The organism is Actinophytocola sp. NPDC049390 (genome assembly GCF_044466355.1).
Lineage (GTDB): Bacteria > Actinomycetota > Actinomycetes > Mycobacteriales > Pseudonocardiaceae > Actinophytocola.
This window is the reverse complement of the sequence record NZ_JBITMQ010000002.1, coordinates 33,524-203,209: the sequence shown is the minus strand read 5'-3', so window position 1 is coordinate 203,209 and position 169,686 is coordinate 33,524. Positions and strand designations below refer to the sequence as shown.

Annotated in this window: 124 protein-coding genes and 1 pseudogene; 76 read left to right on the top strand and 49 right to left on the bottom strand. The window is 72.3% G+C overall.

The genetic code is table 11. The annotated features are described in order from the left end of the window. Positions 1-170 precede the first annotated feature (170 nt). Positions 171-1,445 (top strand): glucarate dehydratase family protein, encoded by a 1,275-nt coding sequence (locus ACIBVP_RS07120; RefSeq protein ID WP_396105101.1) that lies wholly within the window; start codon positions 171-173, stop codon positions 1,443-1,445. Here ACIBVP_RS07120 and ACIBVP_RS07115 read toward each other — a convergent pair. Continuing rightward, positions 1,397-1,636 carry a hypothetical protein gene (locus tag ACIBVP_RS07115; protein ID WP_396105100.1) on the bottom strand — a complete coding sequence of 80 codons (240 nt, stop codon included), beginning with the start codon at positions 1,634-1,636 and terminating at the stop codon, positions 1,397-1,399. The genes ACIBVP_RS07120 and ACIBVP_RS07115 overlap by 49 nt on opposite strands. 77 nt (positions 1,637-1,713) lie before the next feature. On the opposite strand from ACIBVP_RS07115, the pseudogene ACIBVP_RS07110 reads away from it, so the two are divergent. The 4 genes and pseudogenes from ACIBVP_RS07110 to ACIBVP_RS07095 all read left to right on the top strand — a co-directional run. Next, positions 1,714-2,013: pseudogene (locus tag ACIBVP_RS07110) on the top strand (NAD(P)-dependent oxidoreductase); the annotation flags it as partial. A 46-nt stretch (positions 2,014-2,059) separates the two neighbouring features. After that, a complete protein-coding gene (locus ACIBVP_RS07105) occupies positions 2,060-2,362 on the top strand; it encodes a DUF6403 family protein (RefSeq protein WP_396105099.1) in 303 nt (100 codons plus the stop codon). Continuing rightward, entirely contained in the window at positions 2,355-3,683 is a 1,329-nt protein-coding gene (locus ACIBVP_RS07100) for a hypothetical protein (protein ID WP_396105098.1), read from the top strand. Before ACIBVP_RS07105 ends, ACIBVP_RS07100 begins: the two co-directional genes overlap by 8 nt. Before the next feature lie 5 nt (positions 3,684-3,688). Then, complete coding sequence (locus ACIBVP_RS07095; protein WP_396105097.1) at positions 3,689-4,576, top strand: hypothetical protein; 888 nt, start codon at positions 3,689-3,691, stop codon at positions 4,574-4,576. A gap of 27 nt (positions 4,577-4,603) precedes the next feature. Here the strand turns inward: ACIBVP_RS07095 and ACIBVP_RS07090 are convergent, their stop codons facing one another. The 11 genes from ACIBVP_RS07090 to ACIBVP_RS07040 all read right to left on the bottom strand — a co-directional run bounded on the left by ACIBVP_RS07090 (position 4,604) and on the right by ACIBVP_RS07040 (position 28,539). Then, positions 4,604-5,215 (bottom strand): hypothetical protein, encoded by a 612-nt coding sequence (locus tag ACIBVP_RS07090; protein WP_396105096.1) that lies wholly within the window; start codon positions 5,213-5,215, stop codon positions 4,604-4,606. Continuing rightward, on the bottom strand, positions 5,212-6,159 hold the full coding sequence (locus tag ACIBVP_RS07085) for a ParA family protein (protein WP_396105095.1): 948 nt from the start codon (positions 6,157-6,159) through the stop codon (positions 5,212-5,214). The genes ACIBVP_RS07090 and ACIBVP_RS07085 overlap by 4 nt, the downstream gene beginning before the upstream one ends. Positions 6,160-6,203: 44 nt before the next feature. Next, on the bottom strand, positions 6,204-6,350 hold the full coding sequence (locus ACIBVP_RS07080) for a hypothetical protein (RefSeq protein WP_396105094.1): 147 nt from the start codon (positions 6,348-6,350) through the stop codon (positions 6,204-6,206). Continuing rightward, positions 6,347-8,797: a tetratricopeptide repeat protein gene (locus ACIBVP_RS07075; RefSeq protein WP_396105093.1), complete on the bottom strand. Its 2,451-nt coding sequence runs from the start codon at positions 8,795-8,797 to the stop codon at positions 6,347-6,349. Before ACIBVP_RS07075 ends, ACIBVP_RS07080 begins: the two co-directional genes overlap by 4 nt. A gap of 203 nt (positions 8,798-9,000) precedes the next feature. Next, positions 9,001-10,077: an ornithine cyclodeaminase gene (locus ACIBVP_RS07070; RefSeq protein WP_396105092.1), complete on the bottom strand. Its 1,077-nt coding sequence runs from the start codon at positions 10,075-10,077 to the stop codon at positions 9,001-9,003. Further along, complete coding sequence (locus tag ACIBVP_RS07065; protein WP_396105091.1) at positions 10,074-10,997, bottom strand: ornithine carbamoyltransferase; 924 nt, start codon at positions 10,995-10,997, stop codon at positions 10,074-10,076. The genes ACIBVP_RS07070 and ACIBVP_RS07065 overlap by 4 nt, the downstream gene beginning before the upstream one ends. Continuing rightward, positions 10,985-11,965, bottom strand: coding sequence for a 2,3-diaminopropionate biosynthesis protein SbnA (gene sbnA, locus ACIBVP_RS07060; protein ID WP_396105090.1), 981 nt, complete (start codon positions 11,963-11,965; stop codon positions 10,985-10,987). Before sbnA ends, ACIBVP_RS07065 begins: the two co-directional genes overlap by 13 nt. Further along, the gene (locus tag ACIBVP_RS07055; protein ID WP_396105089.1) at positions 11,952-12,884 is read right to left on the bottom strand and encodes a threonine/serine dehydratase; all 933 of its coding nucleotides are present in this window, start codon (positions 12,882-12,884) and stop codon (positions 11,952-11,954) included. Before ACIBVP_RS07055 ends, sbnA begins: the two co-directional genes overlap by 14 nt. Next, positions 12,881-19,804: an amino acid adenylation domain-containing protein gene (locus ACIBVP_RS07050; protein ID WP_396105088.1), complete on the bottom strand. Its 6,924-nt coding sequence runs from the start codon at positions 19,802-19,804 to the stop codon at positions 12,881-12,883. The genes ACIBVP_RS07055 and ACIBVP_RS07050 overlap by 4 nt, the downstream gene beginning before the upstream one ends. Further along, the gene (locus tag ACIBVP_RS07045; protein WP_396105087.1) at positions 19,801-27,792 is read right to left on the bottom strand and encodes an amino acid adenylation domain-containing protein; all 7,992 of its coding nucleotides are present in this window, start codon (positions 27,790-27,792) and stop codon (positions 19,801-19,803) included. The genes ACIBVP_RS07050 and ACIBVP_RS07045 overlap by 4 nt, the downstream gene beginning before the upstream one ends. A gap of 87 nt (positions 27,793-27,879) precedes the next feature. Next, positions 27,880-28,539, bottom strand: a complete 660-nt coding sequence (locus tag ACIBVP_RS07040; RefSeq protein ID WP_396105086.1) for a CBS domain-containing protein — start codon at positions 28,537-28,539, stop codon at positions 27,880-27,882. A gap of 101 nt (positions 28,540-28,640) precedes the next feature. On the opposite strand from ACIBVP_RS07040, the gene ACIBVP_RS07035 reads away from it, so the two are divergent. From ACIBVP_RS07035 to ACIBVP_RS07005, 7 genes are all read left to right on the top strand, one after another. Further along, on the top strand, positions 28,641-29,009 hold the full coding sequence (locus ACIBVP_RS07035) for an ArsR/SmtB family transcription factor (RefSeq protein WP_396105085.1): 369 nt from the start codon (positions 28,641-28,643) through the stop codon (positions 29,007-29,009). A gap of 96 nt (positions 29,010-29,105) precedes the next feature. Beyond that, positions 29,106-29,582, top strand: a complete 477-nt coding sequence (locus ACIBVP_RS07030; RefSeq protein ID WP_396105084.1) for an NADH-quinone oxidoreductase subunit B family protein — start codon at positions 29,106-29,108, stop codon at positions 29,580-29,582. Then, the gene (locus ACIBVP_RS07025; protein WP_396105083.1) at positions 29,579-31,585 is read left to right on the top strand and encodes a proton-conducting transporter membrane subunit; all 2,007 of its coding nucleotides are present in this window, start codon (positions 29,579-29,581) and stop codon (positions 31,583-31,585) included. The genes ACIBVP_RS07030 and ACIBVP_RS07025 overlap by 4 nt, the downstream gene beginning before the upstream one ends. Beyond that, entirely contained in the window at positions 31,582-32,529 is a 948-nt protein-coding gene (locus tag ACIBVP_RS07020) for a respiratory chain complex I subunit 1 family protein (RefSeq protein WP_396105082.1), read from the top strand. The genes ACIBVP_RS07025 and ACIBVP_RS07020 overlap by 4 nt, the downstream gene beginning before the upstream one ends. Before the next feature lie 7 nt (positions 32,530-32,536). Continuing rightward, positions 32,537-33,199 carry a hypothetical protein gene (locus ACIBVP_RS07015; protein ID WP_396105081.1) on the top strand — a complete coding sequence of 221 codons (663 nt, stop codon included), beginning with the start codon at positions 32,537-32,539 and terminating at the stop codon, positions 33,197-33,199. Then, entirely contained in the window at positions 33,199-34,677 is a 1,479-nt protein-coding gene (locus ACIBVP_RS07010) for a proton-conducting transporter membrane subunit (protein ID WP_396105080.1), read from the top strand. The genes ACIBVP_RS07015 and ACIBVP_RS07010 overlap by 1 nt, the downstream gene beginning before the upstream one ends. Then, complete coding sequence (locus ACIBVP_RS07005; protein ID WP_396105079.1) at positions 34,674-36,164, top strand: NADH-quinone oxidoreductase subunit C; 1,491 nt, start codon at positions 34,674-34,676, stop codon at positions 36,162-36,164. Before ACIBVP_RS07010 ends, ACIBVP_RS07005 begins: the two co-directional genes overlap by 4 nt. A 392-nt stretch (positions 36,165-36,556) precedes the next feature. On the opposite strand, the gene ACIBVP_RS07000 is transcribed toward ACIBVP_RS07005, so the two are convergent. After that, the gene (locus ACIBVP_RS07000) at positions 36,557-37,519 is read right to left on the bottom strand and encodes a TSUP family transporter (protein WP_396105078.1); all 963 of its coding nucleotides are present in this window, start codon (positions 37,517-37,519) and stop codon (positions 36,557-36,559) included. A 37-nt stretch (positions 37,520-37,556) separates the two neighbouring features. Next, entirely contained in the window at positions 37,557-38,447 is an 891-nt protein-coding gene (locus ACIBVP_RS06995; protein ID WP_396105077.1) for a LysR substrate-binding domain-containing protein, read from the bottom strand. A gap of 70 nt (positions 38,448-38,517) precedes the next feature. Here ACIBVP_RS06995 and kdgD point away from each other — a divergent pair, with 70 nt between their 5' ends. The 4 genes from kdgD to ACIBVP_RS06975 are packed head-to-tail and all read left to right on the top strand — an operon-like array spanning position 38,518 to position 43,224. Further along, positions 38,518-39,432 carry a 5-dehydro-4-deoxyglucarate dehydratase gene (gene kdgD / locus ACIBVP_RS06990; RefSeq protein WP_396105076.1) on the top strand — a complete coding sequence of 305 codons (915 nt, stop codon included), beginning with the start codon at positions 38,518-38,520 and terminating at the stop codon, positions 39,430-39,432. After that, positions 39,429-41,012, top strand: a complete 1,584-nt coding sequence (locus ACIBVP_RS06985) for an aldehyde dehydrogenase (NADP(+)) (protein WP_396105075.1) — start codon at positions 39,429-39,431, stop codon at positions 41,010-41,012. Before kdgD ends, ACIBVP_RS06985 begins: the two co-directional genes overlap by 4 nt. Next, positions 41,009-42,331 (top strand): enolase C-terminal domain-like protein, encoded by a 1,323-nt coding sequence (locus ACIBVP_RS06980; protein ID WP_396105074.1) that lies wholly within the window; start codon positions 41,009-41,011, stop codon positions 42,329-42,331. The genes ACIBVP_RS06985 and ACIBVP_RS06980 overlap by 4 nt, the downstream gene beginning before the upstream one ends. Continuing rightward, positions 42,328-43,224, top strand: coding sequence for a 2-hydroxyacid dehydrogenase (locus tag ACIBVP_RS06975; protein ID WP_396105073.1), 897 nt, complete (start codon positions 42,328-42,330; stop codon positions 43,222-43,224). The genes ACIBVP_RS06980 and ACIBVP_RS06975 overlap by 4 nt, the downstream gene beginning before the upstream one ends. Here ACIBVP_RS06975 and ACIBVP_RS06970 read toward each other — a convergent pair. Further along, positions 43,208-43,549: a DoxX family protein gene (locus tag ACIBVP_RS06970; RefSeq protein WP_396105072.1), complete on the bottom strand. Its 342-nt coding sequence runs from the start codon at positions 43,547-43,549 to the stop codon at positions 43,208-43,210. The two genes, ACIBVP_RS06975 and ACIBVP_RS06970, sit on opposite strands and share 17 nt — an antisense overlap. Next, positions 43,546-44,349: an NmrA family NAD(P)-binding protein gene (locus ACIBVP_RS06965; protein ID WP_396105071.1), complete on the bottom strand. Its 804-nt coding sequence runs from the start codon at positions 44,347-44,349 to the stop codon at positions 43,546-43,548. The genes ACIBVP_RS06970 and ACIBVP_RS06965 overlap by 4 nt, the downstream gene beginning before the upstream one ends. A gap of 113 nt (positions 44,350-44,462) precedes the next feature. On the opposite strand from ACIBVP_RS06965, the gene ACIBVP_RS06960 reads away from it, so the two are divergent. The 13 genes from ACIBVP_RS06960 to ACIBVP_RS06900 all read left to right on the top strand — a co-directional run bounded on the left by ACIBVP_RS06960 (position 44,463) and on the right by ACIBVP_RS06900 (position 73,950). Beyond that, the gene (locus ACIBVP_RS06960; protein ID WP_396105070.1) at positions 44,463-44,801 is read left to right on the top strand and encodes a YciI family protein; all 339 of its coding nucleotides are present in this window, start codon (positions 44,463-44,465) and stop codon (positions 44,799-44,801) included. Further along, positions 44,798-45,130, top strand: coding sequence for a YnfA family protein (locus ACIBVP_RS06955; protein ID WP_396105069.1), 333 nt, complete (start codon positions 44,798-44,800; stop codon positions 45,128-45,130). Before ACIBVP_RS06960 ends, ACIBVP_RS06955 begins: the two co-directional genes overlap by 4 nt. Before the next feature lie 8 nt (positions 45,131-45,138). Continuing rightward, on the top strand, positions 45,139-46,323 hold the full coding sequence (locus ACIBVP_RS06950) for an RNA polymerase sigma factor (RefSeq protein WP_396105068.1): 1,185 nt from the start codon (positions 45,139-45,141) through the stop codon (positions 46,321-46,323). Positions 46,324-46,645: 322 nt separating this feature from the next. Next, entirely contained in the window at positions 46,646-50,092 is a 3,447-nt protein-coding gene (locus tag ACIBVP_RS06945; protein ID WP_396105067.1) for an AMP-binding protein, read from the top strand. Then, the gene (locus ACIBVP_RS06940) at positions 50,089-50,856 is read left to right on the top strand and encodes a thioesterase II family protein (RefSeq protein WP_396105066.1); all 768 of its coding nucleotides are present in this window, start codon (positions 50,089-50,091) and stop codon (positions 50,854-50,856) included. The genes ACIBVP_RS06945 and ACIBVP_RS06940 overlap by 4 nt, the downstream gene beginning before the upstream one ends. Beyond that, the gene (locus ACIBVP_RS06935; RefSeq protein ID WP_396105065.1) at positions 50,853-53,180 is read left to right on the top strand and encodes a lantibiotic dehydratase; all 2,328 of its coding nucleotides are present in this window, start codon (positions 50,853-50,855) and stop codon (positions 53,178-53,180) included. Before ACIBVP_RS06940 ends, ACIBVP_RS06935 begins: the two co-directional genes overlap by 4 nt. Further along, positions 53,177-55,438: a lantibiotic dehydratase gene (locus tag ACIBVP_RS06930; protein ID WP_396105063.1), complete on the top strand. Its 2,262-nt coding sequence runs from the start codon at positions 53,177-53,179 to the stop codon at positions 55,436-55,438. The genes ACIBVP_RS06935 and ACIBVP_RS06930 overlap by 4 nt, the downstream gene beginning before the upstream one ends. Beyond that, positions 55,435-58,899, top strand: a complete 3,465-nt coding sequence (locus ACIBVP_RS06925; protein ID WP_396105061.1) for an amino acid adenylation domain-containing protein — start codon at positions 55,435-55,437, stop codon at positions 58,897-58,899. The genes ACIBVP_RS06930 and ACIBVP_RS06925 overlap by 4 nt, the downstream gene beginning before the upstream one ends. A 20-nt stretch (positions 58,900-58,919) precedes the next feature. Then, positions 58,920-64,307, top strand: coding sequence for an SDR family NAD(P)-dependent oxidoreductase (locus ACIBVP_RS06920; protein WP_396105060.1), 5,388 nt, complete (start codon positions 58,920-58,922; stop codon positions 64,305-64,307). A gap of 26 nt (positions 64,308-64,333) precedes the next feature. Next, entirely contained in the window at positions 64,334-65,287 is a 954-nt protein-coding gene (locus tag ACIBVP_RS06915) for a TauD/TfdA family dioxygenase (RefSeq protein ID WP_396105059.1), read from the top strand. Further along, positions 65,287-65,469 carry an MbtH family protein gene (locus ACIBVP_RS06910; RefSeq protein WP_396105058.1) on the top strand — a complete coding sequence of 61 codons (183 nt, stop codon included), beginning with the start codon at positions 65,287-65,289 and terminating at the stop codon, positions 65,467-65,469. The genes ACIBVP_RS06915 and ACIBVP_RS06910 overlap by 1 nt, the downstream gene beginning before the upstream one ends. Further along, on the top strand, positions 65,466-68,504 hold the full coding sequence (locus ACIBVP_RS06905; protein WP_396105057.1) for an amino acid adenylation domain-containing protein: 3,039 nt from the start codon (positions 65,466-65,468) through the stop codon (positions 68,502-68,504). Before ACIBVP_RS06910 ends, ACIBVP_RS06905 begins: the two co-directional genes overlap by 4 nt. A 4-nt stretch (positions 68,505-68,508) precedes the next feature. Then, positions 68,509-73,950, top strand: coding sequence for an amino acid adenylation domain-containing protein (locus tag ACIBVP_RS06900; protein WP_396105056.1), 5,442 nt, complete (start codon positions 68,509-68,511; stop codon positions 73,948-73,950). Between the two features lie 122 nt (positions 73,951-74,072). On the opposite strand, the gene ACIBVP_RS06895 is transcribed toward ACIBVP_RS06900, so the two are convergent. Then, a complete protein-coding gene (locus ACIBVP_RS06895) occupies positions 74,073-74,666 on the bottom strand; it encodes a class I SAM-dependent methyltransferase (protein WP_396105055.1) in 594 nt (197 codons plus the stop codon). A 120-nt stretch (positions 74,667-74,786) separates the two neighbouring features. On the opposite strand from ACIBVP_RS06895, the gene ACIBVP_RS06890 reads away from it, so the two are divergent. From ACIBVP_RS06890 to ACIBVP_RS06865, 6 genes are all read left to right on the top strand, one after another. After that, a complete protein-coding gene (locus ACIBVP_RS06890) occupies positions 74,787-75,224 on the top strand; it encodes a DoxX family protein (RefSeq protein ID WP_396105054.1) in 438 nt (145 codons plus the stop codon). 191 nt (positions 75,225-75,415) lie between these two features. Continuing rightward, positions 75,416-76,153 carry a BTAD domain-containing putative transcriptional regulator gene (locus ACIBVP_RS06885; RefSeq protein ID WP_396105053.1) on the top strand — a complete coding sequence of 246 codons (738 nt, stop codon included), beginning with the start codon at positions 75,416-75,418 and terminating at the stop codon, positions 76,151-76,153. A gap of 80 nt (positions 76,154-76,233) precedes the next feature. Continuing rightward, a complete protein-coding gene (locus tag ACIBVP_RS06880; protein ID WP_396105052.1) occupies positions 76,234-76,431 on the top strand; it encodes a DUF6229 family protein in 198 nt (65 codons plus the stop codon). Positions 76,432-76,442: 11 nt separating this feature from the next. Then, positions 76,443-79,238, top strand: coding sequence for a type 2 lanthipeptide synthetase LanM family protein (locus tag ACIBVP_RS06875; protein ID WP_396105051.1), 2,796 nt, complete (start codon positions 76,443-76,445; stop codon positions 79,236-79,238). Between the two features lie 202 nt (positions 79,239-79,440). Then, positions 79,441-81,330 (top strand): ABC transporter ATP-binding protein, encoded by a 1,890-nt coding sequence (locus tag ACIBVP_RS06870; protein WP_396105050.1) that lies wholly within the window; start codon positions 79,441-79,443, stop codon positions 81,328-81,330. Beyond that, positions 81,323-82,669, top strand: a complete 1,347-nt coding sequence (locus ACIBVP_RS06865) for an FAD-binding oxidoreductase (RefSeq protein ID WP_396105049.1) — start codon at positions 81,323-81,325, stop codon at positions 82,667-82,669. Before ACIBVP_RS06870 ends, ACIBVP_RS06865 begins: the two co-directional genes overlap by 8 nt. A 41-nt stretch (positions 82,670-82,710) precedes the next feature. On the opposite strand, the gene ACIBVP_RS06860 is transcribed toward ACIBVP_RS06865, so the two are convergent. From ACIBVP_RS06860 to ligA, 3 genes are all read right to left on the bottom strand, one after another. Then, entirely contained in the window at positions 82,711-84,936 is a 2,226-nt protein-coding gene (locus ACIBVP_RS06860; RefSeq protein ID WP_396105048.1) for a hypothetical protein, read from the bottom strand. 459 nt (positions 84,937-85,395) lie between these two features. After that, complete coding sequence (locus tag ACIBVP_RS06855; RefSeq protein ID WP_396105047.1) at positions 85,396-87,330, bottom strand: glycosyl hydrolase family 18 protein; 1,935 nt, start codon at positions 87,328-87,330, stop codon at positions 85,396-85,398. Between the two features lie 113 nt (positions 87,331-87,443). Further along, entirely contained in the window at positions 87,444-89,459 is a 2,016-nt protein-coding gene (ligA, locus tag ACIBVP_RS06850) for an NAD-dependent DNA ligase LigA (RefSeq protein ID WP_396105046.1), read from the bottom strand. Between the two features lie 97 nt (positions 89,460-89,556). Here ligA and ACIBVP_RS06845 point away from each other — a divergent pair, with 97 nt between their 5' ends. Both ACIBVP_RS06845 and ACIBVP_RS06840 read left to right on the top strand, forming a co-directional pair. Beyond that, complete coding sequence (locus tag ACIBVP_RS06845; protein ID WP_396105045.1) at positions 89,557-90,432, top strand: bile acid:sodium symporter family protein; 876 nt, start codon at positions 89,557-89,559, stop codon at positions 90,430-90,432. 81 nt (positions 90,433-90,513) lie between these two features. Then, entirely contained in the window at positions 90,514-91,011 is a 498-nt protein-coding gene (locus tag ACIBVP_RS06840; protein WP_396105044.1) for an SRPBCC family protein, read from the top strand. Here ACIBVP_RS06840 and ACIBVP_RS06835 read toward each other — a convergent pair whose 3' ends face one another. From ACIBVP_RS06835 to ACIBVP_RS06825, 3 genes are all read right to left on the bottom strand, one after another. Then, on the bottom strand, positions 91,012-91,560 hold the full coding sequence (locus ACIBVP_RS06835; protein WP_396105043.1) for a DUF742 domain-containing protein: 549 nt from the start codon (positions 91,558-91,560) through the stop codon (positions 91,012-91,014). It lies immediately after the preceding gene. Between the two features lie 20 nt (positions 91,561-91,580). After that, entirely contained in the window at positions 91,581-93,095 is a 1,515-nt protein-coding gene (locus ACIBVP_RS06830) for an NCS2 family permease (RefSeq protein ID WP_396105042.1), read from the bottom strand. Between the two features lie 161 nt (positions 93,096-93,256). Then, on the bottom strand, positions 93,257-94,309 hold the full coding sequence (locus tag ACIBVP_RS06825; RefSeq protein WP_396105041.1) for a DUF2330 domain-containing protein: 1,053 nt from the start codon (positions 94,307-94,309) through the stop codon (positions 93,257-93,259). A 100-nt stretch (positions 94,310-94,409) separates the two neighbouring features. On the opposite strand from ACIBVP_RS06825, the gene ACIBVP_RS06820 reads away from it, so the two are divergent. Together ACIBVP_RS06820 and ACIBVP_RS06815 are read left to right on the top strand one after the other, a co-directional pair. Continuing rightward, the gene (locus ACIBVP_RS06820; protein ID WP_396105040.1) at positions 94,410-95,360 is read left to right on the top strand and encodes a TIGR03885 family FMN-dependent LLM class oxidoreductase; all 951 of its coding nucleotides are present in this window, start codon (positions 94,410-94,412) and stop codon (positions 95,358-95,360) included. After that, the gene (locus ACIBVP_RS06815; protein ID WP_396105039.1) at positions 95,357-97,000 is read left to right on the top strand and encodes an alpha-amylase family protein; all 1,644 of its coding nucleotides are present in this window, start codon (positions 95,357-95,359) and stop codon (positions 96,998-97,000) included. The genes ACIBVP_RS06820 and ACIBVP_RS06815 overlap by 4 nt, the downstream gene beginning before the upstream one ends. On the opposite strand, the gene ACIBVP_RS06810 is transcribed toward ACIBVP_RS06815, so the two are convergent. Then, positions 96,990-98,612: an ankyrin repeat domain-containing protein gene (locus tag ACIBVP_RS06810; RefSeq protein ID WP_396105038.1), complete on the bottom strand. Its 1,623-nt coding sequence runs from the start codon at positions 98,610-98,612 to the stop codon at positions 96,990-96,992. The two genes, ACIBVP_RS06815 and ACIBVP_RS06810, sit on opposite strands and share 11 nt — an antisense overlap. Positions 98,613-98,835: 223 nt before the next feature. On the opposite strand from ACIBVP_RS06810, the gene ACIBVP_RS06805 reads away from it, so the two are divergent. Beyond that, the gene (locus tag ACIBVP_RS06805) at positions 98,836-99,945 is read left to right on the top strand and encodes a M23 family metallopeptidase (protein WP_396105037.1); all 1,110 of its coding nucleotides are present in this window, start codon (positions 98,836-98,838) and stop codon (positions 99,943-99,945) included. A gap of 12 nt (positions 99,946-99,957) precedes the next feature. Here the strand turns inward: ACIBVP_RS06805 and ACIBVP_RS06800 are convergent, their stop codons facing one another. Beyond that, the gene (locus ACIBVP_RS06800; protein ID WP_396105036.1) at positions 99,958-100,341 is read right to left on the bottom strand and encodes a serpin family protein; all 384 of its coding nucleotides are present in this window, start codon (positions 100,339-100,341) and stop codon (positions 99,958-99,960) included. A gap of 410 nt (positions 100,342-100,751) precedes the next feature. On the opposite strand from ACIBVP_RS06800, the gene ACIBVP_RS06795 reads away from it, so the two are divergent. From ACIBVP_RS06795 to ACIBVP_RS06775, 5 genes are all read left to right on the top strand, one after another. Further along, the gene (locus ACIBVP_RS06795; protein WP_396105035.1) at positions 100,752-101,252 is read left to right on the top strand and encodes a hypothetical protein; all 501 of its coding nucleotides are present in this window, start codon (positions 100,752-100,754) and stop codon (positions 101,250-101,252) included. Continuing rightward, the gene (locus ACIBVP_RS06790) at positions 101,252-102,631 is read left to right on the top strand and encodes a hypothetical protein (protein ID WP_396105034.1); all 1,380 of its coding nucleotides are present in this window, start codon (positions 101,252-101,254) and stop codon (positions 102,629-102,631) included. Before ACIBVP_RS06795 ends, ACIBVP_RS06790 begins: the two co-directional genes overlap by 1 nt. Further along, on the top strand, positions 102,628-103,977 hold the full coding sequence (locus tag ACIBVP_RS06785; protein ID WP_396105033.1) for a VWA domain-containing protein: 1,350 nt from the start codon (positions 102,628-102,630) through the stop codon (positions 103,975-103,977). Before ACIBVP_RS06790 ends, ACIBVP_RS06785 begins: the two co-directional genes overlap by 4 nt. 12 nt (positions 103,978-103,989) lie before the next feature. Next, a complete protein-coding gene (locus ACIBVP_RS06780; protein ID WP_396105032.1) occupies positions 103,990-105,114 on the top strand; it encodes an AAA family ATPase in 1,125 nt (374 codons plus the stop codon). A gap of 72 nt (positions 105,115-105,186) precedes the next feature. Next, the gene (locus ACIBVP_RS06775; RefSeq protein WP_396105031.1) at positions 105,187-107,937 is read left to right on the top strand and encodes a hypothetical protein; all 2,751 of its coding nucleotides are present in this window, start codon (positions 105,187-105,189) and stop codon (positions 107,935-107,937) included. 102 nt (positions 107,938-108,039) lie between these two features. On the opposite strand, the gene ACIBVP_RS06770 is transcribed toward ACIBVP_RS06775, so the two are convergent. The 4 genes from ACIBVP_RS06770 to ACIBVP_RS06755 all read right to left on the bottom strand — a co-directional run bounded on the left by ACIBVP_RS06770 (position 108,040) and on the right by ACIBVP_RS06755 (position 113,238). Then, positions 108,040-109,014, bottom strand: coding sequence for a glycoside hydrolase family 11 protein (locus ACIBVP_RS06770; protein ID WP_396105030.1), 975 nt, complete (start codon positions 109,012-109,014; stop codon positions 108,040-108,042). A gap of 155 nt (positions 109,015-109,169) precedes the next feature. Next, positions 109,170-110,768 carry an ATP-binding cassette domain-containing protein gene (locus tag ACIBVP_RS06765; RefSeq protein WP_396105029.1) on the bottom strand — a complete coding sequence of 533 codons (1,599 nt, stop codon included), beginning with the start codon at positions 110,766-110,768 and terminating at the stop codon, positions 109,170-109,172. Between the two features lie 167 nt (positions 110,769-110,935). Continuing rightward, on the bottom strand, positions 110,936-112,108 hold the full coding sequence (locus ACIBVP_RS06760) for a hypothetical protein (protein ID WP_396105028.1): 1,173 nt from the start codon (positions 112,106-112,108) through the stop codon (positions 110,936-110,938). Between the two features lie 17 nt (positions 112,109-112,125). Then, positions 112,126-113,238 (bottom strand): hypothetical protein, encoded by a 1,113-nt coding sequence (locus ACIBVP_RS06755; protein WP_396105027.1) that lies wholly within the window; start codon positions 113,236-113,238, stop codon positions 112,126-112,128. A gap of 73 nt (positions 113,239-113,311) precedes the next feature. On the opposite strand from ACIBVP_RS06755, the gene ACIBVP_RS06750 reads away from it, so the two are divergent. After that, on the top strand, positions 113,312-114,745 hold the full coding sequence (locus tag ACIBVP_RS06750; RefSeq protein WP_396105026.1) for a PQQ-binding-like beta-propeller repeat protein: 1,434 nt from the start codon (positions 113,312-113,314) through the stop codon (positions 114,743-114,745). Here the strand turns inward: ACIBVP_RS06750 and ACIBVP_RS06745 are convergent. Then, positions 114,730-115,644 carry an MBL fold metallo-hydrolase gene (locus ACIBVP_RS06745; RefSeq protein WP_396105025.1) on the bottom strand — a complete coding sequence of 305 codons (915 nt, stop codon included), beginning with the start codon at positions 115,642-115,644 and terminating at the stop codon, positions 114,730-114,732. The genes ACIBVP_RS06750 and ACIBVP_RS06745 overlap by 16 nt on opposite strands. Before the next feature lie 85 nt (positions 115,645-115,729). Between ACIBVP_RS06745 and ACIBVP_RS06740 the strand changes: the two genes are divergently transcribed. The 4 genes from ACIBVP_RS06740 to ACIBVP_RS06725 all read left to right on the top strand — a co-directional run bounded on the left by ACIBVP_RS06740 (position 115,730) and on the right by ACIBVP_RS06725 (position 120,865). Continuing rightward, a complete protein-coding gene (locus tag ACIBVP_RS06740) occupies positions 115,730-115,957 on the top strand; it encodes a hypothetical protein (RefSeq protein WP_396105024.1) in 228 nt (75 codons plus the stop codon). Between the two features lie 91 nt (positions 115,958-116,048). Next, complete coding sequence (locus ACIBVP_RS06735) at positions 116,049-117,659, top strand: S8 family peptidase (protein ID WP_396105023.1); 1,611 nt, start codon at positions 116,049-116,051, stop codon at positions 117,657-117,659. A 93-nt stretch (positions 117,660-117,752) separates the two neighbouring features. Continuing rightward, positions 117,753-118,247 (top strand): hypothetical protein, encoded by a 495-nt coding sequence (locus ACIBVP_RS06730; protein ID WP_396105022.1) that lies wholly within the window; start codon positions 117,753-117,755, stop codon positions 118,245-118,247. Positions 118,248-118,321: 74 nt separating this feature from the next. Next, entirely contained in the window at positions 118,322-120,865 is a 2,544-nt protein-coding gene (locus ACIBVP_RS06725) for a CHAT domain-containing protein (RefSeq protein WP_396105021.1), read from the top strand. On the opposite strand, the gene ACIBVP_RS06720 is transcribed toward ACIBVP_RS06725, so the two are convergent. Continuing rightward, positions 120,822-123,797, bottom strand: coding sequence for a hypothetical protein (locus tag ACIBVP_RS06720; protein ID WP_396105020.1), 2,976 nt, complete (start codon positions 123,795-123,797; stop codon positions 120,822-120,824). The genes ACIBVP_RS06725 and ACIBVP_RS06720 overlap by 44 nt on opposite strands. A gap of 153 nt (positions 123,798-123,950) precedes the next feature. On the opposite strand from ACIBVP_RS06720, the gene ACIBVP_RS06715 reads away from it, so the two are divergent. Next, positions 123,951-124,988: an MASE1 domain-containing protein gene (locus ACIBVP_RS06715; protein WP_396105019.1), complete on the top strand. Its 1,038-nt coding sequence runs from the start codon at positions 123,951-123,953 to the stop codon at positions 124,986-124,988. Between the two features lie 50 nt (positions 124,989-125,038). Here ACIBVP_RS06715 and ACIBVP_RS06710 read toward each other — a convergent pair whose 3' ends face one another. After that, entirely contained in the window at positions 125,039-126,184 is a 1,146-nt protein-coding gene (locus ACIBVP_RS06710) for a tyrosine-type recombinase/integrase (protein ID WP_396105018.1), read from the bottom strand. Between the two features lie 108 nt (positions 126,185-126,292). Here ACIBVP_RS06710 and ACIBVP_RS06705 point away from each other — a divergent pair, with 108 nt between their 5' ends. The 5 genes from ACIBVP_RS06705 (at position 126,293) to ACIBVP_RS06685 (ending at position 131,661) form a co-directional block, all read left to right on the top strand. Beyond that, positions 126,293-127,363, top strand: a complete 1,071-nt coding sequence (locus ACIBVP_RS06705) for a response regulator receiver protein (RefSeq protein ID WP_396105017.1) — start codon at positions 126,293-126,295, stop codon at positions 127,361-127,363. Positions 127,364-127,416: 53 nt separating this feature from the next. Further along, a complete protein-coding gene (locus ACIBVP_RS06700; RefSeq protein WP_396105016.1) occupies positions 127,417-128,526 on the top strand; it encodes a monodechloroaminopyrrolnitrin synthase PrnB family protein in 1,110 nt (369 codons plus the stop codon). A 78-nt stretch (positions 128,527-128,604) separates the two neighbouring features. Further along, positions 128,605-129,528, top strand: a complete 924-nt coding sequence (locus ACIBVP_RS06695) for a hypothetical protein (protein ID WP_396105015.1) — start codon at positions 128,605-128,607, stop codon at positions 129,526-129,528. Beyond that, positions 129,525-130,139, top strand: coding sequence for an AAA family ATPase (locus ACIBVP_RS06690; RefSeq protein ID WP_396105014.1), 615 nt, complete (start codon positions 129,525-129,527; stop codon positions 130,137-130,139). Before ACIBVP_RS06695 ends, ACIBVP_RS06690 begins: the two co-directional genes overlap by 4 nt. Positions 130,140-130,146: 7 nt before the next feature. Further along, positions 130,147-131,661, top strand: coding sequence for an ASCH domain-containing protein (locus ACIBVP_RS06685; protein ID WP_396105013.1), 1,515 nt, complete (start codon positions 130,147-130,149; stop codon positions 131,659-131,661). On the opposite strand, the gene ACIBVP_RS06680 is transcribed toward ACIBVP_RS06685, so the two are convergent. The 8 genes from ACIBVP_RS06680 to ACIBVP_RS06645 form a co-directional block, all read right to left on the bottom strand. Beyond that, positions 131,633-132,628, bottom strand: coding sequence for an anion permease (locus tag ACIBVP_RS06680; protein WP_396105012.1), 996 nt, complete (start codon positions 132,626-132,628; stop codon positions 131,633-131,635). The genes ACIBVP_RS06685 and ACIBVP_RS06680 overlap by 29 nt on opposite strands. Positions 132,629-132,632: 4 nt before the next feature. After that, on the bottom strand, positions 132,633-133,253 hold the full coding sequence (locus ACIBVP_RS06675) for a DUF47 domain-containing protein (protein WP_396105011.1): 621 nt from the start codon (positions 133,251-133,253) through the stop codon (positions 132,633-132,635). A 103-nt stretch (positions 133,254-133,356) separates the two neighbouring features. After that, complete coding sequence (locus tag ACIBVP_RS06670) at positions 133,357-134,457, bottom strand: helix-turn-helix domain-containing protein (protein ID WP_396105010.1); 1,101 nt, start codon at positions 134,455-134,457, stop codon at positions 133,357-133,359. A 78-nt stretch (positions 134,458-134,535) separates the two neighbouring features. Beyond that, positions 134,536-135,183, bottom strand: a complete 648-nt coding sequence (locus ACIBVP_RS06665) for a hypothetical protein (protein WP_396105009.1) — start codon at positions 135,181-135,183, stop codon at positions 134,536-134,538. 97 nt (positions 135,184-135,280) lie between these two features. Continuing rightward, positions 135,281-138,208, bottom strand: coding sequence for an ATP-binding protein (locus ACIBVP_RS06660; RefSeq protein ID WP_396105008.1), 2,928 nt, complete (start codon positions 138,206-138,208; stop codon positions 135,281-135,283). Positions 138,209-138,289: 81 nt separating this feature from the next. Next, complete coding sequence (locus tag ACIBVP_RS06655) at positions 138,290-138,526, bottom strand: hypothetical protein (protein WP_396105007.1); 237 nt, start codon at positions 138,524-138,526, stop codon at positions 138,290-138,292. Positions 138,527-138,545: 19 nt separating this feature from the next. After that, on the bottom strand, positions 138,546-141,551 hold the full coding sequence (locus ACIBVP_RS06650) for a type 2 lanthipeptide synthetase LanM family protein (RefSeq protein ID WP_396105006.1): 3,006 nt from the start codon (positions 141,549-141,551) through the stop codon (positions 138,546-138,548). A 141-nt stretch (positions 141,552-141,692) separates the two neighbouring features. Next, positions 141,693-142,925, bottom strand: a complete 1,233-nt coding sequence (locus ACIBVP_RS06645; RefSeq protein WP_396105005.1) for a helix-turn-helix domain-containing protein — start codon at positions 142,923-142,925, stop codon at positions 141,693-141,695. Between the two features lie 320 nt (positions 142,926-143,245). Here ACIBVP_RS06645 and ACIBVP_RS06640 point away from each other — a divergent pair, with 320 nt between their 5' ends. Together ACIBVP_RS06640 and ACIBVP_RS06635 are read left to right on the top strand one after the other, a co-directional pair. Further along, complete coding sequence (locus ACIBVP_RS06640) at positions 143,246-143,863, top strand: hypothetical protein (RefSeq protein ID WP_396105004.1); 618 nt, start codon at positions 143,246-143,248, stop codon at positions 143,861-143,863. 11 nt (positions 143,864-143,874) lie between these two features. Beyond that, entirely contained in the window at positions 143,875-144,162 is a 288-nt protein-coding gene (locus ACIBVP_RS06635; RefSeq protein ID WP_396105003.1) for a hypothetical protein, read from the top strand. Here the strand turns inward: ACIBVP_RS06635 and ACIBVP_RS06630 are convergent. After that, positions 144,159-144,797, bottom strand: coding sequence for a response regulator (locus tag ACIBVP_RS06630; RefSeq protein WP_396105002.1), 639 nt, complete (start codon positions 144,795-144,797; stop codon positions 144,159-144,161). The genes ACIBVP_RS06635 and ACIBVP_RS06630 overlap by 4 nt on opposite strands. After that, complete coding sequence (locus ACIBVP_RS06625) at positions 144,798-145,868, bottom strand: sensor histidine kinase (RefSeq protein WP_396105001.1); 1,071 nt, start codon at positions 145,866-145,868, stop codon at positions 144,798-144,800. Between the two features lie 88 nt (positions 145,869-145,956). Between ACIBVP_RS06625 and ACIBVP_RS06620 the strand changes: the two genes are divergently transcribed. The 9 genes from ACIBVP_RS06620 to ACIBVP_RS06580 all read left to right on the top strand — a co-directional run bounded on the left by ACIBVP_RS06620 (position 145,957) and on the right by ACIBVP_RS06580 (position 155,227). Next, positions 145,957-146,862 carry an ATP-binding cassette domain-containing protein gene (locus ACIBVP_RS06620; protein ID WP_396105000.1) on the top strand — a complete coding sequence of 302 codons (906 nt, stop codon included), beginning with the start codon at positions 145,957-145,959 and terminating at the stop codon, positions 146,860-146,862. Next, the gene (locus ACIBVP_RS06615) at positions 146,859-147,614 is read left to right on the top strand and encodes an ABC transporter permease subunit (protein WP_396104999.1); all 756 of its coding nucleotides are present in this window, start codon (positions 146,859-146,861) and stop codon (positions 147,612-147,614) included. The genes ACIBVP_RS06620 and ACIBVP_RS06615 overlap by 4 nt, the downstream gene beginning before the upstream one ends. A gap of 205 nt (positions 147,615-147,819) precedes the next feature. Then, entirely contained in the window at positions 147,820-149,067 is a 1,248-nt protein-coding gene (locus tag ACIBVP_RS06610; protein WP_396104998.1) for a TetR family transcriptional regulator, read from the top strand. Between the two features lie 8 nt (positions 149,068-149,075). Beyond that, positions 149,076-149,924, top strand: a complete 849-nt coding sequence (locus ACIBVP_RS06605; protein ID WP_396104997.1) for a siderophore-interacting protein — start codon at positions 149,076-149,078, stop codon at positions 149,922-149,924. Positions 149,925-150,007: 83 nt separating this feature from the next. Beyond that, on the top strand, positions 150,008-150,952 hold the full coding sequence (locus tag ACIBVP_RS06600) for an NmrA/HSCARG family protein (RefSeq protein ID WP_396104996.1): 945 nt from the start codon (positions 150,008-150,010) through the stop codon (positions 150,950-150,952). A 67-nt stretch (positions 150,953-151,019) separates the two neighbouring features. After that, a complete protein-coding gene (locus ACIBVP_RS06595; protein ID WP_396104995.1) occupies positions 151,020-152,801 on the top strand; it encodes a BTAD domain-containing putative transcriptional regulator in 1,782 nt (593 codons plus the stop codon). A gap of 9 nt (positions 152,802-152,810) precedes the next feature. After that, positions 152,811-154,073 (top strand): hypothetical protein, encoded by a 1,263-nt coding sequence (locus tag ACIBVP_RS06590; RefSeq protein WP_396104994.1) that lies wholly within the window; start codon positions 152,811-152,813, stop codon positions 154,071-154,073. Between the two features lie 24 nt (positions 154,074-154,097). Then, complete coding sequence (locus ACIBVP_RS06585; protein ID WP_396104993.1) at positions 154,098-154,613, top strand: PadR family transcriptional regulator; 516 nt, start codon at positions 154,098-154,100, stop codon at positions 154,611-154,613. Beyond that, on the top strand, positions 154,610-155,227 hold the full coding sequence (locus ACIBVP_RS06580; protein WP_396104992.1) for a GyrI-like domain-containing protein: 618 nt from the start codon (positions 154,610-154,612) through the stop codon (positions 155,225-155,227). The genes ACIBVP_RS06585 and ACIBVP_RS06580 overlap by 4 nt, the downstream gene beginning before the upstream one ends. Here the strand turns inward: ACIBVP_RS06580 and ACIBVP_RS06575 are convergent. Continuing rightward, complete coding sequence (locus tag ACIBVP_RS06575; RefSeq protein ID WP_396104991.1) at positions 155,224-156,654, bottom strand: MFS transporter; 1,431 nt, start codon at positions 156,652-156,654, stop codon at positions 155,224-155,226. The genes ACIBVP_RS06580 and ACIBVP_RS06575 overlap by 4 nt on opposite strands. A gap of 150 nt (positions 156,655-156,804) precedes the next feature. On the opposite strand from ACIBVP_RS06575, the gene ACIBVP_RS06570 reads away from it, so the two are divergent. After that, positions 156,805-157,449, top strand: a complete 645-nt coding sequence (locus tag ACIBVP_RS06570; protein ID WP_396104990.1) for a transglycosylase family protein — start codon at positions 156,805-156,807, stop codon at positions 157,447-157,449. On the opposite strand, the gene ACIBVP_RS06565 is transcribed toward ACIBVP_RS06570, so the two are convergent. Further along, positions 157,439-158,134: a hypothetical protein gene (locus tag ACIBVP_RS06565; protein ID WP_396104989.1), complete on the bottom strand. Its 696-nt coding sequence runs from the start codon at positions 158,132-158,134 to the stop codon at positions 157,439-157,441. The genes ACIBVP_RS06570 and ACIBVP_RS06565 overlap by 11 nt on opposite strands. On the opposite strand from ACIBVP_RS06565, the gene ACIBVP_RS06560 reads away from it, so the two are divergent. After that, positions 158,109-158,771, top strand: coding sequence for an RNA polymerase sigma factor (locus tag ACIBVP_RS06560; RefSeq protein WP_396105845.1), 663 nt, complete (start codon positions 158,109-158,111; stop codon positions 158,769-158,771). The two genes, ACIBVP_RS06565 and ACIBVP_RS06560, sit on opposite strands and share 26 nt — an antisense overlap. After that, positions 158,761-159,468 (top strand): hypothetical protein, encoded by a 708-nt coding sequence (locus ACIBVP_RS06555; protein WP_396104988.1) that lies wholly within the window; start codon positions 158,761-158,763, stop codon positions 159,466-159,468. The genes ACIBVP_RS06560 and ACIBVP_RS06555 overlap by 11 nt, the downstream gene beginning before the upstream one ends. Before the next feature lie 4 nt (positions 159,469-159,472). On the opposite strand, the gene ACIBVP_RS06550 is transcribed toward ACIBVP_RS06555, so the two are convergent. Further along, complete coding sequence (locus ACIBVP_RS06550; protein ID WP_396104987.1) at positions 159,473-160,255, bottom strand: glycerophosphodiester phosphodiesterase; 783 nt, start codon at positions 160,253-160,255, stop codon at positions 159,473-159,475. Positions 160,256-160,336: 81 nt separating this feature from the next. Between ACIBVP_RS06550 and ACIBVP_RS06545 the strand changes: the two genes are divergently transcribed. The 5 genes from ACIBVP_RS06545 to ACIBVP_RS06525 all read left to right on the top strand — a co-directional run bounded on the left by ACIBVP_RS06545 (position 160,337) and on the right by ACIBVP_RS06525 (position 164,608). Next, positions 160,337-160,687, top strand: a complete 351-nt coding sequence (locus ACIBVP_RS06545; protein ID WP_396104986.1) for a hypothetical protein — start codon at positions 160,337-160,339, stop codon at positions 160,685-160,687. 61 nt (positions 160,688-160,748) lie between these two features. After that, positions 160,749-162,473 carry a putative bifunctional diguanylate cyclase/phosphodiesterase gene (locus tag ACIBVP_RS06540; RefSeq protein WP_396104984.1) on the top strand — a complete coding sequence of 575 codons (1,725 nt, stop codon included), beginning with the start codon at positions 160,749-160,751 and terminating at the stop codon, positions 162,471-162,473. A gap of 91 nt (positions 162,474-162,564) precedes the next feature. Then, a complete protein-coding gene (locus ACIBVP_RS06535; RefSeq protein WP_396104983.1) occupies positions 162,565-162,756 on the top strand; it encodes a hypothetical protein in 192 nt (63 codons plus the stop codon). A gap of 392 nt (positions 162,757-163,148) precedes the next feature. Beyond that, a complete protein-coding gene (locus tag ACIBVP_RS06530; protein ID WP_396104982.1) occupies positions 163,149-163,742 on the top strand; it encodes a carboxymuconolactone decarboxylase family protein in 594 nt (197 codons plus the stop codon). Further along, a complete protein-coding gene (locus ACIBVP_RS06525; RefSeq protein WP_396104981.1) occupies positions 163,739-164,608 on the top strand; it encodes an RNA polymerase sigma-70 factor in 870 nt (289 codons plus the stop codon). The genes ACIBVP_RS06530 and ACIBVP_RS06525 overlap by 4 nt, the downstream gene beginning before the upstream one ends. On the opposite strand, the gene ACIBVP_RS06520 is transcribed toward ACIBVP_RS06525, so the two are convergent. Beyond that, the gene (locus ACIBVP_RS06520) at positions 164,605-165,018 is read right to left on the bottom strand and encodes a VOC family protein (protein ID WP_396104980.1); all 414 of its coding nucleotides are present in this window, start codon (positions 165,016-165,018) and stop codon (positions 164,605-164,607) included. The two genes, ACIBVP_RS06525 and ACIBVP_RS06520, sit on opposite strands and share 4 nt — an antisense overlap. A 97-nt stretch (positions 165,019-165,115) precedes the next feature. Here ACIBVP_RS06520 and ACIBVP_RS06515 point away from each other — a divergent pair, with 97 nt between their 5' ends. Continuing rightward, positions 165,116-166,081, top strand: a complete 966-nt coding sequence (locus ACIBVP_RS06515) for a helix-turn-helix transcriptional regulator (protein ID WP_396104979.1) — start codon at positions 165,116-165,118, stop codon at positions 166,079-166,081. On the opposite strand, the gene ACIBVP_RS06510 is transcribed toward ACIBVP_RS06515, so the two are convergent. The 3 genes from ACIBVP_RS06510 to ACIBVP_RS06500 all read right to left on the bottom strand — a co-directional run bounded on the left by ACIBVP_RS06510 (position 166,048) and on the right by ACIBVP_RS06500 (position 169,563). Next, complete coding sequence (locus ACIBVP_RS06510) at positions 166,048-166,185, bottom strand: hypothetical protein (RefSeq protein ID WP_396104978.1); 138 nt, start codon at positions 166,183-166,185, stop codon at positions 166,048-166,050. The genes ACIBVP_RS06515 and ACIBVP_RS06510 overlap by 34 nt on opposite strands. Positions 166,186-166,364: 179 nt before the next feature. Beyond that, on the bottom strand, positions 166,365-167,579 hold the full coding sequence (locus ACIBVP_RS06505; protein WP_396104977.1) for an MFS transporter: 1,215 nt from the start codon (positions 167,577-167,579) through the stop codon (positions 166,365-166,367). A gap of 241 nt (positions 167,580-167,820) precedes the next feature. Continuing rightward, the gene (locus ACIBVP_RS06500) at positions 167,821-169,563 is read right to left on the bottom strand and encodes an ABC transporter ATP-binding protein (protein ID WP_396104976.1); all 1,743 of its coding nucleotides are present in this window, start codon (positions 169,561-169,563) and stop codon (positions 167,821-167,823) included. Positions 169,564-169,686 lie beyond the last annotated feature (123 nt).

The following is a 169,686-nucleotide window of genomic DNA, read 5'->3' as shown; positions in this document are numbered from 1 at the left end:
CCCGGCCCGCCCCCCCCCCAAACATATCGCTTGGTTTTTTCCGCCCCCCCCCCCCCCCCCCCCAACCCCACAACTCGGTATGTCCGAGCGCGCGACTCGCGGTGTTCTGGCGCGTGACTCGCGGGGTTGGCTACTCTTGTGTCTGGTGTCTACGTATGTAGACTGCGGGCGTGGTGCTTCGCATTCGGGACGTTCACGTCACGCCCGTCGCGTTCCGGGATCCGCCGCTGCTCAACACGGTCGGCGTGCACGAGCCTTACGCGTTGCGGGCCATCGTCGAGGTGGTCACCGACTCCGGGTTGTCCGGGCTCGGCGAGACCTACGGCGACGCCAAGCACCTCGCCCGCCTGCGTGCCGCCGCGGCGGAGCTGACCGGTGTCGACGTGTGGCACACCCAGGAGATCGCCCGCCGGGTCCGCGGGAGCCTCGCCCGTGGGCATGACAGCGGCGACGGCGGGCACGGCATGAGCGGCATGGTCACCGGCAGCAGCACCGCCGACCGCGTCCTGTCGCCGTTCGAGGTCGCCTGCCTCGACCTCCAGGGCAAGGCCGTCGGCAGGCCCGTGAGCGACCTGCTCGGCGGCGCCGTCCGCGACCGCGTCGACTACAGCGCCTACCTCTTCTACAAGTGGGCGGGCCATCCCGGCGCCGAACCCGACGCGTACGGGGAGGCCCTCGACCCCGACGGGCTCGTCGCGCAGGCCCGGCGTGTCGTGGACGAGTACGGCTTCACCGCGATCAAGCTCAAGGGCGGCGTGTTCCCGCCCGAGGAGGAGATCGCCGCGATCACCGCGCTGCGCAAGGAGTTCCCGGACCACCCACTGCGGCTCGACCCGAACGGCGCGTGGGGTGTGGCCACGTCGATCGCGGTCGCCGAGGAACTGGACGGGGTGCTCGAGTACCTGGAGGACCCGACCACCGGCATCGCCGGCATGGCGCGTGTCGCCCGCGAGTCGCCGATGCCGCTCGCCACCAACATGTGCGTGGTCGCGTTCGAGCACCTGCGGCCTGCCGTCGAGGAGGACGCCGTCCAGGTCATCCTCTCCGACCACCACTTCTGGGGCGGGCTGCGCCGCTCCCAGTCGCTCGCGAACACGTGCGACACGTTCGGGCTGTCGCTGTCGATGCACTCCAACTCGCACCTCGGCATCAGCCTCGCCGCCATGACCCACCTCGCGGCCGCGACCCCCAACCTCACCTACGCCTGCGACACGCACTGGCCGTGGAAGGCCGCCGAGGACGACGTGATCCTGCCCGGGGCGCTGTGGTTCGAGAACGGCGCCGTGCCCGTGCCCACCGGCCCCGGGCTGGGTGTCGAACTGGACCGCGACGCCCTCGCGCGCCTGCACGAGCAGTACCTCGCGTGCGGCATCACCGAACGCGACGACACCGGCTACTACCGCCGCACCCACCCCGACTTCGACCCGACGGCGCCGCGATGGTGAACCTCCTCGTCACCGACCCGCTCGTCGCCGACCACCTCGACGAACCTGCGCCTGCCGCACGTGCCGGGCGCGGGGGGCGACCGGGTGGCGCTCGACGCGCTCGCGCCCGGCGTGACCGTGTGCAACACCTTCCACCACGGCCGGTCCATCGCCGAGCACGTGGTCATGGTGTCGCTGATGACCGGCCGCATGCTTCGCCAGGGCGAGTGGATCTCCGTCGCGGTCGACCCGGACGTGCGGATGAACACCACACTCGCGGGGCCGCACCGTCGGCGTCGTCGGGCTGGGCGAGATCGGCTGCGAGGTCGGGCGCGGCCTGACCGGCCTCGGCATGCGCGCACGAGCCGTTCGCCGCACCCCGGTCGCACCGGCCGGGCTCGCGCTCGACCACGTGGCCGACATGTCCGGACTGGACGAGCTGCTGTCCACATCGGACGTCGTGGTGCTCACCGTGCCCCTGACCGCCGAGACCCGCGGCCCACTCGTCGAACGTGGTGATGACCCCGCACGACTCCGGCCACACCGACGAGACGTTCCGCGGCCGCGCGGCGGGGGCGCCGCTCGTTGACGTGGTCCGTGCGGGCCGCTGATCACCATCAGGCACAATCAGGCCCGTGATCTGGGTGTGGGTGGTCGGCGTCGCGGTGCTTCTGGTGGCCGGGTTCGCCGTCGCGTACCTACCCAGGGTGCGGGCGCGGTCACTGGACAACCGCACCGCGTGGTCGGCCGCCAGAGCCGCCATCGACAGCGCGGCCATCAGCCGCGACGCGGCACCGGACGACGTGCCCGAAGCCGACGACCTGTTCGCCCGCGCGGAGCTGCTCGCCGCGGGCGAGGGAGGGACGGCCGCCGCCAAGGAGGCGACCGCCTGCGCGGAACGCGCCGACCGACTGTGGCGGGAGGCCACCGATGAGTGACCGCCTGCAGCGGCTGCGCTGGGTCTTCCTCGCCGCGGCCGTCGTGATGATCGTCGTGTTCCTGCTGGCACAGCGGCAGACCGTCGACGTCAGCTATGCCCAGTCACCGTCCGGAAAGGACACCGTCGACGAGGGCGACGCGGGGGAGCTGACCGACACCGACCTGCCGTCGACCGGCGAGCTGACCACCATGCTCGACGAGGAACGCATCGTGCGGCTACCGGGCGCCATCGCGTACTGGGACGAGAAGCTCGTGTCCGACGCGCTCGGCGACGCCGACATCCGCATCCTCGTCACCCCGCCCGGCCTGACGGAAAAGCAGCACGACCAGCTCAACGAGGTCGAGAACGCGACCATCCAGGTCGTCGGCACCCAGGTCACCGGCACCCTGTACGGGGCGACCTCCGACGACAACGCGGGCTGGCGCGCGCAGTTCACCACCGGCGACGTCACGAGCCTCCTCATGACCATCATCGCGAGCGAACGCGACCAGGAGCTCCCGGCCGACGTCGACCTGTTCCGCTGGCGCGCACCGACCGCCGCCGAGCTGGCGCCGGTGGTCGCGGACCTGCGTGCCGACCGCCTCCACCGCGCCGACGGCGCGACCCTGACGGCCGTGCCGGACCGTGCGGACACCGCCTTCCCCGACGAGGAACCGCTTTTCGCCGCGTTCCCGCAGCAGCCGCACGGGCAGCCGGTGCCGGAGTACGGCGCCGCGCTCGAGAAGGAGTTCCCCGGCAGGCCGATCGTCGTGATGTACGGCAACTGGGCCGAGTACTACGGCCCGCACGCGGAGTCGTTCTCCGACGTCGTCGCCGCCGGGATGTACAACCGGTTCGCCGACCGGCTCGCCTCCTACGCGTACCCGCAGGACAACGTGCTCGGTGTGTACCTCAACCAGGTCACCGACGTGCGCTACGCCGGACTGTTCGACCGGCCGTTGCCGTACCAGCCGTTCGACCCGCTGCGGGTCGCGTTGCCGGTGCTGCCGTGGCTGTTCGCGTTGTGCGTGCTCGCGTTCCTCGGGTTGTCCGTCCGCAGGGTGCTCGGTCCGGGCGTCGGCCCGCCGCGCACACCGCCCGCCCGGCTCGCCGGGCTGACCACGCTCGCCATCGAGATGTCGGGCCTGTCCCGCGACGCCGCGCTCGCCAGGGCGATCACCAAGCTGGGGGAGGCACGCGCGTCGGTGGCGGACGACCTGCCGTACCGGCACGTCCGGCGGCTGCTCGACAGCGCGGAGTCCGAACTGGACACCGCGGCTCGTGCGCTCGGCCGTGCCGACTACCGGCCGGTGAACTATCTCGCGGGCGGTATCTCGTGAACCGCGTGCGGAAGTTCCTCGCGACCCCGTTCGGGCTCGCCACGGTCGCGTTGCTCGTGCTGGCGGGCTGGGCGTCCTGGACAGCCGGGATCTTCGACGGCGCGGTCGCCCGCGAGGTGCGCACGTCGTCGGTGTACGTGGCGCCGGGCGTGGACGTGGACGAGGCGGCCGCCGAGAAGATCATCGGCAACCGCAGGCTCGTCGTGGTGTTCATGGAGCGGGACGCGGACCTGTCCGAGGGCTGCGACGACGTCTCCGGCGCCGCGGACGGCACACTCGTGCTGCTGCTGAGCCCCGGCGATGACGAGTTCGACACCTACGGGTGCGCGCAGTTCCCCGGTGACGACGACGAGAACTTCGGCAGGGCGTTCGTCGCGGAGACCAGGATCAGCGGGGGAGCGGACCAGTTCACCGACCGGCCGATCGAGGCGCTGCGGGTGATCGCGGTGAACTACGACAGCCTCGTGAAGTCGGGTGCCGTGCCGGACGGGGCACGCACGATCAGCCCGTCGCTGCCCAGGTACCTGATCGCGCTCGCCGCGCTCGCGGCCGTGCTCGGTGGTGCGCTCACGCTGTTCGTGCTCGGTCGCCGGGCGGGCAGGCTCGCCGCGACCCACCGCGCGGAACGCGAGGCCGCGACGGACGAACACAGTGTGCTGAACGCGAAGGCGGCCGTGCTCGCGAAGCACGTCATCGACCTCGACGGGCGCGCCGACAGCCTGGGGAAGGACTTCCGGCGCAAGTACCGGGAGCTGGCCGCCGACTACGCCGAGCTGGCCGCGGACCTCACCGACGGCGAGGTCCAGCCGGAGCTGCGGGAGAAGGTCGACGCGCTCACGAAGCGGGCGGAGCAGCTGGCCGGGACGCGACCGAAGCGCCGCCGCGGGAACTGACGAACGCGGCCGACCTTCCCTTGGCGCTCACCACTTCCGCAGCCCGTCGAACTTGCGCCGGGCACCGATCGCTTGTTTGAGCACGCGCTTCTCCAGGTCTGCCCGGCGAAGCCGGTCCAGCCGCGTGAGCCCCAACGCGGCGGCGACGGCGAGCAGGCCGTCCGCGTCCAGGTTCTGTGCGCGGAGGTACGCGGCGCCCTCCTCCTCGGTCTCGGTCTCGCGCAGGCGCGATGCGATGGCCGCCGCCTCAGCGTCCGGCTTGTCTTCCGGCTTGTCGATCTGAGGTGGAGGTGCGGTGGTCTGCCGCGCCTGACCGTGACCGACCAGGAGGTCGACGAGACGGTCGCGGGTGAGGTGGCTGTAGCGCCGGATGCGCAGCGCCTTCGCCACCGCGTGGAGCTCCCTCCTGGTGAAACCGGTCTCGGCCAGGTAGGTCCGTCGTTCGTCCTCCGATGCCAGTGTCGGCAGGAGACGCGCCACCCGCGACGGATCGCGGGAGGGGACCTGTTCCTCGTCGGCGTGGACGACGGCCAGTCGCACCGTGCCACCGGCGATCGCCCGCAAGGTGGCTTCGTCCTGTCGCGTCAGGAACTCGTACACGCGAGCCTGCAGGGCGGCGAAGCTCGTCAGGTCGTTCACCGGCGACCACCCCCGGACAACGCGAGCGCACCCAGTACTTCGTCGGTCAGCTGGTCGAACTCCCGCACGACCTCGTCCTTCCCGGTGGCGCGCAGCATCGCCGGCACGCCGCTCTCACCCGCGTCGCCGAAGTGGCGAGGACTGTTGCGGACCGTGCTCGCCAGCACGGGAACCCGCGAGTTCACGCGCACCTCCTCGATGTAGGCGTGCTGGGCGAGGGTCACCTGTCGCGCGTAGATCTGGACCATCGTGAAGACGACCCCCAGGAAGCCGGGATCGATCGGCCGGTGACTCCCGGGGCTGCGCTTGTGGTTGACGAAGTCGTTGTACTGCTCCACCAGGCCCGCGCAGTTGCCGACCAGGTAGTCCAGTCCCAGTGTGGAGAGGTAGTCGGCCTTCGCCGGCACGAGGATCTGCTCACTCGCCACGATGGCCGTCTTGGTGACCAGGCCGAAGTTGGGCGCGCAGTCGATGAGCACCAGGTCGTACGCGGTGAACGCGCTGTCCTCGAGCGCACGCCGCAGGCACCCGTGCAAATCGAGGAACTTCCGCATCGACCCCTCGAGAGTCGTGGCGCCGCCCAGCCGGGCGGCCAGCTCGAGATCGATGTCGATGAGCCCCAGGTGAGAGGAGATCAGGTCGAGCCGGCCCGTGGAGCCGGCGAGGGCCCTGTTCACCCGCTCCGGCGTGACGACGAGATCCGCCAGCGAGACATCCCGCCCGGGCACGTCGGCTTCGTACCACTGCTTCACCGTGCGGTTGTCGTTCTTGAGCCGATCGTGCCAGTCGTCGATCGAGAAGAACGAGAACGTCAGGTTCGTCTGCGGATCGAGGTCGAGGAGGAGCACGCGCAGACCACGGCTGGCGGCGACCGCGCCGAGATTCGCCGTGAGGGTCGTCTTCCCCACGCCGCCCTTGTAGTTCATGACCGCCACGACCCGCATACGCCTCTCCCGGTGTCCCGTGCCCGCGTGCTCGTCGATTCCGGTCAGCCGGCTGCCGGCGGGTTGATGCCGCTGACGTGGACGTCCCTGGTGCGGCCGAAGATGTTGTTCATGTTCTCGGACATGTGGCGGTCACCTTTCGGGAGCAACGGATGCGGGCACATCCTGGTCACCGCCCATGGACCGGTCATGCATCAGAGATGGACGCGGGTCCACTCACCAGGCGCTCGCCGACCTCGGCGGCTTCCGGCACACCCATCTCGGTGTACGCGGCGTGCGCGGACTGCCAGTGTGTCCGCGCGGCGACCGGATCGCCCGCGGCGAACAGCGCGTCGGCGAGTCCGTTCTGAGCTCTGGCGAGTTCGTAGCGGCTGTCCACCGCGGTCACCGAGTCGATCAACTGCCGCAGGCAACGCACGGCGTCGGACGCCTTCCCGGCGGCGAGCAGGGTGACCGCCATGTCGTTGGTCGCGGCCAGCAGTCCTTCCCTGCTGCCGATCCGGTCGGCCAGGTCGATGGCCTGCCGGTGATGCGCCAACGCCTCGTCGAACCGTCCTTCCGCGACGAGCAGGACACCGAGATGGCTGAGCACCTTGCACTCGTCAGCCCGGTTGTGCGTCTGCCTCGCCAGGGCGAGTGACTGTTCGTACCGGGCTCGTGCTTCGGTGTCCTTGCCCATCCGCCAGAACGCGGTGCCGAGACCGTCGAGCGCCCGGCATTCACAGAGGTGGTCGCCGATCGACCTGGTCACGGCGAGCGCACGGGTCAAGTTGTCGACGGCGGCGGGGTAGTTCCCCAGCCGCAGTTCGGCGAGGCCGATGTTGCACAACTGGCGTCCGCGGAACGATTCGTTGTTCTTCGCGGCGGCGAACTCCATGGCTCGCCGAAAACAGGGCAACGCGGCACGGTAGTCACCGAGACTGGTCAGCAACAGGCCCACGTTCCCCGACAGGTAGTTGGCGTAGCCGGACTCTCCGGCGGCCGAGAACGCCCTGATCGCCTCCTCCAGGATGACGAGTGACTCGGTGGCCTGCCCCATCTGCCAGTGGGTCATGGCCAGCCCGTTCAGCACGTGCCCTCGTGCGACGCCGGACGCGACCCGCATGGCGTTCCAGTACAGGGCGAGTGCGTCACTCACGTGTACGCGGGCCTCGAAATAGCTCGTCAGCACGCACGCGAGCCACGTCACGTGCTCGTCACGCCCCTCGGCCAGCGCCCACCCGGACGCGACGACGAGGTTGACCCGCTCGGTGTCCAGCCAGGTCATCGCCTCGTCCGCCCCGTCGAACACGAGTCCCGGCACCTCGGAGCCGGGCAGGTCGGCCCACCGGTCCGCCTCGTGGGCGTAACAGGTGACGAGCGCGGCACGGGCGGTGGCCAGCTGGAAGTGGAGCAGCCGGACCGCGGCGGCCCGGCGCACGCGAGGCTGGACGTCCTCCCGGACGCGCTTCTCGGCGAACACCCGGACCAGGTCGTGCAGTTCGTACCGCGACCCGCGGGCGGTGACCACGTTGGCAGCGACCAGGTCGTCGAGTTGTCGGCGGACGACGTCGACGTCGACGCCGGCCAGGACCGCCGCCGCGTGGTCGTCGACATCGCGTCCCGGGTACATGGCGAGCAACCCGAGCAGGACCCGGTCCGGTTCGTCCAGCTCGTCGTACGACGTGCGCAACGCGACTTCGACACCGTCGTCCAGCCGCAACATGGTCCGCAGGTCTGCGAGGCGGTCACGGTGGTCGGCCATCGTCCAGCCACGTGAGGCGGCCAACCGGCGGGCCACCAGCGCGAGGGCCAACGGCAGCCTGCCGACCATCTCGACGATGTCGGCCGCCTCGCCCTGCTCCGCGTCGACGCGCTCGGCGCCGATGCCGTCGCGGAGCAACTCCACCGACTCCTCCGGTGTGAACACGTCCAGCGCCACGTTCCCGGCCGCCGCCAACCCGACGAGGCGGCGCCTGCTGGTGACCAGCACCATGCTGGTCGGAGTGGCGGGCAACAACGGCAGCACCTGGTCGACCGACGCGGCGTTGTCCAGCAGGATCAGCGCGCGCCGTCCGTCAAGCAACCGGCGGAACAGCGCGCTGCGGCCGGCGAGGGTGAGGCAGCCGATCTCGCTACCGGACGCCCCGAGCCTGCGCAGGAAGCCGTCGAGCACCGCGGCCGGGTCCGCGGCGGGCCGATCCGCGTCGAAGCCGCGCAGGTCGACCACCAGCCGCACGTCGGCGAACTGGTTCCGCTCGGCGAGCAGCCGCGCGACCTCGCTGGCGAACCGGGTCTTGCCGACCCCGGCCATGCCGGAGATCACCCAGACCCCGCCCTCGTCCGGCCCGGTCGCCAGCACCTCGCGAAGGTGCGCCTGCCTGCCGACGAACCGGCCGACCCCGGCGGGCAGCTGGTCGGCGACGCCGATCACGGCCGCCTCGGTGGCCTTGCCGGTGATCACCCGGTGCGCCTGCCGCCATTCCGCCGCGACGTCCATGCCGAGCAGGGCCGCCGCGATGTCGACGACCAGTTCGACGTCCATTCGGCTGCGTCCCGGCCGCAGGCAGCGGTACACCGTGTTGTAGGCGGGCAGGTCGGCCGTCCCTCGGGCCGTGCGTAACCGCCGCACCCGCCGGTGCAGTTCCCGAGTGGTCAACCCCGCCCACGCCAGAGCCTGTCTCAGCCGCTGCGCCAAGTCGTCGTACGACCGTGCTCCGACCGGACTCGGCGGTTGTTCCTCCGTCACGGGGTGCTCCCTGAACGACAAGCGGGCAGGGGTTGACCATACTGACCGCGTCACGTCGAGCTGGATCTGACCGTTGACGGGGTGGGCGTGTCGGCGTGCTGTCGGGTCGGTCCTCAGCCGAGGTCGACCGTCGAGCCGAGGCCTTCGTGACGGGCGTGTGCGGCGACCGCGCCGTAGAGCGCCACGTCCAGCACCCCCATGCCGAACGGGTTGAGCACGACGTGCGGCCGGGCCACGCCGCGGCTGGAGTACCGGCCGGTGAGCAGCCCGCCCAGGGTGGCGTCGATCGGTTTCGCCGTGTCGTCGCCAGGGCGGGTGACCAGTCCGTCGCCCATCAGGCGGCCGAGGGGGCGGCGCGGGTTGTCCGCGACCAGGTCGAGGTCGTCCACGTACAGTGCGGCGGCGTCGAGGAACGTCTCGTCCGCGAGGTCGCCAAGCGACACGTTGACCAGCAGCGCGCCGGGCCGCGCCCAGGCCGGGGTCACGTAGCCCTTGTCGGCGGTGGTGGTGAAGACCGCGATCTCACCGGCGGTGACCGCGTCGCGGGCGGTGTCGTGCACCGTCACCACGAGGTCGTCGCGGGCGAGCAGGTCCGCCAGCCGGCGGGCGACGGCCGGGTCGTGGTCGTACAGCGACACCGTGCGCAGGCCGGGCAGTTCGCGGGTCAGCAGTGCCGCGTGCATCCGGCCCTGGGCGCCGCAGCCCACGACGGCGAGCGAGCCGGCACCGGAGTAGCCCGTGGCGGCCACCCCCACCGCGCTCACCGCCGCCGTGCGCACCGCGCTCAGCAGTCCCGCCTCCAGGATCGTCGTGACCCGGGCGGTCTCGGCGTCGAAACACAGGCCCAGCCCGCCGGCGCGTTCCAGGCCCGCCGCCGGGTTGGACACGCTCGCGTTGATGATCTTCATGCCGTGGTGCGGCCCCACCGCGCCCGGCATGCCGATCGACCGGGTGTACGCGCCCTGCGAGTTCTCCCACCGCAGGTAGGCCTCCGCGGGCAGCAGGCTCTCGCCGCGGTCGTGGTCGGCCAGCGTCTGCCGGACGACCGCGACCGGGTCGACGGCCGCCAGGCACCGCCGGACGTCCGCGCGTGACAGCACGGTCACCCGGCCCGCGCCCGCCAGTCCCGTGTCCGCCTGGTCGTACCACGGCTCACGCTGTGTCAATGGTTCGCTCGCAAGCTCGCTCACGCCACGTCCCTGCCCCGGCACCACTCCAGTACCGCCATCGCGCTGTACATCTTGTTCTCCGCCTGCGCGAACGCGATGCTGTCCTGCCCGTCGAGCACCTCGGCGGTGACCTCCTCGCCGCGGTGCGCGGGCAGGTCGTGCATGAACACCGCGTCCGGGCTGGTCCGCCAGATCTCCCGCGTCACCTGGAACGGCGCGAACACCGTGCGCCAGTCCGGGTCCGGCTTGGTCGTGCCCGTCGTCTCCCACCGCGTCGTGTACACGACGTCCGCTGTCGGCAGGTCGGTCATGTCGTGACGTTCCACAAGGGACGCGCCGTGGCGGGCGGCGTGCGCCTGGCCTCGTGCCAGCACCTCGGGGTCGAGGCCGTAGCCGGGCGGGGTGCGCAGGTGCAGCTCGGTGCCGGGGAACCGGGTGAGCGCCAGCGCGAGCGCGGCCGCGGAGTTGTTGCCCTCGCCCAGGTACAGCACCCGCAGCCCGTCGACGCGCCCGAACCGGCGGACCATCGTGGTGAGGTCCGCGAGTGCCTGGGTGGGGTGCTCGTCGGCGGTCATGGCGTTGACCACCGACATGCGCTTCTGGTCGGCCATGGCCCGCAGCTCGGCCGGGTCGCCCGCGGTGCGCACCACGAGCGCGTCGAGCATGGTGGACAGCACCCGGCCGGTGTCCTCGATGGTCTCGCCGGTGTTGATCTGCAGGTCACCCGGCCCGTAGGAGATGATGCGCGCGCCGAGCCGCAGCGCGCCCGAGGAAAACGCCGTGCGGGTGCGCGTGGAGGTCTTGCTGAAGTAGATGCCGACGACCTCACCGGCCAGTGACGTGGCCGCCTGCCGCGGGTCGTCAGCGAGCCGTGCCGCCCTGGCGACGATGGCGCGCAGGTCCTCGTCGGTGAGGTCGTCGAGCGAGATCAGATGACGCATGGTTGCTCCTCACGCACGTCCCCGAAGTGCTCGAACACCCAGGAGTCCGAGTAGATGGTGTCGAGGTACCGGTTGCCGTCGTCGGGGAAGACGAGCACGCACCGGGAACCGGCGGGGATGCGGTCGCGCAGCTTGCGCAGCGCGGACACGGTCGCGCCGGACGACCCACCCGCGAGGATCGCCTCGCGCGCCACCAGCAGGCGGCAGGCACGCACGCATTCCAGGTCGGTGACGTGGACGATCTCGCTGACCGCGCCCACGTCCACCAGCGGCGGCCGCCGGCCGGCGCCGTGCCCCGGGATTCGTCGGTGCTCGGTCGGGGTGTGGAAGATCGCGCTGCCCGCCGCGTCGACCGCGACCAGTTTCGTGGCCAGGCCGTGGTCGCGGATGTAGTCGGCGCAGCCGCGCAGCGTGCCGCCGGTGCTCACCGAGCAGAACAGGTAGTCGAGCCGTCCGTCCAGCGCGGTCACGATCTCGGCCATCGTCTGCTCGTGCGCGGCCGCGTTGAGCGGGTTCTCGTACTGGTTGGGCCAGAACGCGTCCGGCAGCCGCGTCACCAGCTCGCGCACCCTGGCGATCCGCGCGGCGAGCAGGTCGCCGCCCGTCGGGGACACGACCTCCACCGTCGCGCCGTAGGCCCGCAACAGCGCGACCGACTGCGCGGTCGTGCGGGTGTCGACCACGCAGATCAGCTCGAGTCCGAAGTAGGCGCACAGCTGCGCGAGACCGACCCCGAGGTTGCCGGACGTCGACTCCACGACCACCGACCGGCCCGGCACCAGCTCACCGGACCGGATCTTGCCGCGCAGCATGTGCAGCGCGGTGCGGTCCTTGACGCTGCCGCCCGGGTTGAACTTCTCCATCTTCGCGAAGACCCGCACGTCCGCGATCGGCACGACGCGCTCCAGCGCGACCAGCGGGGTGCGGCCGATCGTCGCGAGCACACCGCCCGGCTCACCCGTGTTCAACGGACACCCGCTCTCCCGCCGGGACAGTGGCCGCGACGTTGCCGCCGGACACGACCGCCACGGTCGCGCCGAGCGACTGGCCGGTCAGGTACGCCGCGGTCGCCACCGCGCCGCTGGGCTCGGCGAGCACGCCGAACCGGGCGGACAGGAACTCCTGCGCGGCGACGATGCTGTCCTCGTCGACGGTGACGATGTCGTCCACGAGCACCCTGATGTGCCGCCACGCCGGCTCGCCGAGCACCGGCGCGCGCAGCCCGTCCGCGATGGTGCGGTAGGTCTGCTCGACCGGCCACCGCACCAGCGTGCCCAGCCGCAGTGACTCGGCCGCGTCCCCGGCCAGCGCGGGCTCGACGCCGACGACGCGGGTGGCGGGGGAGACCGCCTTGACCGCGGCGGCGACCCCGGCGAGCAGGCCGCCGTTGCACACCGGCACCAGAACCGTGCGCACGTCCGGCAGGTCAGCCACGATCTCGGCGCCGACCGTGCCGTGCCCGGCGATCACGTCGAGATCGGCGGAGCCGATCACAGTGGCACCGGTGCGGGCCGCCAGCTCCGCGGTGGTGGACTCGCGCAACGCGGGCGGCACCACGACCACGCGGGCGCCGAGTGCGTGCACGGCGTCCACCTTCAACACCGGTGCGGTGTCGGGCAGGACGACCGTGGCGCGCAGGCCGTGCCGTGCCGCCGCGTAGGCCACCGCCCGTCCGTGGTTGCCGGACGACTGGGCGAGGACGTGGTCCGCGGTGAGGCGGGCGACCGCGTTGAACGCGCCGCGTGCCTTGAACGAGCCGGTCCGCTGCCGGTGCTCCGGCTTGAGCCAGAAGCCGTCGCCACCCAGCAGCGGGGTGCGGTGCACGGCGGGCCGGATCCGTTCGGCGGCGGCGCGGATGTCGGCCGCGCCGACGAGGGGCGGCGTCATCGGGCCAGCTCCCGGTCGGCGAGTGCCTGCACGCGGTCGAGGTCGGCGTCGACCTCGGCCGGTGGCGCCGCGTCCGGCAGCAGGTCCTCGATGTCGTGCAGCGGCCGGTACCGCAGGCCGAGCACCCCCCACACCACCAGCACGGCACCGGAGACCACCATCAGCGTGGCGAAGCCGCCGAGCCAGTCGGCGAGCGGGCCCGCGGTCAGGAAACCGAGAGGCTGCATGGCCGTCGCGAGCATGACGTTGATCGCCAGCACCCGTCCCTGCAGCTGCTGACCGACCTTCGTCTGGATGATCGAGAGCCAGTGCGCGTTGCCGATGCTCATGCACGCCAGCCGCACGAACAGGCCGGCCGCGACCACGAGCACCGACGGCCACGCACCCATCAGCGCCACCCCGAGCCCGGAGCCGATGACGAACGCGATCATGCCGGTGGCGCGGCGGACGGTGCCGCCCCAGATCACCACGACGACCGCGCCGACCGCGGCGCCGATCCCGCCGACGGCGCTGACCACCCCCAGCTCACCGGTCGAGCCGATCGACAGGACCAGCGGGGTGAGCCCCACCCACATCACGGCGGTGAAGTAGTTGACCACCGCGAAGTAGCCGATCATCACCAGCAGCGGCTTGCGGCGCACCACGAACTTCCACCCGCCGGTGACCGCCTTCGCGAACGGTTCGGTCTGGGTGAAGAACAACCGGTTCGGGAACCGCACCAGCACCAGGGAGACGACACCGATCGCGAACGTGGCCACGTCGACCACGACGACCGCGGTCAGCCCCGACAGTCCCATGAGGACACCGCCGAGGACGGGCCCGAGGATGGTGCCGAGCCCGGCGCCGATGTCGGCGAGCGCGTTGGCCTGCGGCAGGTACGGCTTCGGCACCAGCTGGGCGATCGCCGCCAGGTAGGCGGGCCGGTGGAACGCCGACGCCACCGACATGACCCCGACGATCGCGCACACCGCCACGAGGTCGAGCCGTCCCAGTGCGACCAGCACGGCGAGCACGGCCATCGCCGCGCCGCTCGTCAGGTCGCAGGCCAGCATGATCCGTCTGCGGTCCACCCGGTCGGCGAGCGCACCGCCGACCGGCGTCAGCAGCATGCTCGGCACGCGGGCGAGCAACACGACCAGCGCGAGGTCGATGACCCGGCCGCTGCGCTGGTAGGCCCACACGCCGAGCGCGAACGCGCTCAGCTCGTTGCCGATCATCGACACGGCCTGGCCGCCCGCGACGGTGTAGAACGCGCGCAGCCCTCGGCGTGCCTCGGGGGCGGCGACCGGGACGTCGTCGACCCGGGGCGGCAGGTCACCGGCGGCCCAGCGGGAGAGCCGGTCCCGCAGCAGGGCGGCGACCTCGGCGGCCTGGTGGCGCAGGAAGTAGTGCCCGGCCCTGGGCAGCACGGCCGGCTCGACCCGGTCGGCGAACGCGCCCCATTCCCGGTACCGCTCCTGGTACAGCTCGGTCGCGGGGTCGCTCGACCCGACGACGCACAGGATCGGCGCCGCGAGCCGGGGACGGTCCGCGGCGTCCGGGTCGAGCGCGCGGCCGAACCAGGCCTGCGCCTGTCCGGCGTCGTGCCGCAGCGCACGCAGCATGGCCGCGCTCGCGGCCTCGTCCATGTCGTCCATGAGGCCGCCGGTCGCCCGCAGCGTGTCCCGGTAGAGCCGGTCGGCCACCCAGCGCTCGCGGGGGAACCGGCGCTGCAGCCACGCCGACACCTTGCCCGGCAGCCTGGCCGCGGGGAAGCTGCCCGCCACGACGACCCCGACGACGTCGCGGCCGTCGGCTTCGAGCCGGGCGGCGAGCGCGGTCGCGACGGCGGAGCCGACACAGTGCCCGTACACCGCGACCGGGCCGGTGACGGTCCGGCCGATCTCGTCGGCGAGCAGGTCCACGACCTCGTCGACGGTGCGGAACGCCTCGTCGGGCCGGGCCACGTCGTGGCCGGGCAGCTCGACGGCGAGTACGTCGACGCCCGGTGCGGCGGCGGCGAGTTCGGTGGCGAGCGGGCCGAAGACGGCAGCGGAGCCACCGCCGTAGGGCACGCAGACCAGCGTCACGTCCGCGGTGCCCGCGCGGGCGGGGGAGAGGCGGTGCAGTAGGCGCCCGTCGTCGGTCCTCTGCCCGGCGTCGAGGTGCGCGGCCAGTTCGCGGACGGTCGGGTGCAGGAACAGGTCGATGACCCGCAGCCGCTCGTCGATCAGCCGGACCGCGCGGACGGCGGTGAAGGAATGCCCGCCGAGCGCGAAGAAGTCGTCGTCCGCGTGGACCTCCGGCACCTCGAGCACCTGCGCCCACACCCGCGCGACGAGTTGCTCGGTCGGGGTTTCCGGTGCGTGGGAACCCGCGACCGGCGCGGCGGCGGGCGCGGCGACCGGGCCTGCGTCGTTGCGGGCCGGGCCGACCGACGCGACCGGTTGGTCCACATCGGACAGCAGGTCGGCCAGCAGTGCCTGGAAGTCGGCGACGATCTCCTCGGCGGTGCCCGCGTCGAACAGGTCGGCCCGGTAGGCGAGGCCGCCGAGGTAGGTGTCGCCGTCGTTGACCAGCACCATGCTGAGGTCGAACTTCACCTTCTCGCCCGCGTCGCGGACGGCGGTCACCTCGACACCGGGGATGGCGGGCGGCGTCGCGGGCTGGTCCAGGACGTTCAGCAGCACCTGGAAGATCGGCGTCGCGGCGACGGACCGCTCCGGCCGCAACCGTTCGATGATCCCTTCGAGCGGTGTCTCGGCGTGCGCGAACGCGCCGAGCACGGTCTCGCGGGACCGTGCGAGCAGCTCCCGCACGGTCGGGTCGCCGCCGAGGTCCGTGCGCAGCACGAGCGTGTTCACGAAACAGCCCACCGTCGCCTCGACACCCGGGTGGTGCCGGCCGGACTCGGGCACGCCGACCGCGACGTCATCGGTCCCGGCGCGGCGGCCGAGCAGTTCCTGCCAGCAGGCGAGGAGCACCATGAACGGCGTCACGCCCACGTCGGCGGCCACGTCCCGGACACGGGCGGTGAGTGCGGCGGGGAGCGCGAACCGGACGTGCCCGCCGGACCAGTCGGCCACCGCCGGCCGGGGCCGGTCGGTCGGCAGCGTGAGCAGCGGCGGCAGCCCGGACAGGCGGTCGCACCACCAGTTCAGGTCCTCGTCGCGGGCCCGGGCGGCCAGCCACGCGGCGTAGTCCGCGTACTGCACGGGCAGGGTCGCGTCCGGTGCCGACCCCGCGAGCCGGGCGGCGTACGCGTCGGCGAGGTCCGTGCCGATGACGCCCCGCGACCAGTTGTCGGTCGCGATGTGGTGCACGGTGAGCGCGAGCACGTGCTCACCGTCGGCGACCCGGAACAGCGTGGCCCGCAGCGGCGGTTCCCGGTCGAGCGCGAACGGCCGCGCAAGCTCCGCCCGGCACGCCGCGTCCACTGCGTCCGCCGCGATGTCCACAATGGATACGGGGACGCGGTCGGCGGGCACCGGCACGGCCACCGGGGTGCCGTCGCGTTCCTCGATGACGCTGCGCAGCACGGTGTGCCGTGCGGCGACGTCCCGTACCGCGAGCGCCATCGCCGCCGCGTCCACCGGTCCACGCAGCCGCAGCACGAGGTCGGCGTGGTAGGCCGAACCCGGTTCGAGCAGTTCGAGGAACCACAGCCGCGCCTGCGCGGACGACAGCGGCGCGGGCGCCTCGGGGTCCGGCCGCACGGGGATGGGCGCGCCACCGAACACTCCGCCGGGGTCCGCGGTCAGCGCGGCGGCGAGGTCGGCCAGCACCGGGTGCTCGAACACCGTGCGCACGGCCACGTCGCGGCGCAGCGCCTCACCGAGCCGTCCGGCAACCCGGACCGCCGCGAAGGAATGGCCGCCCACGGCGAAGAAGTCGTCGTCGGCCGCCACGTCGCCGAGCCCGAGCACCTCACCCCAGACCCGCGCCACGAGCCGCTCGGCCGGGGTCGCCACCGGCCGCCGCACAACGGGCGCGCGTTCGGTCGCGTCGGGCAGCGCGGCCCGGTCGATCTTGCCGTTCGCGTTGAGCGGCAGGCGCTCCAGGACGGTGAGGGAGGTGGGCACCATGTAGTCCGGCAGCCGGTCACGCAGCGTCCGCCGCACGGCCGGGACGGCGAGGCCGACACCCCGCGCCGGCACGAGCCACGCCGCGAGCCTGCGGTCCAGCCCGGCGCCGACCGGGAGCACCACGGCCTCGGCCACCCCGTCGACGTCACGGAGGGCGGCGGTGACCTCACCCAGCTCCACCCGGTGGCCACGCACCTTCACCTGGTCGTCGGCGCGGCCGAGGAACTGCACCGTCCCGTCGGCACGCACCCGCAGCAGGTCGCCGCTGCGGAAGCACCGCACACCGGTGCCCAGTGGGTCCGGCACGAACCGGGCCGCGGTCTGCGTGTCGTCGCCGAGGTAGCCGCGGGTGATCTGCGGTCCGCCGATCACCAGTTCGCCGGTCATCCCCGCGGGCACGACCGCGCCACGCGCGTCGACGAGGTGGCCGACGACGCCGGGCAGCGGCGTGCCGAGCGGCACGTACCCGGTGCGCTCGTGCGACGGGACGGTCGCCACGTCGCACGTCATCGAGATCATCGTGCTCTCGGTGTGCCCGTAGTGGCTCTGCACCCGCAGGCCCGGCCGGGCCGTCTCGACGCGCTCGACGAGCGACCACGGGCACGCCTCACCGGCGAGGATCAGGAGCCGCTCGGGCAGCACGGCGACGAGATCTCCGTGCCGGGCAAGGAGTTCCAGGTGGCTGGGTACGCACTTGAGCACGTCGACCGGGTGCTCGGCCAGGTACCCGGCGAACGACTCCGGGTCCATCGCGGTGTCCCGGTCGACCAGGTGGACGGTGCCGCCGGTGGTCAGCGCGCCGTACACGCAGGTGAGGCCGAAGTCGGCCGCCGGGGTGGAGACGACCGCGAACGACGCACCGGCCACGTCACCGAGCCGGGGCAGCATGCCCGCCAGGTAGTGCGCGACGTTGCGGTGCTCGACCGCGACCCCCTTCGGCGCCCCGGTCGAACCGGATGTGAAGATCACGTGGATCAGGTCGTGCTCCGCGACCGGCACGTCCGGCCGGGTGCCCGGCTGGGCGGTGACCGCGTCGTCGACGGTCGTGACGGTGACATCGGGGGCGGTCACGTCGAGACCGGGTTCGGCCAGCAGGATCCGCGCGCCTCCGGTGGCGAGGATGGCGGCCACCCGTGCCGTCGGGTAGGTGGTGTCCATCGGCAGGTACGCGCCACCGGCCTTCATGATGCCGAGCACCGCGCACGCCACGTCCGTGCCCTGTTCGAGCAGCAGCCCGACCGGCTCGTCGGCCCGCACCCCGAGTGAGAGCAGCCGGTGCGCGATCCGGTTGGCGCGTTCGTCGAGCTGCCGGTAGGTGAGCGCGCCGGTCGCCCCGACCACGGCGACCCGGTCGGGGCAGCGGTCGGCGGTGTCCTCGATCAGCGTGTGCACCGGCCGGAACCCGGACCGTGCCGGTTCCGGTCCTGCCAGCACCGGCGCGGTGACGACCTCGATCGGCACCTCGGCGACCGGGCGGTCGAGGTCGGCGGTGACCCCGTCGACGAGCGTGACGAACCAGCGGGCGATCCGCTCCGCCGTGCCGGCGTCGAACAGGTCGGTGCGGTAGGCCAGCCCACCCGAGTAGCCGTCGCCGTTCCGGGACAGCGCGAGGTTCAGGTCGAACTTGACGCTGCGCACCGGCGGTTCGGTGACCCGGGCGGTGAGACCGGGCAGCTCGGGGGGCCGCGCCTGCTCGTCGAGCACGTTGAGCATGACCTGGAAGACCGGTGAGGCGTCGAGCCCGCGCCGCGGCGCGACCCGCGCCACGATCCGCTCGAACGCCACGTCCGTGTGCGTGAACGCGTCGAGCACCGTGTCCCGGGCGGCGGCGAGCAGCTCGCGGCCCGTGGTCGCCCCGGCCAGGTCGGTGCGCAGCACCAGCGTGTTGACGAAGCAGCCGACGACCTGTTCCGCGTCCGGGTGGTGGCGGCCCGACTCCGGCACACCCACCGGCACGTCGGTGGTCCCGGCCAGCCTGCCGAGCAGTGCCTGCCAGCACGCCAGGAACACCATGAACGGGGTGGCGCCGGTGGTGCGGCCGATCTCCCGCAGCCGCGCGGTCAGCGCCGCGGGCACCACGACGCCGACCTCGGCGCCCTCGTCCCCGGCCACGGCCGGGCGGGGACGGTCGGTAGGCAGCTCCAGCACCGGCGGGAGCCCGGCGAGCCGCGCGCACCACCAGTCCAGGTCGGCGTCGGCGGTGTCCGGCCGGGAACCGTGCCACGCCACCAGGTCCGCGTACTGGAGCGCCGGTGGCGGCGGCACGTCGCGGACGTGCAGGCGGGCGGCGTAGCAGGCGGCGAGGTCGTCGAGCACGACCGCGGCGGACGGGGCGTCCATCGCGATGTGGTGGAACGTCAACGCCAGCACCCGCTTCTCGGCGGTGACCCGGAACAGCACGGCCCGCATCGGTGGCGCGTCGTCGAGCGCGAACGGCCGGGCGGCCTCGGCGGCCACCTCGGCGTCCAGCTCCGCCGCCGTGACGTCCACAGTGGACACCGGGACGACGGGTCCCGCGCACCGCATGGGCTCGCCGTCGACCTCCCGGTACACGCCGCGGAGCACGTCGTGCCGGTCGGCGACGTCACGGACCGCGGCCAGCAACGCGGTGTCGTCGGCGTGCCCGGTCAGTTCGAGCACGAGCGGCAGGTTGTAGGCGTGGCCGCCAGGTTCGAAGCGGGCCAGGAACCACAGCCTGGCCTGCGCGGACGACAGCGGCACCGGTCTCCCGTCGCGGGGGAGGCGGGGGATGGCGGGCTCCGCGACGGGAACGTCGCCACGCAGTGCGGCGGCGGCACGGCCGGCGAGCAACTCGCGCATGCGTTGCTGTGCGGGGGTGACCAGCGAGTCCGTCATGCCGTGCTCCCCGTCGATACGGCGTCGTCCGCCAGGGCGGTCATCGCGATCCGTTCGAGTTCCGCCGCGAACTCCCGCAGCACCGGCCGGTCGAACAGGCACCGCACCGGGACGGAGAAACCGAGCGCCTCGCCGAGGCGGCCGACGACCTTGGTCGCGGCGAGCGAATGCCCGCCGAGCCCGAAGAAGTCGTCCAGGGCGCCGACCTGCTCGCGGCCGAGCACCCCGGCCCAGGTGACCGCGACGAGTTCCTCGAGCGGCGACGCGGGCGGGTCGTCCGGCCGCGCCGGTGCCGCCGGTGCGGGGAGTGCGGCGCGGTCCACCTTGCCGGTCGCGGTGGCGGGGAACGCGTCGAGCGCCACCCACCGGTGGGGCACCGCGTAGTCGGGCAACCGTTCACGCAGCGACGTCCCGACCGCCGCGATGTCCACAGTGGACGGCGTGAGGTAGCCGACGAGGTGTGGTTCGCCGTCGGTGCGCACGACGACCACCGCGTCGGTCACCCCGGCCGTGGTGCGCAGCACATGTTCCACCTCGCCGAGTTCCACCCGGTTGCCGCGGATCTTGACCTGGTGGTCGGCGCGGCCGTGGAACTCCAGCTCGCCGTCGGCGCGCCAGCGGACCAGGTCGCCGGAGCGGTAGCAGCGGCCGCCGTGCGACGGGTCGGTGCCGAACGCCGCCGCGGTCAGCTCCGGCCGGTCCCGGTAGCCGGGCGTCACGCCCGCGCCGCCGATGCACAGTTCGCCGACCGCGCCGGGCAGCGCGGTCTGACCGAACGGGTCGACCACGGTGAGGAGCGTGCCGCCGAGGGGTCGCCCGATCGGCACCGGCCGGTCGGCCGCCAGGTCGGCGGTGGTCACCAGGTGTGTGGTCGCGGTGATGGTGGTCTCCGTGGGGCCGTAGCAGTTGCGCAGGCTCGCGACGCGGGCGGTGATCTGCCGCGCCAGGGCGACGTCGAGTGCTTCGCCGCCGGAGAGCACGTGCAGTCCGGGCAGGTCGGGCAGTCCGGCGGCGACGAGCATCCGCAACGTGGTCGGTGTCGGGTTGAACCGGGTCGCACCGGTCGCGACGAGCCGTTGAACGAGCGCGTGCCCGTCGACGGCACAGTCCCGGTCGGCGATCGCGCAGTGCGCGCCCGAGGTGAGCGTCGTCCAGAGTTCGCCGGTGGCCGTGTCGAACACGAGCGGCGCGACCGCCAGCCACGTGTCGGTGGGCCGTACGCCGGTCACCTCGCGGAACGCGTGGACCAGCGCGGCGAGGTTCCTGTGCGTGACCGCGACGCCCTTCGGGCTGCCGGTCGACCCGGAGGTGTAGAGCACGTAGGCGAGGTCGTCCAGGCTCGGCTCCCGCGGCGGACGTGTGTCCGTGGCGGGAGCGTCGAGGTCCACGACGGTCAGGTGCGGCAGCGCGGCGCGGGCCACGGCCAGCGCCTGGCCGCGGGCCGCGACGACCCGGATCCCGGCGTCGGCCGCGAGTGCCGCGATCCGGCCCGCGGGATGCCCGGGGTCCAGCGGCAGGTACGCGCCACCTGCCCGCCACACGGCGAGCAGCCCGGCGGGCAGGTACTCGTCGCGCGGCAGGCACACGCCGACCACGTCACCGGTGGCGACACCCGCGGCGAGCAGGCCGCGAGCGCCCTGAGCCGACCACGCCGCCAGGTCGGCATAGGACAGTCGCCCGGCGGGCGAGGACGTCGCCACCGCGCCGGGTGGTTGCGCGAGCACGTCGGCGACCACGGTTCGCATGGCGGGCAAGGGTTTCCCGGTACCCCAGGCGAACAGCACGGCACGTTCGCCGTCGTCCAGGATGTCCAGTGTGGACAGTGCGGCGTCCGGGTCGGCGGTGAGCCGGTCCAGGAGGGTGCCGTACCAGCGGACCCAGCGGTCGATCGTGGTCCGGTCGAACAGGTCGGTGCGGAACACGAGCCTGCCCGCGTACCCAGTGCCGGTGTCACTGAGGTCCAGGTTCAGGTCGTACAGCGCGGTGGCGACGGGCTGCGGCAGCACCGTCACGGCCAGGTCGCCGAGCGACGCGGTCGCCTGCTCGTCCAGGACGTTCATCATCACCTGGCACACCGGGGTGCTCGCCGGGTCCCGCTCCGGTGCGAGCCTGCGCACCACCTCGTCGAACGGCACGTCGGCGTGGGCGAACGCGTCGAGGACGGTGCCACGGGCCCTGCCCACCAGGTCGCGGCCGGACCCGAGGCCGGTCAGGTCGGCGCGGACGGCCACGGTGTTGACGAAGAAGCCGACCATCCCGGCCAGTTCGGCGGCGCGGCGACCGCCGTGTGGCACGGCGACCGCGAGGTCGGTCACCCCGGCCAGTCGCGCGAGCAGCAGCTGCCAGGCCGCGAGCAGCACCGTGAACGGGGTGGTCCCGGCGGCGGCCGCCAGTGCGCGGACCCGGTCCGAGACGGCCGAGGACAGGCGCACCGGGACCTCGTCCGCCGACCAGTCGGCGACGGCCGGGCGGGTCCGGTCGGTCGGCAGCCGCAGCGCGGGCAGGTCCGCGAGCCGCCGCTCCCACCAGTCGAGGCCCGCGGTCAGGTCCTGCTCGCGTTCCCACTCGGCGTGGTCGGCGTACTGGAGCGCCGGTGGCGACGGCCAGTCGTCGGGCTCCGCGCGGTAGTACCGGTCCACTTCGGACAACAGGAGTCGTTGGGACACCGCGTCGGTGGCGATGTGGTGACAGGTGAGTGCCAGCACGTGGTGGTCCGGTGCGAGCCGGAACAGGACCGCACGCAGCGGTGGCGCCGCGTGAAGCGTGAAGGGCCGCCGGACCTCGGCCGCCACCGCCGAGGCCAGGTCCGGTTCCGCGATGTCCACCGTGTGCACGGGGACGGCGTCGGCCGGCCCGAGGAGCGCGACCGGTTCCCCGTCGATCTCGGTGAACCGGCTGCGCAGCACGTGGTGGCGCGCCGTGAGCGCGTGGACCGCGCGGTAGAGCCGCGACTCGTCCAGCACGCCCCGGATCCGCAGCACGGTGGGGGAGTTGTAGGCGGCGCTGTCCGGGTCGAGCTTCGCCGCGAACCACAGCATGCGCTGCGCCGACGACAGCGGCGCGGGTGCGGTGGGGTCTGGGCGGGCGACGAGCGGGCGGTCGGTGTGGGCGGCGCTCTCGGCGATCCGTGTCGTGAAGTCGGCGAGCACCGGGTGGTCGAACAGCGTGCGCACCGTGGTCCGGCGGCCGAGCCGTGCGTGCAGGAGGCCAACGACGCGGGTCGCCGCCAGCGACCGGCCGCCGAGCGCGAAGAAGTCGCTGTCCGGACCGAGTTCCTCGTCGAGCTCCAGGCACTCCCGCCACACCCGCGCGACCGCTGCTTCCGCGTCCGACAGCGGTGCGGCCACGGCCGGGCGGGCGACGGGCACGGCCGGGAGGGCGCGCCGGTCGAGCTTTCCGTTGGGCAGCAGGGGAAGTCCGTCCAGCGTGTGCCACGCGCTCGGCACCATGTAGGCGGGCAGGAGCCGCCGGACCTGCCGCTCGACGGCCGCCGCGTCGACGGTCGCGGGCGCGAGGTACCCGACCACGTGGGCGTCCACGCCGTCCTCGGCCACCGTCACGGCCGCGTCGTCCACCCCCGGCAGTCCGCGCAGCACCGACTCGACCTCGCCCAGCTCGAACCGGTTGCCCCGCACCTTCACCTGGCCGTCGGCACGGCCGACGAACTCCAGCGTCGCATCCGGCCGCCACCGGACCAGGTCACCGGTGCGGTAGCAGCGCTCGCCCGGCCGCACCGGGTCGGCGACGAACGCGGCCGCGGTCAGCTCGGGACGCGCCCGGTAGCCGGCCGCGACACCGGCGCCACCGATCCACAGCTCACCGATCGCCCCGCGCGGCGCGAGCCGGCCCGCCTCGTCCACCACGTACAGCCAGGCACCCGGTGTCGGCGCACCGATCGGGACGCGTTCCCCGTCGGTACCGGTCACCCGGTGCGCGGTCGCCGCGACCGTGGCCTCCGTCGGGCCGTAGCCGTTCCACAGCTCACCGACCAGCGGCCGGGCCCGCGCGGCGAGGTCGGGGTCGAGCACCTCGCCACCGAGCAGCAGCCGCAGCGCGGGATCACCAGCCCAGCCCGCGGCGAGCAGCATCCGCAGGCTCGTGGGTGTCAGATCGACGACCGTGACACCGCTCCGCGCGATCCGCCTCGCGAGCTGGTGGCCGTCGACGGCGCTGTCGCGGTCGGCGACGACGCACCGCGCACCGGTCGCGAGCGGCCACCACAGTTCCTCGGCGGACACGTCGAACGCGAGCGGCGCGAGCGCGAGCATCGCGTCGGCGCGCGTCATGCCGGGGAGGTGCGCCCGCGAGCGGACGAACGCGTGCAGGTTCGCGTGGCTGATCTCGACACCCTTGGGCCGCCCGGTCGACCCGGATGTGAACAGCACGTAGGCGAGCGCGTCGCCCTCGGGCAGCACCGGCTCGAACGGCACCCCGTCGCTGCGGTCGACGCCGATCACCCGCAGCCCCTGCACCGCGTCGGCGACGGCCGTCGCCACCGGCTGGGCGTCGCCGCGGGTGAGCACGACCCGCAGACCCGCCTCACCCGCGAGCTGGGTGAGCCGCGCGACTGGCTGCTCGGTGTCGAGCGGCAGGTACACCGCACCCGCCCGCCACACGGCGAGCAGCGCGGCGGGCAGGAACTCGTCGCGCGGCAGGCACACCCCGACCGTGTCCCCGGCCGCCACCCCGGACGCGACGAGCACTCGCGCGATCCGGTCGGCGTGGTGTACCAGTTGCGCGTACGTCAGCTGACCGTCCGCGCAGGACACCGCGACCGCGTCCGGTGTCCGCGACGCGTTGCGCCACACCGCGTCCGGCACGCCGCGCGCGTCGTCGGCGCGCAGTGCGGGACCGGTGCCCCACCTCGTCAACTCGGCGCGTTCCCCGTCCGCCAACAGGTCCAGTGTGGACAGTGTGGTGTCCGGTGCCGTCGCGGCGGTGTGCAGCAGGTGGAGCAGGGTGTCGGTGAACCAGCGGGCGCGGGCGGGGGAGAGGCGCGCCGGGTCGTGCTCGACGATCAGCTCGACGCCATCGACGCCGGTGTTCACGAACACCGTCAGCGGGTTGTGGCTACCGCCGGTCGGCAGCTCGCCGAGCAGGTCCAACCGGCTGTCCGGTCCGTGCGCCGACAGCGGAAGACCGTCGGGTTGCACCGCGATCGACACGGGCGTGAGCGACACCCCGGCGGGGCGGTCGCCGCCCCACAGCCCGGCGAGGTCATCGGCGGGCAGGCCCCGGTGGTCGATGGCGCGCACCGCCGTGGTCATGGCCGCGCGCAGCAGGTGCCGGAACGACGTGTCCGCGTCGATCCGTAATCGGACCGGTAACACGTCGACCAGCGGTCCGACGGTGTGCTCGAGTTCCGGCAGGTCCCGCTGCGCGGCCGCCATTCCCAGCAGCACGTCCTGGCCACGAACCAGCTCGCCGACGAGCAACCCCAGCGCCGACAGGTACACCGCGAACGGCGTCACCCCGGTGGCTTCGGCGAGCGCACGCACCGCGGACCCCAGCGAGGCGGGCAGTGGCCTGCTGATCCGCTGTCCCTCGAACCGCTGCGCGGCGCGGTCGAACAGCGCGTCCGGCGGGGTCGCCCCGGCCAGCTCGGCCGACCAGTACGCCGCGAGCCGGTCCCGCTCACCGGGTAGCTCCGCGAGCGCCCGCTCTCGCAGCGCCACCGCACCGACCTGCGCGAAGGACGCCGCCGGTGCACCGACCAGCTCCGCCATGAGCACGCCGATGGACGCGCCGTCGGTGGCGATGTGGTCGGACACGACGACCAGGTCGGCCACGTCGTCGGCGAGCCGGAGCAGCGTGATCCGCAGCAGCGGCGTGTCGGCCGTGAGGTCGAACGAGTACCGCGCGGCGGCGTCGGCCAGTTCCCCGGCTCGGCGGTCCGCGTCGGCGAGCCCGCGCAGGTCGTGCACGTCCACCGGTACCCGTGTCGGCGGGCCCACCACCATGACCGGTTCGCCGCCGCGTTCGCCGATCGTGCTGCGCAGTACCTCGTGCCGTGCGACGACCGCGTCCGCGGCCTCCCGCAGCGTGGACTCCGTCGCGTGGCCGCGCAGCCGCAGCCGCCACGCGACGGTCGTCGCGGTGCCGGTCGAGCCGAGCTGGGCGAGTGTCCACAGGTCCCGCTGCGTGCCGGTGAGCGGGTAGGTCCCACGGTCCGGGTGTGCCTCCAGCGTCACCGACGGCGCCGCGGCCGGGGCGTGCGCGAGCCGTCCGGCGACCGCCGCCACCGTGCCGTCCGCGAGGAACTCCGCCAGCGTCACCGCCCGGCCGGTGGTCTCCCGCAGCCGCATGACCGCACGCGCCGCGGCCAGCGAGTGCCCGCCAGACTCGGAGAACCGGTCGTGCGCACCGATCCGCGGCAGGCCGAACGCGGCCGCGACCACCTCGGCGACCAGCCGCTCGGTCTCGGTGCGCGGGGCTGCGTACTCGGTGCCCTCGCGGTCGAACACCCACGCCGCCAGCGCCGCGCGATCCGCCTTTCCGGTGGTGCCGAGCGGGATCGCGTCGAGCACGGCGATCCGGGACGGCACCAGGTGCGCGGGCAGCCGTGACCGCAGCCAGGCCAACAGGTCCGGTTCGGACACCGGGGCCCCGGCCGGTTCGACGAACCCGACGAGCCTGCGTTCCCCGTGCTCGTCGGCGGGCGCGAGCACCACGGCGTTGCCGACGGCCGGGTGGGTCAGCAGGGCCGCCTGGACCTGTCCCGGTTCGATCCGGAACCCACGCACCTTCACCTGGTCGTCGGCGCGACCGACGAAGTGGTAGTCGCCGTCGTGGCGCCGGACGAGGTCACCGGTGCGGTAGTGCCGGACACCGAGGGCGTCGACCACGAACCTCTCGGCGGTCAGCTCCGGCCGCCCCAGGTACCCCCGGGTCACGAGCGCACCGCTGACCCACAGCTCACCGACCTCGTCGTCGCCGAGCGCACGGCCATCGGCGTCCCGTACCGAGAACGCGGCACCGGGCAGCGGGGTGCCGATCGGCGGGTCGTCCGACCCGTCCCGGGCGACCTCGTGGCACGAGCAGTTCACCGTCGCCTCGGTCGGGCCGTAACAGTTCACGATCCGCCGCACGCCCTCGTTGGCGTAGAGCCGGTCGACGAGCGACCGGTGCAGCGCCTCACCGGCGATGGCGACGGTCCGCACCGAACGCGGCAGCGGGGTCCGCGCGAGCACCGCCAGCACGGACGGCACGCCCTGCACGAACGTCACCTCGTCCCGCGCGGCCAGCCCGGGCAGCGCGAGCAGGTTCTCGGCGAGCACCAGGCTCCCGCCGGTCACCAGCGGCGGGAACAACTCGGCCACGGACGCGTCGAAGCAGACCGACGCGGCGGCGAGCACCCCTCGTAGCTCGTCGTCGCCGTAGGTCGCGGTCGCCCATGCCAGCAACGCGAGCACGTTGCGGTGCTCGACCTGGACACCTTTCGGTCTGCCGGTGGAGCCGGACGTGTAGATCACGTACGCGAGATCCGTGCCTGCGCCCGGCACCTCCGGAGCGGTCGTGCGGTCGTGGTCGACGTCGCCGACGGCCAGCACGGGCACGCCGGCGTCCGCGAGCGCGGCGGGATCCGGTTCGTCCGCGACCACCAGCGACAGCCCGGAGTCCGCGACGATCGCCGCGCCGTGCGCCGGGGGAGCGGCCGGGTCCAGCGGCACGTACGCGCATCCCGCCTTCAGCACCCCGAGCAGCGCGGGTACCAGCCGCGGGCCGCGGCGCAGGCACACACCGACCAGGTCACCACGTGTCACCCCGTCGCGGAGCAGGGCGTGCGCGACCGCGTTGGCGGCCTCGTCCAGACGGGCGTAGCTCATGCGCTCGTCACCCGCGACGAGCGCACAGCGGTGGGGTGTCCTTTTCGCCTGTTCCTCGAACGCCTCGTGTACCCGGTCGAACCTATCCAGATCTGCCCGCAACCCGCTGAACCTCTCACCCCACGCCTGGACGGACCTCGACTGACGGTCCAATTTGGGCATGCTAAAGCCGTGTGATGCCGGAGATACCGTGGTTCGGCGACGACTTTGATCGAAGTTGTTCGAAAACGCCGACCCGGAACCGGCGGCTCACAGGCCGGTGATGAGGGAGTCGTCGATGTCGTGCCGGAGGTTGTTGTGGACGGTGACGACGCCGGGGGTGCGCTGGGCGGTCCAGCACACGCTGTCGGCGGTGCTGCGCAGGCGGAGCTTTCCGGTCAGGGTGACGACACCGCCGGTGACCTGGATGGTGACCTTGCCGACCTCGTAGGCGGGGACGCGGATGTCGCGTTCGAGGTCGGCCTGGACGTCGAGGTCGCTGCGGAGGAGCAGCGGTAGCACATGGCACCGGGTGACGGTGCCGATGAGGATTCCGTGTGTGTCCACGACGTACACGTCACCGACGTCGGCGAGCGCGTGCAGGGCGGCGGCGACCGGGGTGTCCTCGGCGACGGTCGGGGCGGGTGTGGACATGAGGTGGGTCGCGTTGATCCCGGGTGCCTTGCGCCAGCGGGCTCGGCAGCCCGCGCCTGCCAGCAGCGGCAGGTAGTCGGTGCCGCCGTGGTACTCGAGTTTGGTCAGGGTGTCGACGTCGGTCACCACCCCGATCGGATGGCCGGTGAGGTCGATGACGGGGAGCGCGTGGAGGTCGTGGGCGAGCATGGTGCCGACGAGCTCCCGGAACGGGGTGTCGGGCACGACGGTGACCACCTGCCGGGTCATCAGATCCGCCACCGTCGGCTCGCGCATCAGACACTCCCTACGGACACCCGACGCATGCCCTTTCGCACTTGCTAAGATTAGCAAGTGCTGAACAGTGGGTCCATGGTCTGCGCGGGAGAGGGGTGCCGATGAGCCTGCCTCTTTACCAACTGAAGGCGGAGTTCTTCAAGACGTTGGGGCATCCCGCCCGGATCCGGGTGCTGGAGCTGCTGAGCCAGCGCGAGCACGCGGTCTCCGAGATGTTGCCGGAGGTGGGGATCGAGGCGGCCAATCTCTCGCAGCACCTGGCGGTGTTGCGTCGCGCGGGGCTGGTGACCACGCGCAAGGAGGGCTCGACCGTCTTCTACTCGCTGACCAGCCCGGTCGTGGCGGAGCTGCTGGCGGTGGCGCGGCGGATCCTGACCGAGGTGCTGTCCGGGCAGGTCGAGCTGCTGGCGGACCTGCGCACGCCGGACTCCGGCGCGGCGCGCACCAGGCGGGCGGCCTCGGGCGGGTAGCCGGCCGCGGTCGTCCCGCCGATTCCTGGCTTGTCGCCCGGCGGGAGGGCCGCTCCTCGTTCTCCAGGCCGGACGAACAGAGTTGTGGAGCAGGGTGTGCTGAGTTTGTGGCGCAGGATCCGTGGCGTTGGGCGGGTGGCCGAGCCCGCGCCGCCGCGGCCGGACGGCGGTCCGGTCACCGAACTGGGTGGTTCGGTTCAGGTGCGGCACGTGGACGCGGGGTCGTGCAACGGCTGCGAGGTGGAGATCGGTTCCGCGTTCGGGCCGGTGTACGACGCCGAACGCTACGGCGTGCGGCAGGTCGCCTCGCCACGCCACGCGGACGCGCTGGTGGTGACCGGCCCGGTGACCCGGAACATGGCGGAGCCGTTGCGCCGGACCTACGACGCGGTGCCGGGCCCGAAGCTGGTGGTGGCGGTGGGGGACTGCGCGCGGAACTGCGGTGTCTTCGCGGGCGCGTACGGGGTGGTCGGCGCGGTGCGGGACATCGTGCCGGTCGACGTCGAGATCGCCGGATGCCCGCCGCGACCGGAGGCGGTCGTCGAGGGCCTGCGGAAGCTGACCGGCCGATGAACGTCGCGGCGACGGGCCTCGGTGTCGCCGTGGCCGTGGGGGTGGCGACCGCGCTGGCCGGCCTGGTGGCCCCTGCCAGGGCACGGTCGGCGGTGGTGGGCGCGGGGACCGCGGTGAGCGGCGCGGCGGGGGCGGTGGCCGGGGTCGTGGCCGTGTCGGGCGGGTCGTTCTCGGTGGCGTTGCCGTGGTTGCTGCCGCTGTCCGGGACGACCTTCACGCTCGACGCCCTCGGCGGGCTGTTCGTCGCGGTCACCGGTGCCGTCGCGGTCGCCGCCGGTGTCTACGGCATCTCCTACGCCAGGTCCCACGGCCTCGCCGCACGTCCCGTGCAGTCGGTGTTCCCGCTGTTCGTGGTGACCATGCTGCTGGTGCCCGCGGCCGGGAGCGTCGCCACGTTCCTCGTGTGCTGGGAGCTGATGGCGCTCACCTCACTGCTGCTCGTGGTGGCCCAGCACCGGCGCGGGGCCGAGGTGGCGCGGGCGGGACGCTGGTACGCGGTGATGACCCACCTCGGCTTCGTGACGATCCTCATCGGACTGATGGTGTTCGTCGCGCACGCCGGTGGTGACTCGTTCGAGGCGCTGCGTGCTGCGGATCCGCCGCGTGACCTGGTGTTCGTGTTGACGCTGGCCGGGTTCGCGTCGAAGGCGGGGATCCTGCCGCTGCACGCGTGGTTGCCGAGGGCCCACCCGGAGGCGCCGAGTCACGTGTCCGCGCTGATGTCGGCGGCGATGGTCAACCTCGGCGTGTACGGGCTGGTGCGTGTCGGGTTCGACCTGCTCGGCGGCGGACCGCGCTGGTGGTGGCTGCTCGTGCTGGCCCTTGGCGCGGTCTCGGCGGTGCACGGGATCCTGCAGGCGGTCACCAGTTCCGACCTCAAACGGCTGCTGGGCCAGTCCACTACGGAGAACATGGGGCTGGTGCTGGTGGGCGTTGGTGCCGCCGGGCTGTTCGCCACCTCCGGTGACCGGGTGCTGTCCGGGTTGGCGCTGGCGGCGGCGCTGCTGCACGTGGTCAACCACGCCGCCTTCAAGACGTTGTTGTTCCTGGCCGCCGGATCGGTGCTGCACGCGACCGGTACTCGTGACCTCGACGCGTTGGGCGGGCTGCGGCCGGGGATGCCGGTGACCACGGCCGCGTTCGGCTTGGGCGCGCTGGCCGCGTCGGCGTTGCCGCCGGGCACGGCGTTCGTGTCGGAGTGGTTGCTGCTGCAGGCGCTGGTCCACGGACCGTCCGGCGGGGGCACGGTGGCGACGGTCGCGATGCCGGTCGCGGTGGCGGCCGTCGCGCTCACCGCGGGCCTCGCGGTCGCGACGTTCGTGAAGGCGTTCGGGGTCGGTTTCCTCGCCAGGCCACGGAGTCCGGCCGCGGCGCGGGCGCACGAGAGCCCCGCCAGCATGCTCGCCGGGATGGGCCTGGCCGGGCTCGCGTGCGTGGTGCTGGCGGTGTTGCCGACGGTCGTGCTGCCCGGCGTCGGCGCGGCGCTCGGTCCCGCTCTCGGCACCGGGGACGTCGCGGTGTCCGGGCTGGTGACCATGCGGCTGACCGGCATCGTGGGTTCGTTGTCGCCGTTGCTGCTCACGGTCGCGCTCGTCGCCGGTGGTGTCGTGGTCGTCGGCGGTGTGCGGGCGGCCGCGACACGGCGCGCGAGGCGTGCGGCCCGGTTGTGGGACTGCGGCGGTGGCCCGCTGTCGGCACGCATGGAGTACACCGCGACGTCGTTCGCCGAGCCCCTGCAGCGAGTGTTCGACGACGTGCTGCGACCGGAGACCGATGTGGACGTCAGCCACCACGAGGAGTCCCGGTACCTGGTGCGGGCAGTGCGGTACCGGCAGAAGGTGCCCGACCGGATCGAACGCAGGCTGTACGAGCCGGTGCTCACGGCGGTGACGGCGTGGGGAAGGGCGGGCAGGAGGCTCGCGACCGGGAGCGTGCACCGCTACCTCGGGTACGGCTTCTACACGGTGTGTGGTGTGTTGCTCCTGCTGGCGGTGACGTGGTGAGCGGACTGGGGATCGCTGGTGGGATCGTGCAGCCGGTGCTGATCGTGGCCGGGTCGCCGTTGCTGGTCGGGGTGATGCGGCAGGTCCGGGCGAGGCTCGAGGGCCGGGCAGGTGCGGGTGTGTGGCAGCCGTGGCGGGACCTGCGCAAGTTGTTCCGCAAGGAGCGGGTGTCGCCGCGCGGGACCAGTGAGGTGTACCGCGTCGCGCCGCTGGTGTTGGTCGCCACGACCGTCGTGGTCGCGGTGGTCGGGCCGTTCGTGACCGTGGAACCGGCGATCGGGCCGGTGGCGGACCTGTTCGCGGTGGTGGCGTTGCTGGCGTTGGGCGCGGTGGCGCTGGCGCTGGCCGGGATCGACACCGGGACCGCGTTCGGCGGGATGGGCGCCAGCCGTGAGATGACCATCCTGGCCCTCGTGGAACCGACGCTGTTGGTGGCGATCTTCGCGCTGTCCGCGCGGGTCGGCTCCACCAACCTCGGGGCTGTCGTCTCGGCGACGCTCCACGACCCGGCCCGGGTGATCTCCCCGGCGAGCCTGCTCGCCGCCGTCGCGCTGGTCATCGTGATCATCGCGGAGACCGGTCGGCTGCCGGTGGACAACCCCTCGACGCACCTCGAGCTGACGATGGTGCACGAGGCCATGGTGCTCGAGTACGCCGGACCGGACCTCGCGCTGGTCGAGCTGGCCTCGGCGATGCGGCTGTCCGTGTTCCTGTGCCTGCTCGCGAACCTGTTCCTGCCGTGGGGCGTCGCCACCACGGCGGCGCCGCTCGCACTGCTGGTGGGTGTGCTGGCGCTGGTGGTCAAGGTCGGGGTGCTGGGGACGGCGCTGGCCGCGGGCGAGGTGTTCGTGGCGAAGCTGCGTTTGTTCCGGGTGCCGGAGCTGCTGGCCGGGTCGTTCCTGCTGTCGCTGCTGGCCGTCACGGCCGCGTTCTTCCTGACGTGAGGTGACCGTGAGCCAGTCGTTGTACGTGCAGCTGCTGTACCTGGCGTGCGGCGGGTTGCTGCTGACGTCGGTGCTGGTGCTGTGGCGGCGTGAGCTTTCCGTGCTCATCCGGGTGTTCGCCGTGCAGGGCCTCGCGTTGGCGGCGCTGGTCGCGGTGCTCGCCGCACACGAGGGCTCCGGGGAGTTGTGGGCGGTCGCCGCCGGCGTCCTCGTGCTGCGGGCCTGCGTGCTGCCGTACCTGGTGCGGCGGGCGCTGGCCAGTGCGGGACCGGCACGGCGGGAGGTCCGCCCGGTGGTGAACGTCGCCACGTCGCTGCTGGTCGCGGCGGCGTTGACGTTGCTGGCGTACGCGGTGTGCGAGCCGTTGCTGGCGCTGGCGCCGTCACCGTCCGGCCACGCGATCCCCGTGGGGGTGACGGTGGCGCTGATCGGGTTCTTCGTGCTGGTCACCCGGCGCCACGCGCTGTCCCAGCTGGTCGGTTTCCTGTTGCTGGACAACGGGATCACCGCGGTCGGGTTCCTCACCACGGCCGGGGTCGGGCTGGTCGTCGAGCTGGGGGTGTCGCTGGACGTGCTGCTGGCGGTGCTGGTCCTGCAGGTGCTCACCACCCGGATGCGGGAGACCTTCGGCGACACCGATCTCGACGAGCTCCGGGAGTTGCACGACTGATGACCGTGTTCATGCTCGCCCCGATGGTCGTGCCGGTGCTCGGCGCGCTCGGCTTCGCGGTGCTCGGCCGGCGCGCCGCGACGGCCTGGCTGGGCGCGGTGAGCGCGGGGCTGGTGCTGGCGGCCGCGGTCGGCGCGGCGGTCGTGGTGGTCGACGACGGCGCGCACACCGGTATGGCCGGGCTCGTGCGAATGGACGCGCTGTCGGCGTTCATGCTCGTCGTGATCGGTGCCGTGGCGTTGCTCGCGACGCTGGCGACGCCCGCGTACCTGCGGGCCGAGATCGAGGCGGGCCGGGCGACCGAACGGACCGCGCAACGGCACGGTGTGCTCGTCCAGCTGTTCCTCGCCGCGATGGCACTCGCCGTGCTGGCCGCCAACCTCGGTGTGCTGTGGGTGGCGATCGAGGCCACCACGATCGTCACCGCGTTCCTCGTCGGTCAGCGCCGAACCCGGGAGTCCGTCGAGGCGGCGTGGAAGTACGTGGTGATCTGCTCGGCGGGCATCGCGCTCGCGTTGCTGGGGACCATCCTGCTCAACTTCGCCGCCTCCCACGCCCCCGGTGGTGCTGGGCTGGACCTGTCCGCGCTCACCACCCACGCGGCCGGTCTCGACCCGGGCGTCACCCGGATCGCGGTGGCGCTGCTGATCATCGGGTTCGGCACCAAGGCGGGGCTCGCGCCACTGCACGCGTGGCTCCCCGACGCGCACTCCCAGGCCCCCGCACCGGTGTCCGCACTGATGTCCGGTGTGCTGCTCTCGGTGGCGTTCTACGCGATCCTGCGGGTCAAGGTCATCGCCGACGTCGCGCTCGGCACCGGGTTCACCCGCACGTTGCTCGCCGTGATGGCGCTCGCGTCGCTGCTGCTCGCCGCGTCGCTGCTGCTCGCCCAGCGGGACTACAAGCGGATGCTGGCCTACTCCAGCATCGAACACCTCGGTCTGGTCGCCCTCGGCGCGGCCATCGGCACCCCGCTCGCCATCGCCGCGGTGCTGCTGCACATCGTCGGCCACGGACTGGCCAAGGCGGTGTTGTTCCTCGGCGCGGGACGGGTCCTGCAGGTCACCCGCACGAGCCGGATCGGCGGCGTGCGTGGCCTGGCAGCCCGCCACCCCGTGCTCGCGGGCTGCGTGGGCACGGGGGTGCTCGCGCTGATCGGCCTGCCCCCGTTCAGCCTGTTCGCCAGCGAACTGGGCATCGCACGCGCCGGGTTCACCGCAGGACTCGGCTGGCTGACGGCCGCCGCGCTCGCCCTCGTGCTGGTGATCGCGGCGGCGCTGGTCGTGCACACGAGCCGCATGCTGCTCGGCACCCCGTCGGACGGTCCGGGCGCGGCGACGGCGCCCGCTCGGCTGCCCAGGTCGGTCGCCGTCGCGCTCGTGGGTGGCCTGCTGGCGTGCGCCGCGCTGGGCGTCACCGCGGAACCGCTGTCCACCCTGCTGCACGCCGCCACCGACATCCTGACGGGGACGCCATGACCACCCGCACCGTGACCCCGGCGGAACTGCCGGAACAGGCCGAATCCCTGCTGGACAACGGATACCGGGTCGCGCTGGTGGCCGGGCACCACGATGTGGACGACCGGCTGCGTGCCGTGTACCTGTTCACGGCGGCCGACCCCGATCGGCGTGTCGAGCTCCACGTGCCGCTCGACCGGTCGGCGCCTCGGGTGCCCAGCCTGGCCGGGCTGTCGTTCCCGGCGGGCCGGTTCGAGCGGGAGATGCACGACCTGTTCGGCGTCGTGCCCACCGGCCACCCCCAGCCGGCCAGGCTGGTCCGCCACTTCCACTGGCCGAAGGGCTGGCACCCGATGCTCGCCGACGCGGGTGAACCGCCGGAGTTCGGCGACGTCGACGGTCCCTATCCGTTCAGGACGGTCGAGGGCGACGGCGTGTACGAGATCCCGGTCGGCCCGGTGCACGCCGGCATGATCGGTCCCGGCCACTTCCGGTTCTCCGTGGTGGGGGAGACCATCCTCAACCTCAAGGCCCGCCTGTGGTTCGTCCATAGGGGAGTGGAGAAGTTGTTCCAGGGCCGGCGCCCGGACGACGCGGTCGAAGTGGCCGAGCGCGTCAGCGGCGACACCTCGGTCGGGCACACACTCGCCTTCTGCCAGGCGGTCGAGGACGCCCTGCGGCTCACGATCCCAGCGAACGTCCAGCGCCTGCGCGGGGTGCTACTGGAACTGGAACGGCTCTACAACCACGTCACCGACATCGGTGCCCTGTGCAACGACGTGGGTTACGGCATCCTCAACAACCACGCGCAGCACGTCCGCGAGCAGTTGTTGCGTGTCAACGACTCCGTCACCGGACACCGCCTCATGCGCGGGGCCCTCCGCCCCGGCCGCACGGCCGTACACGCACTGCCCGACCCCGGTCGGCTCGCGGCCATCGGCGACGACATCGCCGAGATCGTCGCCATCGCACTCGGTAACACCATCGTCGCCGACCGGTTCGCCGGCACCGCCGTCCTCACCCGCCGACAGGCCACCGACCTGGGCACACTCGGCTACGTGGCGCGCGCCAGCGGACTGACCACCGATGCCCGCCACGACCACCCGTCACTGCCCGACGTCGTCGCCCGCGCCGAACACGCGACGACCGACGGCGACGTGCTGTCCCGCTTCCTCGTCCGCGCCGGGGAAGCCACCCACTCCATCAACCTGATCACCAGCCTGGTCGAGTCCCTGGACGGCGACACCGGCCGGTTCACCGGCACGGCGACGCCCTCATCCGATACGGGTGATTTCCGGTCGGGTGTCGGCATCGTCGAGGGCTGGCGCGGCACCATCGTCCACCGCGTCGAACTGGGTCCCGGCGGCACCCTCAGCCGCGTCAAGATCGTCGACCCCAGCTTCTTCAACTGGCCTGCTCTGCCCGTCGCGCTGGCCGACACGATCGTCCCCGACTTCCCGCTGACCAACAAGAGCTTCAACCTCTCCTACGCGGGCAACGACCTCTGACCGCAAGGGTGGGCTTCCGCACTCGCACTAGCTATCAAGTATCTGTTATATAGATGTCCGATTATTGCCTGAGATGGGAGGCGAGGACGGCGGCGGTTCGCGCGCCGTAGGGGAAAGCGCGCAGGGGAGGGGAGAGCCTGGGTCGCGCGACGGTGAGTGGTGGTCGATGTTCGCCGATGGCGTGGGCGACCGGAGGCGGTCGGCGTACGAGAAGTGACGGCGCCGGGCGGGGCGATCGCTCGCGGTTCCCGGCCGGTGAGATCGCCGTGCTGCGCCTGTCCCCTTGTCTACAATCATCTACTATTAGCTATAAAGATGTCCAATTATTGTGCGGCCTCCGCACCGGACACACCACACTCACTCCTACTCAAAACAGCAGGGAAGGGGAGGGGTCAGACGAACTGTTGCACCAGCAGGATCGTGGCGCCCGCCAGGGCGAGGGTCATCGCGGCGACGCGGGTGTGGTGGACGTCGAGGTGTTTGCCGATCGGGCGGGCGAGTAGGACGCCGAGTGCGGCGGCGGGGGCGAGGAACAATGCGTACCGCAGGTTGTGCAGGTCGACGGACCCGGAGATGGTGAGTGCGGTGAGGCTCATGGCGGAGCCGACGAGGAAGAAGGCGCCCATCGTGCTGCGCAGCCGGGGGCCTGCGAACTGCTGCCACATCATGGCCATCGGGGGGCCGCCGATGGAGGTGGCGGTGCCCATGAGTCCGGACATGGCGCCCGCGACGACGACGGCTTTGCGGGTGGGGCGTGGTCGGAAGCCCCAGACGGTGGCGAGTACGCCGAACACGACCATGGCGACGACGAGGAACGCGAGTGGTCGGGCGGGCAGTAGTGCGACGAGTGCGGCGCCGGCGAGTGTGCCGGGGACGCGGCCGGTGAGTGCCCATCCGGCGCCGCGGAGGTCGAGGTGTGTGCCGTCCTGGACGAGTACGGCGGAGGTGATGCCCACTGCCAGCAGCAGGTTCACGACGGGGACGAGTGTGGGTTCCACGACGGCGAGGACGGGTGCGGCGATGAGGCCGAGCCCGAACCCGATGGAGACCTGCAGGAGGGAGCCGAGTAGTACGACGGCGTTGAGTAGCAGGAATCCCCAGATGCTCACAGTGGATGGTGGCACAGTCCACTGTGCCCGTTGTCGCTTGCCGCCGGTGGGGGTGAGGGTGGAGACGGGTTTGTCGCAGACGATGAGGTCGGGGTTGAGTGCGCGGGCGCTGCTGATGCGTTGGCGTTGGCCGTCGGAGAACTCGCCGGGGTAGCGGTCGGTGTCGCTTGCGTGGAGGCCGAGGAGTGCGGAAGACGGTCGGGCGACGCGATAGGTCGTGTCTATGCATGCGTGCTCGGTCTTCATCTGTAGACGGTGGCCGTAAGGGTGCTGTCGGGAGGCGTCAAGGGGTGTGGTCGGTGAGCCGCAGGAGTGAGTCGAGTGCGGGGTTGGTGTGCGCGGAGCGCCAGACGCAGTGGGTTTCGACGATGTCGGGGCGGAGTCCGGCGATCTCGGTGAAGGCGAGGTTGGGCAGGCGCAGGCGGGCGGCGGAGCGGGGGACGAGGCCGACGCCGATGCCGGCGTCGACGAGTGCGAGGAGGCTGTGGACCTGCCCGACCTGTTGCACGTAGCGGGGTTCGACGCCGGCGCCGTGGAAGCAGCTGATCACGAGTTCGTGCAGGTAGCGGGCGGTGATGGGGGCGTAGTTGACGACGTTGTGGCGGCCGATGTCGACCAGTGCGGGTGGGCGGCCGAGTTCGGCGAGGGCGTGGTCGCGTGGGCAGGCGAGGACGAGGCTCTCGGTGTGTACGCGGCGGGTCGACAGGATTTCGGAGGCGGGTACGCCGCGGGCGAGGCCGACGTGGATGTCGCCGGCGAGGAGTGCGTCGACCTGGTCGCGGGACACCATCTCGGTGAGGGTCAGTTCGACGGCGGGAAGGTGTTGGGCGATGGTGCGGATCCAGGTGCCGAGCACGGTGAGCGCGGAGATCGCGGTGAACCCGATCCGCAGTGTGCCGGCGGTGCCGCGGGCGGCGTTGCGTGCGGTGATCGGTGCGGCGGCGGCGAGGGAGAGCATGCGTCTGGCTTCGGGGAGGAACGCCTGGCCTGCGGGGGTGAGCAGTACCGCGCGGGGGGTTCTGACGAGTAGTTCCACTTCGAGTGCGCGTTCGAGCTTCTGCACCTGGCGCGACAGCGGTGGCTGGGTGATGCGCAGGCGGGCGGCGGCGCGGCCGAAGTTGCCTTCCTCGGCGACGGCGACGAACCCGCGGAGTTGCTCGAGCGTGAACGACATGCCGGAAAGGTATCGGAAGATGCGCTCTTGGACTTAGACAGGTATCGCTTGGGGTCATACGCTCGGAAGCATGACCCTCAGTCCGGAATCCCTGCGCGACACACTCGGCACCGGGTTGCTGTCGTTCCCCGTCACGCACGCCACGGCGGACCTGACCTTCGACGAGGGCGCCTACCGTGAGCACGTCGCGTGGCAGTCCTCGTACGCCGCGGCGGGCCTGTTCGCGGCGGGCGGGACCGGCGAGTTCTTCTCGCTGACGCCGGACGAGGTCGCGCGGGTGGTCCGGGCCGCGGTCGCGTCCGCGGGTGACACGCCGGTGCTCGCGCCTGCCGGGTACGGCACCGCGCAGGCGGTGGAGATGGCGCGGGACGCCGAGGCGGCGGGCGCCGCGGGCGTCCTGCTGCTGCCGCCCTACCTGACCGAGGCGCCGCAGGAGGGCCTGTTCGAGCATGTCAGGGCGGTGTGCGCGGCGACGTCGCTCGGTGTGATCGTCTACCACCGCGCCAACGGCAAGCTCACCTACGACACCACCGCGCGGCTGGTGGAGGGGTGCCCGAACCTCGTCGGGTTCAAGGACGGCGTCGGTAACGTCGACCTGATGACCAAGGTGTACGCGCGGCTGGGGGACCGGCTGTTGTCGATCGGGGGCCTGCCGACCGCGGAGACCTACGCGCTGCCGTACCTGGAGATGGGTGTCACCACCTACTCGTCGGCCATCTACAACTTCGCGCCGGCCTGGGCGCTGGAGTTCTACGCCGCCGTCCGGGCCCGCGACGCGGCGGCCGTGTACCGCGAGCTGGACGAGTTCGTGCTGCCCTACATCGAGATCCGGGACCGGCGCGCCGGGTACGCCGTGTCGATCGTGAAGGCCGGGCTGCGTGCCGTCGGCCGTGACCCCGGCCCGGTGCGCCCGCCGTTGACCGACCTGACCGGCGACGAGTTCGACGAGCTGAAGACTCTGGTGGAGAAGGTGAGCCTGGCATGACCGCCACACTGGCGCTGACCGGATCGATGCTGATCGGTGCCGCCGACGTGCGGGGGAGCGCCGGTGAGGTCCGGGGTGTGAACCCGGCGACCGGCGAGACGCTCGAACCCTCCTACGGGCTCGGGGACGGCGCCGACGTGGACCGTGCGGTCGCGCTGGCGTGGGAGGCGTTCGGTCCCTACCGCGCGACGTCTCTGGCGGCCCGGTCGGCGTTCCTGACCACGGTCGCGGACAACATCGACGCGCTCGGCGACACCCTCGTCGCCCGTGTGCATGCCGAGACCGGTATCCCCGAGGTGCGCGTGCGCGGTGAGCTGGCTCGCACCACCGGCCAGTTGCGGCTGTTCGCGTCCGTGGTCGCGGACGGCCGGTTCCTCGGCGCCCGCCTCGACACCCCGGATCCCGACCGTGCCCCGCTGCCCAAGCCTGACCTGCGGCAGCGGAAGATCCCGCTCGGCCCGGTCGCGGTGTTCTCCGCCTCCAACTTCCCGCTCGCGTTCTCCGTCGCCGGTGGCGACACGGCGTCCGCGTTCGCTGCGGGCGCGCCTGTGGTCGTGAAGGCCCACAGCGCCCACCCCGGCACGTCCGAGCTGGTCGGTCGTGCGATCCGGGCCGCGGTCGCCGAGCACGGGTTGCCCGAGGGCACTTTCTCGTTGCTGTTCGGCGGCGGCCGCGGCCTGGGCACCGCGCTCGTCGCGCACCCCAGGATCGCCGCGGTCGGGTTCACCGGTTCCCGCTCCGGCGGTCTCGCGCTCGTCGCGGCCGCCGCGTCCCGGCCCGTGCCGATCCCCGTGTACGCGGAGATGTCGTCGGTGAACCCGGTGATCCTGCTGCCCGGTGCGCTCGCCGAGCGGGGCGCGTCGCTGGGTACCGCGTTCGTCACGTCCCTCACCACGTCCGCGGGCCAGCTGTGCACCAACCCCGGTCTCGTGTTCGCGCTGGGTGACGCGACCGAGTTCGTCGCGGCCGCGGGTGCGGCGGTCGGCGCCGCTCCGGGCGCGGCGATGCTGAACGCGAACATCCAGCGGTCCTATGTGGAGGGTGTGGATCGGTTGGCGTCGGCCGAGAACGTCACCGAGGTCGCCGCGGGCGGCGTCGACGGGTCGATCGGTGTGTGCGGGCAGGCCCGCCTGTTCGCCACCGACGGCGACACCTTCCTCGCCGGGCACGCGTTGCAGGACGAGGTGTTCGGCGCCGCGTCACTCGTCGTCCGCGTCCGTGACGTCGCCCAGCTGGCACGGATCCTCGACACCCTCGAGGGCCAGCTGACCGCGACCGTGCACGCCGCCGCGTCCGACCAGGACACCGCCGCCGCGCTCCTGCCCCGCCTGGAGCTGCTCGCCGGTCGGGTCCTGTTCGGCGGCTGGCCCACCGGTGTCGAGGTCGGGCACGCGGTGGTCCACGGCGGACCGTTCCCCGCCACCGCCAACCCCGCCACCACCTCTGTCGGGACGCTCGCCGTCGAACGGTGGCTGCGGCCCGTGTCCTACCAGAACATCCCGGACGCGCTGCTCCCTGACGAGCTGCGCGAGGACAACCCGCTCGGTGTGCCGAGGCTGCGGGACGGGGCCGCCGAGTGACGCCCCCGGTCGTCTCCGGCTACCGGGTCGTCCCGGTCGCGGGCCAGGACAGCATGCTGCTCAACCTGTCCGGTGCGCACGGCCCCTACTTCACCCGCAACCTGTTGATCCTCACCGACACCGACGGCAACACCGGTGTCGGTGAGGTGCCCGGCGGTCCCGCGATCACCGACACCCTCACCGAGGCCCGTGACCTCGTCGTCGGCGCGAAGATCGGCGACCACAACGCGGTGCTCGCCGCCGTGCGGGACCGGTTCGGGACGTTGGACGCGGCCGGACGCGGGTCGCAGACGTTCGACCTGCGTGTGACCGTCCACGTCCGCACCGCCATCGAAGCCGCCATGCTCGACCTGCTCGGCCGTCACCTCGACGTGCCCGTGGCGGCGCTGCTCGGCGAGGGAGGGCAACGTGACCGCGTCCGCGTCCTGGGCTATCTGTTCTTCGTCGGCGACCGCCGGAAGACCGACCTGGGCTATCGGGCGGGGGAGGGCGACGACTGGTTCGGTGTCCGCGACCGCGAGGCGCTCGACGCCGCCGGGATCGTCGCCCAGGCCGAGGCCGCGCAGGCCCGCTACGGGTTCACCGATTTCAAACTCAAGGGTGGTGTGCTGTCCGGCGCGCGGGAGGTGGAGGTGATGCGGGTCCTCGCCGCCCGTTTCCCCGACGCCGGCCTCACGCTCGACCCCAACGGCGGCTGGCCGCTCGTCGACGCCATCGGCCATGGCCACGCGTTGCGGGACGTGCTCGCCTACGTCGAGGACCCGTGCGGCGCCGAGGACGGATATTCCGGGCGCGAGACCCTCGCCGAGTTCCGCCGGGCCACGGGGCTGCGCACCGCCACCAACATGGTCGCCACCGACTGGCGCCAGCTCGGGCACGCCGTGCGGCAGTCCGCCGTGGACATCCCGCTCGCCGACCCGCACTTCTGGACCATGCGGGGCTCGGTGCGGGTCGCGCAGCTGTGCCAGGCGTGGGGCCTCACCTGGGGTTCGCACTCCAACAACCACTTCGATGTCTCGCTCGCGATGTTCACCCACGTCGCCGCCGCCGCACCCGGCGACATCACCGCCGTCGACACCCACTGGATCTGGCAGGACGGGCAACGGCTCACCACCGACCCGATCCGGATCGTCGACGGGCACCTCGCGGTGCCGGACGCGCCCGGACTCGGCGTGACGATCGACCTCGACCAGGTCGACGCCGCCCACGACCTGTACCGGAGGGAGGCGCTCGGCGTCCGCGACGACGCCGTCGCCATGCGGTACCTCGTGCCAGGATGGCGGTTCGACCCGAAACGACCCGCGTTGGAGACCGCGTGACCGTGCTGCAGGCCTGCCCGCTGCTGCCCTCGCTCGAGGAGAACCTGCGGGCCACCTACAAGATCGTGGACCAGCCCGGCGACGACGTGGTCGCCGCCATCACCTCCTCCCGGTACGGCGTCACCAACGAGCAGATCGACGCCATGCCGTCCCTGCGGGCGATCGTCCACTTCGGAGTCGGCTACGAGACCACCGACGTCGCCTACGCCCGCTCCCGCGGCATCGTCGTGTCCAACACCCCCGACGTGCTCACCGACTGCGTCGCCGACCTCGCCGTCGGCGGCATGATCGACGTGCTGCGCGGGCTCACCGCCGCCGACCGGTTCGTCCGCCGCGGCGACTGGCGACGCGGACAGTTCCCGCTCGCCACCAAGGTCACCGGCCGCCGCGTCGGCATCCTGGGTCTCGGCCGCATCGGCCGGGCGATCGCCCACCGGCTCACCGCGTTCGACGCCGACCTGAGCTACCACTCACGACACCGGGTATCCGACGTGCCCTACCGGTACGCCGACTCCCCGGTCGCGCTCGCGGCCCAAGCCGAGGTGCTGGTGGTGGCCACCTCGGGCGGCCCGGCCACCGCGGGCCTCGTGTCCGCGGACGTGTTGACCGCCCTCGGGCCCGCCGGGTACCTCGTGAACGTCGCGCGGGGCAGCGTCGTCGACGAACCCGCGCTGGTGGCCGCGGTGACCACCGGCGGCATCGCGGGCGCCGCGCTCGACGTGTTCGCCGACGAACCGACTGTGCCGGAACCGTTGCTCGGTCTGGACAACGTCGTGCTGCTCCCGCACATCGCCAGCGCCACCACGGAAACCCGCGAAGCCATGGGCGACCTGGCGTTCGGCAACCTGCGGCGGTTCCTGACCGACGGCACCCTGCTCACACCGGTGCCGTAACCACCACCGCGGCCGCCAGCAGGAGGAACCCGAGCGGCAACCCGATCATCCGGTCCCCGACCCGCAGGTGGGTGAGGATCGCGAGGAGGAAGAACACCACCAGTCCGGCCGCGGCCGCCACCGCGAACCACGGCCGCGCCAACCCCGCGAGCAGCCCGGCGACCGCGACCGCCTTCGGCACCCCCAACCACGGCAGGAGCCGCGTCGGCACCCCCACCCGCGCCATCCCGACCCGGATCCGCTCCAACCGAAGGAAATCGGCGACCGCGGAAAACGTGTTGGCCGCGGCCGCCGCCACCAGCAACGCGATGTGCAGGCCGGTCATCGGAACAGCTCCGCGTGGTCGGCCACCCACTCGGCGAACGTGCGTGCCGGGCGGCCCAGCACCGCCGCCACGTCCCCGCTCACGGCCGCCGGCCTGCCGTTCTCCCGCTCGTAGCGCGCCATCAGCGCCGCCGCGAACTCCGGGCGCTGCCCGTGCGCCACCATCCCGGCCGCCGCGGCCGACGCCGGCACCGGCACGAACCGCAGCTCCCGGCCCAGCACCCGCCCGATCGTCGCCACCAACTGCTCGTGGGTCAGCGACTCCGGGCCCGTCAGCACCAGCGTCCGGCCCACCAGGTCGTCGTCGACCAGCGCGCGCGCCGCCACCGCCGCCAGGTCACGCGGATCCACCGGCGCCTCCGCCGCGGCCGGGAACGGCGCCCGGACCACGTCACCGGCACGCACCTGCGGGGCCCACGACCACGCCGTGTTGATCGCGAAGTACCCCGCGCGCAGGCTCACCCACTCCAGACCGCTGTCCACCGCGGCCGCCTCCACCTCCTTGTTGCGGTCGCCGTTGGCGCGGGACGGCTGCTCGTCGAGCGGATCGTCGACGTTCGTGGCCGACAGCACCACCACCCGCCGCACCCCGGCCTCCTTCGCCCTGGCCAGCAGCGCCGCGGCCGAAAGACCCACCGCGCGCGGGTGGAGGAACACCGCGGTGACGCCGCCGACGTCGGGCTCGGTGACCGACCCGGGCAGCCGGGACGGGTCACGTGTCACGGCACGGACCGGGTGGCCACGCAGCTCCGCCAGCAGCGGGCGGCAGACGGTGCCGGTCGCTCCGGTGATCAAGAACATCAGCACTCCTTACGGAATCGAGATTGTATGGAAATCATACTACGTTGGGTGTCGATCGACCGGGGGCGTGTTCGTGTAGGGGATGGCCGAACCGCTGCGGGAGGATCACCGCCATGAAGCAGTACCTGCTGAGCATCTACCAGCCAGAAGGCGCACCCGAGCCCGAAGTCCTGGCGCCGGTCATGCGGGACCTGGACGCGCTCAACCAGGAAATGCGCGACGCGGGCGCGTGGGTGTTCGCGGGCGGGCTGCACCCACCGGCCACCGCGTCCGTCCTGCGCGCCACCGGCGACGACGTCCTCGTGACCGACGGGCCGTTCATCGAAGCCAGGGAGTTCCTCGGCGGGTTCACCGTCATCCAGGCCGAGGACCTCGACGCCGCCCTCGCGTGGGGACGCAAGCTCGCCGCCGTCCTCGCGCCGCTCGCCATCGAGGTGCGTCCGTTCCAGTGAGCGTGGTCAGGTCCCTCGTGTTGTTCGCGCTCGCCGCGCTCGCCGAGATCGGCGGTGCCTGGCTGGTCTGGCAGGGCTGGCGCGAGGACCGCGGCCTGTGGTGGATCGCCGCAGGCGTGCTCACGCTCGGCGCCTACGGGTTCGTCGCCACCTTCCAGCCCGACCCGCACTTCGGGCGGATCCTCGCCGCCTACGGCGGCGTGTTCGTCGCCGGATCGCTCGCCTGGGGCATCGTCGTCGACAAGTTCCGCCCCGACCGGTGGGACTACCTCGGCGCCGCCCTCTGCCTGATCGGAGTCGCCGTGATCATGTACGCGCCACGCCGGTGACCACCCACATGACCACCGACGTGACCATCGACGAGATCTACCGCGGCGAGTACGGGCGCGCCGTGTCCGTGCTCGTCCGCGCCCTGGGCGACATCGGCCTCGCCGAGGAAGCCGTGCAGGACGCGTTCGTCGAGGCCGTCCGCCGCTGGCCGGCCGACGGCATCCCACCCAGCCCCGCCGGCTGGCTCATCACCACCGCCCGCAACCGCGCCATCGACCGCCTGCGCCGCGAAGCCACCCGCGACGAACGCCACCGCCAGGCACTCGACCTGCTGGCCACCGAACCCGACGAGGAGGGCGTGGTGCACGACGACCGGCTACGCCTGATCTTCACCTGCTGCCACCCCGCGCTCGCCACCGGCGTGCGGGTCGCCCTCACCCTCCGGCTGCTCGGCGGCCTCACCACCGCCGAGGTCGCCCGTGCGTTCCTCGTCCCCGAACCGACCATGGCGCAACGCCTCGTCCGCGCCAAGAACAAGATCCGCGACGCGCACATCCCCTACCGCGTGCCCCACGAAGCCGACCTCCCCGCCCGGCTCGCCGGCGTCCTCGCCGTCATCTACCTGATCTTCAACGAAGGCCACTCGACCGTCGACCGCCCCGAACTCGCCGCCGAGGCGATCCGGCTCGGCCGCGTCCTCACCGCGCTGATGCCCGACGAACCCGAGGTCACCGGCCTGCTCGCACTTATGCTGCTCAGCGAGTCCCGCCGCCTCGCACGCGTCGCCACCACCGGCGACCTCGTGCTGCTCGGCGACCAGGACCGCGCCCGCTGGGACCGCGACATGATCGCCGAAGGGCAGGCGCTCGTCCGCCAGTGCCTGCGCCGCAACCAGCCCGGCCCCTACCAGATCCAGGCCGCCATCGCCGCCGTGCACAGCGACGCACCGACCACCGCCGACACCGACTGGACTCAGATCGTCGCCCTCTACGACCAACTCATGGCCATCGCACCCACCCCCGTCGTCGCACTCAACCGCGCCGTCGCGCTCGCCGAACTCCGCGGCCCGGCCGAAGCGCTCGCCATCGTCGACGCACTGTCGCTGGACCGCTACCACCTGTACCACTCCGTGCGCGGCAACCTGCTGCGCCGCCTCGGCAGACACGACGAAGCCGCCACCGCCTACCAGACCGCGCTCGCACACGCCCCCGCCGCCGACCGCACCGTCCTGAACGGACTCCTCGGCAGCTGAACCGCCCACCCGCACCCCCCGTTTCCTTGACGCCGCAACCACTTCGGGTCCACACGGGACAGTCCACACGACATGGGCGAAATGTGCGTGTTGACGCACCGTGGTTGACCGACTCGCTATAGTAGACGGAGCTTTTGTCTCTCATGGCGCTGTTCGGTCGAAAATGTTGCGACGAACGGAATATCGTCGAAGATCGTTCGGTCTAACTGGCCGCGCAGCCGACGCATACCGGTGCCCTCCGATTTAGCCTGTCGGGACCCCCAGCCCGAGCGCGTCAGAGGAGTGCGTTGTCCCACCGGTTTTCTCGTGTGTTTCGTGTGCGATGACGCTCGTACCGACCATCCGCCGCTTCGCCGACACCGCGAAGCGCCTACCCGATCACCACGCCGTCGTCCACGGCGACCGCACCGTCACCTACGCGGAACTCGCCACCATCGCCGGCGGCCACGCCCGCGCGCTCACCACCGCCGGCGTCCGACCCGGCAGCCGCGTCGGCCTCGTCACCGGCCACGGACTCCCCACCATCGCCGGGATCCTCGGCACCCTCGCCGCGGGCTGCGCCTACGTGCCGCTCGACCCCACCTTCCCGCGCCCCCGGCTGTCCACGATGGTCACCGACGCCGACGTGACCACCGTGCTCACCGACCCCGAACACACCGACCTCGCCAACCACCTCGGTGACCACGCCGTCATCGTCCGTGACGACACCGCGCCGCTCGACCCCGTCGCGGCCGCACTCGACGACACCGCACTCGACGACATCGCCTACGTGCTCTTCACCTCCGGCTCCACCGGCAGACCCAAAGCGATCGCACAAACCCACCGCAACCTGCTCCACGTCGTCGACAACCAGATCACGAGCCTCGCCATCACCGCCGCCGACCGGCTGAGCCTCCTCGCCTCCTTCAGCTTCGACGCCGCCATCCCCGACCTGTACCCGGCACTGCTGACCGGCGCCACCGTCGTCCCACTCGACGTCCGCACCCACGGCCTCACCCACGTCACGGCCGGACTTTCCCACCACGGCGTAACGATCTTCCACTCCACACCGACTCTGTACCGGTATCTCCTCGACACCCTGGGGCCGGCTCGGTTGAACACAGTGCGCACAGTGCTGCTCGGCGGCGAACAGTCCACCTACGCCGACATCCGGCGCGGCCGCGACGCCTTCGCACCCGACGTCGAGTTCGTCAACGGCTACGGCGCCACCGAGGTCACCTTCGCCGCACACCACCACCTCCGTCCATCCGAAGTGGACGACACCGCCGCCGGCCCGCTGCCCATCGGCACCGCACTGCCCGGCTACCGCATCGAACTGTCCGACGAACCCGGGCACCGCGGCGAGATCACCGTCCACGGCGACCACCTCGTCACCGGATACGCCAATGTGGACAGTCCGGCGTTCGGTCCAGGGCACTACCGCACCGGCGACCTCGGCGAACGCCTGCCCGACGGCACCCTCGTCTGCCACGGCCGACTCGACCGCCAGGTCAACGTCCGCGGCTTCCGCGTCGAACCCGCCGAAGTCGAGACCGCGCTGCGCACCCAACCCGGCGTCACCGCCGCCCGCGCCATCGCCCGCGACGAGACACTCCTCGGCTACGTCACCGGAACCGACCTGGACCCCCACACGCTGCGCGCCGCACTGGCCGACGTGCTGCCCGCCCACGCCGTGCCCCGCGCCGTCGTCGTGATCGACGAGTTCCCGTTGACCGTCACCGGAAAGATCGACGAACGCGCCCTGCCCGACCCGCCCGTCACCACCCCGGCCACACACGACCTGACCGTCACCGAGGCCCGCGTCCACGCCATCTGGTGCACCGTCCTGCGCACCGACTCCATCGCCCCCGACGCCGCCTTCTTCGACGTCGGCGGCCACTCACTCCTGCTCGGCCAGGTCCAGCAACGCCTCAACGCCGAGTTCGGCACCGACGTGCCACTGCTCGCGCTGTTCACCCACACCACCATCACCGCCCAGGCCCGCCACCTCGACAGTGCCACCGGGACAGCGCCACAGGCCACTCCGTCCACCGCGTCCGCCCCGTCCACCGCGAGCGCCCCCGGCTACACCGGCGACGAGATCGCCGTCATCGGCATGGCCGGACGATTCCCCGGCGCCGCCGACCTCGACACCTTCTGGTGGAACCTCTGCGCAGGCACCGACGCCATCCACGACTACACCGACGACGAACTGGCCGCACTCGGCATCGGCCCCGCACTGCGCGCCGACCCCGCACACGTCCGCGCGGGCGGACTGCTCCACGGCATCCCCGACTTCGACGCCGGCTTCTTCTCCTTCACCGCCGACGAGGCCGCACGCACCGACCCCCAGCACCGCATCCTCCTCGAAACCGCCTGGGAGGCCATGGAAAACGCCGGGCACATCCCCGGCGGCGACCCCGAACTGTCCGTCGGCGTGTTCGCCTCCGCGTCGGCCAACCGGTACTTCCTGTTCCACCTCCTCGGCAACCCGCAGGTCACCGACGCCGACCCCGACGACTGGGAAGCGCAGCTGCTCGCCCGCCAGTTCCCCGACCACCTCCCCGGCCAGATCGCCTACCGGCTCGGGCTCACCGGCCCCGCCCTCGCCGTCCAGACCGCCTGCTCCAGCTCACTCGCCGCCGTCTGCCTCGCCGCGCAAAGCCTCGCCGACTACCGCTGCGACGTCGCGCTCGCCGGCGGCGTCAGCGTCACCTGGCCACGCCACCGCCACACCCCGGGCGGCATGACCTCCCCGGACGGCCGCTGCCGCGCGTTCGACCACGCCGCCGCGGGCTCCGGGTTCGGCTCCGGCGCCGGAGCCGTCGTCCTGCGCAGACTCGCCGACGCCCTCGCCGACGGCGACCACGTCTACGCCGTCCTACCCGGCTGGGGCATCACCAACGACGGCGCGGACCGCGCCGGCTACGCCGTGCCCAGCCCCGCCGGACAAGCCGCCGCCATCGCCGACGCCCTCGCCGCCGCCGACATCGCACCCGAGGCCCTCCAGTTCGTCGAAGCCCACGGCAGCGGCACCCCGCTCGGCGACGCCATCGAGGTCGCCGCCCTCAACGACGTCCTCGACAGCGCCGCACCCGAGACCGTCGCGCTCGGCTCCGTCAAAACCAACATCGGCCACCTCGACGCCGCCGCGGGCATCGCCGGGCTCATCAAGACCGTGCTCGCCGTGCACACCGGCGTCATCCCCCCGAACCTGCACTTCACCCGCCCACACCCCGAAATCGACCTCGCCGCGGGCCCCCTGTACGTGCCGACCAAGGTGCGTGACTGGCCCGACACCGACCGCCGCGTCGCCGGCGTCAGCTCCTTCGGCATGGGCGGCACCAACGTCCACCTGCTCGTCGCCCAAGCACCCGGCAGCCCCGTCGAACCCGCGCCCGCACCCGTCGTGCTGCCGCTGTCGGCACGGGACGAGACCGCGCTGCGCGCCGCCGCCGCACGGCTGCGCGACCACCTCGCCACCCACCGGCCCGCGCTCACCGACGTGGCACACACCCTCACCACCGGACGACGCGCCTTCGGATGCCGCGCCGCCGTCCTCGCCGCCACCGTCGACGACGCCGTCGACGCACTCGACGCACTCACCGGCGGCCACCCCGCCACCCGCGCCGTGACCGGTGACGGACCGGCACGCGCCGACGCGGAACTCTGGGTCACCGGCACCGGCGCGCCGCCAACCACCCGTGGGCGGCGCATCCCGCTGCCCACCTATCCCTTCCAGCGCGAACAGCACTGGATCGAGCCCATGAGGCGAGGAGGTCAGGCATGAACCGGTTCGTGATCCCGCAACCGAGGCCCGACGCCGCGGTGCGGCTGTTCTGCCTGCCCTACGCGGGCGCCGGGGCCAGCGCCTACCGCCGCTGGCCCGCCGCGATCGGACCCGACATCGAGATCGTCGCCGTGCAGCTGCCCGGCCGCGAGAGCCGCATCGTCGAGGACCACGGCTTCGACGACGCCGAGATCACCGCACTCGCCGACGCCATCCACACCCACCTCGACACCCACGACGGCGGCCCCTACGCCATCTACGGCCACTCCCTCGGCGGCTGGCACGCCTTCGAGCTCATCCGCCACCTGCGCCGCACCGGCGGCCGGCTCCCCGTCAAGCTCTACGTCGGCGGCTGCCGCGCCCCGCACCTCCCCGCCACCGGCACCTTCGCCGGACTGTCCACACTGGACGACGACGCGTTGCTGGCGCGCGTCGCCGAGGGCGGCGGGCTGTCCGACGACGTGCTCGCCGAACCCGAACTCCTCGAACTGCTGCTCCCCGTGCTGCGCGCCGACTTCACCTACCTCGACGAGTACACCCACACCGACGGCGAACCGCTGCCCGTGCCCGTCGTCGCCTACGCGGGTCGCGCCGACACCGCCGTCTCCCGTGCCGACATCCAGGCATGGGACCGGCACACCTCGGCCGGATTCACCCTGCACGACATCGACGGCGACCACTTCTTCCTCCACGACGACACCGGTCACATCACCGACCTGCTCGCCAAGGACCTCCTCTCCGCGCTGCCGGGCAGATCGTCATGACAGGGGAGCACCGCATCCCGCTCGGGGACACCGCATGGTCGGTGTGGCGCGACGCGCTGCTGCGCTCCGCCGGGTTCCCCGCCGACGGCCTCACCGCCCTGTCCGCCCCCGCCGCCGCCGCGAGCGCCGACGCACTCCTGCACAACGAAACCAACACCACTTTCGACGCCGACTTCGACACCGCCCTCGCCGCGGGCGCCGCACAGCTCCGCGCGATCGCCGCCGACCCGCACCTGCGCGAAGCCGTCACCTGGCAGAACCCCAACGCCCTCCACGCGCTCGACGGGCTCGCCGCCGCCGGACCGGACGCCGCCCGCAACGTCCGCTACCGCGACCGGGAGCGCGCCGTCCTCAAGTACTGGCAGCGCTACTGCGGCAAGAACGAGACCGTCGGGTTCTTCGGCCCCAGCTGCTGGGTCACCGTCGACGACCGCCTCACCACCGCCGCACACACCACCGCAGGCCCCGGCCTCACCCGCCGCCGCTGGGTCGTGCTCGAAGCCTGGGTCGTGCAGGCCTACGCCGACGCCATCAGCACCGACCCCGCCGTCCGCCGCTGGTGGCCACCGCTGCTCGCGCCACACCTCACCCTCGACGGCAGGCACGTCCACCGGCCCGGCCGCCCACCCCTCACCCTCACCGCCGCCGAAGCCGCGCTCCTCGCCGCCTGCGACGGCAAACAACCCGCCACCGCCGTGGTCGCCGACCCCGCCATCGGGCTGCGCCGCGAAGACGACGGCTACACCATCCTCACCAACCTCGTCGAACGCGAACTCCTCACCTGGGACGCGTGCCTGCCCAACACCTCCGCCGCCGAAACCGTGCTGCGCAGACGCATCGCCGACATCGGCGACGACCACGTCCGCGCCGCCGCGACCGCGGGCCTGGACCGGCTCACCACCGCCCGCGACGCCGTCGCCGCCGCCGCGGGCGACCCGCACACCCTGCGCACCGCACTGTCCACCTTGGACACCGTGTTCACCGAACTCACCGGACAACCACCACGCAGACGCGGCGGACAGACCTACGCCGGCCGCACCCTCTGCTACGAGGACACCGCCCGCGACCTCGACATCACCGTCGGCCGGCCGCTGCTCGACACCATCGCCGCCCCGCTCGACCTGCTCCTGCGCGCCGCCCGCTGGCTCTCCGCCGAACTCGCCACCGCCTACGACACCGCACTGCGCGACCTCCACACCGAACTGCGCGCCGACACCACCGACGGCACGGTCCGCCTGTCCGACCTGTGGTACCTCGCACAAGGCCTGTTCTGGGGCACCACCGGCAACCGGCCCGTCGACACCGTCGCCGACGAGTTCGCCCGCCGCTGGGCCACCCTGTTCAACCTCGACAACGACAGCGATAGCGGCGGCCGACCCGTCGAGACCACCGCCGCCGCACTCGCCGCCCACGTCGACGCCGCCTTCCCCGCCAACCCCACCACCTGGACCGCGGCCCGCCTCCACAGCCCCGACCTCCAGATCTGCGCCGCGGGCCCCGACGCACTCGCACGCGGCGAGTTCCTCGTCGTGCTCGGCGAGATGCACACCGCCTGGGCCTCCTTCGACTGCGACGTGTTCACCCCCGCACACCCCGACCCCGAACGCCTCCGCGCCGCGCTCGCCGAGGACCTCGGCACCCGCCGCGTCCGCCCCCTGTTCCCGACCGACTGGCCACGCCGCACCAGCCGCGTCGCCGACAGCCTCGCCGGCCCCACCGACGTGCGGCTCGCGTTCGCCCAGGCACCCGGCGCCGGACTCGACCACGTCCTCGCCACCACCGCACTCGACGTGTCCGAAGTGGACGGACAGCTGGTCGCGACCGACGCCGACGGCGCGCGCTGGCCGCTGCTCGAGGTGTTCTCCCAGCTCATCGCCATCCACGCCGTCGACGCGTTCAAACTCACCTCACCCGCCCCGCACACCCCGCGGATCACCGTCGACCGGCTCGTCGTCAGCCGCGAGACCTGGCGCACCACCGCGGGCGCCACCGGCCTCGCGACCGCGAAGGGGGAGCGGGACCGCTACCTCGCCGTGCGCCGCTGGCGGCTCGCCACCGGCCTGCCCGACGCCGTGTTCGTCAAACTCGGCACCGAGACCAAACCCTGCTACGTCGACCTCACCAGCCCCCACTACGCGTCGCTGTTCTGCACCATGATCCGCGCCGCCATCGTCGACGGCGGACCCGACGTGCCCGTCGTCGTCAGCGAACTGCTCCCCGGCCCCGACCAGGCGTGGGTGCCCGACGCGGCGGGCAACCGCTACGTCAGCGAACTCCGCCTGCACATCGTGGACACCGCCAACCTCCCGGAGGCCACCCGATGACCCACCTCGTGCCGCTCGGCGACACCGGGTGGACGGTGTGGCGGGACGTCCTGCTGCGCTCCACCGGGTTCCCCGTCGCCGGCCTCGACCGGTTCACCGCCCCCGAGGCGGCCGCCGCCGCGGACGCCTGCAACGCAGGCGACCAGCCGGCGGAACTGTTCGACAAGGTGTTCACCGAAGCACTGCGCGCCGGTGCCGTCGCGATCGGCGACGTCGCCGCCGACCCGCTCCTGCGCGAGGCCGTGGCGTGGCAGAACCCCGCCGTGCTGTCCACACTGGACAAACTGGTCGCCGGTGGGCCGGACACCCGCAGAACGGTCCGCCGCCGCGACCGCGAGAAGGCGCTGCTGCGCTACTGGCAACGCTACTGCGCCAAGAGCGAGACCATCGGGTTCTTCGGGCCCGTCTCGTGGGGCACCGTCGACCCGGCGGCCCCCACCACCGTCCGGGTAGGGCCAGAGCTCGTGCGGGACCGGGCCGTGTTCTTCGAAGCCTGGGCCCTCATCGAGTACGGCGACGCCCTCGCCGCCGACCTCGCCGTGCGCCGCTGGTGGCCACCCGTGCCACGGCCACACGTCACCGTCGAGGGCCGGTGGCTGCGCACACCGCTCGCCGACCCGGTCGAACTGTCCGCCGCCGACGCCCAACTGCTGTCCCGGTGCGACGGGCACACCCCCGCACACCAGGTCGTCGCCGGTGTCGGACGCGGCGAACAGGACGGCTACCTGCTGCTCGACCGGCTCGTCGACCGCGGGCTGCTGCACTGGGACGCGCACCTGCCGCTGTCCCACGACGCCGAGACCGTGCTGCGCGAACGGATCGCCGCCATCGGCGACGACGAGGTCCGCGCGCGCGTGGCCGCCGGGTTCGACCGCCTGTGCGCCGCACGGGACGCCGCCACCACCGACCCGACCACACTGTCCACAGTAGACGCCGAGTTCACGGCCGTCACCGGCCGCGCCGCCACCCGGCGCGACGGACAGATGTACGCGGGCCGCACCCTCACCTACCTCGACACCACCCGCGACGCCGACCTCGTCGTCGGCGGCGGGCTGCTCACCACCATGGCCGCGCCGCTCACCATCGTGCTGCGAGCCGCCCGCTGGCTGTCCGCCCGGTTCGGCGCCGCCTGCGAACAGATCGCCGCGGACCTGCACGCCGCCCAGCCGGGACCCGTGCACCTGTCCGACCTGTGGTACCCGGTGCAGGACGAACTGTTCGACACCGCCAACGGGCCCAGCGCCGGCATCGGCGCCGAGTTCACCGCCCGCTGGTCCCGGCTGTTCCGCCTGGCCGAGCACCCCGGCGCGGCCGAGATCCGGCTCACCGCCGCCGACCTCGCCGCCGAGTCCGAGCAACTGTTCGCCGCACCCGGCCCCGGCTGGCCCTCCGCCCGCGTGCACAGCGTCGACCTGCAGGTGTGTGCCGCCGAGGTGGCCGACCTCGACGACCCCGCCACCCTGCTCGTGCTCGGCGAACTCCACCCCGCCTACAACCCGTTCGACAGCGCGCTGTTCTCCCCATGGCACCCCGACCAGCAGGCGCTGCGGGCCGCGCACCACGCCGAGTTCGGGCCACGGACCCGCATGCTCTACCCCGACGACGCGCCCCGCAACACCGGCCGCGCCCGCCACGGCCTCAACACGCCCGGCGACTGCGAACTCGGTGTCGTCGACGCCCGCGGCGCCGGCCCGCACCTCGTGCCCGCGACCTCGATCCTGGTCGAGGACCGCGACGGCGAGCTGACCGCCGTCCTGCCCGACGGCCGCACCTGGCCGCTGGTCGAAGCGTTCGGGCACGTGCTCACCGTCGTGCTGCTCGACAGCTTCAAACTCGTCGGCCCCGCCGCCACCAGCCCGCGGATCGTGCTCGACCAGCTCGTCGTCGCCCGCCGCACCTGGCGCACCACCGTCGCCGCCACCGGGCTCGCCGACGTCACCGGCGAACGCGACCGGTTCCTCGCCACCCGCGCGTTCCGGCAACGACTCGGGCTGCCCGAACGCGTCTTCGTCAAACTCGGCACGGAAACCAAGCCGACCTACGTCGACCTCGCCGGCCCCGGCTTCGTGCAGGTCCTCTGCACCATGCTGCGCACCGCGCGGCAGTCGGGCCCGGACGTGCCCGTGACCATCACCGAACAACTGCCGTCCACAGCCGACTCGTGGCTGCCCGACGCGCACGGCGGCCGGTATGTGAGCGAACTGCGGTTCCAGCTCACCGACCCCGCCCAGTACTCACCCAGTGGAGCACGTCGATGACCGTCCCCGACCAGATCCTCGCCCAGGCGAGAAGAACACCCGACGCCGTCGCCGTGCGGCAGTGGGACACCCGGCTCACCTACACCGAACTCACCGAACGCGCCGCCGCGGTCGCCGACGCCCTCCGCGACATGGGCGCCGGACCCGGAACCAGGGTCGGTCTCTGCGCCACCCGCGACGTCGGCTACGTCGTCACCGTGCTCGGCGTGCTGCTCTCCGGCGCCTGCTACGTCCCCCTGGAACCAGGCGGCCCGCGCCGACGGCTGCTGGAGATCGCCGACGACGCCGACGTGACCATCGTCGTCGGGGACGCCGCGGCCGCCGAGTTCGGCGACGCGCCCGGCATCCGCACCCTCGCCCCCGAAGGCACCGCCACACCCCGCCCCTGCCCGGCCACCGAGCACGACGTCTTCCACGTGCTCTACACCTCCGGCTCCACCGGCAGACCCAAAGGCGTGCTCACCACCCACCGCAACGTCGCCGCCTACGTCGCCGGCTGGCAGGAGCTGTACCCGCTCGCGCCGGGCACCCGCACCCTCGCCGCGTCCTCCCTCGGGTTCGACGCCGTCACCATCGACTTCTTCGTGACCCTCACCGCCGGCACGGAGATCCAGCTCGTGCCCGCCGAGGACCGCGCCGACCCCGAACGGCTGCGCCGGTTCCTCGTCACCCACGACATCGAATGGGGCCTGCTCACCCCCACCATGCTGTCCACAGTGGACCCCGCGGACGTGCCGTCCTGGCGGCGCGTGTTCGCGGGCGGGGAACCGCTGCCCGCCGACCTCGTCGCACGCTGGGCACCCGGCAGGCAGTTCGTCAACGTCTACGGCCCCACCGAAACCACCGTCTCCGTCGTCACCGGCCCCGTCACCGCCGACCACGACCCCGTGCCCATCGGCCGCGTCACACCCGGCCACCGCCTGCACGTCGTCGACGACCAACTGCGGCCCGTGCCCGACGGCCAACCCGGCGAACTGCTCGTCGGCGGCCCCGGCGTCGCCGACGGCTACCTCGGCCGCCCGGCACTCACCGCCGAACGGTTCCTCCCCGACCCGTTCGGCACCCACCCCGGCGACCGCCTCTACCGCACCGGCGACCGCGTCCGCCGCGACCCCGACGGCACGATCGTCCACCTCGGCCGCATCGACCGGCAGGTCAAGGTCCGCGGCCAGCGCATCGAACTCGGCGAGATCGAAGCCGTCCTCGTCGAACACCCCGCCGTCCGCCACGCCGCCGTCGAAGCCGTCACCGGCACGACCGGCACCCGCCTCGTCGCGTTCCTCGCACCCGCCACCGCACCCGGCGACACCGCGCTCGCCGAGTTCACCGCACCCCGGCTCACCACCGCCATGCGCCCCGAACTCGTCCTGCGCCGCGACGAACTCCCCACCGACCCGCGCACCGGCAAACTCGACCGCGCCACCCTCCGCGCACTCGCCGCACAAGCCGTCGCCGACCTCGCCGCCGACACCCCCGACTACGACGGCACCCCCACAGAACAGGCCATCGCCCGCGTCTGGGCGACCGTGCTCGGCCAGACCCCCACCCGCGACACCGACTTCTTCACCGGCGGCGGCAACTCCATCACCGCCATGCGCCTGGTCGCCGCGCTCCGCGACCGGCTCGGCCGACAGCTCTCCGTCAAGGACCTGTTCACCACGCCCACCGTGCCCGCGCTCGCCGCCCTCCTCGACACCGCCGCCCCACTTCCCGGCCGCGAACTCACCACCGGCAACCCGCCGACCCTGTCCCCACCCCAGACCCGGCTGTGGTTCACCGACCAACTCGCCCCCGACGACGCGCCCTACAACATCGCGCTCGCCCAGAAACTCACCGGCCCACTCGACGTCCCCGCACTCCGCGCCGCACTGCGGGCCGTCGCCGACCGCCACGACGTGCTGCGCTGGCGCATCAAACAAACCGCCGGCGCCCCCTACGCCGAACGCACCCCACCCGCCGACGTGCCGATGCCGGTCGTCGACGTCACCGACCACGCCGACCTGCACCGCAGGCTCGCCGCAGGCGCCCGGCACGTGTTCGACCTCGCCACCGCACCCGCCTGGCACGTCGCCCTCTACCGCCTCGCACGCGACGAACACGTCCTCGCGATCACCGTCCACCACGCCGTGTTCGACGGCTGGTCAGAGGCACGGCTCTACACCGACCTCGCCGACGCCTACCAGCAGGCCACCACCGGCGCCACCCCGGCACTGCCCCCGCTGCGCGCCACCTACGCCGACTACGCCGTCTGGCGTGACCGCCGCGACCGCGCCACAGGCACCGCCGACCTCGCCTGGTGGACCCAGCACCTCGCGGACGCGCCCACCGTGCTCGACCTGCCCCGCGACCGGCCCCGCCCCGCCGCACAGACCTACACCGGCGCCGAAACCAGCGTCACCTTCCCACCCCACGTCGACACCGCCGTCCGCGCCGCCGCCACCCGGCTCGGCGCCACCCCCGCCGGCGTCCTCCTCGCCGGGCTCGCCGAACTGCTCCGCCGACTCACCGGCAACCCCGACCACGTGCTCGGCGCGATCGTCGCCGACCGCACCCACGCCGAGTTCGACGACGCCATCGGGTTCTTCATCGACACCGTGCCCGTGCGGCTGCGCGCCGGCGGGCGCACCTTCGCCGACACCGTCCACACCAACGCCGCCGGACTCCGCGACGCCACCGCACACCCCGCCGCGCCGCTCGACCGGATCGTCGACGCGCTCGGCGTGCCCCGCGACACCGCACGCGCCCCACTCGTCCAGGTCCTGTTCAACGTCCTGAACTTCACCGAACCCCGGCTGCGGCTGTCCGGACTGGACACCACACCGATCGCCGTGCCCAAACCCGGATCGCCGTTCGACCTCACCGTCTACGTCGTCGAACGCGACGGCAGGCTCGCGTTCGACACCGTCCACAACCCCGACCTGTTCGACACCAGCCGCGTCGACGCGCTGCTCACCGACCTCACCGAACTCGTCGGCGCCCTCGCCGACACCCCCGACGCCGACCCCGCCGACGTCGCACCACACCTGCCCAGAACCGAGGTCCGCACCCCGGCACCCGGCGCCATGACCGTCGCCGCACCCGAGGTCGTCACCGTCACCGTGCCCATCGGAAACAGCGGCGGCGCCGACACCAGCGCCGACACCGCCGCCATGGAACAACTCCTCACCGGCATCTGGCGCGACGTCCTCGACCGCGACACCGTCGGCCTCGCCGACAACTTCTTCGACATCGGCGGCCACTCCATGGCCATGGCCGCCGTCCACGGACGGCTCACCGCCGCCACCGGCCGCCAGATCAGGATGCTCGACCTCTTCCGGTACCCGAACATCCGCGCACTCGCCGCACACCTGGCAGGACCGCAAGACAAACCGCTGCTGGCCGCGGCGGCCAACCGCGCAGCGGCCCGGCGCAACCGCGCCAGACGCAACCCACCGCGCCGCACCACAGGCAGCGCGCAGTGACCAGAGGGAATCGAGGAACGATGGACCAGCCGTACGAGATCGGCACCGGCGTCGACACGGAGGACGGCGTCGAGCCGATCGCGATCGTCGGCATCGCCGCCCGGGTACCCGGCGCGAGTGACGTGCACCAGTTCTGGCGCAACCTCGTCGACGGCGTCGAATCCGTCACCACCTTCACCCGCGAGGAACAACTCAGTCGCGGCGCACTCGAAGCCGAGGTCGACGACCCCGGCTGGGTCAACGGCGCCCCCGTCGTCGACGGCTTCGACCAACTCGACGCGGGCCTGTTCGGCATGTCCGACCGCGAAGCCGCGCTCACCAACCCCCAGCACCGGCTGTTCCTCGAAAGCTGCTACACCGTCCTGCAGGACGCGGGCTACGACCCCGCCCGCTACCCGGGCGCCATCGGCGTCTACGCCGGCAGCGGCGGCAACGCCTACTTCTGGGAGAACATCAAGAGAAACGCCGCCGCCAGCGGCTCGCCGTACAACGCCGTCTCCCTCGCCACCGGCAACCAGCCCAACTACGTGGCCACCAGCCCCTCCTACAAACTCGACCTGCGCGGCCCCAGCATGACCGTCGCCACCGCCTGCTCCACCTCCCTCGTCGCACTGCACCTCGCCTGCGAAGCACTCCGCAACGGCGAATGCGACATGGCCATCGCCGGCGGGGTCAACATCGAGCACCCGCACGGCGTCGGCTACCTCGGCATGGACGGGTTCACCTCACCCGACGCGCACGTCCGGCCCTTCGACGCGGGCGCCAACGGCACCGTGTGGGGGAGCGGCGTCGGCACCGTGCTCGTCAAACGGCTCGCCGACGCCATCGCCGACGGCGACACCATCCGCGCCGTCGTCCTCGGCAACGCCGTCAACAACGACGGCGGCAACAAGGTCGGGTTCACCGCACCCAGCGTCGACGGGCAGGCGGAAGCCGTCGCCGCCGCCGTCGCCATGGCAGGCATCGACCCCCGCGAGATCACCTACGTCGAAGCCCACGGCACCGGCACCGCCATCGGCGACCCCATCGAGGTCACCGCCCTGTCCATGGTCTACGGCGAGAACACCGGCCAACGCGAATGGTGCGGCATCGGCTCGGTCAAGGCCAACATCGGCCACCTCTCCCAGTCCGCGGGCATCATCTCCGTCATCAAAGCAGTCCTCGCCATCGAACACGGCATGATCCCGCCGTCGATCAACTACGAGCAGCCCAACCCCGCGATCGACTTCCCCGCCACCCCGTTCTACGTCACCTCCACCCTCACCAAATGGGACCCCGACGGGCTGCCCCGCACCGCCGGCGTCAGCTCCTTCGGCATCGGCGGCACCAACGCACACGTCATCCTGCGCGAAGCCCCCGCGACCACCCGCGCCCGCCGCGAAGCCGCCGGACCACAACTGCTCACCCTGTCCGCACGCACCGAAACCGCGCTCGGCAACGCGATCACCCAGCTCGCCGACCACCTCGAGAACACCACCGCCGCGGGCCCCGAACACCTCGCCGACATCGCCCACACCCTGCGCGTCGGCCGCCCCGAATACCCCCACCGGGCCGCCGTCGTCGCCACCGACCTGACCGACGCCATCACCGCGCTGCGCACCAAACGCCGCCGCGTCACCGGTACCGCCGACACCCCACCCGTCGCGTTCCTGTTCTCCGGCCAGGGCGCCCAGTACGCCGGAATGGGCGCGGAACTGTACGCGACCCGGCCCGTGTACGCCGCCGCCGTCGACGAGTGCGCCGAACACCTCACCCCCTTGCTGGGCACCGACATCCGCGACCTCATCCTCGGCCGCGACCCCGACGCCGACGAGAAACTGCGCGAAACCCGCTACACCCAGCCCGCGCTGTTCGTCGTCGAGTACGCCATCGCGCTGCTGTGGCACAGCATGGGCGTGCGGCCCGCCGCCATGGTCGGCCACTCCATCGGCGAATACGTCGCCGCCACCATCGCAGGCGTGTTCACTCTCCCCGACGCGCTGCGGGTCGTCGCCACCCGCGGCAGGCTCATGCAGTCCGTCGCACCCGGCGCCATGCTCGCCGTCCAACTCGACGAGACCGCCGTGACTCTGCCCGACGGCATCGAGATCGCCACCGTCAACGGCCCCGGCACCTGCGTCGTCGCCGGACCGGCCGACAAGGTCGCCGCGTACGCGGAACAACTCAAGGCCGACGCCGTCAAAGCCAAGGAACTGCGCACCTCCCACGCGTTCCACTCCGCCATGATGGAACCGATCCTCGCCGAGTTCACCGAACTCATGCACACCGTGCCGCTGTCCGCGCCCACGACCCGGTTCCTGTCCAACGTGTCCGGCGACTGGATCACCGACGCACAGGCCACCGACCCCACCTACTGGGCCGCGCACCTGCGCAACCCCGTCCGCTTCGGCGCCGACATCGCCACCCTCCTCGCCGCGGGCCGCTGGGCGCTCGTCGAATGCGGCCCCGGCCGCCAGCTCACCGGACTGGCCCGCATGCAGGTCGCCAAGGCGGGACCCGAACAGCGCGCGCTCGCGCCGCTCGCCACCCTCCCCGCCCCCGGTGAGCCCGGCGGCGACCTCGCCATGCTGACCGCCACCGCCGGCACCCTGTGGGTCGCCGGTGTGCCGGTCCGCGCCGAGTCCGACGTGGACGCCCAGCGGATCCCGCTGCCGGTGTACCCGTTCGAACGCAAACGGCACTGGATCGCCCCCGACCCGGAGTCGTCGACCGCCGCCAAGCCGGCCCGGCGCGGCCCCCAACCGCTCACCGACTGGTTCGCCGTGCCGGCCTGGCGGCAGGTCGCCACCGGCCCGCGGACCGTCCCGTTCGGACCGACCGTCGTGGTCGCCGACGGCCCCCGCGGCACCGCGCTCGCCGACGCGCTCACCGCCGCCGGAGCCGAGGTCCGGCTGCTGGGCGCGGACACCGACCCCGCCGCACTCGGCACCCCGACACGGATCGTGCACGCACTCGCCCTCGACGGCGACCCCGCCGGCACCGACATCGACGCCGCCTGGGCCGCGCAGGACCGCGGGTTCTTCCACGTCCTGTCCCTCATCCAGGCGCTCGCCGGCGCCGGCGCCACCGACGGCGTGCACCTCGACCTCGTGTCCTCGGGCACCGCCGACGTCACCGGCACCGACCTCACCCGCCCGGAACACGCCACCCTCGCCGGACTCGCCCGCGTCCTGCCGACCGAGCTCCCCGGCCTCACCGTCCGCCGCGTCGACGCCGACGCGGCCACCACCGACGTCCGCGCCATCGTCGCCGAACTGGCCCGGCCGGTCGACGCCGAACGCACCGAAGTCGTGCTCCGCGGCGCCCGCACCTGGGTCGGCGGCTACGAACAGGTGTCGCTCCCGGCAGGGGAGAGCCCCGTGCGCGACGGCGGCCGCTACCTCATCACCGGCGGCCTCGGCGGCGTCGGCATCACCCTCGCCGAGGACTTCGCCGTCCGCGCCAAGGCCAGACTCGTGCTCACCGCCCGCACCGGCCTGCCGCCCCGCGACGATTGGGACACCTACCTCGCCGTGCACGGCAGCGCACCCACCGACCGCGTCGGCCGCGGCATCGCCGCCATCCGCCGCATGGAAGCCGCCGGCGCGCGGGTGCTCGTGGTCGCCGCCGACGTCACCGACCCCGCCGACGTCCGCCGCGTCCGCGCCGCCGCACACGACGAGTTCGGCGGCCTCGACGGCATCGTCCACGCCGCCGGTCTCCCCGGCGGCGGCATGGCCGAGGTCAAACAACGCGCCGAAGCCGAAAAGGTCCTCGCCCCCAAACTCGCGGGCACCCTCGCGCTCGCCGACGTGTTCGGCGACGACGACCTCGACTTCGTCGTCCTCTGCTCGTCCATCACCGCCGTCGCCGGTGGTTTCGGACAGGTCGACTACTGCGCCGCCAACAACTTCCTCGACGCGTTCGCCCACACCAGCACCGGGTTCCGCGCGCCCGTGCTGAGCCAGAACTGGGGCGGCTGGGCCGAGGTCGGCATGGCCGTCGAAACGGCGGCACCCGCCGCGTTCCGCGCGCTCACCCACGACGGCACCAGCCGCTCGCTCGACCACCCCGTGCTCACCACCGTCGTCGAGGGCACCGAACACACCGTCGCGCGCGGCCTCGTGTCCGCGGGCACACACTGGGTCCTCGACGAACACCGCATCGGCGGCGTCCCCGTCGTCCCCGGCACCGGACACCTCGAATGCGCGCGAGCCGCGACCGCCGCGATCCTGCCCGGACCCGCCGGTGCCGCGCTCGAACTGCGGGACGTCGCGTTCCTCGAACCCTTCGCCGTCCCCGACGGCACGCTCGCCCAGTACCAGGTCGTCACCACCCCGGGCGACGACGGACTCGACGTGGAGGTCCAGAGCGTCGCCGCCGGCGTCACCCGCAGCCACGTCCGCGGGTCCGCGGGCTGGACCGCCGACGCACCCGGCCCCGACCTCGACATCAACGGCACCATCGCCCGCTGCCGCCGCATCGACGACGACAACTCGTTCGGCCGCGGCCGAACCAGCATGCTCACCTTCGGGCCACGCTGGCACGCGCTGCGCGAACACCACCTCGGCGACGGCGAAGAACTCGCCCACATCGTCGCCCCCGGCGACGAACAAGGCTGGGGCCTCCAACCCGCCCTGCTGGACGTGGCCACCGCGTTCGGCCGCGGCCGCGGCGAAGGCACCTACCTGCCGCTGTCCTACGGCCGGATCGTCGTCCGCGCACCACTGCCGAACGAGTTCTACAGCCACCTCACCTACCGCGAAGCCGACACCGACGACGTCGTCACAGCCGACCTCCGGCTCGTCGACACACACGGCCGCGAACTCGTCGCCATCAGCGAGTTCACGCTCCGCAAGGTCGACCAGGACGCCGTCACCGGCGGCCTCACCGCCGACACCGCCGCCGACGCCCCCGTCGTGGCGACCGACGACATCACCCCCGCCGACGGCGCCGAAGCGTTCCACCGCAGCCTCGGCGGCGTCGTCACCGCAGGGCTCGGCAACCAGGTCGTCATCACCACCCACACGGTCGCCGACATCATGGCCCGCGCCCGCGAGGTCACCACCGACACCATCGCCACCGACCTCGACCAGGCCACCGACACCCCGGCCACCGACGGCGACGCGTCCACCCCGCCCCGCACCGAACTCGAGAAGGCCGTCGCCCAGGTGTGGCGGGACGCGCTCGGCGTCGACGTCGTCGGCGTCGACGACGACTTCTTCGGCCTCGGCGGCAACTCCCTCGTCGCCGTCCAGCTCATCGCCGCCCTGCGCAAGGCCATCGGCGTGCGACTGCCCATGCGCAGCCTGTTCGAACTACCCACCGTCGCAGGGCTCGCCGCCCGCATCGAGGAGATCAAGGCCGACGAAGCCGCTCCCGAACCCGCCGCACCCGCGACCACCATCCCCCGGCTGCCCCGGGCCTGACCCATTTCGCAAGGAGAACGAGAACAATGAGTACCCCGACCGCCACCACCCTGGCGCACGTCGTGGAGAGTGACGGCGACACCGGCGTCCTGGAGCTGATCGCCCAGCGCCGCGAGGAACTGCGGGCAGCCCTCGTCGAACACGGCGGCCTGCTGCTGCGCGGGTTCGACATCGGCGGCGTCGACGGCTTCAACGAGGTCGTCCGCGCGCTCGCGGGCGAACCGCTCACCTACACCGAACGGTCCTCACCCCGGCACTCGATCAAGGGCAAGGTCTACACCTCCACCGACTACCCGCCGGAAGAGGAGATCTTCCTCCACAACGAGAACTCCTACCAGGCCGCCTGGCCCCTGACGCTGTTCTTCTACTGCGTCACCCCGCCCGAGACCCTCGGCGCCACCCCGCTCGCCGACATCCGCAAGGTCTACCGCGAACTCGACCCGGCCGTCCGCGGCGAGTTCGAGAACCGCGGCTGGCGGCTCGTCCGCAACTTCCACCCCGACTTCGGCACCACCTGGCAACACGTGTTCAACACCGAAAGCCGCGACGAGGTCGCCGAGTACTGCGCCGACAACGGCATCGACATCGAATGGCGCGGCAAGAACGGCCTGCGCACCACCGCCGTCCGCGACGCCGTCCACTACCGGCCCGGCAGCGACATCCCCCGCTGGTTCAACCACGCCACGTTCTTCCACGTCACCACCCTGCCCAAGGACCTCCAAGAAGGCCTGCTCGCCATGTTCGGCGCCGACGACCTGCCCACCAACACCTACTACGGTGACGGCGAACCCATCCCGAACGACGTCATGGACCACCTGCGCGCCACCTACCGCGCCGCGGCCACCCGCTTCGACTACCACCGCGACGACGTCCTCGTCGTCGACAACATGACCGCCGCGCACGCCCGCGAACCGTTCACCGGCGCACGCAAGATCGCCGTCGCCATGGCGGAAGCCCACAAGCCGGGGGAGGCGCAGTGATGACCGAGTTCTCCGTGGTGCGCAACGACGAGGAGCAGTACTCGATCTGGCCGCACGACCGCGACCTGCCCGCCGGCTGGCACCACGCCGACTTCACCGGCACCCGCGACGAATGCCTCGCCCACATCGACACCGTCTGGACCGACATGCGCCCCAAGTCACTGCGCGAGGTGTCGTCGTGACGCAGGAATGGACCTTCCCGGCCTCCTACGCGCAGGAACGGGTCTGGCTCGCCAACCAGCTCGACCCCGACTCGCCGGTCTACAACGTGTCCCTGCCCGAAGGCCTGCCCGCCGGCACCACCGTCGAACAGGCCACCGACGCGCTGGCGCAGGTCGTCGCGCGGCACGAAGCGCTGCGCACCCACCTGCGCGCCAACGGCGAACAACTCGTCCAGGTCGTCCACGCACCCGAGCCGTTCACCCTCGAGACCGTCGACCTCACCGGCGCCGACGAGCCGAGCGCACACGTGCTCGCCGTCGCCCAGGAACAGGCACGCACCCCGATCCCGCTCGACCAGCCACCGCTGTGGCGGGCCAAGATCGCCCGCATGCCCGGTGACCGCGTCGCCCTCCTGTTCGTCGCCCACCACGCCGTGTTCGACAGCCACTCGATCCTCGTGCTGCATAAGGAAATCACCGAGCTGTGCCAGGCCGCCGTCGACGCCCGCGAACCCCGCCTGCCCGAACTGGCCATCCAGTACGCCGACTACTCGGCCTGGCAACGCGGCCACCTCAGCGACCTCGACCAGCAGCTCGCGTTCTGGCGCGAGCGGCTGGTCGGCGCACCCCCCGTGATCGCGCTCCCCACCGACCGGCCCCGCCCGTCCCAGCCCACCTTCGCCGGTGACGAGATCTGGTTCGACATGCCCACCGGGCTGCCCGCCCGCGTCGCCGAACTGGGCCGCCACGCCTCGGCCACCCCGCAGATGGTGCTGCTGTCCGCCTACGCCGCGCTCCTCGCCCGCCTCTCCGGCTCGGACGACATCGTGCTCGGCCTGTCCACCAGCGGCCGCGACCTCCCCGAACTCGCCCCACTCATCGGCATGTTCGTCAACCCCGTCGCCCTGCGCGTCGACGTCAGCGGCGACCCCACCTTCACCGAACTCCTCACGCGCGTGCGCGACGCCCTGCTCGACGCCATGGAGCACTGGCACACCCCGTTCCAGAAGATCGTCGAACAGGTCGCCCCGCAGCGCGACCCCGCCGTGCAGCCGGTGTTCCAGGTCGCGTTCAACTACATCCCCGACTCCGGGATCGACGAGGTCACCCTCGGCACCACCAAGGACGACCTCGCGTTCGACGTCACCGACGGCCGCAGCAGGCTGCTCTACCGCACCGCCCTGTTCGACCGCGCCACCGCACAGTCCACCGTGGACCGCTACCTGCGGCTCCTCGACGCCGCCCTCGGCGCACCGGACACCCACGTCGCCGACCTGCCACTGCTCGCCGAGAACGAGCCGGAACTGGTCACCGGCACCTGGGCCACCGGCCCCCAGCTGGACGTGCCGGCCGCGAGCGTGCCGGAACTGATCGAACAGCAGACCGCCGCCCACCCCGACCGCACCGCGCTGGTCGCCGCCGACCGCAGCCTCACCTACGCCGAACTCAACGCCGCCGCCAACCGGCTCGCCCGCACCCTCGTCGCTCAAGGCGCCGGACCCGGCGCGCTCGTGGCACTGAAGCTGCCGCGCGGCGCCGACCTCGTCGTCGCGATCCTCGCGGTACTCAAGTCCGGCGCCGGCTACCTGCCCGTCGACACCGCCTACCCGGCCGAGCGGATCGCGTTCATGCTCGACGACGCCGCACCGGCACTCGAACTGGCCCTCCCGCTACCCGAAACGTCCACAGTGGACACGGATTTGACCGACGCCGACCGGCTCGCGCCCCTGCGCGCCGAGCACCCGGCCTACGTCATCTACACCTCCGGCTCCACCGGCCGCCCCAAGGGCGTCGTCGTCGAACACCGCAACCTCACCGCGTACCTGGCCTACGCGCGGGCCGCGTACCCGAGCCTGTCCGGGACCGTGCTCATGCACTCGCCGGTGTCGTTCGACCTCACCGTCACCGCGCTGCTCGGCCCCCTCACCGCGGGCGGCACCGTCCGCGTCGCCGGCCTCGACGAACCCGCGGCCCGCGCGGGCGACGCCCCGGCATTCCTCAAAGCCACCCCGGGCCAGCTGCCGCTGCTCGACACCGCGCTGTCACCCACCGGCGACCTCGTGCTCGGCGGCGAAGGGTTCACCGCCGAACAACTCGCCGACTGGCGGGCCGCCAACCCCGGCGCGACCGTCGTCAACGAGTACGGGCCCACCGAGGCCACCGTCGGCTGCGTCGCCGCCCGCATCGCACCGGGAGAGGAGCTGCCCACGGGACCGGTCAGCATCGGCACCCCCATCCCCGGCATGCGCGCCTACGTCCTCGACGCCCGCCTGCGGCCCGTGCCGCCCGGCGTGGTCGGCGAACTGTACGTCGCGGGCCCGCAGGTCGCCCGCGGCTACCTCAACCGGCCCGCGCTCACCGCCGACCGGTTCCTGCCCGACCCGTACACGGCGGGGGAGCGGATGTACCGCACCGGCGACCTCGCCCGCTGGCGCGACGGCACCCTCGACTACCTCGGCCGCACCGACCACCAGGTCAAGGTCCGCGGCATGCGCGTCGAGCTGGAGGAGATCTCCTCGGCCATGCTCGCCAACCCCGACGTCCGCGAAGCCGTCGTCCTCCTGCGGGACGAGACACTCGTCGGGTACCTCGTCGGCAGCCCCGACCTCGACGTGCTCGCCACCGAACTGGCGGCCACCCTGCCCGAGCACATGGTCCCGGCCGCGTTCGTGACACTCGACGCGCTCCCGCTGACCCCCAACGGGAAACTCGACCGCGACGCGCTCCCCGAACCCACCGCGCAGGAAGGCCCCGCCTACCTCGCGCCCCGCACCGACGCCGAACTGCTCGTCGCGGAGGTGTTCACGGAGATCCTCGGCGTCGAGAAGGTCGGCGCCCACGACAACTTCCTCGAACTCGGCGGCAACTCGCTGCGCGGCATGCGCGCCATGGCACAGATCCGCGGCCGCATCGACGTCGACGTGCCCATGCGGGCGCTGTTCAGCTTCCCGGTGGTCGCCGACCTGGCCGCCGAGATCGAACGCATCCTCGACGCCGAACTCGCCGAGATGTCCGACGACGAGGTCGCCGCTCTGCTGGCCAAGGAGAACGAGTAACACCATGACAGCCCTGCCCGAGGCCGCCGACCGCAGCGCGGCCAGAGCAGCCCTGCTCGCCAAGCGGCTCCGCAAACACGACGCGGACACCACCCGGCGCATCCAGCCCCGCCCCGACGGCGCGGACGTGCCGCTGTCCTACGCCCAGGAACGCGTCTGGTTCATGGACCAGATCGCGCCCGGCGAGGCCGCGTACCACATCGCGGTGCCGCTGCGGATCCGCGGCCCGCTGGACGTCACCGCGTTGCGGGCGGCCCTGGCGGGACTGGTCGCGCGGCACGAGTCGCTGCGCACCCGGTTCCCCGCCGACGCCGACGGCAGGCCCACGGTCGTGCTCGACGACCACGTCGACGTGCCGCTGCGCATCGAGACCGCCGCCAGCGAGGCGGACGCGCAGCGGCTCGTCGACGCCGCCGCCGTCGAACCGTTCGACCTCGCCAACGGACCGCTGCTGCGCGCGCTGCTCGTCGAACTCGGCGAGCACGACCACGTGCTGCTGCTGTCCAAGCACCACATCGTCGGCGACGGCTGGTCCGTCGACGTCATGCTCCGCGACGTCATCACCCTCTACCGCGGCGGCACCCCGCCCACCATGCCCATCCAGTACGGCGACTTCGCCGTCTGGGAGGCGCAACGCCTCACCGGACCCGAAACCGCCGGGCACGTCGCCTACTGGAAGGACCGGCTCGCCGGCATCGAACCACTCGAACTGCCCGCCGACCGGCCCCGCCCCGCCACCCAGACCTACCACGGCGACTACGTCGAACTCACCGTCGACCGCGACACCACCGACGCGCTCGCCGACCTGTCCCGCCGGGGCGGCGGCACCCTGTTCATGACGCTGCTCGCCGCCTACCAGGTCTTCCTTTCCCGGCACGCACGCCAGCACGACTTCGCCGTCGGCGCCTCGAACGCGGGCCGGTCCGCGCCGGAGCTGGAAGACGTCGTCGGCATGTTCATCAACATGCTGCCGCTGCGCGCCGACCTGTCCGCCGATCCCGCCTTCACCGACTTCCTCACCGCCACCCAGCGCAGCGTCCTCGACGCGTTCGAACACGCCGACGTGCCGTTCGCCAAGGTCGTGCAGGAACTCGGCCTGCCCCGCGACGTGTCCCGCTCCCCGGTGTTCCAGGCCATGTTCGTGCTCCAGAACTACGAGATGGGCCGCTTCTCCACCGCCGCGTCCGAATCGGACACCGAGTTCCGGTGGACCCCGATGGAACTGCGCGCCACCCGCTTCGACTTCGAACTGCACCTCGTCGAGATCCCCGACGGCCTGTGGGGCAAGCTCGTCTACAACACCGACCTCTTCGACCGGTCCACAGTGGAACGCATGGCCGACCGGTTCGGCGCCCTCGTCCGCTCGATCGTCGCCGCCCCCGAGACCAGGGTGTCCGAACTGGACATCATGGACGCCGCCGAGACCGCGCTCGTCACCACCACCTGGAACGACACCGCCGCCGCCTTCCCCAGCGCCGCCACGCTGCACGGCATCATCGAGGAACAGGTCGCCGCCACCCCCGAAGCCACCGCCGTCACCTTCGACGGCCAGAGCCTCAACTACGCGCAGCTCAACGCGATGGCCAACCGCATCGCACACCGCCTGCGCGCCGTCGGCGTCGGCCCCGACACTCTCGTCGGCGTCTGCGCCGAACGGTCACTCGAACTCGTCGCCGGACTCCTCGGCGTCCTCAAAGCCGGCGCCGCCTACCTGCCGCTCGACCCCGAATACCCCGCCGACCGGCTCGCGTTCATGGTCGCCGACGCCGCCGCACCCGTCGTGCTCGTCCAGAGCCACCTGCGCGACGACCTGCCCACCACCGACGCCACCGTCCTCATCCTCGACCACGAACAGGAATGGGCGGGCCGGCCCATCCACAACCCGCCGCCCACCACCGCCGACCACCTCGCCTACGTCATCTACACCTCCGGGTCCACCGGACGGCCCAAGGGCGTGCCCAACACCCACCGCGGCATCGTCAACCGCCTCGACTGGATGCAGAAACGCTACGGCCTCACCGCCGCCGACGCCGTGCTGCAGAAGACCCCCGCGAGCTTCGACGTGTCCGTGTGGGAGTTCTTCTGGCCACTGCAGACCGGCGCCCGGCTCGTGCTCGCCAAACCCGGCGGCCACAAGGACGCCGCCTACCTGCGTGACCTGCTCGTCGACGAAGCCGTCACCACCGCCCACTTCGTGCCGTCCATGCTCACCGTGTTCCTCGGCGAGGACGGCATCGAAGCCGCCACCGCACTGCGCCGCGTCATCTGCTCGGGCGAGGAACTCCCGCACACCGCGGCCGTCGAGTTCACCACTCGGTTCCCGCACTGCGAACTGCACAACCTGTACGGGCCCACCGAAGCCGCGATCGACGTCAGCGCCTGGCACTGCGACCCGGCCGCGCTCCGCGACGTCACCAGCGTCCCCATCGGCGCACCCATCGCCAACCTGCGGCTCTACGTGCTCGACGAACGCGGCAACCCCACACCCGTCGGCGTCGCGGGAGAGCTGCACATCGGCGGCGTCGGCCTCGCCCGCGGCTACCACCGCCGCCCCGCCCTCACCGCCGAACGGTTCGTGCCCGACCCGTACGCCGACGGGCAACGCCTGTACCGCACCGGTGACCTCGCCCGCTGGCTTCCGGATGGCACGATCGACTTCCTCGGCCGCATCGACCACCAGGTCAAGCTCCGCGGGCTGCGCATCGAACTCGGCGAGATCGAAGCCGCCCTGCGCGACCAGGACGGCGTCACCGAAGCCGCCGTGATCGTCCGCGAGGACAACCCCGGCGACAAACGCCTCGTCGCCTACACCGTCGGCACCGGCAGTGACCTCAAGGCCGCGCTCAAGGAGACGCTGCCCGAGTACATGGTGCCCGCCGCGTTCGTCGAACTCGACGCACTACCGTTGACCCCCAACGGAAAGCTCGACCGCAAGGCCCTGCCCGCACCCGTCGTCACCCGCGACGCCAGCGCCGAACTCGTCGAACCCCGCAACGACACCGAACGCCTCCTCGCCGTGATCTGGAAGGACATCCTCGGCGTCGACACCCTCGGCATCGACGACGACTTCTTCGACCTCGGCGGCCACTCCATGCTCGCCACCCAGGTCGTCGCCCGCGTCCGCAAGGAAAGCACCGGCACCCGCGCCGTCGGCGTCATGGACCTGTTCACCCACCGCACGATCCGCGACCTCGCCGCGTTCATGGCCGGCGAGGTCACCGACGACGGACCGCGCAAACTGCTCTACGAGCTGACCAAACCGGGGCGCGGCAAGAAGAAACTCAGCTACGTCTGCGTGCCCTACGGCGGCGGCAGCGCCATCGTCTACCAGCCGCTCGCCGACGCGCTGCCCGACGACTACGCGCTCTGGTCCGTCGCCATCCCCGGCCACGACGTCGGCCTCGACGAGAACGCACTCCCGTTCGACGACCTGACGACCAGGCTCGCCGACGAGATCCTCGAACGCGTCGACGGCCCGCTCGCCCTCTACGGCCACTGCGGCGTCGGCTCCGCGATCACCGCCGAGGTCGCCCGCAAACTCGAAGCCGCGGGCAGGGCCATCGAGGTCGTCTACATCGGCGCCATGTTCCCGTTCGCCCGCCCCAAAGGCGTATTCGCCGCCGTGCGCAACCGCCTCGAACGACTCAAGAGCAACCGGCACTACGGCGCCTGGCTCAAGAGCATGGGCGTCGACACCGACGAACTCGACCCCGAGCAGGCCGACCGCATCATCTCCAACATGCGCGCCGACTCCCGCGCGTCCGAGGACTATTTCACCGGCCTGCTCGACCGCAACGCCGCCAAGCTCACCGCACCCATCGTGTCCGTCGTCGGGTCCGAGGACCCGGTCACCGACTACCACACCGAGCGGTACGCCGAATGGCGGTTCCTGTCCGACACCCTCGGCCTCGTCGTCCTCGACCGGGCGGGCCACTTCTTCCTGAAGTACCGCGCCGACGAGCTCGCCGAGATCATCACCACCGTCCACCCCGCCATCGAACGCGGCGAGACCGAACCACTCGAACGCGCCGCCCGCGGCGAGGACGCGCCCTGGGACCTGCGGGCCACGCAGACCACCCACGCAGGCACCCCCGAACCGGCCGTCAAGGCCACCATGAGCCGGTTCGTCGCCGTCACCGTCGGCCAGCTGGTGTCCACCACCGGATCCATGCTGACCGCGTTCGCGCTGCCGATCTGGCTCTACACTCGCACCGGCTCGGTCACCGACCTCGGTGTGCTGTGGGCGCTCGCGCTGCTGTTCGGCGTGTTCACCCTCCCAGTCGCCGGCGCCATCACCGACCGCGTCGACCGGCGACGCGTCATGATGCTCGCGAGCTGCGTGTCCGGCAGCATCCAGCTCGGCCTCGCAGCGCTGCTGTTCACCGACTCGCTGGCACTGTGGCACATCTACGTGCTCGTCTCACTGTCCCAAGTGGCCGGTTCGTTCCAGCGGATCGCGTTCCAGTCCGCCGTGCCGCAACTGGTGCCCAAACGGTACCTCGGGCACGCGATGGGCATCGTGCAACTGTCCACCGGCACCGCACAGCTGCTCATGCCGGTGCTCGCCGCCGGCCTCTACGCGACCATCGACCTCGAGGGCATCCTGCTCATCGACGTCGCGAGCTACGTGTTCGCCATCGTCGCGCTCGCACTCATCCGGTTCCCGGACCTGCTGGGCTGGCGGCCACGCGAACCGCTGATGGTCGCGATCCTCAACGGCCTCCGGTACTCGTGGAACCACCGCGGGTTCCGCACCATGCTCGCCTACTTCGCGCTCGGCAACGTGTTCCTCGCACCCGCCCTCGTGCTGGTCACCCCGCTGGTCCTCGCGTTCGCGACCACCACCGAGGTGGCGCAGGTCGCGTTCGCCGAAGCCGCGGGCGCCATCACCGGCGGCATCGCGATGTCGGTGTGGGGCGGCCCGAAGAAACGCCGCATGCTCGGCGTGCTGGTCTTCAACCTCGGCACGGCCATCGGCTGCCTCGTGATCGGGCTGAACGCGTCCATGGTCGTCGTGTTCTGCGGCATGTTCTTCATGGCCGCCTCCATGGCCACCGCCCAGGGCATCTATGCCACCCTCGTCCAGGTCAAGGTCCCGCAGCGCTACCACGGCCGCGTGTTCGCACTGAACCAGACGATCACCTGGTCCACCCTGCCGATCGGGTTCGCCCTCCTCGCGCCCGGCGCCACCGCGCTGTTTGAACCGCTCATGGCCGCCGACGGCGCGCTCGCGGGCACGGTCGGCGCGCTCATCGGCACAGGGGAGGGGCGCGGTATCGGGCTGGCCTACATCGTGTTCGGCCTCGCCCTCGTCGTGGTCACCGCGGGCGGGTTCGCCCTCCGGCTGCTGCGCCGCTTCGACACCGAGATCGAGGACTCCCTGCCCGACGACCTGATCGGCGCCCAGGAACGCGAAACCCGCACGAAAGCCGCGGTGGCGGCCTGATACCAGCAAAGACGCTTTCGGACGTGCTGCGCGGGCCCGGGCGGGCCCGCGCAGAATCCTCTGTGCCTGACCGAGCTTGATCACCGGTCGGATCGGGACGTTCCGTGTCCCGAAAGCGTCTTTCAGGGCGTTGGGCGGAGGATGGCCACCAGGAAGTCCGCGTCCGTCGTGAACGGGCGCAGGTCCCACGTCGACAGCAGCAGGTCCGGCTCCAGACCGGCGGTCCTCGCGTCGGCCAGGAACTCGTCGAACTCGTAGCCCCGGCCCGCGCCGAACCCGACCGCCGCCCGGCCGTCGTCGCGGACGTGCGCCCGGAACCGGCGGAGCACCTCGCCCCGCGTGCTCGGGGCCAGGAACGTCATCACGTTCCCCGCGCACACGATCGCGTCGAACCGCTCCCGCAGGTCGAGCTCGGCCAGGTCACCAACCAGCCACCGCGGGCCGGGGTGGTCCTCCTCCGCGGCCTTGATCAGCGTCGGGTCGACGTCCACACCGACCACGTCGTGACCGGCCGCCGCCAGCGCACCGCCCACCCGGCCAGGGCCGCAGCCCGCGTCCAGGATGCGGGCGCCGCGCCCGACCATGGCGTCCACCAACCGGGCCTCCCCGGCCAGGTCGTCACCGTTGCGGGCCATCGTCCGGAACCGCTCGACGTACCAGGTGGAATGGCCAGGATCGGCCTCGACCTTCCGCATCCACATGCTCTGCTCGACCATGCCGCCATTATCCGCCGACGGCCTCCGCCCGAAAATCGTGGACCGAGCGTGTCGATTCCGTCGCGGCCCGTTCGACGACCTGGTGAAGGCACCCGACACCGCTGGGAAGGAACCGTCACCATGACCGCCACGCTCGACACCACCGCCACCACCGCCACCACCCCGGTCGTCACCAGGCTTCAGGCCCCTGTCCTCGCCGCCACCCGCGTCGTCGTCTCGTTCCTCTTCGTCCTCCACGGGTTCGTCGGCCTGTTCGGTGCGTTCGGCGGCACCGACGGCATGGGTGGCACCGTCCCGTTCCTCAGCTGGCCCGGCTGGTGGGGATCGGTCATCCACCTCGTCGCGGGCGCGTTCGTCCTGGTCGGCCTCTACACCCGGCCCGCGGCCCTGCTGTGCTCCGGCTCGATGGCCTACGCCTACTTCGTCGTCCACCAACCCATCGCGCTGCTGCCGATCCCCAACGGCGGCGAGCCCGCCGCACTGTTCGCATGGATCTTCCTGCTGATCGGCGTCCTCGGACCGGGCGCGTTCGCGCTCGACCGGCTGCGCCGCCGCTGACCACGCGCGGGACGGGCCGGGTGACGAAGCTGTCACCCGGCCCGTCCCGTTTGGGCCAGTCGGCGGAACACGCACCGACACCGTGACGCCGAAAACCGGAAACTCTCCCACGAATCTCCCAGGTGCACCGGTTCTCCCTCACCATCAGACGGTCGTATCCGACGGTTCGGGGTCTGTTCCGGAGGTGTTGGATGGGGGTACTGGTACTGGGCTGCCCCGTGGTCGCCCGGAATCACCTGGTCCTGCGGCCGTCCCGGCGCAGCGCGAGCGTCCTGCTCGGGGTGTTCGCGCTGCGACCCAACCGGCGACTGGCCGTCGACTGGCTCGTCGGCGCGCTGTGGCCGCACCGCCCACCACCGTCCGCCGCCGCCAACCTCCGCACCCACATCGCCGAACTGCGCAGGCTGCTCCGCGCCGGCGACGGACCCCGCATCGAGACCACCGACGACGGCTACCGCCTCGCCGCCGATCCGTCCCACGTGGACGCCTCGTGGTTCCTGCAACTGTTGCGGGAAGGCAGGAACAGCCGCGCCGACGGCGACGACGCGCGCGCCGCGGCCCTGCTGACCGAGGCACTCAGCCTCTGGCGCGGCCCCCTGCTCGAAGGCATTCCCGTGCCCGCCGCGGTGCAGCCGCAGGCCACGCTCCTCGACGAGGAACGCCTGTCCGCCGTCGAGGAACTCGTCGACGTCCGGCTCGACCTCGGCCAGCACCGCGCACTCGTGCCCGAGCTCAAGGCACTCGTACGCGAACACCCGCTGCGTGAACGGCTCTGGCACCAGCTCCTGCTCGCCCTCGCCGCCGCCGGCCGTCGCAGCGAGGTCGTGGACAGCTACCGGCGGCTCGTCCACCTGCTCCACACCGAGCTGGGGGTGCGGCCCAGCCAGGCCGTCACCGACCTGCACGACCTGGTCCGCAGGGGTGGATGAGGCGTGTGTGCGCGGACGTGTGCGGGTTCGTGTGCGACCGGTTCCTACTGTCGCCTGACCCGACCAGAAAGGAGAAACACATGGCACACGGGGCAGTCCTCGACGCGGAGGAGATCGTGACGCGGTGGCTGGAGGGCATCGACCTGCCCGGCATGGAGAACCCGGCCGGACCGGTGTTCGCCAGCGGTGAGTTCGCGGAGGGCGACATCGTCGCCTGCGACCCGCCCGGCAGCCGCTGTTCGTCGTGCACGGCGTCCGCCAACGTCTACTGCTGCTGACGGGGCCGACGGTGACTGACGAGGCCGGTGACCTGGACCGCACGCTGGACTGGCTTGTCGACCCCGCGCTGGACCGGCTCGCCCGCCGGCTCGCCCGGGTCGCCGGGCTCGTCGCCACCGAGACCGCCGCCGTGCTCGACGCGACCAAGGTCGCGCTGCGGGACTCGTTGCGGCGCAAGGTGAACCGCGTGCTCGTGCTCGAACTCAACGCCGCCAGGATGACGGGCAGGCTCACCGCACCCGACCCGCGCGGCCGCTGGACCGAGTTCGTCGACACGGCCGCCTACGAGGGGTTCTGGCACCGGCTCCACGGCCGCTACCCGGGCCTCGTCGACCGCCTGCACGTCGTCGTCGACAACCGGTGCGCCGCCGCGGGCGACTTCGCCGCACGGTTCGCCGCCGACCGCGCCGACCTGCGTGCCCTCCTCGACGCCGACCCCGGCGAGCTGCGCAAGGCCGACATCGGCGCGGGCGACAGCCACCGCGGCGGGCACGCCGTCACCGCCGTGCACTGCGCGGGCGGCACCGTCATGTACAAGCCGCGACCCACCGCCGTCGACGCCCGGCTCGCCGAACTCGTGGCGGCCCTGACCGACGGCCCCGACGCCATCCGCGTGCCGCGCGTGCTGGTCCGCGACACCTACGGCTGGGCCGAACACGTCACCCACCGCCACTGCGCCGACGACACCGAACTACGCGCCTTCTACCGCGGCCTCGGGCACTGGCTCGCCGTGATGCGCCTGGTCGCCGGCACCGACCTGCACGCCGAGAACATCATCGCCGCGGGCCCCGTGCCCGTCGTCGTCGACTGCGAGAGCGTCTTCACGCCCCGGCCCCCGTTCCCGCCCACCGGCGCGGGTGAGGCCACCGACATCGCCGCCGAACTGCTCAACGGCACCGTCCTGCGCACGGGCCTGCTGCCCGGCCGCGGCGCCGGTCTCGCGTGGCGCGGCGTCGACGGGTCCGGCATGGGCATGCTCCCCGGCGAACAACCCGAGATCGGGCTGCCCGACCTCGACGGCGCGGGCACCGACACCGCCCGCATCGTGATCCGGCCACAGCCGCTCCCGCCCGCCGAGAACCTGCCCAGCCCCCGGCCGCAACTGCACCGCTACTGGGGCGAGGTGCTCACCGGGTTCGAGGAGATGGCCGACCGGATCACCGCGCTCGACCACGCAGGCGGACTCGAACCCCTGCTGTCCGCGTTCGCCGACTGCGTCGTCCGTGTCGTCGTCCGGGACTCCGAGGCTTACGCCGAACTCGCCAGGATGCTGTGGCACCCCGTCGGCCTGCACGACCCCAGCGCGGCCGAGGACAAGGCCGTCGCGCTGCTCGCCCAGCACTCCGCCAACACCCGCGGCCCCGCCGGGACCGACGTCCACCGCGCGGAGGTCGCCGACCTGTGGGCGGGCGACATCCCCGTGTTCACCTCCACCCCCGCCGAAGGGTGGCTGCACACCCCCGCGGGCACCGTCTGCGGACCACGCACCGACCAGATCACGCTCGCGCTCGACCGCTGGCGCACCGGCGACCTCGACCTCGAACGCCGCGTCACCCGCGCCGCACTCGTCAGCGCCTACCTCAACCAGGGCACCGAACCCGACCTGCACCGGATGCCCCCGGCCGAACCCGACACCCGTGACCTCGACCGCCGACGCCGCGCCCTCGCCGCCGGACTCGTCCGCGAACTCGCCGCCCACGCCGTACGCGGCGACGATGGCACCGCCACCTGGTTCGCGCCGGTGCTCGTCAGGTCCGGGTGGCAGACCACACCGCTCCCGCCCGACCTGTACGGCGGCACCCTCGGCGTCGCACTCCTCCTCGCCGGCTACCGCACCGAGGTCACCGCGGGCCGAGCCGACGAGGTCCCGGAACTGGCCGGGCTCCTCGACGGCACGCTCGCGACCGCCCGCCGCACCCAGCGGTACTGGCTCGACCAGGCCACGACCACCAAACGCAGACCCGACCCGGTGGGCGGCTACATCGGCCTCGGCTCCCAGATCTGGTGCTGGCTGGCCCTCGACCACCTCACCGAAGCGCTCGAACTCGCCGACCAGGTGCCCGCGGCGCTCGACGCCAGCGAGGCACCGGACATCGTCACCGGCACCGCGGGTGTGATCGTGCCGCTGCTCGCGCTCGCCCGCCGCACCGGCGACGACCGGTGGACCGACCTCGCGGTGCGGGCGGGCGACCGCCTCGCCGCCGAAGCGCTCCGCCCCGCCGACGGCCACGCCTGCTGGCCCGTCCTCAACTGGCGCGACGGCATCGGCGGCTTCGGCCACGGCGCCACCGGCATCGCCTGGGCCCTCGCCCGTCTCGCCGAAGCCACCGGCGACACCCGGCACGACAAACTCGTCGCCGCCGCCCTTGCCTACGAGAACACCTGGTACGACGCAGAACAGGGTGGCTGGCGCGACCCCCGCGACCCGGACAACCTCGTCGCCGCCTGGTGCCACGGCGCCGTCGGCGTCGGCCTCGCGGCCGCCGACCTGCACGCGGACGACCTCCTGGCACGCGCCGTCGCGGCAACCGAACACGGCGGGCTCGGCTGGACCCACACCCTCTGCCACGGCGACACCGGCGCCTGGGAACTCCTCGCCGCGGCCCGCCCCGCCGACCGCACCGAACTCACCGCGACGGTGGTGACCAGCCTGGAGAACAACGGCCTCACCACCGGACTCGCCCGCGACGTGTACTCGCCCAGCATGCTGTCCGGCTCCGGCGGCATCGCCTACCAACTGCTGCGCATGCACCCCGACTGCACACTGCCGTCCGTGCTGCTGCCCGGCGACCCGGAGACACGATGACCGAGAACGGCACGCGCGAAAGACCCCGCCCCGGAGGCGCCGTGACTGGACCTGCCCCGCGCGAAGGCGTCTCGGAGGCACCCCGGCGGCAGACCACTGATCTCACCGGCGACTCGCACGCGGCCCGACTGAACACCGCCGCCCGAACCGCTGTCCGGCAAACCGACGCCACGCTGATGCGGCCCACCCACCCGGAGGCACGGTGACCGAAACCGACCCCCGCGAAGGCGCGCTGCAGACCCCGCACTGGCAGCTCGACCAGGAAGCGGGCCGCGACGTGCCCCGCCGGGTCGTGCGCGGGCTGCCCGCCGTCACCTGGCCCGTCCTGAAGATGATCTGGCAGGCCGCGCCCCGGTCCGCGGCCGCCGTCGCGGTCATGCAGGTCGTCTCCGGGCTCGCGGCCGCGTTCGGCCTGTTCGCCACCAGCGAGGTGCTCACCGAACTGCTCGCGAGCGGGCCGACCGCCGACCGGCTCGTCGCCGCCCTGCCCGGGCTGCTGCTCGTCGGCGGTGCGTTCGCGGCACGCGGCGCCATGGACGTCGGCGTCGCGCTCGCCCACGCCCGCATCACCCCGTCGGTCCGCCGCCTGGCCGAGGAACGGCTCTACGCCGCCAGCCTCGACGCCGACCTCGCCGCATTCGACGACGCCCGCTTCCACGACCGCATGCACCGCGCCCGCGACCGCGGCCTGTTCTACCTCGAACGCGCCACCAACAACCTCATCGAGCTGATCGGGTCGATCCTCGGGATCGCCGCCGCGGCCAGCAGCCTGAGCGTCCTGCACCCCCTGCTGCTGCCCGTGCTGGTCCTCGCCGTGCTGCCCGACGCGTGGGCCGTGCAGCGGTCCGCCATGCTCGCCTACGCCAGCGTCGCCCGCGCCGTCACCCTCGACCGGCGCGTCCAGATGGTCTCCGAACTCGCCACCGAACGCGAACCCGCCGCCGAGATCCGCGCCTGCCAGGCCGAACCGTTCGTGCTGCACGAATACCGGCTCGTCGCCGACCCCCTGCGCGACGAGGACGTCCGCCGCGGCGTCGCACAGGCCCGGGTCCGCGGCGTCGGCCGGGCACTCACCGGCGTCGGGCTCGCCGTCACCTACGTCGTCCTCGGCCTCCTCGTGCACGCCGGGTGGGTGCCGCTCGCGGTCGCGGGCACCGCCGTCATCGCGATCCGCGTCGCGACGACCGCGCTCAACCGGCTCGTGCTCGCCGCCAACCAGCTCATCGAGCAGGGCATGTACGTCAACGACTACCTCGCCTTCCTCGACGAGGCCACCGCGCCCGCCACCCCACCCGCCGGGGACGACGTGACCGACCCCGAACGCATCCACGTCGACCACGTCAGCTTCGCCTACCCCGAAAGCCCCGGCCGCGCGCTGGCCCTGCGCGACGTCACGTTCACCGTCGAACGCGGCCAGACCATCGCGCTCGTGGGGGAGAACGGCTCCGGCAAGACCACGCTCGCGAAGCTCATCGCCGGCCTCTACGCACCCACGTCCGGACACGTCCGCTGGGACGGCCGCGACCTCCGCGAACTCGACCGCGCCGCCGTAGCCCGCCGCGTCATGATGGTGCTGCAGGACCCCGTCCGGTGGCCGCACACCGCATGGGCCAACATCCGCGTCGGCAGGCACGACCGCACCGACCCCGGCGGCCTCGCACTGCGCGACGCCGCCGGGCAGTCCGGCGCCGACCACGTCGTCGGCAGGCTCCCCGACGGCTGGAACACGTTGCTGTCCAAGCAGTTCCGCGGCGGCGTCGAACTGTCCGGCGGCCAGTGGCAGCGCCTCGCCGTGGCCCGCGGCCTCTACCGCGACGCGCCACTGCTGATCTGGGACGAACCCACCGCACCCCTCGACGCCAAGGCCGAGTTCGCCGTCTACGAGTCGCTGCGGATGCTCGCCCGCGAGCGGACCGTCGTGCTGATCACCCACCGGCTCGCCAGCGTCCGCCACGCCGACCGGATCTTCCTGATGCACGACGGAGAACTGGCCGAGCAGGGCACCCACGAGGACCTCATGCGGCTGCGCGGCCGGTACGCCGAACTGTACGAACTGCAGGCCCGCATGCACTCGGTGACCGCCGATGCTTGACCTCGTCCACCCCGGCGACGACCGGTACGACCTGTCCCGCAACCAGTTCATCGGCCGCCCCGACGAGACACTGCCCCGCGCCGTCGCCCGCTGTGCGGGCCCGGCACACGTGGTCGAGGCACTCGCCGTGGCACGGCAACGGGACTGGCCGTTCGCCATCCGCGGCGGCGGCCACAGCAACGCATGCCACTCCGCGTCCGACGGCCTCGTGCTCGACCTGACCCCCGCCGACTCGATCACCGTCGACGGCACCCGCGTGACCGTCGGCGCCGGTGTGCGGGTCGGACAGCTCGCCGCCGCGCTGGCACCGGGGGAGCGGCTCGTCCCCGCCGGGTCCTGCCCGTCGGTCGGGCTCGTCGGCACCGCACTGGGCGGCGGATTCGGCGCCCACGGCAGACTCCACGGACTCACCTGCGACCGGCTGCTGTCCGCCGAGGTCGTGCTCGCCGACGGCCAGGTCGTGCACGTCGACGCCGACCACGAACCCGACCTGTTCTGGGCGCTGCGCGGCGCGGGCGGCGGCAACTTCGGTGTCGTCACCGCCGCCACCTTCGCCACCGCGCCGTCGACACCACGCACCCACGTCCGCCACATCTGGGACCTCACCGCCGCGCCCGCGCTCCTGCGGCACTGGCTCGAGTGGACGCCTCCCGACGACGTGTCCGTCGAACTCGTGCTCGTCTGCGGTGACCAGCTCGACGAGGACCCCGAGGTCATGCTCGTCGGCACCCTCGCGGATCCGGCAGACCTCGCGGACCTGCTCGACCGGGCGGGTGAACCGCGGCGCTCCGACGTCACGCGGCTCGGCGCCGCCGACGCCGCACTCCTGCACGCCACCCCCGCGTCCGCCGTCGCCCACGACCCCGTCGCCATCCCCCTCACCCAGCACCGGCCCGGCATGATGAGCGCCAAGACCGAGTTCTTCGCCCGTGCTCTGCCCGCCCATGCGATCGCGGACCTCGTCACCCACTTCGCGGCCGACCGCGTGTTCGGCGAGTTCCGGCAGGTCGCGTTCACGCCCTGGCGCGGCGCCTACGGCCGCGTGCGGCCCGAGGACACCGCGTTCGTCCACCGCGACGCCGACTACCTCGTCAAGCACACGGTGATCCTCGGCCCGAACGGCGCCGCCCGCCGCGGCGGCGAGGCCCTGGACTGGCTCGCCCGCAGCTGGCAGGTGATCCACCCGTGGGGGACCGGCGGCGCCTACCCCAACTTCCCCGACCCGGCACTCACGGACTGGATGACCGCCTACCACGGTGCCAACGCCGACCGCCTCCGCACGGTCAAGGAGAAGTACGACCCGGACGGGTTCTTCCGGTTCGCGCAGTCGATCCGGTAACGAGGTGGCCGCGGTGGTGGTGCCGCGGCCACCTCGTTCTGTCACACGACCGTGCAGGGGTTCCCGCCCGGGTTGCCGGGCTTGGCCTCCACGTTCGCCTTCGCCTCACCGATCACCAGGTCGGTGAGCAGCGTGTCCAGCACGACCGCCTGCTGCGTCACGCTCGTCGCGGTCGTCGTGGTGCTGTTGAGCCGCAACGAACCGATCACCAGCGGGATCGTCAACGGCGCACTGCCCACCGTCACCGACACCCCGTTGATCTTCAGGCTGGCGATGGTGGACGAACCGGTGAACTGGGGCGCCAGCCCACCCGGCCCAGCGACGCACTCCGCCTTCGCCGACGAGCTGATCACCCCGAGCTCGATGGTGACCAGCGTCGCCGTCACCTTCGTGGAGTCCACCCGCGCGGCCGCCGTCGACGCGTCACCGGCCGCCGGTGGCGACCCGGTCAGCGTGTCCGGCGTCTGGTCGGTCGTCGCCTCCAGCACGTTCGCCCGCACGGTCAGGATGCCCGCGTTCAGGTTCACGTCCGCCACCTGCTCGTGGTCGTCGACGCACGGCACGTCCGGCGGGTTGGCCCGCGCCACGACGATCCCCGCCAGGTTCAGCGCGGTCGCCTGGCACGAGAACACCCCGGACCGTTCCGCCGTCCGGATCCGCAGGTCCGACAGCACCGGGCTGGTGCCGTCCGGGCCCGCGGTCAACGTCGCCCGCGCCTCGATGTACCGGCCGGTCAGCGAGAACAGCGCGCCGTTGCCCACCGGGACGAACGACTCGCCCGCCAGCCCGGCCTCCGTGTCGGCCGCACGGGCCTCGACGGTGATGCTCGTGCCCGGCGGGACGCTGCCCTGCGCCTCGGTGTTCCAGGTGACGCGGCCCCACGTCTGACCCGCGACGCCACCGTCCTGCACCACCGACCACGTGCCGACCGGTGCCGTGACCTCGCCCAGCACCGAACCGGTCATGTCGCTGTAGTTGTACGGCGCGGCACCGGCCCCGAGGTCCACGGTCAGGTCGACCGCACCCACCGGGAACCCGCCACCGCCGACCGGACCGGCGTCCGGGTCGATCCGCATGGCGTTGTTCGTGTTCAGGTTCGCCACCCAGATCTTGCCGTTGGTGTCCACCGCGACACCGGTGGGCCCGGCGCCGCCCGGCAGCGTCACGTTGCCGACGAACGTGCCGTCGGTGCGCAGGTGACCGACCGTGGTCTGCCCGCCGCCGAGGATCGAGTGCGCGACCCACACGTTGCCGTCCCGGTCCACCGCGACGCCCTGGGCGAAGGTGTTGCCGTGCGGGAAGGAGCCGAGCACGTCGCCCGTGGCCGGATCCAGCTCCACCACCAGGCCCCGGTTGACCGTGGTGTGCCAGACGTGACCGGTGTTCGGGTCGAGGCCGAGCCCGTAGTCGCCGTGCGAGAGGTCCAGGCAGGCGCCGCTGCCGCCGCCCGGCTCGTAGCGCAGCAGGTTGGTGCCGTAGCGGGCGGACCACAGCGTGCCAGCCTGGTCCACCAGGCCGCCGTAGCCACCGCACCCGAGGTCGAAGCGGGTGCCCGGCACCGGGGCGCCGGTCGCGCCGGACACCTTCTCGTGCTCGGTGTCCGCGCCGCCCGTCCACACGTCGTTGTTCGCGTCGACCGCGACGGTGCGGGTGTTGGTGCCCGCGACCCTGGTGTAGTTGATCAGGCACTCGTCGGCCGCGGTCGCCACTCCGCCGTCGTTGTCGACGCCGCCCGCGTTGGTCCACGGCCGGATGTCGCCGAGCCCGCGCGAGGTGGCGATCAGCCCGTCGCCGTCGCGGTCCTGGCACGTGTTGTAGGCGAACGGCCCGGCGAGGTAGTCGCCCGCCGGGTTGGCGGAGCCGTCCCCGTTCACCCGCGTGCCACCGACCACGACGCCCACCCGGGTGATCGAGCCGTCGGGGTTGCCGTCACCGTCGACGTCCGAGGACTCGGCCCGGTTGGACAACCACGTGTTGCCCAGCCGGTCCACCGTGGTGCGGGAGGGATCCCGGCCACGCCCGGACGGTGCGGAGAACCACTCGCCGACCGTCTCGCCCGTGTTCACGTCGATCCGCACCATCGTGCCGCGGGCGGACGCCGCGATGTTGACGTACGGGAAGAAAACGTCCGCCTTGTCGAGCTGCTGCTGGTCGTTGTTCGGGGCGTCGTGGTTCACGTCCTGCAGGACGCCCTCGTCGAAGTGTTCGTCCAGTGTGTACAGGACGTTCGTGCCGGCCACCACCGCCTCGGCCGGTGTGGCGAGCACGACCGGCGTGATGGGTACCAGAACGGCGGCGGAGACGGCGGCCGACAATCGGGTACGTCTTCGGGTGGTTTTCTGTCGTGTACGAGTGTGCATCTGCTCCCTTTCGGCAATAGGGACAACAGGTCCTTTCCTGCGTCGTTCCGGGAGCACGTAGGCGTTACGGGCGAGAACCGTGCGTTTCGCACGGGTGCGGTTCGTCCTTCAGGGTCAACAGAAATCTCGACCATGGGGTCGACCTGCCGATTTTCCGCTGACTTCCGCGCTGGATTGTCGTCGGCGCCTGCAATCTTTCCGCCTCTTGGCGCAAAGTTGTCGGACGGAGTATTCCGGAATGCCGGTCTCGGTGGGTTTTGTCCGCGAAGATGTGCCGGTTCAACCCAGTCCGATCGGCCGGGCGGGTGAAAAAGCCGGGTGGCTGCTTCCGCCGCGTCGCGGAAGCAGCCACCCGGGGTCGTACCGTCAGCCGATGCCCTGGTGCACCGCGGTCATCAGCTCACCGTCCGGCGTGTCGCCGTCCATCGACCAGATCATCGCGCCGCCGAGCCCGTGGTCGCTGATCCACGCGGTCTTGCGGGCGATCTCGGTCGGGTCGTCGAACGTCCAGAACGTGGACCCGTTGAACAGCCACGCATGCCCGGACTGCGCGTCCCGGTGCAGCGTGTAACCGCTGCCCAGCAACGGTTTGATCATCTTGTAGTCGTTGATCCCGGCCTCGTACCGCCCCGGCGCCGGCCCGGACGCGTTCTGGTGCAAACCGTTGTTCGCGTTCGTCACCCCGGTCCAGCCGCGGCTGTAGAACGGGACACCGAGCACGAGCCGGTCCGCTGGCGCGCCGCCACCGAGCCACGCGTTCACCGCGATCTCGACGCTGAACGGCTTCGGACCGGGGTCACCGGCGGGCAACCGCAGCGCGGACTGGTTGTTGGTGACCGGCTCCCACGCCCCGTGCAGGTCGTAACCCTGCAGCGTGCCGAAGTCGAGGTAGTCGAAGATCCGGCCGGCCTCGAAGCCCGCGGTCACCTTGTCCGGATCGGCGGGCAGGAACGCGGTCAGCTCGTAGTGCTCGCCGGTGGTGGCGCCGTACGCGTCGAGCTGACGACGCCACTCCTGCAGCAGGAGCGTGAAGTTCTGCTTGTCCTCCGGCCGGATGACGTTGCCGGTGTTGCCTTCGCTGCCCGGCCACTCCCAGTCGATGTCGATGCCGTCGAACACCCCGGCCGCGGCCCCCGGCCCGCCCTGCGGCTCCCCGCCCAGCTGCGGCAGGTTCCCCTTGATCCACATGTCGAGGCACGAGGACACGTGGGCCTGCCGGGAGGCGGCGGTCAGCGCCGCGTTGGAGAAGTACTTCGACCAGGTCCAGCCGCCGAGGGAGAGGTTGACCTTCAGGTGCGGGTACTTCGCCTTGAGCTGCTTGAGCTGGTTGAGGTTGCCCGCCAGCGGCTGGTTGTAGACGTCGGCCTGGCCGCTCACCGTCTGGTCGGCCGTGAACCGCCGCTGGTAGTCCGCCCACGCGTCGCCCTGCCCGAGCTGGTTGGCCTGGAAGCAACGACCCGACGAGTCGATGTTGCCGAACGCGTAGTTGATGTGCGTCAGCTTCGCGGCCGAGCCGGAGGTGTCGAGGTTCTTCACGAAGTAGGCGCGGTCGTAGATGCTCCACTGGGTGAAGTAACCGACCTTCCGCTTCCCGCCGGGGCCCGGAGTCCCCTGCTCGTCGGTGGTCGCGGACACCGGCGCGCTCAACGGTGACACGTTGCCTGCCGCGTCGCGCGCCCGGACCTGGAACGTGTAGGTGGTGTTCGGCTGCAACCCGCCGACCGTGAACGCGGTCGAGGGCGTGCTGCCGACCTGGGCGCTGCCCTGGAAGACGTCGTAGGCGGTGACCCCGGTGTTGTCCTGGGCCGCCTCCCAGGCGAGGGGGACGGTGGTGCTGGTCGGGTCACCCGCGCTCAGCCCACCCGGGGTGGTCGGCGCCTCGGTGTCGGGGCCACCCGGGGACCCGTCGCAGGGGCTGCCGTTGACGGTGCAGTTCAACGGCGACCCGGAACCGGTGCCGTTGAACCCGAACGCGGTCGAGGCGCCGGGCGCGACGGACCCGTTGTAGGAGCGGTTGACGAAGCGGTAGTGGTCGCCGGTGCGGGTCATGTCGGCTTCCCACGTGGAGCCGATGCTGGTGCCCGCGGGCATGTCGAACTCGACGGTCCAGCCGGACAGGGCGGTGTCCCCGGCCGTGACGACGACCTGCCCGGTGAATCCCGTGCCCCAGTCGGAGACCCGGGAGAAGGTGGCGGTCGGATTCGTGGCGGCGTGGGCGGTGGTGGGGACAGTGGCGGGGACGGTCAGCGCGAGGGTTGCCGCGAAGAGGAAGGCGCCTAGACGTCTGTGTCTGGGAGACATCGAACTCCTCCGGTTGTGAGCAGGGTGCTCTAACGGTGTGGTCTAGACCATGGCAAACTCAAGGTCTAGACCACGCTCGTCACCGGAATGCAACCCGGGGGAGTGGCCGGGCGTCAGACGATGCCCGCCGCGATCAGTTGCTGCCAGATCCGGCCCTGGTCGACCACCTCGACACCCAGCTTCTCCGCCTTCGTCAGCTTGCTCGCGCCCACGTCCGCGCCGGTGATCAGGAAGTCCGTGCTCGCCGACACCGACGACGCGGGCGTGGCGCCCGCCTTCTCGCACAGGCGCTGGAACGTGGGACGAGGAACCTTCTCACCCGAGCGGGGATCGCTGATGGTGCCGGTGACGACCACCGTCTTGCCCGCCAGCGGGGCGTCCGACGCCACCACGGGTGGCAGGTCCTCCTCCCGCACGTCCAACGACACGCCGGACTCGCGCAACCGCGCGAGCTCCGGACGCAGCCGCGTCAGGTGTTCCGTCAGCGACGCCGCCACCTTGGGCCCGATGTCCTCCACCGCGACCAACCGGTCCTCGCCCGCGTCGGCCACCTCTTCCAGCGAGCCGAAACCCGCACGGCACAGGCGAGCCGCCGTGCCCTCCGACGCCATCGGGATCGCCAGGCCGATCAGGGCCCGGCGCAGCCCGACGCGGCGGCTCGCGTCGATCGACTCGATCATCCGCACCGCCGACACCTCGCCGATGCGGTCGAACTCCAGCAGCTGTTCCTTCGTCAGGCGGTACAGGTCCGACGGGTTCTCCAGGATCCCCGCCTCCGCCAGGCGCTCGATCCACACCGGGCCCACCGCCTCGATGTCCGCCGCCGCCCGCGACGCCCAGTGGACCAGCCGGCGCACCGTCTGCGCCGGGCAGGACACGTTGGTGCAGAACAGTTCCCGGCTGTTGCCCTGCTCGGTCACCGGTTGCGCGCACGACGGGCACGTCGCCGGTGGCACGATCGCCCGCTCGGCACCCGTGCGCCGGGACTCGTCCAGCACACCGGCCACGAACGGGATCACGTCACCCGCCCTGCGGACCAGCACCGTGTCACCGATCATGATGCCGCGCGCCCGGATCACCTCCTGGTTCGCGAGCGTCGCACGCGTGACCGTCGTGCCACCCACGAACACCGGCTCCAGCTGCGCGACCGGCGCGATCTTGCCCGTCTTGCCCACGTCCCACACCACGTCCGCCAGGACCGTCGTCTTCTCCTCGGCCGCGAACTTGTACGCCAGCGCCCCCCGCGGGGAGCTCGAACGGGTGCCCGCCGCCGCGTAGGCGTCCCGGTCCGCCAGGCGCAGCACCGCGCCGTCCAGGTCGTAGTCCAGGTCCGCCCGCCGCGCCTCGATCGACGCGATCCGTTCCTGCGCCGCCGCCGGGCCGTCGCAGTGCACCATGTCCGCCGACGTGAAACCCAATGTCCGCAGACCGGTCTCCACGTCGGCCGCCACGTGGGTCTCCGCCGCGTCCGGGTCGCTGCCTGGGTCGCTGTCCAGGTCGAAGGCGAAGAACCGCAGCCGCCGCTCCGCGACCGTCGCCGGGTCCTTCGCCCGCAACGTGCCCGCCGCGGCGCCCCGGGGGTTGATCAGCGGACGGTCGGGATGCGCCGTGTTGTACGCGGCGAACGTCGAACGCAGCATCACCGCCTCGCCGCGCACCTCCACCCGGCCCGGCGCCGGCACCCGCGCCGGGACCCCGTCCACCAGCGCACGCACCAGCACCGTCACGTCGTCACCCGTCGTGCCGTCACCCCGCGTGACCGCTCTGGCCAGCCTGCCGTCCTCGTACACCAGCGCCAGCGACAACCCGTCCAGCTTCGGCATCACCACCACCGGCTGACCGGGGAACCGCTCGAAGAACGCCACGACCTGCTCCGGCCGCGTCGCCTTCTCCAGCGACAGCATCGGCCGCGAATGCCGCACCGGCGCGTGCAGCACCGTCGGCGCGCCCACCTTGTCGAGCGGGTTCGGGTCCGGCGCCCACTCCGGATGCGCCTCGATCAGCGCGCGCAGCTCGTCCTCGATCGCGTCGTACTCCGCGTCCGCCACCAGCGGCGAGCCCCGGTAGTAGGCGTCACGCAGCACGACGACGCGGTCGGCGAGTTCCTGGATGCGTTCCCGAGCGTTCACGGCGCACAACCTACCGGCGACCACCGACAAAAACGCGCACTTCGAGTCCGCACTGTCGAGGAAGCGACCGGACCTGCCGGTCCCCGACACTGCGGACATGGGACCGCTGCTCACCGTGCTCCTGCCGGCCACGCTCGCCGTCGTCATGCTCGGCCTCGGCCTGGCGCTGACCACCGCCGACTTCACGCGCGTGTTCACCGCGCCCAGGGCCGTGCTCGTCTCGCTGACCTGCCAGCTGGCCGTGCTCCCGCTGCTCTGTTTCGCGATGGTCGAGCTGGCCGGGGTCGAGCCGGTGTTCGCGGTCGGCATGATGATCCTGGTCGCCTCGCCCGGCGGCACCTTGGCGAACCTGTTCAGCCACCTCGCCCGCGGTGACGTCGCGCTGAACGTCACGCTCACCGCCATCAACTCCGTGGTCGCCGTCGTGACCCTGCCGGTCGTCGTGGGGCTGTCGGCTCGGCACTTCCTCGGCGACGGCGCGAACGTCGGCCTGCAGCTCGACAAGCTGGTCCAGGTGTTCGCCGTCGTGCTCGTCCCCGTCGCCGTCGGCATGTGGTGCAACCGCGCCCACCCGCGCTTCGCCGCACGGATGCGCGGCCCCGTGAAGAAGACGTCGGTGGTCGTCCTCGTCGTCATGCTCGTCGGCACGGTCGCGCAGAACCGGGAGACGATCTTCACCAACATGGGCACCATCGGCGGGGTCGCGCTCGCGCTCACCGCCCTCAGCTTCACCGTCGGCTACTGGGCGCCCCGGCTCGCCGGCGTGAACCGCGCGCAGTCGATCGCGTCGGCCATGGAGATCGGGGTCCACAACGCCGTGCTCGCCATGACCGTCGCCTCGTCCGTGTTCGGGAACATAAACATGGTCGTGCCCGCCGCGGTCTACGGCACGCTGATGTTCGTCCCCGCCGGGCTGGCCGCGATCCACTTCGCCCGCGGGAGCGCACGAGCGCCTGAGCCGTCGGTCCGCTGACGCTTGTCCCGTTGTGGAGCCACGTTGACCCTGCCGTCACCCGCTGGTGAGGTGGCGGCAGGGGCTACTGGGAGGCGTGGCATGACAGTGACGAACCCGAGGGACAAGCTGACCTACACCGCGCCGCTCGCCACCGGCGACGTGCGCGTCGACGCCTCGCCCGACGAGGTGTACGAGCTGGTCAGCGACCCGGTCGCGATGGCGGCGTTCGCCGAGGAGTTCTACAAGGCCAAGTGGATCCGCGGCGCGACCGGGCCCGCGGTCGGCAACTGGTTCTCCGGCAGCAACCGCAACGGGTGGCGCCGCTGGGTGACGCACGCGGAGATCACCGAGGCCGAGCCGGGACGCCGCTTCGCCTACCGCGTGCGCACCCCGTTCTTCGTGCCGATCTCCCGCTGGGAGTACGACATGGAACCCGACGGCACGGGCTGCCGCCTCACGGTCACGAACTGGCTCCGCGTACCCGGCTGGTTCGTGCCGATCGCCATCTTCATCACCGGCCAGCCCGACCGCGCCGCCACCAACACCGGCAACATCGCCACCACGCTGACCAGGCTCAAGGCCCACTTCGAGCGCTGATCAGAGCCGGTGCAGGCCCTCCAGCACCCGGCGCATCAAATCCATCGTCGGGGCACCCGCGGTCACCGGCCCCGCGGTCGCCACCAGCCCGTACTCCAGCAGGTCGGAGATGATGACGCGGGCCGCGCCGATCGGCAGGGACCGGTAGCCGGCCACCTCCGCCACCGAGATCGGCCGCAGGCACAGCTCCGCCACGGCGTAGTGGTCCGGCGGCAGGTCGGCGGGCACCTCGGGCACCGTCAGCGACAGCATCGTCTCCAGCTCCAGACCGGCGGCCGACCTCGTGCGGCCGCCGGTGCGGGCGTACGGGCGGACGATCTGACCGTCGAACTCGACGCCGTCCATCGACTCGATGAAGTGCGCGACCGCGTCCTCCTGGGCAGACACCACCCGCTCGATCGGCGCGGTCTCCTCCTCCGGCTCGACCGGCGGCGGCTCGCGGACAGGCTCGGGGACGGGCTCCGGGGCCTGCTCGGGGCCCGGTTCCGGCTCGGGCCCACGGGCGGCCTCGTCGTCGGAACGCGAGCCGTACATCCCGAAGATGTCCATACCGTCCGCCTGTGCGGTCGTCAGCCGATGCCCAGCGCCACCCGGATCGGATGCGCTGCGAAGTACAGCGCGAACAGAGCGGCGACGCCCCACAGTAGCGGGTGAACCTCACGGGCCCGACCCTGGAAGGTCCGCAGCACCACGTAGGTGATCATGCCCGCGCCCAGACCGACCGCGATGGAGAACGAGAACGGCATGAGCACGGCCGTGAGCAGGCACGGGATCACGATGGCGACGTCGCTGAAGTCGATGCGCCGGATCTGCGCCATCATCGCGAGACCCACGATCACCAGCGCCGGCGTGGCGGCCTCGAACGGCACGATCGACACCAGCGGCGCGATGAACATCGCGACCAGGAACAGGCCACCGGTGACGATGTTCGCGAAACCGGTCCGCGCGCCCTCGCCGATACCGGCAGCCGACTCGATATAGGTGGTGTTCGACGAGGTCGACGCCGCGCCACCGCTCGCCGCGGCCAGCGAGTCGACCAGCAGGACCCTGCCGACACCCGGCACCTGGCCGTCCTTGTCCAGCAGCTTCGCCTCGGCGGACAGTCCGACCACGGTGCCCATCGTGTCGAAGAAGTCCGACAGCATCAGCGTGAACACGATCATCAGCGCGGCGAGCACACCGACCCGCGCGAACCCGCCGAACGGATCCACGTCGCCGATCAGCGACAGGTCCGGCAGCGCGACGATGTCCGACGGCATCGTCGGCACGTTGAGCTGCCAGCCGGTCGGCACCGGCTTGCCGTCCACCAGCGACGGGCCGGGCTTGAACACCGCCTCGATGATGATCGCGAGGACCGTGCTCGTCGCCATGCCGATGATGATCGCGCCGCGCACCTTCTTCATCACCAGGATCGCGGTGAGGATCAACCCGGTCAGGAACACGACGATCGGCCACCCGGTGAGCGTGCCGCCCACCCCGAGACCGACCGGCACCGTGGTGCCCGCCTCGTCCGGGACACGCCGGATGAAACCGGAGTCCACGAGGCCGATGAACGCGATGAACAACCCGATGCCCACGCTCATCGCCGTCTTCAGGTCCGACGGGATGGCGTGCAGCACCGCCACCCGGACCTTGGTGATCACGAGCAGCGTGATGACCACGCCCTCGATCAGCACCAGGCCCATCGCCTCCTGCCACGACATCTGCGACGCGACCGACACCGCGAGGAACGAGTTGAGGCCGAGCCCGACCGCGATCGCGAACGGGTACCGGCCGACCACACCCATGAGGATCGTCAGCAGGCCGGCGGCGAGCGAGGTGACGCTGCCGACCATCGCGATGCTCTCCGGCACGCTGCCCGCGCCGCCGAGCAGGTTGCCGTCGGCGTCCGCGACCGTGCCGATGATCAGCGGGTTGAGCACGACGATGTAGGACATCGCGAAGAACGTCGCGAAGCCACCGCGGATCTCGCGCCCGAAGTTCGACTCGCGCTCGGATATGCCGAAGTACCGGTCGATCGCGCCCGGTGTTCTACGCCCGCCTGAAGTGTCGCGCGGAACCCGTGGGATGCGATCGGTGACCATTCGGTTGACTCCCTGACGTGCGCTTCACGCTGATCATCTGGCGTGCCGCGCCCACGGTAGCGAGCTGCGTTGCACGGTCAATAGGCCGTTCAGGGCATCTGTGACCCATCACCCAGGATGAAACGATTCACCACGTTCCCATATGCACAGTCCATTGAGGACTACGCGCGTCGGCGTCCACGCCGGACGGCCACGCCGCCGACGACCGCCGCGACGGCGAGCACGGCCACCGCCGCCAGCGGCAGCGGCAGCCCCGGCAGCGGCCACGACACTGGCCACGGCGAGGAGACGTACTCGGTCACCACCACGACCGCGCGGTACGGCTCGTCGGTCGCCGCGGTGGTGATCCGGATGTCGCTGTCGATGCGCTCCGGCCGGAACTCGCCGTCGTAGCGGGTGAGATACCGGGGACCGGACATGGCCGCCGACAGGACCGGGTGCGCGGGGCCCGGCTCGACCCGCCCCGCGAACGTCAACTCCGGTGCGCCGCCGCCCGGCGCCGGGTTGCTGACGTCGACCCGGTGGTCGGCGAGGACGTACAGGCGCAGCGGCTGGTTGGAGTCGGCCGTCGCGGACAGCCGCATCGGGTACACGGGCGTGTCGGTCTCGAAGGACACCCGCATCGGCGGCAGCCCCTCCTCGAGGCTCCCGGACGACGGCGCCAGCCGCACGGCGACGATCAGCCAGCCCTCGGCGAGGTAGGTGGAGAGCGGCGCGGTCAGGTCGGTGGGCATCGTGAAACCGTTGTCCGCCAACCAGGTGGTGACCGCCGTCGCGTCGTCACCGGCGAGCTGCGCGACCTCGAACGGTCCTATCTCGACATGATCGACGACCGTGGCGCCGCCACCGGAGTCGGGCGCCGCACCCGACCCGTCGCCGTCGACGACGACCTCCCGCACCTCCACGTCGGGCTTGCTGATCTCGTCCAGCTCGGCGAACACGTCCGCGTCGGCCACCTCGAACCGCGCCCGGGACGGCACCGGCATCAGGAACGCCGCCTCGTCCGCGGCCGACCGCGCCAGCACGGACAGCGTGATCGACTCCGTCCGCCCGTGCAGGTCGACCAACGCGGTCTCCTGCTGCGCGGAGAGCTTGTCGTCGGCGACGAAGGCACCGCACGCACACGCACCCGACTCGGCCGGGCCGAACGTCACCAGCGTCGCGGTCACCGCCGCCACGACCGCCGCCCTGGCCGTCACACCACCGAAAGACATGGCGGTCGGACGTGCCGGGCGGGTCGCCGGGTTCCGGCGAGTTTGTTTCGTCTCGACCCGTCCGGGAAAGCCCCTGTCCGAACAGACTGGAGGACGGACGATGCCTGTCGTCGGATGGCACGCCTCGCACGAACAGATCCCGCCGAGCCGGCTGCTGCGGGACGTCCGCCAGGCGGAGGAGGCCGGGTTCGAGGCGGCCTGGTCCTCGGACCACTTCTCGCCGTGGAGCAGCAGGCAGGGCGAGTCCGGGTTCGCCTTCGCGTGGCTCGGCGCGGCGCTGGCGACGACCCGGTTCCCGATCGGGGTCGTCAACGCGCCCGGTCAGCGCTACCACCCGGCGGTGGTGGCGCAGGCCGTCGCGACGCTCGCCGAGATGTACCCCGGGCGGCTGTCGGTGGCGCTGGGCACCGGTGAGTTCTCCAACGAGCACGTCACCGGCGACCCGTGGCCCGACAAGGCGACCCGCAACGCCCGCCTGCGCGAGTGCGTGGACGTCATCCGCGCGCTGCTCACCGGCGAGGAGGTCACCCACCACGGCCTCGTCCGGGTCGACCGGGCGCGACTGTGGACCCTGCCCGAGCGGCCACCCCGCCTGCTCGCCACCGCGGTCAGCGACGCGACCGCCCGCTGGGCCGCCGAGTGGGCCGAGGGGCTCATCACCATCTGGCAACCCGAGGACGTCCTCCGCCGCGTCGCCGAACCCTTCCGTGACCAGGGCAAACCGCTCGCACTGCAGGTCCACGTCAGCTGGGCACCCGACGAGGACGAGGCGTTACGCATCGCACACGAACAGTGGCGCACCAACACCTTCCCCGCCCCGCTGTGCTGGGACATCGCCACGCCCGAACAGTTCGACCAGGCCGCCGCGCACGTGCGCCCGGAGGACATGCACGGCGCCGTGCTGATCGCGAGCGACCCGAAGCGGTTCGTCGAGTGGCTGCTCAAGGCCGCCGACCTCGGCTTCGACGAGATCTACGTCCACCACGTCGGCCAGGAGCAGGAGGCGTTCATCGACTGCTTCGGCGAACACGTCCTCCCGGAGCTCGCATGACCGGCAAACGCACCGCGACCAGCGACCTGTGGTGGAAGAACGCGGTCATCTACTGCCTCGACGTGCAGACCTTCCTCGACGCCGACGGCGACGGCCGCGGCGACCTCGTCGGGCTGACCGAACGCATCGACTACCTCGCCGGTCTCGGCGTCACGTGCCTGTGGCTGATGCCGTGCTACCCGTCGCCGGAACGCGACGACGGCTACGACATCAGCGACTTCTACGCCATCGACGAGCGGCTCGGCACCCTCGGCGACTTCGCCGAGATGCTGCGCACCGCCCAGGACCGCGGCATCCGGGTGATCATCGACCTGGTCGTCAACCACACCTCGCACCGGCACCGCTGGTTCGCCTCCGCGCGCAAGGGCCGCGACGCGCCCTACCACGACTACTACGTGTGGGCCGACGAACGGCCGGACACCCCCGAGCAGCTCGTCTTCCCCGGTGAGGAGACGTCGAACTGGGCCTGGTGCGAGGAGTCCGGGCAGTGGTACTTCCACCGGTTCTACGCCGAGCAGCCCGACCTCGACACCGCGAACCCGGCCGTGCGCGACGAGATCGCCAAGATCGGCGCGTTCTGGCTCGCGCTCGGCGTCGTCGGCTACCGGATCGACGCGGTGCCGTTCCTGCTGGAGGAGGTCAGCGGCCCGGCGGGGGAGCACAAGGACCCGCACGCGCTCGTGCGCGAGCTGGGCCGGTTCCTCACCCGCCGCCGCGGCGACGCCGTGCTGCTCGGCGAGGTCAACCTGCCCTACGACAAGGCGGTCGAGTTCTTCGGCGTCGCGGGCGACGAACTCAACATGATGTTCAACTTCCCGCTCAACCAGGCCATGTACCTGGCACTCGCCCGCCAGGACGCGACGCCGATCGCCAAGACGCTCGAGTCGATGCCCGACATCCCGTCCGAGTGCCAGTGGGCCAACTTCGTCCGCAACCACGACGAGCTGTCGCTGGACCAGCTGACCGACGACGAACGCGCGGAGGTGTTCGAGACGTTCGGCCCTTCCGAGGACGTCCAGGTCTACGGCCGCGGCCTGCGCCTGCGGCTGCCCACCATGGTCGACCACGACGAGGCCCGCATCCGGCTCGTGTACTCGCTGATGTTCTCGATGCCCGGCACACCGACCCTGTTCTACGGCGAGGAGATCGGCATGGCCGAGAACCTCGCCATCCCGGGCAGGCTCAGCTCCCGCTCGCCCATGCAGTGGTCCACCGCACCGCACGCGGGCTTCTCACCGGCGCCCGAGGGTGCCCGTCTGAGCCGGCCGGCGCCCGAGGGTGCCCGTCTGAGCCGGCCGGTGCCCGACGACGTGTCCGCGAACGTGACCGACCAGCGCCGCGACCCCGACTCGCTGCTCAACTGGATGGAACGGCTGATCCGCCAGCGCAAGGAGTGCCCGGAACTCGGGTGGGGTGAGGTCACCGTCCTGCACGCGGAGGGTCCGCTGCTCGCGCACCGCTGCGAGTGGGACGGCCTCGCGGTCGTCGCCGTCCACAACCTGTCCGGCGCGGACGCCAAGCTGACGCTGTCCCTGGCCTGTGACCGGCTGCAGGGCCTCCTCGGCGCCGAGGACCACACACCGGGCGACGAACTGACCATCGGACCGTACGGCTACCGCTGGTACCGCCTCACCACCTGAGCGCGCGCAGCCCGTGCTCGCAGGCGGCGACGACGCCGACCGCCGGGTGCGCGGCGAGGTCGTGCACCCGGCCGGTGGTGTCGTCGCGACCGGCGGGTGCGCCGGACGTGGCGTCGAGCCACAGCACACCGGTGTCCAGCCCGACGGCCAGCCGGGTGCCGTCGGGCGTGAAACACAGCGACGCGGAGCAGGTACCGCCGGAGGCGCCCGCGACGTCGTCGTCCACGGGCCGGTGCCACCCGATCTCACCCGAGTCCGCCCCGGTCACGACCACGAGCCCGCGGTGGCCGTGGTCCCGTGCGCGGCCGTGGTCCGGCCGGACCCACGTCGCGACGAGGCGCCCGTCCGGGGAGAACGCCACGTCGGACACGATCTCCGGCCCGCCCGCGGAGGGCAACGGGTCCCGCGTCCAGCGTTGGTGCGGGCCGTCGGCCAGGTCGAGGGCGGTGAGCCAGCACGTGCCCTGCATCGAGTTGCCCACCACGACCGTCCGGCCGCCGGGGGAGAAGCGCGCTACGACGCTCCAGTCACCGAACCCGCCGAGGTCACCCACGACCACCTGTCGTTCGAGGTCGACCACCCGGATCTCCTCACAGGACGGCGCCACCAGGTACCTGCCGTCGGGAGAGAGCGCCGGCTCGGGGTACAGGTCGTCGGGCAGCAGGTCGCCGGGGACCTCGCGCACCCGGCGCAGGTCGGCCCAGTCACGCAGCCACACGGACTCCCGGTCGGTGAACGCGGGCGCGCCGTGCAGGCCCCAGCTGGGCGCGCGCCCGCCGAGACGGACGACCTCGACCGGTTCGACCGTCGGCGTGAGCCGCCACCGCACGAGGACCGTCCCGGAGAACAGGCTGGTGAGAGCACCCGACCCGCTCGGGTCGAGCACGACCCAGTCCTGGGCGCGGCCCGCCACCTCGTCGGGCAGCAGCGCCACCTCCCGGCCGCTCGCCCGGACCATCGCGACCAGCCGGTCCCGCAGCGGCCCGTCGGCCAGCAGGTCGGACGGCAGCGCCCCGAACCTGTCCCGCACGCCCGGGTCCGCGCCCCGCCCGACCAGCCGTTCCGCCACGTCGAGCCACCCCGCGTCGCGGCGGACGCGGCCGCAGGCGGCGTGCAGGAGCGTGCCCGGCCGGTCCACCGGCGCGCCCGCCTCGATCAGCAGCAACGCCGACCCGGGGTCGTCCGCGAGGCCCAACGGGGTGTGCCCGTCACCGGTCACCACCCCCGGGTCAGCACCCGCGGCGAGGAACGCGCGCACGACGTCGGTGCGCCCTTCCCTGGCGGCGACGTGCAGCGGTGTCTCGTCGAACAGGTACGTCGCCGCGAACCCGGCCGGACCGGCGGCGGGCGCCAGCGCCTCCGCCACCCGGCCGCTCCTGGTCCAGTGCAGCGCGTTGTCCCCGCCGTCCCGCGCCGCGCCCGGGTCGGCGCCCCTGGCCAGCAGGAACCGCACCACCTCGGCGGCGTCCGCGCGCCACGCCGCGGCGATCAACGGGGTGATGCCCATCCAGCCGCGGACGTCAACCAGACCGGGGTCGGCGGCGAGCAGTTCTGTCACGCGGTCGAGGTCGCCTGCCTGGGCAGCCTGGATGAGCGGATGGTCGTCGGGCACCCGCACAGCCAACCAGGAGCGCAGGGCACAGAGATGACGAACGCACCATAAGGCGCTTGTCAAGGCCGTTGGCGGTTCCGTGTCGGCGACGTGACCTGAATGTTGTGATTCACGTCAAGTCGGCTGGCATCCGGGTGCGGCGGTGACGCATAGTCGCGGTCGCCCCGACCCGGGCGCGTCAGGTGTTCCCCCGCGCCGCGCGCCGACTACCCCTGGAGCCGCCATGGGTGCGCGTCACAGACGGACGCGAACCGCCACCGCGACCCTGCTCGCCACGCTGATGGTCACGACACCACTGGTCAGCCCGTCCCCCGCGGGCGCCCAGCCGTCGCTGTCCGACGAGATCGCGGCCGCCGACGCCGAGCTGCGGGCCGCACAGGCGAAGCTCGCGTCCACCTACGCCACGTTCACCGCCGCCGATGGGCGGTACAAGAAGGCGAGCGCCGCGGCCAAGGCCGCGTCCGACAAGGCCAACCAGGCCGCCTCGGCCGCCACGGCGGCCGAGAAGGAGGAGCGCGAGCTGCGCCAGGAGTTCGACCAGTTCGCCGCGTCGAACTACCGCCAGGGCACCACCATCGACAACATGAGCGCGTTCTTCGAGGCCAAGGACCCGAACGACCTGCTCGACCGGGCGTCGCTGCTCAACGCGCTCTCCGGCGAGTACAGCGAGGTGTTCGGCGCCACGCAGCAGGCCGTCGACCGCAAGGCCGCGACCGCACGCTCTGCGCAGACCACCCGCGACAAGGCCGTCCGCGACCGCGACGCCGCCGCGAAGGCCAAGACCGACGCCGAGGCCGCGTACAGGACCGCCGTGTCCGTGCAGGACAAGGCCAAGGCGGAGACCACGCGGCTGGCCGACCGCCGTGCCGCGCTCGCCGCCCAGAGCGCCGCCGCCGACAGGGCGGACGACGCGGCCGACACCGGCGGCGGCGCTGTCGCCCAGGTGACCGGTGACGTCGCACGGCCCGCCGTCGGCACGCTCACCTCCACCTACGGCGCCCGGTGGGGCACCATCCACTACGGCATCGACATCGCCAACAGCATCGGCACCCCCATCCACTCCGCCATGGCGGGCGAGGTGATCGACTCCGGTCCGGCGAGCGGGTTCGGCCTGTGGGTTCGCGTCAGGCACGACAACGGGCTGATCACCGTCTACGGCCACATCAACGAGTCGCTCGTGAGCGTCGGCCAGCGCGTCGCCGTGGGCGAACAGATCGCCACGATGGGCAACCGAGGCCAGTCCACCGGTCCGCACCTGCACTTCGAGGTGCACGACAACGGCAACAAGATCGACCCGTTGCCGTGGCTGCGCAGCCACGGCGTGAACATCTGACCAGTCAGCTGGTCAGCGGTCCACGCCCGCGGTGGGGTCGCCGATCCGGCCGAGGAACAACGGCGCGCCGTTCGCGGTGTCGGTGATGACGAAGAGGAACGGCCGGTCCACGGTCACCGTGTGTGGCACCGGCACCGAGACGATCTTCGCGTCGCCACCCGACGCGGCCGCCGCCTCGGTGCCCTCCTCGTCGACCCGCACGAACGTCCGGTGCCGCACGGAGTCGAGGTGGAGCGGCGCGTCGTCGGTGATCCCGCCGAAGTCGGCGGCGGTGGAGAACGCGTCGGTCATCCCCGCCGCACGCAGGGTCGCGCCGCGGGCCCCCTTGCCGCGCAGCACGCCGGGGCCGGCGGGCACGATCACCGTGAAGGCCAGCCGCCCGCCCCGGTACGGCATCGGCACCGTGACCGTCGAGCCGTCGGCGCGCGTGAACGGCGCGTCCTCGGTCCGCTCAGGCGGGAACGCAGCGTGTCGCGGAAGGCGGGATTCAGTTCGAGGCCCTCCTGCGCCCTGGCGGCGTTCGACACCCGCAGTGCTTCCCGGTCGAACTCGGGCAGCCGCGGCTCCACCCCGTCCGGCAGGTGCAGGACCTCCCTGATCTGCGCGGCGGGGGTTCCGGCGTCGGCTCCGCACCACACGCCGCGACGAGCAGTACGAGACTGCAACCGCGTCGAGAACCTCATGCCACCCACGCACCAGGTTGCGGCGCAACCGCCGTGATCAGCGAAGATCCACATTGTCGGTGGGCGCCGCTATGTTCTCCGCGTCCCGCGACGGCGGGGGAGGGAACACAGGGAGATGGTGCGTTGTCGGATTGGGAGAGGTCGAGCACGGCACGGGTGGTACCGCCCGCCCGGCCGAGGAAGCTCGCCAAGGTGCCGTTCGTCGAGCTGGCCGACGGACGGCTGCAGGGCGTCGTGTCCAGCGGCTCGGACATCGGACGTGTGTACGTCTCGTCGGTCACGGCCGGCACCTACGCGTTCGCCTGCAGCACCAACAACAACCGGCCCTGCGGCGGTGCCCGGGGTTCCTTCTGCAACCACATCCTGGCGATGGTCACCGAGGCGGTCCTGCAGTACGGGGCCGAGCGGGTCGCCCGGTACCTGCGGGTCGAACCCGGCGACGAGGTGACCGCGCAGACCATCACCGCGGAGATGCTCCGCACGCGGCCCGCGCAGGGGGACACCAGCGCCGCGGCGACGGTGTTCAGCCAGTTCCTGCGCCACCTCGCGTACCTGGAACTCACGGCGACCACCACGCCACTGCCGGAGATGCAGTGGTTCCCGCCGACCAGGGCGGTGGTCTGATGCGCACCGACCTGCTCGCAGACCCCGTCGCCGGGCTCGACGAGGCCCTCGCCGCGGTCGACGCCACCGACGAGGCGCTGACGACCGGGCTCCTCCGGCCGCGACCCGGCGGCCTCGCACCACTCGCGGACGCCGTCGCGGGCACACCGCTCGGCGGCAGGGTCGCCGAGGCCGTCGAGAAAGCCGCCGCGGGTGCCGCGGGCGAAGACCACTTCCTCGCCATCGCCGCGGCACGCACCGCGCTGCTCGGCTCGGTCCACGACGCCCTGGTGAACCGTGTGGACGAGGCGACCGGCCGACCGGTCACAGTGGACACCGCCGCACCGACGGGCGGGCAGCAGGCGGTGAATCTCCTTGCCGCGGCCCGGTCCTGGCTGTCGGACATCGCGCGCGCCGGGTGGCGTGGCATCGACCACGACATCGTCTCCGGGGCCGGGCCCGTGATCACCGCACTGCTGCCGGATCCGGCGCTGCGCCGTCTCGCGGCCGTTCTTGACGGGTTCGCGGCCGAGCTCGCCGCGTCGTGCCCAGGGGCCGCCCTGGCTCGCGTTCCCACCCGCCGCTGGGGCGACCTGTGGGCCCGCGCCATGGTGCTGACGGTGCCGGGCGCGGCCGACACGCCCGCCACGGGCACGGCGACGGGCCGTGTCCTGCCGCTGGGTGTGGACCTGCACGAACACGCGACCGCAGCGCAGGCACAGGTCCACGCGGTGTTCGAACCGGAGGGCGGCGGCACGCCGAGTCTCGTGCGGGCCAGTGTTTCCGTGCCGAAACCCGACACGGTGCTCGGTGCGGGCATCTGGCAGCTGCTCCGCCCGCACCTGTCGCTCCTCGCCGCGGTCGGCGAGGGCCGCTCGATGGACATCACCGCCATGCCGGTCACCGCCGAGGGCGACCTGGTCTGGGACGACCGGCAGGCCCGTCCTGGCGAGCCCGCCGACGCGTTCACCACGGCCCGGGTGGTGCTGCCGACCGCGACCGCCGCAGTCACCGCGCCACTGCACCGGCACCCCGCACGCATCGCGGTCCCGGTCTTCCTGGAGGGCTACACGGCCGGCACCGTCGACGGGGCAACGGTTTTCGACCTCGCCGGGCACTCGCTGGCCGTCGACGCCGACCGCGTGCCCGCGGCGGGACCGCTCACCCCCGAGGCCGTCGCCGCGTCGCACGCCTGCATCGGCCTGCTCCGCTGGGACGCCGGGGAGTTCCGCCTGCAGCCGCTCGCCGTCGAGACCACTGTGCGTAAGAAACCGGTCGCGGTGCACGCCGGGGCGTGGGCGGGCGGCACGACCGACAAGGCCGGCGTCAAGGCGGAGAAGGCGGCGACCGACGCCGTGGCGGTGCTGCGGGAGCGAGCGGGAAGGTTGCTGCGCAAGTGACTTCCGACGACAACCGCCGTCAGGTCCTCTACTGGCGGCTGCTCGCACGGCTCTTCGACCACGAGGAACAGGCGACGCTGGAGTCGGCGAGCCTCGCCGTCGTCGAGGACGCCGGTCTCCCGCCCGCGCTGCTCGACCCGTACACGTCCGTCGACTCCATCGTGCAACGGCACCCGGACCTGGCGGCCGAGTTCGACGGCCTGATGGTGCCCGAGCAGGACGGCGAACGACACGGCTCCGCCGAGGTGCGGCGCGCCGCGCTGGTGTCGAAGGTGCTGCTGAACGTGTTCACCACCGGCGCGGGCAACGTCACCGCGGAGCAGCTCTCCCGCTGGCAGGCCGACGCGGGCTGGCTCGAACGGGCGCTCGGCTGCCGGCCGGGCGACCTGCGGGGCCGCTCCGGACGGGGCACGACCGGCACCGCCCCCAACCCCGACCTGAGCACCCTGCTCCCGGAGATCGGTCCCGACCTCGCCGACCTCGAAGCCGACCTCGTCAACCGCATGCGGTTGCGTGAGGTGCTCGCCGATCCCACCCTCGCCGCGCAGCTGACGCCGAGCATGTCGCTGATCGAGCAGTTGCTGCGGGACAAGAACAACCTGTCCGGTGTTGCGCTGGCCAACGCGAAGTCGTTGATCCGCCGCTACGTCGACGAGGTCACCGAGGTGCTGCGCACCCAGGTGGAGAAGGCGACTGTCGGCGAGCCGGACCGATCGGTGCCGCCGAAACGGGTGTTCCGCAACCTCGACCTCGACCGCACCATCTGGAAGAACCTCGTCAACTGGAGCCCGGAGGACGAGCGGCTGTACGTCGACCGGCTCTACTACCGGCAGACCGCGCGCAAGACCACACCGCAGCGGCTGATCGCGGTCGTCGACCAGTCGGGCTCGATGGTCGACTCGATGGTCAACTGCGCGATCCTGGCGTCGATCTTCGCGGGCCTGCCGAAGGTCGACGTGCACCTGATCGCCTACGACACCCAGGCGCTCGACCTCACCCCGTGGGTGCACGACCCGTTCGAGACGCTGCTGCGCACCAACCTCGGTGGCGGCAACGACGGCATGGTCGCCATGGGGCTCACCCAGCCCAAGATCGCCGAACCGAGGAACACCGTCGTGGTGTGGATCTCGGACTTCTACGAGACCAGGATCGAGCAGCTCTTCGAGTCGATGGCCGCGATCCACCGCTCCGGGGCGAAGTTCATCCCCGTCGGGTCGGTCACCAGCTCCGGCCGCGGCAGCGTCAACCCGTGGTTCCGGGAGCGCTTCAAGGACCTCGGCACACCGGTGATCTCCGGCCACATCAGCAAGCTCGTCCACGAACTCAAGACCTTCCTGACTTCCTGAAAGAGGCTTTCCATGTCCGACCTGTTGCGCGCCCCCGCCGAGCTCAAGTACGCCGAGGAGCTGGACTGGCTGGAGTCGATCGACGACAACCCCAAGCCGTTCGCGTGGCGCCTGTCGCCGAAGATGGTGCGGCTGTTCGTCCTCGGCGCCGAACGCGCCGACGGCCTCGACCGGGAGATCTCCCAGAAGTGGTTCGGCGACCGCACGTTCGTCGAGCGGGCCATCGTCACGCTCGCGTCCGACCGCGGCCTGCTGCTGATCGGCGACCCCGGCACCGGCAAGAGCTGGCTCGCCGAGCTGCTGGCCGCCGCGATCAGCCGCAACTCGACGCTCGTCGTGCAGGGCACGGCCGGGACCACCGAGGACCACATCAAGTACTCGTGGAACGTGTCCATGGTCATCGCGAAGGGTCAGTCGCGGGAGTCGATGATCCCGTCGCCGATCATGACCGCGATGGAGCAGGGCTCGATCGGCCGGTTCGAGGAGCTGACCCGTTCCACGAGCGACGTGCAGGACGCGCTCATCTCCATCCTGTCGGAGAAGTACATCTCCGTGCCCGAGCTGGGCGGTGACAGCGACAGCGACAACATCGTGTTCGCCAAGCCCGGCTTCTCGATCATCGCGACCGCGAACAGCCGCGACCGGGGCGTCAACGACCTGTCCTCGGCGCTCAAGCGGCGCTTCAACTTCGTCCGCATCCCCGTGGTGACGAACAAGAAGAGCGAGACCGAGATCGTCCGGTTCCGCACCGAGGAGCTGCTGCGGCGCCACCAGATCGAGCTGGACGTGCCGCCGACGCTGCTGGACGTGCTGCTGCAGAGCTTCGCCGACCTGCGTGCCGCCGCGGCGTCGGCGGGCAGCGACGACGAGAAGCTGGAGTCCGCGCTGTCCACCGCCGAGCAGATCGGCGTGCTGGAGGACGCGATCCTGCACAGCAACTTCTTCGGCGAGCACGCGCTGACCGCCCGCACACTCGCGTCCTCGCTCGTCGGGTCGCTGGCCCGCCGCGAGCCGGAGGACCTCGCGATCCTCAACAAGTACCTGCACGGCGTGGTCGAGCCGCGCAGCAAGGGCGAGGGCGGCGAGTGGCCGGAGTTCCTCGCAGGCGGCCGCGACGCGATCGCCACCTTGTCGTGAGCGGAGCTTGGGGAGTGAACCGTGGACACACGGCGACCGCGAGCGGCGCCACCGAGCCTGCGAGGGGGCGTCGTGAGTGAGTTCGACGCGCTGCGCACGCAGCTGCGGGACGCGGCGGCCACGTTCGCCGACGGACCGGGTGCGCTCGAGGGCATCCTGCTCGGCATCGTCGACGACGTCGACCGCGCCGTGCGGGAGCCGCTCGAGATCTTCCCGGTCTGCCACCACTCGCCGGCTTCGGCCATCGCGATGGCGCGGCGGCTGCGGGAGAAGCAGCCGAAGGTGATCTACCTGGAGCTGTGCGAGGACATGGCGCCGCTGCTGACCGAGCTGCGCAACTGCCGCCTGCCGGTCGCGGTGCAGGCGTTCGCGACCGAGGTCGACGGGTTCCCGGCCGAGTGGGCACCGCTGTCGGTGGTCGCCCCGATCACCGAGGCGTCCGCCGAGTACCAGGCGATCGCGCACGCACTGGACACCCCCGGCGTGGACCTGGTGCTCGTGGACCGGTCGTCCGACCACGTCTTCCAGTGGGAGCACCGCGACACCGCGCCCGCCGACCCGGACGCGCCCCCGCCCGACGAGGAGGCGGCGCTGCACGGCGACGCGATCGGCGTGGAGATCGGCGGCCTGCGGCCGCGGTTCGCGGAGCTGGAGGAGCACCTGCTGCGCCACGGCAAGGTGCGGCACTGGTCGGAGTGGTGGCACCAGTACGTCGAGCTGCCGCTCGGCGACAGCGACCACGACACCTACCGGCAGGTCATGCTCCTGATCGGCAGCCTGTTCCGGCGCCTGGCCCCCGGCGACGCCAGGCACGTCCGGGTGGACGAGGACCGCGAACGGTACATGTGGACGCGGATGCGCGAGCACCTCGCCGCGACCGGCACCGACCCCGCCGACTGCCTGTACGTCTGCGGCGCGTTCCACGCGGCCAGCCGGGTCGACGAGTTCGGCGTCCACGGCACCGACACGTTCGAGATCAGCCCGCGCACGGCCAGCAAGTGGCAGCACGGCCTGATCCCGTCGAGCCACGCGGCGATCGAGGCGCAGTTCGGCCTGGCCGCGGGCTCGGTGTCGATCGCGGCGACGGAGTGGGCGAAGAACGTCAAGCGGACGCGGGTGCAGCCGTTCCGGCTGGCCGGGCAGGCGAGCGGAGCCAAGCGGACCAGGTCCAAGGCGTTGCCGGAACCCGTGCCCGCGACCATGTCGTCGGACCAGCTCACCGGCTTCCTGCAACGGCCGCCCGTGCTCGACCGCCTCGACGAGGCGGAGCTGCTCGGCTGGTCGGTGGAGGTCGTGCGGGCCGCGCGCCGCAACGGCTACCTCGCGTCCACAGCGGACGCGATCGCGGTGTTCGAGACGTCGATCCTGCTCGCCGGCATGCGGGACCGGGCCAAGCCGACGCCGTACGACTTCCAGGATGCGGCGGTCACGTGCATCGAGAAGGACACCGTGCCGGGCAGGCGCGACGTGCGCCGCCTCGTCGAGATCATGATGGGCGGCGACCGGATCGGCCAGGTCGGCTACGACGCGCTGCCGCCGCTGGCCCGCGACGTGCACGACCGGCTCGCGCCGCTGGAACTGAAACTCCAGCAACGCGGTGTGCGGCGGGCGCTGCTCGACATCGCGTCCCGGCCGGAGCTGGGGCCGTGCTCGGACGTGCTGTGGATGCTGCGCTACCTCATGCCGCACGGCGCGGCCCGGCCGATCATGGGGGAGCGGCGGCTCGGGGAACGCCCCATCCAGGAGTCGTGGGACCTGGCGCTCGGCACGCACCAGCGGGCGCTCATCGAGCTGGGCTACGAGGGCGTCAGCATCGAGCAGGTGCTGGAGCAGCGGCTGCGGCGCGTGGCGTACGGCAAGGACGCGACCGCCGCGAAGGCGCTGGCGGCCGTGGAGGACGCGACGCTGTACCTGCGCAGCCACCGCCTCGCGGGCGAGCTCGGCACCCGCGCGCTGGAGGTCCTGTCGACCGAACGTGGCGTCGACGGCGCCCCCGAGGTGCTGCGCCGGGTGCGGCGGCTGCTCGCGTTCTACCGCACCAGCGAGCCCACGCTGCCGTCGTGGATCGAGTCGTTCGTCAAGACCGGCTACGCGCACTACTGCACGCTGCTGCCGACCGCGTTCACCGACGACGACGCGAACGTCGGCCAGGTCGCCGCGATGCTGGGCTTCCTGTTCAGCATGGAGGGGCTCGCGCTGTCGCTGGGCTGTGACCGCACACAGCTGGAGCTGGCGATCGCGCAGTCACACCCCGAGGAGCCGGCGAAGCTGGCGCTGCTGTGGGCGGCGCGGGTGCACCTCGGGTTGCTGACACGTGCGGAGCTGCGGGCCCGGTGCGACGACATGCTGGGCAACCCGCTGGTCCTGCCCGCCTACCCGCGCTACCTCAGCGGGTTCCTGCACGCGCTCGAACCCGTGCCCGGCCTCGCCGACTTCGTGGTGGAGGCGGTGTCGAACGCTTTCGCGCGGCTGCCGGACCCGGTGCTGCTGCCGTGGCTGCCGACGCTGATCACCACCCTGCGGGCGGGCGGTGCCGAGCTGGCCCCGCTGCTGATCCGTGAGGCGGGCCGGATCTTCCCCGGCCGTCTCGCCGCGCTGGACGAGTGGGTTCCGCCGTGGCTCGGCCAACCCGGACCGGCGCCCGCGCGGACCGCCGCCGCGGGTGGTGCGGCGCTGCTGCCCGCGCACCCGGCGACGTGCGACGCGGTGGCCGCGCTACTCGGCTGCGACGACCCGTGGGCTGCGGCCGGTGCCACCAACGGGATCGCGTTGCTGGACCGCCACCCCGAAACCGCGCACGCACTGGAGTCGCTGTTGGCATGATCGAGTAGCTCGATCGTGGGTCGAGGGACCTTCCATCGAGCGTTGACGGTGACCCTCGATCGGTTGTCGAGGGTCACCGTCAACGCGCGGTAGAGGCAGTGGCTAACCGGTGCCGCAGGACACGGTGGGCCAGGTCCAGTTGCCGTTGTGCTGGATGGTCACGCCCCAGTTGTTGCCGTTGCCGTTCGGTCTGGCGACGAGCTGCTGGGCGCTCGGGTACGAGGCGCTGATGTTCCAGGTCGCGATGATCCGTGCGGGCGACGGGACGTTCATCGTCACGGTCCAGCTGTTCGATCCCGACACCGCGACGTTGAGGTTGTACCGGTCGCTCCACTGCTCGCCCGCGGACAGCGTCGCGGTGCAGCCACCGCCGCCACCCCCTCCGCCGTCACCGCCGCCGGACCCGCCGATGGTGATGTTGGAGCTGCCGCTGCTCTGGTAGCCCTCGGTCGCCAGGATCATGTAGTCGTGCGAGCCGAGGTTCATGCCGTGCCGCGCCCACGCGTCGAAGTGGTTGCCGCTGGTGATGGTGCCGCCGGTCCGCCTCGACTGCCGCACGCTCCAGTACTGGTTGAACGTCCTGGTGCCGTCGATGGACGGCGCGTTGTAGCGGGTCGTCTGGTAGATGTCGTACGTGCCGCCGTCGCTGGTGACCGTGCCCTTGTACGTGCCGGTCGGCCGGTAGGTGCCCCAGTTGTCGACGACGTAGTACTCGACGAGCGGGTTCCTCGTCCAGCCGTAGAGCGTCAGGTACGCGTTGCCGGACGGGTTGAAGCTACCGGAGTAGTTCACGCTCATCCGCCCGCCGGTCCGCCAGCCCTTGCCCGCCACGAAGTTCCCGGTGTTGCGCCACGACGTGGTGTAGTTCCCGCCGCCACCGAGGTCCATGGAGACGGTGCCCTGGCTGTCGGTCCAAAATGAATAGAAGTACCCGTTGTGGGTGCCGGTTTGATTTGTCGAAATCGCGTTGGCGATACCGGACGGCAACAACGTCGTCGCCACCAGCGCCAGTATGCTCGCGCCGACGGCGACCAGGCTGGACCTGCGTCTTTTCCGGCGCGCGAAAGTTACGTTCATCAGCGGTGCTTCCTCTTCGTCGAGGTACGTCGCTGAAAAATTATGAGTTCGCCGCCGACGAGCTGTCAATAATTTTCGGAAATGTTTCGGACCCCGTATTCCGAAACATTTCGGCTGCTCGGAAAGGCGCGTGCGCCTTTCCGAGCAGCCGAAGCTCACAGGGCGAGCCGTCGCCAGGACGCGGTGTCGCGCAGCAGCTGCCGGTCGTGGGTGGCGACCACGACCGCGGCGGGTGTCGACGCGAGCGCCACGGTCAGCTCGTCGACGAGCGTGGCCGACAGGTGGTTGGTCGGCTCGTCGAGCAGCAGCACGTGCGGCCGCCCGGCGAGGACCAGCGCGAGGTCCAGCCGCCGCCGGGCACCGATCGACAGCTCCGCCACCGGCCGGTGGGTGTCGCGCCGGTCCAGCAGCCCGAGCGACCCCAGCCCCGGCGCGGTCCCGCCACTGCGTGCGACCCGCCCGTCGTACAGCTCGACCGCCGTGCGCGGGCCCGGCGGGTCGGACTCCTGACCGAGCCAGCCGATCCTGATGTGCCGCCCGCGCACGACACTGCCGCCGCTCGGCGCCAGCGCACCGGCCAGCACGGCGAGCAACGTCGACTTGCCCGCACCGTTCGGCCCGGTCACCACGAGACGATCACCGGAGTCCAGGGCCACGTCGACGGCCCGCGGGAGCCGGGCCGCCACGGTCACCCCGTCGGCACGCACGAGTGTCGTGCCGCGCCGCTCCGGCAGGTCGGGCAGGACGAACCGGTTGGGCGGCGGCGGAACCGCGACCACGTGCGCGGCCAGTTCCTCCTGCCGCCGGTGCACCGCGCGCACGAGCCCGGGCGCGCGGGTCGCACGGGTGTGCTTGCCGTGGCCCTTGTCCGGCCGCCAGTTGTCACGCAACCGGTTCTGCGCGGCCGAGAGGTCGTCGGCCAGCCGCTGCCGCTCGGCGACCTGCTCGCTGTGCAGTGCCTCCCAGCGGGCGCGCTCGGCACGGCGGCCCTCGACGTAGCTCGCGTAGCCACCGCCGTACACCCGCGGCCGCCCGTCGCTGGACGGGTCGAGGTCGAGCACCGTGGTGGCCACGTCGGCGAGCAGTGCCCGGTCGTGGCTGACCAGCACGACCACGCCGGGACTCGCCCGCAGCGCGGCGGTGAGGTGGTCGAGCCCGGCGGCGTCGAGGTGGTTGGTCGGTTCGTCGAGCAGCAGCATCGCGTGGCCCGCGCCGAGCAGGCACGCCAACCGCACGCGGTGCCGTTGGCCGACGGAGAGGGCACCGAGCTGCCGGGTGCGGTCGTCGACGGCGTTCAGCGCGGCCAGCGACACCTCGACCCGCCGGTCGGCGTCCCACGCGTCGAGTGCCTCGGCCGCCGCGAGCGCGGTGGCGTAGGCGTCGTCGGCGCCGGGCCGGCCGTCGGCGAGTGCCTCGGTGGCGCGTTCCAGCCGGGCGAGCGCACCACGCGCGGCGGCCAGCTCGAGGTCGATGAGGTCACCGACGGTCCGGTCGGTGCCGAGCGGGATCTGTTGGTCGGCCACGCCGATCGAGCCGGTGCGGTACACCTCGCCCCGGTCGGCGGGCAGGGCACCGGCGAGCACGCGCAGCAGGGTGGTCTTGCCGCGGCCGTTCTCGCCGACGACGGCGACACGGTCACCGGCGGCGGCGACGAGATCCACCCCGGCTAGCACGGGCCGTCCACCGAACGACACGTGGACGTCGGACGCGCGGACGTGCGCCGCGCGCGCAGGGGCGAGCGAAAGGTCGGACATGAGGGGAGCTGCCTCCACGAAGAGGTGATGAGCAGGAAAGGACGAATACCGGCACCGCGGTCCGCGGGGCCGGTGGAGGCGTCGTCCCTCAGAGGTAGAGCAGTTGCTGCATCACGTTCACCAGGGTAGATCAACCCCGGCGGCGGCTCATCCGGTTTACGGCGCGGTCAGAAGCAGACGGGCGTCGCCCCCACCCCGTACGGCCGGGTGGCGGCACTGGTCATGGTCACCCCGTCGAAGGTCACCGGGACCGCCAGGCTGTCGATGCCGAACTCGCAGGTCACCGTGAACGGTTCGGGCTCGGCGCCCTCCGGCTCGTACGGGATACCGCTGCCGGTGATCGTCACCGTGCCCGGTGTCCGGAGGACCAGCCGCGGCGTCCCGTCGGGGGCCGGGACGAACCGTGCCTTCGGCATGGACGTGACCGACCGTTTGACACCGACGACGTCGGAGAACTCGTAGAACGCGCGATCGTCGCCCACATTGAAGGGGCAACCGTCCGGCGTGAGGCCGGGCATCGACTCGCATGCTTCGACCCGGTCGGTGATCGCCTCGTCGGCCACGGCCGTGCCTTTGTCGGTCAGGGTGTAGCGGACGGCGAACCGAGTGGTCTGCCCCGCGGGCGTCTGCGGCGCCGCGACGAGGACGCCCGGGTCGAACGTGACGTGCTCGCCGAGGCTGGGGTAGAGGTCGTACGCGCCGGGGAACAGCAGCAACGACATCGCCGCGCCCTCACCGCGCACGGGCTCCCGCACGCCGCCGAGCTCGATCGTGTCGAGGCCGCTGACCACCAGGTCCACCCGGACGAACGGGGACTCGATGGTCCACCCGTCGTCGTCCTCCACGAGGTGGAAGCGCCCCTGCTCGGAGGTGTCGCCGCTGGTGATGGTGACGTCGACGTCGGCTTCCTCGCCGCGCCGATGGCGCTCCACGACGGAGGTGACGGTCCAGTCGTCCGCCAGGGCCTCCTCGGCGAGGATCCGCACGTGGTCGTCGTCCTCGGGCTCGCCGACGATGTCGAGCGCGGTCTCGGTGTCGCCTGCCTGCAGGGCGTCCATATAGGACTGGACGACGTCCGTGGGGCCGGGCGTGACAACGGAAACCGTGACCACGGTCGCGACCACCGCGAGAACGACCAACGCGGCGACGATGCCGACCGGCTTGCGGTGGCGGCCCACCCAGGACCACCACGCGGGGGTGGTGGCACCGACGCCCGATGGTGTGTCCGATGTGGATTCCCCGGTGTGGGTCGCTTCGGCGTCGGCGGACTCCGGTGCGGGAGCGTCGGATTCGACGTCCGCCTCGTCGGGCGTGTCGTCGGGCGTGTCGTCGTCGGCCATCGAGGGCTCCGTCGGGGTCATGAGTTGCGTCGGCAGGTGTTGAAGGCGTCGGGTGCGGCTTGTCGTCGTGCCGGGGACCCGTGCACCGCCACCGCACCGTCGGCGGTGACCGTGGTCAGGTAGCCGGTCAGGTCGATATCGCACGTGACCGTGAACGACGTCCGCTTGTCGTCGGTGTCGACGCCGCTGCCGGACAGCGTCACCGTGCCCGGTTTCTCGGTGTGCAGCGCGAAGCCCTGGCTGAGCTCGTCGGCCCGGTCGTCGGCCAGCGTGATCGTGGGGTAGGACTTCACCTTCCACGTGAGACCGTGCAGACGCGTCACGCGGGCTCCCGCCGGGGTGTCGATCTGCCCGTCTGTCGCGAAAGGACAGTTCGCGGGTGAGGTCGTGGTGAAGGTCGCGCAGTCGTCCACGAGTCGCTTGATCGCGTCCTGTGCCTTCGCGACGACGTCCGCGCCCGCGGTGAGGTTCGCCGGGACGATCTCGGCCCAATCGTCGGAACTGTCCTCGGCGCGGGGGAACACCGCGACCACGTCCGTCCTGGCGGTGTCCACGACGTCGGGAACGGACCCGTAGAAGCGGTAGGTGCCGGGGAACAGCGCGTACCTCTGGATTCCGTCCTCCGCCGACCGCGGTGCGATCTTGTCGTTCACGTGGATGTAGGACAACGGCGACGCGGGGAACCGGACTTCGAGGAAGGGGTCGTCGAGCAGCCACTCGTCGTCGATCTCCTGCACGGTGAACTCGCCCTTCGAGGTGCCGCCGGGGCCCGCGATCACGGCCTCGACGCGGGCTTCCGTGCGGTACTCGCGGTCGATCTCGGTCACCGACACCACCCACCAGTCGTCGCGGATGGCGTCCGCGGTCAGGAACGTCGCCCTGTCGCCGTACGGCACGCCGTACCCGTAGCGGCTGACGAGCGCGAGCGCGCCCTCGACGTCCTTCTCCGCGACCGCGTCGAGGTACGCCTCGACCGTCTCCTCCGGATCGCGGTCGGTCGCCACCGCCGCCGTGATCCACACCGCGACCACGGCGACGACCAAGCCGAGCACGATCGCCCTGACGGGAACCCGGCGCCGCGACGACTCCACTTCGAACTCCTCCACCGTCGGGTCTGCGATGTCCGGCATCGTATTCGGCCGTTCCACCGTCGTGCGGCGGATTGGGCGAATACGCTCACCGAACCCAGGGAGGAGCCCATAGATGACCGACGCGCCCGAAGTGGACACCACACGACCACGTCGCCGCCCGCTGGTGCTCGCCGCGGCCGCGCTCGTGGTGGCGGCGGTGGTGGTGACGCTCGTGGTGACCCTCCCCGGCGACGATGACCGGCCGGTGCCGAGCGGCACCATGCCGACGCTGGGCAGCCAGTTCGCCGTCCCGCCACCCGGTTCGTCCGCGCCGGGACCGGCCGGGCCGACATCCCTGCCCCCGTACACCGCCGCTCCACTGTGGAGCGTCCAGTTCCAGGGCGAGGAGAACCAGTACGGCACACCCACTTTCGCGGTCAGCGACCACGGCTTCGTGCTCCAGAACGACGAGGAACTGCTGGGCCTCGACCGCTCCGGCGCGGAGGTGTGGCACTTCACACCGCCCGACGTCGACTACTACACGGTGCGGGTGACCGGACCCCAGGTGCTGGTCGGCTACGCCTCCGACGAGGACCGCTGGCCGCAGCCGCAGGTGATCACCGCCCTCGACGCGGCGACCGGGAAACAACTGTGGCGCGAGACGGAGGCGTCGATGTGGGCGGCGACGACCGACACCGTCTACATGTCGGTCTGTTACGGCGGCCAGAACAACCGGATCGGCGACTGCACGCTCACCGCCCGCGATCCGGCGAACAACACCGTCCGGTGGGGCGTCAAGACCTACGCCAGCTCCCGGCCGGCCAACGACAGCCAGAGCATCCAGACCGCGCCGACTCCGTCGACCCTGCTGATCGCGTCGTACCCGACCGGCGCGGACAGCCTCACCATCTCCGCCCACGACCCGGCCACCGGCGCCACGCTCGGCAGCGGCTACCGGGGCTCCGACGACCGGCTCGGGCAGATCGACCTCGCGACCGAACAGTCCGTGGTCACCGTCGACGACGACGACGAGAACCCGGCGGACGGCTGCACGGCCACCATCACCGGCTTCGCACTGTCCGGCGCCGAGCGGTGGCGCCACACCGCCCGCACCGCCAAGGAGCACGACCGCACGCGCTGCGGCCGCCTGCCGACCTCCTACAACGGCGGCCGGATGGGCTTCACCACGACCGACGGGACGCCGAGCGTGCTGAACCTGGCCACCGGCGCGATCGAGTGGTCGGCTCCGTCCGGCGGTCAGGCGGCGGCTGTCTCGGGCACGACGCTGCTCGTGGTCGAGCGAGGCACGCAGGACACCGACGGCGAACTGGTCGCCTACCGGATCGGGAACGCCAAACCGATCTGGCGGGTCCCGTTCCCGAACTACTTCGGGGTCGATCCGACGCTCGTCACCGGCTCGCAGGCCGTGTTCGACGGCGACGACGCCGCCCGCTTCGACCTGAAGACGGGCAAGGCCTGGTCCTACGGCGGCGTGGTGACAGAGACGGGGCCCACGTGGTTCGCCGTCTGCCACGAGGGCGCGTGCCGCGCCTACGCCAACGGCTGACCCGGCTCGGCGGGCACGAACGGGCGGGTGAGGTGCGCGGTCGCGAGCCACGTCGGCCGTCGGGACGCGTCGTCGAGCAGCGCGTGGCGGGTGCGGCGGGCCGTGTCCTGGTCGGCTTCGTAGCGGTAGGCCACGTCGGGGTCGACCAGCTGGACGGCGTGGACGAGCACGTCACCGGTGATCACTACCTGTCGTGCCGGGTCGCGGACCACGACGGACTGGTGGCCCGGCGTGTGGCCGGGTGTGGGGATCGCCGTGACGGTGCCCGCGCCGCGACCGGCGAGGCACACCACGCCGTCGACGACGTCGAGCTGGCCGGTGTGCCGCAGCGGGTCGACCACGTACGACAGGACCACCTCGTCGCCCGCCTGTTCCAGCGCGGTGATCTCGGTCCGCTGGACCACGTACCGGGCGTTCGGGAAGTACGGCACGCCGTCGGGTGACACCGACCACCCGAAGTGGTCCTCGTGCAGGTGCGTGAGGACCACGAGCCGCACGTCCGCGCGGTCGATCCCGGCCGCTTCGAGCCGGGAAAGCAGGTGGCCGGGCACCGGCGCCCACGTCGACGCGGGGCTCCCCGCTGGTCCGACGCCCGCGTCGACGAGCGCGACCCCACCAGTGGGCAGGCGGATCGCGAAGCAGCGGAAGTCGAGCCGCCAGGCGCCGTCGCGGCCGAAGGCACCGGGGTCCAGCCGTCTGGCGCGAGCCCAGTCCGCCTCGGTCGCCCCGGTGAACGCGTCGGCGGCGGGGAGGAAGAACGGCCCGCTCGCGTCGAGCAGCGCGACGACCTCGAACGGTCCCGTCCGCATGGTCGCGGCGCCCGCGAACGAGGCACCCGTCACCATCAGTCCCGCGGTCATGCCGCCGATCAGGAAAGTGCGTCGCCGCACGTCACTCATGATCCGTCCCCTCCTGGTTTGCGATACTCGGCGAGTCGACCAGGGGTGCGGTCGTGGTGCGAGACATTCGAAAGACCTCGAATCCGTGCTGACCGTGCGCGGGCAGCTGGCGCGGGCGTTCCCCCGGCGGTCCGCCACCGGTCGAGCACCGCCCGCACTGGGCGCCCGTCGCGTCGCCCTGCTGGCCGAGCTCGGGACACCGCGGTCGACGGCCGAGCTGGCGGCCCGGCACCGCCTCGGTCCGGCCACCGGCACGGCGGGTGAGTTGCTCAAAGCAATGAACCGGACGAGTGTTCGAATGCCACGGTCGTGATCGACTCGTTATCTTCTGCATGTATTTCCGAGGGGTTGTCCGGCACCCGCTGTGTGGACGATGCCGTGCCCAGAAACGGGGGGACCCAGCCATGCACTTCTACATCCGCCGCGACCCGGGCGACGAAGGACTCGGCAGCGACGTGCCGGAGGTTCCCGGCAAGCTGCTGAGCAGGCACAGCGCGCGGGTGCTGCGACCGCCGGACACGCAGCGGTCGCCCACCGGGACGGCGTACCGGTCCGACGTGCTGCGCGTCCCGCACACCGTGGACCAGGCCCTGGTGGACGAGAAGCTCGCGGACATCAACCTCACGTTGGTCGGCACGGGCACGGGCGCGGAGGGGGCGGGGCTCGCGGCGAACGGTCACCGGTCGGCGGTGATGCGGCTGGCGCCGCGCGACCCCGGCCGGCCCGCGACCGTCGACGCGTGGCGGGCGCTCGCGCACCTGCGGGAGGCGGCCGACGAGGACCGTGAACTGGCCGACGCCCTCAGCGCGCCCGGCCCGGTCGCGCTGGAGCACCTCCTGTTCCTCGGGCTGGACCCGGCGCCGTGGGACTCGCACGGTCTCGGCCCGGCGCCGTGGGACTCCCACGGCCTGTACGGCAGGGACTCCTACCTGCGCTCCGCGCGTGGCGGCCCGATCCCGGTCAGCCTGTCCGTCCGGCCCCCTCGGGCCCGGCCGGTGGCGGCCGACGGCGGGTTCGACCGCAGGCCGGTGATCGCGGTGCTCGACACGGGCATCTCGGCGCACGAGTGGTTCGGCACGACCGACCGCGACACGGGCCTGCCGCCGGGCGGGTTCGTTCGCGTCCTGAAGGAGGTGCAGGACGCCATCACCGCGAGCAGCCGTGAGGCGGGCACCGGGGCGCGGGTCATCGAGGACTACTGGGACGACGACGTGCCGGCCAACCCGCTGACCGGTGAGCTGGACCGGCACGCCGGGCACGGCACGTTCATCACGGGCATCATCCGGCAGGTCGCGCCGGACGCCGAGGTCGCGGTCGCCAGGGTGATGGCGGGCGACGGCGTCGCCTACGAGAGCGACGTGCTGGCCGGGCTGGAGCGGCTCGTGAAGCAGGTCGAGGAGGCGCAGGCGCCGGGCGGCAACCCGGCCGACATGATCGACGTCCTCTCGATCTCCATCGGCTACTACTGCGAGACCGTCGAGGACGAGGCCGAGACGAGTGAGTTCGCGCGGCTGCTCGGCCGGCTCGCCGACCTCGGGGTGCTGGTGGTGGCCGCCGCGGGCAACGACGCGACGACCCGCCCGTTCTTCCCGGCCGCGCTCGCCACGATGCCCCCGGCGGGCGGCGGGCACCCGGTGCTCAGCGTCGGTGCGCTCAACCCGAACGGCACCAAGGCGTTCTTCAGCAACCAGGCGCCGTGGGTGCACGCGTGGGCGACGGGCGCGGCGGTGGTGAGCACGTTCCCGCGGCTGCGCGGCAGCACCGGCCCCGCCAACGCGATCCGCGACCTCGACCGCGAGTCGCTCGACCCCGACGACTTCACCAGCGGGTTCGCCATGTGGCACGGCACCTCGTTCGCCGGGCCGCACGCCGCGGCCGCGCTCGCGAACCGGCTCGTCGAGCACGCGGACGCCGACCCGGACGCGGTGCGGATGGGGCTCGTGAGCCGGGAGGCCATGCTGGAACGCGCACGTCGTGCCGTCGACGCGTGCACGACGTGCGATCCGGTGGACTGAGTGCGTGATCACCGCGGGACGGAAGGAGGTCGGCGCGCTGTTGCTCGCCACGATGAGCCGGGCGCGGAGGTCCGGCAGGACGGGGGACCGGCCGTGAGCCAGGACGACGCCGACACCGGGAGGGGGGAGCCGGACATCGCGCTTCCCGAACACGACGTCGAGCTGCTCGACGTCGTGCGGCAGGTGCTGGACGCGGCCGACCCGATGCCGCCGGACCTGGTCGAACGCGTCCGGTTCGCGGTCGACCTGGACGACATCGACGTCGAGGTGTCGCGGCTCGTCGAGCTGCCGGTGCTCGCGGGCGCCCGCTCGGACGAGTTCGCACGGCTCGTCACGTTCCAGAGCGACAGCCTGACGATCATGGTCACCCTCGAACAGGGCACCGACGGCACCACGCGGATCGACGGGTGGCTCACGCCCGCCGCGTGCCGGCGCATCGAGGTGCGCTGCGCGAGCGGCCCCCTGTCCACCGAGTCCGACGACACCGGCCGGTTCTCGCTCGACGCGGTGCCCGCGGGGAACGTCCGGCTGGTCGTGCACGACTCGGGCAGCACCGTCCGGGTGATCACGCCGACGATCCAGGTCTGACGGGCTCCGCGACACGACCGGGTGAAGGACACAATTCCCTGGCCCGCCGGCCGGGCGGGCCCGATACTGACCAGATGTCCCGGGGTGGCGCGGCCGAGCAGGCCGGTGGAACTCGCGCGCGTGAGCTTCACCGGCGTGGGCTCGAGGCGCTCAACCGGGGCCGGCCGCTGCTCGGCGCCCGCTCGTTGCGGTCGGGTCTGCGGCTGCTCGGGTGGCCGGATGCCGACGGCGGTTGGCGGTCGCACCGCGAGCTGACGTTCCGGCTGCTCGGCACGCTGGCGGCCGCCGAGGTCGCGTGCGGCCGCAGCGACCGCGGCTTCGCGCTGCTGGACAGCACGGAACCGCTGATCACCGGCGACAACCGGGGTGTGCTGCTGCTCCAGCGCGGGCTGCTGCTGACCATGATCGGCCGGGTCGACGACGCCGTCCGCAGCTTCGACGCGGCCGTGCCGTTGCTCGAACGGGCCGGCGAGCGGGTCGCGCTCGCCCGCACACTGCTCAACCGGGCGTTCATCCACCAGATCGCGGGCCAGGTGCGCCCGGCGCTCGCCGACCTCGCGCGCAGCGAGGAGATCAGCCGCGAGCTGGGCATGACCGTGCAGGTCGCCAAGGCGTTCCACGGCCGGGGGTCCTGCCTGCTGCTCGCCGGGGACATCCCGGGCGCCCTGCGTGCGTTCGACGAGGCCGAGCAGGGGTACGCGGCGGACGCGGACGGCATGCTCGTCGTGCTCGCCGTGGAGAAGGCACGGGCGCTGCTCGCGGCGGGTCTGGCCGTGGACGCGGCACGCGTGCTCGACCAGGCGCTGCCGCGTTTCGGTGGACTCGGCATGACCCAGGAGCACGCGGAGGCGGAGCTGACCCGTGCCCGGATCGCGCTGGCGGTCGGCGACCACGCGGTGGCGCGGCGCTGGGCGGTCCAGGCCGAGCGGCGGTTCCGCCGCAGGCGCAACGAGACGTGGGCGGCGGTCGCGGCACTGGCCAGGCTGCGTGCCGAGTTCGCCACGAGCAGGCGCGCGGTCAGGGTCGCGACCACCGCCGCGGGTCTCGCCGACCGGCTCCGGGAACTGGGGCTGGACAACGACGCCGAGGCCGCCGAACTGCTCGCCGCCCGCGCGCACCTGCGCCGCGGCGAGGTCGACGAGGCACAGCGGCGGGTCCGCGCCCAGCCCGGCCGCCGGTCCACACTGGACACCCGGTTGCAGCGGCACGTCGTGCGCGCCCGGATCGCGGCGGCGCGCGGCGACCACAGCGCCACCTTCCGGCACGCGCGCACGGGCCTGGCCCGGCTCGCCGCGCACCGCAGCCACTTCGGCAGCATCGACCTGCGGACCGGGGCCGCGACACTCGGCGCGGAACTGGCGCGGGCGGGGCTCGACGCCGCGCTCGCGGAGGGCAGGCCCGCGACGGTGTTCCGCTGGCTGGAGCACTCGCGGGCGCAGGCGTTCCGGTCCCGTGCGGTGCACCCGCTCGACGACCCGGTGACCGCCGACGCGCTGGCGGAGCTGCGGCAGCGGTCCCGCGTGGCGCGGGCCAGTGAGCTGGAAGGGCGCCGGGACGCGGCGGCGGCACGCCGGTGCGTCGAGCTGGAACGGCAGATCCGGGCGCACAGCTGGCGGGCCAGCGGGACCGGCGAGCACCAGAACGGGGTGTCGCTGGCGGAGGTCCGGGCGGAACTGTCCGCCGCGGGTGCCGCGCTGGCCGGCTACTTCACGGTCGGCGAGCGGATACACGCCTTCCTGGTCACCGACCGCACGGCGCGGATCATCGAGCTGGGCGACCTGCGGATGGCGACCGAGACGACGACCCGGTTGCGGGGCGACCTGGACGTGTTGTCGGGCAGGCGGTTGCCCGGCCCGCTCGACGCCGCCGTCCGCGGCTCCGCGCGGCACCTGCTGTCGGTGCTGTCCGAACACCTCGTGGCCCCGATGCGCCCGTACCTCGGCGACAACGATCTGGTCGTGGTGCCGACGGGACCGCTGACGGGCGTGCCGTGGGGGTTGCTGCCGGACCTGCGCGGCCGCCCGGTGACGGTGTCGCCGTCGGCGACGGTGTGGCTGTCGGGCAGGAAGGCGCCGCGTCGGGCGCGGAACGGGACCACGCTGCTCGTCGCGGGCCCGAACCTCGAGTACGCGGCGGGCGAGGTCGAGCGGCTGGCCGCGATCTACCCGGACGGCGAGACGCTGACCGGCGCGGACGCGACGGTCGAGGCGACGATGAAGGCACTCGACGGCTGCGACGTCGCGCACTTCGCCACCCACGGCCACCACGAGCAGGAGAGCGTGCTGTTCTCCCGGCTCGACCTCGCGGACGGGCCGCTGATGGCCTACGACATCCACCGGCTCGGCGCGGCGCCGCGGCACGTCATCCTCGCGTCGTGCGACGTCGGGAAGGTGGTCGTGCGGGCGGGCGACGAGATCCTCGGGTTCACCGCGGCGCTGCTCTACAGCGGCACGCGGACCGTGGTGTCCTGTGTGGCGCGGATGGACGACCAGGCTGCGGTCGAGGTCATGACCGCCTACCACGACGGCCTCTCCCGAGGTGTCGCGCCGGCGCGGGCGCTGGCCGACGCCGCGGTCAAGGAGCCGATGACACCGCTGGTGTGCTTCGGAAGCGGCTGAGCAGGGCTCCGGTCACCACCAGCACGGCGCCCGCGGCCACCACCACGACGGGCAGCGCGGCCGGGATCTCCAGGTACACGGTGATCCCGAGGATCCGGGACAGCCCCCACGGCAGGAGCGCCAGCTGGTCGTTCCACATGGTCAGCGCCCGTTCGAGACCGGTCACGGCGACCAGCCCGCCCAGCACCAGCAGCGGCGTGCCGACGGCGACCAGCACCCGCCCGGTGGCGGCGCGGCGGCCCATGCCGGTGCGCAGGGTGGTGTAGGCGACGACGAACACGCCGAGGAACGCCGCGAACGCGACCGTGATGTACACGCTCCGCGCGGCCGGGTCGGTCCAGAAGTCGAACCAGTAGTGGCCGGGGCCGCGCAGCGCGAGCGCGGCGAGCAGCAGGACCGTGCGCAGCAGCGCGAGCCCACCGACGGCCGCGGCGACGACGAACGGGTCGACCGGCCCCACCAGCAGCCGCAGCACGACGCCGAACAGCAGCCACGCACCGAGCACCAGCAGGAGGTGGGCGGGTGCGGCGAACCAGGTGAACACGGCCCGGCTGAGCACGACCGCGACGGCCGGGATCACCCACACCAGCACCCGGTCGACGCGCGTGGGCGTGAGTTCGGTGACCGGTCGCCACGGCCGGGTCGCGTCGGTCCACAGTGCCCGCAGCGCGGTCGGCCGGCGGGACAGCGCGCCGACGGCGAGCGTGGCGAGGACCGCGACGAGCAGCCCGCGCGCGAGCCAGGCCATGGGTTCGTCGCGTGCGGCGCGTTCGAGGCCGAGCCCGGCTGCGGCCAGGTGGTAGGCAGGCAGGTCGAGGTCGCCGCCGTAGCGGCGGACGTGGTCAGCGCTCGCTCGCGCGTAGCGGTCGGCGGCGGCGTGCCACGCGTCGCGGGCGGCGGGGTCGCCGGTGTCGAGCCACTGCGCGTGCCGCAGCACCGTGGTGCGGTAGGCGCCGAGCGTGGTGAACAGGTCGACCTGGTAGTGGAGCGTGTCCAGGAACCGTTGCCGCAGCTGGGGATCGCGCCACGTCGCGGGGTCGGTCCGCGCGACGAGGTCCCGCATCCGGCGGGCGTCGCGGACGGCGTCGTCGCCTTCGCGGACGGCCTCGTCGACCCGGTCGCGGCCGACCGCGTAGATCGTGTCGAGTGCGGCGCTGTCGCCGGTGAGGATGTCCCACTCGAACAGCCACATCATCGGCGGCGGTTCGAGGCCCAGGGCCCGCACGGCCTTGTCCGCGTACGGTCCGATGTAGAGGCCGGTGGTGATCGCGTCGCGGGACAGCGCCATCGCCTCGCCGATGGCGGCGACGGTGCCGGGGTCGTCGGAGAACGTGCGGCGTGCCCAGTCGGCGGTAGCCTCGGCCGGGTCGAGACCGGGGTCCCACGCGAGCCGCCCGGTGACGTAGGTGTTGAGGTCGTACAGCTGCCAGAACCCGGCGCGCGGGGTGAGCGTGCGCGGGCCCGCGAGCAGGGGACCGCCGCCCTGCGCCCACGTCCAGACGCCCTCGACGTGCGGGTTGCCCGCCAGGAACCGCCGCAGCGCGAGCTGGTGGAGCACGCCGAGGTCGTTGGGCAGCGCCCCGAAGCCCTCGAACTCCCTGCGGGACTGGAACTCCACGATGCGCCGGTGGTCGCCGACGAGGAGGGTGTCGTTGAGCGGCAGGTGGCTGTAGAAGTCGCCGAGCGAGTACTTCGTGGACACGATCAGCCGGTCGTGGTCGATGCCACCGAGCACCTCCAGGTAGGCGTCGCGGCTGGTGTGCAGCTCGCCGACCGCGCCGATGCCGACGCTCCAGCTGCGGAAGACGACCTCGGTGCCGGTGTCGCCGGCGACGGAGAGGAACGCGCGCAACATCGCGCGCACGGCGGCGGGTGTGGTGACGGCGATCTCGGAGGTGTAGTCCCAGCCGGGCAGCTGGTACACGGCGCCGCCCTCGCCGATCCTGACCATCATGCCGTCCACATAGGACATCCGGTCGTACAGTTCGGTCAGCCCGGCCTGGTACACCCGCCACAGGCGCGGGTTCTCGGTGTCGAGGCCGCCGACGGTGCGTGCCAGGTAGGACCGCAGCGGCGGCGAGAGCGCGAGCATGTCGGTGGACAGGTACACGCGCATGCCCATGTCGTGGGCGTACCGCCAGACCGGTCCGAACGCGGCGGCCATCGCCTCGGCCCTGGCGACGTGCGGGTCGCCGTCCGGGTAGACGCCGAGGTCGCGGAAGGTGACGTACTCGAGGAACCCCGGGACGACGACGGCGTTGTAGCCGAGCGCGAGCGAATGGTCGACGTGCGCCCGGAACTGGTCCGCGATCCGCGCGACCGCGGCGGTGTCCACGTAGGGCGCGCCCGGCAGGATCGCGTCACCGACCACGTCGGAGTTCAGCGAGTAGTCGTCGGTGCGGTAGCGGGCGGGATCGTCGGGCAGGCCGACCCCGCCGAGGTCGGTGAGGCGCAGCCCGAGCCGCGGGGCCGCGGTCCGCCCGTCCGCGACGACCTCGGCGCCGGACCGCACCCGGTCGGCGATCGCGTAGAGCCCGGCCGCCGCGCCACCGGGCGTGCTCGCGGTGACCTCGATGCCGTCCGGTCCGCGCCCGGTCCGGTAGGCCTCCGGCGCGAGCCCCGGCTCGACGCGCACCCGCAGCCCGGTGCCGGAGCCGATCGCGGGCCGCGGCGCGCCACGGGCGACGTACGCGTCGGCCACCGCCTCGGCCGCCTTCCGCACCCGCCGGTCGTCGGGCACCACGAGCCCGGTCACCGGTGGCGGCGCGACCATGGCGCGGGGCGGCGCGGCGGTGAGGTGTTCGACGGGTACGTCGACGTCCCGCACGGAGAGCCCGAGCGCGTCGTTCACCTGCCAGGCGACCACGCCGCCCAGCCCGAGCAGCACCGCGACCACGACCGCCACCCGCCACCCGCGGTGATCACCACGCATCGCGCCATCCTGGCACGAACGGCTGGTCACACCGGGAATCGGCGGAGAACTCCCGGATCAGGGCGGCGGCCGGTGATTCTCCGGCGTCGACCGGGTCGGGTCAGGGCGGCGGGATCCGTTGCCTGGCAGGTGAAGGACGCGCACACTTGCGCAGTGCCCCCGACGGCCCGACCTCTCCCGGCACGCGGCGTTGCGGCCTACGGAGTCCGGATCCTGGCCGTGGCGGTCGCGTACTTCCTCTCGGCCGAGATCGGCCTGGAACTCGCGCTGGTCCGCGGGCAGGTGACGCCGTTGTGGCCGCCGACCGGTATCGCGCTGGCGTGCCTGCTGTTGTTCGGCATGCGGTGCTGGCCGGGCATCACGATCGGCGCGTTCCTCACGAACGTGCTGGTGGGGCCGACGCTGCCCGCGGTCGTCGCGATCTCGGCGAGCAACACCCTCGCGCCGGTGTGCGCGTGTCTCGTGCTGGCCAGGGTCGGGTTCCGCAGCGACCTGCGACGGCTCAGGGACGCGCTCGCGCTCGTGTTCATCGCCGCGCTCGGCGGCATGTTGCTCAGCGCCACCATCGGCACGTGGACCCTGATCGCGGCCGGCGCGCTCGACGTGGCGCAGTTCTGGGCGACGTGGTCGGTGTGGTGGACCGGTGACGCGATGGGGGTGCTGGTGGTCGCGCCGGTGCTGCTCGTCGCCGGCACGCGGGAGTGGCACTGGCGGGTGCCCGCGCTGCGCTGGGCGGAGGCCGTCGGGCTCGTGGTCGGCGTCACCGCGGTCACCCTGGTGGTGACCCGGTTGCCGTTCACGATGTTGTTCCCGGTGTTCCCGCTGCTCATCTGGGCGGCGCTGCGGTTCCAGCACGCGGGTGTCGCGCCGTGCAACCTGTTCGTGTCGGTGACGGTGGTGCTCGCGGCCGCGCACGGCCACGGTCCGTTCGCTGGGCTCGACCTGCTGTCCACGATGATCACGTTGCAGGTGTTCAACGGTGCCGCGACGCTGACCGCGCTGCTGCTGGCGGCGATCATCAGCGAGCGGGACGCGGCCGAGCGTGCGCTGGAACGGGCCGCTGCCCAGCTGTCGGAGGCCGTGCGGATGCTGGAGCCGTACAGCCTGCTGAGCAACGGCCTGTTCGGACGCGCGTTCGGGCGACGCGAGCGACCGGCGCCGTCACCGGAGCCGACGAGCGGCACCGGTTGACCGTGCTGTCACGCCGCGGTCCGCACCGGCGATCCCGCGGGACCTGGTCGCTAACCGAGTTCCAGCACGTCGCCGACGAGGTCGACGGCGCTGCGGGACGGGTCGCGGGCGGCGTTGTTGTAGACCTGCTCGGTCGTGTCGATGCTGGTGTGGCCGACGTCGGCCTGCACGTGGACGAGCTGGGCGCCCGCCTCGACGGCGGTGGTGACGTAGAAGTGGCGCAGTGCGTGCGGGTGCAGCGGGGTGTCGGCGGACAGGCGGCGCAGCAGCTGCCACACGGCCTGGCGGCGGAAACGCAGACCGGTGCGGGTGACGAGCAGCGGCGCGTCGGTGGGCGCGCCGCGGCGGGCGGGGGTGGTGCCCGCCTCCCCGTCGCGTTCCCGCAGGTAGTCGGTGAGGGCCTGTTCGGCGGCGGTGTGCAGGTAGACGACGCGGGCCTTGCCGCCCTTGCCGTGGACGCGCAGCGCGCGGCGGCCGCGGGTGACGTGCAGGTCGCCGCGGTCGAGTGCGCACAGTTCGCTGACGCGCAGCCCGAGGGTGAACAGTGCGACCACCGCGGTGGCGCGGGCGGTATCGAGTGCGCCCGCGCCGCGGCGGGGCGCGCGTGCCGCCGCGTAGAGGGCGCGGACCTGGTCGGTGGTGAGCACGACGGTGGCGCTGGTCGACGGGGTGGCGAGCCCGAGGCGGCGGCGGTTGAGCGCGGCGGGGTTGCCCGCGGCGAGGCCGGTGTCGGCGAGGTGGGTGTAGAGGGCCTTGACGGTCGCGAGCATCCGGTCGCGGGTGGCGGGTGCGGCGTCGGCGGTGGTGAGCGCGTCGAGCCAGGCCTTGACGTGGGTTGAGGTCGCGGCGAGCGGGTCGACGGCGTGCGTGGCGCACCAGCGGAACCAGTGCAGGTGGCGGAACCTGCCCCGGGCGGCCGGGGGAGGGGTGCGGCGGGCTTCGGTGGGTGCGGTGGCGCCGACGACGGCGGCGTAGCGGGTGAGCGCCGTGGCCCAGTCGTCCGGTTCGCGGTCGGTGATCCAGTCGCGGATGTCGTGCGCGGTTGTGGGTAGCCCAAGCCCTTCCGCGTAGGTGCGTCTCGTGGCGCGGTTCCCGTAGCCGCCGAGCCAGTCCGCGATCTGTGCCAGCAGCTCCGCGGGCCGGTCCACGCCTGGCCACGGCCCGTCGAGCGGCCGGATCAACTCTCCTGTCGTCACTCCGACAGCTTAGCTACAAAAGCTCGGTTCTGTAGCCGAGTGCGGTTGTAGTTACGTTATCCATAACCGGTCTAGTTGGTAACCGGAGTTGATACTAGACTGCGGAACATGGTCGATGTCGTGGTCGAAACCCTCGAAACGGACGCCCTCTGTGGCTTCAGCCGCTGCCGGGCGCCGCTGCCGCCGCCCGGGCCGAGGGGCGGGCGGCCGTACGCGTACTGCCCGGACCGCACGTGGCCGGGTGGCAAGACCTGCAAGCAGTTGGCGGCGGCACAGGACGCGCTCGCCGAGGCACTCGGCACCAGCGCGGACACCGGTGTCACCGCCGCCACCAGCGCGTTCACGACCGCCGCCGGTCGGCTCACGGACCCGCTGACGGAGGTACTGGCCGCCGCGACGGCCCTGCGGGACACGCTCGGCGCCGAACTCGACGCCGCCGCCGCCCGCGTGGCGGAGGCTGAGGAGACCGTCGCTCACGAACGCGGCCTGCGGCAGACCGCGGAGGAAGCCGCCACCGCGGCGGCGGCCGAGGCGCGGCGGGCGACCGACCACGCGGCCGAGGTTGTGCGCACCGCAACCGCCGAGGTGGAGCAGGCCAGGGTGGATCGCGACCGTGCGCTGGCGTCGGCGGAGGCTGCCGAGGTGGACCGTGCCGCCGCCGAACGCGCGCAGGCCCGCGCGGAGGGTGTCGCCGCCGCCGAACGGGAACGCGCCGACACCCTCGTCCAGGAGGAACGCGCCACGGCGGAGGCCGCGACGAAAGCCCTGGCCACCGCGTCGGAGAAGCTGGCGGCCACCCGCGCGGAACGCGACGCCGCCCGCACCGCGCACGCCGACCTGCGCCGGTCCGTCGACGAGGAGCTGGCCCGCACGATGGCGCGAGTCGACGAGCTGTCCGCCGAACTCACCCGTGCCCGGGCCAGGGGCGACGACGTGCACTCCGAGCTGACCCGCGCACGCACGCGCCTGGACGAGATGTCGGCGGAGCTGACGCAGGCGCGGGCGCGGGCCGACAGCCTGACCGCCGACCTGACCACCGCCACCGCGACCGCACACCAGGCCGCTGACCTGCGCGCGAGGACCACCGCGCTGCGCACGGTTCTGCTGACCCCCGACCTCGACCCGGAGCAACTGCGCACCCGGCTGCTCGCCGAGCTGCTCGCCGACCGGTCCAGTTAGCCGGCCGGCGAGTGGTCCTGGCCGAACCGCGGCGCCGGCCCGACGATGGCGGCATGTCCGTCGTCACCGACCTGAACCGCTGGCTCGCGACCGACTTCGCCGACACGAACACATTCCTGGAGGAGGCGTACTTCGCCGACCGCGCGGAGATCGTCTACGAGAACATCGATCTCGACCAGCGCAAACGTGCCCTGCGCGACGACGGCGCCGCGCTCGTCACCCGCATCGGTGACGTCGAGGGCGACCCGTACGACCTGCTGGGCGCGGTCGGCCTGTACCTGGCCGCGTGCCGCCGCCACGAGGTCGACGTCCCGGAGTCCGCACAGGCGGTCGCCGGACGGCTCGGAGTGGCGCTGGGGGTGGCGCCGCGGTTCGTGTTCGCGCACCTGTCCACCCACAACCCGGCCGCACGGACGTTCACGCGGTTGCCGCACGAGCAGGCGTTCAACACCTACAACGGCCTGGCCGTGCTGGGCTACGACCGGGCGGCCGCCGCGCTGCGCCGCGTCCCGTCCGTCGCGACGAGCCTCGCGGGCGCGTTGTACGAGGAGGCGCTGGCCGGGTTGGAGGCGGTGCTGGACGCGGGGCGCGCGCTGGCCGCCGAACTCGACGGGGCCCGGTTCTTCCTGAACGTGCGGCCCTACTTCAAACCGCACGTCGTGTGCGGCACGGAGTACCGCGGCGCGAACGCGGGCGACTTCGCCGCCGTCAACGACATCGACCTGGCGCTGGGGCTGTGCGACGTCGGCGACCCGTTCTACCAGCGCATCCTCGTCGAGAAGTACCCGTACGTGCCGCCGGAGGACCAGCCGCGGCTGCGGACCCCGCCGGTGAACCTGCTGACGCTGGTCGAGGAGACGGGCACGCACACCGAGAAGTTCCTCGCCGTCTGCCGAGCCCACGGTGCGGCGTACGCGTTCCACCACCACCGGTTGGTGGTCCCGTTCCTCGCGAAGCCCGCGGAGAACGTCCCACCGGACCGGCTGGCACGGCTCACGGCGAGCGGCCCGCCGCTGGACGTGGTGCTGGCGACGCTGTCGCGCCTGGTCGACCTGCGCGCGGCCCGCGACCGCCCGGGCACCGCACATGGCCGACTGTCCGACCTACGGAACGGTGCCCGACCCCAGGTTTCGGACCGGCGTGGTTCGGGCCTTCCTCGTTGATCGTGTGCGAATCGGAGCAGGGTCACCCGACCGGCACGGAAGCTGGGCTTTTTCTGGGCATTGTGGTTCACTCGACCAATGCCCACAAAAAGCCCAGCCGAGGGCGAGGTGGTCGCCGCGATCGGACGACTCCTGCGCCGTGGGCTGCCGGTCACCCCGGCTACCGCAGAGCCGGTGCTGCTCAAGCTGCGCGGGATCATCGCGAGAGCAGTCGACCCCGCCGACGAGGCCAGCCGCACCGCGGCGCTGGACGGCACGCTGCGCGGACTGCTCGCCCGGTTTCCCGATGCCCGTTACGCGTCGGCGGCGCGTGCGCTGTTCGGGCTGCCGCCTGCCGAGGCCGGCCAGAACCTCACCGTGCGCCGGGACCTGGCCGCAGAGCAGGCCGGACACGAGGTGCACCACTTCCGCAAGCGGGTCGAGCCCAAGCTGATCGAGATGCTCGCCTGGGAGCTGCTGGCCGACGCCGACCGGTTCACCCGGCTGCCGATGATCGCGCCTCGGCTCGCCTCGACCCGCAGCAGGCAACCAGTACAGGCAGACCCGTTTGCCTGGGAGGTCGCCGAGCATGAGGAACACCTGTGCCGGCTGTGGTCGGCGATCTACGCCGCCCGCGCCGAGCTGCTGGCCGCCGAGCGGCTGATCAGCCTGGACGCGGACCGGGTTGACGTCATGCACGCAGCGGTGACAGCGGCGTGGCGCTGGGCGGCCGCCCGCGCCGCGGCGATCAGTTACACCACGGCGTTCGCCCCCGAACTGGCGAGGAACTCCGCCGACGAGCTGGCCGCGCTCGCGGGGTGGACCCCGGCGTTGAGCCAGGCGCAGGCATCCCGGCTGACCGAGGCTGCCTCGGGCGGCGCCAGCCGGGAGCAGTTCGTGCACGCGATGCACAACGAGACCGCGCTGGGTAACACGTGGGTCGACGGGTACCTCACGCGACCGGAACCCGCTACGTCCACCGACACCACCACCTTCGAGAACGAGAACGGATCGTCGCAGTGACCACCACCGAGACCAGCAGCTCCGCCTTGGCGGTCGCCGTCGCGGCCGCGGCCGCGAGCGACCCGCAACGCTACGTCATCACCGGCGGCCCGTCCTCGGGCAAGGACGACCTGATCGCAGCCGTGCACGCCGCGGGCATCCCTTGCATGACCGAGGAGCCCGGTCGGGAGATCTACCGCAGGCACCGCGAACGGCTGGGCAGGCACCTACGGCGGGAGGACCGGCGTGAGTACTCGCTGGAGGTCCTCTCCGCGTTCATCGCCGAATACACCGCTCACAAGCACGGCATCCGCTTCTACAACCGCGGTATCCCTGACGGCTTCGGCTGGGAGGGTTTCTTCGGCCTGCGTCCGACCCAGGAGTTGGAGGAGGCGACCCGGCTGTACCGGTACGACGTGATCTTCGTGCTCGATCCGCTGGACACCTTCGAGGACCCCGACGACATCGTGTGGGCCAAGGACCGGGAGATTCGCCGGGTCCATGAGCTGATCGTGCAGGGCTACTACGACGCCGGCTATGAGCCGGTGTTCGTGTCGGCGGACTCCGCGGCGGCTCGGCTGGACTTCATCTGTGCCAATCTGCGTCTACCCAAGCCAGGCCGAGGAGCGTGATGTCGGCATGGCTTCCCGGCCCCCCAACGGGAACCTCGGAAAACGTGGGCTGCTGTTGTCGCCGAACAGCGTGCTGGCCAACGCGCTACTGCGGTCGATCGACCTACTCCGGCCGCGTGTGCTCGCGGCGCGGCCGTCCCGGATCGAGTTCGTGGTCGGCACCCAGATCAACGGCGCCCCGCATCTGGGTACCAACCTGGTGCAAACGGCGGCGTTCCTGCTGGCGAAGACCGCCCGCCGGAAGTTCTCCATCGACACGACGGTCCGGTTCGGCGCCCTCGACAACGCGCCGCACGAGGTCGTGCTGGACCCGGAGACTCACCACGCCTACCAGCAGACCTACTTCCACGCCCTGGGCAAGGACGGCGTCGACGCCCTTGTCGAGGACTACTACCGGGCCTTCTTCGAATCGCTGGCCGAGGCGACCGGCACCGAGTACGTGGTCGAGACCTACACCGACCAGCAGGCCACGCCGGGATTCCGGGCCGAGTTCCTGCGCACCCTGGAACGGATCGAGGACATCCGCTGGTGGATGGCGCCCTCCCACGGGGTGGTGCACGTTCGGGTGCCGTGCCCGGACTGCGGGTGGGCGGAGAAACGCGCCGACCGCACGAAGCTCGTCCGCCTGGACGAGGACGGTGCGACATTCACCGCGGTGTGCCTGGACCACGGCGACTACGGGGTCCACATCGACCCCGAGGACGATGCACCGTACCTGGACCTGGCCACGCTGTACCGGAACCTGGTCAAGGAACGCGCGTTCGGCCGCGACACGACCACGCTGCACGTGATGATGAAGGGCGGCGACTGGACCTTCGGCTGCCAACTCGTCGACGGCGCCCTCGGGGCGCTGGGCACGCCGCCGACTGCCATGCCCTCGCGAATCTTCACACCGCAGGTACTCGCCCCAACCGGAGCGAAACTGTCGAAGTCGTTGCTGCGCGAGCAGGGCAGAGGTGTCCTGCCGCCGGATGTCGAGCCGTGGATGCTCGACACCACCACCTGGTCCGGCGATGTCGACAACTACGTCGACGCGCTGGTGTGGCTCGTCGGCGAGCTGCTGACCGATCCGAAACACTTCTTCCGCTCGTTCACCGTCAAGGAACTCGGCCGTCTCATGTCCGCCCGACCTACCACCCCGCGCGTGCGCGCCCATGAGATGGGCATCTACAAGCGGTACTTCGACCTGATCGCGCAAGGCAGGAAGACCACCGAGATCCGGGTCAACGACTCCAGCCGAAAGAAGATCAAGGACGGCTCGCTGATCCGGTTCCGCTGCCAGGGCGACGAAGTCCTCACCCGCGTCACCAAGGTCAACCGGTACGCCTCCTTCGAGGAGATGTTCGACCACGAGTCCGTGGCCTCGGTGAACCCACTGGCCACCCGCGCTGAGCAGCTCGCCAACATCCGCCAGATCTACCCGCCCGAGCGGGAAGCGTTGGGCGTGGTCGCGATCGGCATCGAGCTGGTCGACCCGCCGCACGCCGAGAACGTCAGAGCAGGTTCAGCAGGCCGAACGTGAGGGCGGCGAGCGAGGCGGCGCCGGGGAACGTGAGCACCCAGCCGATCGCGATGTCGCCTGCCACTGACCAGCGGACCGCCTTGCGGCGCTGGGTCGCGCCGACCCCCATGACCGACGAGGTCATGACGTGTGTGGTGGACACCGGGGCGGCGAACACGAACGCGGTCGTGTACAGCACGGACGCGGCGGAGATCTCGGCGGCGAACCCGTGTGGCGGGGTGAGGTGGAAGATCCGCCTGCCGAGCGTGCGCATGATCCGCAGCCCACCGGACCAGGTGCCCGCCGCGAGCGCGGTCGCGCACAGCAGGATCACCCAGAACGGCACGTGGTAGTCGTTCTGGTGGCCGGTCACGACGAGGGCCAGCACGATCACGCCCATGCTCTTCTGCGCGTCCTGCAGGCCGTGGCCGAGCGCGAGGCTGGACGCGGATAAGATCTGGGCGCGCCTGATCAGCCGGTTCGCGCGGTGGGGGTTGGCGCGGCGGAACGCCCACATCATGCCGAGCATGATCACGTAGCCGAGGCTGAGCCCGACGAGCGGTGAGACGATCATCGGGATGACGACCTTGGCGACCACGCCGCCCCAGTGCACGGTCGTCGCGGACGCGAGTGCTGCGCCGACCATGCCGCCGATCAACGCGTGCGACGACGACGAGGGCAGCCCGTAGTACCAGGTGGTGACGTTCCACAGGATGGCGCCGACGAGCGCGGCGCCGACCACCGCCATGCCGTGTGAGGAGTGCGGGGTGTCGATGATGCCTTTGGCGACGGTGACGGCGACGCCCGTGCCGGCGAGCGCGCCGATGAGGTTCATGACGGCGGCCAGCCCGAGCGCGCCCTTCAGCGACAGCGCCTTGGTGGACACGGCGCTGGCGATCGCGTTGGCCGCGTCGTGGAAGCCGTTGGTGTAGTCGAAGCCCACCACCAGGACGATGACGGTGATCAGCGCGATCCAGTCCCAGTCCACGGGGTCAGGACTCTTTCACCGCGATGCTGTGCACGACGTCGGCGACGTGCTCGAACGCGTCGGCGGCCGACTCGAGCTGGTCGACGATCTCCTTGAGCTTCATCACGGTGAGCGGGTCGTGGCTGCCGTTGAACAGGAACTGCAGCAGGCGCCGGTAGATCTGGTCGGCCTCGTTCTCCAGCTCGTTGATCTGCACCCAGAAGTCGTTGAGGTTCCGCAGTGTCGCGAGGCGTGGCATGGCGCCGGCGGTGAGCTGCGCGCACTTGTCGAGCACGTCGACCTGAAGCCGCACGTTCTCCGGCAGTGCCTCCGGGTTGTAGAGGGTGGTGAGGTCGACGGCGGCGTCCATGTAGTCGACGACGTCGTCGAGGCGGACCGCGAGCCGGTAGATGTCCTCGCGGTCGAACGGTGTGATGAACGACCGGTCGAGTTGTTCGATGATCGCGTGGGTGGCGTCGTCGCCCGCGTGCTCGGCGGCGCGCATTCTCCTGGCCAGTTCGTCGCGTTCCTCGGTGGGGACGGTGACGAACTCGCGCAGCACACCGGTGGCGGTGGCGATGTTCGTGCCGGCGACGCTGAACAGGTCGAAGAACCTGGTGTCACGTGGCTTCAAACGCAGGCGCATCCGGCCCCTCCTTCCGCGATCATGGCCAGAGTATTAACGGCCGGTGAAGGGCGAATGGCGGGGGGCTACCGACGGTGGGTGCTACTCAGGCAAAACGGACTTCTCAGCCGTCGCCGTGGATCAGTCGCAGGCGGGGTCTCGGGTCGGGCATGCCGAGGAGCCCACGCAGCCGGGGCAGCGGCAGGTGCAGCCGTTCGGCGAGCACCGGCAGCGGCAGGCCGTGGCGTTCGGCGAGTTCGGCGGCGCGGACGAGCAGTTCGGGTCGTTCGCCCGGGTAGCGGGAGCCGACGGGTTCGTTCGTGCGCCAGCCGAGGCGGGCCAGTGTCGCCATGACGCGGCGCAGGGTCGGGTCGCTGTACACGCCGAGGTCCTTGCCGCGGTAGGCGAGCGCGGCGACGGACACGCCGTAGCCGTCGGCGATCTCCTTCAGCTCGGTGATGTCGACGGGGCTGGGCAGCCGGTCGCGGATCTCGTCGGCGGGCATGAGCAGTTCGGCGGCGAACGCATTGGCCTCGCGTTCGTGCCTGGCATCGCCGGGGGCGGGTTCGGGGTGCAGGAGCAGGTGGCCGAGTTCGTGGGCGACGGAGAACCGTTGCCGCATCGGGTTTCCCTTGTGGGACAACACGATGATGGGTCGGCCGTGGAGTGCGGCGGAGAACGCGTCGATGGTCTCGGCGTCCACGCCGGGCAGCTGTGTGAGCACGATGCCGCGTGCCTCGAGGGTGCGGACGAGGTGGACGACGGGTCCGGTCGGGACGTTCCAGAGCTGCCGGATCATGGCGGCGACGGCGGCCGGTCCGCCGGGGCGGGCGCCGAGCGGGAGGCCGAGGTCGAGCGCGGGGAGTTCGAGGGCGTTGTCGAGCTGGTCGATCAGCTCCCACAGCAGTTCGACGTGGGCGAGTGCCTGCTGCCGCTGGTAGGCGGCGGTGGTGCGCAGCGACCGGAAGTGGGCGCCCGCGGTGTCGAGGCGCAGTTGTGGACGGCCCGCGGTGAAGAAGGAGACGGGCACGTCGAGTGCCGCGGCGCAGCGTTGCAGTGTCTCGCCGCTGGGGCGGGCCTGGCCGAGTTCGTACTGGGAGACGGCGGCCGCGGTGCGGTCGATGGCTTCGGCGAGGTCGCGTTTGCGCATGCCCGCCAGTTCACGGGCCATCGTGAGCCGGGCTGGGGCGAATGCCTGCGCGACGACGGAGGCATCCGGGTGCACGGGAAGGCTCCTTCGAGACGGACAGAAGGTGTTGCCGTGCATAGTGGTCCATGCACGGAGAGTGGGCCGCGCCGGGGGTCAGCCGGACTGGCTGCCTTCCTCGGGGTCGCGTGGCCGCAGCGGCAGCATCGGCTCGGACAGTTCGAAGATGGCCGGGTCGAGCGGGCCGGTCTGCCTGGGGATGCCGACGGCGCCGGTGACGTCCTGGACGCTGAACAGCCATTCCCAGTCCATACGCTTCTCGAGCATCTCGCCCTGGCCGATCCATGCGCCAGTGAGGCCGTGCTCCTCGCTGCCGTTCCACACGAGGAACAGCCTGTCGCGGCCGCCGAGCCAGATCTCGGGTCTGCTGATCAGGCCGTGGTCGTCGATGCCGGTGAGCAGTTCGCGGCGCAGCTCGCTGGTGTCGCCGAGCGAGCCGTGCGGTCCCGCCGGGACCTGGAACTGGTAGATGCCCACCCGGGGCAGCTTCAGCAGGATCGACTGGAACGCGGGGTCCACCTGCAGATCGGGGATCTCGGCGGTGAGCGACCCCGCGGTGGCGAGCAGGTACTGGTAGCGGTCGACGCCGAAGCTGGTGTTGTTCTGCCAGTCGCCGCGTGGTCCGCCGCGCCGGGCGCGCTGGAGTTCAGCAGCGGCCTCGTGTGCGTCCTGCAGCCAACGACAGACGGCGGTAGTCAGGTCGAGCAGCGGGACGGGGTCGATCAGGTTCGCCAGCCGGTCCACACGGTCTCCTACTTGATCCGCCACTCGCGTTTCGAGTCGTGCCACTTGATTTTCGCGCACGATCCGCTCACGTGTGGGGATTGTGGCCGGGCGTGTCTCAGGCCGGGTCGGCTGCGGTGACCGCGTACTCGGACAGCGCGATGCGGTTGGGCAGGCCGGTCTTGGTGATCAGGCTGGACACGTGCTTCTCGACGGTGCGTGGCGACAGGTGCAGGCGGTTGGCGATCTCACGGTTGCCGAGCCGGTCGGCGAGCAGGCGCAGCACCTCGTACTCGCGGACGGTCAGTCCCGCCGACCGCAGCGCGGAGGGCATCTCCGCGACGCCGGTGCGCCGCTGCCCGACCCGCACGCCGCTGTTGCGCAGCAGCGCACGGCACGCGCTCGCGACGGCGGGGATGTCGGCGGAGTGGAAGTAGTCCTCGGCGGCGCGCAGCCAGTCGACCGGGGTGCCCCACCCGTCGGTGAGCGCGCGTTCGGCGACGAGCCGCAACCCGAGGTGCCTGCCCATGGTGTACGGGGCGCCCGCGGTGAGCGCGTCGGCCAGGGCGGCGTCCGCCTCGGCCACGTCACCCGCTCGTCCGGCGAGCACGGCACGTCCGAACCGGGCGAACATGCGGTCCCACCGGAACCCGGCCGCGGGCGAGGACGCGACCTCGTCGAACTCCGCGCGGGTGATCGTGTCGGTGACGGCACCGAGCAGCAGGTCGAGGCCGTAGCGGCCGCCGAGGTGGAACACGGTCGGCGTGGTGTCCTCCGCCCGCAACGCCAGCGCCTGTTCCTCGATGGCGCGGGGCCGGTTCTCCTCGAGCAGCGCGCAGAACGCGCGGGCGAGCCCGTACACGCGGGGCGCGTACAGCGGCTGCGCGTCCCCTTCCCAGCGCCGGAACGCGGCGAGCGCCTCGTCCATGTCCCTGCGGCGGCCGCGGTGCCCGGCGAGGATCGCGCGCACCATCAGCACGTAGTGGACGCACTCGACGAGCTTGAGCCTGCTGGCCGCCGCGAGCACCTGGTCGGTGAGCGCCTCGGCGGCCGCGAAGTCGCCTTCGAGGATGGTGTAGAGCGCGATGCTCTGTTCGGCCTGGTAGCGGGCGGTGACCGCGCCGACGAGCGTGGCCTGGGCGCGGGCCTGTTCGAGCCGGTCGAGGTAGCCGTCGCGCAGCGCGTCGTCGTTGCCCAGCCGCACCAGCGCGTGGATCTCCCAGATGGGCAGGTTGTGCCGCATGGCGGTGGCGCGCGCCCGTTCCAGGCAGGCGGTCGCACCCACCGGGTCCTGGGACCGCAGGAGCGTGCCGAGCAGTTGCCACGCCTGGCACGCCACGGACGGCAGCGGCACCCGGTCGGCGACCTCGGCGGCGCGGCGGGCGAGTGCCTCGGCCTTCTCCAGCTGCCCCGGGCCGGGCACGTCGAGCACGATGTGCGCCTCGACGACGTCGATCGGCGCGGTGTCGGCCTCGTCGGCGCCGGGGCCGAGCAGGGCACGTGCCGTGCTGATCTGCGCGAGGTTGCCGGGGCCGGAGCCCGCGACCTGCGCGGCCCACGCGAGCCGGGTGTGCAGCCGTGCCCTGCGGCGCGGGTCGAGGCCGCCGACCTGGTCGAGCGTCCTGACCGAGGCGACGGCGCGTTCCACCAGCCCGGCTTCGGCGAGCGCGTACACGAGGTGTTCGAGGGTGTCGGCGCGTTCGGCGGCCTCGTCTCCCGCGAGCAGGTCCCATGCCCGGTCGAGCAGCCCGACGGCCGAGTTCGCGGCGCCCTGGGTGCTGGCGCGGCGGCCGGCCTCGGCGAACAGCCTGCCCGCGACGGTGGTGTGACCGGCTTCGAGCCGCAGTGTCGCCGCGGTCTGGCACCATTCGCCGGGCAGCCCCGGGTAGACGGTCGCCAGGGCGTCGGCGACCTGTTCGGCGACGCGGGCCCGCATCGCCGGGGTGAGCAGCGTCAGCATCGCCTCGCGGACCAGCTGGTGCTGGAAGGTGTACCAGTCGGGCAGCTGGTCGTCGGGTTGGACGAGCTGTGCGACGGGTTCGCCGTGCAGGTGGGACAGCAGTTCGCGGTCGGGCAGCCCGGTGACGGCCTGTGCGACGGCGAGCGGGAACCGCCTGCCGACGACGGCCGCGACGGACAGCAGCTGTTGCACGGCGGGGCCGAGTGCCTCGATGCGCCGGGCGACGGTCCTGGCGAACGTGGCGGGCACGTCCTCGGGTGGCGGGTCGGCCATGCGCCAGCCGGTCCCCGAGCCGCTCTCGGAGGGCACGAGCAGTCCGCCGTCGACGATCCCGCCGAGCAGTTCCTCGATGAGGAACGGGTTGCCCGCGCTGCCTGCCCACAGCAGGTCGACCGCCTGCGGTGGCACGTCCGCGGCGGGCACGGACAGGCACGCGCCCGCGAGGGCGCGCAGCCCGGCCTGGTCGAGCCGGTCGAGTTCGACGAGCACGGCGGTGCCGCGGCGGGCGGCGGCGCGGGCGAGGTCGAGCGCGGGGCACGGTTCGTTGCGGATCGCGCCGAGCAGCAGGGTGGGCTGGCGGTCGAGGTTGTCGATCAGGTATTCGACGACCGCGAGGCTTTCCGCGTCGGCGTCCTGCAGGTCGTCGAGTGACACGAGGCAGCCGCAGTCCCGGCCCGCGAGCCCGGTGAGCCGGAGGACGGCTTCGGCGAGGATGACGAGCGAGGTGTCCTGCTGGTCCGCGACCGGGGTGCCCCAGTCGGGGATGAGCCGGGCGAGCACCGGCCGGTAGGGGCCGAGGGCGGCGATGTCGAGGTGTTCACCGGCGCGCAGCAGCGACAGCAGTGCTTCGGTGAGCGAGCGGAAGGGCACCATGGGGCCGATGGCGCTGCCCCGGCCGCGCATCAGGACCATGTTGGCCTGGAACGCCTGGTCGGCGGCCGCGGCCGCCAGTCTGGACTTCCCGATGCCGCTCTCGCCGACGAGGAACACCGCGCTGCCCCGCCCGGCGGCCGCCGCGGTCAGGGCGTGCTCGACGGTACGGAGCTCCTGGTCGCGGCCCACCACGGTTGACGAGCGGTTCCGCACGATTGTCGAGACTACCGAGGTGGGCTCCGCGTGATCCAGAGTGGTGCGGACTTGGCTCGGTCCGCACCACCAGAGACCGCGTCAGCTCGGGTCGTCCTCGCAGCAGGTCGTGTGCGCGCCCGCGGTGACGTCGTCGAACGCACCCGCGAGGCCGAAGGCGAGTGCGCCCGCGGAGACGGCCATGCCGGCGAGGGCGGCGGCCCGCACGCCGAAGGTGATGGCGGGCATGAACCGCAGCAGCGGTGTCGGGTAGCCGCGCTCGTCAGCAGCGGTGGTCTCGTCGGCGGTGGTGTCGGTGGTGAACTGGTCGTCGGACACGGTGTGCTCCTTGGTTCTCTCAGTGGGTGTGTGGGACGTGGTCTGTGGGGCGGGACGGTTCGAGCAGCAGGACGGACGGCACCCGCTCCGGGTTGCCCAGCCGCAGCAGGCCGTAGCCGATGCCCGCGAGGCCGCTGAGCAGGCCCGGGGTCGGTACGCCGCCGGGGGTGCCGCAGGAGGGGCCGTGCTGGGTGTAGGCGTCGAGGATCAGGCCCGCGCGCCTGCGGCGGACCGCGGCGACCTGGTCGGTGTGGTCGCCCGCGAGTGCCTCGACGATGCCCAGTTCGCCGTGGCAGAGGCTGAGGTCGGCGAGGACGGGCCGGTCGGCGAGCAGCGCGGTCCGGTCGTCGGTGACGTCTGCCATCGCGAGTCCGGCGGCTCCGGTGCACCAGCCCAGTTCGCCGGGGACACCGCCGGTGTGTGCCGCCACGAGCGCGGCGGCGTCCGCGTCGTGGGGGGCGAGTGCCCACGCGACGCCCGCGGCGCCGTCGGCGAAACCGGACGGCCCGCCGGGGCCGATCCGGCCGCCTGTGCGGCGGACCAGTTCGGCGAGCCCGTCGGCGCATTCCTTCGCGAGGTCCTCGGCTTCCCGCAGCCCGAGTTCGGCGTGCACGGCGGTCATGGCGGCGAGGCAGCCCGCGCCGCCGCCGGCCACGCCGGCCGGGCCGGGTGCCTTGGCGGCGGCCGCGGCGAGTTCGACGGCTGTGCGGGTGTCCTCGCGCAGTTCGTCGTCGCGCAGCAGCGTGGTGAGCCGGGCCAGGCCGTAGGCGATGCCGCCGAAGCCGTGGAACCCGCCGCACCCGACCGTGCCCGCGAGGTCGGGCCTGCTGCGCATCAGGTCGAAAAGTTGCGGCAGGCCCCGCAGCGCGCTGCGGGCGCTCTCGGCGTAGCGGGCCACGCCGGACAGTTCGGTGAGCTGGGCGAGGAACAGCGCGACGCCGAGGTAGCCGGTGCCGAGGCTCGCGCCCATCGGCAGCACGAGCCAGCGTTGGTCGTCGACGAGTTCGAGGCCGAGCCAGTTGACGCGGTCGCCGCTCGCGTGGGTGCGGGCGACGAGCCGGTCGGCGAGGGCGCACGCGGTGACGAGCAGCCGCTCGGGTGGCGCCGCGGTGCCCGCGAGGTGGCCGGGCAGGGGCGCGGCGGCACGGTGCGGGCTGCCGGGGGTGCGGGTGGCGAGGGCGGCCGCGATGATCCACTCCTGGTCGCGCAGGTCCATCGCGCTCATCGCGTTGACCTTGGCGAGCGCGCTCGCGAGACCGGGCCGTTCCAGCGCGCCGGGCAGGCGGTGCCCGGTCGCGCTCCACAGGTCGGCGGACCCGGGCCGGGCGGTGAAGAGGGGCACGTCGAGGGCCCACAGGTCGGCCAGCTCGTGGCGGGCGACCCGCCACCGCAGCGGGTCGCCCGCGGACTCGACCCACAGCACGTCGAGCGCGTTGTCCCTGGTCAGGCCGTCGCGGAGAAGTTCGGGGCGGGTGGACTCGGCGAGCAGGCGCGCGTAGCCGCGGGAGTGGCGGACCGCGACGCGCACCTCGTCGTCGGCGCACCCGGCGAGGAGGTCGGTGAGCTCGTCGCGGTGGCGGGTGATCGCGTCGTAGGTGGTGTGGAACCCGTCGAGCAGCGCCTTCTGGTGGTCGGCGACGTCCACGGGGTCGCCGCCGAGGCGGGGCAGGTTGCCCTTGCCCGCGCGGGTGACGGTCCGCCGCACCTCGCGCAGCGCGCCCCGCTCGTCGGGTTCCCAGTCGGTGACCACGTCGGACACGGTGCCGCCGCCGAGGGCCGACACGTCGGCCGCGCCGCCCTCGCCCGCGACGACGACCGGCAGCAGCCCGGTGCGCTGGACGGATTCGGCCAGCATCCGCGCGGCCGGGTCGACGCCGCCGCCGACGGGTGCGGCGAGCGCGGGGTGGAACAGCGCCTCGGTGTCGACGAGCACGGGCTGGTCGCCGCTCGCGATGACGTTCTCGAAGTGCATGTCCGAGGCGTGCAGCGCGTGCAGCAGGACCAGCAGCGCGCCCTGCCTGCGGTAGAAGCGGTCGGCGGCGGCCGGGTCCGGCAGCGGGCCGGTGGGCACGAACTCGACCCAGCCGTACCCGTCGCACGCCACGGCGGCGGCGGTGCGCAGGTCGAGGTCGGGCACGACCGTGTTGAGCCAGCGCACGGCGGCGCCGAACCGTTCGTGTGCGCCGAGGTCCCGCGGTTTGTGGACGACGCGGTTGCCGTCGGCGAAGGTGAGGATCGCGACCGAGCGGCCGCGCCGGTGCGTGTCGCCGAGTCCGGTCCGGATCTCGGTGAGCGGACCGGGGTCGGTGCCGCCGAGCAGCGCGGTGACGATCTTCTGGCGGTCGGCGGCGAAGCGGGTGAGCAGTTCGGCGAACGCGTCGGTCTGGAAGGTGCTGGCCTGCCCGAGCAGCCTGGCCAGCACCGGGTACGTGGTGAGGAGCCGCGCGAACCTGGCCGGTTCGGTAAGGCTGCTCGCGAGGTCGGCGGCCCCGGTCACGCGGCCGTCGGCGACGGCGGTGTTCAGCTCGTGGACGAAGGTCCGCGCGGTGATCGACACGAGCGTGCGGGACAGTCTGCGGGCGAACGCGGCGACGAGCGCGGCGACGTCGGCCTGGTGGGCGTACTCGGCGATCCGGTCGGTGAGGTCGTGGGTGGCGGCGGTGACGAAGGGCCGCAGCACGGCGGCGAGCCCGGTACGCCAGTCGGCGGTGTCGACTCGGTGGGCCATGGCGCCGCGGACGGCGCGTTCGGCGGTGTCGGCCCAGCCGGGCCGGGGCACGCGGGCAGCGAGCGTGGCGGGGGGTTCGGTGAGCAGGCCGAGGAGCGCGACCTCGTCGAGCCCGTCGGCGGCGAGGCGCTGGTCGAACCGGTGGCCCGCGCCGAACCCGGCGCGCCATCTGGCGACGCGGTCGCGGGCCTGCGCGCTCGGCACGGTGCCGCGCACGGGGGCCGGCCGTTCGGCGAGCGCGAGGCCGGGCGCCCACCAGCCGGCGGGGAATGCGCCGGCTGGGCCCGTTGCGGTCATGGACAGGACGGTGCCAGCCCGCGCGGCCGAGTTCATGGGTGGAAACTACGCATATTCGGTTCCGCCTCCCCGGATTGGGAAGTGCCGGTTCCGACCCGGCTCAGCGGCCGGACCGCGGGTGGTTGGGGGGCGGGTTTCCACTCATCGGGCCGCCCGCAGCCGGGGAAGGCCGGCTTCCTCTTGTGCGTACCGCCTGACCAGCGGGTTCATCCTGTAGCCGGTGCCGACGGGGGTGAGCAGGTGTGCGTGCGCCAGCGCGTCGAGCCCGTCGCGCAGCGCGGGTTCCGCGCTGGCGAGTGGGTGGCACAGTTCTGCCGGGGTGAGGGTGTCGGTGTCCACGTGCGCGAGCTGGTGCAGCAGCCGCTGTTCGTCGGGCCGCAGGGTGGCGACGTGGGTGGCGATGCAGGCGCGGACGGACAGGTCGGCGACGGTGAGCCGGTCGAGCACGAGGTCGTCGTCGGTGAGCAGGGCGGCCAGGTCGGCGAGCGGGCGGTGCGGGCGTGCGGCGAGCCAGGACCCGGCGATGTGCAGGGCGACGGGCAGCCGTGCGCATGCGTCGACGATCGCCCACGCGGCGTCGGGTTCGTCGCGTACCCGGCCGCCGACGAGCCGGACGAGCACCTGCCTGGCGCAGGCGGCGCCCAGCGGGTCGAGCCGGACGGTCTGGACGCCGGGCAGTGCGAGCAGGTCGCGGCGGCTGGTCATCAGCACCGCGCTCGGCGCGGCGCCGGTCAGCAGCGGCCGCACCTGCCCTTCGTGCGCGACGTTCTCCAGCACGACGAGCACGCGCCGGGCAGCGAGTTCGGCCCGGACGAGCGCGGCGCGTTCGTCGCGGGTGGCGGGTGGATCGGTGACGTCGAGGGACCGCAGCAGCCGGGTGAGCACGGCGTCGACGGAGATGGGAGTGCGGTCGGGCTGGTCGAGGTCGGCGTAGAGCTGGCCGTCGGGGAACCGGTCGCGTACCCGGTGGGCGACGTGGACGGCGACGGCGGTGCGGCCGACGCCGGGGCCGCCGCTGATCAGCGCGGCCTTGGGGCCGGTCGTGGTGAGCGCGCGGGTGACCGCGGCGACCGGGAGGTCCCGGCCGCACAGGTCGGGCACGTCGGGCGGCAGTTCGCAGCGGCCGCCGGACGGCGGTTCGGTGTGTCCGCGCCCGGCCGCGGTGAGCAGGGCGGCTTCCTCGGGCTCGGTCAGGCGCAGCGCGAGCGAGAGCAGCGCCACCGTCTGCCGTTGTGGTCGCCCGGTGCGGCCGATCTCGAGGTTGCGGATCGCGCGCACCGACAGCCCGGACCGGTCGGCGAGATCCTCCTGGGTGAGGCCCGCGCCCGTGCGGTAGGCCCGCAGGACCGTGCCGAACGCGGGGCGCGTCGCCATGGCGGACCTCCTCGAGTCGTGAGTGGACCGGTTCACGGTCTCCTATCCACGGCACCCGCCGCATGGGTAGGGGCCACCCACATTTCCGCTGGCTGCCCGCGTGCTCACGCCCTGTGCGCGGGCCGGGACGCAGTGCTGGTTGTGCCGGTGGTTGTGCCGGTGGAAGTGCCTGGTCCTGACCGCCCTTGATCGGGTTTCGTCATGGCGGGAGCGCCGGGTAGGTCGGCCTCTTGCACGGTGGCGGCACGGCTCCGGCCGGCCCCCTCACGGCAGTCGTGCCGCCACCGCTACGACGTTCACGGAGTTCTCGGAGGTCGGTGTTGAGTGTCGCGTTCGGGTGCGTCGATGTCGCCGGCTTCGAGCTGGTGGGCTACACGTCGGGCCTGTCCGCCGGTCTCGCGAAGGCGCTGGCCGACCTGGACGACGCGGACCTGATGGCCGCCGCCCACGCGGGTTGGGCGGCCGTCCCCGCACAACGGGTGCACGAGGGCGCTTCGGTTCTCGAGCACCACATGACCACCTCCGAAGGGGTGGCGATCATCGACGTGCGGCTGCCGGTCGGGTTGGTGCCGCTGCGGCACGCGGGTGATCGTCCGGAGGTGGTCGGGCTGCGGCTGGCCGCGGTGCGGGTCGGGCTGGCGCGCAAGCTGCTCGACCAGGCGATGGGGGCGCTCACCGACGGCCGGCCGCCGCTCCACCACGTGTTGCGGCTCGGTGTGCTCACCGACGTGCTCGCCGCGCTGACGGCGTTGCGGGGTCTGCTGGAGGAGGCGGTGCTGCGGCCGTCGCGCGCGGCGGTCGTCGACGTGCACCACCGGCTGACCAGGTTGGACTGGCAGGTCGCGAAGTTGTTCGGCCTGCGGGGGAATCTCGCCGATCACCCGGTCCGCGCGTTGTTCGTCGCCGAGCTGGTGGCGAACACGTGGGTCGGGACCTGACTGGGAGTGCCATGAACGACCGAGGAGTTCTCGGCTGGGCGGCGGTGCCCGCACCACGCCGGGGCGACACCGAGCCGGTACGGGTGACTTGCGAAGGCGTGGGGCAGCCGCCGTTGCCGGTGCTGGCGCGCGTGCAGCACGTGTTCTGCGGGCCTGTGGCCGGTGTGGTGTGGCCGATGCTGCGCGGGGAGCTCCGCGCGGGCTCGGTCGCGGCGGGTGAGCTGGTGCTGCTGCGCATCGGCCGCGGCACGGCCGAGACGTGGACGGAACTGGTGGTCGCCGAGGGCCGCGTCTACTAGCCGGCGTCGCGGACCAGCAGCGCCACTTCCACGCGGTTGGCGCAGCCGAGCTTGGTCAGCACCCGGCTCATGTAGGTCTTGATCGAGGGTTCGCTCATGTGGACGCGGCGGCCGATATCCGCGTTGGAGAGCCCTTCGGCGACCAGCTCGGCGATCTCGGTCTCGCGTGGGCTCAGTGCGGTGAGCCGGGCGAGTGCCTCGTGGCGGCGGCCCGCGGCGGGGGCGACCATGCCGAGCACCATCCTGGTGACCTCCGGGGACAGGTAGGCGTCGCCCTCGTGCGCCGCCCGGACCGCGCGGATCAGTTCGTCCGGTGTGCAGTGTTTGAGCACGAACCCGGACGCGCCGTCCCGCAGCGCGCGCAGCACGTTCGGCTCCGTGCCGAAGGACGTCAGCATCACCGCTCGCACGGCCGGCGTCTGCCTGCGTAGTTCGCCGAGCGCCCCGAGGCCGTCGAGGACGGGCATGGTGATGTCGAGCAGTGCGACGTCGGGCCGGTGCCGGACCGCGGCCCGCACGGCGGCGCTGCCGTCGCCCGCGGTGGCGACCACGTCGATGTCGCCCGCGGACTCGAGCACGGTGCGGATGCCCGCGGTGATCAGTGGTTCGTCGTCGGCGACGAGGACGCGCACCACCTAGCTCACCCCGGTCAGCAGGCTGGCGGGCAGCATCACGAACAGCAGCGCGGCGGTCGCGAGTCCGACCATGGTGGCGCGTGTGCGGCCGACGGCGGGTGGCGGTGACGGGGACACGGTGGGCAGCATGGCGACGAGCGTGAACCGGTCTCGGTCGCGGCGGTGGTCGAGGAACCCGCCCGCGGCGCCGACACGTTCGGCGAGCCCGGCGAGCCCGAACCCGCCTCCTGTTTCGGTGTCGTCGGTGAGCGGGTTGGTGACGGTCACGACGAGCGCGTCGTTTTCGCGGGTCAGCTGTATCGCGACGGGCCGACCGGGTGCGTGTTTCACGGCGTTGGTGAGCCCTTCCTCGACGACCCGGTAGACGGCGCGGGACGCGGCGTCGGTGAGCGGGCCGACCGTGCCGGTCACCGAGATGTGGACGCCGGCGGCGCGGAAGTCGGCGACCAGGGCGGCCACGGCTTCGGCGCCCGGTGACTCGTCCGCGGCGCCGCGCAGGGACCCGATCAGCTGGTACAGCTCGGTCACGGCGTCTCTGGCGCTGCCCGCGAGTGCCCGCACGGCGTCGCGTTGTGCGGTGGGCAGGTTCCCGACCTCGATCGCGGCGGCCTGCACGGATACCAGACTGAGCCGCCGGCCCAGTGAGTCGTGCATGTCGCGTGCGATGCGCAGCCGTTCCCGCAGTTGTTCGCGTTCGGCCAGCAGCGCCTGTTCGGTGCGCAGTTGCCGGTTGTGCGCGTCGAGTGTGCGGACGAGGGTGCGGTGCTGGGCCAGGTAGCGGCCGACCAGCAGCGGCAGCGCGACGAACATGACGACGGTCGCGATGTGCTGGGGCGCGGCGGCCGGGGTGTGCAGCACCTGCAGCCCCTCGGTGAGGAGGGCGGTGGCCGCGACGAGCGCGGTGTCGGTGCGGGTGAGCAGCGTGAGCCCGGTGGCGTAGGCGGTCCAGGCGAGGAGGGCGCACGCGGCGATCACGAGCAGCCCGAACAGTCCTCGGTGGCCGTGCAGTCCGGCGACGAACATCGTGCCTTCCGCGGCCAGGACGGCGGCGACGGCGAGGTATCGGCCCATGGCAGCAGGTTACGGGTCGACTTTCGTCGACTGTGTTCGCGACTTTCGCGGACAGCGGGTCCGGTCCGGTGGTCCTTAGCGTGCCGGTGTGATCGAAGTGGATGGACTGACCAAGCGTTACGGGCGGACCGTCGCGGTCGACGACCTGACGTTCCGGGTGGAACCGGGTCGGGTGACCGGTTTCCTGGGTCCGAACGGCGCGGGCAAGTCGACGACGATGCGGATGGTGCTGGGGCTGGACCGCCCGTCGGCGGGCCGGGTGCTGGTCGACGGCCGCCCGTACGCGGAGCTGACGGACCCGCTGCGGCGGGTGGGGGCGCTGCTGGAGGCGCGGGCGGTGCACGGCGGCAGACGCGCCGACCACCACCTGTTGTGGCTGGCGCAGACCAACCGGATCCCAAAGTCCCGGGTGGGCGAGGTGCTGGAGCTGGTCGGGCTGGCCGGTGTGGCACGCAAGCGCGTCAGGACGTTCTCGCTCGGCATGCACCAGCGCCTGGGCATCGCGGCCGCGCTGCTGGGCGACCCGGGTGTGTTGTTGTTCGACGAGCCGGTGAACGGGCTCGACCCGGAGGGGATCGTCTGGCTGCGCACGCTGCTGAAGGGCTTCGCGGCGCAGGGCCGGACGGTGCTGGTGTCGAGCCACCTGATGAGTGAGATGGCGCTGACCGCGGAGCACCTGGTGGTGATCGGCCGCGGCAGGTTGCTCGCGGACACGACGGTGGCGGACTTCATCGCGGGCAACTCCCGTTCGTACGTCCGGATCACCACCCCGGACCCGGCCCGGTTGAGTGCGGTGTTCGCGGCGGAGGGAATACAGGTGACCGACATCGAGGGCGGGGCGCTGGCGGCGCACGGCGTGGACCCGGCGCGGGCCGGTGAGCTGGTCGCGGCGCACGGGCTGGTGGTGCACGAGATGGCGTTGCGGCAGGCGTCGCTCGAGGAGGCGTTCGTGCGGATGACCGCGTCGGCCGTCGAGTTCCGGGAGGGGGAGTGACGGTGTTCCTCGCGGTGTTGCGCGCCGAGTGGACGAAGGCGCGGACGGTGCGGTCGACGTGGTGGAGCCTGGTCGTGTCGTCGGTGTTGTCCGTGGGGGTGGCGGCGCTGCTCGGTCTGCGGCTGTCCGGTGACATCGACCGGATGGCGGTGCATCCGGCGGAGTTGGGGTTCTTCTCGGTGCTGATCGGGCAGATCGCGCTGGTGGTGTTCGGGGTGCTGGTGGTGAGCGCGGAGTACACGACGGGCACGGTCCGCGCGTCGCTCGCCGCGGTGCCGAGGCGGGGTGTGTTCCTGGCGGCGAAGGCGCTGACGGCGACCGGAGTCGCGGCCTTCGCGGCGGTGGTGGTCGCGTTGGGGTCGTTCTGGGCGGCGCAGTGGGGGCTCGGCGAGCACGGCGTCGACCTTGGCGATACCGCTGTGTTGCGTGCGGTGCTCGGCGCGTGCGCGTACCTGACGCTGATGTGCGTGTTCGCGATGGCGGTCGCCACGGTGCTGCGGAGCACGGCGTTGTCGCTGGGGATCATGATCCCGGTGCTGTTCCTGAACTCGCAGGGCCTCGCGAACCTGCCCGCGATCCGGCCGGTCACCCAGTACCTGCCCGACCAGGCTGGGTCGGTGATGATGACGGTCAGCGAGGGGATCCTGGGCCGGCGTGACTTCGGGCCGGGCGGCGCGTTCCTGATTCTGCTGGCGTGGGTGGCGGTCGCCCTGGCGGGCGCTTACGTGTCGGTGCGCCGCCGGGACGCCTGAGCCAGCCGCCGAGCGCCCCAGATCGTGTCGGGCGGCTCGGCCTCACCACCACGCGGTGGTCCACGCCCCACATCGGCACGAAACACACAACTCGCTATGTCCGGGGGCGCGACTCGCGTGTCCTGAGCGAAGTGGTCGCGGCGGTGGTGCCGCCGTCCTGGTACGGGGCGGCCGCGGGCCAGGTGAGGCTGGGTACGGTACGGCGGTGAGCACGGAGCCCCGGAGCGGTCGCCGTCCCGGCCGGCCGCCGTCGCTGACCAGGGACGACGTGGCGCGGGCCGCGTTGGCGGAGGGCTTGCCGAACCTGTCGATGCCGACGGTGGCGCGCAGGCTCGGCGTCAGCCATTCGACGTTGTACCGGTACGTCCACGACCGGGACGATCTGCTGCTCGCGGCGCTGGACCTGGCGTTGCGCGAGTTCGACTGGCCGGCGGCCGACATGGGCTGGCGTGAGGTGATGGTGTCGTTCGCCGACGCGCTGTGGCGGTTCCTGGAGCGGTATCCGGGCATGGCGGAGACGTCGTTGATGGTGCCGAGCATGCCCGGGAAGGCGCTCGGGATCGCCGACCAGTACGTGACGCGGTTGCGGGCGGAGGGGCTGAGCGCCCGGGACGCGGTGGTCGCGGTCGACTTCACGGCGGACCTGACGATCGCGGCGGAGATCGGGGTGCGGCGGATGAGCCGGGTGTTCGACACGCCGCGGGGCAGACGCAGTCTGCGTGAGCTGTACGAGGGGCCGGACGCGTCGCGGTTCGAGCGGCGTGGCTGGCTAGACGACAAGCTGACGATCATGCTCGACGGGCTGGCGAGCAGGCTGGGGCAGCCGGTGGCGGCGGTGCCGGGCGAGTCCATGCCGCCGTCGGCGCCAACCGTGTCGCCGTCGGTGCCGGACCGGGACGCGATCGCGGCGGCCGGGCGCGCGGTGGGCCGCCGCGACGGGTTGCACGCGGTGTCGGTCGGGTCGGTGGCCGAGGAGCTGGGCACCACGGTGGCGGCGGTGCGGCAGGTGGTGGGTGACCGCGACGGTGTGGTGGTCGCGATGCTCGACGCGGTCGCGGCGGACATGGTGACGCCGGAGCCGGTGGACGACCCGAGGGCGGAGATCCTGGGGTTGGTGACCGCGGCGTACCGGGTGCTGGCGGCGGACCGGTGGTCGGTGCTGGCGATCACGATCGACGGGCTGGCCGGTCCGCGGGTCGTGCCGATGGTGTGGCGGATGCTGGCCGCGTTCCGGGCGGCGGGGATACCGGAGGAGGACGTGCCGGACGCGTCGCGGATCCTGTGGGAGCACCTGTACGGCGCGGTGCTCGGGCGGTTCGAGCAGTCCGACCGGAGCACGTTCGCGAACCGGGCGGCGGCGGCCGCGGAGCTGCCGGTGCCGCCCGCGCGGCCCGGTCTGGTGGAGTTGGGGTTGGAGATCGTCGTGGATGGCATTCTCACCCGCTTCCGCTAAGGTTAGGCATGCCTAACTACTCGACGTTCGAGCGGCTGCAGATGAAGGTCCTCGACAAGGCCGTCGGCCTGGTGATGGCGCCACCCGTCCAGCGCGCCGTGTACGACCAGTTCACGATGACCGTTGTCGGTACAGCTGACCTGGCACCGAACGTCCGGCGGATCACGTTCCGGGCCGAGGAGTTCGCCGACCACGACCACACGGGCGCGGACGAGTACTTCGGGCTGCTCATGCCGCGGCCGGGTGCGTCCGAGGTGACCATGCCGAGCGAGGACCGGATCAACGTGCGGCAGGCGATCCGGCGGATGCCGGAGGACCGGCGGCCGGACCTGCGCTGGTACACGATCCGGCGGCTGCGGCGCGCGGAGAAGGAGATCGACGTCGACTTCGTGCTCCACGGCGACGCGGGGCCCGGTTCGCGGTGGGCGTCGCGGGCGGAACCGGGCCAGACGGTCGGGTTCCGCGCGGGCAACGCGACGTACCTGCCCACGCGGCCGGGCCCGCGGTTGCTGGCGGCCGACGAGACGGCGCTGCCGGCGTTGTCCGCGATCCTGGAAGCACACCAGGACGCCGACCTCGACATTCATGCCTACGTCGAAGTGCCCGACGACAGCTACCGGCTGCCGATCGACTGCGACCGGCAGGTGACGTGGCTGGTCCGTGGGGACGCGGCGCCGGGAACGCGGCTGCTGCCCGCCGTCGCGGATCTCGATACGACCGACTGGGGATACGCGTGGCTGTGCGGTGAATCGGCGATCGCCACCGGTCTGCGCCGTCACCTGGTGCGGGAACGCGGGGTGGACCGGCGCCGCGTCATGTTCTCCGGCTACTGGAAGGTCGGGTCGGCACGCGAGTAGACGCACGTGCACAGGACGTGCACGAGACGGCAATGTCGCGGGACTTGTATCGGGACCGAGATCCCGACAACGAAGGAGTCCCGATGAGTGACAAGAAGGTCATCGCGGTGGTCGGCGCGACCGGTCAGCAGGGCGGTGGCGTCGCACGTGCCATCCTCGACGACCCGGCCGGCGGGTTCGCGGTCCGTGCGCTGACCCGCGACCCGTCCTCGGCGGCGGCGAAGGAACTGGCCGCCCGTGGCGCCGAGGTCGTGGCGGCGGACCTGGACGACGAGCAGAGCGTCCGGGCGGCACTGGACGGCGCGTACGGCGCGTTCTTCGTCACCGCGTTCTGGGAGTACAACGACACCGGCCGCGAGCAGGCGCAGGCGCGGAACATGGCGAACGCGGCGAAGGCGGCGGGGTTGTCGCACGTGGTGTGGTCGACGCTGCCGGACACCCGTGACCACCTGGATCTCGACGACGAGCGGGTGCCGACGCTGCAGGGCACGTACAAGGTGCCGCACTTCGACAGCAAGGCGGAGGCGAACCGGTTCTTCACCGAGTCGGGGGTGCCGACGACGTTCCTGTCGACGACGTTCTACTTCGAGTCGTTCCTCGACTTCTTCGCCCCGGCCCGCGGTGCGGACGGCACGCTGAGGCTGTCCCTGCCGATGCGGGACCGGAGGCTGTCCGGGATCGCCGTGGCCGACATCGGCGGTGTCGCGTACGCGATCCTGCGCCGCGGCACCGACCTGGCGGGCGAGACGGTCAGTGTGGCGGGGGAGAACCTGACCGGCGCGGAGTACGCGGAGCGGTTCGCGAAGGAGTTCGGTGAGCCGGTCGTGTACGAGCCGATCGACGTGGACGTGATCCGCGCGTCGGGTGCGCCGGGCGCGGACGACCTGGCGAACATGTTCTTCTACTACGCCGAGCACGAGGAGTTCTTCGCGGGCGCACGCGATCCGGAGGTGGTGCGGCGGCTGCACCCGCACCTGAGGGACTTCGCGACGTGGCTGGCGGAGAACCGCGCCCGGTTCACGTTCTGACACCGGAATACCGACCCGGGCCCCGGCTGTTCTCCCTGCCAGTGCTGGTTGCGGAGAGGAGTCGTCGGTGGGCGGCGAGTTGCGGTTCGAGGTGCTGGGTCCGGTCCGCGCGTGGCTCGGCGACACCGAGGTCGACCTCGGCACCCCGCGGCAGCGGGCGATCCTGGGCATTCTCCTCCTGCGCGACGGCGCCGCCGCCACCCCGGGGCAGCTGATCAGCGCGCTCTGGGGCCCGGCGGCTCCGCCCGCGGCGACGGGCATGATCCGCTCCTACGTCTCCCGCCTGCGGCGTGTGCTGCCCGGTGACGTCATCGAGTCCGTGGGCGGCGGGTACGCGCTGCGCACCGGCGCGCTGGACGTCACCGAGTTCGCCCACCACCTCGCCGCCGCCCGCGCAGCCACGGACCCGCGCACGAAGGCGGGCCACCTGCGCGACGCGCTCGGGCTGTGGCGGGGGACCCCGCTCGCCGGGGTGAACGGTGAGTACGCCGAGGTCGAACGCACCCGGCTCGCGCAGCTCCGGCTGGCGGCGGTCGAGGATCTCGCGGCGGCCGACATCGACACGGGCAGGCACGTGGAGGCGATGGCCGCGCTGGCGGCGGTCATCGCCGCGCACCCGTTGCGGGAACGCCCCCGTGAGCTGGCGATGCTCGCCCACTACCGCGCGGGCCGCCAGGCCGACGCGCTGGCGGTCTTCACCGAGATCCGCGGTCTGCTGGCCGACGAGCTGGGTCTCGAGCCCGGGCCGGGGCTGCGGGACATGCAGCGCCGCATCCTGGCCGCCGACCCCGCGCTGGCTGATCAGGAGCGACCGTCCGCGCCCGCGCGGCTGCCGCCGGACCTGCCCGACTTCGTGGGCCGCGCCGAGGAGATCGACACGGTGACGGCCGCGCTCACCCCGGCAAGCGGCCAGGTCCCGGTCGTGGGCATCGAGGGGCTCGCCGGGGTCGGCAAGACCGCGCTCGCGGTCCACATCGGGCACGCCATGGCGGACCGGTTCCCGGACGGGCGGCTGTTCGCCGACCTGGGCGCCGATCCGCTGCCGGGGCTGCTGCGTGACCTCGGGGTCACGGACCTGCCCGTGTCCGGGGCGGAGCGGGCGGCGCTGTGGCGGGCCCGGACGGCCGGGCGCCGGTTGTTGATCGTCCTCGACGGTGCCCGCGACGCCGAGCAGCTGCGCCATCTTGTGCCCGGCGCGGGTGGCGCGGCGGTGCTGGTCACCGCCCGCCGCCGCCTGTACGGGGTCCCGTACGTGCGGTGGCTGCGCCTGTCCGGGTTGCGTGCGGAGGAGTCGCACGCGCTGCTGGCTCGCCTCGTCGGTGACCGGGTGCGCCGTGAACCCGACGTGGCCCGTGACCTGATCGCGGACACCGCGGGGCTGCCGCAGGTCGTCGCCGCCATCGGCGGGCGCATCGCGTCGCGTCCGGAGTGGACGCTGGACGCGGCCCGTGACCGGATCGGCAGGCCGCCGGCCGGGGCGCCGGTGCCGAGGCCGGAGTGCGGTGCGATCGAGGGGCCGTACCTGTCCACGCTGGAGGAGCTGACACCTGTGCAGGCGCGGGCGTTCCGGCTGCTGTCGGTGGCCGACGGCCCGGACATCACGCTCCCGGCCGCCGCGGCGGTGCTGGACCTGCCGGTGGGGGAGGCGGCGCTGCTGCTGGAGTCGCTGGTGGACGTCCACCTGCTCGAACTCGGTGGCGTGGACCGGTACCTCTACCACGCGCCGGTGCGGCACTTCGCCCGCGGCAGGGCGTACGTGGACGACGGTCCGGAGGCCTGTCACGCGGCGCTGACCCGTCTGGTCCGGTTCTACAGCGCGGAGAACGGCGGGGTGCCCGCGCCCGCTTAACATGTGCTGGTGAGGGTGTCTTTCGGTGCGGTACGAGCGGATGTGACGGAGTTCCTGGCCGACCCGCTCGGCCCGGCGACGGTCGCGCGGTCGCTGATGGACGCACCGGGCGAGGGCGGTCCGGTGTGGGCGGCGTACGCCGACGAGCACCAGTTCGACCTTCCGGGCATGGACCGCGACTGTGACAGGTCAGCTGACTTGATCGTGTGGGGCAAGGCGCTGGACTGTCTCGCGCACCGGTACGTGCGGACGGTGTCGTCGTGGACGGGCGCACCCCACCGCCTGTACGTGCTGACCCGGCAGCGGCTCGCCATGTACACGCGTGCCGAACCCGGTGGTTTCCTGGCCCGGGCGGCGCGGGTGGGCAGCGGGATCGTGCAGTTGGGCAAGGACCTCAAGGACCTCGCGGAGAAGGTCGCCGACCGCCGCAAGCTGTGGGGGAGCGGCAACGTCGAGGGGGAGCCGATCACGCCGCCGAGGATGGAACCGCTGGCGCAGATCGACCGGCGGCAGATCGCCGGGTTCGAGGTGGCGGAGCGCCCGGCCGACCGTGCGACGGCGCCGGTGCTGCGGGTCCGGCTGGTGGACGGGTCCGGTCTGGACTTCGTGGTCGGCATGACCGACCGGGACGAGTACGAGTACGCGCTGGGGCTCACGAACGGCGCGCCGCCGCTGCGGCCCGGCGCCCGCGGTGACTGGGCCGCCACCCTGGCCGGGCAGGCGCTGGAGCAGGCCGCGGCGCTGCTGCCCGGTGAGGAGATCCTGGTGGCGGCGACGGCGAACACCGGTTACGTGGGGGCGCGGATCGGTCGTGAGCTGCGGGTCCCGCACACCCCGATCGGCCGGATGCCGGCGCTGCGGTTGCCCGCGGTGCGCTGGCCGCTCCCGGCCGCGACGTCGCAGGGCCCGAACGGCTGGCTCGACGATCCGACCATCGCGTTCTGGGCGCAGGCGGACAGGGCCGACCGGGACGCGGTCGCGGTCGCGGACCTGCTCGCCCACGCCGCGGGTGCGGCGCGGCTGGTGCTGACCCGGGAACGGTTGACGCTGGTCGTGGCGACCTCGGCGCTGGCCGCGCCCCCGGAGCCGGCGCGGCCGGTGACGTCGTTGCTGGACGTGCCGGTGGCGCGGGTCCGGGGCGTGACCGCCGAGCTGGCGGGCCGCAGCCTGCCGCCGAAGCCGTGGTTGCGTGTCGACTTCACGGACGGTTCGACGCTGCGGTTGCGGGACCCGGTCGCGGCCCGCCACGCGGCGCTGCTGGTGGGCGCCTGATTATTCTACCGCTAGAATAGCCGGGTGGATCTCACCTCGGCCGAACTGACACTCCTCGGCCTGCTCGTGGAGAAACCGCGCCACGGCTACGAGTTGGAGGAGGTCATCACCGAGCGCGGCATGCGCGAGTGGACCGAGATCGGCTTCAGCTCGATCTACTACCTGCTCACCAAGCTGCGGGGCCGCGGCCTGATCGAGCCGACCGGAGAACCGGCGCGGGGCAGGGCACGCAAGGTGTTCGCGCCGACGCCGGAAGGCCGCCGCGTGTGTGCGGAGGCCGCGGAAGCCGCGATCGCCGAGGTGCGGCCGGTGTTCTCCCCGCTGCTCGTCGGCCTGGCCAACCAGCCGGTGATCCCACCGGCCCGGCTGCGTGCCGCGCTGGCCCGCCGCGCCGAGACCCTCGCCGAACGCGAGCAGCGGATCCGCGCCGCCGTGCCAGGGGACGCGCCGCCGTTCGTCCGCGCGATCTTCGACCACTCACTGTCCCAGCTGCGCGCCGAGCAGGCGTGGCTGGCCGCGTACCGGGAGGAACTGTCGTGAGCGGCTACGACGTGAAACGTGAACTGAAGGAGTTGTACGCGCCGAAGAACCGCGGGTGGGCGCTGGTGGACGTGCCGCGGCAACGGTTCATCGCGGTATCGGGCAAGGGGAACCCGAACACCGCGCCGCAGTACGCGCGGGCGGTGGCGGCGCTGTACGCGGTGGCGTACACGCTGAAGTTCACGGGCAAGCGGGCGGGCAGGGACTTCGTGGTCGGCCCGCTGGAAGGGCTGTGGTGGTCACCGGATCCGGCGGTGTTCACGACCCGCGCGAAGGACGAGTGGCTGTGGCGGATGCTGATCAGCCTGCCGGACTGGGTCACCGCCGAGGACGTCACGGAGGCCGCGGCGGTCGCGCTGGCCAAGAAGAAGGACCCCGCCATCTCCTTGGTGGAGCACGAGACGCTGCACGAGGGCCGGTGCGCGCAGGTCCTGCACGTCGGCTCCTACGACGACGAGACCCCGATCATGACGGAGCTGCACACCGAGTACCTCCCGGCGCACGGCCTCACGGAACGGGACCGCCACCACGAGGTGTACCTGAGCGACCCGCGCCGGACCGCCCCGGAGAAGCTGAAGACCGTGCTCCGCCAGCCGGTCAGCCCCCGGCCCTAGAGGATCGTGGGTTCCGGGTTGCCGACCGCGCGGATGGCCTTGCGGACCGGGACGAAGAACATCAGTACCAGCCCGACGAAGAAGAAGATCACCAGCGAGATGATCGCCGGCCGGTAGGACCCCGTCGCCCCGGCGACCGCGGCGAACAGCAGCGGACCCATCCACGAGGTGGCGCGCTCGCCGATCTCGTAGATGGAGAAGTACTGCGCCTCCTTGCCGGGCGGCACCATCTGGCTGAACAGCGACCGCGACAACGCGTTCGTCCCGCCGAGCACGAGCCCGATGCCCGCGGCCAGCAGGTAGAACTGGAGCGCCTGTCCGGCCTGCACGAAGTACGCTGCGCCGATCACGACCAGCCACACCGTCAGGCTGATCATGATCGTGCGTTTCGCGCCGACGCGGCGGGCCACGAGACCGTGCAGCACACCACCGACGAACGCGACGAACTGCACGATCAGGATGGTGGAGATGAGCACGGTCTCGTCGAAGTTCAGCTCTTCCGAGCCGTACTGCGCCGACACGTTCGCGACCGTGGCGATGCCGTCGGTGTAGATCAGGTACGTGCCGAGGAACGCCAGCGTCAGCGGGTACGCCCGCGCCAGCTTGAGCGTGTTCCCGAGCTCCCGGAACCCGCCGACCAGCACCCCGCCCGGCCCGTGTTCGGACCCGTGCGGCCGCTGGTGGTCCTTGAGCTTGCGCAGCGGGATCATCGTGAACGCCGCCCACCACAGCCCCGACAGCAGGAACGCGATGCGGGCCGCGCCGCCCTCGGTCAGGCCCAGTGACTCGTGCATCAGGTACACGACGAGCTGCACCAGCAGCGCGGTGCCGCTGCCGAGGTACCCGAACGCCCACCCGCGGGTGGACAGGGCGTCCCGTTCGTCGGCGGTCGCGATCTCGGGGATGAACGAGTAGTAGATGACGACCGAACAGCCGTAGCCGATGTTGGCGAGGATGAACAGGATCACCCCGAGCTGCCAGTTCGTGCCCGCGACCAGCGACATCAGCAGCGTCGCGGTGGCGCCGCCGAACGCGGACACGGCGAGCATCCGCTTCTTGTTCTGCGTGCGGTCGGCGATGGCGCCGAGCAACGGCACGATCAGCACCTGGATGATCGTGGCCGCGGCGAGCAGGTAGCCCCACAGCGAACCGGCCTGGAAGTGCCAGCCGAACACGGAGATCTGGCAGTCGACGAGCTTGTTGGTGCCGCCGTCACCGTCGGCGGGGCACGGGTTCGGGCCGTTCGTGGCCGTGTCGGCGAGCGCGGCCTCGGCCGCGACGGCGGTCAGGTACAGCGACCCGAACACGGTGATGACCGATGTGGGGAACACCGAGTTCGCCCAGTCGTACCAGACCCAACCGCGCTGCTCACGCCTGCGGTCCGGTGCGCTGGGCACCGTCTCGGGGCTGCCGTCCACCACGCTCATCCATCCTCCAGTCCCGCCGTCGCACGCGGACCCTACAGGGAGGGGCCGGTCCGGTGATCCACTTGGGACAGGTGATGCGAAACAGTGCCGTGACAGGTGTGACTGATGGTGCGGTTGTGACTTCTGTGACCAAAACGTACGGTGCTGGTCATGAGCGGTAGACGGATCGTCCTCATCGGACTCCTCGTGGCCGCGGGTGTCGTGCTCGGCCTCGCGCGGACGGCCTCGGCCGACCCGGGCGGCGACGACTGGGCTCGCCTGCGCCACTGCGAGTCCGGCGGCCGCTACGACATCGTGTCGGCGAGCGGCAAGTACTACGGCGCCTACCAGTTCGACCTGCCCACCTGGCGCAGCGTCGGCGGACGCGGCCTCCCGCACCAGGCCGCACCGGCGGAACAGGACTTCCGCGCGCTGTACCTGTACCGGATGCGCGGCTGGCAGCCCTGGACCTGCGCCCGCACGCTGGGCCTGCGCGAGGACGGGGACGCCCGCAGCAAGCGCGTCCCCACCTACGCCGAGTCCGCCTACCTCGGCGGCGGCGCCTCGACGCCACCGGCGGGGATGCCGCCGTGGCCGGGCAAGGTCTTCCGGTACGGCGACTGCGACCCGGCGCTGCGCACGTTCCAGCTGCGGATGAACGCCTTCGGCTACGACTTCCAGGGCACCGGCTGCTACCGCGACGAAACCCGTACAGCTGTATTGGCTTTGCAGCGCGCCAACGGCATCAAGGCGTCCGGCCTGCTCGGCCCGAAGACCTGGCAGGCGGCGTGGCAGGGCAAGCCGCCTAGGCGTTGACGCGCCGGTGGCGGCGCACCAGCCAGGCCGCCAACCCGAGTGTCGCGGCGCCGCCCGCGACGACCAGCCACACCGGAAGCGCGGCGCCCGGCTCGTCCGCCGGGACCACGGTCTCCTGGCTGCGTGGCGCCACCCGCTGCGGCTCGACCAGCGGACGCGGTGACTCGGGCACCCCGTCCACCGGCGCGCCCATGTTCGCGTCGGGCGAGGACGGCGGGAACGACGGCCGCACCCGACCCCAGTCGTGGGGTGCGCGCGAGGTCATCATGCTCGGCGCGATCTCCACCGGCCCCGGCACCGTCACGGTCGCGACCAGCGGGTCGGGCATGATCACCGCGTGCTGTGACCCGATGGTCCACCGGCCGTCGTGCGGCAACACCACCTCCGCGGAGAAGTGGCCCGCGGTCGCGGCCGGGGTGCCCGGGAAGTCGATGACCGTGCCCTTCTCGTCGGTCGCCCGCAGCGCCGTCTGCCCCAGGTCGCCACCCCGGAACGGATACGACCCGTGCTGGAGGATCCAGTAGCCGAACGTGTAGGTCACACCGGCCTCGATCCGCGCGGGCGGCGGGTCGAGCAGGGTCTCCTCCCACCCACCGGCCCGCGCGGCCGGGGCCGCGAGCAGCCCGGTCGCCAGCACGGTCGTCAGCAAGGCCAACGTCATCACGAGGAATCGCCGCGTTCTCATACTCCGACTACACCGGTGGAACCGATCCGGTTCCGGCGGTGTACCACCTGACGAAAGACCGGTCGAGGAGCACGAGACGGACGAGGACGAGGCAGTAGCACGAGCCCGCGACGGTGACCAGGACGCGTACGCGCGGCTGGTCGCCCGGTACAGCGCGCTCGCGCACCGGACCGCCTACCTGCTCGGCGCCGGCAACGAAGCCGAGGACGTGGTGCAGGAGGCGTTCGTGAAGGGCTACCGCGCGCTCGGCTCGTTCCGCGACGGCGCCGCGTTCCGCCCGTGGCTGCTGCGGATCGTCGCGAACGAGACACACAACCTGCGCCGCTCGGCACGCCGCCGCACCACGCTCGAACTGCGGGTGGCGGTCCACCCGGACACCGCCGATCCCGCGTCACCGGAACAGTCGGCGGTCGCCGCCGACACCCACGCGGTCCTGCTCGCCGCCGTCAACGCCATGCCCGACCGCGACCGGCTCGTGCTGACCTGCCGCTACTTCCTCGACCTGTCCGAGTCCGAGACCGCGCAGGTGCTGGGCTGGCCACGCGGCTCGGTGAAGTCCCGCCTGTCCCGCGCCCTGGACAAGCTGCGCCGCGCCCTGCCGTCACGACTGGCGGAGGAGGTGCCCCGTGGCCGCTGACCGAGACGCCCTCGAGTCCGCCCTGCACGCGCTCGGCACCCGCCTGGACGTGCCCGACCCGCCCGACGTGACCGACGCCGTCCTGGCCCGCATCGCCACACCCGCACCCACCCGGTGGTGGCGCCGTGTCCTCGCCGCGGTCGTGGCCGCGGTGGTCGCGCTCGCGACCGCCATGGTCGTGTCCCCGGCGGTCCGCGCCACCGTCCTCGACTTCCTGCGCATCGGCGGCGTCGAGATCCAGCACCAGCCCGCCCCGGTCACCCCGTCACTGGACCCGCCCCTGCCCAACGAACGAGACGTCACCCTCGACCAGGCCCGCGCCGCCGTCGACTTCCCGCTCCGCCTGCCCACCGGACTCGGCCCACCCGGTGCCGTCCGCCTGGTCGACGGCGACCGCGTCGTGACCATGGCGTTCAGCGGCGTGCGCGTCGACCAGTTCGACGGCGGCCTCGCCCCGATGTTCACCAAGTTCACCCACGCCGTCGACGTCCACCACGTCACCGTCGACGGCACCCCCGCCATCTGGGTCGACCGCCCCCACCCGGTCCTCTACACCGACCGCGACGGCACCCTGCGCGACGAGTCCGCCCGCCTCGCGGGCAGCACCCTGATCTGGGAACGCGACGGCGTCACCTACCGCGTGGAAGGCGACCTCACCCGCGAACGGGCGATCGCGATCGGCGAGTCCCTGCGCTAGGGCCTCACGCGTGGGTGGGCCACAGGCCCCGCGTGCGCAGCACGTCCCGCAGCACACCCGGCCGGTCGGTCATGATCCCGTCCACACCGAGGTCGATCAGCTCGTTCATCTGGTCCGGCTCGTCGATCGTCCACACGTGCACTTCGATACCACGCCGCCGCGCCGCCGCGATCAACCGCTTGTCCACGATCGTCAGCCGCCCCTGCCGCACCGGCACCTGCGCGATCCGCTGGTGCCCGCGCCTGCCCCGCACGAACGCGGGCAGCCGGCCCGCCGCCCACAGCCGCGCGATCGCCTTCGTGCCCATCGACGTCAGCAGCTCCTCACCGGCATATCGGCGCACCTGCTCCAGCCGTGCCTCCGAGAACGACGCCACACACACCCGGTGGTAGGAGTCGGTCCGCCGCAGCGTGTCGATCAGCGGCTGAACCGCCTGCGACGCCTTGACGTCGATGTTGAAGAACGCGTCCGGCAGCTCCTCCAGCACGTCCTCCAGCCTGCTCACCGGCTCCCGCCCACCGATCTTCGCGGTACGCACGACCTGCCACGGCTGCCGCGCGATCGCCCCGCACCCGTCGGTCGTGCGGTCGAGCACCGCGTCGTGGTGCACGACCACCACTCCGTCGGACGTCGCGTGGACGTCGGTCTCCACATAGTGGTAGCCCTCGCTCACCGCCCGCCGGAACGCCGACAGCGAGTTCTCCATGCCGGCCAGGTCGTCGTAGTGCCAGCCCCGGTGGACGAACGCACGCGGGTACGGGCCGCCGAAAAAAGCGTGGTCATGCACACTGTCGAGTGTGCATCAGCGGCGTGGCTCGTGGGTGGCCGGGCCCTTGCCAGCTAGCGTCTGCCACGTGAGGTTCGTCAGGTGATCGCTCCAGAACGAGTCAAGTCCCGCACCGCCGTCCGGCACTGCGGGTGGTGCGGTCTTCGCTTGCCGGAGGACGGCAAGGTCGGCCGGCCACGCCGCTACTGCTCCCAGTCGTGCCGCCAGCGCGCCTACGAACGCAGATCCGCGGTGCAGCGCGGCGGCCTGCCCGAAGACGCGGTCGTGCTGTCCGCCGCGGAGCTCGCCGACCTGCAGGACCGGCTGTTCCAGCTCCGCTGCGCCGCCGAGGACGTGGCGACCGCGGCGGACGACGGCGCGGGCCCGCACGAGCTGCGCGACCTCGCCGCGACGGTCGTCGAGAACGCCCATGGGCTCGAGCGGCTGCGCTGACCCCACCCAGTCGACTACGCTTCGTGCGCAATTGTCCGATCAACCCCGGCGAGGCACGCGGATGGACAGCGACGGCACCTCACTGAACGAGGTGCTGGATGCCGCCGACACGGCGTTCGCCGTGACGGACACGCGATGCCGTGTGCGCTGGTTGAACCGCCTGATGGCCGAGCTGCTGGCCCTCACCCCCGAACAGGCGATCGGCCGCTCCCTGCCCGCACTGCTCGCCGGCGCACCGGACGGCCCGAGCGACCCCGACGGCGACACCGACACCGCTGTCAGCGTCGTCCTGTCCACCAGCACCGGCACCGACGAACACCGCTGGCTCGACGTGCGGTGCACCCGGCTCAACGAGGGTTACCTCTATCGGGTGATCGATGTCAGCCATTGGCGAGAAACCGACGTCGATCCGGCAGAACGCGACGCATGGCAGAAGGCGCTCGTCCGAATGGCCGACGAGGACCCGCTCACCGGCCTGCTCAACCGCCGCGCCCTCACCAGGGAGCTCGAACGCCAGCTCGCGCTCGGCGGCGAAGGCGCGCTGCTGCTGCTCGACCTCGACAACTTCAAGGACATCAACGACCTGCGCGGCCACCCGGCGGGGGACCGGGTCATGTGCACGCTCGCCAACGTCCTGCGCGAACGTCTCGGCGAGGGACACGTCCTGGGCAGGCTCGGCGGTGACGAGTTCGCCGTCGTCCTCCCCGACACCGACGAGGCCACCGCCGTCCGCGTCGCCGACCGTCTCCGCAACGCCATCGCCACGATCCCGGTGACCGGCGGCGTCGGCACCACCCGCATCACCGTCAGCGCCGGCGTGGCCAGGTTCCAGTCGGGGGAGAGCTGGCAGGCCGTGCTCGCCAACGCCGACCTCGCCCTCTACGCCTCCAAGGACGCGGGCCGCAACCGCGTCACCGTCTACGAACAGGGCCACTACGCCGACACCGCCCTGCGTGTCACCGTGCTCGACCGCATCCGCAACGCGCTCACCGGCGGCGGCCTGGAACTGCACGCCATGCCGATGGTCAAGCTCGGCAGCAACCGCGTCGTCGGCCACGAACTCCTGCTGCGCCTGGAAGACGGCCGCCAGCCCCGGCTGGGCCCGGGCGAGTTCCTGCCCGCCGCCGAACGCAGCGGCCTCGTCCTCGACATCGACCGCTGGGTCGCGGGCACCGCCATCGACGCGCTCGTCGCCCACCCGTACCCGGGCCTGCGGTTCAACGTCAACGTCTCCGGCCGCACCCTGGAGGACGGCGACTTCGGCGACTACGTCCTCGACCGTCTCGCCGCCGCGGGGGTCGCGCCCGGACGGCTCGGGTTCGAGATCACCGAGACCGCCGCCGTCACCAACCTGGCCGCGGCCCGCAGCCTCGCCCAGCAGCTGCGCGCGAGCGGCTGCCGCATCTCCCTCGACGACTTCGGCGCCGGTTTCGGCTCGTTCGTGCATCTCAAGCAGCTGCCGATCACCGGCGTGAAGATCGACGGCGAGTTCGTCCGCGGCATCGACTACGGCAGCCGCGACACTGTGCTGGTGCAGGGCATCGTCGACATCGCCCGCGGTCTCGGCGTGTCGGTGGTCGCGGAGTGGGTGGAACGCGCGAGCCAGGTCGACGCGCTCGCCCGCCTCGGCGTCCGCGTCGCGCAGGGTTTCCACCTCGGCAAGCCGGAACCGCTCAAGGATCTGCTGGCCCGTCCGCACGGCACGTGGATGCGCAAACCGCGGGTCATGCCGAACACCGAGGGCACGGGCGAGACCATGCCGATGGATGTTCAGAACAGCACCTGACGGACTCAACCAGCGTTCGAGCGCCCAGCGGTACACATAAGGGACGACCCGGTCGGGGTCCGTGAGTCCCTTTGGTTGGCGGTGATGCCCAATGTCCAAGTCGAACGCCTCGGCGGAGATCAGCGGCCTGCAGATCTGCATCGTCAACACGGACGCGCAGATCGACGCCGCCCTGGACAACGGGGACCGGCGCGCGTTCCGGGTGTGGTGCCTGCGGCGGGCGTCGCTGATCGCGAGGGTCGAACGAGTGCTGGTCGAGGCCGCCACCGCGAAGGCGGCGTGACTCCCTACCCTGCCCACCATATCGTCACGTGACGAAAATAGGTGCAGGTCAGGGGAGCAGCAGGGGAGACACCTGAACCGGTCGGGAATCGGCGAAGCCGTCGTGCCCGCCGGGGCCTCGCCAGGCGCAAAAGTCGACGACGGCTCGATCCTCGCTCTGGACGAGTCAGGACGCCGGAGCGCCGGGGCGGCGACTGCGGGATTTTGAGCGACGCGGACGGCTGCCTGCGGACGTCACGACAGCGGGCTGAACCCCTTCCCCGGCATCCTTCCCGATAAGTTCGATAATCTACATTATGTTAAGTAAGACGTGTCGGGGGTCATGTCACACGCGCTGCCCCACCGGTGTCTCCATGTCCGAGGAACAGGACACGACCCTGTGAAGGAGACACCATGGGCGGCAGCGCACGCGTTCCGGCGGCGGAGATCACCGGTCTGTTCGGGGCGTTGGTGAAGCGGATGTCCCGCAAGATGCTCGGCGAGGTGCCCGACGGCGCCGGCGTGCTGTGGAACCAGCCCGCCGTGTTCAAGGACATGATGTCCTTCGGGCACAAGTCCGAGAAGTGGAAGCACCTCGACCCGAACCTGGCGACGTTCGCGCACATGGCCGCGGTCGGCACGATCGGCTGCGAGGCGTGCCTGGACCTCGGCTACTTCATGGCCCACAACAGGGGGCTGGACGAGGTCAAGGCGCGGGAGGTGCCGCGGTGGCGCGAGTCGGCGGTCTTCACTCCCCTGGAGCGCAAGGTGATGGCGTACGCGGAGGCGATGTGCCGGACCCCGCTCGCGGTCACCGACGAGATGTCGGCGGAGCTGCTCGCGGAGCTGGGCGCGCCCGCTCTGGTGGAGCTGACCGCGCGGATCTCCGCGGCGAACATGGCCGCGCGCAACAACATCGCGCTCGGCATCACGTCGCAGGAGTTCTCCACGGCGTGTGGGCTGCCACCGCTCGCGACCCGGTCGACGACCGTAGCCTCGCAGGCATGACCGTGGACCCGTTCGTCACCCACCGCAGCCTGCTGTTCACGGTCGCCTACGAGATGTTGTCGTCGGCGGCCGATGCCGAGGACGTGGTGCAGGAGACGTGGCTGCGGTGGGCGGATGTCGACCATGACGAGGTCCGGGACGCGCGGGCGTTCCTGGTGCGGATCGTGACGCGGCAGGCGTTGAACCGGTTGCGGACGTTGTCGCGGCGGCGGGAGGACTACGTCGGTGAGTGGTTGCCGGAGCCGTTGCTGACGAGTCCGGACGTGGCCGAGGATGTGGAGCTGGCCGAGAGCGTGTCGATCGCGATGCTGACGGTGCTGGAGACGCTGGGGCCGACCGAGCGTGCGGTGTTCGTGTTGCGTGAGGTGTTCGACCTGTCCTACGACGAGATCGCCGACGCGGTCGGGAAGAAGTCGGCGGCGGTGCGGCAGATCGCGCGGCGGGCGCGGGAGCACGTCGCTGCCCGGCGTCCCCGGATGGAGGTCGGGCGCGCCGAGCAGGAGCGGGTGGTGGCGCGGTTCATCGCGGCTCTCAATACGGGTGACTTGCAGGAGCTGATGGACGTGCTGGCGCCGGACGTGGTGGCGGTGGCCGACGGTGGCGGTCAGGTGCCTGCGACGCGCAGGCCGGTCGTGGGTGCGGAGAAGCTGGTGGCGTTGTTCACCGCCGGGTTGCGGAAGGTGGCGTCGTTCGCCGGTGCGCCGGTGTGGGTCAACGGCGCACCGGCGGTGCGGGTCGAGGTCGACGGGGAGGTCGCGGGCACGATCAGTGTGATCGTGGAGAACGGCCGGGTCACGCGCCTGTTCTCGGTGTGGAACCCGCACAAGCTGGCGTGGCTGGCCGATGAGGCGGTGCTGACGCGTTAGGCGCCGCGCTCGGCGAGGACTTCCAGGTAGTGCGGGTTGGTCATGATGCCGATGACGTTGCCGAACGGGTCGGTCACGGAGGCGGTGACGAAGCCTTCGCCGCGTGGGGTGATGCCTTCGATGAGGGTGGCGCCCATGGCGATGAGGCGGTCGAGGCTGCCCTGGAGGTCGTCGACGTGCCAGTTCATGATCACGCCGGCTGGTCCGTTCTTGACGTCGTGGGGTGCGAAGCGGCTGTCGATGAGGCCGAGTTCTGCCTGGTAGTCCCCGATCCGGTATTCGAGGTAGGCGGGTGCGCCGTCGTGGTCGCGGCGGAAGTAGGGCGGGACGCCGAGGAGTTCGGTGTACCAGGCTTCGGCGGCGGTCATGTCGTCGGCGAAGTAGCTGATGGTGGCGAAGCCGCGGAACATGGTGTGGGTCCCTTCGTGGTGTCTTTGGTGCTGTTGGGATCCACTCTGTCGTGGAAAGTGCTCACCGACTGAGCACTTTCCACGACAGAATTCGTTCATGCGTGCTGACCGTCTGGTGGCGACCCTCTTGTTGATGCAGTCGCGTGGCCGGGTGACGGCCGCGGAGGTCGCCGAGGAGCTGGAGGTCTCGGTCGCGACCGCGCGGCGGGACCTGGAGGCGTTGTCGACGGCGGGGATCCCGGTGTACTCGCAGCCGGGTCGCGGGGGTGGCTGGTCGCTGGTCGGTGGTGCGCGCACGGACCTGTCGGGGTTGACGGCGGCCGAGGCGCAGGCGTTGTTCCTGTTGGTGGGGCCAGCGGCCGCGGTGGCCCCGGAGGTGAAGGCGGCGCTGCGGAAGCTGGTGCGGGCGTTGCCGGAGGTGTTCCGGGCGGACGCGGAGGCGGCGGCGGACGCCGTGGTCCTGGATCCGGCGGGGTGGGGTGCGCGGAGCAGGGACCGCTCCCCTGTGGTGGAACTGTTGCAGGGGGCCGTGGTGTCGCGCAGGAAGGTGCGGTTCACGTATGCGGCGCGTGGCCGGGAGCGTGCCGAGCGGACCGTGGCGCCGTGGGGTTTGGTGGACAAGGACGAGATCTGGTATGTGGTGGCGGGTACCGAACGGGGGCAGCGTACGTTCCGGGTCGACCGTATCGCCGATGCCGTGGTGCTCGACGAGACGTTCGAACGGCCCGGGGGGTTCGACCTGTCGTCGGTGTGGGAGCGGGTCGTGACCGAGGTGGAGCAACGCAGGTCGCTGGTGTCGGCGACGGTGCTCGTCGCGGAGCGGTTCCTGTTCGTGTTGCGGGACCAGTTCGGGCGGCACTGCGAGGTGCTGGCCCCGGTCGGTGACGGCCGGGTGCGGGCCCGGGTCGCGGCGCCCACTCCCCTGATGATCGCCCAGCCGCTCGCGGGGTGGGGCGGGATGCTCGACGTCGAGGACTCCCCCGAGGTGCGTGCCGAGCTGGCCAGGCTCGGCGCGGAACTGGTGGCGCGCTACGCGGACACGGGCAGCGGTCCGACGTCGTAGGTGTAGAGCCAGCTGGTGGCCTTCTCGTGGAAGTGCTTGATGCGGCGCAGTGCGATCGCGCAGACGGTGCCCGCGACCCCTCCCCCGGCAATGCTGACCTGCATGTCTGCCTCCTGAACTCAGACCGGGTGCAGCTGCGTGATCACGTGGCGGTGGCGCTGCCCGGAGACCCGACCCTCGTCGCCGCCGCGATGGGCACGCTGATCGGCATGCTCGGTACGCCGTCATGACCAACCGCGACGCCACCTACGGCGACGACGAGGTCGTGGACACGGTGACGTCGCTACTGCTGCACGGGCTGGCCGGCCCGCACGTCGGCGAGACGCCGCCACGCGAGCACGGTCATGACGGCGACCATGGCGGACGCGACCCAGAACGGGACGAGCAGCCCGAACCGGTCGGCGACGAACCCGCCGAGTAGCGCCCCGAGAACCGACCCGCCGACCGACGCGAGCTGGTAGACGCTGCCCGCGCGGCCGAGTAGTTCGGACGGGGTGGCGCGCTGGCGTGCGGTGGCCGACACCGAGCCCCACACGACGGCGTGCATCCCGAACACGGTCATGATCGCGCCCGCGACCCACGGGTTGTCGGTGACGGCGAGCGCCAGGTACGTCATGGCCTCGACGACAAGGCCGGCGCGCAGCAGTGTGGTCTGCCCGAACCTGGTTTCCAGTCGGTTGTATGTCCACGCGCCGCAGATGCCGCCGGCGGCGCCGGTGGCGATGAACAGCCCGTACTGGGTGTCGGTGAGCCCGAGGTGCCGGGTGCCATAGAGCACCCAGATGGCGAAGGCGCCGACGCCGGCGAAGTTCATCACGAAGATGCACAGCGCGAGGATCCGCAGTCCGGCGTTGCGCCAGAGCCAGCGCAGGCCCTCGGCGATGTCGGCGCGCAGGGTGGCCCGCACGGGCGGTGGCCGGTGCTCGACCGGCACACGCAGCACGATCAGCGCCGCCAGCGCGCACACGACGGCGTGCAGGCCGAACGGCACCGCGACGCTGATCGCGAACAGCAGCGCGCCGAGCGGTGGTCCGGCGAGCTGGTTGGTGAGCATCGCGGTGACGTGGAGGCGGGCGTTGGCGCGGCCGAGCCGGTCGGCGGGCACGCTGTCGACGATGAGTGCGCTGTGGGCGGTGTCGGTGACGGTCTCGATGGTGCCGAAGAGGAACGAGACGAGGTAGAGCTGCCAGAGCGCGGGCGTGCCGGCGGCGATCACGGCGGCCAGCGCGGCCATGGCGGCCGCACGGACGAGGTTGCCGGCGACGACGAGGGTGCGGCGCGGCAGCCGGTCGGCGAGCGCGCCGCCGGTCAGCGCGAACAGCAGCCAGGGCAGTTGCTGGGCGAACATCGCGGCCGAGACGGCGACCGGGTCGGTGGTGATGGTGGCGACGAGGAGTGGTCCGGCGGCGAGCAGGACGCCGTCGCCGAGGTTGGTGACCGCGACGGCGGTCCAGTGCCGGGTGAAGGCAGGCGTGAGCGCTCGACTGTGTCGAGACATGACGGGACTCCCGAGAAGTAGACACGGCGACATGGCGATATGGCGGGTGGTGTCCGCCGTCGCCGGGAGCCCGGTGACCTGTCAGAGAACCGGTGTCAGAGCTGGTGTCAGAACCGGTGTCGGAGTCCCCGCACGGCGGACGTGCCGCCGGCGATCCGGTGGTGTGCCATGTCCTCACCTCTCGTCGGGTAAAGATCAACTACTGACGATACCGCAGGTGGTCAAGACCGTCACGCGGGTTTCATCCGCCGTGCCAGTGGCGCCACAGGGCGGCGTACTCGCCGTCGGCGGTGACGAGTTCGTCGTGGGTGCCCAGTTCGGTGATCCGCCCGCCGGCCATGACGGCCACGCGGTCGGCGTAGTGCGCGGTGTGCAGGCGGTGGGCGATCGCGATGACGGTGCGGCCGGCCAGGACGGCGGCCATGGCGCGTTCGGCGTGCCGGGCGGTGGCGGGATCGAGCAACGCGGTGGCCTCGTCGAGGATGACCGTGTGCGGGTCGGCGAGCACGACCCTGGCGAGCGCGAGCTGCTGTGCCTGCGGCGCGTCGAGGGCCACGGCGTTCGTGCCCAGCTCGGTCGACAGCCCGTCGGGCAGCTCCCGCACCCAGGTCGCGTCGACGGCGGCGAGCGCGGCGTGCATCGCGTGGTCGTCTGCGTCCGGTGCCGCGATCGCGAGGTTGTCGCGCACGGTGCCGATGAACACGTGGTGTTCCTGGGTGACGAGCACGATTCGCCGCCGCAGCTCCTCCGGGGCGAGCAACGCGACCGGCACGCCGCCGACCGTGATCGTCCCCGCTCTTGGGGTGTCCACCCCGGCGAGCAGCCGGCCGAGCGTGGACTTCCCGGCACCGGACGGGCCGACGATCGCGAGCCGCTCCCCCGGCCGCACGGACAGGTCCACGCCGTGCAGCACGTCCCGTTCGCCGCTGTAGGCGTAGCGGACGCCGGTGACCTCAAGCCGGTCGTCGACGGGAACACCCGCCCCGACCGGTGCCGGCGCGACCTCGCCGACCCCCTTGAGGCGCGCGAGGGACGCGCCGCTGCGTTGCACCTGCTCCATCCACATGAGGATCTGGTTGATCGGGTTGATCAGCTGCATCGCGTACAGGCTGACCGAGATCACCGCACCGAGGCTCACGAGGTCGTTGACGTACAGGGCGCCGCCGGCGAACAGCACGACGACCATCGCGGCCGCGCTGGAGAAGTCGATCATCGGGAACAGGATGCTGCGCAGGTAGAGCGTGCGGACCTTGGTGGCGAAACCGTCCCGGACGGCGTCGTCGCCGTCGGCGGTCCGGCGGGCCCGCAGGCCGAACGCCTCGATCGTGCGCGCACCTTCGACGGTGGCGGCGATCGACTCGGACAGCCGCGAGGTCGCCGCACCTTCGGCGAGGTAGGCCGTCCTGGCGCGTCTGAGGTACCAGCGGCTCGCGAACCACAGTCCCGAGATGCCCAGGAGCGCGACGGCGGCGAGCGGCGGGCTGAGCACCAGCATGGCGCCGAAGATGAGCGTGGCCTGCAGGGTGCCCACGAACACCTCGGGCGCGGCGTCCCGCAACGCGCCGCCGACGGTCGCGACGTCCGCGGTCGTGCGGGACATCAGGTCACCTGTACCGGCACGCTCGACCACCGCGGTCGGCAACGCGAGGGTCCGGTCGACGAACTCCTCCCGCAGCCGCGCGAGAGACCGTTCGGCGAACCGGTGGGCGAAGTAGCGGGCGTACCGGGTCAGGACCATGTGCGCGACGGCGAACGCGACGATGGCGAGCGCCAGCAGGTCCACCGTCGACGGGTCAGCCGTACCGGACTCGACCTGGTTGACGATCCGGCCGATGAGCCACGGCGCGCCGAGCCCGGCGGCGGCCGCGAGGCAGGTGGTGAGAACGACCAGCAGCGTCGCGCGGGGGTCGGCGCGGACGATGCCCCACGTCGCCGCCCGCACCCCGCGCGCGTCGGCGACCGGCAGCCGTCCCAGCTCAGTCACGTTGTTCGCTCCGCAAGCTCCGCCGGTCACGTTGTTCGCTCCGCAAGCTCCGCCGGTCACGTTGTTCGCTCCGCAAGCTCCGCCGGTCACGTTGTTCGCTCCGCAAGCTCCGCCGGTCACGTA

Coding starts and splice junctions, on each gene's coding strand:
- ACIBVP_RS06570 (WP_396104990.1), top strand. CDS start 156,805: ATGAGCGGTAGACGGATCGTCCTCATCGGACTCCTCGTGGCCGCGGGT.
- ACIBVP_RS06945 (WP_396105067.1), top strand. CDS start 46,646: ATGACGCTCGTACCGACCATCCGCCGCTTCGCCGACACCGCGAAGCGC.
- ACIBVP_RS06965 (WP_396105071.1), bottom strand. CDS start 44,349: ATGTTCTTGATCACCGGAGCGACCGGCACCGTCTGCCGCCCGCTGCTG.
- ACIBVP_RS07040 (WP_396105086.1), bottom strand. CDS start 28,539: ATGCGCGAGCCGACGGTGGCGGATCTGATGACCCGGCAGGTGGTCACC.
- ACIBVP_RS06695 (WP_396105015.1), top strand. CDS start 128,605: ATGCCCACAAAAAGCCCAGCCGAGGGCGAGGTGGTCGCCGCGATCGGA.
- ACIBVP_RS06725 (WP_396105021.1), top strand. CDS start 118,322: ATGTCCCGGGGTGGCGCGGCCGAGCAGGCCGGTGGAACTCGCGCGCGT.
- ACIBVP_RS06605 (WP_396104997.1), top strand. CDS start 149,076: ATGCCTAACTACTCGACGTTCGAGCGGCTGCAGATGAAGGTCCTCGAC.
- ACIBVP_RS06745 (WP_396105025.1), bottom strand. CDS start 115,644: ATGAGTGACGTGCGGCGACGCACTTTCCTGATCGGCGGCATGACCGCG.
- ACIBVP_RS07005 (WP_396105079.1), top strand. CDS start 34,674: ATGACCACCCGCACCGTGACCCCGGCGGAACTGCCGGAACAGGCCGAA.
- ACIBVP_RS06920 (WP_396105060.1), top strand. CDS start 58,920: ATGGACCAGCCGTACGAGATCGGCACCGGCGTCGACACGGAGGACGGC.
- ACIBVP_RS06755 (WP_396105027.1), bottom strand. CDS start 113,238: ATGCCGGACATCGCAGACCCGACGGTGGAGGAGTTCGAAGTGGAGTCG.
- ACIBVP_RS07065 (WP_396105091.1), bottom strand. CDS start 10,997: ATGCGTCATCTGATCTCGCTCGACGACCTCACCGACGAGGACCTGCGC.
- ACIBVP_RS06790 (WP_396105034.1), top strand. CDS start 101,252: ATGCGCACCGACCTGCTCGCAGACCCCGTCGCCGGGCTCGACGAGGCC.
- ACIBVP_RS06925 (WP_396105061.1), top strand. CDS start 55,435: ATGACCGTCCCCGACCAGATCCTCGCCCAGGCGAGAAGAACACCCGAC.
- ACIBVP_RS06900 (WP_396105056.1), top strand. CDS start 68,509: ATGACAGCCCTGCCCGAGGCCGCCGACCGCAGCGCGGCCAGAGCAGCC.
- ACIBVP_RS06895 (WP_396105055.1), bottom strand. CDS start 74,666: ATGGTCGAGCAGAGCATGTGGATGCGGAAGGTCGAGGCCGATCCTGGC.
- ACIBVP_RS06645 (WP_396105005.1), bottom strand. CDS start 142,925: ATGGCGACGCGCCCCGCGTTCGGCACGGTCCTGCGGGCCTACCGCACG.
- ACIBVP_RS07085 (WP_396105095.1), bottom strand. CDS start 6,159: ATGCGGGTCGTGGCGGTCATGAACTACAAGGGCGGCGTGGGGAAGACG.
- ACIBVP_RS07025 (WP_396105083.1), top strand. CDS start 29,579: ATGAACGTCGCGGCGACGGGCCTCGGTGTCGCCGTGGCCGTGGGGGTG.
- ACIBVP_RS06685 (WP_396105013.1), top strand. CDS start 130,147: ATGGCTTCCCGGCCCCCCAACGGGAACCTCGGAAAACGTGGGCTGCTG.
- ACIBVP_RS06845 (WP_396105045.1), top strand. CDS start 89,557: ATGGGACCGCTGCTCACCGTGCTCCTGCCGGCCACGCTCGCCGTCGTC.
- ACIBVP_RS06720 (WP_396105020.1), bottom strand. CDS start 123,797: ATGCGTGGTGATCACCGCGGGTGGCGGGTGGCGGTCGTGGTCGCGGTG.
- ACIBVP_RS06865 (WP_396105049.1), top strand. CDS start 81,323: ATGCTTGACCTCGTCCACCCCGGCGACGACCGGTACGACCTGTCCCGC.
- ACIBVP_RS07080 (WP_396105094.1), bottom strand. CDS start 6,350: ATGACCGGTCCATGGGCGGTGACCAGGATGTGCCCGCATCCGTTGCTC.
- ACIBVP_RS06835 (WP_396105043.1), bottom strand. CDS start 91,560: ATGGACATCTTCGGGATGTACGGCTCGCGTTCCGACGACGAGGCCGCC.
- ACIBVP_RS06735 (WP_396105023.1), top strand. CDS start 116,049: ATGCACTTCTACATCCGCCGCGACCCGGGCGACGAAGGACTCGGCAGC.
- ACIBVP_RS07100 (WP_396105098.1), top strand. CDS start 2,355: ATGAGTGACCGCCTGCAGCGGCTGCGCTGGGTCTTCCTCGCCGCGGCC.
- ACIBVP_RS06625 (WP_396105001.1), bottom strand. CDS start 145,868: ATGGGCCGATACCTCGCCGTCGCCGCCGTCCTGGCCGCGGAAGGCACG.
- ACIBVP_RS06825 (WP_396105041.1), bottom strand. CDS start 94,309: ATGTCTTTCGGTGGTGTGACGGCCAGGGCGGCGGTCGTGGCGGCGGTG.
- ACIBVP_RS06930 (WP_396105063.1), top strand. CDS start 53,177: ATGACCCACCTCGTGCCGCTCGGCGACACCGGGTGGACGGTGTGGCGG.
- ACIBVP_RS06505 (WP_396104977.1), bottom strand. CDS start 167,579: ATGTCTCGACACAGTCGAGCGCTCACGCCTGCCTTCACCCGGCACTGG.
- ACIBVP_RS06985 (WP_396105075.1), top strand. CDS start 39,429: ATGACCGCCACACTGGCGCTGACCGGATCGATGCTGATCGGTGCCGCC.
- ACIBVP_RS06510 (WP_396104978.1), bottom strand. CDS start 166,185: ATGCAGGTCAGCATTGCCGGGGGAGGGGTCGCGGGCACCGTCTGCGCG.
- ACIBVP_RS06635 (WP_396105003.1), top strand. CDS start 143,875: ATGAACGACCGAGGAGTTCTCGGCTGGGCGGCGGTGCCCGCACCACGC.
- ACIBVP_RS06650 (WP_396105006.1), bottom strand. CDS start 141,551: ATGACCGCAACGGGCCCAGCCGGCGCATTCCCCGCCGGCTGGTGGGCG.
- ACIBVP_RS06820 (WP_396105040.1), top strand. CDS start 94,410: ATGCCTGTCGTCGGATGGCACGCCTCGCACGAACAGATCCCGCCGAGC.
- ACIBVP_RS06530 (WP_396104982.1), top strand. CDS start 163,149: ATGGGCGGCAGCGCACGCGTTCCGGCGGCGGAGATCACCGGTCTGTTC.
- ACIBVP_RS06805 (WP_396105037.1), top strand. CDS start 98,836: ATGGGTGCGCGTCACAGACGGACGCGAACCGCCACCGCGACCCTGCTC.
- ACIBVP_RS06815 (WP_396105039.1), top strand. CDS start 95,357: ATGACCGGCAAACGCACCGCGACCAGCGACCTGTGGTGGAAGAACGCG.
- ACIBVP_RS06770 (WP_396105030.1), bottom strand. CDS start 109,014: ATGAACGTAACTTTCGCGCGCCGGAAAAGACGCAGGTCCAGCCTGGTC.
- ACIBVP_RS06540 (WP_396104984.1), top strand. CDS start 160,749: ATGGACAGCGACGGCACCTCACTGAACGAGGTGCTGGATGCCGCCGAC.
- ACIBVP_RS06675 (WP_396105011.1), bottom strand. CDS start 133,253: ATGCGCCTGCGTTTGAAGCCACGTGACACCAGGTTCTTCGACCTGTTC.
- ACIBVP_RS06780 (WP_396105032.1), top strand. CDS start 103,990: ATGTCCGACCTGTTGCGCGCCCCCGCCGAGCTCAAGTACGCCGAGGAG.
- ACIBVP_RS06890 (WP_396105054.1), top strand. CDS start 74,787: ATGACCGCCACGCTCGACACCACCGCCACCACCGCCACCACCCCGGTC.
- ACIBVP_RS06935 (WP_396105065.1), top strand. CDS start 50,853: ATGACAGGGGAGCACCGCATCCCGCTCGGGGACACCGCATGGTCGGTG.
- ACIBVP_RS06515 (WP_396104979.1), top strand. CDS start 165,116: ATGCGTGCTGACCGTCTGGTGGCGACCCTCTTGTTGATGCAGTCGCGT.
- ACIBVP_RS06565 (WP_396104989.1), bottom strand. CDS start 158,134: ATGAGAACGCGGCGATTCCTCGTGATGACGTTGGCCTTGCTGACGACC.
- ACIBVP_RS06705 (WP_396105017.1), top strand. CDS start 126,293: ATGGTCGATGTCGTGGTCGAAACCCTCGAAACGGACGCCCTCTGTGGC.
- ACIBVP_RS06950 (WP_396105068.1), top strand. CDS start 45,139: ATGACCACCGACGTGACCATCGACGAGATCTACCGCGGCGAGTACGGG.
- ACIBVP_RS07050 (WP_396105088.1), bottom strand. CDS start 19,804: ATGACGGACTCGCTGGTCACCCCCGCACAGCAACGCATGCGCGAGTTG.
- ACIBVP_RS06970 (WP_396105072.1), bottom strand. CDS start 43,549: ATGACCGGCCTGCACATCGCGTTGCTGGTGGCGGCGGCCGCGGCCAAC.
- ACIBVP_RS06910 (WP_396105058.1), top strand. CDS start 65,287: ATGACCGAGTTCTCCGTGGTGCGCAACGACGAGGAGCAGTACTCGATC.
- ACIBVP_RS06535 (WP_396104983.1), top strand. CDS start 162,565: ATGTCCAAGTCGAACGCCTCGGCGGAGATCAGCGGCCTGCAGATCTGC.
- ACIBVP_RS07010 (WP_396105080.1), top strand. CDS start 33,199: ATGACCGTGTTCATGCTCGCCCCGATGGTCGTGCCGGTGCTCGGCGCG.
- ACIBVP_RS07035 (WP_396105085.1), top strand. CDS start 28,641: ATGAGCCTGCCTCTTTACCAACTGAAGGCGGAGTTCTTCAAGACGTTG.
- ACIBVP_RS06995 (WP_396105077.1), bottom strand. CDS start 38,447: ATGTCGTTCACGCTCGAGCAACTCCGCGGGTTCGTCGCCGTCGCCGAG.
- ACIBVP_RS06765 (WP_396105029.1), bottom strand. CDS start 110,768: ATGTCCGACCTTTCGCTCGCCCCTGCGCGCGCGGCGCACGTCCGCGCG.
- ACIBVP_RS06600 (WP_396104996.1), top strand. CDS start 150,008: ATGAGTGACAAGAAGGTCATCGCGGTGGTCGGCGCGACCGGTCAGCAG.
- ACIBVP_RS06855 (WP_396105047.1), bottom strand. CDS start 87,330: ATGTCTCCCAGACACAGACGTCTAGGCGCCTTCCTCTTCGCGGCAACC.
- ACIBVP_RS06830 (WP_396105042.1), bottom strand. CDS start 93,095: ATGGTCACCGATCGCATCCCACGGGTTCCGCGCGACACTTCAGGCGGG.
- ACIBVP_RS07115 (WP_396105100.1), bottom strand. CDS start 1,636: ATGCGGCCGGTCATCAGCGACACCATGACCACGTGCTCGGCGATGGAC.
- ACIBVP_RS06915 (WP_396105059.1), top strand. CDS start 64,334: ATGAGTACCCCGACCGCCACCACCCTGGCGCACGTCGTGGAGAGTGAC.
- ACIBVP_RS07055 (WP_396105089.1), bottom strand. CDS start 12,884: ATGACGCCGCCCCTCGTCGGCGCGGCCGACATCCGCGCCGCCGCCGAA.
- ACIBVP_RS06760 (WP_396105028.1), bottom strand. CDS start 112,108: ATGGCCGACGACGACACGCCCGACGACACGCCCGACGAGGCGGACGTC.
- ACIBVP_RS07000 (WP_396105078.1), bottom strand. CDS start 37,519: ATGAAGACCGAGCACGCATGCATAGACACGACCTATCGCGTCGCCCGA.
- ACIBVP_RS06520 (WP_396104980.1), bottom strand. CDS start 165,018: ATGTTCCGCGGCTTCGCCACCATCAGCTACTTCGCCGACGACATGACC.
- ACIBVP_RS06525 (WP_396104981.1), top strand. CDS start 163,739: ATGACCGTGGACCCGTTCGTCACCCACCGCAGCCTGCTGTTCACGGTC.
- ACIBVP_RS07045 (WP_396105087.1), bottom strand. CDS start 27,792: ATGCCCAAATTGGACCGTCAGTCGAGGTCCGTCCAGGCGTGGGGTGAG.
- ACIBVP_RS06750 (WP_396105026.1), top strand. CDS start 113,312: ATGACCGACGCGCCCGAAGTGGACACCACACGACCACGTCGCCGCCCG.
- ACIBVP_RS06940 (WP_396105066.1), top strand. CDS start 50,089: ATGAACCGGTTCGTGATCCCGCAACCGAGGCCCGACGCCGCGGTGCGG.
- ACIBVP_RS06880 (WP_396105052.1), top strand. CDS start 76,234: ATGGCACACGGGGCAGTCCTCGACGCGGAGGAGATCGTGACGCGGTGG.
- ACIBVP_RS06840 (WP_396105044.1), top strand. CDS start 90,514: ATGACAGTGACGAACCCGAGGGACAAGCTGACCTACACCGCGCCGCTC.
- ACIBVP_RS06885 (WP_396105053.1), top strand. CDS start 75,416: ATGGGGGTACTGGTACTGGGCTGCCCCGTGGTCGCCCGGAATCACCTG.
- ACIBVP_RS06800 (WP_396105036.1), bottom strand. CDS start 100,341: ATGCCGTACCGGGGCGGGCGGCTGGCCTTCACGGTGATCGTGCCCGCC.
- ACIBVP_RS06960 (WP_396105070.1), top strand. CDS start 44,463: ATGAAGCAGTACCTGCTGAGCATCTACCAGCCAGAAGGCGCACCCGAG.
- ACIBVP_RS06700 (WP_396105016.1), top strand. CDS start 127,417: ATGTCCGTCGTCACCGACCTGAACCGCTGGCTCGCGACCGACTTCGCC.
- ACIBVP_RS06575 (WP_396104991.1), bottom strand. CDS start 156,654: ATGAGCGTGGTGGACGGCAGCCCCGAGACGGTGCCCAGCGCACCGGAC.
- kdgD (WP_396105076.1), top strand. CDS start 38,518: ATGACCCTCAGTCCGGAATCCCTGCGCGACACACTCGGCACCGGGTTG.